This is a genomic window from Calothrix sp. NIES-2100, from assembly GCF_963875285.1.
GTDB lineage: Bacteria > Cyanobacteriota > Cyanobacteriia > Cyanobacteriales > Nostocaceae > Aulosira.
This window is the reverse complement of sequence record NZ_CAWNLA010000001.1, coordinates 1,775,937-2,006,622: the sequence shown is the minus strand read 5'-3', so window position 1 is coordinate 2,006,622 and position 230,686 is coordinate 1,775,937. Positions and strand designations below refer to the sequence as shown.

Here is a 230,686-nt window from a genome sequence, read left to right as displayed (position 1 = left end):
TGGGGAAGTAAATTTACTATAGCCGCCCGCGATCGCATTTTTGCAGATGTCATGGACGTACCTGGGTTAACACAGCCAGTTTATCTCCCAACTCTCTTTGTACAACCCGAAAAAGGTGTAAATCGTCAAGATTGGCAACTAAAACCCTACAAAACTCATCTAAAAAACTTAAGCATCTGCCAAGTTCCCGGTAATCATTGGCCTTTCTTAACACAACCGGAAGCATTTAACCAGACTGTGGAAGCTTTCTTAAAAAGGCTGAAGGATGAAGTATGTTCGCGCAGCGTCCCGTAGGGAAGGATGAAGGATGAAGTATGAAGTATGAATAAAACTTTGTATCTTATTGACTTTTATTTCTAGACTTTCTAGTAAGACTAGCAATTTTTTTGTTTTTTCATATTTTATCCTTTATCCTACATCTTTAATCTTACCCATTAGCCGATCATGAGCCTTTGTATTAATCCCGTTTGTTCTCAACCCAATCAATCCGGACAGGGTGAACATCGCTTTTGCCAAAGTTGTGGTTCTCAGTTGCAACTGCTGGGACGCTATCGGGTGATGCGACTGTTATGTGACAAATCTGGCTTTAGTCAGGTTTATGAAGCATCCGAACAGGATACACCCAAAATCCTCAAGGTACTGAAGGAGGATATTTCTCATGAACCGAAGGTGGTAGAACTATTTCAGCAAGAGGTGACTGTGCTGAAACAGTTGAATCATCCGGGGATACCGAAAGTCGATGGCTACTTCCAATATCAAACCAGAAATGGTTTATTATTGCACTGTTTGGTAATGGAGAAAATCGACGGCATCAATTTAGACCAATGGCTAAAGCAACAGGAAAATTTCCCGATTTCCCAAACACAAGCGATCGCCTGGTTGAAACAGTTGCTAGAAATTTTAGTTGTATTACATGGTCAGCAATACCTGCATCGTGATATTAAACCATGTAATATTATGCTTCGCACTATACCAGATCCCCTTGGTAAGCAAGATGGGGGAGATTTGGTGTTAATTGATTTTGGCACAGCTAAAGAATTGGCTAAATCTTTCACTGGGGTGAACGCAATTTTATCATCTGGCTATAGCGCCCCAGAACAAATGCATGGCGAAGCTGTACCGCAGTCAGATTTTTTTGCTTTGGGACGTACCTTTGTATTTTTACTCACAGGATACCATCCCTTAGATATGTACGATATCCAACATAATGTTTTGCACTGGCGGAATCGTGCCAATCATGTCTCTACTTTATTATTAAATTTAATTGATTGGCTGATGTCCCCGGAAATCGCCAATCGTCCGGCTAATGCTCAAGAAATTTTACAGTCTTTAGCAGAAATAGAACAAATATTAACTACAAGTACAACTACAACTACAACGGTAAATTTACCGTCACATCACCAAACTGCACAGTTACCTGCGCCAGCTAGTGCAACTGTGTTATCCCCAGAAAAGTTGCCCGAAAAATTGCCCCTACTGGCATTAATAGCAGCATTACTAGCATCATTAGGATTACTGGGTTTAATCGCTTTATTTTTAGGAGGTATAAAATTTAATTCATTGCCTAATTATGGACAAGCACCAGAAAGGAAAGGCAAAGTAGATTACTTTCCTTATGAAGCAGGTAAGGATAGTCAAGGGAGAATTGCTGAATTTAACATTGCTGTTTTATCAATAGAATATAAATGGCTTTTAGGAAGTAATTTTCAAATTAAATATAACGATAAAATTATCAGTCTGGAAGCTTTAAAGTTAAATTTAGAACAAGAAGGTATCCAGACGATAATGGAAAATCCCAGTGAAATTGTCTCTGTAGGTACAGCTTCTTGTGAAGGTGATGTAGTAGTTGAACAACGCCGCGCTTTAGAACGTTCTCAGCAAATACAACTTTTAGTCAAAAAATTATTTAGTAATTCATCTAGTGTTAAGGGTTATCGTTTATTAAATTTGGGACAATTTCAACGCAGTGATTGTCAGGCAACTCAAGATTTAACTGCATATCAAAGAAGTATTATTATTATTGGTGTGAAGAAGCAATCAGAAGGTGTGATTCTGGATGAAGCGCTGAGGAATCGGTTAGAGAAGAAACCTTTTGCTGATTTTAAGTTAGAGGATTATTCTTTGGGTTCGCCACAGAAGTTTAAGACAATACCGAGTAATTTGTAGGAAATTTGTGTTGGGAGTAAGCAGCAGGGAGGGGAGATTCATAGGTGTCAACTTAAGTCAAAACGCTTATTCCACAGGCATTTTACCCCACCCCTCAATCCCCTCCCCGTAAACGGGGAGGGGAGGTTTTGCGTCAGCAAAGCCGGGGTGGGGTGACGCGGATCATGATGTTAAGTGAGAGAATTTTTAATTTTTAATTGTTTAAGCTCCCATGCCAGAATAATGCTTTAAACCCATGCGCCAAAGCCAGCGATTCAGACAAAAAAAGATGAATATCCAAGCTATAAGGGATAAAAATCCTCGCCCTAAATCTACAGGTTGCCCAATCAAAATATTGGCGGGAAAATCAACTAAATAAGGAAAAGGTGTCCACAGAAGTACGGCTCTGACACTTTCAGGAAATACTTCTAAGGGCGCAATCATCCCAGATAAAAATAAATAAAATAATAACCAAAGACTGTCTAAAGCAGTAGCTCTTTCTGTCCAAAAGGCGAACATTGCAAAGGTGTATTGAATAATAAACCTCAAAGTAAATGCTAGGATTACTGATAAGATAAATAATAACAAGTTACCCCAGCTTGGTAACCAAAATGCTTGGGGATAAAGGAGAAAAAATAATATTATTAATAAAAATGTAAACTGGAGGCGTGCAAATCTATCAGCAACATGGAAAGCAACATGATGCCATCCAGGGTCTAGAGGTTGTATTAACTTGGGCGAAAGTTTACCTTCAACTACTTCTTTTTGAAAGTCCCAAATTACCCAAACAGCAGTAAATTGTCTAATAATAAAAACTGCGAGAAAGTAACGGGCAAAATCTACAGGTGTGAAATTTAAGCGTCCACTCTGTGCAGCCTGTATCCAAATACCCATGAAAATAATAGGTAAAGAACCAGACAATACCCATAAAATCATTTCTGCTCGGTACTCAAGCAGATAGGCATAGTACACTGAAAGCAAAGTTAGAGCTTTTCTGATTATTTGTTTCATGGTTTGTCATTTGTCATTTGTCATTGGTCATTTGTCATTTGTCATTTGTCATTTGTCATTTGTCATTTGTCTTCCTTGTCTCCCTGATTCCAAATATGACATTTTCCAGCTTAACTGAAGTTTGGGTGCAAAATATCGCCAAAATTTTCAGTGTTGTTGTTACTACTAAGCCAAAATTAAAATAATCTGCTTATTTAACAGATATATGTCAAACTCGCTTAGGGCATCAACAGCAGGACTGGTAATTGTAGACAAAGCGCGATCGCGTCTGGGGTGGACGAAAACCAGTACAGCGCGTTGGTGGCAAGATGCGCATACTTCTAGGGCTACTTTACGGCGATTTTGGCAGGGCGATCGCATTCAACGAGAAATTTTTATTGCTATCTGTGACGCTGTGGGTATCGCTAACTGGGAAGCGATCGCCGATGCTTCACATGTAGAATCAGAAATGATTGCAGATATCTCTACGCCTTTCCTAGACTGGAATGAAGCGCCTGATGTGGAAAGTTTTTATGGGCGCGATCGCGAGTTAACTCAATTAGAACAATGGATTTTTGGCGGTTGTAAGTTGGTGATGATTGTTGGTATTGCTGGGATTGGGAAATCTGCTTTGACGCTGGCTTTAATTGATCGGATTCAATCACACTTTAATTGCTTGATTTGGAAATCGCTGCATTCTGCACCATCTCTCGATTCTCTCATAGATAGCTTGCTGACTAACTTTGAGTCAAGCACCGATCTCATTCACCATCTACAAAAACAGCGCTGTCTACTGATACTTGATGGGCTAGATGCAGATGTGAGCGCTTATAATCAATTTATCCAAAAAATTAGCCGCGATCGCCATCAAAGTTGTATTATCATCACCAGCCGCGAATCACCACAGATAGAAGTTGACAGCAAAACAGTCCGCTGTTTAAACCTGAAGGGTTTAGCGAAAGCAGAAGCTGTAGAATTATGGCGATCGCGTGGATTTACAGGAAAAGAAATCGGACTATCAGCTTTAATTCAACTTTATCGCGGTAATCCCTTGGCTCTGAAACTGGTAACCCCGTTGATTCAGTTGGTGTTTGGGGGAAATGTGGCGGCATTTTTGACTCAAAATACTCTGGTGATTGGCGATCGCTTACGAGATATTTTAAAACAACAGTTTGCGCAACTGAGCGATTTAGAGCAAGATATTCTCTATTGGTTAGCAATTTGGCGAGAACCTGTTGCTTTTGCGCGATTGCAGACTCATCTGTTAATCTCCATCGATCCGGCTATGGTGTTGGAAGCAATTATGGCTTTAGAAAGGCGATCGCTTTTGGAAAAATGGATTGGTACAGGGGAAATCTCCTTTAGTTTGCAGCCTTTGGTGATGAAAGTAGTTAACGATGAGTTAGTGGAACACGCTGCGCAAGAAATTCAACAGGTAGTGCAGAGTCAAGATTTACGCCATTTTAAAATCCTGCGGACTCATTGGTTACTGCGACCTGGTACTGATGATATTGCAGGCGATCGCATTTTGCATCAACTCCGGGAAAATCTCTGGCGGGTGTATGGTGTCACTCTCCCCCAAACCCTGGAGCAAATTCTCTTGCTGTTAAAGGATCAATCGACCTTAGCAATTGGTTACATTGCTTGTAATTTAGCAGCAATCCTGAAGCAGTTGAGCATACTTTCATGAAAAAATTCTCAACAGTCAACAGTCAATAGTCTGTAGGGGCGGGTTCTGTGACATACGTGTCAACTTAACGTGAAACCCTTATCAAGACGTGATGCGTGAATTAAATCACCTACCATCAAGATCCACGTTACCCCACCCCGGCTTTGCTCAAGCAAAACCTCCCCTCCCCTTGCCAAGGGGAGGGGATTGAGGGGTGGGGTAAAGTGCCTGTGGAATAAGCCTTTTAACTTAAGTTGACACCAATGGTTATGTGATATCTTTACACAGAAAACAGATATGTCGGTTAAACCCGCCCCTACAACACTCAACAGTCAACAGTCAAAACTCTTTTCAACCTAGGTGATTGCTGCCCTTTGACTTATTGCAGAGCATTAATTAGGTAGTCAAAGTAAGCGCCAACTTCACCGACATCTTCAGCAGACAACATCGAGGTAGCGATGTTCTTCATGGCACGGACACTTTCGGCAACGGACTCAATGGGAGTGCCGAGGGATCTGTACATTTGGTGAACACCAACGACTCCAATCTCTTGAATTGGCATAGTATCTCCAGCTGCAACACAGTAAGTGATCAACCGCAGGTAGTAATCCATATCCCGCAGGCAGGTGGCAGTCATATTTTCGCCGTAGGCATTACCACCTGGAGAAACCAGGTTGGGACGCTTTTGGAACAGTTGCTTTCCAGCTTCCTTAATAATGCGATCGCGGCTTTGAGTTAAACTTTGTACCAGGCGTAGACGGCGCTCACTGCTCTTGACAAATATCTTGATTTGCTCTAGTTCTCCAGGCGTGAAATAGCGAACCTCAGCATCTGCATTGACAATTATCTTCGTAATAATACTCATGAGTTAACTCCTGAAAGATTTAAATTAGGTCTATCGGCAACGGTTAATTTTTTTGCACTTTGAACCTGGGAGAGTAAACTGTGCAGTTTTTCACCCTCGATTACTTCTGTCTCTAAAAGTTGAGTGGCGATCGCTTCTAGCAAGTCTCGGTTGAGCTTGAGTGTATCCAAAGCTTGCTGATGAGCCGTTTCCACAATTTCCTTCACCTCACGATCAATTGCCCTTGCTGTTTCCTCACTCATCATCCGGCGGGGATTGGGCATCCCATCGCCTAGGAACATTGGTTGTTGTCCCTGTTGGTATGCTTGCGGCCCTAAAATTTTACTCATTCCGTAGGTAGTTACCATCCGCTCTGCCAGATCCGTCGCCCGCTGCAAATCATTGGCTGCACCAGTAGTAATACTGTTAAACACAATCTCTTCAGCTGAGCGTCCACCGAGCAATGTAGCAATTTGACCCCGAAGTTCGGCTTCGTCCATGAGGAACCGATCTTCTGTTGGCAATTGCAGCGTGTAACCCAGTGCTGCCATACCCCGTGGTACAATAGAAATCTTCTCAATTCGACCACTGTCGGTCATCAGAGAACCGACCAAGGCATGACCAACTTCGTGGTAAGCGACAATCTTCTTTTCCTTGTCGTTGAGGACACGGCTTTTCTTTTCCAGACCTGCCACTACCCGCTCGATCGCTTCAGCAAAGTCTGACTGTGCCACCATTTGACGTTGATTGCGGGCTGCTAACAGTGCGGCTTCATTCACTAGGTTTGCCAAGTCTGCCCCAGCAAAACCAGGAGTACGAGTGGCGATCGCTTTCAAATTTACATCCTCACCCAGCTTTACTTTCCGCGCATGGATTTTGAGAATTGCTTCTCGCCCCGATAACTCTGGGCGATCGACCAACACCTGACGGTCAAATCGACCAGGACGCAACAAAGCCGGGTCTAATACTTCCGGGCGATTTGTGGCTGCCAGCACAATCACTGTGGCATTTTCCACTGAAAACCCGTCCATTTCTGCTAGCAACTGGTTAAGTGTCTGTTCCCGCTCATCATTGCCGCCGTAGAACCCACCACTGCTGCGAGACTTGCCGATCGCATCCAGTTCATCAATGAACACGATGCAGGGAGCCTGTTTCTTTGCCTGCTCAAACAGATCGCGGACTCGGGAAGAACCCACACCAACAAAAAGTTCTACAAACTCAGAGCCAGAGATACTGAAGAACGGCACGCCTGCTTCCCCAGCCACTGCTTTAGCCAGCAGTGTTTTACCAGTCCCCGGTGGCCCTACCAGCAACACTCCTTTGGGAATCCGCGCCCCAATCTGGGTGTAACGCCCTGGAGTCTTGAGGAAATCCACAACTTCAACCAACTCAGTCTTAGCTTCCTCTACCCCAGCTACATCGGCAAAGGTTATTTTGGCAGATTCTCCCTCGACATAAACTTTGGCTTTGCTCTTACCAATCGAGAGAACACCTTGGGGGCCACCACCACCCCGTCTGATAAAAAACTGCCAGATTGCTACAAATATTAATGGTGGAATCACCCAGCCCAGAAGACTGGTAAACCAGGCATTCTTGGGCGGAGGAGCAGCGGCAAATTCAACACTCTTTTCTTCTAACAACTTGGGCAATCCCAAATCAAAGATGGGTGTAGTAGAGAACACTTGCCCAGCCTGGTTATCAACCGTTTTCAATTGAAACTGAATCTGGTTTTGACCAACTTGCACCCGCTCAACTTCCCCCGCCTGCACCTGATGGATGAACAGGCTATAGGGAACACCAGGAATCTGAGGGCCGAAGACAAAAGGTAAGATAAAATTTGCGATCAGGAAAAAAGCTGCCAGCGCCAGAAGAATGTTACCGATCAGGCGGGAAGGAGTGGGAGTTGGTTGTTCTTTTATTGGCATCGCTATTACTTATCATTTAAAAAGCTTTATTTAACTGTTGCCGATGTGATAACCTCGGAGAATTTTTGCTCGTTTCTACCGCGATTGGCATCAGCAACAGCTTGAGAGCATTACCGAAATACTAGGTATTACTGGCAGAGAACCCTTCGGTTGGATAGTCGATTGCTTTCCAGGCGGCTAGACCATCCAACAGTTCAGCAACATTTTTATACCCCGCCGCACGCAGATTCAATGCGGCTTCGGCAGTTTGCTCATTCGTCTCACCGTAAACATAAATGTCGCGGATTAGTTCAAAATTAGCGATCGCACGGGTAACTAGTTCGTTGATGGGAATCGAAACGGCTCCCATAATGTGGGTGGCGTTGAAGGCTTTGCGATCTCTGACATCAACAATTGTCAAGGCTGGTTCGCCCCAATCAAGACGCTCTTTGAGACTGGTAACGCTGGACTTATCCGCGATCGGTTTAGGAATGCGAATGAATTTAGAAATGATGTTCATATTTCACCTTTGGTATATTACCAACAGCAGTTAATTTGAGGCAGTGTAAAATAGGTCAGTATCACAACAGGACAACTGCTGACCTACAAAATATTCCAGAAGTGAAGCAAACCTTGACCAGAAAACACTTCAATCAAAACGGCAGATATGAAGCCAATCATTGCTAAACGACCGTTCCAGAGTTCAGTCTGAGGTGTAAATCCCCAAAGCCAAGTGTTGCGCTTATTGCTCATTGAGGAAGTGATATTTGCGTTAGCTGACATGGTTAATGCTCCCAGTTTTTTGACTGTAATAAATTACTAATTTGTGCAAAATAAGGATTGCTTCGATGGTTTTACACAGAGACGAAATCTTGATCTAATTTCCACTCTTGTTTGAGAATTTCCTTATACATTGTTTCCCGAATCATCATGTGCTTATGCTGTAATATCAAGAATTCTTGAGCCTGTTCACGGGACATTTGCTTTACTTGATCGGTAAAGCTTCTGAGGCTAAATTGTTGCTCTAAAGTTAGTTCGATATCCTGATCCATAGTTGCCTTCTGTAACTCAATTAGGGGAAAAACTGTGAGTTCGATGTTTCACTAGCTAAGTCTTAGACTTCAATATTTCATTTTTCATTTGAATTTTTTGTTATACGTGTTATCGGCCCATCATGTCTGTTGGGGTCTTTCTTTTCCTTTTTAGTACCATCAGATTGCTTTTTGGGCTTTTTCGATTCTCTGTTGCCTTTTTTCTCTTTTGACATAATGATTTTCCTATCGAGGTTACGTTAATCTGCTTTTTGATTTCTAAGTCCTTAACGTTAGCAGCATGGTCGGATTTCTTACTAAGCCAAACATACCAATCACGCCTGATCAGATTTGCTAGAGCCGCTTTTTAAAACGTCTTTGCTCGTTTTTCTGGATACTGATAACAATTTGAAAAAAGAAGGCGACAAATGGTTAGTAGCACTACAATGTTGTGCCCTTATGAATAATTTATGTGTCGCAAAAATTATTTGAATTGGTATGAGTAAAGCTAAACCGAGGCTCATCCATCATCTACTTTCAAAGATTCGATGGCGTAGTTGTTCAGCCTACCGAATTCTTCAATCACTAAACCGCTTTTTATCAGTTTTGCTTTTTGGTTTTGTGATGTTTCATAAATTAAATTTAACACTTTTGTTACAAAATTGCAATGTTTATTGCCAAATAAAATAAATAATGATATTAAATTTTCGGTTAAGTGCCCCTATAAAATACAGCCAAAAATCTTCACTCCCCCGGCTTTGCTTGCCGCAACAAATAACTTTCTCAGCCGAACCGGATTGCATATCTGTTGAGTTATGGATAGCAAAATTACTCATTCTCATAGTTGCGTCAAAATCTTCCCCCCTAGGATATATGCCAAAGGGAATAGGTAAATAAAATTAGGAAATATTTACTTGAAAAAATCGCCGTGAAGCAGCTATCCTCTAGACGATGCAAAGGCTATCATTGGCTAAGTGAGGCTCCAACAAGTGTGGTAAAACTCTTGTTTCATGGATAGAGGTATGGGCGTTAAGTTAGCCCCATCCTAGATCGTGCCAATTATGAAGTTAACAGTATTCCCCAAGCCAAAATGGGGAGAAAAAAATATATATAAAATAAATTCCTAAAGGATAGGATAATGACCACTGAACAGTTAATTAGAGAAAGCGACAACCTAGACCTAAAACAGCTATTGAAAACGTTAAATGCTGTAAAAAAAGGCGATTTTTCTGCTCGGATGCCCATTGAGCAAACAGGGATAGCGGGGAAAATTGCGGATACACTTAATGATATTATTGAGCAGAATGAGCGCATGGCAGCGGAGCTACAGCGCATCGGTAATGTTGTCGGTAAAGATGGTCATGTTTCCGAACGTGCTTCTTTAGGAAATGTTCGCGGTTCTTGGTTAAGTTGCGTTACTTCTGTCAACACCTTAATTACAGATTTAGTCCAACCAACCGCAGAAACTACAAGAGTAATTAGGGCGGTAGCTAATGGCGATTTATCCCAAACCATTGCCCCAGAAATTGAAGGTAGACCCCTGAAGGGAGAATTTCTGCAAACTGCCAATATTGTCAACACAATGGTAGATAGGCTTGGTTCCTTTGCATCGGAAGTTACCAGAGTAGCGCGGGAAGTGGGAACCGAAGGTAAATTAGGCGTACAAGCAGAAGTTCGGGGTGTGGCGGGGACTTGGAAGGATTTGACTGATAATGTCAATTTGATGGCGGGTAATCTGACTGGACAAGTGCGGAACATTGCAGAAGTTGCAACTGCGATCGCCAACGGTGACTTATCGAAGAAAATTACAGTTAATGTCAAAGGCGAAATTCTCGAGTTGAAAAACACCGTCAACACGATGGTGGATCAATTAAATTCCTTTGCGTCTGAGGTTACCAGAGTGGCGCGGGAAGTGGGAACGGAAGGTAAATTGGGCGTACAAGCTGAAGTTAGAGGTGTGGCGGGTACATGGAAAGATTTGACCGATAACGTCAACTTGATGGCTGGGAATTTGACAGCCCAAGTCCGGAATATTGCGGAAGTAACAACGGCTGTAGCCAATGGCGATTTATCCAAGAAAATTACTGTAAACGTTAAAGGCGAGATTTTAGAGTTGAAAAACACCGTCAACATCATGGTTGATCAACTCAACTCCTTTGCATCAGAAGTAACCAGGGTAGCGCGGGAAGTAGGCGCGGAAGGAAAATTAGGCGGTCAAGCAGAAGTGCGCGGTGTGGCGGGGACTTGGAAAGACTTAACCGACAGCGTGAATTTCATGGCGGGGAGTTTGACGGCGCAGGTGCGGAATATTGCCGAAGTGACGACGGCGGTGGCGAATGGCGATTTATCCAAGAAAATCACTGTCGATGTGAAGGGCGAAATTTTGGAGTTGAAAAATACCATCAACACGATGGTGGATCAATTAAACTCCTTTGCGTCGGAAGTAACCAGAGTGGCGCGAGAGGTGGGAACGGAAGGGAAACTCGGCGTACAAGCAGAAGTGCGGGGTGTGGCGGGTACGTGGAAAGACCTCACGGATAACGTCAACTTAATGGCTGGGAATTTGACGGCACAGGTGCGGAATATTGCGGAAGTGACAACGGCTGTGGCGAATGGCGACTTATCCAAGAAAATCACCGTAGATGTGAAAGGCGAAATTTTGGAGTTGAAAAACACCGTCAACATCATGGTGGATCAACTTAATTCCTTTGCATCAGAAGTTACCAGGGTGGCGCGGGAAGTAGGCGCGGAAGGAAAATTAGGCGGTCAAGCGGAAGTTCGCGGTGTGGCGGGTACGTGGAAGGATTTAACCGACAGCGTGAATTTCATGGCGGGTAGTTTGACGGCGCAGGTGCGGAATATTGCAGAAGTGACAACGGCGGTGGCGACGGGTGACTTATCCAAGAAAATCACCGTGGATGTGAAGGGCGAAATTTTGGAGTTGAAAAACACCATCAATACAATGGTGGATCAATTAAACTCCTTCGCGTCTGAGGTAACCAGGGTAGCGCGAGAGGTGGGAAGTGAAGGGAAACTGGGCGTACAAGCTGATGTGCGTGGTGTGGCGGGGACATGGAAAGACCTCACCGACAGCGTGAATTTCATGGCGGGAAGTTTAACAGCCCAGGTGCGGAATATTGCAGAAGTGACAACGGCGGTGGCGACGGGTGATTTATCTAAGAAAATTACTGTGGATGTGAAAGGCGAAATTTTGGAGTTGAAAAACACCATCAATACAATGGTGGATCAACTGAGTTCCTTTGCATCGGAAGTCACCAGGGTAGCGCGAGAGGTGGGAACTGAAGGAAAACTCGGCGTACAAGCCGAAGTGCGCGGTGTGGCGGGAACCTGGAAAGACTTAACAGGTGCGGTGAATATGATGGCGGGGAACCTCACCGACCAAGTAAGGAATATAGCAGAAGTTGCGACTGCGATCGCAAATGGTGACTTATCCAAAAAAATCACTGTCCAAGTTAAAGGCGAAATTTTGGAATTGAAAAACACCATCAATATAATGGTGGATCAATTAAATTCCTTCGCTTCTGAGGTAACTAGGGTAGCGCGAGAGGTGGGAAGCGAAGGTAAATTGGGTGTACAAGCCGATGTACGCGGTGTGGCGGGAACCTGGAAAGACTTAACCGACAGCGTGAATTTCATGGCGGGAAGTTTAACCGCCCAAGTGCGGAACATCGCCGCAGTTACCACCGCCGTGGCGAATGGCGACTTATCCAAGAAAATTTCTGTGGATGTCAAAGGGGAAATTTTGGAGTTGAAAAACACCGTCAACACGATGGTGGATCAATTAAACTCCTTCGCATCGGAGGTAACCAGGGTAGCGCGAGAGGTGGGAACCGAAGGAAAATTGGGCGTACAAGCTGAGGTGAAAGGAGTCGCGGGAACTTGGAAAGACCTCACCGACAGCGTAAACTTCATGGCGGGTAGTTTAACAGCCCAAGTGCGGAATATCGCGGAAGTAACTACAGCTGTCGCGAATGGTGATTTATCCAAGAAAATCACCGTCGATGTGAAGGGCGAAATTTTGGAGTTGAAAAACACCATCAATACAATGGTGGATCAATTAAATTCCTTTGCCTCGGAAGTAACGCGGGTAGCAAGGGAGGTGGGAACGGAAGGTAAATTAGGCGTACAAGCTTATGTCCGGGGTGTGGCGGGAACGTGGAAAGACCTCACCGACAATGTAAACTCAATGGCGGGTAACTTAACAGCCCAAGTGCGGAACATTGCGGAAGTTACCAAGGCGGTGGCGAATGGCGACTTATCGAAGAAAATCACCGTAGATGTGCGCGGGGAAATTTTGGAGTTGAAAGACACCATCAATACAATGGTCGATCAACTCAGTTCCTTTGCTTCCGAAGTAACGCGAGTGGCGCGGGAAGTGGGAACGGAAGGAAAATTAGGCGGACAAGCCCAAGTTCAAGGTGTGGCGGGAACTTGGAAGGATTTAACTGATAATGTCAACTCGATGGCGGGTAACTTAACAGCCCAAGTGCGGGGTATCGCCAGAGTTGTAACGGCGGTGGCGAATGGGGACTTGAAACGCAAATTAATGCTGGATGCGAAGGGAGAAATTGAAACCCTCGCCGAAACAATCAACGAAATGATTGATACCCTAGCAACTTTTGCCAATCAGGTAACTACAGTAGCGCGGGAAGTGGGAATTGAAGGAAAATTAGGCGGACAAGCCAGAGTACCTGGGGCGGCGGGTACTTGGAAAGATTTGACAGATAACGTCAACGAACTGGCTGCAACATTAACTACACAGCTAAGAGCGATCGCAGAAGTTGCAACTGCGGTAACTAAGGGCGATTTAACTCGGTCGATTGCGGTGGAAGCTTTAGGGGAAGTGGCTATCCTCAAAGACAACATCAACCAAATGATCGCTAACCTGCGGGAGACTACCCAGAAAAATACTGAACAGGATTGGTTAAAAACAAACCTCGCTAAGTTTACGCGCATGTTGCAAGGTCAGCGTGATTTAGAAACTGTATCTAAACTCATCCTCTCAGAATTAGCGCCGTTAGTAGGTGCGCAACATGGCGTATTCTACATGATGGAAGCCGCAGATCATCAGGCTTTCCTCAAATTATTGAGTAGCTATGCTTACCGGGAACGGAGACATTTAGCTAACCGCTTCTACCTGGGTGAAGGTTTGGTAGGACAATGCGCTTTGGAAAAAGAAAGAATTCTGTTAACAGATATACCAAGTGATTATGTGAAAATTAGCTCAGGTTTAGGAGAAGCTTCACCCCTGAATGCCGTTGTCTTACCTGTGTTATTTGAAGGACAAGTGACAGCAGTCATTGAATTAGCTTCCTTCCGCCGCTTTAGCGAGATACATTTAACCTTCTTTGATCAGCTTACCGAAAGTATTGCGATCGTCTTAAATACGATCGCAGCTTCCATGCGCACCGAAGAATTACTCAAACAATCCCAATCGTTAGCCGAAGAACTGCAAACCCAGCAAAACGAACTCCGGGAAACCAACAAGCGGCTAGAACAGCAAGCTCAATCACTCAAAGCTTCCGAAGATTTACTCAAAGGACAGCAAGAAGAACTCCAACAAACCAACGCTGAATTAGAAGAAAAAGCCGAATTGTTGGCGTTGCAAAAAAAAGAAGTTGAGCGAAAGAATTTAGAGATTGAACAAGCTAGGCGTTCTTTGGAAGAGAAAGCCGAACAACTAGCCCTCTCATCTAAATATAAATCCGAATTTCTGGCGAATATGTCCCACGAATTGCGGACACCGCTAAACAGCTTGTTAATTTTGGCGCGACTGTTAGCAGATAACACCGAAGGTAACCTAACAGGTAAGCAAATTGAATATAGTCAAACAATTTACTCTGCTGGTACTGACTTATTGACTTTAATTAATGACATTTTGGATTTGGCGAAAATTGAATCTGGAACCATGTCAATTGACATGCACCAGATGTTATTTTCTGAGTTAGGCGATCAACTAGAACGTACCTTTGGGCAAATCGCTCAAAACAAAGGACTGAGCTTTAAAATTGAACTTGCTCCCAACTTACCCAAAACCCTTTACACCGATAGCAAACGCTTACAGCAAGTCTTAAAGAATTTACTTTCCAACGCCTTTAAATTTACTGAACGTGGCGAAGTCTGCTTGCGGGTTGAGGTAGCGAAACAGGGTTGGAGTGTTACCCAAGAAACCTTGAATCGCGCCCACAGTGTTATTGCTTTCTCTGTCAGGGATACAGGTATAGGAATTGCGCCAGATAAACAGAAAGTAATTTTTGAAGCCTTCCAACAAGCCGATGGGAGTACTAGTAGAAAATACGGTGGTACAGGATTAGGCTTGTCAATTAGCCGCGAAATCGCCCGCTTATTTGGTGGGGAAATTAAACTTGTCAGTGAACTCAATCAAGGTAGTACCTTTACTTTCTACCTCCCGCAAACTAGTCCAGAGTTACGGGGATTAAGTTCTGAGACTTTAACACCAAGAACAAATTCCAGCCCCCAGTTCCTCACCCCTAGTCACAATTCCGCCGCTTTGAATGACGATCGCGCTATCCTGGCAGAAGACGATCGCATCTTATTAATAGTGGAAGATGACATTAATTTTGCCCGTATCCTCTTAGATATGGCACGAGAGCAAGGATTTAAGGTAATTACCGCCCAAAATGGCAATATTGGACTCTCCCTAGCCCAGCAATATCATCCTTCAGCAATTTTATTAGATATCCGCTTACCAGAAATGGACGGTTGGACAGTGCTAGACAGGCTAAAACATAACCCTAACACCCGTCACATACCCGTACATATCATCACCGTCGAAGAAGGAAGACAACGGGGTTTACAACTCGGTGCGATCGCATATTTACAAAAGCCCTTAACCAGCGAGGTGATTTCCGAAGCCTTAACTAAAATTAAAGGCTTTATTGAACGACGGGTAAAAAACCTGCTAGTAGTAGAAGACGACGACACCCAACGCCACAGCATTGTCGAATTGATTGGAAATAACGACGTAACTACCACGGCTGTGGATACAGGTGCAACCGCCTTAGAAGCCATTCGCAATCAGCATTTTGATTGTCTGGTGCTGGATTTAGGCTTACCAGATATGACTGGTTTTGAATTAATCGAGCAGATCAAACTGCTACCCAATGGGAAAACTTTACCGATAATCGTTTATACAGGTCAAGAACTGAGTAGAACCCAAGAAACAGAACTGCGACGGTTAGCGGATACAATCATTGTCAAAGATGTGCGATCGCCAGAACGCCTGTTAGATGAAACTGCATTATTTTTACACCGAGTCCAAGCAAATTTACCAGCACCAAAACGCGAAATACTCGAACAGCTACACTCTAGAGACTATTTACTCACAAACAAGAAAGTCTTAATTGTCGATGACGATGTCCGTAACATCTTCGCCTTAACAAGTATGCTAGAGCGTTATCAAATGCAGGTAGTATATGCAGAGAATGGTAGAGAAGGAATTGCCCTGTTAGAAAATACACCAGACATTGATATTGTGTTGATGGACGTAATGATGCCAGAAATGGACGGTTATGAAACAACCAGGCTAATCCGCCAAAACAATAAATTGCGCACCCTACCGATTATTGCCCTCACCGCCAAAGCCATGCAAGGCGATCGCGAAAAATGTATCGCCGCCGGCGCATCTGATTACATCACTAAGCCTGTAGATACAGAACAGTTGCTTTCTTTATTGCGCGTTTGGTTATATAGGTAAGTGTTGCCCCATACCCAATGCCATTAGAAGAAATCGAAATTCACCTTTTGCTAGAGGGCATATACCGTTACTATGGTTTAGATTTTCGGAATTATGCCCTAGCTTCTCTTAAACGTCGCATTTGGAAGACCATTCATGCGGAAAATTTAACCACCATATCTGGCTTACAAGAAAAAGTCCTGCACGATCAAGAATGTATGGAAAGATTTTTACTGAATCTTTCCGTCCATGTAACTTCGATGTTTCGTGATGCTAGTTTTTATTTGGCTTTTAGAAAGACAGTTATCCCCCTATTAAAAACTTACCCTTTTATTCGGATTTGGCACGCAGGTTGTTCTACTGGCGAAGAAGTCTACTCTATGGCAATTTTGCTGCAAGAAGAAGGACTTTACCATCGTTCTCGCCTTTATGCCACAGACATGAATGAAATGGTATTACGCAAAGCTAAAGATGGCATTTTTCCTTTAGAATTAATGCAGAAGTATACCCATAATTACTTGCAAGCAGGAGGTACAACTTATTTTTCCGAATATTACACAGCCGCCTACGACAGCGCTATCTTTCGCTCATCCCTAAAAGAAAATATTGTTTTTTCACCGCATAACTTGGTAACAGACAGTTCTTTTAATGAATTTAATGTTATCTTGTGTCGCAACGTCTTAATCTACTTTGATAAAACCCTGCAACAGAGGGTACATCATTTACTTTACGAAAGCCTAATTAGGTTTGGCATTTTAGGTTTAGGACGACAAGAAACGCTGAAGTTCACACCTTATGAAAAACAGTATGAACCCTTAGATGCCCGCGAGAAGCTTTACAGGAGGATTAGTTAGGATAAAAAATATGCGGTATCAATTGAACAAATCTGTCTACTATTCGTCCACAATCTCTAAAGTCAATATTCCTCTAGGTTTATTGACAACCAAAAGCATAATATCCAGCCATTATGAACCCATAATGGTATCGGGAATTTCATCACCAACGTGAACAGGTATAGTAATTTCGGTTTCGTCGATGATGATTTTGCCTTCATGGATGTCAAACCGTGCATTACCTCGTGCTGTTGTCATTTCAACCTGTGCGCTAAGCAATGGCCACCTCAAAGCATCTAAGTCTTGAGTATTGATAGCTAACCACCCATCTGTAAACCCAGTATCTAACAAGGCTGCAAGCGAAAATTTCTCGCCATCAACGGCAACAAGCTGAATTTCAAAGAATAGCTCACCGTTATCACCAAATGAGCCTATAGCCATAACCTACCACAGGTTCCCGTATCATTGAGTCGAAAGATAGTAAGTTTGACTTCGTTAGTTTTACCGTAAGCATCACGAATTTTTTGTGTTATCCCGTTTAATGTTGGGTCAAGGAGGTACTTTTCTGTGTCGGGGTCGATTGCAATATGCCAATTGTCATAGGTTGCGATCAGTTGCGGACGTAACCGCTCAAAAATCACACGGCATTTTGCAGCAATAGCATCGCGTTGTTCTTGGCGGCGACTTTTATCTGCTGCTGCTATGGGAGATGGCGGTAAGATGCGGGTGCGTCGTGGCTGGGAAACCTGAGTCATATTCAAAAATTTCATCTCAAGATGTAGGCGCTGCTGTGATTCAATTATCTATCTTTACCTATCACCTAAACCACACAACGAAGATCTGAAAATATCTTTTAAGAGTCAACAGTCAACAGTCAACAGTTAACAGTCAACAGTCAAGGAAGTCTTTGACAGCAAGCGTTGAACTTTCTACAATTAGGCTTTGGAAACGAAAAGCAAGTCTTTGAGCATAAATAAGTAGTATATCTTTATTCCTTTTCCTCAAAGCTGTAACCTGAGATAGTTGAAAAACTCCTCCAGAAAGTCGAAAGTCTATAAAAAAGCATAGAAACTAATTTTTTAGTCTAGCTAGGAGTCTATACCCATAATGCCGTCTGAACTACCAGTCAATATTCTCCTGGTTGATGACCATGCAGAAAACTTGTTGGCGTTAGAAGCCATATTACACAGCCTAGGTCAGAATCTGGTAAGGGCGACATCGGGGGCCCAAGCTTTGAGATGTTTGCTTAATCAAGACTTTGCTGTAATTTTGCTCGATGTGCAAATGCCGGAGATGGATGGATTTGATACAGCAACTCTCATCCGCCAACGGGAGCGATCGCGGCATACACCGATCATTTTTTTGACGGCATTTAGTACCAACGAATCAATGGTATTTAAGGGCTATTCTCTAGGCGCAGTAGACTATCTCTTTAAGCCAATTGAGCCGGAAATCTTGAAATCAAAGGTGTCGGCGTTTGTTGATTTGTTTCAAAAAACGGCAGAGGTAGAACGACAAGCAGCCCAACTAGCAGCCTTGAATGCCAATTTGCGCAAGAGTGAAGAACAGTTTCGTTCTTTATGTGCTAACTCACCAATAGGCATTTTTTTAACAGACATTCAAGGTAATTGTACTTATACCAATCCCCGCTACCAAACTATATTAGGGATCTCTGGTGAAGAGTGTTTGGGCAAAGGTTGGTTGCGATCGCTAGCATCCCAAGATAGAGAAAACATATTTGCCGAGTGGTCAACCTGCGCTCAAGACGGCAAAGAATGCTATGACGAGTTTAGTATTATCACACCAGAGGGGGATGTCAGGTGGTTAACTTTGCGTTCTTCACCGATGCTTTCCGCTAAAAGCGAAGTTATCGGTTATGTAGGGACAGTAGAAGATATTAGCGATCGCAAACGAGCTGAAGAAGAACGCGCCAAATTGATCCGCGAACAAGCAGCACTCAAAGAAGCGGAAGCCGCCAACCGCATGAAAGATGAGTTTTTAGCCACCTTATCTCATGAACTGCGCACACCTCTAAACTCGATTCTTGGTTGGTCTAAACTCCTGCGCAATCGTAAACTAGACGAGAAAGCTACAGCCCGTGCTTTGGAAACCATTGAACGCAATGCACTGTTGCAGGAACAGCTAATTGAAGATATTTTAGATGTCTCACGGATTATTCGTGGCAAACTATTTTTAAATATTTGCCCAGTCAATTTAGTAACGGTGATTGACGCAGCAGTAGATACTGTACGTTTACAAGCCGAAGCCAAAAATCTTCTATTTGAGTTTGTGATTGCACCCAATGAAGCGGGTAACATTGACGAAGCTAGGAAAAAAGCCAAAAATAACAGAGAAAATAACGGCTATGTCTCTGTATCTAACCATTTAGCCTCACCATTTATGGTTTCTGGCGATCCTGATCGCTTACAACAAGTTGTGTGGAATTTACTCACCAATGCGATTAAATTCACGCCCCAAAACGGGCGAGTAGAAATCAGATTATCAGCGATTAGGGGTAAAGAAATCCAAGACAGCTATGCGCAAATTCAGGTGAATGATACAGGGATAGGCATAAACTCCGACTTTTTGCAATATGTATTTGATCGCTTTCGTCAGGCCGATGGCAGTACCACGAGAAGTCACACCGGATTAGGATTAGGATTAGCGATCGCTCGTCACTTAGTAGAATTACACGGCGGAACTATCCACGCTGACAGCCCTGGTGAAGGAAAAGGTGCAACCTTTACTGTAAAATTACCCTTTTTAGAAGCTAAACCCCACGAAAGCCCAGAAACCTCAGAGGAAGCTGCTGCTGCATCCATACCCAAATTACCCCTGAAAAATTTACGGCTATTAGTAGTGGATGACGATACTGATACTCGTCATTTTCTTACCGTCGCCCTCCAGCAAGCTGGCGCTGAAGTCACAGCCGTTAATTCAGTCAAAGAAGCACTTTCAGCAATTCAACAATACCCATTAGATATTTTAATTAGCGATATTGGAATGCCAGAAGAAGACGGCTATACACTCATCCGCAAAGTTAGAGGGCTTCCAGCAGAAAAAGGCGGCAGAATTCCCGCGATCGCCTTAACAGCCTATGCTAGAGAAGAAGACGCAAAAGACGCGCTAGAAGCTGGTTTTCACATGTATGCTTCTAAACCAGTTGAACCAATTAAATTGATTGATGCGATCGTCAAATTAGCCGAACTCAATTACCCAAATTAAAATAATTCGTGATTATACCAATTTGAAAAAAATGCAACAGATTGTAGGGGCACGGCACTGCCCATACGTGTCAACTTAACATGAAACCCTTGCCAAAGCTTGATTTTGAATTAAATCGCTTAACATCAAGATCCGCGTTACCCCACCCCAGTTTTGTCTAAAGCCAAAACGTCCCCTCAGAGTTTACGGGGAGGGGATTAAGGGGTGGGGTGAAAGACTTGTGGGATAAGCGTTTTAACTTAAGTTGATACCAATGGGCACTGCCGTGCCCTCTAGAATATCTAAATTTTGCTAATATCTGATTTGCGAAAAAATTCTTTCCTATTGCCCTGGAGAAGCTTTTAGACTAGGAATTTTGTTGCCTTCCTGACAACCAATTAGTTAAATCAGTCATCGAGGTAAAATCAAGCAAATCCTCGGCTAATGCTTCCAACTCATCAATAGTTAAAGAGCGCACCTGCTCAACTAATGCCTCATCAACAGTACCTAGACGACGATTGAGTTGTCGTGTCACTAATGATAATGCTTCTTCCAGCTTGGCAATACGTTCAAAGGAAGTTACATATTTCATCCGTCGTCTAGCCTCCAGTTGTTGTATTTCTAGTTTAAACTCTGCTGCCAAATTGGGTGGCAAAGTCAACATCCAATCCACAAACGCAATTAAATTAATAACGTCCTGCTCCTCAAACCCTTTTTCATACAACCTTTGTACCAATGCCAGTTTTTGCTCTTTACGGTTGTTACGGTTATTACGGGTATTCAGTGCCGCCAAGTGTGCCATTACTACCGTTGCGAATGGGTTACTGTCATTATCTAGTTCTGATAACCGTTGTTGATAATCGATCAACTTAATAATGGGAAATTGAAAATTCAACGTACACCCAAACAGACTATAACCAAATTGTTCAGGTCGCCAATTTGCTCTATCATCTCCCAGAATTGCCAAAGAAGCCACCGATTTTTTATATCTATCATAGATACGATAATTATAGGTATACATCCTTGCCGCAAAATCTGCTTCTTCTTGAGACTGCACTTCTACATGAATTAATACCCACTTTTCTTGACCATTCTTGAGATAAACTTTTACCAATTTATCAGCAAAACGTCTGCCAATCTCTGCATCTGCTACTACTTCTTGTAGTTCTTTATCTAAAAATTCTGGCTGTTGTCTCCAATCAATTTCGTTATATGCATCGAGAAAAAAGAACTGCATAAATTCAGAAAAATATGTTTGTAAAATATCTTTCCAAGGCGAATCATATTCGGTTGCTGGATTCTGATATAGGTTGTCATTATTATCAGTCATTGGCGTGAATTATCTATTATTTCTAGGGAATATATCCTGTTGTGAGCGATCGCTTTACTTTGACATTGAGCCGATATATCACCAAAAACCTGCAATAAGCTGGGAAAAAGCTTAATTTGCTACATTATGCCAGAAATTATACCTATCTCTGTCTCATCACAGGTTAAATTGAGCAATAAAATCGGATTATAGAAGTACAAATATTTACACGCTCTACTATTAAACAAATTCTCATATTGCCAGAATTTGTTAACGAGACGGGCTAAGGAATTCTGAAAAGGCAATTCTCGATCAAGATTGTGGGATATTGTTAAATAGGTTAGAGATTAAGCGAATAAATAATTAAGAATGAAGCTGGCAGCACGAGTAAGTCAGGTAACACCCTCTTTAACCTTAGCGATCGCAGCTAAAGCTAAGGCAATGAAGGCAGAGGGTGTGGACGTTTGTAGTTTTAGCGCTGGAGAACCAGATTTTGATACCCCAGCCCATATCAAAGCAGCAGCAGCAAAAGCTTTGGATGAAGGCAAAACCAAATATGGCCCAGCCGCCGGAGAACCGAAGTTAAGGGAAGCGATCGCCCAGAAGCTGAAAACTGATAATGGTCTAGATTATAAAGCCGAAAATGTCATCGTCACCAACGGCGGGAAACATTCTCTCTACAACTTGATCGTCGCCCTCATCGATCCAGGAGATGAAGTCATTATCCCGGCTCCCTACTGGCTCAGTTATCCCGAAATGGTAACTTTAGTCAGCGGAGTGCCAGTAATTGTACCCACAGATGCTTCCACGGGCTATAAAATTACTCCCGAACAACTGCGCAAAGCAATTACCCCAAAAACCAAGCTATTTATCCTCAACTCACCATCTAACCCAACGGGAATGGTGTACACCCCAGAGGAAATTAAAGCACTGGCAAAGGTAGTAGTTGATGCAGATATCTTTGTTGTCTCTGACGAAATTTACGAGAAAATTCTCTATGATGGAGCAGAGCATATCAGCATCGGTTCTCTGGGTAAGGAAATTTTCGCCCGGACTTTAATTAGCAACGGCTTTGCTAAAGCTTATTCCATGACAGGCTGGCGACTTGGCTATTTAGCAGGGCCAGTAGAAATCATCAAAGCCACAAGTACCATCCAAGGGCATAGTACATCTAACGTGTGTACCTTTGCCCAATATGGCGCGATCGCTGCTTTAGAAAGTGAGCAAGACTGCGTTGAAGAAATGCGCCAAGCCTTTGCTAAACGGCGACAGGTAATGCTAGACAGACTCAACGCCATACCCGGATTGAGTTGTCCCAAACCAGATGGTGCTTTTTATCTGTTCCCCGACATCAGCAAAACAGGTTTAAAATCCTTGGAATTCTGTGATGCGCTGATTGAAGAACATCAAGTAGCAGTAATTCCCGGAATCGCCTTTGGTGCTGATAAAAACATCCGCCTTTCCTACGCCACAGATATGGCAACAATTGAAAAGGGAATGGATAGATTGGAGAAATTTGTGCGATCGCGCATTTAGTCAAATGTCAACACTCAACACTCAACAGTCAACCCTCAACAGTTAACCGTCAACAATCCTCTCACATCAACCCCATTTCGTGCAAACCCTGACGCAGCCTTTGCGCTTCTTCGGGGTTTTGCTCTTGATGTAAGGCGATCGCATTTTTAAAGGCAATTAAACTCGCTTGCTGATTGCCAACTTTTAGCTGCACTACTCCCAAATTTTGATAAGCTTCTGCATAGGAGGGGTTTAACTTGATGGCTTTTTGATAACAGGCGATCGCATCTGTAAATAAACCCAAAGCCTTCAATGTCATCCCTAAATTGTAATGTCCCGCAGCAAAATTCGGGTCAATTTTCAAAGCTGCTTCATAAGCTTTTTTGGCAGTTTTCAAGTCTCCGGCTGCTTTGAGTAGGTTACCGATATTGTTATATGCTCCCAATTTTAAAATCGGGTAAATTGGTAATTTAATAGCAGCTTGATAATGAAGGCTAGCTTGTTTATGATTTTGTAACCGACTATAAGCTATACCTAAATGATAATGAAGTTCATATAAAATTTCGTAGTTTTCTTCACTAGTTCTCACTCCTCTTTTTAGGAGTTCTATACCTTCATTAATTTTGCCAGTTGTGACATACAAGGCTCCCAATTTACTACAAACATAAGGATCGTAAGGATGGGCAGCCAGAAACTGTTCCATTGCTGCTTGAGCTTTCGCGTATTTATTACCTTGAGCGATCGCATCTTTTTGATATCCTTTATGGAGAATCGCCACCCCTTGTAAATAGCCAATTTGCCATTGGGGTTCTTTCGCTAAAATCGCGGCTACGCTGTCATCCACCAAAGCATGGTAAGGACGAGAAAAGCTAATTCCTCGGTGATGGCGAAACAGCCTGGAAACCAAAGAATAAGGAGATTGTTCTGCACCTACTTCTTGGCGCACCAGGTTGATTAAGAGATATTCTTCACTTTGAATTGCGGCGTGAATCTGTGGTACGATTTCCGGTGTTAGCGTCTCATCTGCATCTAACACTAAAATCCAGTCACCTGTGACATATTTGAGAGCTTCATTGCGAGCAGTACTAAAGTTATTGTTCCATTTAAAGTGATGTACTTTTGCACCGTAGGCTGTAGCGATTTCTGGAGTGCGATCGCTAGAACCTGTATCTAAAACAACAATTTCATCTACGACATTGTTCACACTGCTGAGACATTTAGGTAGTGTAGCTTCTTCATTTTTCACAATCATACACAGGCTGAGTTTCATATTGTCGTGATGTATAATAATGCGATTTTTTATTGAACAATTCTCAGTAAATGTAGGCAATGCCCAGCAAAACCCTGAGCTAGTGGGCATTGCCTACTACATATCTTTCAAAAATTAAGTATGAATTTTATAGTAGTTCAAAAATTAAATCAATTGTATTTAATAAATAATGTGCCAAATATTTATTGCCTATTGCCTACAGTTTTATTTTGATTACTATTTAATTTCCCATTTAGCATTTTTAGATCATTTGTGTCTGAAGCCATTAAGCTTGCTGCTTCTTGCAAGAGATTCTGCTGTTCTTTGTGAATTGCTTCGAGTCTATGAGAAATTTCTGCTAATCTTTGCTGTTTATCTTGATACTCTATCTGAGAATTTATCGGTAGCGCAGTTGTATCTATTGTTTGAGCGCCTGTCATTTTTTGAACAGTAAAAGTCGCAAATTTACTCAAAGAGAGAAAGCTCACTTTTATCAAAGCCTGAAGTAATTTGATGGGAACTCGCAGAATTGTCCAACTAGTTACTTCAATTAAGCGCCCGATCGCTTTGATTAAGCTCCAGAGAAGCGCTAAGATAAATACCAGTATTATACAACTGATAATGGGGTGATTAGCTGCCCAACCGAGTATTTGGACTAGCTGGAAAAATATCGGGTGTTGTGCTATCCAATCATTCATCGAAGAAGCGATCGCTGTTTGTACTGCTTGCGATGTTGTACTCTTAATTTGTTCAGCTGTTTGCAAACTTTGTGCTACAGAACCTTTAGCCTGTTCCCAAGTTGTCGTAACTGTATTAATAGCTCTTTCTGTAGCTTGGTTTGTAGTTTCTTTGACAGACTGGCTTGCTTGCTGTGCTGAGTTGCTGACAAAATCTTTCGTTTGTTGAAAGCGTTGCCACATTTCTGCTGATAAATTGATGCCTATTTGAGAAGCCATAGAACATTTTACCGAAGCTAAAATCGAAACCGCAACCCATCTTTGGGGTGTTTCATGAAAATTCGCACTTTAGCTCAACTATAGCTGTGTGAAATGTGGGCAGCAACAATCTTAATTTCTCTACAAAAATCGCAATAAAAAACTCCACCCGGCGAGTGGAGTTTTTGCCGATGATAAGGTTTAGGGACTGTTTTCAAAACTTAAATTAGACTTAAATGTAGGTTGGGGAGCCACTCACGTGGGCGGATTTACCGACTTGAGTGAAGTGGCGTTTGAGGAACGAAACCCAACATTTTCGTGGCTTTGTTGGGTTCACTTCGCTTAACTCAACCTACTTTTTGAGTTTGAAAACACGTCCTAGGACTACCCCTTTCAAGGTGAGCATACGTACTATCTAAGCTTTTACCGCATTTCAGGCATCGGCTGGAATTGAAGAAAAAATTTTTGGATATAAATTAAGCGATCGCCTGCGCTAAAATCCCAAAAAAGAGTGAAAAACATTATTTATTCAATAGTACAAACGTTCACCTTGAAAGGGCTAGTCCTATGACTTACGCATTGACAAATTAGACAAAAAATGCAGTAAAAAAATAAGGGAAAACTAAATGCGTAAGTCCTAAAATTAGAAGTGAGCGCTCGCACTCTAGCTGTAGTTGTCGCTTTGCAGAAACGCTGAATTAAAGCGAGTTCTACGGCAGATATAACTGACGAGCAAGGATGGATTCTCCAGTCTCTTATGTTCTGTTTTTGTAAACAATTTATGATTTTGGACGACAACCTTTTAGTTGTTTAATAGACCCCGATATTGAATAAGTGCATAGTTCGTTTTGTTCTTCACATTCTATTATTGATGAACCTTTTCCTGCATTTGCTATAGTTCTGCACTTTTGAATAGGACTATTGGTTGGAGTCGGAGAAGATATTGTTGTTAGGGATTTTATTAAAATTTGATTAAAAAATCCACCTATAATAAATAAGATAAAGAAGATAGTACAGAAAAATTTAAATCGAGGATTAATTAGAGGTGGAGTGAGCGGCTTAACAATGTCTCGACCTGAAGTATTTGGTTTTTGATTCTCCCTATTATTTACTGATTCATAAAACTTTTTGAGTTTTTCATTACCGGAATTGCCTTCATAAGCAGCTTGTAATAGATTATTAAATTGTCCTTGGGAAATTGCCCATTCAGTCAATAGTTGATGAACTTGCGATGAGTAAGTACTTGTATCGTTTATGATCGTATTCAGATTTACACCGAATTTAGGCTCAAACATCATCTTTAAGGAGTTCAAAGATGGATAAGCACTAATGATAGCATCTCTAAACTTCCCTATTAATTCTCTCTGTTCATTTTCAGATAAATCTTTCATTGGCTATTATTTAGTTATTAATTAGGACTTACGCAAAAATGACGTAAAAGCCTTGATTTACCGTAGGGGCAATTCATGAATTGCCCCTACATTCCGTACTTGCTGGGTAAATTTTATTAAGTTTTATTTTAACATTCAATATGATTAAATAAAGGGATAGTTAAGTTATATAAAATCAATAATATTGAGCCATAGATAGGTTGATAAAAACTAAAAGTGTTAAAAGGTTCTCTGTAACGGTTCAGGTCTAATATTTAGGAAGTAGGGACGGGCGAGATTTGTAATTAAGAGAGTCAGCCAATAGAGCTTGGGCAAAAAAACAATCACAGAGATGCTTTGACGGCGTAGATGAGCCAAACATTTTTGCTCTTGCACAGCTTGATAGCCATTGTAAACACTAAAATCCTCGCTACTGAGTACCCCTGTATACTCAGTCCCTAAAATTGTTTCCAATAAAGAATAGTCACAATAAATCTTCTAAGTTACCTAACTTTATTCTTTGAGTAAAAGTAAAATCTGTTTGGAAATTTGTGTTGACAAAATTCCACCCTTTATGTAAAATCATATTTATATTTTAGGAATTGAATCGTTAGTTTACAACTATTTTTATAAGGCTATATATTGTGCATAAGAATGTTTAACTTAACAATAAAGAAAACTCTTGTTTTGGTATTAATTACAAGTTTAGCAACATTGCTCAATAGTTGTAGTATTGAGCCAGGACATAATGATAATTCTAAGAGTAAACAATATAATGGTAATGGTAATCAAGTTATAGATGTAGAGGGTAATGGTAACACTACCTCGGTTAACAGACCCAATGACAGTTCTAATACTAATAGTGAAAGCTGTAAGAAGTCGAAAGGAGCTAGAGTAAACAAAAATTTATCAAGCGAAAAATGTTTATAATATAAACAAAATAGATAAATTGCACCTATTATTTATAATTTATTTGAATAGTCAGGATATGGTAAAAAAATATCTTTCAATATACGCCGAAAGTAAAGTATGAAGTTAATATGCGGAAAGTGTCCAATGGAATTTTCTTACCTATCAATGGTTATTGGAATATTTTCATTTTAATCGCTAACTTTAGCTTAATAAACTCTTTGAAAGATTTTTTAACTTTGATCTAAGAATTATTTTTGATGTTCTTTCCGGTCTTTTGTCAGTAGTGTATTAACATTATCGCCATCGCCAAATATTTCTAAACGTATGATATCAGGGTTTTCTTTTGGTCGCCATGCGACTTTATATTGATAACCTTGATTATGCCAAAAATATAAATGACGCATCTTATTGGAATTATCAATACTATGTTGTATCTTTATTAATTGGAAACTATGATTATGTTTAGTATTTTTAGGATGTTTTATAATCAGCTTTTGTGTGTTCTCATCAAATGAGACAAAAAAACCATCTTTGCTGATAAAAATGCCCGAAGGATATTTTGTAGGTTGATTTTGATAAGTTACAGGTTGCTTACAAGTTGATAGTGGAAGGCAAATTTGTATATTACAGCTTGAGATAAATAGACTTACAGTAGCTAATAATCTAATAAATAAGATTTTTTCCTTTCTAAGTCCCATTTCTTTGATTTTAAATACTAGCTGTATAAAGATATTCTTTTAAAAAAGGAGCTTTGCATAAATGCAGGATGAATTGTCTCACGCAGATGTGTAGAGGCGCTGAGAGAATAATAAGGTTTCAGGCTGCATATCTAAATTACTCTCGATCGGGGGTAAAAGTAGCCAAAGGGCATTTTGCCGCCATGTTGAGCCTGGAAATATTACTCAGACAAGGTTTCAGAAAAAAAACTAACTTTTAGCCGTACCATTTGAACCCCTGTAATTTTTAGAGCCTGAAAACCTTGTAGCTACGCTCTCAAAAGTTGCGCCAAATAACTTAGACTTTTACTGGTGCAGTCAAAACAAGCTTTTTTGAACCTTTGCTGTGTTTTCCTTGCCCTGTATAGCTTTGAGGCTTGTTTTTACCCCCAAAATGTTTAAGTCCTGTTAAAACAGATTTGATCTGAAAACATGGGGATTTAGGGACGTTTGAGGCTCATTGCGGAGGGTTAGGCGTTTTGGGTTGATTATTGTTCTGCTCAAAATAAATCGGCGGAGAGTTATATACAGGATTTATCTCGCAGTTTTGGACACAGTATTGCACATTACAGCCACTAATACAGATGCTTCCAAGAACTAAAAATTTTACTCTCAAAATTTTGCGAAGGTGGATGTTCATTGGATTTCTCTTTTTAAATCGTTGAATAAAATAAGTAGGTAGGCATGAATAAACCTAACTATGTAACATAATGTAAATCCCTCAAAACCCTTGCGATTGCTTTACTCCGCTTCTCTCCGTTCGCAATGACGTAGTTATGAATTTTCGCGCTTACCTACTGAACATTACGGCTAGCAATAATACTGATCCGGATAGTTTTGTATAATTTGGTTTGTCCGTCCATTTTCAAGATATTAATTATAATAATATATCGTAACAGTATTTATACAACCTAAATTCAGCACCCTAAACTGTCACATAGGGAGGGAAACGTAGATAAAAAGCATAGTATAGAAACATACTGCATTTTTTGTCTAATTGGTCAATGCGTAAGTTCTAAGGGTAACCCTTTCAAGGTGATGAAATTTGGAACGAAGATTGGTTGTTTCAACCTTTAAAAAGCCCAAAATCTTAGGGTATAGCTCAGGGTGTTAGCACTGAAACAACGCCTTTCCGTTAGTCACCTTGAAAGGGCTAGTTCTAAGGGTAAAGCGCAATGCTAAACCCCTACCTATAACTAGTCAGTATCTTTCGATGGGTATTAAACCAGATTCAAAAAACAACTGACCACTGACCACTGACACTATGCAATTACAGTAATATCGCTACTGGTAAGTGCTACATTGTTCGTTAACTGGGCTATTTGGATTTGTGCTGTGCTACCAGTTCCATCTACATCAAAGAACAGGTTACCTGTATTTTTGTTGTAAATAAAGCGATCGCTCGATGTTGTAGCTTTTGTACCTAATCTGAATAAGCTGGTGTCTAGTATACCTAGGGCTTGGCTCAAACCAAATTCTGATTTGGAGATGAGGATCGTATCAACTTTGGGCTTAAAGTCGGTGATTTTATCATATTCACCAATACTATTACCAGTTAAGTAGAAGCGATCGCTTCCACTACCACCAGTCAAGGTATCCTTTCCTTTACCGCCTACTAGCAAATCATTGCCATTACCACCGAGTAAGGTATCATTGCCGTCATCGCCGTAGAGATTGTCGTTATCATCTGTGCCTTGAAGCTCATCATTGCCGCTACCACCATATAAGGTATCGTTACCAAGTCCCCCAACTAAGGTATCATTGTCTTCATCTCCGTAGAGAGTGTCGTTATCATTTCCTCCCTGAAGATTATCCTTGCCCTGACCACCATAAAGGGTATCATTGCCGTTACCACCTGTTAGGGAATCGTTACCAGCTAGACCCCGGATAATATCGTCTCTGTTAGTGCCTTTGAGGTTATCCTTACCTGAAGTGCCAGTAATTGTATTACTAGCCAGATTAACACTCAGGTTTACTGTTGCTGATGCAGTACCACCTTTACCATCGCTAGCAGTGTAGACAAAGCTATCAGCACCAGAGGAACCGCTAATGGGAGTATAGGTGAGAGTATTATCGGCATTCTTAACTACTGTGCCTTTAGTCGCATTAGTGAAACTACTGATAGATAATGTGTCATTATCTGGGTCGCTATCATTTGCCAAAACATTAATTGTGATGGACTGAATATCAGTAGTAGTGGCGCTGTCGTTATTAGCAATGGGTGCTTCATTAATGTTAGTCACACTCAAAGTAAAGCCAGTAGAAGCATCGGGAGTGTTACCGACTGTGGAATCATCAACTGCAACTGTGATGTTGTAGCTGGATTTAGTTTCATAATCTAGGTTGGTTCCAGCTTTGAGGTACAGTACAGAATTGTCGATTTCAAAGGAACCCGCATCTGTACCAGTTAGACTCAGGTTATTTGTACCCAGAGTATCATCGGCGATCGCAATATCTGCTACCTTCACCCGAATACTAGTATTACTATTTTCGGCTAGGCTAGTAGTTTGATTTTTGAATGTAACAGATGTGGGGGCTTCATTGACATCATTGACAGTCAAGGTAAAACTGGCAGTAGCATCGGGAGTGTTACCGACTGTGGAATCATCAACTGCAACTGTGACGTTGTAGCTAGATTTGCTTTCGTAATCCAGGTTAGTTCCCGCTTTGAGGTACAGCACAGAATTGTCGATTTCAAAGGAACCCGCATCTGTACCAGTTAGACTCAGGTTATTTGTACCCAGATTATCATCGGCGATCGCAATCTCTGCTATCTTGACTCGAATACTAGTATCACTATTTTCATTGATACTGTTGAGCGGATTATTGAGGTTGACCGCCGTTGGGGCTTGATTACCTAACAGATTAAACCTAGCAACGCTGGGGTCGTGGTCGCTATCTTGGTCGGAAAACTCGGAGTTGATATGTACTACATCATACCCATCGAGTTTACTTAACAAGTTGCTACTTACTAGGATATGGTCGAGAGTTTGAGCATTACCTTCAAAGTTGTAGGTATAACGTTCATTTGCAGGTAGAGTTTCAATTAAAGCGCTCAATCCTGCACTTTTGAGTGTATTCAGGGGATTGGAAAACTCAAAATCATTCAAGTCACCTGCTACAACCACATTAGCATTGGGGTTAATAGCCAGAATACTCTCGACAAAGTTTTTCACTATTGTGGCTTGCTGCTGGCGCTGCACTTCACTGCTGAGTGTTGGTGGTTGATTCGGCCCATATAAAGGTTGGTCGCCACCTTTAGAGTTAAAGTGATTGCCAAGGACATACACAGTCTGACCGTTGAAAGTAAATTCACCAACTAATGGCTTACGACTGCTGTTGAAGGCGGAGTTTGTCGGGTCAACTAAACCAGGACTAGCTGAAAGCGTGGGAGTTCCCCCGACATTGCTGACTGTAGTATTAGAGGTGGAAGTACCGCCCGAACGGTCTACAAAGTTGACACGATTGGGGTTAAACAAGAAACCAACGCGGATATTACCACCAGGTTCACCGCCATTAGTGTCGTCTACTGGGTTAATTTGCCGATATTGATATGTGGGACCACCAGCTGCTGTAATTGCATTAATTAATGTTTGGTAAGTAACGCTGGCATCAACTACACTATCATTCGTTGCCCCGTTGTTGTCTTGAATTTCTTCCAGAGAAATGATATCTGGAGATTTCAAGTTATTCACAATTCTGTCAGCCAAATTATTAAACTTAGTCGCACCATCGCCTGGATCAAGATTTTCGACGTTGAAGGTAGCAACCGTTAGTTGATTATTGGTGGGAGTAAGGTTTGTTACTTCTTTAGTTAGGGTACTGAGAGTAACTACAGTAGGAGCAGTAGTTGGCAGGATTTCGTAGTTGTTGAAGTTGTAGTCTACTACACCCACAATTGTTCCCAACTTAGCACCCACGCTAACCTTGGGTGTTCCCCCAGTGAACAGGTTGTCATCAATTTGAATCCGTTCGGGGTTGAAATCAGTTTGGTTAATTAAGCTACCGCCCCGTGCAGTTTTGCTAGTAGCATTATTTCCGTTATCTGCTAACACCCAAACTTCGCCAAAGCTGTTGGTGGGGCTGGTAGCAACTGGGTTGTTGATTTGCACCCGCATCCCTTCTAGGCTTTCATAGAAGTCAATACCATCGCTAGCCGGATCGAATGTGCCATTATTTTCTACATTAGTGGCATCATTTTCAATCACTGTTGTGGGAATAGTGCGACCACCGTTACCCAGAATTGTAGCCGTAGGCAGAGCATTACCTGACGATAGCTTATTAATTGTGGGATTAATAATTTCCGTGGTTGTCAGGTTGTTAGCATTGTTACCAGGACGGAACTCAGAAACCTTACCGCTAACCTGGATGTAATCGCCTACTGCAACTGTAGGAGAGGAATTAGTAAAGACAAAGATTCCTTCCGAAGTGCGATCGTCGGTATCAGGGTTGGGGTCTTGTAAGTAAAATCCGTTGCTAGCTATGGCAGTGACAATACCTGGTACGTTAATTACATTTTGCCCTTCCAAGGCAGAGCGATGAGCTGTACCTTGGATGTCATGGATACGGGCGCTGGGTGCAATATCATCATTGACAATTGTCAATACAGCATTGGGCTGTTTGCTACCAATTACTGTGCCAGCACTAGGATTAGCTAAACTGAGGTTGACGGTTTCATTTGCTTCCGGGGTGAAATCTCCAGCAATCGGAATCTGTATATCTTTGTAGGTCTCACCTGGATTGAACGTCAGTGCGATCGCACTGTTGTTATAATCGACAGCAGATTTGTAGGTATCGGGGTTGAAGAACGACAGCAGTTGACCGCCTTCGACCACTTCGCCACTAATGCCGTAATGTGCTTGTACATCTAGCAGGAACCAGCCCGGGCCGAGAATATCCTGAGCGTCAATTATGCCAGATGACTCCTCATCCTGAGTGAGGAAATTAGCTCCGCCTGAAAGAAAACGAGCGGGATCGTGTTGAGCAACTTGGGTGAGTGTATCAGTAGCAATGTCGTACTGCCAAATTTTGCCGATGTGGGCATTATTTCCGACATCTTCTTGGAGCAGAATATGTCCATAGCGATCAATCGCCATGTTGTCGAACATTTTCTGTCCTTCAGTTCCATCGAGAACTGCTTCAATCGTACCGCCAGACTCAGGATTAGTTGGGTCATCAAAGCGGAGTCGCCAGAGACGGCTAGGATTGTTGAAGCCGTTGGTGGTGTTGAAGTAAAAATCTCTGGGGTTTGAGGGGTCCCAAGCTCCATCTTCCGGGCGCAAGAAACCTGTAATCCCCGCAGCAACACTAGCGGTTTGCAGACTAGCCCCGGTTGTATTTTGGACGTTGCCTAAATCTCCCAGCGTAAACCGAGTTCCAGAAGCTAACTTGGTTGAGTCGGTCTCATTTGCCAGCCCAGTAACTTTAACACCGAACAGTTTGCCATTGTTTAGTCCGGCCTTATCTATTTCCGTGCCAGTATTAGTTTTATTTCCAATGTAGAAGTAAACTTGACCCCCAGTAGCATCATCTAAACCAGCAACTACGGTTTTGTTACTAGCTGTGGGACTAGCTACAGCATTTTCCCAACTAAACTTACCCAAGGAAGGTAACTGGTAAGTTGTGCCAGCGTTTGCTCCGGTGGCGATGTGGGCAAAAGCACGCCCCTCATTGCCATTTTCTTCGCCGTTGAGGTAAATGCGATCGCTTGTACCTAATCCTGTAGCACTGTTATAGAACGCAGAAACAGCAGCCAGATCAGCAGAACAGAAGCGGCTAAAGACGTTAGTGCTTGGGGTGAAGCTAGAACCGTTCCAAAGATTTACAGTCTGAATCAGATCGCTACCACTGACAACCGATAAATCAGACTTATTGATAATCCATTTAGAGACAAAAGCACCAGCAGAACCGTGAGCGCGTGTAACACCAGAAGTACCGCCAATTTCATGGTTCATCAGTACAGTGAAAGTGCCATCGCCGTTATCAAAAGCACCAAGACCATCGGGAGTACCCACCATACGGTAAGGTGTTGTACCATCAGGCTTGAGGTTTACCGAATCGCCCGCCGTGAAAATTGAGGTGAAGGTAGCGCCAGAGACAACTGGCAGCAAATAGGGAGTTTGAGAACTATTCGGCCCCTTGCTCGAAGCCGCAGGAGTTGCACCACCGCCAATTGCTGTACCATTACTCAGTTGCAATTGCACAGTATCAGTGCTGGATAAATCTCCGCGACGAGTCACCCGCACCGTGGCACTATTAGAGAAGCCAGGTGTATTGCCTTCAGTGACGCTGTAGTTGGCGGCGCTAAAGTCAAACACAGGCGTAATATCCAACGCTCCAGCTTGGGTTTTGAAAGAGTAAATGTAGCTAGGAATCAGGGTTGCACCGGAACTTGGTGGAGCCGAGTCAATCGCCTGTTGTGTGCCATCTGTGTACACATCAAACTGAGTGCCAGTACCGTTCTGTGTGACGCTGAAGTCGTTATCTGTGGCTACCAGTAGAGAGAAAGAACCATCTGCTAGTTGAGGGCCAATCGCCAATCCTTCTATTTTCTCTGGTACTGTTTGACCAGCACCTTGAATCGCTCCAGCAATATCCAAGAATAGGGACTTGCTTACAGGGGTTACATTCGCCGGAAGCGTGTTGGTTCCCGCCAAAGAAATACCACTAACATCTGTAGCTCCAGTTAAGTCAATTTGATAAACCCGCTTTGACCCAATGGGAAGATTACTTGCTGGATCTACACCCACACCCCGGTTATCTCGCTCTAATACCAGCAGTTGGGTGTTGTTAAGGGACACGATGGAACTAATACCAATGTTGCGACCTTGAGCCGTTGAGCCAAAATCGTTGGTAGTTCCAGGAATGCGAGCGTTGATATCGCTGAGGCTCTCCAACTGATAAATATACTGAGCATCACTCTGACCAGTGGCAACATCATATCTGACGATGCGCACATTGCGGCTAGAGCGTCCATTTGGTGTGCCTTCTTCTTGCAGGGGATCTTGGAATACTGCAAATAGCTTTGTACCATCAGGGCTGATTGCTAATCCTTCATAACCCCGGTTATCCTGGCGACCTGTGGTAGCGGTGACATCCCCTGCATAGTAGGGACTACCATTTAATTTAGGAATGACATTACTGGGTGGTGTGAAGGCGCGGACAAACTTTCCAGTTGGATCAAATTCGTAGATGGAAGGCCCGTACTCATCGGAAACAAAGAAGTTGCCATTAGCACCAACGACAAACCCCTCTGGGTCGTGGCTTTGAGCTAGAAGGCTACCATTACTACCATCTGGCAGTAGTTTAGAGTTCAGTCCATTAAACGGTGTATCGGTTGTATAAGTTACACCATTTAAGGTTGTACCTGCTGGGATGTAGAAGGGAATGGTTTGTGCCACCTGGAAGCCAGATGCAGCACCAGTATTCGGGTCAACATTCAAGGCAATCTTTTCTACCCTTGTTGGGTAAGGGATTGTACCGCCACCAGGGCCTCGATCTACTAGTCCATAGTAAGAACCGGTTCGGTAGTCGTAGAAGAAATCAGAACCAAAACCACCTAAACGATTGACGTTTGCTCCCCCAGTACCGCCATTGGTAGGATACAAGTCAGTGGCATTTCCAGCTACTGTGATGCTGTTGACCAAGTTAGCTGTGACATCGTTATCGACGATGGAAATGCTTTGGCTGGTGTTATTGCCGAGTGTAATTCCAGAGGAAGGATTATTCAGGGTCAGGGTGGCAATTTCCGTTCCTTCAACTAAGGTATCGTCTGCAACTGTAAAGTTTACAGAGCCACTGGTTGCCCCATTCGCAATTGTAATAGTGCTAGAACTCAGGTTGTAGTCTTCTGCTGTAATTCCTGTTCCAGCTATACCCAAGTTCACCGTTTGGTCGCCAGTAACAGCGTTGGTAGCCGTGGCGGTAATTGTAATGACTGTGGTTCCGGCTTCCGAACCAGAGGTACTGCTAACGGAAAGGTTGACGCTGGGAATTGGGGCAGGATCATTATCTGCGATCGCAATATTCTGAGCAATTGTGTTGCCTAAAGCAATGCCTGATGAGGGGTTGCTAATTGTCAGTGCTGCGGTTTCAGCACCTTCAAATAGGTTATCATCTACAACTTTAAAGGTGACAGAACCGCTGGTTGCTCCATTGGCAATTGTAATGACGCTATTGCTGAGGGTATAGTCTCCTGTTGTAATTCCCGTTCCAGCAACATTCAAGTTCACTGTTTGATCGCCAGTAACAGCACTGGAAGCTGTAGCGGTTACAGTAATTTCTGTTGTGCCTGCTTCAGTTCCTGAGTTAGTGCTAACTGAGAGGTTAACGCTTGGGTTAACAGTTGAAGTAATCGTAAAAGATGATTGCCAATCAGACAAATTAGTTGCTGTTGTACTAGGTGTAGTTGTCCAATTTGCTGGGTTTGAGATAGCAGATAGTAATTGTGCTTTAGTTCCAGAATTTATCGAACCATTATAGTAACCATTACTGTTGGGTACGGCTACCGAGGAAGTTCCTGTTACCAAGGTTCCTCCATTCGTCAAAGTTGGCTCAGATGATGTACTGGCACTAGTCGCGTTACTACTCCATGCACCAGAACTAAGTGCATAAATTAGTGCTGGATTTGCCAATGTTCCTGTAAAAATTATCAGCGAATCACCAGTGGTATTCAGCGCAAAATTACTAGGAATATTGGAGTTAAACCCAGGTGAGTTATTACTACTTGAGTTGACCCAAGTCAGAACTGTACCAGCAGAGATTGTTGTGGGAGCGGTGTAGGTAAGAATTCCTTCACCAGTTCTAAAGCCACTACTAGAGAGCCAACCGTTATCTGTAATGTTAAAAGTTGTGCCTGCTTCAATATCTGCAAGCACCAAAAAACGCAGGCTATCTGGATTAGTAGTGTTAAAACCAATGATCGCAATATCACCAGGATTCAAGTTTGTAGGTGCCATAATTTAGTAAGCAAATCGATGTGTGAAAATACTTTGCTCAGAATGAGATTCGTGCAAGTATCAATTAGGTTGCACAAAATGCCGACCTATTTTTAAACAGGTCGTACCGCGTTTAGTATTCTTGTGTTCAGCGCAGAAATTTAGCGTTCAGCAGTTTTGCTCGTGTAAATAATCACCAAGAATTTACTGAATTAAGATTAAGAAAAGGCTATGAATTGGTAAATTCACTAAAGCTTTACAAATAGCTGATTTAATTAAAAATACTAGTAATAATTATTTAAAAAATAAAAATTAAAAAGGAAGCAGCCCGCCTCCGCTTCTGAGTTTAGCCGGAAACATTCTGCCTCCAAATTAAAAGCTTATTAGCAATTAATTAAACAAATCCAAATCCGTAACTGCACCGAGACTGCTAGAAGCTACCAATTTGGCATATTTAGCTAGTACGCCTTTAGTATACCGGGGTGCGGGAGGTTGCCAATTAGCACGCCGACGGGCTAATTCTTCATCGGAGATGTTCAACTGTAATTGACGTGCAGGGGCATCAATTGTGATGCTATCACCTTCTTCCACAAGCGCGATCGCACCCCCAACAGCTGCCTCCGGTGCAACGTGACCGACTACCATACCGTAAGTACCACCGGAGAACCGCCCATCGGTAATTAATCCCACAGAATCGCCTAAACCAGCGCCAATAATGGCTGAGGTGGGGGCTAACATTTCCCGCATCCCGGGGCCTCCTTTGGGACCTTCATAGCGGATGACGAGGATATCACCAGCTTTGATTTTACCTGCCAAAATTGCATCTAAACAGGATTCTTCCGATTCAAATACTCGTGCTGGGCCAGTAATGATTGGCTTTTTCACACCTGTAATTTTAGCTACAGCCCCTTCTGTTGCCAGATTGCCTTTCAGAACCGCTAAGTGACCTTGGGCATACATGGGGTTATTCCAAGGACGAATCACATCTTGATTTGCAGACGGTTCATCTGGTACATCTGCCAATACCTCTGCAATGGTTTGACCACTGATAGTAATGCAATCAGGATGTAACAAATCATGCGCCAACAGCATTTTCATCACTTGGGGAATACCGCCAGCTTTGTGTAAGTCAGTAGCCACATACTTACCACTGGGCTTCAAATCACACAATACTGGAACCTTGGCACGAATAACTTCAAAGTCATCTAAAGTTAGTTCTACACCAGCAGCGCGCGCGATCGCCAAAAAATGTAATACTGCATTTGTGGAACCACCTACTGCCATAATGACAGCGATCGCATTTTCGATCGATTTGCGGGTGATAATCTGGCGGGGTAACAGTTGTTTGCGAATCGCCTCTACTAAGACGAATGCAGATTTTTCTGTACTGTCAGCTTTTTCCGCATCTTCCGCCGCCATTGTCGAAGAATAAGGTAAACTCATCCCCATTGCTTCAAAAGCCGAAGACATGGTATTAGCTGTAAACATCCCACCGCAAGAACCAGCACCAGGACAAGCATTGCGTTCGACTTGTGTTAGTTCATTCTCGTCAATTTTACCAGCGCTGTATTGACCGACAGCTTCAAAAGAACTGACAACAGTTAAATCACGCCCGTTGTAGTGTCCCGGTTTAATCGTGCCACCATAAACAAAAATAGCAGGGATATTCATCCGCGCGATCGCCAGCATCGCCCCTGGCATATTTTTATCACAACCGCCAATCGCCAACACACCATCCATACTCTGTCCTGTACAGGCGGTTTCAATCGAATCTGCAATTACTTCTCGCGACACCAGGGAATATTTCATCCCTTCCGTTCCCATCGAAATCCCATCACTAATAGTAATTGTGCCAAACACCTGCGGCATTGCACCCGCAGTTTTTACAGCAACTTCCGCCCTTTGCGCCAGTTTATTTATCCCCATATTACAGGGGGTGATTGTACTGTAACCATTGGCAATCCCAACAATTGCCTTATTAAAATCCTCATCCTGAAAACCTACTGCACGCAGCATAGCGCGATTAGGCGATCGCTGCACCCCTTGTGTGACAACTTTACTTTTGAAATTCTCTGACATTGTTTTTTCACCTGCGGCATCGAGGAAATCTCTGTAGAGTATCATAGGTATACTTTATTTAAGATGTCCAATATATATTTATTTAAAATTGAGACTTATAAAATATCAAAAATATGGAACTACGACATCTGCGCTACTTTATTGCTGTAGCTGAGGAACTACATTTCAGTAAAGCCGCCGAAAGACTGCATATAGCGCAACCACCGCTGAGTCAACAAATTCAGCAGCTAGAAGCAGAACTAGGAGTAGAACTTTTTCATCGCAAAACTAAGCGACAAGTACAGCTAACAGAAGCTGGTAAAGTCTTTTTAAATGAGGCTTATCAACTACTGCTGCAACTAGAAACAGCAGTGACACTGACTCAAAGGATTGGAAGAGGTGAAACAGGTCAACTGAAAATAGGATTTACTAGTTTGGTAATTTACGACTTATTACCCTTGATTTTGCGACAATTTCGCGAGCAATTTCTAGAAGTAGAACTAGTCCTACTGGAGTTAACGACAAGTCAACAAGAGCAAGCACTGAGAGATTCCCTAATTCATGTGGGTTTTGGTCATCCGCCTTTGGAAGATGACACATTATCTTATCAGTGTATTCACCAAGAAACCTTAGTTGTGGCTTTGTCTTCAACTCATTCATTGGCGCAAAAAGAATACATCTGTGTGCGATCGCTCCTAAGTGAACCTTTGATCGTGTTTCCCCGTTATCTAGCACCAGGACTTTACGATCGCATCATGAGCCTTTTTCAACAGGAAAATTTTAAACCTCACATTACTCAAGAAGCGATTCAAATGCAAACAATTATTGGACTAGTATCAGCTGGAATGGGTGTGGCGATTACACCCTCTTCTCTTCAGAATCTTCAAAGATCTGGTGTAGTTTATCGTCCTCTACTAGCAGAAATACCTGTAATAGAAACTGCTGTAATTTGGCAGCAAAGCCGTTTAACGCCTATTGTAGAGAATTTTTTACAATTAACTCAAAAGTTTATCTAATCCTTAATAAAATACTCATAATTGGCACAATTCAAATATCTGGAGAATTTATTAGAGTAAATAATATGTCATACAGTGACTTTACTTTAGACAGAGTCAGAAAAACCTTTGACTTAACTATTGCCGACAAAATTAATATTTTCGCCTCAATACCAGAAATAACTTGTCCGCCATTACTCGCACAAACATTACAAGAAAATCTCCCTTTAGCTCTTGCCAGCAATACTGAAAAATCACGCTCAGAAATGATTATTGCACCTATTTTAATTGCTGTTAGAAAATATTTAAATAATCAAATAAGTTTATTCTCAGGAATTGATTTTACTGTTGATTCAGCACAAGGGTTAAATGGAAATTGCGATTTTATTATTAGCCTATCTCCAGAACTACTAATTCTTAATGCGCCAGTAATAACAATTGTCGAAGCCAAAAAAGAAAATCTCAATGCTGGGTTAGGTCAATGTGTAGCAGAGATGCTAGCCGCGAAATTATTTAATGAACGCGAAGGAAACAACATCCAGACAATTTATGGAACTGTTACCAGTGGAACTAACTGGAAGTTTCTCAAGTTGCTGGGAAAGGTAGTTGAGATTGATTTGAATGAATATTATATTAATGATATAGGTAAAATTTTAGGAATCTTATCTACTATTCTGACGGAAGAGTTATTGTAATATGCTGATCAAGTCACCTCATGCCGAACAAAGAACAGTGCTATATAACGTTAGCTGGGAAACCTTTGAAGCCTTATTGCGAGATACAGGTGAAGACAGAGGTTCTAGATTTGCTTATGACTGCGGCACTTTAGAAATTATGACACCACTGTTTGAACATGAAAACCCCAAAATTCAATTTGATCGCTTGATTTTGGTTTTAGTAGAAGAATTGGGAAGAGAAATTAAAAGTGCTGGTTCTACAACATTGAAACGTCGTTTAGCAAATCGAGGTATAGAACCAGACAATTGCTACTATATACAAACTGAATTGAGAGTCAGGGGAAGGGAAACACTAAATTTAGAAACCGATCCACCACCTGACTTAGCAATTGAAATTGATATTACCAGTAGTTCAGTCAACAAATTTGGCATTTATTCAGCACTGGGTATACCTGAACTCTGGAGATATGACGGGCAAGATTTAAAATTTTATCAATTGTTAAATAGACAATATGTTGAGCATGAATTTAGCATTGCTTTTCCCCTAGTATCTGTCAGCGATATCAGCAGATTTATCCAGCAAAGTAAAACTATGGGCGAAATTGCTTTGTTAAAATCTTTTCGCGCTTGGGTTAGAGAAAAGATAGAATAGTTAGAAGCAATTTTTCTTGCAAACATCACACTCAAAAATAAAAAAGCTATTTAGTTGTTATACTTAAGTAACTCTATAAGAAAAATTTAATATATGTGAAGCAATATAAATTTGAAGTAGGGTGTGTTATGCCGTAGGCTAACGCACCTTTAATTGTTGATAGTGCGTAAATTCTACTATAAATTATCTAAACATTATTATTTATAAATTAAATAGCAACTTTCTCCATTAATTTTAACAGTGCGTCTGTTGTTTTCAAAATCTTCGATTCTGACATCAGCATAATGTAGCATCCGATGATGATTTGGGCATAAAATGACAATATTATCCACTGCCTGTGAACCTTCTTTAGATAAAGGAAGTAAATGATGTGCCTCCGAGTATAAACTGCCATCATGCTTTTTGAAAGTGAAGCCACAATTTTCAAATTGACAGCAATTATTGTATTTATTTTTTGTTTGCACTACAATATCTTGAAACCTTTTGATTCTTTGGATGACAATTTCCTGCTTCTCATTCTTTAATTCAGGAAAATCTTCTAAAAAATCATCTTTTATTTTGGGAGATTGTACGGTATTAATTGCAGCTACAATATTTGGCTTGAACTTCTTCAATTCACAAATTGTCTGCTGACAGCGAAATTCTTGTATTTCTTGATTGAAATATTTCAACTCTAGAGGCTCACCTACAAGATTATCACAACTCCATTTCCCTATAACAGCACGCTCTTTTGTTGTGTCATCAGTTCGTTGAGTGACTTCCTTTTTTGCAAAACACCACCATAATTTTTGCATAAAAAAAGTTATCCATAAAGTGTCTTCACCACATTGGTAGAACTTCTGGATTTGATTTTTATCACTTGTAATAACTCTTTTATTCCCATTTCGGAAAATTTTTAACTGTTCTTCAACTTCAGTCCATTTAGCTGCAAGACAAAGTTGATGATCTACTTCTACATAGCTTAGGCGGATAGTATTATCATTGTAAATACAATTATGACGCCATTTATTATGTGTACCTAGATTAATATATAAAACTTGGTTTACATCTTGACCGTTAATATGCATGATTTTCATCTTTTATTATTTATTAATATCCAATAAATTGAAATAATGTAATTATTTACATGACTTTTTCTATAATTATTAATAACTAGTATTATTTCTTTCACAAGAAGTTAATTTAATCTGTGATAACACAGAAAATTAATTCTGCCAAGATGGTCTGTGAGGATTATGAAATAACTTTTTATTATTAAAAATAGAATAATAGAACAGCCTCAAAGATATGACTAAGAGAATCTATTAGCTACCCATAGAGCTAAGTTATTGGTAGATAGGTAAAATTTATTTAGATAAATTGAGTAAAATAAAATTTTTTCACAAAACTTATTAATGCGTAAAAGTTTAATAATACCCATTGGCAAAAAAATACGATAGATAAATATGTAGGGGCGCGGTTTCTTATCCTTGAGCAATATTCATGACTGTAATTATTTAAACAACTTCAACCAATCAAAAAAGGGCTTCAATAGAATAAAGCCCTAAAACCCTTAATATATAGATAATAATAAAAACGGAGAGGGGGGGATTCGAACCCCCGTTGGGTTTCCCCAAAACGCATTTCGAGTGCGTCACCATCAACCACTCGGACACCTCTCCAGCTATTGATTGACAGATTAGAGCATCTTTACTCTATCTACAACCTGTGAATTATGGGAAATGCAAAGGCATATCCTCAGCAATTATAACATCATAATCAACAAAGCGATCGCTCTTAGCAAGGTGCATTTTGCTAATTTCTTCTCAATTGCGCAAGTATTCTTTTAAATTCTTAATACTTGGTAATTTATTTGTAGCATTTATTCACTTCGCTCTTGCCAACTATGTAGTTAGTATGCGTAATATTGAGCAGAGAAAAAAATTGGTGATATTTACTCAAGTCAATTTTTACGCGCTGAGATACCATAGCAGCTTATGAGTTAACGCAAAACAATGATTTATCTTTTGCTTGCTCTTGCGTCAAGTTTAGCTTGGTGGCTAATTTCACTGATTATTCCCATACCAATAGCTTTACTAGTTATACCAATGTTACTTTTTTTACTTACATTAACCAGCAGTGCCGTAGATCCAGAAGAGCAAAATAGTATTCAAGGGAATCCAAAGGTGCAATCGAAAGTTGATGAGCGCGATCGCACTTCGGCATATAAGTAAAAAAACGTAGCTATGCTGGTACTAATACTTTAGAAGTATACCTCTAGCCAGATAGATTATCAATGAAAATCGCCGAAACTGCAACTAATCACTAACTGTAAAATTTGCTTTGCGCCCCTACAAGTAACATCATACAAGTAGGGTTTTTTCTTATTTACAGAAATGTGTAATGCGATCGCCTCAAGCCAACATCAATGGCTTTACAAAACCGAAGATTTACTTTCTGTGGCTTGGATAAAGGCTTCAAAATCCGTATTCGGAGTCCATTGGATCGCGCCATCCCGTCCTGTAAAGAACAGTTTTGTCTGACTTTGGCTAAGTTCAGACAAAACTTTTGGTTCCAGATCAGCAGAAGATGCGATCGCAATTTGTGGTTGTAATGCTAAAACCAAATCTTTCAAAGACTCAGGCACACACCATAGCACTTGTGGGCGTGTCAAACCGGACGCTTTGACTAGCTGTTGTATCTCCTTAGATTTCAGATTACCTACTAGTAACCAATTTTGCCCTTGAACTTGCAATTGTAAAATTGGCAATTGGTCATTGATTAACTGCGCCACCACCGGGCCAGCAGTGATTGCTTGACCAACATTCAAAGGTTGAAAAATCCCTTGACGCTTTTGGATTTCCTGTTGAATTACCTGAGTTTCAATCACATCTTCTGGCTTGGGTGGATAAGTAAAAAAGCTTTTGATGGGTAATCGTTGCAATACTTCCAACCAACCACTACTTTCATGATCTTGGAAATCAGTAGCGATCGCCCAATCAATTTGATTGACACCTTGCTGTTGTAAAAACGGTAAAATTGTAAAGCGTCCTGTACCTTCATCTCCACTATTAATCACAGTGACAGTTCCTCGGTCTTGAATTACCACAACCGGTTCTCCACCTGCTGCAAGTACAGTGATCCTAAATAAACTGTTAGCAGAATGCCAAACTGGGATAAGTACCAAACCTAAGGCAATAAAACTCGCAAACCACCAGCGTTGCCGCCACCAACGCACCCATACAACTAATAAAATAATCGTATAAAGAGCTAGCATCTGCCAAGGCGAAATACTGCCAACAGCTAACGAGTTTCCAGGTAACTTGCTAAAAAATTCTACTAACTTGATTAGCCAATCACTGGGGTAGTGCAAAAATCCAGCCAAAAAACTGCCGCCTGCTGGCCAAGCTAATGCAGCTAGGGCACTGATAATTCCACCTATACTCAGAACAGAAATTAAGGGAGTGCTAACAATATTTAGTAATAAACTGTAAGATGGCACCACCCCAAACACAAACAGTTGCAAAGGTAAAGTCCAAATCGTCGCCGCTAAGGGAACAGCAATCAAAGAAGCGATCGCCGGTGGTAACCACCCCAAGCGTTGCACGATTGGTGGTACAGTCACAATTAATCCCAGCGTCGCTAAAAAACTCAGTTGAAAACCTAAATCCCATATCCATAAAGGATTAAATAACAATAATAAAGTCGCCGCCAGTACCAGTGAGCCTAATTGTTTGACCTTCCTTTTTAAAGCCAGTCCCACCAATGCAGCAAAACCCATAATTACCGCTCTTAACACCGCAGGCTGAAAACCAGTTAAACTCAGGAAAATAATTAACCCCAAAAAACCGAGAATAAATTGGGTTCCTTTGTTTGCACGCCTTGTCAGTTGTAATATCACTCCCAAAATCAGCGAAGTCTGAAATCCCGAAGCCGCTAAAGCATGAGCCAATCCTGCCTGGACAAATAGATCGCGGATATCGTAAGGTAAATCAACAGCTTTGCTGCCTAAAACCATCGCACTCACAAGTGGCCCTTCAGGGATACCTAAACCACGAACTTGCGATCGCACAATTCGCTCCCTAACTTGCCACCACCCCCATTTACGCTGCTCCTCATCTAAAATATTTATCTGTCTCCCTGTCAAACCCGCAAATGTCCCCTCTTGTTTCAAAAACTTCTGAAAATCAAAAGCACCAGGGTTTGATGCTGCTTTTGGCTTATACAAAACCCCCGTTACCGCAATTTGTTGACCAGGGTATAAACCAGTAGCCCGCAGTATCGGGACTGTTACATATAATTTACCCGTTACTCCCTTACTTACTCCTGCTGGCCCATCATCCTTTTTGACTTCATCTAGCTGAGTCGCTTCTAACCAAAATTGTCCTCGCTGACTGCGAGTCAAACGGGGTGTACTTGCGACTGCACCACGAACAATTACCAGTTGTTCTTGATTACTATTATTTCCAGGTGGAACAAACTTACTAATGTCTTTTGCTGCTGGTTCTGGTACTCGCCATTGAAAATAGAAAGTAGCAAGCAAGCCCACCAAACCAGCAGCTAGCCATATTCTAGGATGGGGAGTATTCAGCCCAGCACTGGATGTGAGCTTGGTTTTCATCCCAGCATTTTCTGATTTTGGAGTAACTTTCAGTGAGTTGGGGTAACGTCTTCTTAACAGAACTGCACCCAATATTCCTAAAATCAAAATCCACACACCACCCCAAGGCACAGCTGTAAATAGCAGCCCTAGAATATATCCAACACAGATAATTACACCGCCAGCCTGAATCATAAGACTTTTTATACAAATATTTTCTGACTATAAAATGAAACCCGCATCTGCGGGCTTTGTTTGTAGAAGCAGTGACTTCAAGTCTCAGGAGTCACTGGCTTTATTTTTAGAACTTTTTGCCATAACTGTATCAAAAAGATGTGGCCAATTTAAACCCCAGTAAAGCATGGAGAAACAAAATAGAAATGGCTGTACTACCTAAATAAGCATGAATAGTACGTAATATCGCTTTATTACCAGCAAATCCACTCAAAGAAATCGCACCATTAACAACTAACAGTAACAGCACAATAGAACCTGTCAAAAAATGGGGACTTTCTAAAATTGGTTGACGCTGCATCACCAAAGACAGCACCCCACCTGTATAACCTGCCGCCAGAAAGAAAAATAACCAAGGTGCTAGTTTACGATGGTCACTGCGACTTTTAATAGCAGCATCTTTATCCTCAACAAGTCTTCCCCGCCAACCAGCCAGTGCTACAAAACTACCCATCACAAATACAACAATCGCCATCATCAACGGATGTCCCCAATGGGTAATTGCTTCCGGGAGTCCAAGAGAACGGAACCAAGCAGCGATTGGTTCTAACAACTCACGCCAATTCACCATTTCTCACACACCATCACTATTTGCTCTATAAAATAATACCGAACCTCCCTCAAAAAAAGGAGGTTAGAGAAATCTCATCAAGTTATACCAATTTAAAAAATGCGACAGATGCATTTGTAGGGCCGGGGAAACCCCGGCCTTTACAACCATCCATGACGCACAATCATTGATTGAATTGGTATTATATTTATCCTAATCTGTCAGTCTCTATTGTTAGGATTGACGCGGACTCTATGGATTCTTAGCGTTCTTCTCTTCTCTTCGAGAGGCTTCGCCAACGAGACGCTAACGCGAAGGCATCTTGGCAGTTCAATAAATTCAGCATAAAAGCAATGTTTGCATCAGCTCTAACCCTTTAACCAACAGCATTTTTCAGCAACGGAAAACCCAACTTCTCCCTTTGCTCAACATATAAAGTAGCCACCTTCCTTGCCAAATGACGAATTCTGGCAATGTAGCGAGTCCGCTCAGTGACTGAAATTACGCCCCTTGCATCCAGCAAATTAAAAGTATGCGAACACTTAATTACATAGTCTAAGCCAGGTAAAACCAATCCTCGCTCTGTCAATTGCGTAGCTTCCTGCTCATACAAATTAAACAGTGTCAACAACATTTCTGGATTCGACGCTTCAAAGTTATAAGTACACTGTTCAATTTCTGCTTGGAGAAACACATCACCATAAGTAATATTGTCTGTCCACTGGATCTTCGTGATGGCTTCCACCTGCTGGAGGTACATTGCCAATCGCTCCAATCCATAGGTAATCTCAATCGATACAGGACGGCAGTCAATTCCCCCACACTGTTGGAAGTAGGTAAATTGAGTAATTTCCATTCCATCTAACCACACTTCCCAACCAGTACCCCAGGCTCCGACAGTCGCATCTTCCCAGTTATCTTCCACAAACCGAATATCGTGGTCTTCCGGGCGAATACCTAACGCCCTCAAAGAATCTAGATAAATCTCTTGGATATTATCTGGTGAAGGTTTAATCAGAACTTGGTACTGATAATAGTATTGAAAGCGATTGGGATTTTCCCCATAGCGTCCATCTGTAGGACGACGGCAAGGTTCCACATAAGCAACCGCCCAAGGTTCCGGCCCCAATGCTCTTAAAAAAGTATGGGGGTTCTTAGTACCTGCTCCTTTTTCAATGTCATAGGGTTGAGCAATCAAGCAACCGCGATCGCCCCAAAATTCATGCAATGAAGCTATTACCGACTGAAAATTCACGCTCTACCTTTCCTTCGTCAGCACAGTGCATCAACCATTGTGACCTAAACCCAGCACTGTGAGGAGTTTTGGGACGCCAAAACAAAGCCGAAAATTTTTTTTGCCAAACTAGTTGACAAACGAAGATGGGCTCGATATATTGGATAAGTGCCTGAGAGCGAAGCGAAAAAGCGACGCCGACAGGGACACCGAACCTTGAAAATATTATAGTTTGAAAGCCAGTATACAACAAGTTTCTTGCGTCAGTAAAGAAAATCACCGGACTGAGGTGTAAAAACAGTCAAAAGAGCTAAAACAAACTTCAACAAAATGGAGAGTTTGATCCTGGCTCAGGATGAACGCTGGCGGTATGCTTAACACATGCAAGTCGAACGGTCTCTTCGGAGATAGTGGCGGACGGGTGAGTAACGCGTGAGAATCTAGCTTCAGGTCGGGGACAACCACTGGAAACGGTGGCTAATACCGGATGTGCCGAAAGGTAAAAGGCTTGCTGCCTGAAGATGAGCTCGCGTCTGATTAGCTAGTAGGTGTGGTAAGAGCGCACCTAGGCGACGATCAGTAGCTGGTCTGAGAGGATGATCAGCCACACTGGGACTGAGACACGGCCCAGACTCCTACGGGAGGCAGCAGTGGGGAATTTTCCGCAATGGGCGAAAGCCTGACGGAGCAATACCGCGTGAGGGAGGAAGGCTCTTGGGTTGTAAACCTCTTTTCTCAAGGAAGAAAAAAATGACGGTACTTGAGGAATCAGCATCGGCTAACTCCGTGCCAGCAGCCGCGGTAATACGGAGGATGCAAGCGTTATCCGGAATGATTGGGCGTAAAGCGTCCGCAGGTGGCTATGTAAGTCTGCTGTTAAAGAGCAAGGCTCAACCTTGTAAAAGCAGTGGAAACTACATGGCTAGAGTGCGTTCGGGGCAGAGGGAATTCCTGGTGTAGCGGTGAAATGCGTAGAGATCAGGAAGAACACCGGTGGCGAAAGCGCTCTGCTAGGCCGCAACTGACACTGAGGGACGAAAGCTAGGGGAGCGAATGGGATTAGATACCCCAGTAGTCCTAGCCGTAAACGATGGATACTAGGCGTGGCTTGTATCGACCCGAGCCGTGCCGGAGCTAACGCGTTAAGTATCCCGCCTGGGGAGTACGCCGGCAACGGTGAAACTCAAAGGAATTGACGGGGGCCCGCACAAGCGGTGGAGTATGTGGTTTAATTCGATGCAACGCGAAGAACCTTACCAAGACTTGACATGTCGCGAATCCTCTTGAAAGGGAGGAGTGCCTTCGGGAGCGCGAACACAGGTGGTGCATGGCTGTCGTCAGCTCGTGTCGTGAGATGTTGGGTTAAGTCCCGCAACGAGCGCAACCCTCGTTTTTAGTTGCCAGCATTAAGTTGGGCACTCTAGAGAGACTGCCGGTGACAAACCGGAGGAAGGTGGGGATGACGTCAAGTCAGCATGCCCCTTACGTCTTGGGCTACACACGTACTACAATGCTACGGACAAAGGGCAGCAAGCTAGCGATAGCAAGCAAATCTCACAAACCGTAGCTCAGTTCAGATCGGAGCTTGCAACTCAGCTCCGTGAAGTCGGAATCGCTAGTAATTGCAGGTCAGCATACTGCAGTGAATTCGTTCCCGGGCCTTGTACACACCGCCCGTCACACCATGGAAGCTGGCAACGCCCGAAGTCATTACTCCAACCATTCGTGGGGGAGGATGCCTAAGGCAGTGCTGGTGACTGGGGTGAAGTCGTAACAAGGTAGCCGTACCGGAAGGTGTGGCTGGATCACCTCCTTTTAGGGAGACCTACCCAACTCAAATATTGAAAGCAAACAGCAAATAGATAATGAGATGGTCTACTCTAGGTCGGTCGCAGGAATTGTTGAGGCTTTCAAACTATGATGAGGTTCAATTATGGGCTATTAGCTCAGGTGGTTAGAGCGCACCCCTGATAAGGGTGAGGTCCCTGGTTCGAGTCCAGGATGGCCCACCTGAAGCAAGTCAAAAGTTAAAAGTCAAAAGTCAAAAGTAAGAAATAAATTATTTTTGAATTTTGAATTTTGAATTTTGAATTGTGTTAGGGGGTTTAGCTCAGTTGGTAGAGCGCCTGCTTTGCAAGCAGGATGTCAGCGGTTCGAGTCCGCTAACCTCCACATCAAGTACTTCCTTGTGAAAATCGCCAAAGTTATATCGATGGCAGTCAAAAGCTGAAAACGGTATAATGGTTGTGATGACAAAGACAGTATGATACAATCAAAGATTGTGGTTAAATTCAGCAATTGACAAATCTCAAAGTCAAACTGCTGGGTGAAAACCAGCCAGAACCTTGAAAACTGCATAGTAACGCGAAAAAAGCAGGCAGACACAGACATTTAATGAATGAAATGTGTTTGCAGTGGTGAAGACCAAATGAATTGTGGTCAAGCTAATAAGGGCTGATGGTGGATACCTAGGCACACAGAGGCGAAGAAGGACGTGGTTACCGACGAAATGCTCCGGGGAGTTGGAAGCAGACATTGATCCGGAGATGTCCGAATGGGGCAACCCTAAATACTACCTGCTGAATATATAGGCAGGAAAGAGCCAACCCAGCGAATTGAAACATCTTAGTAGCTGGAGGAAGAGAAATCAAAAGAGATTCCCTGTGTAGTGGTGAGCGAAAGGGGAAAAGCCTAAACCAAAGGGTTTACCTTTTGGGGTTGTGGGAAAGCAATAACGAATCTAGCGGTTAGACGAAGCAGCTAAATACTGCACCAAAGAAGGTGAAAGTCCTGTAGTCGAAAACTTAAGGATAGTAGCTTCATCCCGAGTAGCATGGGGCACGAGGAATCCCATGTGAATCAGCGAGGACCATCTCGTAAGGCTAAATACTACTGTGTGACCGATAGTGAACAAGTACCGCGAGGGAAAGGTGAAAAGAACCCCGGAAGGGGAGTGAAATAGAACATGAAACCGTCAGCCTACAAGCAGTGGGAGTCCGATTAAACGGATGACCGCGTGCCTGTTGAAGAATGAGCCGGCGACTTATAGGCACTGGTAGGTTAAAGCGAGAATGCTGGAGCCAAAGGGAAACCGAGTCTGAAGAGGGCGAAAAATCAGTGTTTATAGACCCGAACCCTGGTGATCTAACCATGTCCAGGATGAAGCTTGGGTAACACCAAGTGGAGGTCCGAACCGACCGATGTTGAAAAATCGGCGGATGAGGTGTGGTTAGGGGTGAAATGCCAATCGAACCAGGAGCTAGCTGGTTCTCCCCGAAATGTGTTTAGGCGCAGCGGTAATGATTACATCTGGGGGGTAAAGCACTGTTTCGGTGCGGGCTGGGAGACCGGTACCAAATCGAGACAAACTCAGAATACCCAGAGCACACATTGCCAGTGAGACAGTGGGGGATAAGCTTCATTGTCAAGAGGGAAACAGCCCAGACCACCAGCTAAGGTCCCCAAATCATCGCTAAGTGATAAAGGAGGTGAGAGTGCACAGACAACTAGGAGGTTTGCCTAGAAGCAGCCACCCTTGAAAGAGTGCGTAATAGCTCACTAGTCAAGCGCTCTCGCGCCGAAAATGAACGGGGCTAAGCGATGTACCGAAGCTGTGGGATTTGTCTAACGATAAATCGGTAGGGGAGCGTTCCGTCGTAGGTAGAAGCAGTAGCGGCAAGCAGCTGTGGACGAAACGGAAGTGAGAATGTCGGCTTGAGTAGCGCAAATGTATGTGAGAATCATACACCCCGAAACCCTAAGGGTTCCAGAGCCAGGTTCGTCCACTCTGGGTTAGTCGGGACCTAAGGCGAGGCTGAAAAGCGTAGTCGATGGACACCGGGTTACTAATCCCGGACTAAGATATGGGAGCATAGCCAGGGACGCATGAAAGATAACTACACCCTGATTGGTTTGGGAGGGGTTTACGAACTCCGCGTAGTCAATGATAGTGCCAAGAAAAGCTGGAGATGTGATGAACATATGTTACCCGTACCCGAAACCGACACAGGTAGGGAGGTTGAGAATACCAAGGGGCGCGAGATAACTCTCTCTAAGGAACTCGGCAAAATGGCCCCGTAACTTCGGAAGAAGGGGTGCCCACTGATGAAGTGGGTCGCAGTGAAGAGATCCAGGCGACTGTTTACCAAAAACACAGGTCTCCGCGAACTCGTAAGAGGAGGTATGGGGGCTGACGCCTGCCCAGTGCCGGAAGGTTAAGGAAGTTGGTCAGTGGCAACATGAAGCTGACGACCGAAGCCCCGGTGAACGGCGGCCGTAACTATAACGGTCCTAAGGTAGCGAAATTCCTTGTCGGGTAAGTTCCGACCCGCACGAAAGGCGTAACGATCTGGATGGTGTCTCAGAGAGAGACTCGGCGAAATAGGAATGTCTGTGAAGATACGGACTGCCTGCACCTGGACAGAAAGACCCTATGAAGCTTTACTGTAGCCTGGAATTGTGTTCGGGCTTCGCTTGCGCAGGATAGGTGGGAGGCGTTGAACTTCTCCTTGTGGGGAGAAGGGAGCCAACGGTGAGATACCACTCTGGCGAAGCTAGAATTCTAACCTACTACCGTTACCCGGTAGAGGAACAGTTTCAGGTGGGCAGTTTGACTGGGGCGGTCGCCTCCTAAAAGGTAACGGAGGCGCGCAAAGGTTCCCTCAGCACGCTTGGAAACCGTGCGGCGAGTGTAAAGGCATAAAGGGAGCTTGACTGCGACACCTACAAGTGGAGCAGGTACGAAAGTAGGCCTTAGTGATCCGACGGCGCAGAGTGGAATGGCCGTCGCTCAACGGATAAAAGTTACTCTAGGGATAACAGGCTGATCTCCCCCAAGAGTCCACATCGACGGGGAGGTTTGGCACCTCGATGTCGGCTCATCGCAACCTGGGGCGGAAGTACGTCCCAAGGGTTGGGCTGTTCGCCCATTAAAGCGGTACGTGAGCTGGGTTCAGAACGTCGTGAGACAGTTCGGTCCATATCCGGTGCAGGCGTAAGAGCATTGAGAGGAGTCCTCCTTAGTACGAGAGGACCGGGAGGAACGCACCGCTGGTGTACCAGTTATTGTACCCGCAGTAAACGCTGGGTAGCCAAGTGCGGAGCGGATAACCGCTGAAAGCATCTAAGTGGGAAGCCCACCTCAAGATGAGTGCTCTCACTACGAATGTAGGTAAGGTCACCTGTAGATTACAGGTTGATAGGCTCTATGTGGAAGTGCAGCAATGTATGAAGCAAAGGAGTACTAACAGACCGAGGGCTTGACCTCAACAATCTTTGGCAATCGCGTTACTTGCAGTCTTCAGGGTTTTGTGAATTTTAGATTTTAAATTTTAGATTTTGGATTGATATATCCAATCTAAAATCTCAAATCCAAAATCCAAAATCGACAGGTTTTCCTGGTGTCTATTGCGCGGTGGAACCACACTGACCCCATCCCGAACTCAGAGGTGAAACGCTGCTGCGGCGACGATAGTTTGAGGGTAGCCTCCTGCCACAATAGCTCGATGCCAGGTTTAATATTTTCATAAACACAAGAATCCTGTTTCATTGATGAGGTGAAACAGGATTTTTGTTGATATCTATGATATCTAGTCCTACTCTTTGTATAAGATGAGTTTGAGCTTTTATACCCAGGCGATCGCAATGAATCGCAATCAAAGGATGTGAACTAAGCTATAAGATAATAGCGGCGAATGTCCGGTGCAGTCGCCACTAAACCTTCTAATTTCACCGCTGCTTCTTGGAGATGGGGTGAGTCTAGATGAATATTCAAAGCTTCATTAGATGTCCATTCTTCGACAAAAGTAAAATCAGTCGGATCGTGCTGATTTTGCAAAAGTTCATAGGTGATAGCACCTGTTTCCTGTCGGGTTGGCTCAATTAATTCCAACAGAACTGCTTTGAGTGCTTCTACTTTGTCAGGTAAAGCAATAACACGGGCAACAACGCGAATAGTTTGGTTAGTCATTTGTCATTTGTCATTTGTCATTTGTCCCCCTTCCAAATCCCTATATTACGGGCAGCAACCATATAGCGGAATATATATTGTACTATCTCAATATAATTACGGGCTGCTGTGGTGCAAGATGCCCAAACTGTGACACCATGATCGCGGATGAGGAGGGCTGGTATTTGTGGCGGAGTAGTTGTCAAGCGCTGTTGAATTTCAGCTGCTATGCGGGAAACTTGTAAATGATTAGCAAAGATGGGAATTACACAACTAGGTTTCTCTTCATAAACCCCTAAGCCTTTGAGCATTTCTAAAGGTGGTAAGGGGAGATGATCTTCTGGTACAAACTGTGAAACTAAATTGGACTCAATTGTGTGTATGTGGTAACAGGCTTGTGCTTCTGGGAAGAGGGTATAAAGTATCTGGTGAATAGCAGTTTCAGCGGAAGGTTTTAAGTCAGTTGATGATTCTTGTACTTTGCCATTTGGATCAATGCGCACACAATCACTAAGTAATAATTCTCCTTTAGAGCAACCACTAGCTGTAATCCAAAAGCTACCATCTTCTCGACGGATGGAAAGATTTCCTGCTGTTCCCACCATCCAACCCTTTTGGTAAAAGCTGCGGGCGGTGTTGATGAGTTCAAAGCGAAGGCGATAATCGGTGAGAATTGGGTTTGTCATAGAATATGATTCATTTCCACAAATTCGCTAGATAGTCGCGGATTTGCGAGAAGTTATCCCAGCGAATGTAGGGTTTTTTCTGCTCATCTAAATACTCGGCTAAACGATCGCGCGCAAAGATAACAGAAGCTTGAAGTGCCATATTTAAATCAGTCAGGGAGTCACCGATCGCAATTTTCTGATACGCCGGATATTGGGACATTACTTCTACTTTCGCAATTAATTCTGTACCTCCCTCATATTGGGAGAGGACTTTTAAGTGAGAACCATTAGTCTCTACATCTACAGCATGGATCGCATGAACCCGTTCCACTAACCTATCGAGAACAGTTTCCACCATTCCTTGCAACCCGCCAGAAACCACCACTAATGGTACTCCCTGAAACTCTAGAAAATCTAGCAGTTCTACAAATCCTGGGCGGATTGGTTGGGTTTGAGTAAATTCCAAAATTTCGGTGTAGCGTGAAGAAGGAATTGATTCAAGAATTTGTCTGACTCCCTGTCGCAGTGTCAGCCTTCGTGCATACATTTCGGGAAGTAATTTTGCTGATAGTTCTGGTGCAAACTTTTTTAGCACCGCTACAAAGGTTTCTTCAACTGTGATCGTACCGTCAAAGTCGCAAAAGACAATTCGCCTCAAGTCTCATCCTCCCAGTCTAGATTGTTTCAACTGTTTTAGCCTACAGCTTGCGGAATGCGAATTTCCCTAGCTGTATACTGAGGAACCCAGCCTTCCGTACTAATAAAATAGCGCACTGCTTTAACTCGCTTGGCTGGAGTGAGATGAAACCAATGTTCAGTGTTGGCTGGAACGTTGATGTACTCTTGTGGTTGCACTGTGAGTTCTACTTGGCTACCATCGGGACGTACAAAGCCAAAAACTGCTTCTCCATCGATGATGTAGCGAACTTCATCATCAGCATGGGTGTGGATCTGTGCAAACTTTGCTAGCAACTCATCTAGGTTGGGAATTCCTGGATGGAGTACGATCAGATCCCGTGACTGATAGCCTGCTGTTTGTTGCAATTGCTCAAAATAGCCATCTAAAGCTTGCAATACTTGTTCTTTTTCATCTTCGTTGAGGCTTTCTTGTGCTAATAACGGGTACAATTGGCGATCGCTTCCCACATTCCACTGATTGAGTTGAATATTCAAAGATGCCAATTCTCGCGTAATCTCTGGTAAATCCTGGTATAGAGTGCCATTTTCTAGTTTTAGAATTGCCATACATGCTCCTCAAACGCGATCGCGCCTAATTCTCATCAAAATCCCCCATCTCTAGTCTCAGCGTTGCTATTTTTCAGCTAGCTCCCCATGTAATTGTTTTTTAGCACGTTTCTATTGTTTCCAGAGTACGTGAATTTGTTTGTCAGCGGCTTCTGGACAAATTTTATCACCTGTTTGCAGATCGCAAATATAACTTACTCGCTCTTGAAATTCTTGGAGATTAGCATGAAAAACTACATACTCTGGCTGAAACTGTCCATAATAAGAATTAGGGGGATATAAAAAATCGCATAATTCGGATAGAAACTCAAATTCCTGTTTCATAGTATTCGCCTTTACACGACAAAAATAGAAATTATTTTAGTTAGCTAATACAACTATTTCCTAAAATCATTAATGATTTGTCATTTTTTCAAGAAAAGTAGTAGATAGTCAAACATACTCATCTACTACAGGCAGAGGTTAGGAGAATTTTTCCTGATTTATCAAAAAAATCTTAATATCATAGTTTTTTTCAGTTTAAATCTAGTTTAGCCTTGAATAGCTGACTAAATTCATGATAGCTACGTTCAATTTTTGAGAAAGGTAGTAGATGGATATAATTACCCATCTGCTACACACAAACGGAGGTATAAACTTCATTACTAATTGTTATCTAATCAAGTCAATATATAGTCTTTCTGTGGACAAAGTTTGCGATCGCCAGAATATGAGTCATTCAGTTAGACTTCCTACTTCTACAATTGATTCAGTTTGTTGTGTGTCTTTCCATTTCCTCAGATGTATTCACTTTTTGGCTCAAACGTTCATAGGGACGGCGCAAACTCATACTTTCTACTTGCCAGATATAGCCATTAATCACCACATCTTCAGGAATCAAGGGAGAATTACGCAACAATTCTACTTGCTTGACACAGATTGCATCTACATCGGTAAAGGTTTTAATCCACTTAGAAAAAAAGCCTTTTGGTAGCTGCAACTCTGGTAGGGACGGATCAATATTTACTCGATCCACATCAATTCCTTTTTGGTGTAATACTTCGCTCAAAAAGTCGCCTGAGGCAGTCATCATCCCACACTCAGTATGATTAAGAACGATAATTTCTTTGGTGCCAAAAAACTGGGTAGTTAACATTGCTGAACGAATTGCATCATCTGTCACCAAACCTCCTGCATTCCGGAAAATATGAGCATCCCCTTCATTAATTCCTAAGGCTTTTTCCACAGGTAACCGTTCATCCATGCAAGCTAATACCCACAAACGTTTATTATTGGGTATACCTAACTGCCGTCGCAATGCCCATGCTTTTTTTTCTGATAATTTTTGGTCAATTTGTTGGTGCAACATTGCTGATAATCTCCCAGGTTTTTCTAGGATATAGACGCAGTTCTTCCCTGTTAACTTTTGCTTTGTTCAATGAATGCTATTACCGTCTGTGCAACACTGTTCCTCTGCCATAGCTTTGCCAAAATAGCATCCATCGTTGTGGGAAGGAATGAACGATAATAACTGCATAAGTCTTATAGTTAAATAAACTACGGCAAGACGATAAATATAGTGTATTTTAGTTTAGATTACAGATATCGCATATTCTTATGAGTCTAGCAAGGGGGTTTTCTGATACAAACAGAAAATTTCTGTCGGGAAGAGGACGAGCCTCATGGCGATTTTGTGTATACTAATTTACTTATTGATAACCTTTTGTTAAATTAGCTTTAACTTGTTATACTTCTACATTTGTATCGAAACTGTAAGTAGCCTCCAGCCTACTGAGAATAGGGGCAAAATTCAGTTCTATCGCTAGGAGCAATATGGCAATGGGGCCGATGTTAATTAATGCTAATGATTGGCTACAAATAGCATTCAGACTGACTCTGGCCTTGATAGTAGGCTGCACGATTGGATTGAATCGTCAGCAAGGAGGTAGACCAGCAGGGATGAGAACATTCATGTTGGTGAGTATGGGAGCGTCTTTATTTGTGATGATACCTTTGCAAGCTGAGGGTGATAGTCCTTATGCGGCGACGAATGCGTTGAGTCGCACAATTCAGGGTGTAGCTACTGGTGTAGGATTTCTGGGTGCGGGATTGATTCTCCAAGAGTCGCCGAGGAAATCTGCTGTTCCGAAAGTACGTGGCTTAACTACAGCCGCCTGTGTTTGGACTGCGGCGGGATTGGGAGCTGCGATCGGTTGTGGTTTGTGGCAAATGGGATTATTAGGAGGAGTACTAACGCTGATCACCCTGAGTGGGGTGAAACGGCTGAATCGCTCATTTTTCAGCCACAAAGGTCACAATAAAAAAGCAAATACTGAGGAATTAATTAACTCTACGGATGATGATGATGATGATTAATATCAAATCGTCATTAACAAATAACGGAACGAGCTAGATCTACTCATACTGAGGTAGTATATCTACTTGTTGGACAGGAAAGTTACTTATGCTATATCACATAGATTTTCATGTAGAGTACCCTGACGATCTATCTCAGACAGAACTTTTTGCTATTTGGTCAGAAGAAGCTGAAGCTGCTGCCAAAGCAAAAGCAGCAGGGATAGTTGTAGACTTATGGAAATGTGTTGGTGTCAGACGGGTAATTGCTATTGTTGATGTTCCAACTCCTGATTTGCTGGATCAAATTATGTTGGATTTACCCATTATGCAGAAAAATGGCCAGCGTATTCAAGTGGAGGTAACTCCCCTCAGAAGATATGAAGACTTTGCAGCTGATCTGAAAGCGCGTTTGGATCGGAAATAGGGACTTCCAACTAAAAAAATATCCTATCGCTAGGGGTAGCAGAGTGAGAGAAAGAGCAGGGGAGCAGAGGGAGAGAAAGAATTTGCTCAATATCTTCGCCCTTGCTAATTGAATAATTTAATTTCTGGAAACATTCATTAGATCAATTTACAAAACGGTACATTTCCAGAGCGAGAAATTTTTTTAATAATTAATTGTATATCTTTATACTATTTTAACTAGTGCGTATAATGAATTTTTGTCATCGCTAGAGAAACCCTAGGTTGAAAAATGCATCTGCTGCCTATTTTTTGAAAATTACTATTAGCTGCACAACCTGCACATAAAATTTATCCTCACAAGTTCTTCAAAATTTTTTATTAAATTTAAATCAAATCAAATTTGAGGATTAAATAGAAATATTACATTCTATTTCCTAGGGATGATTTTTATTACAAAAACACTTGATCAATATCACAAGGAACTGAAATAAAGCGAATTTATTCTTGTCTGCGGACTTTGTTAACAAAGAACGCATTGAATAGTGCGATCGCCCAAATCTGTGCAAAATTGAATATCTTGCTGATTTTCAGCTTGTTTGTCCTAATTCAATCAGCGGTTGATTGGAACACAGCTAACAAAAGCTGTATATCTTTACCATGTTTGCCATCGGGGAGGGAGAAGCGAAGACTACTGAAATTTATCACTATATTCTTGGAGGAGCTATGACTGAAATAGCACTGATTTTGCTCATTGATGAATCTTGGGAAGAGCGAGAAACCTATCGTCGCTATTTGCTGCGAGATCAGCAACATTCCTATAAAATTTTAGAAGCCCAGACTGGTAAACAAGCTCTGTTAATATGTCAGCAGCAATTACCGGACGTAATTGTCATAGATTATCTCCTTCCAGATATGGATGGACTGGAGTTTATCAGTGACTTGAAGATTGAATTAGATTTAACAAACTTACCTGTGATCGTGCTGACAGATCACGGAAATGAACAGATAGCATTACAGGCGATGAAAAGCGGTGCTGCTGAGTATCTGATTAAAAAAAATACAACAGCAGTCGGGTTTCGCCTTGCTATTCAAAAAGTGTTAGAAAAAACGCGCCTGATTAAACAGCTAGAGAAAAGCGAGAAACTTTACCGTAATTTACTTGAGAGCCAAACCGATCTGATTGTCCGCATCGATATGAATGGTAGGTTGACTTTCGCCAATGCAGTTGCGGCTGAAACATTCGGCTTTAAACCGGATGAGTTTCTCGGACACCCACTATTTCAGTTTGTCCATCCGGATGATTTAGCTGATGTGATGGCAAATATGCAAGCTTTAACTTTGCCACCTTATCGCTTGACTACAAAAGAGCAACGTGCATTCACAGTCAACGGTATCCGCTGGTTTCAATGGGAAGTGGCGGCGATCCGCAATCAGGAAAATCAAGTTATTGAACTACAAGCTGTTGGCAGAGATGTCACTGAACGCAAACAAGCAGAACAGAAAATTCACCAACAAGCTGCTTTAATTGATATTTCACCAGATGCAATTTTTGTCCGCAATTTGAATTACCAAATCTTGTTTTGGAGTCAAGGTGCTGAACGTTTGTACGGCTGGACAGCAGCAGAGATTCTTGGTAAAGAATGTCATGAATTTTTGTATGAGCAAATATCACCGCAAATAGAAGAAGCTTTCAGAACTGTTCTTGAGCAAGGAGAATGGTGCGGGGATCTCCAGAAAATCACGAAATCCAGGCAAGAATTAATCGTTTCTAGTCGCTGGACTCTCATGTATTCGGAAGCGGGACAACCAGAATCAATTCTCACTGTTGATACTGATATTACTGAGAGAAAACGACTGGAGCAACAATTTTATCGCACACAACGCCTAGAAAGTCTTGGGATTTTAGCAAGCGGCATTGCCCACGACTTAAATAATATCCTGTCGCCCGTTTTAACGGTTTCGCAACTGCTACTATATAAACTTCCCAATTTGGATGATAAAAATCGCCAATTACTGAATATTTTGGCAGATAACTCGAAACGCGGCGGGGAATTGGTGAAGCAAATTACATCGTTTGCACGCGGATCGGAAGGTAAGCAAGTTCTATTACAAATTAAACACCTGCTTCAGGAAATTGAGCAGATTATCTGTAGTACATTTCCCAAATCCATTGAAGTCTGTATTGATATATCAACGCCAAATCTTTTCACAGTCTTGGCAGATCCCAATCAAATACATCAGGTGTTGATGAATCTGTGTGTCAATGCTTATGATGCCATGCCTAATGGTGGTATCCTCAGCATTTCTGCCGCCAATTTTTTTGTTGATGAAAACTATGCCAGGATGAATTTGGAGGCAAAAGTAGGCCCCTATGTTGCGATCGCTGTTTCTGATACAGGCTGCGGTATACCAGAAAATCTTTTAGAGCGCATTTTTGAACCTTTTTTCACTACTAAAGAACTAAGTAAAGGTACGGGATTAGGACTTTCCACTGTGATGGGGATTGTTAAAAATCACGGTGGTTTTATGCAAGTAAATAGTGAGGTGGAAAAAGGTAGTAAATTTTGTGTTTACCTACCAGCTATTAAGCAATGTTCAACACAGGAAGCTGATGATTGCAATTTACCTAGAGGTAACGGCGAATTAGTAATGATTGTAGATGACGAAGCATCTATTCAAGAGGTTACCAAAACATTACTCGCAGAATACAATTACAAAACTATCACCGCTATTAATGGGGTAGAAGCAATATCTCTCTACACTAAGCACAAAAATGAAATCAGCCTAGTGTTGATGGATGTACAGATGCCGTCGATAGATGGTTTAATGGCGACTCGCATAATACAACATATAAATCCATCTGTCAAAATTATTGCTATCAGCGGATTCACATCCAATCGCAAACTTTTAGAAGTTCATGGTATTGGTGTGCAAGCTTTTTTAGTCAAGCCCTATACTCTTAACCAATTACTACAGACAATTCCAACTGTCTTAAGAAAGCCTGGATAAATCTAACTTCACTACAATCAAATTAAGCAAGCGATCGCTCTATCCCAAATCCAGCCTCAAGGATGAAGAGTAAAGTATAAAATTCTCATTAACTCTTAATACCTTACTCTTCATCCTTCAGTCAATACTCAGTAAACTATTACACGCTTATCCAAATATTTCCTTCTTCCACACGGGTGGGAAAAACAGCTATATCCTTTTCTTTAGAGAACATACCCATCACTTTGCTCACACCAGGGGGAAAGGTAATCCAAGCCGTACATTTACCAGTAGACATCTCAAAGGCGCTACGGTGAAATGGACAGACAATCGTCCCCTCATCTGTAATTTTGCCCTTTTCCAAGGATACTTTCATGTGCGGGCAAGAATTCTCTAATGCGTAAATTTGGTTGTTTTGGTTAACTAGTAAAATAGAACGGTTTTCTACTTTTACCACTTTGCGCTGATTGGGTGGTAGTTCATTTTCAGCAATAACCTTGATCCAGTTCATAAATACCTCACTTAACATCATTTACAGGGTGGCTGGGTAATTCGTAATACTTCGACTTCTCTGCGAGACGCTACGCGAACGCTCAGTACGAGTGACGCTCCTTGTCCCAAGGGGAGACGCTGACGCGTAGCTTGCTTCTCCGAAGGAGTACGTCGCTAACGTAATTCGTAATTGAAATACAAGCCCAAGCTGCTATGCTTCACTTGGGCAAAACCCAAGACTGCACTAGCTCCTGAATTTATTCAAAAAACAAACATTCTTTATTATGTCAGAGCAAGCGACTTCAGTCGTCAAGTATCAATTACGAATTATCGTTGCGGCTTGTTGAGATGTAGTACAATCTGTTGACTTGTACCAAGAAGTGTGAATGTTGACAGTAGATGTATTCGCGGTAAGTACTACCTCCCCTTTAGGATTGATTGCCCATCCTGTAGCTTCTACGATGTTTGCAGTATTAGATTTTAGGGAATCTAAGTTAGCGGTGGGTTGAGAAGATGGGTGTCGAACTCGATCAAGAGCAATCCAATCTGCAATCACAGCATCACCACTGAGGGTTGCTGTGGGATCTGAAGGTATACCCCCACGTCCAGTAACCGTAAAGCTGCTTTTATTGTTAGCTGCGATCGCTCGACAAGTTTGGTTTACTTTGAGTTCTACTGGTTGGGTGGGTAAGTTCACTAAGCCGTTATTCGGGTCAACATCTGGTGTATTTATATTGACTACACCGCTTAAAGTCGGGTTTGTCTGAGAAATTGCTGTAATATCGTTAGTCGGTAGCAGTTGGGGGTTGAGTTTAGTTGGATCGTTGCTGTTGAGCAATCTTACCAAGTCTTCGCGGCTGCGTTGTTCGATGCCAAAAATACCAAAGGCGTTGATTTGAACTCTACCACCAGAGCCTGTGAAAGCATTAGCGGTGATATCGCTATTTTCTTCAGGGACGGTAACAATAAAGCCATTAGGGGTATTGATAGTAATATTGCCACCATTACCACCACCACCAGCAGTGCCTGCGGTAGTAGAGATTTGACTGCGATCGCGTAACAGCAGTAAATTTTCTATTTGTAATGTCAAATCACCACCATTACCTGATACAGTTTCCGCAACTACTTTACTTTGTCTATCCAAACGAATTTCACGGGCATTAACTGCCAGTGTACCTGCATTTCCTGACTTTAAAGCTTCTACAGTCAGTCGCGCCCCATCCCGTGCAATTAACTTTTCTGTAGTCACGAACAAGGAACCCGCATCTCCACTACCGCGACTGCGAGCAAATAAGCCGCTGGGATCTTTATCGCGGGGTGATGTTCCGCTTAAATCTATAAATTCAGAAGCCCGTATAGTCAGGTTATTTCCTTTACCCTGGCTAAACCTACCTGTACCTGCGGTGACCGATGCTCCATCCTGAGCAATGAACTGCTTGGTATCAATTATCAAAGGCCCCGCATTTCCTAAATCTAGAGTTTGAGAAAACAAGCCGCTGGGAAAATCTTGAAAAGAAGCGCCCCTGATTATAATCGAGTCCGAGGCTGTTACTTTCAACATTCCCCCATTACCTCTACCCCGCCAAGCGGTAGTGCTGATATTTCCCCCACCTTCAATAATTATTTTTCTGGTTTCTACAGTCAACGCCCCAACTGTACCGTCTCCAAAGGTTCTAGTGTTCAACGCACTGGGGAAACCCTCAACAACAGGCGTACCTTGGGGAATAGTTCCGCTCACTTGCACAAAGTCAGTGGCTTTTACCGTTAAACTTCCCCCAGCACCTGTTCCTGTGGAACTAACACCAGCTGTGATTTGGGAACCGTCTTGCAGAATTAACTGTTGTGCTTGGACAACAACATCTCTACCATTTTCACTACCTTGGGTATCCGATTGGACTATAGAACCATCGGTGAGTTTAATTTGTCTACCTTGTAGTTGAATAGAACCACCGCCCTCTCCATCAGCTAAAATGACAGCTAGATTTTTCAGTGATATATCTGCTGGTGTGACGTTATCTGGAAAGCTTAAAGGTTGGTTTTGGCTATCAAGGTTAATGTTGATTGTCCCTAATCCTGATATTCCACCGATAGCTATTTGTCCGCTTGTGGCTTTCAGAGTTCTACGATTGGCGTCTAACTTACCGTTGCCGATCGCGTTAATATTACCACCAACTAAGGCTAAAGTCTTACCTGTGGGTACTTCTAGCGCTCCGTAATGATTGATTTCTCCCCCTGGTTTGTCAAATTGCAAGCCCACAGGTGTACTGATTGTTAATAAAGGTGCTGTTTGGGGAGTAGTAGCGCTAAAAACTGTGTCATCAGCAAATTTAATCCCGCTGGCTGTACTAGCTACAAATGATCCACCAATATTAAGTCTGGCATTGGCTCCAAAAAATATGCCGTTGGGGTTAATTAAAAATAAGTTGGCATTAGAACCCAGTGTACCAAGGTTGCCAAGAATCAGAGAACGGTTATTACCACTAACCCGCACCAGAATATTTTGAATATTATTGTTAGGACTGAGGAAAACTGCTGAACGTCCTTCACTAACGTTAAATTCTAGTAAACTGTGGAACAAATTGCGATCGCGAATTGCCCCGCCTGCGATCGCTTCAGTAGCATCAAGGTAATTTGGGATAACTTGAGATTTTTCATTGCCGAGGTTATTATCGGGAATAATGGCACTCTGGGCAAATACACAATTAGCGATCGACAAGCTTAGGCCGAAGGTCAATCCCCCAACATTTGTTAAGCGCAGTTGCCAAGCATAATTTTTGCTAATTTGACCCATCTCCAGAATTTGCCTCTGATCAAAAATTCACCCATAAAAAAAACGCTATTAATAGCGTCTGGTAAGGCATTAGCAATCTATTTTACCTGGTAGCTGACCCCTAATTTGGGGACTTACAAAAAATAAATTACCCATATTCCCTAGAGCGAGCATCTTGCTCGCTGATGTTCATTCATCGAGCGAGACACTCCCACTACAAATTTATTGGCTATTTAAAAAATTGGATGTCCCTTGAGTCAGATAAATTTTTATTCGGGCTGTGGAGGTTCTTCAGTCTCACTCGGAGGGGATGGTTCAGTGTCACTTGGCGATGGTTCAGTCTCCTTGGGTGGAGTTGGTGGTTCTAGATCGGGTAATAAAGGTTTGGGATTAGGCGGAGTGTAGGTACTCTTGACTGCTGTACTTGGTAGCTCTAATGTTTGAACCATAGTAAATTTACCTCGGAAAAAAAGATGAAATTATCAGGTTTGAGACACTGTTAATGTAAATCTCAGTGTCTTTGCTTAGATATCGCCTTCTTATCTAGCTTTTATGCAGTTAGCTATTTTTTTTACAAAACTTTAACCTCTTCCACAAAATTCCCTATCCGACGGGAGTGGTGGGGATAGTAAAGGAGGAAAAATTAAGGGTTCGATACTTCATCCGTGAGAAGTTAAGACAAAGTAAATTTTATCACTCAGTGAAAAAACTTAAAACTAGTTGAATAAAATCAAGACTTAGGTGTGCTTAAATATCTGCGAAAGCCAGTCTCCAAGCTGGATTGTCACCCTTCCCTGCGCCCTCTTGACAAAAGTGTAATTACCTTAAGCTTTCACGGATTTATCGACTCAGACATTTTCTGCGAAAACTGTTTGCCATATTTAATGAATGGCTTTTCTATCCAGTAGTACATTGCAAAAGATGTAATGATAACAGTTATGACTCCCACAGAACTAAGCATGGTTAACACTGTACTCTGGTTAACATTAGGAATAAATTTCAACAACGACCACATTAAGAGCCAAAAAATTAGTATATGACCCAAGTAGGTAGAGTAAGAAACTTTGCCCAATTGTTGTAAAGGAGTGCTATTCAATATATTTGATACTAAATTGAGGGGTAGAAACTTAATACTAATGGAGTTTGCAATAGCAGAAGCTAATGGTATCAACCAAATAGTCAGTGGAATAGCTTTGACAGCGATAGGCTTATAAGGAATAAAAATAGTTAAGAAGGAGATAATAATTAAACCTGTTGAGACAGCAGAGAAGTATTTAGAAATGGCTTTGGAGTTGGCTTCACAATATTTGTAGGCATAATAAGAGCAAATACCGATGACAAAAAATTCAAATTTTATTGGTAAAAATGCTCCATATCCAAATTTGAGAACACGAGAAATAAGTTGACCGAAAATAATAGTTATCAAACATGTAGCAAAAGATGCAACTAAGGAACGCCTGCTCAACAAAATCAAGAAAGGAGCTATCAGGTAGAATTGCCATTCCAAAGAAATACTCCATGCCGGGGCTAAGAACGCAATACTACTGTTTGGTATCCAATTGTCGGGAATGATACCATGCATTATTGTTAAATGAGAGATTATGTGAACAGCAAAATAATTATATCCATTCTGTGCTTCCTGGAGCATTTTCGCAGCAAATTTAATATTATGCCATTGACCATTCGTAAAAACAAAAACTTTTAGTGGCATCAAAATTATTGCAGCTACAAATACAACTAGGAATAACGGAAAAATCCTAAAAAATCTTTCTGTTATAAACTGCATATAACTTTTTTTAGGTAAACTATCTAATAAGAGAAAAATTACGAATCCGCTCAATATTATAAAAACATCAACGGCGTAGCCAGCTTTGAATAACCAGGCAGCGAAGATAGGTAAATTAATGATTTGAATACCACTGTAGGGTAACAGGTGTGACCAGACCACCCACCATGCGAGAATAGCTCTTAAACCTTCAAATTCAGTAATACGTCGCATACTAGCTCTTTTCCTTTTTCTTGTTAGTATCAGACGCAGAAAAATACTTGCATTTCTGCATTATTATAACATTTACGAATTCAATTCATAAGCTGGATAATCAAATCACATTAATCAATTTAATTTGAGAAAGATCAATCATAATATTCTTAAATAATAAATATTTTTTTAGATGGTGCTAGCGGCTTCAAATCATAAGTTAAATGAGTAATTATCATCATCTTCGATATTGCTTAGTGTGAGTTAAGCGAGTAAATGGCACTATACTTCTATTGATTCAGTTGGTGATTCAAGAATGCTTAGTTAATTATTTTTTTAGTATTTAATTTTAGACCTTAAGGGTTGAGGCAGTAATTTCTATAATCTTTGTTTAAAGGTGGTTTATTATGTTGTGTAAAAAACAACAAATAGCAAAAACTGTCCTTTGAATTTTATCACCACTTAACAGCTTGAAGCATAAATTTTTAAGTAAAAAATTTAGCCGGAGATACCAAAAGTTATTGATTCATACACAAGATTTTGCCTTACATCTGCCAACGGGTAGTGGTAAGACAGTAGTGGCGTTTGCGATTGGAGATTGGTATGAGTAAAAAGTTACTCAGTAGTACACACCCAGTCTGTGACCGAAGATTTATCTAGTGTGAAACAAGCATATTCCCTCAAACCCTGATTTTTACGTTGCAGGTAGCACCCATTTGACGGTTAAGCTGTTATACCTTTAAATTATACAATCACTTATGCGGTTCGTGGACTGCTGAGTGTTAACAGTCACCAGTCAACAGTCAACAGGCAAAAATGTGCGGTGTTAGATGCGCGACAGCCGCTCAGCAATGAGCTACATATTAATCATAGAGTTTGTGGATTAATGTCGCCAAAATTACTCTAACGTAACTATATATATATGCAAAGACGACCTATTCCTCTGCCTGTCTTCTTTTCTATTGGCTGTTCCCTGTGTTTATGAGTAAGTTCATGTATTAAATTTAACTACGCGATTTGATGAATTGTTGGTTGAGATTTTCCCAATGTATCAGTAGGATCTCTTTACAGTCAGCCTGAATTGGGGTATTTCTTGATTGTTGTTAGATTTGGGAGTCTGAAGGTGGCTGGCAATATAGATGCAAATTTTTATCATCACCGATCCTTTGGCTGATCGGCAGGGGCGTGAACACAGCGAAATAACTTGACCCAGTTTTCCACAGGATGACGCTAGCTCAACAACAGATTAAACTGTGGATAATGTCCGGAAATTGTTGCCATCTGCAACAATTAAATCACAGTTCTAAAATATAACCATTATATACATAAAGCTAATTATGTCATCGCATCAACCTAGTTTTGATGAGACTGCCGATTTAATTATTGGGGTTCGCAATCCAGAAAATGGCTATTTACAAGAAAATACTGTTCCAGTAGGTGCGCTGGCAAAAAGACAAGGTACTATTTCTTCTTTTTTGGCTCCCCTGACTCAGGAAACTTTTAAACAGGTTGTTAAAGAAGTCGAACAGAAATTACAGATTGTCCATCAAACTTTGACAAGATTAGATTCTCATGGGTTTGATACAATCCTGGAAGAGATGTTGCATTCGATTACTTTCAAAACTGGAGAATTGCTAGGAGCAGACCGCACCACAATCTTTTTACTCGATGAAGAAAAGCAACAACTATGGTCAATTTTAGCTGAGGGAGATGGCGATCGCTCTTTAGAAATTCGCATTCCCGCAGATAAAGGAATTGCTGGAGAAGTCGCAACTTTCAAAAAAGTTATCAATATTCCCTATGATTTTTATCAAGATCCCCGGTCAGTATTTGCGCGGGAACAAGAAAAAATCACTGGTTACCGTACATATACAATGTTGGCTTTGCCATTATTGAATGAACAAGGACAATTAGTTGCAGTAGTACAATTACTGAATAAATTAAAACCTGTACATAATCCCGAAGCACCAATTGCCGAACGTATTGATACTAAAGGCTTTACAAAAGCGGATGAAACCTTATTTCAGGAATTCGCTCCTTCAATTAGATTGATTTTAGAATCATCGCGCTCCTTTTATGTAGCCACCCAAAAACAAAGAGCAGCCGCAGCACTAATGAAAGCGATTAAATCGCTTTCTCAAAGCAATCTTGACTTAGAAGATACCCTCAAAAGGGTAATGGACGAAGCCAAAGAATTAATGAATGCCGATCGCAGTACATTATGGTTGATAGACCGCGATCGCCAAGAATTGTGGACAAAAATTACTCAAGATGATGGTTGCACAAAGGAATTACGAGTTCCCGTAGGTAAAGGTTTTGCTGGGATAGTAGCTGCATCAGGTAAAAAATTGAATATTCCCTTTGATTTATATGACCATCCAGATTCTGATACTGCCAAAAAAATTGACCAACAAACTAACTTTCGTACCTGTAGCTTACTTTGTATGCCAGTTTTTAACGCCGATCAACAATTGATTGGTGTTACCCAGTTAATAAATAAACGAAAATCTGGAGATTTTCCAGCTTACGATCATTCTCATTGGCCAAAGGCTCCGGAATGCTTCCAAGCAAGTTTCGATCATAATGATGAAGAGTTCATGGAAGCTTTTAATATTCAAGCAGGAGTAGCGCTGCAAAATGCTCAGTTATTTGCCACAGTTAAACAACAAGAACAAATGCAGCGAGATATTTTGCGCAGTCTTTCTAACGGAGTAATTTCAACTGATAAATCTGGGTTGATTATTGCTGCAAATGAAAGTGCTAAACGTTTGTTAGATCTAAAAGAACAAGACCGATTAGAAGGTCTCTCCATTCAAGAGGCGATCAGAATTAAAGAAGGTAACTTTAGTCAATGGTGTCATAAAGCTTTAAATGCAGCCGACCGCAAACATAGACAGCAGTATTACCCCGATCGCACTCTCATAACTACTGGCACAGAAGGGCATAGTATAAATTTATCGATTAATACAATTGCTGATGCTAGCGATCACAAACAAATCCGGGGCGCGCTAGTTGTGATGGAAGATATTAGCGATGAAAAGCGCCTCAAAAGTACGATGTATCGCTACATGACCCAGGAATTAGCAGAAGAATTACTGAAATTAGATGATGCTAAATTAGGAGGCGATCGCAAAGAAGTTTCCATTCTATTTTCTGATATCCGTGGCTATACAACTTTAACGGAAAATCTCGAAGCCGAAGAAGTTGTAAGTATGCTCAACGAATATTTTGAATCAATGGTAGAAGCCGTTTTTAAACATAAAGGCACCCTGGATAAATATATTGGCGATGCGATCATGGCTGTGTTTGGTTCTCCTTTACCATTGGCAGAACACGCTTGGATGGCAGTACAAACAGCTTTAGAAATGCGCCATCGCTTACAAGAATTTAATCACCGTCGCTATCTAGCAAATAAACCGAGAATTAACATCGGTATTGGCATTAATTCTGATACTGTAATTAGCGGTAATATTGGCTCTAGTAAAAGAATGGAATTTACTGCCATAGGTGATGGTGTGAATCTCGGCTCCCGACTAGAAAGTGTCAGCAAACAATACGGTTGTGACATCATTATTAGCGATAATACTTATAAACCATGCCGCGACAATATTTGGGCGAGAGAATTAGATTATATTCGCGTCAAAGGCAGAAATGAGCCAGTAGCTATCTACGAACTATTAAGTTTGCGTTCCGATCCTATTTCTAGCAAAAAATTAGAAGTAATTGAACGCTATCACAAAGGGCGTGAGTATTACCTTAATCGACAATTCGACCAGGCACAAGCCGAGTTTACCCAAGTTTTAGCGATTGACGGTAATGATAAAGCTGCTATGTTGCACCAGCGTCGTTGTCAGCACTGGATACAATCACCCCCATCAGATGCAGATTGGGATGAAGGTGTTTGGACTTTTAAGGAAAAGTAAGAGTCCAGAGTCAATAGTCAAAAGTCCACAGTCAAGAGTCCACAATTTCTTGACCAATGACCATTGACAACTACCACCCAAACGGTGAAAAAATAGAGTGGCCGTGATTATAGAACTGTAGTCGGCCATAGCCGAGAAATTGCCCGTGAGATTTTTCACCAGCAGGAAAAGCTGTGACTCCAAACAAATAAACACCTGAAACTGTGGGATTTTGTTGAGGTTGGAGAGCTATTGTAATGGTTTTTCCCGGAGATATTGGTGGATCAAATGTTAGTGATATTGTCTGACTTTTACGTTCGCTATTTGCATCTTTGAATCCTAGCTTCTGTCCTTCATGGGAACTCGTTCCTTCAAAGGCAAAACTGTCTTTGAGATTGAAGCGAATATAATCTACTCCTTCGTGCTGGTTAATTGTGACTTTTTGCAGTGCTTCTCCGGCATTTTCTGGGAGGCTGAGGGTAAAGTAATAGGTTGCACCCCAGACATAAACTTCGTTATAAGTAGTAGCTGCCCCAACTAAGCGCGGTGGTGAGGCAAAATATACTGTGCCATCTTGCAACTGAATTGCTGGACTCGGTTTTAGAGTATATCCTGCAAATCCAACTAAGGTTGCGATCGCCATACCCAATATCGCTGCAACACGCATGGCTCTAAGTAGATCGGTAACTCCTACAGCCTAACCTATGGCACATGAGATCAAGTTAATACATTAACGAAGTGTAACGCACCCTTATAACTAAGTAGGTGCAATTAAACTGAACTATGTATAATTTTATAGGGGAAAGGGGAAAGGTTAAAGGTTTTTCCCTTTGCCATTTTCCCCTCTTAATATAGTTATTATCGGTCACTTATGTTGATTTTTGATTTATTTAATTGCAAATAAGGCTTGCACATCAGTTAAAGGTAAGTGCCAAAGTAATTCTGGTTGCCATTTATCTGGGTCTAATTGGGAATGATATCCTTTTTGGTATGCTTGCCACAGTCTATCCCAACTTAGATGCTGGCGATAATTTTGATTTTTGTGGATGATGCGCAACAATCCTAAACCCAGCATGAAATTAATCAGTGTAAATTTACTTCCTAATAAAAAAGCTTGTACTTCTGCTTCCCCAATCAAATCTGTACCATAACCTGTGACAAGGTGAATACCATCGTGGAGTTGTTTGCGGCGAGGCCCTGTGGTAAAGGGTTTGAGGTTGTTTTGCTCTAATAAGTCAGCCCAAGCTTTACCAAAAGTTCCTTGAGGAAGCGATCGCAATTTCTCAATGTAAACAATCTGGGGAACAGCTAATCCATGTGCTTCTGCTTGGCGATCGAGTATATCTAAAAGTTGTTGCAGGCGAGGAACAGGATTAGATGAAGCGCTGCTGGGTTGCATCATATTTTTATATTTCTAAATGGTTAGCTGCGATCAGATCCCCGACTTCTTTAAGAAGTCGGGGATCTGACAACACATCAATTAGGAATTATTTTAAGGTTGTGTACCTTGGTTAGGATTGCGTTGTTGTCTTTGTTGCCAACGTGCGCGTGCATTCTGGCGAAGTTGTTGAAGTTTTTGCTGTTGTTCGGGAGTTAGTATTGCTTGAATTTGTTGTTGGGATGACTGCATGATTTGCTTAACTTCCGCAGACTGCATTGCTTGCTTAAGTTGGGTTTTTTGCTCTTCGGTTAGATTCAGTGCAGCAAAACCTCCTTTCTTACCGCGCTGACCTCGCTGTTCACCTGCTTGACGCTGACCTCTTTGTGCCTTTAATTCGTTTAACTTATCTTTTTGTTCTTGGGTTAAGTTGACTTTTGAAAGAATAATTTGTTCAATTTTGTTGCGGCTATCGCGCTGAATTGCTTGGATTTGGCTTTTTTGTGTATCTGTTAGCCCCAATTCTGCCCAAGGCCCTTTACGTGGAGTTTGTCCATTTGTGGCTTGTGCAACGTTGAAGTGTGAACCTACCCCGCGTTGGGCTTGAGCAGCAAAAGGAATAGCAGTTAAAGTTAAAGCGATCGCACCAGCTAATAGTGATAATTTTTTGGCTTTCATGGATGACCTCGTGTGTGTGTTCCTTTTCGGATGTCACCATCATAAGAACTTATCGCTAGCAACCACATGAGCAGAAAGTCATGGATGTATCCATGACTTTAGTCATTATTTATTTGTGAACAATAATACTAGTCAATCAATGTAATTTAAACTAGGGTTATAAAATTACTGACCAAGTAGATGATTTTTATATTTCTCTTTAAATAGACTGAAATTGACTAAGTAGATATGCGTAAATAAATCTCATGGGTTTACTCAATCTTAAGCATCATTACCTTAATATTAATAGTTTACATTCATCATCAAAACCAATTTAATCAAATTACATTAACTTGATTTCATCCAAATTAAAATACAATGAAACTCCCAATTCAATTTCACAATCATCCTTTTCGATTTCTCCTATATTTAGAGTGGATCTTACTAGCGATCGCCACCATAACTGCTGTCATGCCAAATCCATCACCGCGATTTGCTAAGTTTCCTGAACCAACACCTGAAAGTTTAATTATTTCAACTAGTAGTTTGATTATTTTTGGTTTAATGGGTTTGAGATTGCCGACTGGTAATCAAATAACTAAAATAATTTACACTGTTACCGAAATAATTTTAATTTTAATCACTGGTTTTATCGGTGGTAGAATTTCTCGACTTTTCCCTTTTATCTACATAATTTTAGTAACTCGTAGTTGCTTAATATTTAATTTACCAGGGCGGTTGGTAGTCACAGTGATTTCATTTGTGTTATTTTTGCTTACACTACAGCGGCGGTTGCACAACTTTCCCCTATCGCCGCAAGCACAAGAACGCTTTCAATTTTTCACTCTCAGCCTATCCCTATTATTTGGTTTAAGCTTAATTTTTGTCTTACTCTTGATGAATACAGTATTATCTGAACGTCAAAGCCGTGAAGAACTAGCTATTGCTAACGAGAAGCTGCGTCAATATGCTCTCAGGATTGAAAATCAAGCAACTCTCGAAGAACGTAATCGCATTGCTCGGGAAATACATGATTCTTTAGGACATTCACTGACTGCGTTAAATTTACAATTAGAAACTGCTTTAAAACTTTCCCAATCTAACCCCAATAAAGCACAAAGTTTCTTAGTAAGAGCTAAGGAATTAGGTTCTAAAGCTTTACAAGATGTCCGACATTCTGTGTCTGCTATGCGTTCTCATCCTTTGCAAGAGCAATCTTTAGAAAAAGCGATTCAGGGATTATTAGAAGATTTCCATCATGCAAATGGCTTTTCACCAATTTGTATAATTAATTTAGAAAATTCTCTACCTAATGAACTTAAAACTACCATCTATCGCATTCTTCAAGAGTCCTTGACAAATATTTCCAAATATGCAAAAGCAACCGAAGTGAGGATAGAAATAGAGGAAACTCCGAGAAATTTACGTTTAAGTATTCAGGATAATGGGATAGGCTTTGATTTTCAGCAAAATACGACTGGTTTTGGATTGCAGAGTATGCGCGATCGCACTTTAGCCGTTGGCGGTGTATTTAATATTATCAGCACCCCTGGACATAGTTGTAAAATTATAGTTGATATGCCGCTTTCTTAGGTTGAATAGATGATTAAAGTGTTGCTGGTAGATGACCAAAATTTAATTCGTCAAGGATTGAGAGCATTATTAGAACTAGAAGCAGATTTGGAAATAGTCGGAGAAGCGGAAAATGGGGAAATGGCAATTAAATTGATTGAGCAATTACAGCCAAATGTAGTCCTAATGGATATTAGAATGCCGATTATGGATGGAGTTGCAGCTACCCGAGAAATTCAAAAGCGGTTTAGCGATATCAAGGTTTTAGTATTAACAACTTTTGATGATGATGAATATGTGAAAGCAGCGCTACAAAATGGCGCGATGGGTTATTTATTGAAAGATACCCCCTCGGAAGAATTAGCTGTAGCAATTCGTGCTGTTGACAAAGGTTATACTCAACTAGGGCCAGGAATAGTGAAAAAATTGTTGACTCAGTTTCCGAGTTTAGAAGCAAACCAATCGCCAGCAATACCGCCGAGTTTAGCAGAACTTACTCCTAGAGAAAAAGAGGTTTTACGGTTAATTGCTCAAGGTGCTAGTAACCGAGAAATTGCCAAACAACTTTACATTTCTGAGGGGACGGTGAAGAATCATGTTACTAATATGTTAAATCGCCTAAATTTGCGCGATCGCACCCAAGCAGCAATTTTTGCTAATACATATTTATCCTATTTAAATGTGGATGATTAATTATGAATTATGAATTCAAATAGTCAGCAATAAAACATAACTTATTCAAGAGTTTTTCTGCAAGAGGTAAATATGGATGAAACCGTAACTTTATATCGCCCTACTGGCCCAAAAGAATTAGAACTAGTTAAACAAAGCGGTTACACTAAATGGCCGCCGAGATTACCCGAACAGCCGATTTTTTACCCAGTTACAAACGAGCAATATGCTCAGGAAATTGCTACTAAATGGAATGTCAGGGACAGCGGGTTAGGTTATGTTACACGCTTTGAAGTCAAAAAAGTATTCATGGATAAATACGAAATTCATCAAGTCGGTGCATCATATCATACAGAATGGTGGATTCCAGCCGAGGAGTTAGAAGAGTTGAACAATAACATTGTGGGTGACATCAAAGTTATTGGAGAATTTCATAACTCGTAATTCCTAATTAAGATAAACTGCGTAGCTTGGATTGGCGAATGTAGACGCAAGGGACGGTTATTTAAATAATGACAAACATTCGCTTCTTAAAATACCTTTAGTTACTTTGATATCTCTAAATGACTTAGCAATCACCTCTTCACAAGAGATATCGATTTGTGATTGTTTGACAGAAATCAAATCTTGAATTGAAGCACCATAGACAATTTCTGATATCCCAGTCCAAACACAAGCGGTGGCGCACATTGGACAAGGTTCGCCAGTTGTATAGATAGTATAACCTTCTAAAGAAGGATTTTTAATTTTAGCTGTTAAACTACGAATAACATTGATTTCTGCATGAGCAGATGGATCGTTATCTCGTCTTACAGTATTATGACCTACGGCAACTACTTCGTTATCTTTCACAATCACTGCACCATAAGGTGCATCACCTTTTTTGGCCTCTGCTAGTGCTAGATTCATAAAATCTTCAGGTTGCATATGAACTTAGGGGGTAAAAAAGATACTAGTTAAGAATATCGCATTTTAAATGTTCTGCTGCACAATTCTGAAAAATAGCTAACCGTTAAATATGTTACTTAGTAGAGAAAAAGCCGAATTTTACTTAACAGATATAGATACACCAGTAGGGCAAGTAATTAATTTAACTATTGCCGGACTGGTGCTTTTGTCTTCAGGCATTTTTGTGGCAGAAACTTATAATATTCCGGATTCTATCCGGTGTCAGTTAAATATTGTAGACACTGCTATTTTTGTAATTTTCGCAGTTGAATATGTATTGCGTCTGTGGAGTGCGGAAAATAAAATTAAGTATTTTTTTAGTTTATATTCGATTATTGATTTAATAGCTATTTTACCATTTTTTCTGGGAGCGGTGGATCTGAGCTTTATTCGTTTACTGAGATGGTTCCGGATTTTAAGATTAATCAGATTTATTGATAAAAGATTTTTCTTTGGCAGTATTAGCACTGAAGATGGTGTCATATTCGCCAGAATATTATTTACTTTATTTGCCATTATATTTGTTTACTCTGGTTTAATTTATCAAGTTGAACATCCTGTAAATCCTAAGGATTTTGCTACGTTTTTAGATGCCTTGTATTTCTCGATTGTGACAATGACAACTGTCGGCTTTGGTGATGTGACACCAGCTTCAGAATTAGGCCGTTGGCTCACAGTTTTGATGATTTTGACAGGTATTGCCCTAATTCCTTGGCAAGTAGGTGATTTAATTAAGCGATTAGTAAAAACTGCTAACCAGGTAGAAACAATTTGTACGAATTGTGGTTTGGCTTTCCACGATGCAGATGCTCGGTTTTGTAAAAGCTGTGGGGCTAAATTACCTAGATAGTTTGTCAGTTGTCATTTGTCATTTGTCATTTGTCAGTAGGGGCGGGTTTATTTGGATCTTTGTTAATGAATGAGGATATCTGTGAACCCGCCCGTACAGTTGTTAGTTGTCAACAGTCAACAGTCAACAGTCCCCTATAGGCAGCAGATTTACATAATTGTGTTACGTGTAGTATAATTGTAATGTAAATGTTTTCCGTAAACGTTGTGACTCACAGTGTAGAGACATATAAGCGTGAATAAATATAGCGCTCTTGTTGCCAGCCTGGTAATTGATTGATGGGAATTCTAAATTATGAATTCCCAAAACAGTAAGTGGTGTGCCAATCAGGAGTAAAGTTTATGGATGCCTTGCTACATAATCCAATTGCAGATATGTACGGGCCGCATTTTCTACTGTTGTATAGCAGCGTCATTATCTTGATAATGATAGTCTGTGGATGGCTCGTAAAAGATCCCACAAAAAATCAATCTTTGCCTTTAATTCCGAGCGAACCAGATCCCTACGAAATTGCTTACTTGCGTTCGGGAGCATTAGAAGTTGTCAAGGTAGCGATTTTAAATTTAATTCAGAGAAGTTATTTAGGAGTTGCTGAACAATTAATTAGCAAAACAGCAAATCCTACAAATTTATCTGATCTACAGCCTATAGAACGTGAGGTTCTTGCTAGTTTTTCCTCTACTCCAGCAATCAAATCTATAGAGTCAATAGCCGCAAAAGTGCAATCATCCTGCCAGATTTACGAAGAGCAGCTACATAATGAGCAATTGCTATACAATCAAACATGGCAAGCAGCGAATATTAAAGTTGGCTTGATTGCAGCGACAATTATTTTTATCCTAGGCGGTTATAAGCTCTTAATTGCTTTAGGAAAGGGACGGCATAATGTAAGTTTTCTGATTTTTATAGGTGTCGTATCAATTATCTTTATTCTCTGGTTTGTGAGTAGGCGATCGCGCTTAAGTAGTCGAGGACAAGCTTATCTCCAGCAACTGCAACAAACCTTTGCTGAGTCGAAAACCAAGGTAAAATTTAGCATCCCTTCTGCATTTGACTATAACTTGGTCGTAGCATTATTTGGTGTTGAGGCTCTAGCTGGTACTTTCTACGACTCATACTACAAAATATTCTTTCCCCCACAACCAACTAGAACAAGTAGCAGACAAAGCAACTCTGACGGTGGTTCCTGTAGTAGTAGTAGCGGTTGTAGTAGCGGTAGTTCCTGTAGTAGCGGTAGTTCCTGTGGTGGTGGTAGTTCCTGCGGTGGTGGTTGCGGTGGCTGTGGTGGCGGTTGTGGAGGTTAGCAAGATTTAAAGTCTAAAAATATGTCATTCAATTTGGGAAAAAGCCATAGCGACTATTAATATCAGTCCTTAGGTGGATGCCAACCGCTAATAACCCAACGTCCCCGAGCAACAATGATAACTGGATTATTCATTCGTAAACGTGCAACTGTGGCTCTACCAACAGCAGTTAAACCTTCAACTCTTGTGCCGTCAAGGCTCCATGCAAAATGTTCAGACCATTTTTGTGTGCGAGGATTAAAAAGAGCCGTAGTTTCTCCTAATAATGGATCGATAGCTTCGGTTACATCCCCTTTAAATTCGTTACATGTACGGCAAGCTAAACAAAGATTATCATAACTTGTTTCTCCATTTTTAGAAACAGGTAGAATATGGTCATACGTCATTGGTATACCACTGTTAGCTTCAGTTGTTAAGCAATAACAACACCGTGCAAAATCTGCGAAAACAATTCGATTTTTTAAACTTTCAGGAAGATACGTAGACACTATTTATTACCGATTTTGTATATTATGCCCCCGCCAGCGAAGTAACACCGTTGCCTGGGCTTTGCATAACATAAAAAGATCCATCTCGTGCCGGAGTGTCATTAACTCTAAACGTTCTTCCTCACTCAGAGTACCGTTAGAATTACCCTCAAGCAACATGTTGTATCGCTCCATGTCGTTCGTTGTTTTGTTTGCACAGGCTATTTGCCACAAGCTGTCATCATCTAATTTATCCAATGCCGCAACTTCTGCTTGAAACTCTGATGGTATGTCATCCCATGCAGGGGGACTACCTATTTGTAAGACGCGAAGTATTACATCTTCTAGGGAACGATGGGTTGCACGGGCTGTATTTAACAAACGCTGATAAATAATCTCTGGTATTTGAAGGGTAACAGTTTCTGCTGGCATAGTTAATATATGAAGGCAACTAATAAATACAATGATAAGTCTTCCACCGGACATGATATTATCTCATCTCCCGACTTTAGGTGTGGGGTTAGGTTTTCGCCAACCATTTAAAAGCGATTTATTTCTCAACCGTCAGCAAGTAGACTTTCTGGAAATTGTTGCGGAACATTATTTAGATGCACCTTGGTATAAACAGCAGGAATTAGAATTGCTGGCGGCGCATTTCCCGATAATTCCCCATGCTATTAATTTGTCATTAGGCAGTGCGGAAGGTTTGGATGAAGATTATTTACGTAAACTAGCAGCACTAGTTAAGCAGCTTAACCCGCCTTGGTGGAGTGAACATATCTGTTTTACCAAAGCAGGTGGTGTTGATATCGGACATTTATCACCACTACCTTATACCCAAGAAGCTGTGGAAGTTGTTTGTCGCAATATAGCCGAGGTGCGTCGCTTTCTTGATGTGCCATTAATTTTGGAAAATATCACTTACATGGTGACGCTTCCCGGTGCTGAAATGACAGAAGCCCAGTTTTTAGCGGAAGTAGTAGAACGTGCTGATTGTGGGTTGCTGTTGGATGTGACGAACCTGCATACTAACGCTGTTAACCACGGCTATGATGTGCATGAGTTTCTCAGCCAATTACCTACAGAACGGATAGTACAGTTGCATTTCGTCGGTGGACATTGGCATGATGGTGTATTGATTGACAGCCATTCCCAGTCAACCCCAGTGGAAGTTTGGGAACTTATGGATGAAGTGGTAGCCAAGATTCCAGTTAAAGGGATTGTTCTCGAACGGGATGAAAACTTGCCATTGTTTGCAGAATTAGTCGGAGAACTGGAACAAGCAAGAGAAATCGGTAGGAGTCATCATCGATGGGGTTAGCACAAACACAGCAAGTTTTAGCCCAACTTTATACCAATTCTGAATTGAGACAGCGTTTCTTTGCTAACCCGCAAACCGTTGGCGCAGAGTTGGGTTTTAGTGATGAGGAGACACAGCAGTTAGCACAAATTTCTGCCCAGCAGGTAAATATTTTTGCCAATTCTCTTAAGTGGAAGCGGTTAGGAGAAGTGCGCGAACTACTACCACGTACTGCAAGGGTGCTAGGTAAAAATTTCAATGATTTATTTTGGCGATATGCCCAAACCCATTTACCACAGGGTATCAAAAAACATCGGTCAGATGCGATCGCCTTTGCTAACTTCATCCAAGCCCAGGAGATAGAACCAGCTTGGTTAAGTGATTTAGTCCGCTACGAAAAAATCTGGCTATTAGCTTATGATTCTCCTCGCTGCTTGCGGGTGTGCTGGTTTCGTTATCCCGTTGACAAACTAGGAAGTGCTGAAAAAATTTCTCGTCAATTAACTTTAGCAATTTGGTGGCGGTTCACAGAGCGATCGCCCCTACATCATAGTTTGCGCTGGTGGTAGGGGCTAGGGGAGACAAGGGAGATGAGGAAGATGAGGGAGTGTGGGGAGTTTTCTTCCCCATCTCTTCCCCGTGCCCAGTGTCCCGCCACAAGCCCAATGCCCAAAATTAAGTATCAACTGTGAACATCTTGCTGACAAAGAGCGACAATTATCTTGCCTTTGTAGATGACTCATGAATAAATAACATGAAATTCAGCGAAATTGTCAGCCAACTTGGTGACATTGTTACAGACCACAGCCTCAACGCTAATCAAAACCACGACCCAGATATTACAGCATTAGCAGCCATTGATGAAGCTACCGCAGGTAATCTCAGCTATGTAGAAGGGCCTAAATTTGGTTCTTGGGTGGGTAAAACCAATGCGAGTGCGTTGATTTTACCTCAGGACAAAACATTACAGACGCAAGCACAAGAACGGAATATTGTCTGGATAGCCACAAAAGAACCGCGTTTGTTGTTTGCGAAAGCGATCGCCCTTTATTATCAACCATACCGTCCCAGTCCGGAAATTCATCCTACTGCTGTGATTCACCCCACGGCAGAAATTGGTAGCGATGTTTACATTGGCCCCCATGTGGTGATTCAGCCCAGGGTGAAAGTTGGTAATGGTGCAATTATTCATCCGAATGTGGTGATTTATCCAGATGTGACCATTGGCGATCGCACTACCTTACACGCTAACTGTACCATCCACGAACGCAGCCAAATTGGTGCAGACTGTGTGATTCATAGTGGTGTTGTCATTGGTGCAGAAGGTTTTGGCTATGTGCCTACCCGTACTGGTTGGGTAAAAATGGAACAATCCGGTTACACTGTTTTAGAAGACCGGGTAGAAGTTGGCTCCAACAGCGCCATTGACCGCCCTGCTGTGGGAGAAACACGCATAGGTCGAGATACAATTATTGACAACTTAGTCCAAATAGGTCACGGTTGCAAAATTGGCTTTGGTTGTGCGATCGCTGGTCAATCTGGGATGGCTGGAGGCGTAAAAATTGGCAACCGCGTCATCCTGGCTGGACAAACCGGAATTGTCAATCAAGTAAAAATTGGTGACGGTGCGATCGCATCGGCGCAAGCAGGAATTCACAACGATGTTGCACCCGGAGAAATTGTCTCTGGTACTCCCGCCATTCCCCACAAACTATATCTCAAGGTATGTGCGATTTATAACCGGCTACCAGAAATATATAAATTGGTGAAACAATTCCAACGCCAAGAACAAAAGTGAGGAATTAACTCTTTTGGGGGAAGCACTACTACCACTAGTAGGGTTTCCCCCAATAACTAAATTTTCGTTTTCATCCAATATATAAACATAGGCGATAACAAAGCGCCAGAAACAAATCACAGGTTACTTTTTTAAATTACCAATTACCTCAAGCCCAACTTTAGTTAATAGCATTGATTTTCAGGAGGTTAATCAACTTATGGCATTAGTACGTTGGCAACCCTTCTCAGAAATGGAAAATCTCCGCCGTCAAATGGATAGAATGTTTGATGAATTAGGGGGAGTTAACTCGCAAATCACACAAGCTTGGACACCAGCGATTGAATTGCAGGATACCAACGAAAGCATCATTTTACGAGCCGAAATTCCTGGTATTGAAGGCAAAGACTTAGATGTGAATGTCACACGAGAAGCAGTTTCAATTGCTGGTGAAACTCGCCAAGAAAGCAAGAAAGAAGAAGGCCGTTACTTCCGTTCCGAATTCCGCTATGGCAAGTTCCAACGGATTATTAATCTACCTGTGCCCATCCAAAACGATCGCGTACAAGCCGAGTTTAAGAATGGCATTTTGACATTAACACTGCCGAAGGTAGAAGAAGTCAAAAAGAAGGTAGTCAAAATTAATTTGGGAGATAGCCAAGGTGCGATCGTCGGAGACGTTGGCGCAGCCATCGCACCTTCTGAGTCGCCAGCAACGGGTGATGTCTGGTCTGATCGTAATTCGTAATTCGTAATTCGTAATTCGTAATTCGTAATTAAGAATTAATGGTGCTGAAAACCCCGGCTTCTTGTAGAAGTCGGGGTTCTTGCAGTCAATCAAAATTAATCACATAGACCATTAGGATTATTAATTAAAAGACTTCCAAACCTTTTGGAAGTGTCTCAAGCAAGCCTCTACACGCTAGGGTAATTTAGACCAGAACAACAAGAGTGTTTTTCCCTATAGATTTTGAATGTGTCAGTTTTGTTATGGGTATTTGTTCGGTTGTTAGCCACTTGTCGAAGCAGCGATAGTTGAGTAGCTGTATTGTTACCAAGCTCTTTAAGTAGGTTAAAAGCTATGACCCAATCAAACATCCAACCCCAAGAATATGAGTTATATCACACCTTTGTACCTTATAAAACAGCAAAACAAGGTGGTACTACAACCATAACCTTGAGATCAGGTAAAAGCTTGAATATTAATATCCCTACTAATACTAGTGAAGGTGATGAATTATCTTTTACAAGACCCAGCTTAGAGAAAAAGCATAATTTATTCTCAAAAATTAGAGAGCAAATCAATCGGCAGGTATTATCTCAATCATCAGATTATCAAAAAGATATTAAAATTGTTTTGCATACATTATTCGATAAACAAAAGAATATAGAAAGTATTTTATTTAATTTAATAGACAAGACAGATATTAAATCTGATAGTAAAATAAGATGTAAAAAAGTATATGAAAAAATTAAAGATGGAATATATTTAGATGATTTTGCTGCTTTAGGATTATTAGACTTTATTGTTTCTTCGTCTCAATTGGATTCGCTATTACGCCAACAATACAACATTGCTAGTCATAATTCCCGATTGCGTAAACTGGATAAGTGCATTGAAGATACTCTAGCTTTATCAGACCTAAAAGAAAATCAACAGCAACTTATTAAAGGAACTTATCAGTACATTAAAGCAGGAGATTATAATACTAATTTTTCTGTAATTAAGCAACTTGATTCTATTATTGATCATTCATTTTTACCTGAAGAAATAAAATAATTTTATTTTCATTTTAGTTTATCATCTCAAGCAAAAGCTACAGATTTATTTATCATCAATTTGATTGATAGTACTTCTGCAAATAAAGATGCTTTCAACAAATTAAACCTACTTAATGTATATCAACAAATAAGAGATGGAAAACCAGTTGATGATACAGAAACATTACAAATTTTAGAATCTTTAATTTTGGCTTCGCCTATTCCAGAAGAGTGTAAAATTATTTATAAATTAATGCGCGAGCCAATAAATAGTTCAAGCCAAAATCTTAATGAAAATAAATCTGGCACTGATGTAGTCAAAATAGCAAAAGAGTCAGTTCAGAAAGCATCCCGTATTGTTCCAACAGCTACTAAAATTGCATCTGTAACTGGGATGAAAGCAGGAACAGGAGTAGCTATAAGTACTTTATCTGGAGGCGCAGCAACTAATGCCACCTTAGCTTTGTTAGGAGGAGGTTCTGTTGCTGCTGGTGGATTAGGAATGTTGGGAGGATTGACAGTAGCAACAGGTGGAGCTGCTTTGATTGGTGCTGCTGCACTACTTTCTATTGCTAATTTTACTCAAATGAAACCGGAGGAACAACAGAAATTAGGAATTGCAGCAGGAGTAGGAGTTGCAACCAGCACTGCTGCCGTTGGTACTGCTTGGGCTGCTGTCACTACCTTTGGTGTAGCTAGCACAGGTACGGCAATTAGCACTTTATCAGGAGCAGCAGCGTATAGTGCGGCTATTGCAGCACTTGGTGGGGTTGGTGCCATGACTGGAGGGGCTGCACTTGTAGCATTAGGTGCGGGTTTTTTAGCTTGGAATCTATTTCAAGGTGATAAAAATGCAGATAAAAATGATCCTACTAAAAAGATATTGAAACAGCTGGAAGCTAAACTATATCAGTGAAGTAAACAATTAACTTAAAATGAGCTTCCAACGAACAGCATTCGTTGGAAGCTCACTTTAATTACTTTCTTGGAAATCCCTAAAATCCTAATTTTTCTAATACTGGTTTTGTCGAAACAATGTGACGATCTAATCCCAATTTTTCTGGGCTAACTCCTAACGCCAAAGCAATTAATTGGGGTAAATGTAACACTGGTAAACCCAGTTTCTTTTCAATTACCTTTTCTACTTCTGGCTGACGAGAATCTAAATTAAGATGACACAAAGGACAAGGGGTAACTAAACAATCAGCACCAGCAGCCAAAGCATCTTGAATATGTGTCCCCGCCATTTTAAAAGATTCGGTAGTAGCGTAACTAGCTAGGGGCCAACCGCAACATTGAGTCCGACCTCGATAATAAATTGGCTCTGCACCTACTGCCCGAAAAACATTTTCCATCGCTTCCGGACGGTAGGGGTCGTCATAGGGCATGGATTTTTGAGCGCGGAGAAGATAACAACCATAAAACGCCGCACATTTTAATCCAGATAACTTGCGGGTAACTCGTTTGGTAATTTCTTCTAAACCGTAATCTGTTACCAAAGCATAGAGAAGATGTTTAACTTCTGTACTCCCGCGATAAGGTAAACAACCTTCTTTAGCCAGCAGATTATTCACTTGCTGAATATATTCTGGTTTTTTAGTCTGACATTCTTTGAGACGTTCATCGACATGACCTATCACACCTTGACAAGTGCTGCAATGGGTGAGTAGAGGTAAATTTAACTCTTCTGCTAAAGCAATATTCCGGGCATTTACTGTATCTTCTAAAAGTTGGGAATCTTCTTTAAAAGTGCCAGAACCGCAGCAAGCGGCTTTTTTCAGTTCAATGAGTTGAATGCCTAGTGCTTGGGTTAAAGCTTGAGTTGATTGGTAAAGTTCCCGACAAGCACCCTGAGCAACACAACCAGGAAAGTAAGCGTATTTTAGCGTTTGAGATACCATAGAAGTATATTTGCCACAGAGCAATAGCTCTCAACAATAAATTTTTTGTTGTTACCTTGCCAGTGTAGCTTGCAAGGCTATGTATCCGGATTTGGACATTGTAAAAAAAATCAGTAAGAATTGCAAAACAGACACATGTTGACAGCGTATGCGCACCCGATCGCCCAATTGTCAGAAAATTCTTCGGCAGTATACGGGCGATCGCGCTTTCCGATAAGATGTATATGCTCAAAACAATGTCGCCCATAAAGAGCAGATCATAGCAACTGGTTAAGGATTTTTATCTATGACCCAAGAAACGGACGTTTTTGAAAAAGTTAAGAAAGTCGTCGCTGAACAACTGACTGTTGAGGCTGATGAAATCAAGCCACAATCGTCGTTTATTGACGATTTAGGCGCTGATTCCCTAGATATTGTGGAACTGGTAATGGCTTTTGAAGAAGAATTTGAGATTGAAATTCCTGATGATGCCGCTGAAAAGATTTTAACGGTTGAAGATGCCGTCAAGTATATCAAAGACAAAGCTGCTGCCTGAAAAGCGATTGGGGATCGGGTATTGGGTATTGGGGATCAGGAAAAACTCCATACCCTAGTCCGGGTTCCTCTTGCTTTTCCCTAGTCCCTAGTCACCTTTTTGCTGCTTTCTCGCCACCTTTAACTTAGTCATGACAGATTATAAACGTAAACGCGTTGTGGTAACTGGTGTTGGCGCGATTACACCAATTGGCAACACACCAGTTGAATATTGGGAAGGATTGTTGAGTGGTCGTAATGGCATTGACTACATCAGAGCTTTTGATGCATCTCGCCATGATTGCCGCATTGCTGGTGAAGTAAAAAACTTCGATCCACATGATTACTTGGAGCGCAAAGAAGCCAAGCGCATGGATCGGTTTTCCCAATTTGGGGTTTCGGCGGCAAAACAAGCGTTATCTGACGCAGGTTTAGAGATTAATGAACTGAATGCAGAACAAGTGGGTGTGATTATTGGTTCTGGCATTGGTGGACTGAAGGTTTTAGAAGACCAGCAAACAGTGTACCTGAACCGTGGCCCCGATCGCTGTAGTCCGTTCATGATCCCGATGATGATCGCGAATATGGCGGCGGGATTAACAGCCATTCATACCGGAGCTAAAGGCCCCAATTCCTGCTCTGTAACCGCTTGTGCAGCTGGTTCCAATGCCATCGGAGATGCTTTTCGCCAAATTCAATGGGGGTATGCTAAAGCCATGATTTGCGGCGGATGTGAAGCGGCGATTACACCTTTAGGTGTAGCTGGATTTGCCGCCGCACGGGCACTTTCGACTCGCAATGACCCGGCTAATTCCTGCCGTCCATTTGACCGCGATCGCGATGGATTTGTCATGGGTGAAGGTGCGGGAATTTTGCTGCTAGAGGAACTAGAACACGCATTGAGTCGAGGCGCTCGCATTTATGCAGAAATGGTCGGTTATGGGATGACCTGTGATGCTTATCATATGACCTCCCCAGTCCCTGGTGGGTTGGGAGCAGCCAGAGCCATAGAACTAGCGCTCAAAGATGGGGGACTAACCCCAGAAATGGTGAACTATATCAATGCTCATGGCACCAGCACCCCAGCTAATGACTGCACTGAAACCTCCGCGATGAAAAAAGCCTTGGGCGACCATGCTTATAAAATAGCTATCAGCTCTACCAAATCGATGACAGGTCATCTTTTGGGCGGTTCTGGAGGTATTGAAGCCGTAGCCACAGTACTGGCGGTTGCTAACGATCAAGTTCCACCAACAATCAATCTAGAAAATCCCGATCCAGAGTGTGACCTAGATTATATTGCTCACACTAGCCGCGCTCAAAAAGTCAACGTGGCATTATCTAATTCCTTTGGGTTTGGTGGTCACAATGTCACGCTAGCCTTTAAGAAGTACATCTAAAAAATTCCCCATTTGTCAGCTGATTGCTCTGCTGAAAGTTAGTAGCAAAAGTATCCTAGATGTCATTTGCTACTTAACCAAGGGTTCAAAACAACCCAATTATTAGCTGGATTTATCACCACCAAATCAACATATCCCGCTTGTCCATCAACAATTGGCAGTGGGATGATGAGGATAGGGGGAATGTGAAAACAATCAGGCAATCAAGGGGAAAAATCCACAACCTTGTTTGTCTCCCCGGTAAGTGTGTGTGAGCTACCAAGAGTGCTAACCCGTCGTTAAAAACAATCTGATTATGGCTGTTGCAACCCAATCCCTCGAAACACTTTCTATTAACTCGATTCGCTTTTTGGCTATTGATGCCGTAGAAAAAGCAAAATCGGGACACCCAGGGCTGCCGATGGGCGCTGCTCCGATGGCTTTTGTACTATGGGATCGCTTTTTACGGTTTAACCCCAAAAATCCTAAGTGGTTTAACCGCGATCGCTTTATCCTGTCTGCTGGGCACGGTTCAATGTTGCAGTATGCCCTGCTATACCTTTATGGTTACGACAGCGTCAGCATTGAGGACATCAAGCAATTCCGTCAGTGGGAATCCAAAACCCCCGGACACCCGGAAAACTTCATGACCGCTGGTGTCGAAGTTACCACAGGCCCACTAGGTCAAGGAATTGCCAATGGCGTGGGTTTGGCAATAGCAGAAGCCCACCTCGCAGCTAAATATAACAAACCCGATGCCAAAATTGTTGACCATTACACCTACGTGATTTTGGGTGATGGCTGCAACATGGAAGGTATTTCTGGTGAAGCGGCTTCCTTCGCTGGGCACTTGGGATTAGGCAAACTTATCGCTCTGTACGACGATAACCACATCTCCATCGACGGTTCCACAGATGTAGCCTTCACTGAAGATGTTTCTAAGCGTTTTGAAGCTTACGGTTGGCACGTTCTGCATGTCAAAGATGGTAACACTGACCTAGAAGCGATAGCCATTGCCATCGAAGAGGCAAAATCTGTCACAGACAAGCCTTCGATGATTAAAGTCACCACCACCATCGGTTACGGTTCCCCCAACAAAGCAAACACCGCTGGTGTTCATGGTGCTGCTTTGGGTGCAGACGAAATCGCCTTGACTCGGAAAAATTTGGGTTGGGAATACGAACCTTTTGTAGTTCCCCAAGATGTCCTCAACCACACTCACAAAGCTGTTGAACGTGGCGCAGGTTACGAAGGCGACTGGAACAAAACCTTTGCTGACTACAAAGCTAAGTATCCCCAAGAAGCAGCTGAATTTGAGCGTTACATAAGCGGCAAACTGCCTGATGGTTGGGATAAGGTACTACCCACCTACACCCCCGAAGACAAAGGACTCCCCACCCGCAAACACTCAGAAACTTGCTTGAACAAACTGGCAGCAGTTTTACCAGAATTGATTGGTGGTTCCGCTGACTTAACCCACTCCAACCTCACTGAAATCAAGGGCAAAGGCGACTTCCAAAAAGGAAATTACCAAAACCCCAACATCCACTTTGGTGTGCGGGAACATGGCATGGGCGCAATCTGTAACGGTATCGCGCTGCATACTTCGGGATTAATTCCCTACGGTGCAACCTTCTTAATCTTCACAGATTATATGCGGGCTGCCATCCGCCTATCAGCTTTGTCCCAAGCTGGGGTAATTTGGGTAATGACCCACGACTCAATTGGACAAGGTGAAGACGGCCCCACCCACCAACCAATAGAAACACTGGCTTCCCTGCGTGCTATTCCTAACCTCACAGTAATTCGCCCCGCAGATGGAACAGAATCTTCTGGTGCATACAAAGTAGCGATTGAAAGAGCAAAGGCAAATGCTCCTACTCTGTTAGCGTTCACCCGTCAAAATGTCCCCAACTTAGCAGGTACATCAATTGAAGGTGTAACCAAGGGTGGATACACAGTAGTGGATAGCCAAGGTACACCAGATATTATCCTCATTGGTACCGGTTCAGAATTGAGCCTCGCTGTTACCGCAGCTGAAAAACTCACAGCCGAAGGTAAGAAAGTTCGTGTTGTCTCCTTACCTGCTTGGGATTTATTTGAAGCACAAGATGCAGCTTACAAAGAATCTGTTCTACCAAAAGCTGTCACCAAGCGCTTGGCTGTAGAAGCTGCTTCTAGTTTTGGCTGGCACAAGTATGTCGGCACCGAAGGCGATGTTGTCAGCATTGATCGCTTTGGTGCTTCTGCTCCCGGCGGCGTTTGTTTAGAGAAGTTTGGCTTTAGTGTTGATAATGTATTAGCTAAAGCGAAAGCATTGTTGGGTTAATTAGTAACAGAATATTCTCTTGATTTTGTGGGGTGGGCCGGAAAGCCCGCCCTTTTTTTTATAGATTCAAGCTGATCATACTAATTTGAAACAAGAATGCGACGTATGGGTAGGGTCTCGCTTAGCGCAACGCACCAACGCACTTAATAATTAGTTTATGAGAGTATTATTTAAAGGTGAAAGACGCAATTCGGAAGACAGTAGTCCTGTCAGCATTTGGACATTTATCGACACAGGTTTAGAAATCACACAAGACATAAATGGGATGAATATGTCATTCACTCCTTATAGTAAGATTGCAGGTTTTAGTATATTCACTAATAGTTATATCTTGTCTAGAGACATCCATACTTACTATACTATCCGCATTGGCTTTGTAAACGAAGGTTTTGCTGATATATATTTTAGTGATTCTGAGTATGCTAAATCTGTCATTACAAAAATAAAAGAAATTCTTCAGACAAAGCTGAGTTAAACTTCTTCTAGCTCCTCTACTTCTGCGAAGTAGAGGAGCTGTCGCAGCTCATCAAAATTAATGGGACAGACCACTAGAGTTTTTGCCCTGTAAGGAAAAGCAAGTTCTTAATTTTGGATAAAGTCGAGCTTAGATGATATTTGAATTCTCGAAAAAACCTGCGAAATTCATACAGATTTAACAAGGAAAGGTACGCCAATACAAGAGGCAGATATTTTGATTGCAGCAACAGCTTTAGGAATTAACTCTTATAGTAATGTTTATAGCCTTTAAATTTAGTCTTATCCCCATTAGCCACAATGCCTAAGAGATTGACTGGAGAGATTTTAAGACTTTCCTGAGCTTGCATCAACCCTGTTTTGTCTGTTTTGTCTATCCTTACAACTAACACTACCCCATCAGTGTAGGGTGCTAGCATTCTGGCATCAACTAATCCAACTATGGGGGGAACATCATAAATCACTAAGTCAAAGGTTCTTTGGAAATATCCCATCAGTTGCTTCATCTTTTCTGATGAAAGTAACCTTGCTGGGTCTGGTGGTACTGGCCCTGAAGTCACCACAGATAAGTTGTTCATCTCTGGCATTTGCCTGATTACCTGCCCTGCTGGTATATTTGTCGAAATTAAACTACTCAATCCCCATAAGTTATTTAAATCAGTTAATAGGTGAACTTGAGGCCGCCGTAAATCCGCATCCACAAGTAGTACTCGTTTACCCATAGCAGCTGCTATTTGGGCTAATTGGAATGAAACAGTAGACTTACCATCTCCTGGTAATGCTGAACTAATAATTAAGGATTTAATTGGTTGATCGGAATTGAGTAGTTGAATATTTGAATACAGTACCTGTAAAGATTCCCAAAATCTACCTTGACCGTAGTAGCGATCGCTTCCTGGGCTACGATGTAAACTCTTAGAAAATTTAGAAATTTTTCTAAAAAATCTAAATGGTGTTTTTTCTGAAGGAGAGCTGCGTTCTATCTTGTAATATAAGTGATTTTGAATTTTCTTGTCAAAAGGTAAAACTCCTAACAAAGGTAGTTTCATCTTTTCTTTTAAACTATCAACATTATGATAAGTATTGTCTACTTTTTCCATGAGTAAGCTAATACCCATACCTAAAAGTAAACTAGCTACCAAACCGAGAGTCAAACTGCGGGGAATATTAGGTGATATCGGTGCTTCAGGTTGAAGTGCTTCTTGAATCAATTCCCAGGGAAGTTCTGTTTGAGCAACCTGAATTTGTAGGGTTTCGCGAGTAGTTAAAAACCGATTTAAGCTATCAGTTGCAATTTGGAGTTCTCGTTGGAGTTCAGCATATTTTCTGGCTAAAACTGGTAATAGTTTAACTTCCTGCTCGAGTTGGCGTTCTGCTTTACTCAGTTCTTGACTCTGTACTTCTAAAATTTGAATTTGAGTTGTGATCTCAGCAAATTTTACTCCCATGCTACGCCGTGCTTCTTCTTGGAGCAAAGTTAATAGATTTTTTTTCTTCTCCTGCAAACTTCTGAGTGGTGGGCTGTCTTGTTGGAAGCGTACTGATTCTCCAGAAATATCAGCTTCTAATTGACGTAATTTCCCAAATATTTCCTGATATCCAGGTGCATTATTTAGCGCTGCTGTTTCTCCTTGTGCTAGTTTCAAATTTGCAAAAATAGCTTGATATTCTGCCAATTTTTGATCAATTTCCAGTCTTTGATTACTCAATGTAGTGACTCGTTCTGCAACTTGCGCAGCCTGAGCATCTGGACTAATAAAGTCGTATTTTTGGCGAAAAAGCTGTAGCTCTTTTTGCAGATTATCTACTCGGTGTTTGATAGTAGGTAACTGTTGATCAACAAATTGCACTCCTTGCCTTAACTTAGTTTGCCGCTTTTCTAAACTGTAGTTTAAGTAAGATTTAGCAATTATATCTAGTACTATTTTAATCTGGTTACTATCGCTACTTCGATAGCTGACTTCTATCAGCTTAGTTGTGCCTAAACGACGAATAACTAAAAATTTAAGTAGAGAATCATAGTTAATATCTGGATAGTAAAATTGGATCTGCTTGACGATATCTGCCATCAATTCAGGACTTCTGAGAACCTGAATTTGACTTTCGTAATCTAGATTTCCTGACTTGTCTGAGTTGCCTGTATCTATGGTAAGTTGCAGCAATGACTTTTCGTCAGTGAGCGGTTCTACTAAGAGTCGAAAATTGCTTTCATAGACTGGCTTCTGATTCAATGTTGAGTAAGTAACACCACTCATCACCACAGTGCCTATTCCTACAATAATCAACGCTCTTCGCTGTAAAATGCCTAGTAATTGCCGGAAATTCCAATCATTACTTTCTTGTTCAAACCCTAATGGAATTTGAGGTGGAAATACTGGATGGGCAGAATTTCCATTCCGTTCGTAACTTGAGGTTTTAGTAAAATGGTTCTCCATTATTAATTCGGATTGTGTAATTAGTTAGGTAAGGCTTTTCATGAGAGCTTTCAGCCAGGTAAAGCACGCTGTTGTAATTCTAATTAAGTGGTGCAATTGGAAATGTCAATACTCAAATAGATAAATTTAATATTTTTATTACGACAGAAATTTATTTGCTTTTCTCCATAGATTTCCCAAAGATTGAGATTTTTTTACATAGCTGTTTTAGAATCTCATCAATTGCAGTATTTATACTCTGACTAATGTCAACTGAAGCATGAAATTACCTTACCCATCAAGGGATGGGGCATGAATAGAGTATTGTGCATTTTACTTAGCCTAAGAATGTGTGCTGTCGCAATGTTAACGCTATTATACTTGCGCAAGTATATTCTGGCTTGTCTTGAGTAAGCCTGAGTATTGTTAATAATTTTTAGTATAAAATTTACTTAAGTGAGAATTATGAACCTTGATTACACGCAAAGTCAGTTTTCATGGAGATAAGAGGGCAGGGGAGCAGCGCCTCTCTTCTCCCAAGGGGAGACGCGCAAGGGACGAGACGCTCCGCGAACGGCTTTGCTCAAAGACCGGGGCAGAGGAAGCAGAGGAGACTAATGACAAATGACTAATGACCATTACCCAATTGCTAAGTTGATTTTCATTGGGTTGCTAGATAGCCTACAGCATTTTTGCTAATTATGATATTACGTATATATTAAGTTTTGCATAGACATAATTTGGCAGACATGCTCTAGAATAGAAGCTTTTGAGGCGAGATCATGGGAAACCGCCACGGTGACCCAGTACTAGATTATAGTGGCTAAGAATCAGAAAGTTCTGATTAGCTATAATTCAGAGCTAATGAAGTGGTTAATTTTTGGATGGGATTGACAGTTTAGCGATTCTAACGGCGAATATACATCAACATTACCCATAGAAAAAATACCTATTCTGAGAATACAAGCTGTAAATTCTCTTGACTTAGGCTATAACAGATTAATTTCATTAAATCCCCATAGCTTGACACATGTTAGTTGCAGCTATTTTGTCATCTGCAATATGTCTGGTTTAGACATGAGATACCTGAGGCAATCAGAAACCCAGGCAAAAACTATTTATTTTTTATTAATTTATTGACTATTGGAATAAATATGGTATTGTATGTTGCTCAGTTAATTAAGTAGCACCAGAGTCGCTCACCGAAGCTTTGGCACTAGCTAAAAGCTAATTTGAGGGTATTATAGGACTTATCTCTGTAATTAGTTTAAAATTATACTTAAATATTTTTTTGTACTTAAAGCATCATTTGCGACGATGCTAAAAAGTATTCAAAATATTTGCTATGGAGGAGATTCACAATTCATTACCTCATAACCGCGAACTTTTGAAGCTCTTGCTAATACAAAGTTTTAGATTTTTATTTTTCAAAGTAATAATTGTAAAATAAAATTCACTCAAAGTAAAATAGCCTTATTTTTTTACAAGTAGGGGATGTACAGTATAAAATTTTATCTCAATTAATAAAAAGCAACAACATTTTTACAAAAGTTTTGGCGCTTTCACTAATTTAGATAAACATCGATTATAAAGGAATTTAACAGCAACACTTAACCCAAAAAAGCAGATTTATGCTTCAATTGCTGTCAAGGTGACTTGAAGTTATTAAAACATTTTGAAAGGACTATGTAGCCAATGACATTCAGTGAATGGCTGAAAAAATCGTTGCTAACCAAATCCACACACAAAGATTCTCAAAATCAGAAATTTGTTGAAACTGATAGAGACTTGTTGTCAAGTGAGAAAGTTAACTTCGAGGATGGAAGACAACATAATGGCAAAAATTTTTCCACATTTGTATTTCCTTCTATAGTTCCGCAGGAGTCTCTAGGAGTAAAGGAAGCTTGGTATGGTCAATCGCTGAACTTATCTGTGATCACTGAGTTTTTTCCCCCAGACTACGCTGCTACGGGACAGTTAATTGAAGAACTAGTAAGCCAGTTAAGCAAACAGGGAGTCAACATTGAGGTGTTTACAGGTCAACCTGGGTATGCGTTTGGGACTGCTAGTGCGCCCGCAGTAGAACAAGTGGGTCCTGTCAGAATTCAACGATCGCGCTCTGCTCAGTTGTGGTCGCGGCGGGTTCGTGGTAAAGCTATCAATGGTATCCTATTTACCTTGCGCGCTGTGCTGCATCTCATCAGATGTGTCCGTCGCCGAAATCTATTGTTGCTGACTTCAGCTCCGCCATTTTTACCAATTGTGGGATATATCGCCCACCTGTGTTTTGGGCTTTCTTATGTGTGTTTAATTTATGATATTTATCCAGACATTGCGATCGCTCTCGGAGTAATCCCTCAAAATCACTGGCTGGCAAAATTCTGGCAAGCACTCAACAGAAAAATTTGGCAAAAATCCAAAGGAATAGTCGTGCTAAGTCCGGCGATGAAACAGCGGGTAGTAGCAACTTGTCCAGAAGTAGCGGATAAAGTGAGTGTGATTCACAGTTGGGGAGATCCTGACTTGATTGTGCCGATTGTAAAAAAAGATAACTGGTTTGCTAAGAAATATAACTTAGTTAACAAATTTACAGTTCTTTACTCCGGTAACATGGGGCGGTGTCATGATTTGGACACCATTTTAGCAGCAGCCAAACAACTCCAAAACGAGCCAATTCAGTTTGTTTGTATTGGTGGTGGGCCAAAACATGACAGTTTTATCCAAGAAGTCCATAACTTAGGACTCAGCAATTTCCTGTTTTTACCGTATCAAGAAAAACAGGTACTGCCCTATTCTTTGACAGCTTGCGATCTCTCTCTCGTCAGCGTAGAAGCTGGGATGGAAAGTTTAGTTGCGCCCAGCAAGCTTTACCCAGCTTTAGCAACAGGCCGTCCAGTAGCCGTGATTTGTTCAGAGTATTCTTACTTAAGACAACTGATTACAGAAGCCCAATGTGGCGCTAGTTTCGAGAATGGTGACAGTTATGGACTAGCGGAATTTATTCGCCGACTCAATAATGACCGAAAACTAGCAGAACACATGGGTGTTGCCTCGCGTAAGTATTTGCAGTCGCATTTTACGCCGGAAATCATTGCTAAACAATACTTAAAAGTCCTGCAAAAGGCTGTTTCATAAAGTGTTTGGGTGTTATTACCAATAATAATTACCAAACTCGTATTAATTTAACTTCATTGCTAGCTTGACAATTGAAATTGGCGGCTATATAAACAAAGTGCGTCTACCTTTTTGGAAGGCTAACTCCGAAAGTAATGTTTTGCAAGCAGGTAAATGCAGACTCTCTCTCAGCAGAATTACTTATACCTGCTGCCAAAGAAAATGCTCGTGAAGCATGTTCCCTAGAACTTGCGCTGATTCACAAATTTTTCTTCTTAAACCGAATAACTCACTGTTGATATAGGAGTGGGCTTTGATGGTCTTTTTGATCTCAGTCCCTTCAACGCAACCTTCTTGTGGATTTGTTTAATGTCTACTGATGCGGAGGGCCGAAGTGCAGAGAAGGTGTGACCGAAATCGAAAACGTTCTAAACGACGAGCTATATATTGTCTGGTGCATAGCTGCTACATGAATAGTATGAGTCAAAAATACGGGTTGTTTGCTGAACAAGCAGGACAGCTACAACAACGGGGAATCAGGCGCCGAGAGGCCTTGATGTTAGTAGCAGCCAAGACAGCGGTTCCCTTGGAAGGTGAATGGTTAGAAGCCTTTTGGTGTGATGAATGCCAACAAACCAAGTGGTATCACGTTTGTAAGCGCGACTCTACTTATGAGTTGTCACTAGCACCGCCAGAACTTTGGCAACAAGCAACGGGGGTAAATAATCCACACCAGAATCCTTCTGTAGGAGAGTTTACAACTCGGCACTCCCGGATGATGAGTCACAGAAGCATTCTCGATTTTCGGTTTGTCAACTAGGAACAACAAAACGAGTCAGCTAGACAATTTGTCGTTTTGAGCGAAGCAAAAGCTTCAAGCTCCATTCGTTTCGGTCAAAATGACACCTTAGAACGCAACTTGTTATCAGGCAATCATCTACTGGCAGTAGCTATCGCTGCTAATCCTATCGTGTTCTATGATTAACGTCTTTATAAGTTTGATGAACGTCAAACTTAGTTTGCTATACGCATTAGTTGCAATAAACAAGACATTCATAACTTTAATTAAAGTCAAACTTAGTTAGCTATAACGCTTGCTGAACTATCAGAGCTAATGCTCAAGGGCGTAGCTTGTAAGTATGGTATGAGTAGCAATGAATATGAGATGGCTGGAGGTTCCAAGAAACAAAAACGCAAGTGCAGTACTCCCAAAGCAACTACTCCGACGGATCAAGAAACCACAGATAAGGCATAATACCGCAGATCAGGAACTGGTTAGCTAACTTAGCCTCTGTTGCCAACTCCTGATGGCGATCATCTTCAGCAAAGATTATCGGGACACAACAATTTGTGTCCCTTATTTTGTAGAAAACCTGACAAATGACAAATGATCAATGACAAATGACCAATGACAGTTGTGGCAGAATCAACTACTTCTAGCTGGCTTATTTAACACACATGAAAAAAGCCCTTATTTGTGGAATCTCAGGTCAAGATGGAGCTTACCTGGCGCAATTGCTTCTCAATCAAGGCTATTCAGTCTGTGGTACTTCCCGTGATGCTCAGATTTCCTCCTTCTCAAATTTGGTTTACTTAGGGATTCGAGAGCTAATAAAATTAGAGTCAATGGCTTTAACTGACTTTCGCAGTGTGTTGCAGGTACTCACAAAAATCCAGCCAGATGAAATCTACAACTTAGCAGGGCAAAGTTCAGTTGGTTTATCCTTTGGACAACCAGTAGAAACTTTAGAAAGTATAGCTACTGGTACTCTCAATTTACTAGAAGCCGTTCGCTTTTTATGTGCGCCCATCAAACTCTACAATGCTGGTTCTAGTGAAAGTTTTGGCGATACTGGCTCTACAGAAGCCGATGAAACTACACCATTTCGTCCCCGCAGTCCCTATGCTGTAGCGAAAGCCACCGCATTTTGGGAAGTTGCTAACTACCGCGAAGCTTACGGTTTATTTGCTTGTTCAGGAATTTTATTTAATCATGAATCTCCCCTCAGGCCAGAAAGATTTGTGACTCAAAAGATTGTTGCTGCTGCTTGTCGAATTGCTCAAGGTAGTGCTGAACATCTTTATTTAGGAAATATGCAAATTCAGCGTGACTGGGGTTGGGCGCCAGAATATGTTGAAGCAATGTATTTAATGCTGCAACAAGAACAGCCCGATGATTATGTAATTGCGACAGGAGAGAGTAGTTCACTAGAAGATTTTGTTGACGCAGCCTTTACATCAGTAAATTTAGATTGGCGTGAGCATCTGGTGATAGATAATAGCTTGCTACGTCCTACAGATTTAGAGGTAGGTAGAGGTAATCCAGCTAAAGCTAAGAAGGAGCTGGGATGGCAGGCAAAATACAAAATGAATGATGTAGTGCAGATGATGGTGAAAGCAAGGTTAGCTAATTCAGTAAAATGAAAGATTCAATTTCTCAGCCAGATTTAGTAATTGAAGCTGGTCGCACAGAAAGGCAATATTGGAAAGACTTGTGGCGCTATCGAGAGCTGTTTTACTTTCTAGCATGGCGAGATATATTAGTGCGGTACAAGCAAACGACAATTGGTATTGCTTGGGCACTAATTCGTCCGTTTCTCACAATGCTAGTGTTTACAGTTGTGTTTGGGAAATTGGCAAAGTTACCCTCTCTGGGTGCGCCTTATCCAATCCTCATATTTTCTGGAATGTTGCCTTGGCAGTTCTTTGCTAATTCTCTCTCAGAGTGCAGCAATAGTTTGATTAGCAATGCCAACTTAATCTCGAAAGTTTATTTTCCTCGCTTAGTAGTGCCTATAAGTGCAGTAGTAGTGAGTTTTGTAGACTTTTTGATTTCGGGGATAATTTTGTTAGGGTTAATGGCTTGGTATAATTTTGTGCCCAGTTGGCGAATTTTAACACTACCTTTATTTGTTTGTATAGCCTTTGCTGCCTCAATGGGCACAGGATTATGGTTAGCTTCTTTAAATGTTAAATATCGAGACTTTCGTTACATTGTGCCGTTTATTGTGCAATTTGGTCTTTATATTTCACCAGTAGGATTTAGCAGCAGCATTGTGCCAGAGCAATGGCGATTTATCTATTCTTTGAATCCAATGGTAGGGGTAATTGATGGTTTCCGTTGGGCGATTTTGGGCGGTGATGCAAAGTTATATTTACCAGGTTTTCTCCTGTCTTTAGGATTGGTAATTTTACTTTTTGTGAGTGGTATTTGTTATTTTCGCAAAATGGAACGCACTTTTGCAGACGTGATTTAATCTGAAGTTTAGTAACAGCATTTCAATGTAGATGTTTGGCTAATTTGTAAGTTTCAATATTTAATTGTTGGGTAGAGTAGATATTTGATGTCTGATACTGTTATTCGTGTTGAAAACCTCGGGAAAAAATATATTATTAGTCACCAGCAACAGGAACGCTACACAGCACTGCGGGATGTCGTTACTAATAAAGCTAAATCTCTGGGTAATTTAATTAATCCTAAAACTAAAGTTGAAAATTATGCTTTTGAAGAATTTTGGGCTTTAAAGGATGTATCATTTGAAATCAAACAAGGTGACAAAGTTGGTATTATTGGGCGTAATGGTGCAGGTAAATCAACTCTTTTAAAAATTTTAAGTCGAATTGCTGAACCCACAACAGGAAGCATCAGAATTAAGGGCAGAGTTGCCAGTTTATTAGAAGTGGGAACGGGGTTTCATCCAGAATTAACAGGGAGAGAAAATATATTTCTCAACGGTGCGATTTTGGGAATGAGTAAAGCTGAAATTCAGAAAAAGTTTGATGAAATTGTTGAATTTGCAGAGGTAGAAAAGTTTTTAGATACCCCAGTAAAAAGATATTCATCGGGGATGTATGTAAGGTTAGCATTTGCAGTCGCAGCACATTTAGAACCGGAGATTTTAATTGTTGATGAAGTTTTAGCGGTGGGGGATGCGGCGTTTCAGAAAAAGTGTTTGGGGAAGATGGAGGATGTAGGAAAAGAAGGACGGACGGTGTTGTTTGTGAGTCACAATATGCCAGCTGTATCTAACTTGTGTTCACAGGGCATTGTTTTAGTGGAAGGCAAAAACCAACTATATTCTTCTATAGATAAGGCGGTTATGTTTTACACAAACAACACTCTTAATAAGTTAACATTAATACCTCTTGAGAGCAGAACTGATAGAAAGGGAAATGGAAAAGCTAGATTTATAAGTTTCTCTCTTTGCAATGATCAACAACAGATTATTAACAGGGGAGTGTCTGGGCAAAAGCTCATCTTTAAAATCCAAATAGATTCAAAGAGTGAAGTTAGAAACGAAATGATGATTGCTCTTGGTATAAAAGATAGACAAGGGCAGTATTTATTTCATTGTTCTACAATTGCTATTGCATGGGAACCAAGCATAGTAATTGGAACTAACGTTATTTATTGTAGCATCCCAAAACTGCCATTGACTCCAGGTATCTACTGGGTAGATGTATATTGTGAAATACGTAGGGAAGTGGCTGACTGGATTGTAGATGCATTTTCTTTCGAGGTCGATGAAGGAGATTTTTTTGGTACTGGAAAAATTTCTCCACCCAGCAAAAAATCTTCTATTTATATCAACCATAATTGGAGTTTAGAACAATAACATTAAGATAAATATACTTCTTAGGAAGTAGGCTATTACATAGATACAGCTATATAAATTAAGACAGGTTCTAAAAAGAAAAATTTAACTCTTGGATATGTCTAACACCCTTATTTTGTCTTTAGCCATTGGTGGTTACCAACATTTATTTCGTTCATGCCTTGATTCTCAGTATGCTTATTCGCTGAAGAATTCTTACGATTATGCCGTAGTTACAACATCTCCGTGGTTACTTACTGCACATGATGCAGCATGGCTCAAGGTTCCCTTATTGATTGCAGCCAGCCAATTGAAATATGAATTTATTATGTTCATTGATGCAGATTGCGAAGTTCGCTTATTTGCTCAATCTATACAGAGTATCTTTCAAGAGGGAAAATCTTTATATCTTGCACCAGGCATCTCTGGAAGAATAAATTCAGGCGTGATTATTGCTAAAAATCGAGATGAACAAGTGCGATACACTTTTCAAAAAATTCTTGATAATGCTGATTCATATATATTACCTGAAAACGAAGCTCCTTATGAAAATGGACACTTTATACAATATATTAAAGATTGTGATTTTGTCGGAACTATAGAACATCAAAAATGGAACAATAATTCAAAATTAAACCCCAATAGTTTTATCCAACATTACAGTGGCAAAGCTCTACGAGAACATTACAATAATTCTTATGTAAATAATTATCAAAAACTCAAATTTAAAGTTGATAAGTATATTGGCAAATTCAGCAAACATGTGCCTCAATACTTTTTAAATGAAACCAGCAAAAAGAAGCGTATTGAGATTTTAATAGATGCCTATAGTATGCCTTTAGAATCTGTAATAATTCAATCTATAAGGTAATTTATATGAAAGTTTGTGCTTACTCCACATGCAATGAATCTTATATACAGAACTCTGTTGTAAGTTTACTTTCCATCCGCAAATGGAATTGCGATATCGATCTATTTATAATCTCTCGAAAACTCTCTGAGAAAGCTAAAGCGTTTGCATCTAGATATAACATTTCAGTTATTGAGTTAAATCTTGATTATCAATTTCCGAAAAGTTTTTCTTATCCTGTGGAGTGTTACTATCTATTTGCTGGACCTGAATGCTTTCTAGAACGTGGTTATGAATATAGTATTTATATTGACGGTGACATTTATTGTAACGCATCAGTTTCAATTGATTGGAATAAACTTAACTATTTTGCAGGTGTCAGCATTGGCAAAATTGAAGATTTACTTAAAAATGATCTAGAAACAATTTTTCGGATTTGGAAATACAAATCGATTCCAGAATACAGGGTACAAACCGGTGTTATTTACTTTAAAAATGAAACTATGGTTGCCACAGATTTTCTAGAAAAGATAACCAATCTTTACTCTGAAAGTATTGTTAATTCAATTCCTCGATCTGGTGATGATAGTCTTTTTTCTCTTTTTCAACTTATATATCCAGAAATAAAACCATTATTAATACATGAAGATTTTAATTATATTTTATCGCCACCTAAAGTTTATCGTAACAGCCCAGATTATTTAACATTTGCAGAAGAAAAAATTAACAACTGTGTTTTCTTTCATTTTACTAATAAAGTTAGTAAACCTTGGATAAAATGTTCATATTTTTCCTGTTATACAGAAAAATACTTTCATAAAAAATGGCAAAATTGCTTAATTGATGTTTTATCTACAGATGATATCTCTACTTACTTTCCTCAGTTTAATAAATTTCTCGATTTAGAAAAAGTCAAGTTCTACTGGTGGGGAAGTACCAATGTAGGGGATCTTGTCACACCATATTATCTCCAGCGTGTTTGTAAAGTTGAGAATGTCGATGCTATGCGTGCTGAAGAGTCATCGCTTTCAAAAAAGCCTAGCTTACTTGATAGTAATTTTTCTTTCTTTAAGAAAAAATTAGCAAAATTTTTGCGGTTATCAAATATCAAGCCAAAGATGATTATTTCAACCGGCAGCATCATGAGACTTTGTTCTTATAGTGTTACAGTCTATGGTAGCGGAATTAGAAGTGCGAATCAAAAGCTGAATCCAGGTATTATAGAATTTGTTAGAGGTCCATTAACTAGAAAAGCACTTTTAAAAATAAAATGTGAATGTCCTCCGATTTATGGAGATCCAGGACTTATTATTAGTAAATATTATCAACCCAAATCAAATACTAAAAAATATTCATTAGGCATTATTCCACATTTTACTGAATATCAGGAAGTGGCGCATCTATATCAAAACGATCAAAATGTTAGAGTAATTAATATGGCCAGTGGTGATATCGAGAAAGTTATAGATGAAATTGTTCTTTGTTCGGCAATTATTTCAAGTTCGCTTCATGGGATAGTCTTTTCTAACAGTTATTCCATACCTGTCAGGTGGATAAAGTTTTCTAATAGAGTTTTTGGTGATGATACAAAATTTAAAGACTATTTCTTATCAATAGGACGTCCCTTAGAAGATTATATTAATGCTATCGAATTTAAATATGTAAGTGTAGATAAACTACTGCAATTAATTACGCCATATCATATTAATATTGACATTAATAGGCTCGAAGATGCTTTATTTTTTGATAAATTTGGGTTTAAAAAATCAACATTTTGGTTAGCAGATGAAAAACTCTAATAAATATTATTCATATTTCACTTATTTATATAGCTAGAGGTTATAAAAATCCGTGAGAAAAATTAGTTATGTACTGCGTCCAGTGGCACATTTCTTCAAATATGAACTGCGTAATTCACTTTTTTGGGCTAATTCTATACAAAGAAACTGGGGCGATGACTTGAATCCTTGGCTTTATTATAAGCTTACAGGAAAGAAAGCAGTTTATTGTCCCCATAAGTCATGTCACCGTCTTTTAATGGCAGGGAGCATTTTAAGTCAAGCTGGGAAATACGATACCTGCTGGGGAACAGGATTAATATCTGACAACCTGAGTACTCCACTAAAGTTATTTAAGGCTTTAGCTGTGAGAGGTCCTTTGAGCGCTCAGAAGTTACAAGAAAATGGCATTGCGGCTCCAGCAATATATGGAGATCCAGGTCTAATAGCTTCTAGGCTTATTACCCTACCCAAGAACAAAAAATATAAGTGTTCAGTAATACCACATTATGTTGACAGAGTTAATGGTGAAAAATTTGCTAGAGAAATGGGTTTTAATCTGATAAATGTGGATTTACCGATTGAAAAATTTATAGAAGAAGTAGCTAGTTCTGAGGAAGTATGGTCATCTTCATTACATGGTATTATTTGTGCAGAATCTATGCAAATACCAACGACTTGGATAAAATTTTCCAATCACATAATTGGTGGACTTTTTAAATACCATGATTATCTTTTAGGAACAAACCGTGATTTGTCTAATCCATTAGATTTTTCTCAACCTTTCAAAAATAAAATAATTGCGCAACCTCTTGAATCTTTTAATGTTAATTTTGTGATAAAAAATTTGTTGTCGGTTTTTCCTGGAAAATTAAAAGTTAAAAGCTAACAAGTGTGTTATTTTAATTAATTGTTATGACTCATTTGAGTTAATAAATCATAGTTGCTCATTTTAATACCTCTGCTGAAGGGTGAGCCTCGTCTACGTTCTTTGAACGCCACTTGCTTCAAACCGGGAAACCCGTCCAACGCAGTGTCTCCACAACTTGTGCATTTTAAGGTTTTTGCCGCTAACTGAACATTATTAATTTATATCCATTGGAGTTAATCAAAAAAAATTTAAATTGATGAAAATCTGGCATATTACACAAACAATTTATGGAGGATCTGGTCAATATGCGATCCGTTTGAGCAATTCTTTAAATACTTTAGGGCATCAAAGTATTGTGTTAGTTAAGCATGGTGATTCTCTAGCAGGAAGTTTACAGTTATCAAACAACACGAATTTTTTACAGTCAATTGTTAACCGTGCAACGCGATCGGTTTTAAATCGTGTAGCAACAGAACCTTATCACACTGGTTTTCGTTTAGATCGGTGGGCAATAGATGAATTAGATCCACCAGATATAATTCACTTACACGGTCTCACAGGATGGATTGGCTTTAAAGGTCTCCGTAATCTCATCCAACCTCACACTCCTGTTTTTTGGACAGCCCATGATCTATGGATGCTATCTGGCGGATGTGTCGTATATAAGGAATGCGATCTCTATCAAATGGGATGTCCCTCCTGCTCTAGTTTAAAGCAACCCTTCTCTAGATGGAGTCGATTAGAGTGGTTACACAAGTTTAAATTTATTCAAGACTACAACGTCATTCCTATTGCTAATAGTAATTGGATGGCTCATTGCATTCGCCAATCTCCATTATTCTCTGAAACTACCGATATTGCAATTATTCCACCAATCATCTCACCTGAGTTTTTTGAAAAAAGCTATACAACTCCTTTGCGAGAAGAATTTGGTATACCATCTAATCGTATAGTAATAGGCTTAGGCGCGCGAACTGTAACAGATGCATATAAGGGCATTGCAGAATTCATACAATACTTTTCGCAGTCTTCATATCTTTGCGATCACTCTACCCTACTCATATTCGGGGATGGCGAATTAGAAACACCCTCAAACCTTCATTGTCGCTTTTTAGGACGTTTATCGAATACTGAACAGGTAAAACGTTTTTTTCAAGCATGTAATGTCTTTGTATCTTCCTCGCGTATGGAAACCTTTGGAATGACTCTTCTTGAAGCCCAAGCATCAGCAACACCAGTTGTCACCTTTCGTGTTGGTGGTACATCCGAAGCAGTATGTCACCTTAAACATGGATGGTTAGCTGAAGTTGGAGATTTTGATTCTTTAATTTTCGGCTTGCACTGGATTCTAGAAAATCTTGAAAAAGCAAATACCTTAGGTAAAAATGCCTCATTTTGGGCTAAAGAAAATTTTTCATCTTCATTAGTAGGAAAAAAACAAATAAATGTTTATTCTCGTTCATTTACTAATTTCTAAATATAACTAACTGCAAAACTTACTTTTCAAAATCATAATTAAAACTTTTGCTAATTATATAAATATGAAAAATACAATTTTTAACATACATTCTATTGTTAAAATTCTCTTAAAAATTAACAACAAAATTGAACAATACATTGAAAAATACTTTTTCAAATCATCATATTATTGGAGACAAAGATATAAATTTGGAGGAAATTCAGGTTCGGGATCATACAATAAACTTGCTATGTTTAAAGCTAATATAATTAACTCTTTTGTTGAAGATAATTCTATTAAAACAGTCATAGAATTTGGATGTGGCGATGGCAATCAATTACGTTATGCCAAATATGACCATTATATTGGCTTTGATATTAGTCCTCATGCAATTGAAATATGCCGTAAGGTTTTTTCTGCCGATCCGTGTAAATCTTTTTTAGAACTAAAAGTCCATGAAGACATACAAAAATTTAAATATAAAGCTGAATTGACCCTTTCCTTAGATGTTATTTTTCATCTAGTTGAAGATGTTGTTTTTGATAAATATATGTCTCTTCTATTTGAATCGTCAAAAAAGTTTGTATGTATTTATTCTTCTAATAGTAATAATAACGAACCAGATCAAGCCCCTCACGTAAGACACAGAGTTTTTTCCTTATGGGTTGAAAAAAACCAACCTAATTGGCAACTCATTAAAATGATCCCAAACATATATCCATATAATGGTGATGACGGAACGACTTCATTCTCAGATTTCTATTTTTACAAGAATACTGTCAATGAAAATTAAGTATGGAAAAAAACTTATTTTACTATCTTTGCACTTCTTCCGAGGGCTACATTCTTTCTAAATCTCTAAAAAATAGAGGAACATTTAGAAGAGGTTTATCACTAATCTTAACTAAGTTTATGCGAAAAAGGCTCAAAGAAGCCAAAAAAGGTTGCTTAAGCTTACCAATTTATGGAAGCAGTAAATTACCTCCCATATCATTAACTTCTTACCCTCTGAGATACGATAGCTTGCCTTTAGTGCTACTTAATCTTTTAGACCAAAGTAAGCTGCCAGAAAAAATTTATGTTTGGCTTTCTTATAAAGATTACAAACTTTTAGATCCTGAAATAATTGAACTCTTTCAAGCGAGTATTGTCGAATTTCACCAAACCCAAAATTATGGTTGTCATAAAAAATGGCTACCTCTAGCTACTGTAAGCAATCAACCATTTGTAATCTGTGATGATGATATTTTTTATCCAAAACATTGGTATGAATCTTTAATCAATTCAGATGACGGTCAATCATGTACTGCACATCGTTGCCATCTTATGAGAATTTCCCCCGATGTGAAAATTTTACCCTATGCATCTTGGGATAAAGATATCCAGAGTTTTGGCCAATCTTCTTATGGTTTGTTTCCAGTTGGCTGTGGAGGAGTTTTAATTTTTCCAGAACGAATATCTTCTCGCTTTCGAGATTGGCATTTAATATCTAACGCTTGTCCAAAAGCAGATGATGTCTGGCTAAAATTAGCTCATCTAGAAAGTGGAGTTTATTGTAAAAAATCTTTATATTCTTTTCCTTGTATTGAATATGCAAACAGTCAAGCGGTTTCGCTAATGCACACTAATGTCGATTTAGGTTATAACGACATACAAATAAAACATTGTCTTTCAGAATTACAACTAGATTTAAGAAAATATTTTAAATAATTAGTATGGATTTGACAGGAAGTAATCTCGAAAAAAACCCTACAATAGATAATTATGAATATTTAGATTCCATTCATATACTTCGTGGGATAGCAGCTTTTTTAGTTGTTTGTGAACATATTATCGGTCGTCCACCTTATGCAATATTCAATCAATATTTTAGTTGGCTTAACAATCTTGGTATTTATGGTGTCATAGCCTTTTTCGTGATTTCTGGTTTTATCTTACCTTACTCACTCAGTGAAAACTATAAGTTAAAGGGTTATAGAAAATTTCTCTTCAGAAGATTAGTCCGTATTGAACCAGTATACTTTGCTTCTATCATCTTTAGCTGTTTATTGTTCGCCACTTTAACAAGATTAGCACCCAATGGTAACCCCTCATTTGTAACATTCAAAACACTGCTTTATCATTTTCTCTATTTAATACCTTTTACTCACGAGCAGTGGATTCTTGGTGCCTATTGGACTCTTGCTGTTGAATTTCAATTTTACATTATTATAGGTCTGTTTTATCCTTGGTTTCGTTACCTTGGCTCGAAAAAGTCTATATATGTGAGCCTAATCCCTATAGTATTGTCTTTATTTGTTTTTATTTATCCATTTTGTCAGCCATTACAAGTTATTAAATATATACCTTACTTTGCATTAGGTATTTTTTGCGCAATGCAATACCGTCAACATTTATCAAACTTAACTATCATTACTGTCTTAACTATACTAAGCAATATTGTAGTATTATCTGGTACAAACCTGTATCAGTGGTTAGTTGGAATTGCTACTTTTTTTACGGTTTTAGTATGGCATCCTAATTCTTTATCAAAGAATATAATAGGAAGAATATTTTTATTTTTTGGCACTATATCTTATTCTTGGTATGCAACTCATCAAGCCCTCGCGAGTGCAGGTGAATCTTTTGCAAGATTTATCCTGAAGCTCGATTTTTTACCTTTGCAAATTTTATTGGTTAATTTGGTGCCAATTTTAACTTTCTTATCAAGTATTATTGTTGCCTATGGGTTTTACGTTTTTCTTGAATATCCTGCCCAAAAATTAGCTCGTAAAATCAAATATAAATCAATTTAAAGAAATTAATTAGTGTTTAATTTTATTTAATGAAATTATCGATTATTATTCCAACCTTTAATCGTGCGAGGTTATTGGCTGAAGCAGTTGAGTCAATTTTGATTCAATTTCCACCTGTATATGAAATCGTCATAGCCGATGATGCCTCAAATGATGAGACTCAATTTCTCTGCGCTAAGTGGCAACAGATTGAATCACCTACTCGTCTTATCGTAGCTAGGAATGAAAAAAATCTTGGCGCGCAAGTTTCTAGAAATCGTGGGATTGTTAGATCAACTGGAGATTACATCTTTTTTATGGACTCCGATGATGTACTCGCGGAAAATGCTATTTTTCCTTTGTTGAGTAAACTTGAAGAAGATATAAACCTAGACTATGTTTATGGACAAGTTGTTATAGTAGACTCCAAGCTTCAACCTATTAATAATCTCAACCCAATTGGGTCAAATTTTTCTGGAATTCCTAAAGATATTGCTGGTTACCATTGGCATACAATGGGAGCTATTTATCGTCGTAGTTATCTGCAAAAAGTTGGTTTCTGGAATGAGGAGCTAACGGGTTCTCAAGACTGGGAGTTTCAAGCTCGTGTCAAAATAGCAGGAGGAAAAGGTCAATTTATAAAACATCTAGTTGGGCTATGGCGCGAGCATTCAGCAGAACGAGTAGGCACAAAAACATTTCGATATGATTATATACAAAGCGTTATTCATTCCTGTATTGCAATTAGAGATAAGGCACATGAGATGAATCTTCTTGATTCAGCACTGGAGCTTAGGTTAGTTGGAAAAATTCTAATACATTCAATGGAATTTTCTGAAAAAGGTTATTACTCAGAACGTAATAGAGGTTTTGAGTATGCTTTACAAACACTAGATAAAAATATATTTTTGAAATGGATGATTTATGTGTGGAGCATACTTCCATATTGCTGCGATCGTTTTGCCTTCAGAATTCTTCAGTCTTTAAGATCGCTATGATTTAGATTTTTTTCTAAATTCGTTAAAATAAATCTGAAATAGCAATCAAAGCTATTTTAGCTGAAAAAAGCCAATAGTGATTTAGTACAGATTTATTCAATTAAATTTATCGTAAAATTAGCATCACAGCTATGAATAAAATTTCCAAAACTTGGATTTGCTGTCAAATTGGTGCTAGAGAAAACTACGCTATTCCTAGAACTTTACATGAAAATGGACAGTTAGCACACCTAATCACTGATACTTGGGTTGAGCCTCAATCTCCATTTGGAACCTTAAGTTTTCCATCTATCACAGCACTAAAAGAACGCTTCCATCCTGGATTATCTCAAGCATCAGTCTATGCATTTAATTTATCTATAATTATTTTTGAAATTGCCCAAAAAGCACAAAATAAATCAGGATGGAATAAAATAATTGCTCGTAATTATTGGTTTCAAAAGCAAGCAATTAATTTACTGAAAAAGTCAGATACACAGTTTAAATATCCTCCAGTTCTATTCTCTTATAGTTACGCGGCAAGAGAATTATTTCGCTTTGCTAAACAACAGGGATGGTTTACTATTTTAGGACAAATAGATCCAGGACCTTTAGAGGAAGAAATTCTTATTCAAGAATATAAAAAATATCCACAATATAAATCAGACTGTGAACTTGTTCCTGCTTCTTACTGGCAAAGATGGCAAGAAGAATGTGCATTGGCTGATTGTATTATTGTCAATTCCCATTGGTCACGTCAGCTAATAGAAAAGGTAGGTATTAATTCTGATAAAATCCATGTAATTCCTTTAGCCTATACTCCGCCGAAAGTCGTAAAACACTCTAGCCGCACCTATCCAGAATCATTTTCTCAAGAGCGCCCGTTAAGGGTCTTGTTTTTAGGACAAGTAATTTTACGAAAAGGGATTGCAGCCATCTTGGAAGCAGTAGAACATCTGCAAGGATATCCCATTGAATTCTGGATTGTGGGTTCTCAGCAGATTAACATTCCACCTCACCTTAAAACTCATCCTCAAATTCGTTGGGTAGGTCATGTTAATCGTAGTGAAATAGATCAATATTATCAACAAGCTGATGTGTTTTTATTCCCAACGCTATCTGATGGATTTGGGCTAACTCAGTTAGAAGCGCAAGCTTGGAAACTCCCGATAATTGCTTCTGCTTACTGTGGTGATGTGGTATTGGATGATATCAACGGTTGGCTCTTAGATAACGTGAGTTGTGAAGCAATTGCCAATGCCTTACAACGCTGTCTTGAGTTTCCACAAAAGCTGACAGCCTTAGCGCAAAAATCTCAACTTAATCAACAATTTACACTCGACTCTCTTGCTGAACACCTGCTGAGATTCTAACTATGCCCATAACTCTTGAAATCCCTTTTATTTATTACATTGACGCAGTCCTATTACTCTTCTTATTTGTGGAGGCACTCAGTAAAATATATCAGAGTTGGGCTATCCCTGCCTTGGTGACCTACTTAACTACTGGGATGTGGTACTTCACTGAAGTCTTCTATACTCCTGAACGTTTGACCATTTTTGAGAACTTCATTATAGAGCAAGGCTATTATCAAATCTGCCTTTTTCTGATCGTCTTCCGTTTGCTACTACCCAACTTTAGCCATAGCTTACAAAAATATCAATCTAAGGTAACTGAATTCAACTGGTTCACCCTAAATCCCAATCGGCTAATGCAAATATTGCTTTTTATTTGGCTGCTTTTGCTAATTTATGGTATCAGCCGATTAAACTGGGATTTTTTCCAAGCCTTATTTCCGCATGGTGGGCGCTGGTCACCCAAACTGTGGAGTAGGGGTGCAGTGGGAGTTGAAACTGACTTTATAGTATCAGCTGCTGGATACATTTACGCCCTGATCTGTGCAATGTTTGGCGTGCTATTTTTCTTTCAACGTCAACCTCAAGCGAAAGTCATCAATTTAATAGCGATCGCCATTAGTTGGCCGTCTTTCTATCTTTCTGGCACAAGAAACGCCTTTCTTGCTGTAGTCATGCCAGCATATCTGACATATTTGTTGACTTCCCGCCAACAATGGTGGCTAAAAGCAGTAATCTCAGCAGGACTATTTTTTGTTATTAATTATTTGATGTTAATCGTAATTAGCTTTCGCAATACAGGCATTGATGCTTACTTCCAAGGTACTACTACTCTCAATCCCAGCACTAAGCATCTGGGCTTGAATATGGCTGAGGAATTATTTTATATCAATCATTTTTACGAACAAGGGCAGTTAACTTTACAGTATGGTATGGACTACTTAGCTGAATTCCTAAACATTATACCTCGATTTTTATGGACAGATAAACCCCTCTTAGGGCATGAATACAATCTTCTGCGTAATCCCAGTAGCGGTATTCAGGCAACAATTTCAGCCGGATTTATTGGACGTGGTGTCATAAATTTTGGTTTTTGGTTTGGACCGATTGCACCTGCTATTTTAATGGCGTTATGGGCTGCTTTTTTAGGATACCTGTGGAGTCAGCGAGCATCAATATTACGACTGGCTCTTTTCTTAATAGGTTTGGGTGTTACACCTAACTTAGGACGAGATATTACCCTGCTCGTTCTTTGGCCTATGATTTTTGGCTATATTATTGTCCGCTGTCTCGAACACTTTGAGCATCGCCGAGTACAGAGAATTGCTGCTTATTATTACTACTATAATGATGAATCACGCTCATAAACATCTGAAAATAGCAATTTTGTTTACTAATTACGGTCCTTATCATCTTGCTCGGGTTCAAGCGGCCCATCATGCTTGTTCCTCTCGAGAGTGGACTCTTTTTGGTATTGAATTAGCTCGTTTAGAAAAAGAATATCCCTGGATAACACAACCTGATGAATTTCCTTGCCAAATTATATCAGTGATTGATGATCGTGCTTTGGAATGTGCAAAATTCAGTCTATTGTTCTCCAAGTTAATATCCATTTTCAATGAGACTAGTCCAGATGTTTTAGCAATTGCTGGTTATGCTCGTCCTTCCATGCTATCTGCATGGTTATGGTGTTTCTGGCATCGTAAACCAGCTATTCTTTTATCGGAAACGACAGAACATGATGAGCCTCGTTCTTGGTGGAAAGAAAAAATAAAAAGTTGGCTAGTTAAAAGATACCATGCCGCTTTAGTAGGAGGACAATCACAAAAACATTATTTGCTCAAGTTAGGAATGCCTGCTGAAGCTATTTTTCTAGGTTATGACGTAGTTGGTAATCATGTGTTTCATCCTGATCGTATCAAATCCTTACCATCCCCGTTAGATAAGCCTTTCTTTTTAGCTATTAATAGATTTGTTTCTAAAAAAAACTTACCATTTCTGATTTCAGCTTATGCCGCTTATCGTCAAGCAGCAGGTGCTAAAGTTTGGGATTTAGTTCTTTGTGGTGATGGGGAATTACGTTTACAACTAGAAGAACAAATTGTTACTGAGAAACTCAAAGATTACATTCATCTGCCTGGATTTCTTCAACAGGATCAACTTTTACCTTATTTTGCCCATGCTAGCTGTTTTATTCATGCCAGCGTTCAAGAACAATGGGGATTAGTAGTAAATGAAGCAATGGCAGCAGGTTTACCTATATTAGTATCCAATCGCTGTGGCTGTTATGAAGATTTAATCATTGAGGGAGTCAACGGTTATGGTTTTGATCCTGGAGATTCTCAACAGCTAACTGATTTGATGGTGAAAATGAGCTCAGGGCAAATTGGCTTGCAGAAAATGGGTCAGGCGGCTTTAGAGCATATTCAAAAGTATTCTCCTGACTACTTCGCTCAACAATTAACTCAAGCAGTTAAATATTCTTTATCACACCATTAAATATAAACAAATATGAAAGTTTTGATGGTTATCCCTGCCTTGGGAAATATCTATGGTGGTCCTACAAAAATTGTTCTTGAATTAGCAGAATCGGTCGCTAAATTAGGTAAGAGTGTTGATATCATCGCTACTAATGCCAATGGTTCGACAAACCTAGATGTGCCTCTAAATCAATGGATAAAAAAAGATTCTTATCGTGTACAGTATTTTCCCTATGTAAATTTATTAGATTACAAGTTTACTTGGTCAATGACTAATTGGTTATTTAAAAATGTATCTAATTATGATATAGTACATACTAATGCTATATTTTCCTATCCAGTTTTAGCTGCTCATTGGGCTTGTAAATTTCGCAAAGTTCCATATATTGCAACTCCTCACGGCATGATGGAGCCTTGGGCATTAGCTTATAAAGCTTGGAAGAAAAAACTTTACTTTACTTTTTTGGAAAAGCCATTACTACAAAAAGCCAATGCTCTGCAAATGACAGCTTCTACCGAAGCTAGACATATAAACCTTCTTGACTTAAAAATTCCCTTAGTTTTTGTACCTAATGGCATTAATAGCACAGATTTTGACTCTCTTCCCAACCCAGATATTTTTTATCAAGAGTTTCCTGAAACTCGTAATAAAAATTTAATTATATTTTTAGGTCGTATTGATCCCAAAAAAGGATTGGATTTATTAGCACCTGCTTTTGCTAAAGTAAATCAAAAATTTCCGGAGACTCACCTGATTATTGCAGGGCAAGATAATATAGGATTTTTACCCACTGCTGAAAGATACTTTGTTGACGCACAATGTAGAAATGCTGTCACCTTTACTGGAATGCTAACAGGTACTATAAAATATGCGGCTTTAGCAGCGGCTAACATCTACGTTTCTCCTTCCTATTCTGAGGGTTTTAGTATGTCAGTGCTGGAGGGTATGGCAGCTGGTTTACCCTGTGTTATCACTACTGGTTGTAATTTTCCGGAAGCTGGTGAAGCTAAAGTTGCTAGTGTTATTGATATTAATGCTGATGAAATAGCTAATGTGTTAATTCAACTTTTACAAGAACCCATACAAGCAGAAAAAATGGGAGATCGCGCTCGTCAATTTATCTTGGAAAATTATACATGGGAGCGTGTAGGTTCAAAATTGATTTCATCTTATCAAACAATCCTCAACAATTAGCCTGTTCCTGCTTGCTATCACCATCAAATATAAACAATAATTGATTACACCTATGATTGCTAATAAATATGAATATTTATATACTGATGCTGAACTTGGACATCATCATACTTATCTCACTAAACCTCTGTTGGATCTGATATCTCAATCGGCTTCCGTTCTGGAAAAGCAACGTCCCCTCCGTGTTTTAGATATTGGCTGTGGTAATGGCAGTTTGAGCAACTTCATTGCAAAGAATGGTTATGAAGTTGTTGGCATTGAAGAATCTGAGTCTGGTGTAAAATTTGCGAGCCATACTTTTCCCGAGTGTCGATTTATTCAAGGAAGCATTTACAATCTTCCTTATTCAGAACTAGGAGAGAAATTTGATATTGTAATTGCCTCTGAGGTAATTGAGCATTTATTTTATCCTAGAGAAATACTTAGAACTGCCAAAAAATGCCTAAAGCCAAATGGTAGTTTAATTCTAACAACACCTTATCATGGCTATTTTAAGAATCTGGTGCTTGCTGTTTCCGGCAAGATGGATAAACACTTCACTACTCTCTGGGATGGGGGTCATATCAAGTTCTTTTCTGTAGCATCTATGACTGCTCTACTAGAAACAGAAGAATATACAAATATCAAATTTAACTTTGCTGGTAGACTTCCTTATCTCTGGAAAACTATGTTGTGTTCTAGCACGCCTCTTTTGTCCAAATAATCTCCGTGAATAAAGCCCTAATGCTAGAAGCAATTACCCCGCTCATTTTGACATACAATGAAGCCCTCAATATTGAGAGAAATATCAAACAACTCACCTGGGCAAAAAAAATAGTGATCATTGATAGTTATAGTAATGATAAAACTTTAAAGTTTCTCCAAAAATATCCTCAAATTCAGCTATTTCAACGGCAATTTGATACTCATACTTTACAATGGAACTACGGTTTAGAAAAAGTTGAATCTGAATGGGTTCTTGCCCTTGATGCAGATTACATTGTTACGGATGAACTGATTGCAGAGATTCAAAACCTGTCTCTATATTCTCCTGTTAATGGTTACTTTGTACAGTTTAAATACTGCGTATTTGGTAAAGCCCTGCACGGTACTTTACTACCTCCTCGCCAGGTATTATTCCGAAAATCTCAAGCTATTTATATTGATGATGGTCATACTCAACTGCTAGAAGTTAAGGGTCAATCAAGTAAATTATCAGCCTACATGTACCATGACGATCGCAAACCCTTGAGTCGTTGGCTATGGGCACAGGATCGCTATATGGTGATTGAAGCTAAGAAATTGCTAGAAACTCCCACACATGAACTCAGTTTAGGCGATCGCATCCGTAAACAAAAAATCCTTGCGCCCATCATTATCTTGTTCTATTGCCTAATTATTAAAGGAGGTATTCTCGACGGCTGGCATGGTTTTTACTATGCATTCCAGCGCGTATTAGCAGAAGTGCTGCTGGCAATTCATCTGATTGAAGCAGAAAAATTAAAACATCATTCTGATGAACCAACTGAAAAATCAGTGATATATCAGTGACATTGTGCCATTGCTCAGTATCAATCCCTTGCTAATAGCATTCGTCTGTCCTCAACTATTTGTTCAGGCGATCGCTAACTCAAAATATTTGCAAATGGGAGTCTGGATAATAGATGAAATTGACCCTGCTAGTGATCGCCTAAATCAGACCAAGTGGTACTTTTATGAACAGATTTTAAGGATTCCCGTCTACGTAATTTTTCATCCTCAAATCGGGGTATTAGAAGTCTATTTATTAGAGCAGAGTAAGTATCAACAACAATCCCCAGATGAAACTGGAAGCTTTTGGATAGAAGCCTTGGGCTTATTTTTGGGCGTTTGGATGAAGAGAGAAGCAGAATTGGAAGGCTATTGGCTACGCTGGTGGAATAAATCAGGAAATTTATTGCCTTGGGGAAGTGAGTTAGTAGAACAAGAACGCCAACGTGCCCAACAGGCAGAACAAAAAGCTGCTAAATTAGCACAAAGACTGCGAGAAATGGGAATTAATCCCGAATAAATTTAGCAAAAATTTTTTAAATCTCATCCATAGACGCAAGGAAAGAAATAAAGAAATTAGCTTGTGGTTTAAATATATGCAACCTGGTGTAAAAGTGCTGAAAACACATGAAACAGTTGCATAGACAACTCAAAAAATATGGCAAATTGAGCCTAGTCAGTATTATATTAGTGTCGCTCAGTGTTATCCCCATCCGAATAGCGATCGCATCCTACCAAGCCCCCTACCCTCAAGCTATTCTTACCCTTGGTGGCGATTCAGATCGAGAAAAATTCACTGCCCAATTTGCCCGAATACATCCCACTCTAGACATCTGGGTTTCTAGTGGTATGCGCCCTAAACAAGCTCGTTGCATTTTCCAGAACGCAGATATCCCCAACAGCCGTCTTCATCTGGACTACCGTGCTGTTGACACTGTTACTAACTTTACTTCTCTGGTTTTTGAGTTTAAAAAACGTCATATTCAGCATATTTATTTAATTACCTCCGAATTTCACATGCCTAGGGCAAAATCTATAGCCATTCTAGTTCTGGGTAGCCAAGGCATTACCTTTACCTCTGTCTCCATCCCCTCAAAGGAGCCTAAAGAATCTATTACCCACATTCTGAGAGATATTGGTCGTTCTTTGCTCTGGATTTTCTCAAGACGTACTGGAGCTAGCCTTAATCCTAATATTAAATAACCGATTTTATGCATTTAGATAAATATACCTTAGATAGTTATACTCCCGGCGCAGCCTACTGGAAGCAACTTTTGTGGCATTTTGTTGGTTCGCCTATAGTTGAGAGTAATTTGCTACCGGTTTCATCTCTCAAGGTTTGGGTACTTCGCAGTTTTGGCGCTACCATTGGTCAACAAGTCCGCGTTAAACCAGGTGTGCGGGTAAAGTTTCCTTGGCGTTTGACTGTTGGTGATTTTGTTTGGATTGGGGAAAATACTTGGATTGATAACCTTGCGCCTGTGATCCTTGAAAGTCATGTGTGTCTATCGCAAGGAGTCTATCTCTGCACCGGTAACCATGACTGGTATCATCCAGATTTTAAACTGATTCCTGCACCAATTCACATCCATGAGAGTAGTTGGATTGCAGCTAAGTCGGTAATTGGCCCTGGAGTTACAGTTGGGCGCGGCGCAGTATTGGCTTTAGGTGGGGTGACTGGGCGTTCATTAAAACCAATGATAATTTATGCAGGTAACCCTGCTCAACCTATTAAGAGCAGAGTCCGGGAAAAAGTAGAAGATGTACTTCAGATATCCGCAGCAGATGAATTTATTCATGTCCGCCGCATTCTTGAACAAGATTTAACTGGGGAACCAGAATAAGGAGGATAAGAAAGCACCTATGGGGTGATATGTGAGCTAAATTTTGTTACTAGTGCGGTGAGTTAGCAGTGACCTTAAAGTACAGGTTCTGCTTGATGTGCGGTGTTCTTATAAAAAAACACATATAATGGCTAAAAACTAGATTTAGCAATGATTTTGAGCGAATATTCCATTTAAATACTGAGTATATTGTTAGATGTGCTTTCCCCGCAACCACACTTGAAAAAACTTTGATGTGCAGTGAGTGCGATTGTATTTAAATCCCAATCTTAAGATAGCTAATCAAATTTGATTAATTTTGAATGGCAAACCAAAAAATTACTTATATCCATGCCCTAGACGGACTTAGAGGGATTGCTTCATTAATGGTAATGTTTTTCCATTTCCACTGGCAACCTTTCAGTTCTTTTCTAAGTAAAGTTGCTGTATTTGGTCAAACAGGTGTAGATCTATTTTTCGTACTCTCTGGTTTTTTGATTACTAGAATTTTAATATTTACAAAAACCGAAAAAAAATATTTTACTAATTTTTATATCAGACGCGCATTGAGAATTTTTCCTTTATATTATGGATTTTTGATATTAGCTTACTTTATTTTACCCTTGTTTAAAATAGGTCATACACCACCGTTAAGTCATCAAATATGGTATTACTTATATATGCAAAATATTCCAAGTACATTTACGACTTTGCCAAGTAGCGGACCTCTTCATTTTTGGTCGCTAGCTGTTGAAGAACACTTTTATCTTTTTTGGCCATTGTTGGTATATTTCTTACCAAGAATGCATTTAATATGGGCATCTCTGGGAATTATTTTGTTATCAGTAGTCATTCGTATCATCCTAGTTAATTTTGATATAGGCGTGTTTTACTTTACTCTATGCAGATTTGATGCCCTTGCTATTGGTTCATTACTTGCCTATCTAGAATATAGGAATAAGCTTTTTGTATACAGAAAATATTTCTTAAATATTGGAATTTTTTCTTTTATTTTAATGTTGATTAGCTGGCTATTTATCGGTGGTCAACATATGGATTTAGTACAAATTATGAAATTTACAGTTATAGCTGTTTTTTATTTTTGTGTTGTCGGCTATCTATCAATCCAAAAGCCTCAAAATTTTATTTCTCAAATTATAGAAAATCGTTTTTTAGTATTTACGGGAAAAATAAGTTATGGTCTGTACGTTTTTCATCCTCTAGTTTATACCTGCATAGGTCATCAGAATTACAACTTTTATGTTGCACTTGTTCTTTCTGTTTCTTTAACATACTTAACTGCATATGTGAGCTATGAAGTGTATGAAAAATATTTCTTATCATTAAAACGATACTTTGGATACGGTTAAAAACTTTGTGTACTTGAAGCTGCTTTAGCTATTCTTCGAAGATTCTCTGGCATTATTTCAATCGTCAACTGATCGTTTGAGTTCTTGCAGCTTATGCTGCAATTCAGCAAAGAGGCAGAGGGAGGGGCCAAAAGATCCGCGCTTAAACGGAAATATAGCGGTTCTCAATTGCATAGAATACAGATCATTCGTAGGGGCACAGCAGTGCTCATTGGTGTCAACTTAAGCAAAAAGGAACCATAAGATGTAATCTAAGAACATCGGAATTGATGTTCTTAGTGATACATCATGAGTAGAAAACGTCTAGCGCGAACAGGAAACCCCCTCTTGTTTATTGCATCCAAACGAGAACCGCTATAGTGCCTCAAAATCCTTGCTAAATCTAGGCTTTAGTAATTGTATGTGATTTTTTATATGCGCAACCGTGCATCGGGCAGAACCTGTACTTTAACGTTTAAACATTCTTAAATAAACTTAATTATTGCAGTAAGTAATTAATAAAACTCAATAATCATTCTATTTTTTCTCGCAAGTTGCAATTGGTTTGTAAAGGATAATTGATAAGTGTTGTCAAAGTCATGCCTAGAGGTTGAAACTAGAAATACAACACAGCAATTATTCTTATGCTTACTATTTCTAACGTTCAATTCAAGCAGTCTTTTTGGCAACCTGCTGTTCTATTAACTTTAGGCTTTTGGCTCAGCGCTAGTGTAATTTTAGATTGGGTAATTATGCCTAGTCTATACCTTTCTGGCATGATGACCCAAGCTAGTTTTTCGACAGTTGGCTATGTGATTTTTTGGAATTTTAATCGTGTGGAATTATTGTCTGCTGCTGTAGTCTTAACTGGCGTACTAGCTTTAAGCAAAACCCAAGTTAGCTGGCGGCGCAACGGAATTGTTTTGTCTGTGCTGCTGCTAGTTATAGCTTTGCTGGATACTTATTTTTTAACGCCGCAGATGAGTGCGATCGGATTGCATCTCAATGCATTTGATGCAGAGACTACTATTCCGGCGACGATGAATTTGCTGCACGGTGGTTATTGGGTATTGGAAGCGCTCAAGCTGATAGCTGGTGGTGCGCTTTTAAATTGTTGTTGGAAACAGGAAGCTTAAGATTAAAATCTTAGGTAAAATTACACAAAGTAGGGGGCACAACAATGTTGTGCCCCCTATTAATATATGGTAATAACGATGCCGCTTTATTCAGGTGTTGATTCGGAATCGTTGAAAAATAGCAAGCGTGCGGCGAGTATGGCAAATCCTACAGCCGCGATCGCTTTTAACAACCTTGTGGGTAAAACCTCTGCAACTGCTCCCCCTGCTAATGCTCCCAATAAGCTGGTTAACAATAGAGCAGCCGCAGTACCAAAAAATACAGCCCGCCGTGATTGACTGCGACCAGAAAGGGCGATCGCCGCTAACTGGCTCTTGTCACCTAATTCTGATAAAAAAACTGTAATAAAGCTTAGTCCTAAAAGATGCCAATCCATATTATTTACGTGGGATGAAGGGGATGAAGGGGATCAGGGGGACAAGGAGGACAAGGAAGACAAGGAAGACAAATGACCAATGACCAATGACAAATGACTATTGACCAACGAATACATCCCAAAACAGCATGACGGAAATTAGCAACAACATCACACCTGCTGATTTCTCTACGGTTTTGGGGCTGAGTCGGTTGGCTATCCAACTTCCTAACAATACACCTAATAAGCTTGTAGTGATTAATGCAGCCGCAGAACCTAGAAAAACTACCCAAGGTGCATGAGATTCTGCACTCATTAATAAGGTAGATAGCTGAGTTTTATCGCCAATTTCTGCTAGAAAAATGGTGACGAAGGTTGTAATAAAAGTAACTGCTACTGTTTCTGGCTTTTTTGGAGTACCGGCTACTACAGCCTCAAGCGGCTCAATGATTGCAGTCGTTAAATTAATATCAGTACTGTCTTTTAGTTCTGGCTGGTTTTCCGTCTGAGATATGCTAGAAAGGCTCAAGGGTGTAGAGTCAAGTTTCACAGGCAGTAATCTTGTTACTAGGTTGTTTTCATATTCTTCTCATTTTCTCAGATTTTTGTAATAAATTGCAACTAGTGTTAGGCATTTTGGGAATTAGTTAAGATGTGCGATCGCTCTTTTGTGTGGAGATACTAGAGAAAGTCCTCAAGATTCCTCGCCCCAAGTGCGCAACTGCAAATACACAAACACTAGGGTGACTGCTAGTAATACCGTTGCGGCTGCGGCTGCATAACCAAAATCAAATTGACCAAAAGCTTCTTGGTAAATGTAATAAACCAGCAAGTTGGTCGAATTTAGTGGCCCACCACCTGTAATCACATAAACTTGCTCAAAACTCCGCAAGGTAAAAATAGCAGTGGTAACAATCGCAAAAATTAAAGTCGGTCGCAATCCGGGGAGGGTAATATGCCAAAATTGTTGCCAGCCGTTTGCACCATCGAGTTCGGCTGCTTCGTAACGACTGGGGGGTATTGCTTGCAATCCTGCTAAAAACACGACCATATTAAAGCCGAGTTGTTTCCAAATACTCATTAAAATGATTACTGGCATAGCCCAAAATGTGTCACCTAACCAAGGGATAGAGGGAAGGCCAAATATATTTAAAAATCCGTTCACGGGGCCAGTGGTTTGAAATAGCCAGCGAAATCCTAAACCAGCGGCGACTAGGGAAATAATTGAAGGCAAAAAGTAGGCACTGCGGATGATGCCGCGCCCAGCTAAAGAACGGTTTAATAATACTGCTAACCCTAAGGGAATCACTAAACTGGGAATGATTGTGGCGCCAGTAAAGTAAGCGGTGTTAGTTAAAACTTGCCAAAAATCGGCATTTAACAGCAAGCGCCAGTAATTTTTTAAGCCTACCAGATAAGTGCCAGAGGAGGTAAAACTACCAGCGGTGAAACTGAGGTAAAACAAATAGGCGATCGGCCAAATGATAAATAGACCTAGTAAAATCAGTGCTGGTGTGAGAAAAATCCAGGCGGCGACTGTATCATTATCTAGCAGTTGCATTTGCGAGGAACGGGATTTGGTCATAGCTATTTTCGCTTTTGAATGCGATAGGGTGTGATTCTAGAAAGAGGTGCTGCTAAGATCCGGTAAATCTATTGGCTCAACGAAATGCTGAAAATCTTACCCTACTTTGGCAAATTTGCGATCGCCAGCACAATGCTGACTCAAAGCTTACTTATAGCATTATCAATGAATCTCGACACAGCTGTGCTGGCTCAACCCACACCAGCGCCAATCCCAACTACACCGCCAATAAATCAGCCAACAAATGCGATCGCGCAGCAACTAATAGGACAATGGCAAAGTAAAGACCCTTCATCAGAGTTGGTACTCACCTTTGTGTTCTCACCAGATGGTAAATTATATATTCTTTCCCCTAATTCGCAAAAGCCGATGGCTGTGGAATTTAGGTACAGCATTGACCCAACACCAAAACCAATGCATCTTGATGTCATCATCTCTAAAGATCAAAAAAAGGCACTGACAATTTTTGAATTGACTGCTGATGGTCAGTTGCGGCTGCAATTAGATAACACTGACCCCGGTCAACCTAGACCTACGGCTTTCTCTGGAACAGCAACTTTGTTCACCAAGGTGTCTGATAATCCGAAAGTACCGGAGAATGTCAAAATTATTGACCTTGACTTATGAGTGATAATTCCATTACAGATAGTGCTACTACTAGTTTAATTTCTCCCAATATTTCTAGTAATCAATTTACATCTACCACTCCTTTAAAATTAGGTATTCTCGCTTCTGGTAATGGTAGCAATTTTGAAGCTATTGCCCAAGCTATTGAAATAGGACAGCTAAACGCCCAAATTCAGGTTTTAATTTACAACAATCCTGATGCTAAGGCTGCTATCCGGGCGGCGAATCGGGGTGTAGAAGCGGTATTGTTGAATCACCGCGATTACAAAAACCGGGAAAAGTTCGATGGGCAACTTGTACAAAGTTTACAGCAGTACGATGTGGAATGGGTAATTTTAGCTGGCTGGATGCGACTGTTAACACCAGTATTAATTGATGCCTTTCCTGAGCGAATTATTAATATCCATCCCAGCTTGTTACCGAGTTTTAAAGGTATCCATGCAGTTGAACAAGCTTTAGCAGCTGGGGTAAAAATTACTGGTTGTACGGTGCATCTAGTTTGTTTAGAAGTAGACAGTGGCCCCATCATTATGCAAGCAGCAGTACCAATCCTCGCAGATGACACCGCAGACACTCTCCATGCGCGGATTCAACTTGAGGAACATCGAATTTTACCACAGGCGATCGCCCTAGCCGCACAAAGGCGATAATTAGATCCCCGATTTCGTAAAAGGATGCTGCTGGCGAATTGTGAGTCTGACCCCTCAATACTGATATATACTCTTCTCTCGCTTACCCAACAGACCGCCCGCAGGCTGGAAGCCTGGGGCTTTGTTGGATTAGCCGCACCCTTCTAGGGTGACGGCGGTCTGTTGGGTAAGCGAGGGGTCTTACCAGCAGCATCCGTAAAAGTTGTCGGAGATCTGGAAGGATTATAAGCCATTACCAATGAGAATAAACGGTGCCCAATAATAGGGATGGCTGAGGTTATTGCTAGCTGTTCTAGGTTGGCTATTCGGGACTGTTGGCTCTACTACTATCCCTCGCTGTTGATCCACAGCCTGATTATTCCCAGTAATTAAGGCTATTTGTGCAGCTTGCAACGCTTCAGCTTTCGTCGTATTCGGCTTTTTCAATGCAGTATAGAAAGCATTCATTAAAGTTTGCGTGCCACCGTCATCAACAGACCATAAACTAGCAATAGCTGCTCTTGCTCCAGTTCTTTGAATTTGGTAACCAAAGCCCAAAATCTCTTTCCCATCGCCTAACTTATCACCCAAGCCAGTCTCGCAAGCACTCAGCACAACTAAGTCTACATGAGGTAAATTCCAGTTTTGCACATCTCGCAGAGTCGCATATTTACCATTACCAAACAGAATAAAAGAATCTTCTGCTTGACCAGCAACAAAAGCTGCATGAGTGGCGAGATGCACAACATTGTAATCATTCATTGAGTAAACAATATCTGGGTTGAATTGCTCATCCACTACTTTTTTAGTATCCCGAATTGTCGCTGCTATTCCTTCCACTTCACGACCTGCAAATTCTAGTCCTTGAAATTGGAAATCTTTGTTGCCAACTTTGATATCAACATTACGTTGGGAATTAGCAAATGCAGCAGCTAAAACTTGGATTTGCGGCTGTGGTTTTGTGGTGAAATTTGTCAAGCTCAGAGCAGTAATATTATTGATGCGGAAGCGTTGCACTAACCATTGTTTACCATCATATAAAGCCGCTAACGGAATATAACGCAGTTTGCCATCGGGAGCGTAAATAATGGTTTTGGTTTTGGCTTGGGCTAAGTCTTTTTCGATAGGTTTAATCAGCCAGTCATAGAGTTGACCAGCAGAAACTTTAGGATTACTAGTCCGAGTTTGCAAGTCGCTGCGATATTTCTTAATGGTACTATTCAGTTGTTCTTCAGTTACGGCAACTGTGCGGTGAATAGGAGGCCCGTAGGGAGTTGCTAACACCAATTCCAGACGGTCTTTAAGAACTAAAGGATAGAGAATTACTGCATCTTGCTTGAGTCGCTGAAGATTATCTTGGATAGTTTTTACTTGCGTCTCTAAATTAATATTGTCTCCCCCAGTGCTTTGTTGTAACTCTGCTACTAGTTTTTCCACTTCTGGGTCTTTGAGAAATTCACCAAACTTTTGGCGAATATCTGTTTGAAATTTTCGCAATTCTACAATTCGCTGTTGTTGGCTACTCGTTCTTTTACTTGCTGGTTGAATCTTTTCTAGTTCATCTAGTTCTTTACCCAAAGCTACTGCTTTATCAAGGATGGCGTTTGTATTAGGGTCAGTAGGTCGTTCCAGTGACCTCGTTCTCTGGCTAATCTTCAGAAAATCTTTCACCTCTTGCAGTTTCAGCAAATCTAATACCTGCTGTGCTTCGGCTATCTTACCTTGAGCAAGTAACAAATCACCCAACTCGCGATAAGTATCTGCTTTGGTTTCTCCTTTGGGACCAGCTTGTAGGAAGGATGTTTGCAACTGTGGCGGTAAACCTTGAATTTTTTGCCGCACTTCCTCTAACCCACGAACAGCTTTTTGATAATATTCAATAGCCTTCTGTGGCTTATTTAAACTGCGATAGGCGCGAGCTAAACCTGTATAAGCACCACTACCACTTCCTGGAATATTGGGAGTGGGATTTGTTTTTAATGCTTCTTCATATAAGGATATCGCCTGTTGAATTTGTCCCGATTTGCGGTAAAAATAACCTAAGTTTTCTAAGGCATTATACTCTAGCGATCGGTCTTTTAGCTTCCTCGCAATAGTCAATGCTTCTTGGCCTGTAGCAATAGCTTTTGGATAGTCTTTTAAGCTTTCATAAATACCGCTCAAACTCATTAGCGCCGTAGCTTTCAATACAGGACTTTTACTTTCCTCAAATGCTGTTGCTGCTTGTTGCACCAATTCAAGTGCTTTTTGAGAATTTCCTTGGTTATCATAAATGCTAGCTAATAATAGCAGTGTACCACCTTCAAATAAATGATTTTGAGTTTTGCGAGCAATAGTGAGAGTTTGCTGGTAAAAAGAAATTGCCTGTGGATAGTCTCCCAAATTCCCGTAAATAATACCTAGTGAAGGTAGGGCTAGTAGTTCGACGAATGGATCTTTGATTTCTTGGGCAATAGCTAAACCTTGTTTGGCAAAATCAATTGCTTTGGGATACTCCTTGAGACTGATATAAGTAAGACTTAAGTAACTCAAAGCAGTTGATTCTAAAAAACGGTTTTTACTTTCCCGCGCAATAGTCAAGCCTTGTTGTAACAACTCAATGGCTTTTTGATGATCATTTTGCCCACGAGAGGAAGCAGCACCTAAAATAATTAATGCTAGCCCTTCTGTATTATGGTTTTTAATGTGCTGACCATTTTTTGAGGGATTTTCGCCTCTGGCAATTGCTAGGGCTTGTTGACTAAAGTCAATGGCTTTGAGATGATCTCCCTGTGCCATATAAATAGCAGCAATATTTACCAAAACATCACTTTCAAATTCAGTTCCTTTGGTGATGGATAATGCTTGTTGAAGTAGCTCAAATGCCTTGGGTAAGTTGCCCCTGTAGCTGTAAGTACTGCCTAAAAGCATTAAAATCTTACCCTCGTCATCACGATTTTTAGTTTCCCTTACTATTACTAAGGCTTGCTGATAGTATTCAATACTTTGGGGTAAATTTTCCAGTTCTGAATAAGCCAATCCCACTTGCGTTAGGGTACGTTGTTCTAAATCCCGGTCTTTGCTTTCCCTCGCAACTTTGATAGCTTGTTGATAGTAGGTAATTGCTTTAGGTTCGTTTTTCATATCACTAAAAGCATTACCTAAATTTATCAGCACCTTTGTTTCTTTTTCCCAGTCTTTAATTTCTTCAGCAATAGCTAGTGCTTGCTGATAGTATTCAATAGCTTTTTGGTATTTCTGTAAATTATAATTAGCAAGACCAAGACCTCTGACAGCCGTGAGTTGATATGAACGATTTTTGATTTCTTGAGCAATAACTAATGCTTGCTGGAAATATTCAATTGCCTTGGGGTAATCTTTAAGTGAATCGTGGTAAATGCTACCTATATCATTCAACAAATCAGATTCTTGCTCGCGCTTCTTTAAATCCCGCACAACCGCGAGACTTTGTTGATAATATTCAATTGCTTTTGCATATTCCTGTAGTGAATTATATGCCTTACCAAAACCGTAAGCTAAAATTTTAAATTCGCTTTCCCGGTCTTTAATTTCTCTAGAAATTATCAAAGCTTGTTGAGAGGTGCTAATTATTTTTTGATAATCTTTTAGAGAACTATAAGTATCAACTAGAGATTTTAGAATATCTAACTCACAATCACGCTTGTTAGTTTTTCGCTCAATCACTAAAGCTTGATTATAATAGTCAATTGCTTTGGTGTATTCTTGCAACTCTCCATAAGCTGCACCAAAAGCATAAATATCTCGTGATTCACAATTGAGTTTTTTAATTTCTAAGTTAATTTTAGTACTCTGCTGGAAGTAATCTAGAGCTTTTGGCTGATCTTTTAAAGACTGGTAGGCTTTGCCGATGTTATATAAAAGATTTAATTCCCGATTCTTATCTTTAATTTCTCGTGTAGGTGCTAATGCTTCCTGGTAATAATTAATGGCTTGTTGGTAATTTTTGAGTTTATAGTTGTAAACAGTACCAAGATTTTGCAGGCTGACAGATTGATATTCACTGTTTTTTATTTCTTTAGCGATCGCTAGAGTTTGCTGATAGTAATCAATGGCTTTTTGGTAATCATTTAGAGAATCAGAGTAAATATTACCTATAGATATTAAAGTCGATAATACTCTTTGGCGATCGCCGATTTCTTTCGCAATTGCTAGGTTTTGTTGATAGTACTCAATTGCTTTCTGGTAATCTTTCAGCGAGTTATAGCTATCCGCCAAACTAGTTAGCGCAGCAATAGCTAACTTCCGGTTATTAATCTGCCGTGCTACTACCAAGCTTTGTTGATAGTAATCACTTGCCTTTTGATAATTCTCTTGGGCATAGTAAAGATGACCAAAACGCCGTAAACTATCTGCCTCAAGTTCACGATTTTTAATTTCTCTGGCAATTACCAGTGCTTGCTGTTGGTAATCTAGGGATTTGGTATAGTCTTTTAAGGATTTATACGCTACACCCAGTATAGTTAAAGACTTTCCTTCTAATGTACGATCTTTTATTTCCCGTGCAACTGCTAAACTTTGCTGAGAATATTCAATCCCTTTCTCATTCTTATCTGAGAAAACATAGGCATTACCTAAACCTTGCAACGCCTTACCTTCTCCCTGACGGTCTTTAATTTCCTTATAAATAGCTAGTGCTTGTTGGAAAGACTCCAAAGCTGCTTCATTTTGATTTTCATCAAGCTGCTTAGTTCCTGTTTCCACAAGTTTATCTGCTTCCGCCTTCCGGTTTTGCGGTGGGGTGACTTTACCCGTATTAGGTGTTTGTGCTACAGCGCTGTATATTTTTGGTTGTCCATACACAGCCGCAACTATCAAAATTATCACAGTTGCGGTGATTGTAGAGAAGCGATATATGCTATTTTTGCCAGCTTGTAGAGGTAGATTCATAGGGAAGGCTTCCAGAAATTTTTTGAGAGCATTTGTTATCTTCTCTACATATATATTTCTCAGCCTTCCTAAACTTAAGCAAGCAGTAGACAGAAATGTGATATTTGTTAATAATTATTGGTTGCTATAGCGGTTCTCAATCAAAAAATCAGAAGTGGTAGGCGATGTCTGGCGACAACAAGCGTCGCTCTCTACAGATTTTAGGTGAGCATGGATTCGGCGATCGCACATCAATTGAATTTTTCTTGCCAACTTATCTGTCAACCGTCAACCGTCAACCGTCAACCGTCAACCGTCAACCGTCAAAGACTTTAACGGAATAATTTATTTTTTGCAGTTCCCTTCTGTAATTTTTTCTCTATACTTTTCGCAACTTCCACATATAACTAGAAATCAAGTTCGTCATCATATGAGCAATAATCGGTACTAATAAGTTACCGGTAAAAAGGGCGCTGTATCCTAATATTAAGCCGACGATGGTTGCCCACAGTACATAAGGCCATTGCTGAGAACCACTCAGATGCAATACGCCAAAGCAAAGACTTGATACAATTACAGCAACATGATCTGCGCCTAAGGCGGGTATCATCACACCGCGAAATAATAATTCTTCACTTAACCCCGGTAGCAATCCCAGCCAAATGATATCTGGTAAAACTAAAGGCTTGAGTACCAAATCCAGGTAATAATCTGCACTTTTACGGTAGGCTGGGACAAAGCGATAAGTTAAGCCACTCAAAGTGGTGATGATTAATCCCAACCCCACCCCCAAGAGTAAATCTCTTTCGTTCCAGCGCCAAGGAAATATAGATACTTCACCAAAGCGTAACCATAGTTTGGCGACTATCCACAAAATGATAGCAGTCGCTCCCATCGCTCCCAGTACTTGGATGCGTGTTAGGTAGGGAATTTCTGGTTCTTGTTTTTGTTGTTCAACCACGGGTGTTTAGGGGGATGAGGGGCAGGGGGACAAGGGGACGCGGGGACGCGGAGAAATAATTAATGATTATTCACAAATGACAAATGACTAATGACAAATGACTAATAAATAAGTTGCTGTAATGAAGTTATTTGCGGACTCAGAGCAGAGGGATTAACGCCTGCTTTGTGTGCTGCTAAAACGCCGACTGCTTCTAAATATGAGTTTACCTGTATGGATTTTATCCCTAGAGGTTGGGGAGGAACTTGGATTTGAGTTTGATTTTCCGCAACTGTGATAATTTGGCATCGGCTTTGATTTAAGCTGAGAATTGCACTACTACCACAAGCGGTTGCTGGTACGATCGCCGCATCAATTTGATCTGCCCAAATATCTTCTCTTCGAGATTGGACTGTTCCTTTATCTATGATAAATTGTGGTGCGCGACTTAAACCCACAAGAACGCACGGTAAAAAAGTATAGCCTATTTCTTCGGCGGCGGAACGGGGAGATAAATTTGCATCTGGTGGTGCGGCAGCTAATGCGGGAGAATGGGCGCAGGGAATTTGAAAGCTACGCACGATTAAATGGCTGATAACGGCTTCTGCACCTGCTAAGGGATCTACGCCTTTACCTTGGCGATAGTTTTCGACTGCTTCCTCTTCCATATCATCAGGGAAACGGGCTACTACTGCGATCGCTTCTGCTCCCGCTTGTTTAATTAGTACCTCTGCTGCTCTTAATAAACTATCTGGGTTACCAATTGTCCCCCAACTAATACCAGATGGCGATGTTCGTAATTCTATATTTAATGGCGTATCTGTAATTACATAATCTGTCAGGGTTAAGCCTAGTGTCGCTCTGGCTGCATCTGCTGCTTGCAAGTGTCGCAGCTTTAATTCTGGCTCTATCCCCTGGTCTAAAAGCAAACCTATTTTGTTTCTATGTACAGGACGCAATCCCCAGCATCCAGCAGCAAATTTGTCAAGTCCGTAACCTTCAACATAGAAAGTATTGGGTAAGTTCCAGTACAAACTTGCACCGTTGAGGACATTCGGATGGGTGATGAGGCGATCGCACACCTGTGATATAACTCTGGCTACTGGTAAAGCATCCCCAGCATAACCGCCGATCGCAGCTCCAACGCCAGTTGGTACAATTAAAATAGCAGTATATGGACGTTGCATAACAATTCCTGAGTGCTGAGTAGTCAGATTAGTCATCAGTAACTTAACTTTTGCTTCATTTTCCACTACTCAGAACTAGTTACTAATTATTCAGCTGTTGTTGTGGTGACAACAGCTTCCACAGTCGCCTTTTGCTGTTCTGTATCCACAGAGGTAATTGCCCAACGTAAAGGTTCACCCTGTTTTTGCAATTCGGCGGCAATTACTTGCTCTAACTCTGTTGCAGTTTCTTGGAGGTCAATTTCTGCGGTAATAAAATGGGTAGTCATTCTGCTTTAGCCTCGTGATTAGCGCTTTCTAGAAAGGATGAAGTATTATAGCAATCCTATCCCAGTTGTGAAAATATTTTTTAACTAACCGCCAAGTACGCCAAGTACGCCAAGGGTAAGAGAAATAATCGAGAGTTGGAAAGTTTCACACATGATTTAGGACTGCTATAAGATAGAAATTTCCGTCAATTTTTCATTCTTTAGCCTTCATCCTTGATCCTTTAATTAGTCTCTGCCAAATTGCAACTGATAAAGTGTATCTTCTTTTTCTGTTTCAAGTTTTAAATCAGAAAGAGGTTTGGCGACACAAAGCAACACATAGCCTTGTTTTTGTAATTCTGGACTAACGCCCATACCATCAGCTTGATCCACAGTTCCCTCGCTAAGTTTACCAGCGCAAGTTGTGCAAACACCTGCACCGCAAGAAGTCGGCAAGTCCAAACCAGAAGATTGAGCAACTGATAAAATAGTTGCGTTTTCGGGCACTTGCAAAGTATAAATTTTGTCTTGGTGGTGAATCTCAACGCTGTAAGTTTTGGGCATATACAAAAAGAGTGTAACTTAACTAACAAAGGAAATATTTTATCTGATGAATAGACACATAACCAAGTGGAGAAAAGTCAATTCAGGAATTATTTTCAAATAGATTTATTGGCAAAAGTCGCTATACAGTGATAATTATAAGTCCTGGCCAGACCAAAAAACTTCAAGTAGGGAGACTGATTACCTGTTGATACTGTGGATGAAGACTTGTAAGCTTGAATTCTCCTGAAATATAGGCAGTGATTATAAACACTAAAACCATCTGTGGCTAATATTTGGAGCGTAAAATGTTGGAATCATATCGTCAACACGTTGTAGAAAGAGCAGAATTAGGAATTCCCCCTTTACCGTTAGATGCAAAGCAAACTTCAGATTTGTGCGAATTACTGAAGAATCCGCCCAAAGGGGAAGAAGATACATTATTGCATTTATTGCGCGATCGCGTACCCCCTGGAGTAGATGCGGCGGCTTATGTCAAAGCTGGGTTTTTGACTGCTATTGCCAAAGGTGAAACTAAAAGCCCTTTAATTTCGCGTATCCAAGCGGTAGAATTACTAGGGACAATGGTAGGCGGCTACAATGTCCAATCTTTAATTGAATTGCTGCAAACTCCCACCGTCTCGGTTTCCGACTCTTCCGAAACCCCCTTGGTGATGGGGGGACAAGGAAAGGAACCCATCGCCGCCTATGCCGCCAACGCCCTCAGCAAAATTCTGTTGGTGTATGATGCTTTCCATGATGTTTTGGAGTTATCTAAAACTAATCCCTTTGCCAAGCGCGTAATTGATTCTTGGGCGGAAGCTGAGTGGTTTACGATTCGTCCCCAACTCCCAGAAACAATTACCGTTACAGTTTTCAAAGTCCCTGGTGAAACGAATACCGACGACTTATCCCCCGCCCAAAGTGCTACCACTCGCCCGGATATTCCCTTACACGCCTTAGTGATGCTAGAGTCACGGCAACCAGGAAGCTTAAAAACCATTGCCGAATTAAAGAAAAAAGGGCATCCTGTCGCCTACGTAGGTGATGTAGTTGGTACAGGTTCCTCCCGTAAATCTGCGATCAACTCTGTATTGTGGCACATGGGAAATGATATTCCCTTTGTTCCCAACAAGCGCGCTGGGGGATATATTTTAGGAAGTGCGATCGCGCCTATTTTCTTTAATACAGCTGAAGATGCCGGTGCTTTGCCGATTCAGTGTGATGTCACCCAGTTAGAAACCGGTGACGTGATTACCATCCATCCCTACAAAGGCGAAATCACCAATGAAGCCGGCGAAGTTATTACCACCTTCACCCTCAAACCCGATACCATTCTCGATGAAGTTCGTGCAGGTGGACGCATTCCGCTGTTAATTGGGCGTACCCTCACCGACAAAACCCGCCAAGCACTCGGTTTAGCACCCAGCACTCTGTTTATCCGTCCCCAAGCACCAGAAGATACAGGTAAAGGCTACACCCTCGCCCAGAAAATGGTAGGGAAAGCTTGCGGATTACCCGGTGTGCGCCCCGGTACATCTTGCGAACCCATCATGACTACCGTTGGTTCCCAAGATACCACAGGCCCCATGACCCGCGACGAGTTAAAAGAACTAGCTTGTCTTGGTTTCAGTGCTGATTTAGTGATGCAGAGTTTCTGTCACACCGCAGCTTATCCCAAACCAGTGGATATCAAAACCCATCACGACTTACCAGACTTTTTCGCCCAACGCGGCGGCGTTGCCCTACGTCCTGGTGATGGTATCATCCACTCATGGTTAAACCGGATGCTACTACCCGACACCGTCGGAACTGGCGGCGACTCTCACACCCGCTTTCCCCTAGGTATTTCCTTCCCCGCAGGTTCCGGGTTAGTCGCCTTTGCTGCGGCTTTGGGTGTCATGCCTTTGGATATGCCAGAGTCAGTTTTGGTAAGATTCAAAGGAGAATTACAGCCAGGAATTACCCTCAGAGATATTGTTAACGCCATACCCTACGTCGCCATTCAAAAAGGATTGCTAACAGTAGAGAAAGAGAACAAGAAAAATATCTTCTCTGGACGGATTTTAGAACTCGAAGGCTTACCCGATTTAAAAGTTGAACAAGCCTTTGAATTAACAGATGCATCAGCAGAACGTTCCTGTGCAGGTTGCACAATTAAACTGAGTCCAGAAACAATTGCTGAATATCTGCGTTCTAACATCTCGCTGTTAAAGAATATGATAGCCAGAGGTTATCATGATGAGCGTACGATCATGCGTCGTGTCGCCAAAATGGAAGAATGGTTAGCCCATCCCGTATTACTGGAAGCTGATGCAGATGCAGAGTATGCCGAAATAATTGAAATTGATTTGAACGAAATCAAAGAACCAATTGTTGCCGCTCCCAATGACCCCGATAATGTGAAATTATTATCGGAAGTTGCTAACGATCCAGTGCAAGAAGTATTTGTTGGGTCTTGTATGACAAATATCGGTCATTATCGGGCAACAGCGAAAGTATTGGAAGGCGCAGGTGAAGTAAAAACACGCCTGTGGATAGCACCCCCAACCCGCATGGACGAATACCAACTTAAAGAAGAAGGTGTGTATAGCATTTTTGGTGCTGCGGGTGCGAGGACAGAAATGCCAGGATGCAGTTTATGCATGGGTAATCAAGCGCGAGTTGCTGATGGCACAACTGTATTTTCCACTTCTACCCGCAACTTTAATAATCGCATGGGTAAAGGTGCAAGAGTGTATTTAGGTTCCGCCGAATTAGCCGCAGTTTGTGCATTGTTAGGACGCATTCCCACAGTGCAAGAATACTTGGATATTGTGGCGAAGAAGATTAATCCTTTCGCTGAGAATTTGTATCGATATTTGAACTTCGATCAAATCGCCGGTTTTGAGGATGAAGGGCGAGTGATTAGTAAGGAGCAGCAGGCTTTGTTGGTATAGTTTTATCAGGTGGGTGTAATGCCCACCTATCTGTTATTGCAGGGTAACAATGCCAGCAAAAGATATCTACCATGATGCGGTAAAAAATGCCTTAATTAAAGATGGCTGGACGATTACGGCTGATCCTTATACCATTAAATATGAAAAAATTCAGTTATTTGCTGATTTACTTGCTGATAGAACTTTAGAAGTTGAACGTAATGGACAACAAATTATTGTAGAAATCAAAAGTTTTATTAGTCGTTCACCGATACGTGAATTTGAAACAGCTTTAGGTCAATATATTATTTATCGTACTTTATTAAAAGCTGTTTTGCCCGAAACTAAAATTTATTTAGGGATTAGTAGGGCTATTTATCAATCATTTTTTCAGCAAAAAGCAATTTTATTAGTAATTGAAGAGACTAATTTACTTCTAATAATTGTTGATTTGAAAACAGAGGAGATTGTTAAATGGATAAACTAGCAAATTATCGGAATTTAATCAAAAAAATTCTCACAGAATATGAACAATTAGCATCACAAACTCCTAATCCTTCTGGAGTTGATAGTGTCTTAGCTTTGGATGAACAAAGAGATCAATATATTTGGTTTCAAGTTGGTTGGCATGACGAGAAAAAAATTACTGCAATTACTGTTTATGTTCGCATTAAAAATGAGAAGATTTACATTGAAGAAGATTGGACAGAAGAAGGAATCGCTACTGAGTTATTAAGGGAAGGTGTACCGAAAGAAGATATTGTTTTAGCTTTTCACTCTCCAGAAACTCGTAAATTGACTGAGTTTGCGATCGCCTAATCAACCAAAAAAAATATAATTTATCAAAGTCAAAAACCTTAAGCTGTGTAGGTTGGGTGTGACTACGTTCAACCCAACCTTGTATCTTAAGAGAAGTAGTAGACCGTCCCAACCTTAGTTATTAATTTACAAGTAGGGAATATTGTCAATTGGCAATGCTTGAAAAGCTGTGTTAAATTCAATACAGCATATTTTCAATATTTCATATTTAACAATAATCATGTCGTTAGAACTTATATTAGCAATTGTCTCAACGATAACAGGTGTGATTTCAGCTTTTATCGCATATAAAGAGTATAAGAGAAAACATCATAAAAATGAAAAAACATTTTTCTCTCGTCAACCACCTCAAATAAATAATCAATCCATCTCACCTATTCATAATTATTCATTATATCAAGGAATATCGAATGATTCTGTAGTTAATAATCAAAGACAATTAAATGATTTAGAAATTACCAAAGCTGAAATTGTTAAGTTGACAGGTATAAATATAGATCAAACATTTAAAGATTTTCGTTACTACATGAGGAAAAATAGTTATGGAAATACAACGTATAATAGAATATACTCTATGTTTCACCCGTTGTTTTCTGTAATAGCTGGTATTTTTTTCCTTTATTACGTTTATTTATATACAGTAAATATCAGCAAGATTAATTTTTCTCATATTAATTTAAAGGAGGAATTCGGTACTGCACTAGCGTTTTATGTTCAGTGGAGTTCACTTTTAGGAGTTGGTATTTCACGAATAAGGGAATGGAAAGAGTTTAATAAATTCATTCAAAGACAATTAAGTCAAAAAGAATCTATTGTATTAGGCATCATTGCTGAACTTGTATGTGTTATTGCATTTATAATATATTTTGTTAAACGAAATCTCACTATTACAGATGCTGTAAAGCTGGTTGTATTCTTTAATCCTTTTGTAATGTTTGTTATTCCATTCTTTTTAACGATGTTAATAATGTATATACCCGATATACTACTGGACTATATATATATGCCAATAATATTTAATAAAAGAAAAAGAAAATATAAACTAATCAAATTGATACTTCAGGAAATAAAACAATACAATAAATTAATTGAAGATATAAAAGTGATAGATAAGTTGAGAGCGGTTGGGAATGAAGTTAATTTAAATAACAGAGAACAAGTTATTGAAGCTCTATCTATTACTCGTTCAGACTTAATTCGTGCTTTAAAAACTGAAAGAATATTAAGAGAACATCCGAATTTTAAAGCTGAAAACTTTCAAGTAAATTTGAACGCACTAAACGCCTTAAAAGTAAGCCAAAAAGCAACAGAATATGCAAATATTCTAGATGAGACATTACAAATAGCAGTTAGCGTACAACAAGAGATGAATAAATTACAATTTCTTCCTTAGAGGTATGGAGTTGTGAAGTGTGTGCGTTTTAGTATTATGAGTGACTAACATTAAATCATGATACATAAGAATCGCACTCTTCATTCCCAAATGCGATCGCTCCGATTTTCAGCAATAATCCATTCAATTACAATTCTTGCTTTTCAAAATCTTCCCAGAACAGCCTGACAAACTCCTCAGCCGCAGCAGGCTCAATTTCTTGAAGCGCCTTGCGAATTTTTACCACCGTATCCCCTGGTGGATCTGCAATTTCATTTACCCAGCCAAAAACACTAGAACGATTGACTCCCATCACTACAGCCAATCGATTTTGAGTAATGCCATAAATTTCTAGTACCCGTTTGAGGGCTTTTCCTGCTTTTCCCATACCTCCGATTTTGTCAGAGGCTTATAAGCAAGTAAATGTTTGTAACTACGAACAAGATGCTAAACTAATTATGTTCGGATATACGAACATAAACTTTTAGGTCAACTGTAATGAACAAAAGCACTCTACCTTCTATGCAACCAGATTCAGACAGAGAATCTGTTAGTGTTCTTGTCATCGGTTCGCGCCAAACAGTCACAAATACCGTTCACACTCTTTATAGACTGGGTTTTGCGGAGATTAGTGAATGGAGTCCGCTTTTAGCGGCTTCTGAACCAGGTAAAGTGATGAAAATTTTAACTCGCAGCGTTTCAACAAGCGGATTATTGTATTGCTAATTAAGCAGCGATCGCACTCTTCAATTCCCAAGTGCGATCGCTTTCAACTATATACTGATTTTGCGATCGCCTAGAATAGTAAATAACAAAAAGTACTTTGAAAACTAATGAACTTTTACACTGTAGTACTTAGGCAAAGCGCTGGCTATTGGATTGCTTTGTGTTTAGAAAATGGAATTGTAGGACAGGGAAAGACTCAAGATGATGCCATTAGCAAGTTAAAAGAAGCAATTGAGTCTTTTGAAGTAATTTATGAAACTGAAACTAATATCTATAAATCTCCAATTTCTATAGAAGAACTACATGAATTTTTACTATTAGAGGACAAACAACAAAATTCAGAGATATATGAATTAAGGAAAGTATATGCCTAAAAATATACCTTCCCTAAAACCAAAAGAGCTAATTAAGCTTTTAGAAAAAGGAGGCTGCACATTTTATCGAGAAGGAAAAGGCGATCATTGCTTATATACTCGTGAAGTTGATGGACAACGTAGAGTAGTTCCTATAGATATGGGTGCAGGAGAAATGTCTCCTGCTTATGTGTTGCGGATTTTTCGGCAGTTTGGTTTTAGTGATGAGGAAATTGAGTACTTGTTAAAGTAGACAAGATAATTATCTGATGAGCGCTCGCCCCTTCAATTCCCAAATGCGATCGCTTTCAACTATATTATTCAATTTCCCAATCTTCTATTTTTAATCCTTCAACTCTGACAAATTCTTTAGTATTATGAGTCACTAAAATTAAATCATGAGACAGTGCAATAGAAGCAATTAATAAATCATTATAACCAATATGTGTACCAGCATTAGCTAATTGAGCGCGAATCTTACCTGCATTTAAAGCTGAAATATCATCTAAATGTAAAGAAATAAATACTTCTAAAAATCGCTTTACTTTTGCCCAAACTTGATCTGGATTATCACTCCTCATCGCTCCATAAAACAACTCTAGTTTCACAACTGAACAAACCGCAATAGCTTCTAAATCAATATTTTCAACAAGTTTCTGGCGAATCATCGAGTCTTCATTCAAATATTTAATACATACATTTGTATCTAGTAAATATTTCATAACAATTTAAACTCTTCTAAATCATCAAACACACCTTCGGAATCTATAACTAAAGGAGTATCTTTCAAAGAGCCTGAAGTTTCTTCAAAAAAGTTAGCAGGCCAACCTTTTCCTTTAGGTTGATTTTCTGGCTGAGAATCAGTAATAGGTTGTAGTATAACAGTAATAGTTAAATCGGCATTAGTAACATCTACCGGAATATCTAAATGTAATATTCCATCTTGTCCAACATGAGAGTTTAAAGTTATTTTTTGCATAGGATTTAATTAGATTAAATAGACGGGTTTCTACTACCAGATAGCTGATTATATTTTATATATAAATAATGCTAGTTAGGAAAAAGTATGAGGAAAATCAATGCTTCTTGCTCAAGACAGGTAGCTTTAACACACCTTCTACTTATGTTGCGATCGCCCCTTCAATTTCCCAAGTGCGATCGCAATTCCTCTAAATCACTACTTCCTCACGCTGACAATCAAAAACCACCATAAAGCTAGCGTCAGGTATGAGTTGACGTAACCGTTGCAAATGACCTTCTGCATCAGATCGAGTGCGAAATCTAGCGATAGTTACCCGTTGCATATCTGGAAGTAAACGAGTAATAGCCCAAGGATTCAAACGTTCTTTGTATGCGTTCGCTTTAATCTCTAACGAGAAATCGTTGTATTCGTTGTTTTGTGGCATGATTAATTTATCCATAAGCAGTTTAGTGAAGGGCGTTAGCAAGTCTCTTGCCGGGGATGCACTAACGCCTCTTCAATGATGATTAAAGTGCAAACTAATATATTTTGTCAATACTTAACGTTAAATATTAACGGTTTAAAATCAGATCAAAGGTCTAGTCAGCTATGGATTTAAGAGCCTTGAGAGATCGTGCAGGGCTTACAGTCTTAGATGTAGCGAAAGAACTAGACTGCGCGGAATCTTCCATTCGTAACTGGGAAAAAGGGAGAACAACGCCGAAAATGGAAGTATGGCAAGTATTTCGCCTGCGAGATTTGTATCAATGTACAGAAGAAGAGTTAGTGCAAGCAGTTAAAGAATCAATGCTGGCTGAAGACACATAGCTTTAACTAACTCCCTGCTTTTGGTTGAAGCAGGTTTAGTAAAGAGCAATTCAGGCGATGCTTGCGGCTGGCTACGCCAACGCACTCCTCAATTCTCCAGGTGCGATCGCTTTCAAATATATACAGCCTAAAATTAAGGTGACAAATGCTTTTACTGCATCTTAGACATTTATAGTTTTATTATAAGTAGAGTAATAGCTAATTAAAGCTAGAAGTTACCAAAATGCTTGAATTTCATAAAAATTATGTACTTGATGAGAATCAGCAACCTATAGCAGTCCAAATTCCCATTGCTGAGTTTGAAAAGATTGAAGAAATTCTTGAAGATTACGGTTTAGCAAAACTGATGGAGGAAGTAGAGGATGAAGAACGCCTCTCTAAAAATGATGCCAAAAAATATTATAAATCACTAATGGGTGAAAATGTGGAAGGTTGAATACACTAAGCGATTCTTGAAAGAACTTGCTGCTTTGCCAGTAGAGATTCAAAGCCGCGTAGAACCCGTTGTGTTTCAAGAACTTGAATCAGAAAATCCTTTTGAATTAGGATATCTTGAAAAGCTCAAAGGCTATACTGATAAATATAAGATTCGAGTCGGGGATTATCGGATTGGCATTACTGTGGATCAAGAAACAAAAACATTAATCTGCCAACGGGTTGCTCACCGCAAAGACATCTACAGAATTTTTCCTTGAATCAGACATTGTAATGTAAAGTTGTAGGCCACACCCTTCATTCATTGCCAAGTGCGATCGCTTTCAACTATATACATTAGTTAATAAAAAATCTGTGCTACTCAGAAGAAAGGCAACTGAGTAGCACAGATTAATTAATTTAGTGAGTTATCAATTACCGAGCAATTAAACATGCAGGTAATTGGTTAAACTGCACCACTATTTTTATGAAATAGAATCCCTATAGTCTTGAAAATTAACTTAAGATCATACAGTAAACTCCAATTTTTTTGATACTGCAAATCCAAGCGAATTACATCTTCAAAGCTACGTACTTTTGACCTGCCATTTACTTGCCATTCGCCCGTCATTCCTGGTTTAACATCTAAACGTTGCCACTCAGGTACTTCATAACGTTCTACTTCATCAGGTGTCGGTGGTCGAGTCCCAACTAAACTCATATCTCCTTTGAGAACGTTCCAAAATTGTGGCAATTCATCGAGACTAGTTCGCCGTAAAAAGCGCCCTACCTTTGTCACTCTGGGATCGCTCTCATTCTTGAAAAAAGCACCTTGCACTTGGTTTTGCACTTGAGATTTTTTGGCTTCTGCATCCACACACATGGAGCGAAATTTCCAAATCTCAAAACGTTTCCCCATCCAACCACAACGGGTTTGACTAAAGAAAATGGGGCCGGGATCATCAATTGTAATAGCAACCGCAATGGGAATCAGCAAAACGCCTGTAATTACTAAACCAAAGAGCGCTCCCACAATATCGATCAACCGTTTCATCCAAGATGCTACAGAAGGATGAGTAGTAGGTAGCTGCTCAACCTTACGACCAGAAGATACTTGAGCAGCTAAGGGATCATGTTGTTCTTTTTGCGCTACAATACCTGATGATTCAATTGGAAAAACTTGATCCAATCCTGTGAGGTTGAGGACTGCCATTACCGAAGGAGTTACATTACGGAGTATAAATAGTACTTGTTTTTCCTTGGCGGTTTTGAAATTACTGACCAGGGCGCCTAAACCACTACTATCCATAAAAGTAGTTTGGTGAAAGTCAATAGTGATTTGTTTGAGTTGTGCATTTTCAAAGATTAACTCTTGGCAAGTGTGCTTAAAGTCTACAGCCTCAAGCACACTCAAGCGGGCAGGTATATGCACTACTGCTATTTCATTTAAATAAGTAACCAGAAAATCGACCTCTTTAGGTTGGCTAGTCATGAAGCTCTGCACTGTAGTTGCCGTGTAAATGTAAGCTGCCAAACATTAATTGTGTCCTAATGTAATTACCTATCCTCATCTAGAATTAGTAGGAATCAGGACTAATTGCTAGTGAATTAGGAGAGATTCTAGATGAATAGCGTTGATTCACAATAAAACAAGAGGCTCAAAAAACTTACTTGCTGTTGTGAAGACGCGGCGCGATCGCATTGCTATTATCCCATGACTTCTAAAACTACGGTTAATCCTACTGCACGCCTGATAGAGGTCTTTTCTGCTATTCAAGGGGAAGGACTCAATGTCGGGACAAGACAAATTTTTATTCGCTTTGCTTTATGTGACTTACGCTGTCACTTTTGCGATAGCGCCCATACTTGGAATGCACCCGCAACTTGTAAGATAGAGCGAACCCCAGGCTTACGTGACTTTGAAGTACATTCCAATCCTGTACCCCTACCCATTTTATTAGAATGGGTTGAACGGCAAAATCTACCTTGTCTACACGATAGCATTAGCTTAACTGGGGGCGAACCCTTGCTTCATACCCCTTTTTTGGCCTTATTTCTACCGCAAGTGCGATCGCTCACCAATCTACCCATCTATCTGGAGACTGGAGGTCATCGCCCAGAACAATTGGCGATGATTCTGCCCTACTTAGATTCCATAGGCATGGATTTCAAGTTACCTAGTGTTAGCGGTGAAAGCTATTGGCAAGAACACGCTCAATGCCTTAAATTAGGTTATGACTCACATTTAGATGTTTTTGTCAAGATAATTATTTCACAAAACACAGAGCCAACTGAATTAGAGCGTTCAGCTTTATTAGTGGCAGATGTGAGTCCTGATATCCCAGTTTTTTTACAACCTGTCACACCTTTAGCTGACTTTGAACAATTGGCAGAAAAACCTATACTTGCCCCTTCTCCAGAACAGGTTTTGAAGTGGCAAGCCTTAATGAAAAAGTTTGTGCAGCACGTCCGTGTTGTACCGCAAACTCATAAAATGTTAAATCAGTTGTAAGAGGGCATGGGGCATGGGGCATGGGGCATTGGGCATTGCTCAATTATCCTCCTTGTCTCCCTTGTCTCCCTTGTCTCCCTTGTCCCCCCTGCTCACTGAGCGGAGTCGAAGTGCTGCTCCCCTGCTCCCTAGTCCCGAATGGTAACCAAGGAGCGGATGGAACAGCTGATTAAAATCCACCTTCATCGACAGGCCTAGATTTAGATTTTGCCTTATTAGCACTGCGTTTGAGGGCAGAGAGCCTAGCTTCATATCTAGACCGCTGGCGCTTGCTAGCAGTGGTGTCAATCAAAGTTTTTAAGGCGCTACCCAAACTTTTATAAGCATTGGGTAAGCTGTAACCAAAGCGAGTTGCAAGTGCGATCGCTTTATCATCAGCATCAACTAATTCTTTTAGTTGTTTTTCCCCGTTATTTTTTTGGTATAACCGCCAGCCGGAAACGCCGCAAAGTGCCAATGCTAAAACCAGTAACAATCCATCCTGTACCCACAACTCACCTACAGCACCACCTAAACCGATAGCCAATGCTGCCATTTCCCAACCATCTTTGGGAATTGTGTCATTTTGAATGCGGGCGACTTCGTGCCAAAACAGCAGATTACGCTGATCCATTGCGAGGCTATCCCATTTCACCAAGTCAATTTGAATTTCTACTTGGTCTTTGCCAATTTCTTCGCTACGGATCAGGGGTGGATTGACCTCAGTTGTGCCTTCAACAGTGACCCAGCTCTGCAATTCTGGCGGTAGTAAGCCTTTCAATCGCCGAAGTTCACTCATTTCCGCTTTGGCAGAGGAGGTTGCATAGGATGTCATAAAATCCAGCCCTAGAAAATTCAGTATATAGTGAGGGTATCACTTTGGAGTATAGCTATTTAAGTGATAATCCGCCTCACTCGTTGGGAAAACTTCCCCGCCTTTTTCTGGCTTCCATTGCTTTTTCTAGGATTTCTAGTAATCCCGGAGCTTCTTCTTGAATACTCAGTAACAGTCTTTCGCCAAGTTCTATATTCCCAGGATCGTGACCTGTTTCCATCACTTCTTTCAGGCGAGGCATTGCAATACTATCAACAATTTGAATTAACCCGCTTAAACAACGGTTAAATTGTTTCTCTGTGAGGATTGAGTCTTCTAGGGGAAACTCGATAATGGCACGGATTTCACCATCAGATGGATCGTACTCCCATTGCAGCATTTTGGTTTCCCAAGAAATCGCCAGCATTGTCTGTAGGATAGCTCCCTTATAAGGATGCTCTTGCACTCCAGCCAGAACTTGAGGCGCAAATACCCGAAAAAATTTCCCCTCCTCATCCAATTGCACAACTATCAGGAAGTCATCTAGGTGATCAGCTTCCACACCTGTGATAATCCGGTCTTCTTCATCATCAAAACGGTAGTCCCAACCAAGGTTGTCCAAGTATTTAGCAATCTGTTTCAGATTAGCTCCCATAATAGCCTCATAAGGAATGGTGGAGCAGCTGTTACCACACCTAGTTTAACCTGCTAGTGGCAGATGCCTAAGTTAGTACAGTTACTTCCGCTTTTTTAGAAGTATGCAATCCAGCTTTTGTTGATTAACAAAACCATACTACGCCCAATCCTCACCTTCTTAAACTGAGGAACCCGTTGTCAGGGTATCTTAAAAAACTATTTTTCTCAGCTTTTGAATTTTTTTAGCCCTACACAATCACCTAAAAATTATTCTATACAAAGCCCAAAAAATACTACTTTATAATATAAAACTTTTAGTTATTATCTTCTATAAGAATGCTCTTGTATATTGCCATAATTAACAAATAATTTCGCAAATAAAAGAGAATTTATCTGTATCAATGAAGCAGGTTTAAAAATCACTAAACCCGATAAATCTTATTTTTAGACACACAAATTCTAAACAGTTTTTCCGATAAAAATTCTTCTTCCCTAGCCCTTAGTCCCTAGACCCTACTGCTGGTTCCCCTAGTCCTGGTTCCCCTAGTCCCCATTTTTCAGCTAGCGTCCCAAAAAGTTTTATATTACAAACATCTACTTGCTTTCACAGAGAGATTGTAGTTGAAAACACATTTTTGCTTGGTAAATGGTCATCATAAATTATGCGTAAATCAGCTTTAATTTTAGCGATCGCACCCCTGATCTTTGCCATCAGTGCTTGTGGTGGCGACTCAGGAAATGCAAATAACAGTACAACTAACACAACTAGTACCCAAACAGCACCAGCAATTAAAAATCGCTGGGATACGGTAAAAAACCGTGGTCAGCTAATTTGCGGCGTCAGTGGTGAAGTTCCAGGATTCAGCTTTGTCGGAACTGATGGTAAATACAGCGGAATTGATGTAGATGTCTGTCGCGCCGTCGCAGCGGCTTTATTTGACAACCCAGATGCAGTAGAGTATCGCAATCTCAGCGCCAAAGAACGGTTTACAGCTTTACAAACCGGGGAAGTAGATATTCTCAGCCGCAACACCACATGGACACTCAGTCGCACCACCTCCGTTGGTTTGGAATTTGCACCTGTTGTTTTTTATGATGGTCAAGCGCTCATGGTTCGCAAAACTAGCGGGATTAAATCCTTAGCAGACCTCAAAGACAAGGCCATCTGCGTTCAAACTGGGACGACTACCGAGCAGAACTTAGCAGACCAAATGCGCAAACGGGGTATTACTTACAAACCTGTTGTTTTTGAGGATGTCAACGTTACCTTTGCAACCTATGCAGAGGGGCGTTGCGACGGAATTACAGCTGACCGTTCTGCGTTAGTGGCGCGGCGATCGCTTCTACCCAAACCAGAAGATAACCTAATTCTCGATGAAGTCATTTCTTCCGAACCACTAGCACCAGCAGTCGCCAAAGGTGACACTAAATGGGCGGATACTGTGAAGTGGGTAGTTTATTCCCTAGTCAAAGCCGAAGAATTAGGGATTAATTCTCAAAATCTGGGACAATTTGCCACTAGTAATGACCCAGATATCAAGCGATTTTTAGGAACAGAAGGGAACCTTGGTGAGAGCCTTGGCTTAACCAACGACTTTACAGCCAGAATTATCAAGCATGTTGGCAACTATAGCGAAGTTTATGATCGCAATCTCGGCCCAAAAACAAAACTCAATCTAGCCCGTGGTCAAAATCAACTTTGGTCAAAAAACGGATTACTCTATTCTCCACCTTTCCGGTGATGTGGGGGGATGGGGGAGACAAGGAGAGAAGTCTGAGCGCCGGCTTCCGGCGATCAGAACTTCGGGGAGACAAGGAGGACAAAATTTATGGTGAAGTGAGGATGTAGTTTGAGCCTTTTTACCTGGAAGTTGAGCCTTTGAGCCTGGAAGTTGCACCTTTAAGCCTGGAAGTTGCACCTTTAAGCCTGGAAGTTGCACCTTTAAGCTTGGAAGTTGAGCCTTTGAGCCTGGAAGTTGCACCTTTAAGCCTGGAAGTTGAGCCTTTGAGCTTGGAAGTTGAGCCTTTGAGCCTGGAAGTTGCACCTTTAAGCTTGGAAGTTGAGCCTTTGAGCCTGGAAGTTGCACCTTTAAGCTTGGAAGCAGCACCTTTAAAACTAAAATTGCGAGCTTAACCCTTGACTGTTGACTCATAACCCATGACAACTGACCATTGACCATTAACCATTGACTCTTGACCAATGACAAATGACTCTTGACAAATGACAAACCTAAAATTATTGTGGCGCGATCGCCGTTTTTGGCGCATCGCCGGACAATTTATCGCTGTATTTTTAGCAGCAGTTGTAGTCACAATACTCTGGAGTAACCTGAACCGCAATTTACAGCAACTAGGTATTCAGTTTGGCTTTGATTTTCTCAAACAGCAAGCATCTTTTGATATTGGTGAAACTCTGATTACCTACAAACCAACTGATACCTATAGTCGCGCCTTGTGGGTAGGACTGATTAACTCATTGCGAGTTGCAATTGCTGGAGTTTTTCTGACGACAATTGTGGGAGTAAGTGCAGGAATTGCGCGACTCTCGGATAACTGGCTAGTACGGAATATTAGCTTAGTTTACGTAGAAATTTTCCGGAATACACCTTTACTGCTGCAATTACTGTTTTGGTATTTTGCGGTTTTCCTTGGTTTTCCCAAGGCGGAAAATAAAATTTCTCTCTGGGGATGGATTTACCTGAGTCAAAATGGTGCAGAATTGCCTTGGTTTACTTTGTCTCCAGAGTTTTCAGTTTTACTACTGGGTTTAACTTTTTATACAGGTGCATTTATTGCCGAAATTGTCCGTGCGGGAATTCAATCAGTACCAAAAGGACAATGGGAAGCTGCGCGATCGCTAGGTTTAAAACCAGCGTTGGTGATGCGATTGGTGGTTTTTCCCCAAGCCTTGCGGGTAATTATCCCACCTTTGACCAGCCAATATCTCAATTTGACCAAAAATTCCAGTTTAGCGATCGCCATTGGTTACCCGGATATTTATTTTGTCGCCTCTACCACCTTTAACCAAACCGGGCGGGCGGTAGAAGCTATCTTACTCATTATGCTTACCTATCTCACCCTCAGTTTGACAATCTCTCTAGTCATGAATTTTTTCAACCGCATGGTGCGGATTCAGGAGAGATGAGGAGGATGAGGAGGACAAGGGAGACAAGGAGAGAAGTCTGAGCGCCGGCGTCCGGCGATCAGAACTTCTCCCAAGGGGAGACGCTGCGCGAACGGAGGGACAAGGGGGACAACTGAAAACTGACAACTGACAACTGACAACTGACAACTGACAAATGACAAATGACAAATCCTCAATTACTGTGGCTGCGGAAAAATCTTTTCAGCACTTGGTACAACAGCTTGCTGACTGTTGTCTGTCTAGCATTTCTAATTTGGTTAGTCAGGGGAATTCTTATTTGGACAACTACCCAAGCACAATGGGCGGTCATTCAAGTTAATTTACGTTTATTCTTAGTAGGAAGATTTCCCCCATCCTTATATTGGCGAGTTTGGATTGTGCTGGCGATCGCTGCAACTTTAACTGCTGTAACTTGGGGTGTATTTTCTAATCAACAACCTTTAACAAAGCGGAGAATTACACTTTCTACTTTAATGGTTGCTGTTTTTTTAGGGGTTGTGCCTTTGGATTTTACATCCCGCCTCTGGTTGCTGTTAATTGCTGTTTTATTATCTGTCGGATTGGGGATTGGGAGAAAATTCCCGAAAGTAATAGCTCCTTGGCTTTCCCTAGTATGGTTATTATCTTTTAGTGTAATTCTCTGGTTAATTGGTGGTGGATTGGGCTTACAATCTGTATCGACAAATTTGTGGAACGGTTTGCTACTCACCTTATTAATGGCAGCAGTTAGTATTGTACTTTCTTTCCCCATTGGAGTTTTACTAGCTTTAGGACGCACTAGCAATTTACCTGTCTTGCGTTGGTTTTCTATCCTGTACATTGAAATTATCAGAGGATTACCGTTGATTGGGATTTTGTTTTTTGCACAGATTATGGTGCCATTATTTCTCCCAGTCGATTTACGTTTAGATCGGGTAGTGCGAGCAATTACAGGACTGGTTTTATTTAGTGCTGCTTACATGGCAGAAAATGTGCGCGGCGGACTTCAGGCTATCTCCCGGGGACAAATTGAAGCTGCAAAAGCACTAGGATTTAATTCTCTATTTGTCGTTATATTGATTGTACTACCACAAGCTTTACGTGCGGTTATTCCGGCAATTGTAGGTCAATTTATTGGCTTATTTAAAGATACTTCGCTTTTATCTTTGGTGGGATTGGTAGAGCTTACCGGAATGTCCCGTTCAATTGTGGCGCAGCCGCAATTTCTCGGACGTTATAGAGAGGTTTATTTATTTATTGGATTGATTTACTGGATATTTTGTTACTCCATGTCCCTGGCTTCTCGACGCTTAGAAAAGCAGCTTAGTCAATAGTCATTAGTCATTAGTTATTAAAGGAAAATTTTATGTCAGAATTAACTCCGATAATTGTTGCGGAAAATGTTCATAAATGGTATGGAAAATTTCACGTTCTTCAAGGTGTAAGCTTGACAGTAAGCCGTGGTGAAGTAGTCGTATTGATGGGTCCATCAGGTTCAGGAAAATCTACCTTTATCCGCACATTTAATGCCTTAGAAGAATATCAACAAGGCAAAATTGTGATAGATGGTATTACTCTGAGCAATGATTTGCGAAATATTGATGCAATTCGCAAAGAAGTGGGAATGGTATTTCAACAATTTAATTTATTTCCCCATTTAACAGTACTGCAAAATATTACTTTGGCACCAGTTTGGGTACGTCGGTGGACGAAGGCTAAAGCACAAGAATCGGCGATGCAATTGCTAGAAAGAGTCGGAATTTTAGAACAAGCACATAAATATCCGGGACAATTATCTGGGGGACAGCAGCAACGGGTAGCGATCGCCCGTGCTTTAGCTATGCAACCTAAAATCATGCTGTTTGATGAACCAACCTCAGCTTTAGATCCGGAAATGGTTAGAGAAGTTTTGGATGTGATGCGCAGTCTTGCCCGTGACGGCATGACTATGGTAGTAGTGACTCATGAGGTGGGATTTGCTCGTGAAGTTGCTGATAGAGTAATCCTCATGGATAGTGGTTCCCTCATCGAATCAGCGACACCAGACTCGTTTTTCAACAAACCCCAACAAGAGCGAACTCGTAAGTTTTTATCCCAAATTCTCTAACTTTCGCCATTTAATATTAAAACTTTGCTATCTTTTCATCTTCATCAAGATAAAATACAAAAATTCTACGTAAGTAATATCACTCCTCTTAATGACCATAATGGATTCAATTAGTTACAGTTTAGTTGACTGTTACCTAAGTATGGTATGTCAAAGTTTACTTAATCTTCAACGAAAAATCAATGACAGAGGAAGAGACTAAAGGGACAATGAATTAGGGTGTGTCAGAAGTTCAAAAAATCTTGGGAATAAATATTGTTTTTCAATAAAAAACCAGATAATTCTGACTAATTTTTTATGCGGATTTTGATTTACTCCTACAACTACTATCCAGAACCGATTGGTATTGCCCCGCTGATGACGGAATTAGCAGAGGGACTGGTAAAGCGGGGACATCAAGTGCGTGTAGTTACTGCTATGCCCAACTACCCTGAACGTCAAATCTACTCTAGCTATCGGGGTAAGTTGTATCTTACAGAATACAAAAATGGAGTTGAAATTCAAAGGAGTTATGTTTGGATTCGTCCAGAACCAAACCTGCTTGATCGGATATTGTTAGATGCTAGTTTTTTAGTAACCAGTTTTTTGCCTGCATTGCTGGGCTGGCGACCAGATGTGATTATTTCCACGTCACCATCACTACCTGTTTGCTTACCGGCTTCTCTTTTAGGGTTGTTACATAACTGCCCTGTGATTTTAAATCTTCAAGATATTTTACCAGAAGCAGCTATTGATTTAGGTTTACTGAAAAATAAATTACTCATCAAGCTGTTTACGCACTTAGAGAAGTTTGCTTATCACAGCGCTACTAAAATTAGCGTTATTGCTGATGGATTTGTAGATAATTTGCTCAAGAAGGGTGTACCATCTGACAAAATTGTCCAAATTCCTAACTGGGTTGATGTGAGTTTTATTCGTCCTTTGTCTCAAGAAAATAATCAATTTCGCGCCACACACAATCTTCAGGACAAATTTGTAGTTTTATATTCTGGAAACATTGCTCTTACCCAAGGCTTAGAAACAGTGATTAAAGCTGCTGCTATGTTAAGGGATATCCCTGATATTGTTTTTGCGATCGCTGGCGAGGCTAAAGGATTACAGAGACTGCAACAGGACTGTCTCAATTATGGTGCGGATAACGTTTTGTTACTGCCATTTCAACCGCGAGAACATTTGCCACAGATGTTAGCAGCTGCGGATGTTGGTTTAGTTGTGCAAAAGAAAAATGTTGTATCTTTCAACATGCCTTCAAAAATACAACTCCTACTTGCCAGTGGGCGGGCATTAATTGCCTCTGTACCAGAAAATGGTACAGCAGCCAGAGCCATCAGACAAAGTGGTGGTGGTTTTGTTGTTCCTCCAGAAGATCCCCAGGCTTTAGCAAATGCGATTCTGCACTTGTACGAAAATCCGGAGAAAGTTAAGACTTTAGGTTATAAAAGTCGCCAGTATGCTGTGGAACATTATGCCTTTGAGCAAGCTTTAAATAACTATGAGTTATTATGTGAATCTCTGGTGGTAGATGATCCAGTAATTCACTCTCCGAAAATATCGAACCAAGAAGTTTAATCTTGCACCGAGAAGCTTCTGTCTGGTCATTAGCAGGTAGCGGTAGTCACAGACCAACCGCTTTTTTGTGCTTTTAAATACCCAGCCGCAGTCAAAAAATGCCATGTCTGGTAATCGGCAATCCTAATTTTACCAATGTAGGGGTTTAGTACATTACTAAACCCCTACGTTCGCTTATATACCCATACACCTCAAGTATAAAGTATAAAATTCAACTCACCAATGACCAATGACCAATGACCAATGACTCTTGACCAATGACCATACAGCCCTTTTTTTTGTTAGTATGCAAAAAAACAGTTTAAACAGCAAGATTAGTTGTTAAAAATTGTAAGAAAATGTAACGAAAGGCATAAAGCACCTGAGGTTTAATGTCTGATTATTTCCAAGGAGATTTCCCAATACAATCTTTATCTTTGAAAAAGAGTGCGATCGCTAGCGCACCAAACCAAACTGACGATGATAGTAGAAAATTAGCGATAACTGTGGCCGAAGCCGCCTCAGACCGCAAAGCTGGGGAAATTTTGCTGCTAAGAGTAGCAGATGTCTCTTACCTGGCAGATTATTTTGTGGTAATGACAGGCTATTCTCGAGTACAAGTAAGGGCGATCGCCGAAGCCATTGAAGACAAAGTAGGAACTGAACTGCAACGCCATCCCCTGCGGACAGCGGGTAAAGCAGAAGGGAGTTGGGTGTTGCAAGACTACGGCGACGTGATTATTCACATCATGATGCCCAGGGAGCGGGAGTTTTATAATTTAGAAGCATTCTGGTCTCATGCTGAACGTCTAGAACTTCCAACAGCCGATGACGGTGGGGGTAAGCCAACATGATCAAATCCTCGGTTTCTAATTGCCCAGTTCCGACTGAACAACAACCACTCAATGAGTACGAACAATTAAGAACATCTTGGCTATTTCGTGATTGTGCCTTAAATTGGCGCGAACATATCACGAAAATGCTCATGCTTTGGAGTTTATCCTGGGTGATAGCAGGGCCTGTAGCCGCAGCCAGTTTTCCACCACATAAGCAGATTGTCCAATTTATTCTTTCTGGTGCAGCAGGCGCGAGTATCGGAGTAATCCTGCTACTAGTACGATTGTACTTAGGCTGGTATTATGTGAGCGATCGCCTGTTTAGCCCCACAGTATTTTATGAAGAGTCTGGTTGGTATGACGGTCAAACTTGGACAAAACCAGAGGAAGTACTAAACCGCGATCGCTTAATTGCCACATACGAAATCAAACCTATTCTCGGCCGCCTGCAACTAACCTTTGCTGGCTTGGCAGGAATGTTTCTTGCTGGTAGTATAGTTTGGCATTTGTTATAAATAGTCACTGGTCATTGGTCATTGGTCATTGGTCACGAGTCATGGGACAAACGACAAATGACTCTTGGACAAATGACAACTGACATGTAACAAACAAATCATAAAAAATAACAAAATAGAGATAAATTTTAACCCATGACAATGGGAAAACGAACTCAAGCCGCAGCCTTGGAAGTCAGGTTGCTCCGGGAAGGAATTATTGAATCGAGGCATATAGTCCAAGCTGTTGTCTGCGACGAACGGGGACGGGTTTTATCCGTTGCTGGGAATGCGGAAACTGCGGCATTTGTCCGTTCAGCACTCAAACCATTTCAAGCCCTTGCAGTCACATCCACAGGTACACTAGAACGTTACGACCTCAGCGATCGGGATTTGGCAATCATCACTAGTTCCCACAAAGGTAGCATAGAGCAAGTAAGACAAGTATTTAATATCTTGTGGCGGGCCGATCTTGACCCCAGCACACTCCAATGTCCGATTCCAGAAGGTAAGAAAAGTCCCCTAGAATACAATTGCTCTGGTAAACATGCGGGAATGTTAGCCGTATGTCAGCAACGCCACTGGCCTTTGACTAACTACTTAGAACGCAAACACCCAGTCCAACAGTTAATTCTGAGCAAAGTAGCAGAATTGCTGCGAATGCCATCAGAAGAATTTATTAGTGTTCATGATGACTGTGGCGCACCAACTTACCTGATGCAACTTGGGCAGATGGGTTCGCTGTATGCCTTGCTAGCCTCTGGTAAGACTTTGGATATGGAGCGGATTGTCCGGGCTATGACTCATCACCCGACAATGGTAGCCGGAGATGGAGAATTTGATACGGAACTGATGCGCTTAACTCCTGGGGAATTAGTCAGTAAAGCTGGTGCAGAAGGAGTGCAGTGCATAGGCAGGCTTGGGGAAGGCATGGGATTGGCGATTAAAGTTGTAGATGGGGCAAAGCGAGCAAAATATGCTGTGGCGATTCACTTGCTTCAGCAGATGGGCTGGATTACTCCCAGCGTCGCCGAAAGCCTAGCTGAGAAGTTTATGATTTTAGGAAAATACAAGCGTTTAGAAGTAATTGGAGAATTATCGCTTTTGTAGTTGCCAAACTTTTGACTTTGGGTTATATTAAAGAAGTCGAGAGAGCGACGCGGGATAGAGCAGCCTGGTAGCTCGTCGGGCTCATAACCCGAAGGTCAGTGGTTCAAATCCACTTCCCGCCACCAAATCAAAATAAAAATAAATCCCCACAAACATTCAAGGTTGTGGGGATTTGTTTTATTCTGGAGTAGAAGCCATCAATTAATTTGGGATTTTGGATTGCCGATTTTGGATTAACCCCGACCAAAGTTTGACAAACTCATTGAGCACAAGAGTACCTGGCTCAAGTATTTTAAATTTTTGATTTTGGATCTGTTCGACCTAGTAGAAGGAGACACTGCGGTAGCAGGGTTTCCCGCCATAAAGCAAGTGGTGTCGGGGCATCAACTGGAATAATTTTTAATCTAAAATCTAAAATCTAAAATCTACAATTGGCATAGTCAAAAAAGCGCGGAGAGTCATGGTTGTGAAATTGCAACGACCAATTTTAGTGGGAGGATTGGGACTGTCCTTTTCTCTGTGGATGTTAGATAGTTGGCACGATTCTATAGTGCAAGTCAGTGAGTTTGGTTTATTGAGTGCTTTAGCAATTGGTGGGGGATTGTGGTTATTCCAGAAAAATCGCCCGCAAGCTAGTAGTGTAGAGCAGCTAGATATTAAGCTTGTAGAACGAGCAGATGTAGAAAGTGCGATCGCTAAAGTTGAAGCCGTAATTAACCAACTGGTACAAGAATCCGAAAATCATCCAGCCATAGGGAACCTACGAGAACAAGTTAACCAATTACTCTTAGATTTAGATCGGCAAGAACTTAAACTAGCTGTTACTGGTGGTAAATCGGTGGGTAAAACCACCTTGATGGAAATTTTAAAATCTAGCTGGCAAGCAGATATCAAGCAGAAAGTCAGCTTCTACGAAACAGCACCTTTATTTATAAAAGCTGGTGACAACTCAGACACAGATGTTTTAGCAGAAGTAGAAACATCGGATTTTGTCCTGTTCCTCACCAACGGGGATTTAACAGATTCAGAATTTCAGACTTTACAGCAGCTAAAAGCCGCAAATCTGCCTGTGATGCTGGTTTTCAACAAACAAGACCAGTATTTACCAGACGAACGTGCTAGTATCTTGCTGTCATTGAAACAACGGACACAGGGGAATTTAGTTGCAACAGCAGCCTCTCCCATTCCCATCAAAGTCCGGAAACATGAAGCTGACGGTTCTGTACAAGAGTGGTTAGAACAACCAGCAGCAGATATCCAGCAGTTGACACAGCAACTGGGTGAAGTTTTAGCCCAGCAAGCACAAAAATTAGTCTGGGTAACAACCTGGAGAAAAGCTAAGTTGCTGAAAGCTGAGGCGAAAAATTGGCTAAATGGAGTCAGACGCGATCGCGCTACCCCAGCTATAGAACAATATCAATGGATAGCTGCGGCTGCTGCTTTTGCAAACCCAGTCCCCGCACTTGATGTTTTAGCAACTGCGGCGATTAATGCCCAAATGGTAATGGATTTAGGTAATATCTATCAGCAGAAATTCTCCTTGGAACAGGCGCAAACCGTAGCTGGAACAATGGGAAGTTTAATGCTGAAACTGGGTTTAGTTGAACTTTCGACAAAAGCTGTGAGTACTGTTCTCAAAAGTAACGCCGTCACCTTTGTAGCTGGTGGCGTGGTACAGGGAGTAAGTGCAGCTTATCTCACCAGAGTAGCTGGGTTAAGTCTAGTAGAGTATTTCCAACAACAGGAAATCGCTTTAGATTCTGGTAATAACTTGAATTTGGAGAAGTTGCGGCAAACTTTACAAAATGTCTTCCAGCAAAATCAGCAGATAACTTTTCTGCAAAGTTTTGTTAAGCAAGGTGTAAAGCGCTTGTTACCAGAAGTTGCTGTTGAGAAGGCTGTCGGATAATTTCACGCATTCGGCGGAGTCCTTCCCGCAAAGTAGGCGCAAAGACGCGAAGTTTTTTTCGTGTCTTTGCGTGCAACTAATTTTAATATCACTAAATATTGTTCAACCAAACACGATCTGACTGATTACTTAAAAAGCATCTAAATCATTCTCAGAGTAAGCAGCACCAACAAATGCAGGAGTAGTCGCAACTTGCTTCTCAATGAGTTCTAGCAAGGCATTATTACACCTTTCTGCAATTTCTGGATATTTATTGGCGTACCATTCTAGTGATGTGACAGCACAAGGATCGCTAATATCAAAGCCGAGTTTCATCAATTCTTCGGTTTCTTTCACAGCAAGATTAAAAATTGCGTCAAGATCAACGAAAGGTTCAGGCATATTTTCAACCCTTAAGTTTCAATCCCTAATAGGGATTTTAATTATTTGGAACAAGAATAGGTTTGAAATAATTTCATTCCCATTCTTGTTTCAATCCCTAATAGGGATTTTAATTATTTGTAACCTGTTGATAGCAATACCACAGCGACGGCTTCGCTGTTTCAATCCCTAATAGGGATTTTAATTATTTGTAACCAGCCGCCCAACTGCAAAACATTGGACTTTGGTGGAATTTCAATCCCTGTGAGGGATTTTAATTAACTCGAACCGCCCACAGTTGAAAGTATTGATATATTTGGTTTTCAAGGTACAGTTGCGCCAACTTGAATAAAATATAGCATTTTCAGGCTGTTCAGGCTGAATGTGTTTGGGCAAGGCAATAGATTATGGCTTAAATCAATTTATATCAAAGCTTACAGAGTTTGTGTCAACCTTGACCTCTAGCATTTACACTTATTTTTAATGCCACATTATATCTAAATTATTGCTGGGCTAACTGTTGAATATAGGCAATAATTTCTTCTTTGCTGATGATTGACTCTGGCGGTACAAGCCAGCTTGGGTAAAGATACACCTTATGATTTAACTGATTTGTTTTGCGCTTGTCTATAACCTTTCCCCAACGCTCAGGGAAAATAAACCATCTAGTACTCAGCCTATTTGGAGGAGTCGGAGGAATAGCACCCCATGCAAGCCGAGTTGCTGAACAATACCAAATAATGGCAGATGGGGGGTTAAACCATTGCTTGCTTTCAACTTCGCCACACATCCAGCCTCGATAACCCACAGGTAGAACACGAGGATCTTCAACCCGACTGGGTACACTTTTGACTGATATCCAAAATAACTTACGCTGATTATCGGTACTGTACACAGGAATGTCTTCATCTGTACCAAATTCGGTAATTATAGACTCGCCAACATTAATACCTCGATTGCGTAAACCTATACGAACTATTTCAACTGCATGTTTTCCTTCAGATAATAATTTTTCCCAATCAGATAAGGACATAATCAAAGTAAAATTATTCTGATAAATAAAGATACCATTAATTAGTAACCCATAGTTATTGCCTGTGATTTAATTGTTGATTATAGCTTTATTTAGCTATACAGTATTCAGATGATGGTTTGCTAAATATTTTATACAAATGCTTTAGGGTTATGTCATATGTGTAGGTTTTTTTATTAAAAAAATATATAATTCATTAAATTAGATAAAAATTTATTGCTGAAATATATATTTTAAAAATGAGTCTTCGCTCTTGTATATTCTCCTTCTTCGCTGGTTCTGGTTTCCTCGATTTAGGTTTTGAAACTAGCGGTTTTAATATTGTTTATGTCAATGAAATATTTGCCCCATTCATCTCAGCATACCGCTATTCACGGGAAATTCTCAACCTACCATTGCCTGAATACGGATATCATCAGGGCGAAGCAGCAGACGTAACTAAACTTCTAGAAGGATTACCAGCAAAACGTCTGGGGGAATTAGTCCAAGACTGTCGTAAATATCATAATATTGTTGGCTTTATTGGCGGGCCTCCTTGTCCAGATTTTTCAATTGGAGGGAAAAATAAAGGGCATTTGGGAGACAATGGTAAACTTTCTGCGTCTTATATCGAATTAATTTGTCGTAATCAACCTGATTTCTTTTTATTTGAGAATGTTAAAGGTTTGTGGCGTACAAAAAAACATCGTTTATTTTTTGAATCTTTAAAGCGACAATTACAAATTGCAGGCTATATATTAACAGAACGCTTAATTAATGCCATTGAATACGGTGTTCCCCAGGATAGAGAAAGAATTATTCTGATTGGCTTACGAAATAGCTTAATTAAGGAAATGGGTAGTGATAAATTACTAACTGCCAATATATTACATTGGGAAAATTACATTTTATATCCTCAAGAAAAAGTCTTTGCTTACCCTTGGCGTAAATGCGAACGATTTCAAGAAGATTCTGTAATTCCTTGTCCTGAAGATATTCCTTTAGAACTCACAGTGGAATACTGGTTTAGAAAAAATAATGTGTTGCAACATCCCAATGCTAGACATTATTTTCAACCTAGAGCCGGTATCACAAAATTCGCTTCAGTTGATGAGGGAGATGATTCTAAAAAGTCCTTCAAACGCCTGCACAGATGGCGCTACTCACCAACTGCTTGTTATGGCAATAATGAAGTACATTTACATCCCTACAAAGTTAGAAGAATTTCTGTCGCCGAAGCTTTAGCGATTCAATCTTTACCTGCAAATTTCGCACTTCCAGAGGATATGTCACTCACCAATATGTTTAAAACTATTGGTAATGGTGTGCCATATTTGGCATCAAAGGCATTAGCTGAAACTATTCTCAACTTCTTAGCAGCTAGTGGTTCATCGTCAAAGTTTTGATGAGTTCGGAGTCAGCACGCTTTGTGCTTTAGAAAACAGGACTAAAGTCCTGATTACGATTTATAGCTCTCTGTTCCTGATTCCCCTAGCCCCTAGCCCTGCTTCCCCTAGTCCCTAGCTAAAACACTATAACTACGTAGGTGATTTCAGGCTAGCTGTAAAGCCCTTATCTAAAACCTATTCAGCAGCCTGGTTTTCAGGATAAACTCGTAATAAATGTGGTTTAATATATATATAAGAAATGTTTTAATTTTTTATAAAGATTAATAATCAATAATTGGCAAAAGGCACGATGGCAGCAGACTATCCAGACATTGATATTGCGCCATTTATCGATCACGCCCTGTTATCCCCAACGGCTACTCCAGAGCAGGTTGAGCAATGGTGTGAAGAAGCAGACAGATTTCATTTTGCGGCGGTTTGCTTGCACCCTACCTATGTGAGGCAAGCCACACAACTCCTTCACGGTAAAAACCCAAAAGTCTGTGCAGTAATTGGCTTTCCTACCGGGGCGACGACTTCAGCAGTTAAGCTGTACGAGGCTCAAGAAGCAGTGGAAAATGGAGCCACTGAACTTGATGTAGTCATCAACTTGGGCTGGTTAAAAGCTGGTAAAACGGAAGAAGTCCACCGGGAAATTGCCGAAATTTGTGAAGCAACTGGGCAAACTGTCAAGGTAATTTTAGAAACTAACCTGTTGACAGATCCGCAAAAGAAACTGGCAGCAGAATTATCTATGGAAGCAGGGGCCGCATTCTTAAAAACCAGTACCGGTTGGAATGGGGGTGTGACGGTGGCAGATGTGCGACTTTTGAAGGAGATAGTAAAAGAAAGGGTAGGAATTAAGGCCTCAGGCGGTATTCGTAACATTCATCAAGCCCTAGAATTAATCTTGGCGGGTGCTACTAGATTAGGCACGTCTCGCGGTATTGATTTAATCCGCCAGCGCAATAACCCGGAAAAGGTGGAATAGTCATTTGTGTTTTGTACTCAGCTCATCACTTATGACTAATGTACGGGCGGTTTAAACGAAATATTGCGTCTGCCCTTAGATATGCCCCTACGGACTCTTGGCTAATGAGTAAAACTTATCAAGTAACGGGAATTAATCTTAAAGCCCAGGCACTGGGAGAATCGGATAAAATAGTCACAATTTTGACAAAAGAGTTCGGTTTAATCCGAGCAGTTGCCCCAGGGGCACGTAAGCACAATTCTAGCCTGGGTGGTAGGAGTGGAATGTTTGTAGTCAATGAGCTACTGATTTCTAAAGGGCGATCGCTCGATAAAATTACACAAGCACAAACAGTAAAAACCTATCCAGGTTTGACTAAAGATTTAGGTAAATTAGCTGCCAGCCAATATCTAGCAGAAATCGTCCTATGTCAAGCTTTGAGCGAACAACCCCAAGAAGAACTTTATGAGTTGCTCAACGAACATCTCAATCGCTTGGAAGCTAGGTCTAATACTGAAGCTGGTATTGTAGCACATCTGGCTCATGGAGTGTTTCACCTTTTAGCTTTGGCAGGGCTGACACCTCAGGTGCAAGTTTGTTGTCTGACGCAACGTCCCCTGATACCAAATTTTACAGACCCCCACTGGCAGGTAGGATTTAGTATCGCTGCTGGTGGAACAGTTTGCTTGGAGACTTGGGAAGACTTGCGAAAACAAAAACAGCGGGAGAGACAAATCAATTCTTCAAAACCGCGATCGCCCGATTCCCCCACAAACCCAACCTCCCCCTTTGCTAGCTACCAAACAGTTGTGCATGAACAAGAAATACCTGTAATTTCTGGGCGGTTAAATGCTAGAGAACTTGATATGCTCCAGCATCTGTCACAACCAGAGATAATGCATATTAATGCCGCCAAAGATGACTATTGGTTATCAGTAGAGCAAGTCCTGCGCCAGTATGCTCAGTATCACTTGGGTCGTCAAATTCGCTCCGCCACTTTAATCGATTCTTATTTTGCTGCCAACCATGATGCAACCGTCTGATTTGGATCACAAAATCCTACCTTTGTCACCGAGCTACGCCAAAAAACAGAATAGAGCATCAGATTCTACCGCACCCAGCCACTTGAGTGCTGTTCCTAAGTCTCGGCCGAGTCAAATCAATAACCAGGAAATTTCCCCTAAGGAGATTTCGCCAAACAATAACAATTGGACATCAGAAAAATCAAAACCTGATGTCATCGAGGGAGAAGATCAATCAACAAAGACTGAGGCTAATGGCCAAGCAGCTATTACCTCCGCAAAAGAGCCGCCTGGTGTCAATGGGACTGATTCAGGTAAAGATGAAGAATCAAATGATATTCCCCAAAAGGGATTTTTACCAGTATTAAAAAACCCTAATTTCCTCGCATTGTGGGGTGGTCAAGTTTTCTGCCAACTAGCAGATAAAGTTTATCTGGTGTTGATGATTGCCTTGATCAATACTCAGTTTCAAGCGAGCCATCAAAGCATTAGTGGTTGGGTATCAGCTTTAATGATGGCGTTTACCATTCCCGCCGTGCTATTTGGTTCTGTGGCTGGTGTGTTTGTGGATCGCTGGTCAAAAAAGACAGTGCTAGTAGCCACCAATATTTGGCGGGGGATTTTGGTGTTAGTCATTCCCTTACTTTTATGGTTTACCCATGATTGGCAACCAGTGGGAGTGTTACCTGTAGGTTTTTTGATCATCTTAGGCGTGACTTTTTTAGTCTCCACCCTCACACAGTTTTTTGCCCCAGCAGAACAAACAGCAATTCCTTTGGTGGTGGAAGAACAGCATTTACTCTCAGCTAACTCCCTGTACACCACAACAATGATGGCCTCAGTGATTGTTGGCTTTGCTGTCGGGGAACCACTGTTAGCGATCGCGGATCAACTTTGGCGAAATCTGGGTGGTAATGGCGGATTAGGTAAGGAAATTTTAGTAGGTGGGAGTTATGCGATCGCGGGGCTAATTTTGAGTTTCCTCGTCACCAAAGAAAAACCTCACGACGCAGCCACAGAATTTCCCCATGTTTTCTCTGACTTGCGCGATGGATTGCGTTATCTCAAAGATAATCATCGTGTTCGTAGCGCTTTAGTGCAACTGATCATCCTGTTTTCCATCTTTGCCGCCTTAACTGTTTTAGCTGTGCGCATGGCAGAAATAATTCCCAACATGAAAGCCTCTCAATTTGGCTTTTTACTAGCAGCTGGTGGTGTAGGGATTGCAGGTGGAGCAACAATTCTCGGTCAGTTTGGTCAACGCTTCTCCTATACTGCCCTAAGTCTTTGTGGTTGTCTGGGTATGGCAGCGGCGCTGATTGGGTTATCCATCTTTACAACACAGCTATGGATAGTGCTTTTGTTAGTAGCACTGTTGGGTGTTTTTGGGGCACTAGTCGGCATTCCCATGCAAACCACAATCCAAACAGAAACCCCACCAGAAATGCGGGGTAAAGTCTTTGGTCTGCAAAATAATGTCATTAATATCGCCCTTTCTTTACCGTTAGCATTAGCTGGTGTAGCAGAAACCTTTATTGGATTACAAGCTGTCTTTTTGGCATTAGCTGTAATCGTCTTTTTTGGAGGTATCTTTACCTGGTATAACGCTCATCGGTAGTTGTTAATTATCACTTTGAGATAATTAATCGTTTACTGAAAGCTGAAGTTTTCGTGATAGACTGAACTCAGCCATAAATTACCATAGGCATAACTAGGGAGCATTGTGAATCCTAGCTAAAGGGGTTTTTATTAACTCATATCTATTAACAAATTCTCAAGCTAGATAACTAAAGCTATAAATAAACTAGTGCTGCTTGTTGGAAGTTCAAACATCAAAGTTGAGGATGTAGTCCTTGATTAAGTTTGAATGTGATCTTTATTCCAGTTATTTTTTACTAGTTAAAGAAAGCTGAAAATTTGCCTAATTTCTGAGGATAAAAAGATGGTGTTTGATGATTACTAAAAAGCCAGTGATGACAACAAGATAAAAGCGAAAGCATAAAGGAAAGATAACTAAATACTAAACCCGCTCTTGTTATAACTAAATAAAGAATGCGTATAGCTTGGATTGGAAAAAAATCACCATTTTGCGGCAATGTCACCTATAGTCGAGAAATTACAAATGCCTTGCTAGACCGAGGGCATGAAGTTAGCTTTCTCCACTTTGCCCAAGAAGAACCTGAACCTGATAATTGGCCAAAATTTCAAGAAGTTCCCTTACCCTTCCTTTACAAGTCTCAGGTTTACACAATTCCCACCTTTAAAGCAACCAAAGTATTAAGTGATTCGTTGCGGGAAATTAAACCAGATATCGTCCACGCTTCTTTGACTTTATCTCCCCTGGACTTTATTCTTCCAGAAATTTGTGAGCAACTGAATTTGCCCCTAATTGCGACATTCCACACACCATTTGCAGGTAAAGGGGCAAAACTCATCTCTGGAACACAACTTTTGGCATATCAGCTATACGCACCCTTTTTAGATAACTACGATCGCGTGATTGTATTTTCCCAAATTCAGCGAGAGTTATTGGCGCGGATGGGTGTACGGGAAGAAAATGTGGCTGTGATTCCCAACGGAGTTGATACAACTAAATATGCTCCCGGAACTTCTCAAATCAAAGCAGAATTTCAAGCCAAACGCTTATTTGTCTATCAAGGTCGGATAGCGCCGGAAAAGAATGTCGAATCTCTGCTACGTGCTTGGAAGCAGTCCGACATGGAGCCTGATAGCAAGTTGCTGATTGTGGGCGATGGGCCTTTGAAGCCTTCTTTACAGCCGTTTTATGGTGCAGAGGAAGGGATTACTTGGTTAGGATTTATTGCTGATGAAAACCGACGCATCGAAATATTACGGGGAGCAGATGTATTTCTTTTACCTTCGTTGGTAGAGGGCCTATCTTTATCTCTCTTAGAAGCAATGGCCTGTGGGCTGGCTTGTTTAGCCACCGATGTGGGTGCAGATGGAGAAGTATTGGAAAAAGGAGCAGGGGTAGTTTTAAATACCAAGACAGTGCGATCGCAATTAAAAACCCTCTTGCCACTATTCCAAGATCATCCTGAGTTAACAACCGTGTTGGGGCAGAAAGCGAGAAAGCGTGTATTAGAACGCTATACCCTCACTGATAATATTACTCAGTTGGAACAATTGTATCGCGAAGTTTTACTACAGCGACCTTTACCGTTAAGTCATAGATTGTAAGTAAGGGTTCTGCTTTAAATTTTGATTAGCTGTACCGAATCTGAAACCAGAGAACGGTGCAGCTAATTGCTGCTTTGGTCTTATAGGCTACAGAATCTCTCAACAGCAAATATTTAGCCGATACTTGAGAAATTATAAGTATAATTATTTACACTCTTTGAAAAGATTGAATGTAGTTATTGTTACTATGTTTCTTAATAAAAGCCTCTATCTAAGGATTGATAAAATATTATATCTATTGGTATATATTTTATTTATATAAATATTAAAAAGTTCTATGATCGATACGCAAATTAATGAACTTAAGTTACGTATAAATGTCTTACACCAAAGATTAGATAATTTAGAATTAGTTACTAACATTATTATAAAAAACCAACTTGCTATATATAAAATCTTAGATAAAACTGGAGAGAGTCAAATATTAAATGAAGATTTAGCAGAAATATTAAAGATATTGAAAGATAGAAATGGTGGAAGTGGATTATAACTTTGCTATTCGTTATTATTAAATAATAGTCCAATTTATATGTTTTCAATCACTAATTTTTGATTCTCTTATTTAATATTTAAACCCTACTTTGCAATCAAAGCGTAAGTGATTACAAGGATGACAAAGAATCCTCACATCGGTTCATCTGTTGATGCACTTTTTGAAGACGAGGGGACACTTGAAGAAATTAACCTGATTGCTACAAAACGTGTTATTGCATGGCAAATTAGCGAAGCTATGAACAAAAGAAATTTGAACAAGACGGAAATGGCGCAAAAAAAAATGGAAGCAGATAATCTTTCGATCGGTGATTAGACCCAAATGACACATCTGTAACCAATGACCTTTACTTTTAATTCAGATAAATATAGAGATTTATTAGCGCAGTATCAGTCAAAACTGATTAGAAATGCAGAAGAGAATGAAAAAGCTTTAGCTATTGTAGAAGAATTAATGCACCGCCCTAACCGCAGCCCTGAAGAAGATGAACTTTATGAGTTGCTGATTATTTTAATTGAGAAGTTTGTACAAAAATACTATTCGCCTGGGAAAGTATCTCAGCCTGATTCTATATTAAGTTTTTTGATGGATCAAAGGGATATCAAAGAATCAGATTTGGTTGGTATTATTGGTTCTCTAGCTGTGGTTTCGGAAGTGATTAATGGACAGCTAGAAATCAGTAAAGCTCAAGCTAAGGCTTTGGGTGAGTTCTTTCGGGTTGACTCTGGTTTGTTTATTTGATGTATAACGGCAAAAGTGCGATCGCATTAGAGAGATTGCACCAATGCCTACATAGATAGAATTTTAAGCTAAAATAAGTTTTTCGATACATTGCAACGATTATCCTTAACTAAATTAATATTTTTTTGGAGTATTTGTGGAAATATTCACTCTAGATACATCTTGTCTCCTAAATCTGCTTAATATCCATGAACTGGTAGACCAAGAACTTGTTCTGCTTTTGCGATTTGGCTTTATTGATTCTGTAAAGTTAGTAGTAACAGAGCAACTGTCAGCAGAGGTTATAGGAAATGCAGACAAGCAAAGACCAGAAATAGCTCAGCGTATAGGCATTCTTCCTGTTCATAGTGTTTCTCCACAACGATGCGCTGAACGTGATTCGCTAGCTCAAGACTTGTTTCAAAAATTTTGGTCAAACGCAAAGCTTGGTTCTCGTAATGCAGAACATGGCTATCGCGATTGTTTGCATCTAGCTTCTCATAAATTATGCGGTGGGAATGTCTTTGTCACCCGTGATGAAACACTGCTTAAAAAAGTGACAATTTATGGTGCTAGTTTTGGAATCATAGCATTATCTCCCACAGAAGCTGTTGCACGAATCCAAAATGACTTACCACTTTTAACGGAAATAGAGGTTTTATCGCCAGTTATTAGACTTTCTCAACCCGACGATAAAGATGCCCTCAAAAATTTATTAGAGCCGCTAAAAGATTCTTACTTAGACTTTGATAAGTGGTTGAGTAAAACATTAAATGATGCAAATGCTCGTATTAATATAGCATCAATCGAAAATAATCCTATCAGTGCAATAGTTATTTGGAAGAAAAAAGATAAAGTAACAGCTAAGCTTTCTTTGTTTTACATAGCCCCTGAGAGCAGAAGAACAGGTTTAGGTCAGCATTTACTGTTTTATTGTATAAGAGAGTGGATTAGCAATCGGTTTGAAAAAATTATTGTAACCACATCAGAGCAAAATGCAGAACTTTTAACATTTTTTACACGGTATGGTTTTCGCATAGAGGGAATTTCTCAACGTAGATATCAGCGTGCTGATGGAAACAGTTCAGCAGAACTTGTTCTTGCTAAACATTGCTTCTATCGCCGTATCACCGAAGAAGATATTGATTCTTTCACAAGTGAGTTAGTTAATACAGTTTTCTCTATTTCTAAAAACGAGCATATTAAAAATAATAATAATTGGTTTATTCCTCCAAAAAGTTCACAAATTAAAACTAAACTACCTAATAGCTTAAATGAAAGACTGATATTATGCGATCATAATAATGAGGAAATTAATAATTTTTCTATTACCGATTTAGAAGAGTTATTTTATCCAGTTAGGTTTGCTTTTAATAATCGGCAAGCTTACATTGTTCCCATTCAGCCGAGATGGGCTAGAAAAATGATCCAAGTAAATAAAAGTCAAACAGAATTAACATCATTAGTTAATTCTAGACTTTTTCTACGTACAGATAATGTTTATTACTGTCATCCTTGGTACGCTGATAAAGATGTTGTTGGTGCACCAATATTGTTTTATATTTCAAGTCCAGATAGCATGATTGGGGGAATGGGTTATATTCTAGAACGCCGTATTGCTCTGCCGGAAGATCTTTTTTTAACATTTGGAGGTATTGGCGTATATCAGATACCTGACATTCAGAATCATATCAAACAACAAGGCTTTAATGCAGGGTGTGCAATGGCATTAAAATTTGGTTGGTGGGTACCATTTACAAACCCAATTCCTCGTTCTAGACTCAGCGAATTTGGTATTAATGGTGTGCCTCAACATATGCAAAGTATTAGTTATCACCAATATGAAAAGATTATGAGAGCAGGTGGACTAGAATGGTGAATTATTCACGTCATTTTAAGAAAAAACTAGTTACAATACTCACGAGTAACTGGTAAAGGTTTTTAACATATGAATAAGTTTAATTGCTTACTTAGCCTTCCTTCCTGCATTAACTCATTTCTACAATTGGTTAGGGCATTAATCCATTCAGTATTAATATACCAATCTTCACGCCAATTGATTGTAGCTTGTGGGGGTGTAAAACCAGAACATAGCTTATATATTTCTGTAAGAGGCAATTCGGGAAAAGTAAAATATCTATAAATCAAAGTACCATATGCAAATTCACAATTACCAAAATAGCTATCATAAAACTCTTTTTCTACCCCCATAACAGAATGATACCTTTCCCACATTGTATTAACAGGTAAAGATATAGTTTTATCTGCTACAAATCCTCCCCTTATAACAGAATCAGGAGCCGTTTCGTATAAAAGAATAAGATCACCTAGCTCCATACCAATTGGACGCTTTCGCAATTCAATAGTTTTTATACCAGTAGTAATACGAGCAGCATAGATTCGCTTGATGCTTAGAGCTTTGATATATTTAGCCTGCATAAATACCTCTTAACTTGAGCAGTAAATATTATAGTAATGTCTACCACATAACATACAGGATTGCTCGCTAGCTATAACAAGATTTTATTTAAATGTCATTTTGCAGATCTTTACAAATATCTGTTGTTTTTATTAAGTCTCAAAAACCAAGATTACAAAAGAAATTCGCTTGGTGATGTTTAGCTAAAAGCTTTATAAATTAAGGTTTAAAAAAGTTTGTAAAATTTGACATTTTATGCTATTTCTTTGTGAGGCTGCGCCAAATTTTGTTGACTTCTTATTTATTTCTTTGTGTCCTTTGCGCCCTTTGAGGTTCGTTCCTCATATAGTTTGAATCTTTATGCAGAATTGGTATGACTTTTTTAGTACCTGCTAAAACTCCAGCGACAATCAAGACCACCCCAAACTGGTCGGTTGTTCATAAACCCGTTTCAAGGTATTCACATCTCTAGGAGAAATCGGTGGCGGTTGGCGAACTTGAGAAAAGTATAGAGCATCAGTTTGTAGTGGGCTATGTCCCCAAATTCCCAAGGCGTGGCCGAGTTCGTGACGAGCTGCGGCTATGACATAATTACCAGTCTGGCTGGGACTCAACAATATGGTGAAGCGGTGCAATAAAACTTTGTTGTTGGTATATAACTCGTAGGTAGTTAGGGCGGAACGCGCACGGGGAATTTTATCGGTGGGGGAAATTTGCAAAGGTGGCGCTTTTCGCAAAATTTTAATATCTGCAACCTCTGGTTTTTCTACTATCAATAAAGGTAAATAAACATTCCACTCTTGCACAGCCTGTAAGACGCTGTTAACCCAGGCTTGTGCTTGCTGGCTGTTAATTGCTGTTGGTGTTTCTACGTAAACTCGAATGGGAAACTGTGACCAAACCAGATAACCTACTTGGGTGGGCGTAATTTGCGCAAAGTAATCGCCACTGTTGGTGTTATCTTGCCACTGGGCTAGTTTTGGCGGTAGAGGATGGGGTTTGGCAGAGGAGGGTGTGGTTCGACTTCGCTCACCAACCGGGGATGAGGGAGGTGGGGAGGTGGGGAGGGAAATTATTAATTCTTTACTATATGATGTTACTTTTGTCAAGTAAGCATTTGATGGGAGATTAGTAAAAATAACTAGCAGTCCTGTGCCAATAGCTAAGGTGAGAACTGCTAGTAACTGTCGTGTAAATAAATTTTTTAGGGGGTTGGGTGTTGGGTATTGGATTTTTTGCCCCATATCCCTATTCCCTTTGCTTACTTAGGTAGCCAACCAGCACTCAAAACTACTGTTAAACCGAGAAAAATTACTGTTAATGCCCAAGTAATTCGGTTTAAGGTGTTTTCTGCACTTTTGGCGCTGCTAAACAGTTGAGCTTGTCCACCAATGGCTCCAATACCATCTCCTTTAGGACTATGCAGCAGCACTAAGACGATTAAACCAACGGCGGAAAGTGCCCAAATGCCTTGAACAATATTAGAAACTGTCATGGTAGGAATCTAAATAGATAGTCAATTTCAAAACAGAAGTGCCAGGGTTAAGGTAACAGTTAACTGTTATCTATTTTACAAACCTACTTGCGCGGGAGTACGACTGCGTTGCACATCATATCCGGCTGCTACAACTAGCGATCGCCCTGTCATTTCTGATGGCTGAGGTAGTTGTAAAATCTCTAGAATTGTCGGCGCAATGTCAGCTAGCTTGCCATCGGTTCGCAGTTCGACATTTGTACCATGTCCAGGGATTTTGACTTTCTCGCCTTCCAACAAAATTAAGGGGACTGGGTTGGTGGTGTGGGCTGTCCAAGGATTACCCGCATCATCAAGCATGTGTTCAGCATTACCGTGGTCAGCAGTAATAATTGTTGTCCCACCGACTTTAGTAATGCTAGCAAGTAGGCGACCCAAACAGCGATCAACTTTTTCAATTGCTTCTATCGTAGCTTCTATCTGACCCGTATGCCCTACCATGTCTGGGTTGGCATAGTTGATCACAACTAACGAGTAGATACATTTTTCAATGGCCGCGATCGCCACCTCTGTGACTGCATCTGCTGACATCGCTGGGGCTTTGTCGTAAGTTGCTACCATTGGACTACTTACTAGTTCCCGGTCTTCGCCCGCAAAAGGGTCTTCGAGACCGCCATTAAAGAAGTAAGTAACGTGGGCGTATTTTTCCGTTTCCGCCGTGCGAAACTGCTTGAGGTCGTGATTAGCAATTACCTCTCCCAAAATATTGGTGAGATTCTGCGGCTCAAAGGCTACAGCTACTTTTAATTCTGGATCGTACTGAGTAAAAGTAGCAAAGGCCAGCGGTTGAATTAGCTGTCTTTCAAAGCCTGTAAATTGTGGGCTGACAAAAGCTTGAGTTAGTTGTCTAGCGCGATCGGGGCGGAAGTTGAAAAATATGACTCCATCCCCTGGTTCTATTGCACCGGGAGCAATGCGTGTGGGGTTGATGAATTCGTCTGTGACCCCGGCGGCGTAAGATGCTTGTAAGATTTCTACAGCCGAACGAGTGTCAGTCACTTCATCTTGGGTCATTACGTCATAGGCACGTTTAACCCGATCCCAGCGATGATCGCGATCCATCGCGTAGTAGCGACCGCTGAGGGTGACAATGCGCCCAACACCTACACGGTCTATGTATTCTTGCAGCGAACCAATTGCTTTGACACCTTCTGAGGGTGCAGTGTCACGACCATCGGTAATGGCGTGGATACAAACTTGGGAAATTCGCTCTTGCTTAGCTAAGTCCAGTAGTCCGAATAGATGGGTGAGATGGGAATGTACACCACCCTCTGAACACAGACCTACTACGTGAAGCTTGCCATTGCGATCGCGCACTTCCTGGCAAATTTTGACAAGTGCTGGGTTGAGCTTGATAGAACCGTCTTCGACCGCATCGGAGATGCGTACTAATTCTTGCGGTACTACTCGCCCAGCGCCAATGTTCAAATGACCAACTTCCGAGTTGCCCATTTGTCCATCTGGCAACCCTACGGCTTTTCCTGAGGTGCGGATGAGGGTGTGCGGGTAAGCTGCCCATAAACTGTCCATTACTGGAGTCTGAGCGTTAACAATAGCGTTTCCTCGCTTCTGGTCGCAGTAGCCCCATCCGTCTAAAATGACTAGCACCACAGGAGCAACAGGTGCTTTGGTCATAGTAAAATTGCCCTTTACTTTTTGTAATACCCGAATGATACCATTGCTATTCACCACTGCAAGTGAATTTCTGCTTATTAACTTCTTTTATGAATCATGTCAGTTTTTTTTAGATTTTTTTTAAATTTACTAACTTTTGCGTATTTTCTGTGATAATTGTGTGGGACTAATTATCAATAAAAAAGCTTTTAATCAACCTCTGTGGTCAGTAATTCCGCTTCAGGCTTACTGATGATTTTTCATCTTCACTCTCTGAAATCAATACTTTTATTTGATTGATAGCTAACAACTTATTGCGAAATAATCTGAGTTATCAGCGCTTCAAGATTATGGATTTATTAACCTAAAATTCAGACTTACTGAAGCAAAAATTGCTGTTTAGAACCCCGACTTCTTGAAGAAATCGGGGTTCTAAATCCAAGCTACACCATCATTATTTGCGTTTGGCTGACGCTTTAGAGGCTTTAGCAGCTTTTTTAGCAGCCTTTTCAGCTGCGATCGCCGCTAACTTGGCTTGTTCTTTTTCTTCAGCAATTTTATCAAGGTAGTAATGATAATCGCCTAAATAAACGCGGAATTCACCATCGCGAATTTCTACGATTTTATTGGCTACCTGGGAGATAAAATAACGGTCATGGGAAACAACAATCGCTGTACCATCGTAGTTTTGCAGTGCTTCTTCCAACATTTCTTTAGCTGGAATATCTAGATGGTTTGTCGGCTCATCTAAAATCAGTAAGTTGGCTGGACGTAAGAGCATTTTAGCTAAAGCTAGACGCGCTTTTTCTCCGCCACTTAATGCGCCAACTTGTTTAAATACGGTGTCTCCAGTAAATAAGAACCGTCCTAACAGCGTGCGAACTTCTTCATTTTTCCAGTCAGGAACTTCATCGTGAATAGTTTCCATGACTGTCTTTTTCAAATCCAAAGCTTCCGCCTGATTTTGCTCGAAGTAACCAGGAATAACGTTGTGTTCGCCTAATTTCACGCTTCCTTCTGTGGGTGGTTCCATCCCCATAATTACCCGCAATAGGGTAGATTTACCTGCACCGTTGGGGCCTAAGAAAGCAATGCGATCGCCTCTTTCAATGAAGAGATTTGCTGCCAAAAATAAGATTTTATCATCATAGATATGAGTTAAATCTTTAATATTGACAACTTCTCGTCCGCTACGGGGTGCAGGCGGGAAGCGGAAATGCAGGGTTCTGACTCCAGATGTAGGTGCTTCAATCCGCTCAATTTTTTCTAGTTGTTTTTCGCGGCTTTTTGCTTGGGTACTACGGGTAGCACTAGCGCGAAATCTATCAACAAAGGTTTGCTGTTTCTCTAGTTCTTTTTGCTGGCGTTCGTAAGCAGAAAGCTGTGCTGATTCATTTTCGGCTTTTTGTAGCAGGTATGCGGAATAATTACCAAGGTATGTAGTAGAAACACCACGTTCAGTTTCCACAATTTGGGTACAGAGGCGGTCAAGAAACTCCCGGTCATGGGAGACTATCACCATTGGAGTCGTCAGACTTCTGAGGTAATTTTCTAACCACTCAATTGTTTCTAAGTCTAAATGGTTAGTCGGTTCGTCCAGTAGCAATAAGTCAGGTTTTTGCAACAGGATTTTACCCAAACTCATGCGCATTTGCCAACCACCAGAGAAGGCGCTAACGAGGCGATCGCCATCTTCTGGTTCAAACCCCATCTCTGGTAAAATTTTGCCGATGCGTGCTTCTAAGCCGTAGCCATCCAGTCCTTCAAATTGCCGTTGTAAGCGATCCAATTTGTTGATTAATTTATCTAGTTCCTCCGGAGTCGCAGTTTCCATGTCTCTTGTCACCTGTGCTAGAGACAACTGCACTTGATTCGCTTGTTGGAAGACAGTCCAAAATTCTTCTCTGACAGTGCGGCTGGGGTCTACTTCAAACTCTTGGTTGAGGTAAGCTATATGTAAGCTCGCAGGACGAATAATTTCGCCTGCTGTGGGTTCAATTTCTCCAGAAATGATTTTCAGTTGGGTAGATTTACCTGCACCATTGACACCGACTAAGCCGATGCGATCGCCTGGTTTGACTTCCCAGTTGATGTCTTTGAGAACTTCACCTGTAGGATAAATTTTACTGATATGTTCTAGTCGCAGCATCAAGTTTCTCTTAGGTAGGGGATGGGTAGTTGGGGGATGAAGTGCTAACGCCGTGTCAATCTTAACAAAATTTAATTAATATTTCTTCAGGGAAAATTTCTGAATGATAAAAAAAGAGTCTGAGATTTTCACGCGCAAAGCTAATTAAGTTATATATACCTAATGAAAGCCACCCATTTCGACATTGGCTAACCTTAGCACTGAAATTTTACTGTTATTCTCTGGAGCTATCTGAATTAGAAGACTGCTGTTGTACTGCGTGCCTAACTTCCTCTACACTCAATTCCAAAGCGGCGGCTATTTGCTCTACAGTCAACCCGGCGGACAACATTGGTAGTACTGCTTTTAACTTACCACTGCGCTCACCTTGTTCTCTACCTTCCTGAAAAGCTTCCTGATAAAATCTTGTTTGCTTTAACTCGCTTAAGCCAAACATTGCCTCGATTTCCTCCCGACTCATGTTAGGAAATTTGTAAACCAAAATAGTCTCTATTAATTGTAATAATTGCTGCTGCAATTGTGAGTTTATCTCTTGTTTAGTTCTCTCTATCAACTCCCTTGCTTGAATGATTGCTGTATCTGATTCTTCAACTACTAATTTAAGGGTTGCTATCCCAATTGGTAGCGTTGCAGTCTCACCTAATTCATTGAGATAAATCCGTCTAACTCTGTGACTGAAAAAGAATTCACGATAGTGTTTGATATCTCCTGTATCGACAATCCGGTTTGGGTATAAAACTACAGCGTTCCAATCGTTCTGTGGTTTATTATGACGCAGGTATAAACATATTTCTGCGAACAATCGTGAGTAAATTTCGTCATCTTGTTGAAATTGCACTTCCACGAAGTAAATTGGTCTATCATTTGTTTGTATGGGCAGAAATACCCCATCAATTCTGAATGAGGTTTGTTTGATTTCAACCGATGAAAATCGATAATCGTTTGCCTCTTCACCAGGATTGCCAATGAGTTCAAAGAAGATGCTGGGTAATTCTTGAAATAGGCGATAAAATAAACTATCAGTTTTCACGAAATTCTACTTTGTTACATAGCTAATTTTTGGTGGCTTTATTCTTCACCACCATCTCTCACTTCTAGAACTTGCTCTTTTGATATTCCTAAAATTCGTGCAAGTGGCGCTAACAAACTATCATCTATTGGTTCTCCAGCATAAATATCATATAATTCTGAAGGAGAAAGTTTAAACGTATCGCAGAATTTGGTAAACTCCTGACTACTCAAATCAAGAGCTTTTTGTCTTTCACTTAATAAAACGGCGATCGCTCTAGTGCCGTACTTTGGACGCTCACTGATTTTGATATATTTTTTCATTAAATTATTGACTTGAGTGGTGTCACCACCAGTTTTTTTAATTAAATCAGTGCAAGCTAATTTAAGAGCTTTAGCTAAAACTTCTTGGTCATTTAAAAATTTAATCATTTGAGCGGTATATTCTTTGTTTAAGAAACCGGCTAAATTACCTTGATGGTGAATTGGCACAAAAGTATTGCTGGATTCTACTTGCCAAGGTGAAGATTCATCGTCTAGCGGCATAGATACACCTCTAAAAAATTGCAGATATTATGATTATCTCAATTAATACACGAGGTTTCCATAATAACTCAGTAAACTCAGTTTGATCCTGAATGCTGAATTTTTCAATGGCCTGCTTGTGATTCTTGCTCGTCACCAGTGTTATCTCATACACAAAAGCTAGAAAGCATTTCAATATTCACTGCTTGTGTAGCTATAGCAACAAGATACCCGACAACTTCTGCGAAGTCGGGTATCTGAGAGATGAGTGATGATGGGCAACTGTATTTACAAGTTTAGTTGTTACCAGATGAGCGATCGCCAACCCCTCACAAATATTCAACTGGCTTTTGCTTCATCTACCGACGCTTCAGCGGCCGCTGCTAATCTATCCATCACTGCTCTACCAATGATCGCTACTTCACTCAATGGCATAGACTTGATGTACTTGACAATCTGGTTCACATCGGAAGATTCTGAAATTGGCTTAACACCTAGGTAGTTAAGCAGTTCCTCCATCGTATAGCCTGCTCTCGCTGCAATGTTAGCTAAATTCTCTGTATCTGGAATAGATTCGCCTTTTTCCCACAATTGCACCGCAGTAGCAGAAACGCCCAGAAGCTTACCAAAAGCTCGTTGACTCATCGAGCCACGAGCCATTTTCACGACTTCAATCAGTTTCTTTCTAGCTTCTAAATCCACTGCTGTACTATTTTTTTCACTAAATAAATAATTTAATTTAGGCATTTACAAGTTTGCTTGCCAATGATAAATTAAATTTAGAGTTTAAAATTACAAGTTTAAATGTCAGCCTATCTAGATTTAAAGATAGTGATACTCATTCATTTTATCGCGGAAATTCGCGACAGACCGCTTGCTGTCAAATCATGGAAAGAAGGTGCATCATGTTTTGTAAGCCAAGCAAAATAAACTCCTATCGCCACTAACGCCTTGTGGGTTAGTTCAACTAGCTTTAGCTTCATCCCCAGACGCTTCAGCCACAGCAGCCAGTCTATCAGCCGCAGCCTGAACAATTTGCGCCACTTGGCTAAGAGGCATATGCTTGATTTGTCTCAAAATTAAACTTAAATCTGAAGTTTCTGCTACAGGCTTGCCATCTAAGCAGCTGAGTAGCTCTTCTAATGTATAGCCTGCTCTAGCTGCTATTTTCGCTAAATACTCGGTGTCTGGCACGTTTACACCCTTTTCCCACAATTGAACAGCAGTAGCTGAAACTCCCAAAAGCTTGCCAAAGGCTCGCTGACTCATGGAACCACGAGCTAGTTTGATAATTTCAATAAGTTTTTCTCTGCTTTCAATGTTCACTGCTTATGTAGCTATTCAACTGTATTTACAAGTTTAATGAGCAAAGCCTACAATTTTAATTTTTAATTGACATTAAAAGTTGTCAATATTTTGCTACAATGAAAATTGTAATTGCACAATGTTAATTGTAATTGTTAGATAACGCCACCACTAAATTTTTGGTGTGACTGTTACTTGCATAAAAGGTGCATCATGTTGTACAAGGCGCGCAAAATTAACTCCTATCGCCCCAAAGGTCAAAGCCTGATTGCTGCTAATAAAATTAAACCAGAACAGTGGTATATTTCTCACGCTGAGGCAAAAGAAGCTTTAACAGCCAAAGGCTACAAGGTTAAGCAAATCAAGAAAATTCATTGTCTGAAGCATCAGGTATGTATTTCCTTTTGGGATGAAAAAGGTAACATTTGCAGCAGCTTTTTCAGCTACCGGATTTTTGCGCGTTGGCAAAAGGAAGTAGAAAAGTTAATTGATACCTGTCCAACCCTGAATGACTGGAAGAAGTTAAATCATATTATGCAGTATGAATTTGTCCATTACCATTATTTTCAGGAAATGGAAGACGCACTGTATACTGCATTAAAAAACCGCTTATCGGTGTTAAAAGTAACATCACAACAAGCGGTTTTCCACTACGCATCACTAGAACAATTAGCTTGTAGTACCAGAGGCCGCTAACTCTGCTAAACGTTCCTGCTGGTCTTGAGAGATACAAGATTGGATAACAGACTCTAAATCACCTTCCAATACAGGGTTAAGGGAATAGTTTTGACCTAGACGGTGGTCAGTAACGCGGTTGTCTTTATAATTGTAGGTGCGAATTTTTTCCGATCGCGATCCTGTACCCACTTGCGATCGCCGCATGGAAGTTACAACTTCTTGTTGTTCGCGCAACTTCATTTCGTACAGTTTCGCCCGCAAAATTTGCATCGCCCGTTCTTTGTTTTGCAACTGGCTGCGTTCTTCGGTACAGAAAATCCGAATTCCGGTGGGTTTGTGCATCAAGTCAACAGCAGTTTCCACCTTGTTGACGTTTTGTCCACCAGCGCCACCAGAACGAGCTGTGGTCATTTCAATATCCTTGGGATCAATGTGGATTTCCACATCATCCACTTCTGGCATGATGGCGACTGTAGCTGTGGAAGTATGAACCCTTCCCCCAGCTTCCGTTGCAGGTACACGCTGAACGCGATGTACTCCCGCTTCAAACTTCAGCTTGCTGTAAACACTCTCACCCTGAATTTCCAGGATCACTTCTTTAAAACCGCCCATTTCCCCTAGTGACTCGCTCACTAGTTTCACTCTCCAACCCTGTCCGTCAGCGTAGCGAGAGTACATCCGCAGCAAATCACCTGCCCAAATACTCGCTTCATCGCCGCCCGTACCAGCCCGAATTTCCAACATGATGTTTTTATCATCGTTGGGATCGCGGGGTAGCAACAAGATTTTTAAGCGGTTTTCTAAATATTCCAGCTTTTGCTCTAGTTCGTCTACTTCCAAAGCCGCCATTTCTTGCAGCTCTGGGTCACTCGCCGATTCTTTGTAAACCTGACGCGCTCCGATCAAGTCTTCTTGGGTTGCTTTCCAAGTTTCATAGGTATCAACTACCTCTTCCAAAGAAGAACGAGACTTAGCAATTTGTTGATACTCATCAGGATTGCTAGCGGTATCGGGATCGCCAAGACGGCGCGTTAATTCATTAAAGGTTTGTTCAACGGATTTTAGTTTATCCAGCAGGTATGATTCAGCCATGATGAGTGCGATCGCTCCTTAAAATAACAAATTGGCTCAAGCATTAAATGACAATCGACCCAGCTCAATTGCAGGGTCGTCGTTAACAGCAGAGCCAACCCGCTACTTTTTGTCTGTGTCGCCTGAGGTTTGAGTACTGCTCATACCGTACTTGCGCAGGAAGCGCTCTACTCGACCCTCAGTATCGATAATCTTCTGAGTGCCGGTGTAAAAGGGATGGTTTCCAGACCAAACATCTACGTGCAGTTCTGGCTTAGTAGAGCCAACGGTCATGACAACTTGACCGTTGCAGTAGACTTTCGCATCTGGATACCACTTGGGATGAATCTCAGGTTTAGCCATTGTTCCTTTTGTGGTGAATCTATATAAATTATAACTTTCAGATGATGTCAGGGAATAGGGACGCTTAGGCTAGGGGGATAATGCCGAATGCCCAATGCCCAATGCCCAATGCCTATCGTTTTGAGTACTGAGGTGCTTTGCGGGCTTTGTGTAAACCGTATTTTTTCCGCTCTTTGGCTCTGGGATCGCGAGTCAAGTAACCTTCGGTTTTTAAAGGTGAACGGTTATCTGGATCTAGTTGACACAAAGCGCGAGCCACTCCCAAGCGGATAGAATCAGCTTGTCCGGTCAAGCCACCACCTTCAGCTTTCACCAAAATGTCATATTCGTTCTCTAGTCCCAGTGTTTCTAGAGGCCCTTTGATCACACCTAGGTAGTTGGCGTTGAATTGGAAGTACAAGTTTCCATCTTTACCATTTACAGTCAGTTGACCGCTACCAGGAATCAGGCGGACTCTTGCTACTGCTGACTTACGACGGCCTGTACCCCAGTATACGGCACGACCGCTAGTAGTTTCTGCTACTGCTACCATTAATTTTCTGCTCCAGGAATTGTATTAACTTTAAGTTCTTTGGGTTGTTGCGCTGCATGGGGGTGAGTTGGGCCTGCGTACACTTTCAGCTTGGTGAACAACTGCTTACCTAAGCTATTTTTAGGTAACATCCCTTTTACAGCGTGTTCTACAATTCTTTCTGGTAGACGCTGTTGCAGCTTGGCGAAGGTTTCTGTCTTCATCCCGCCAGGACGACCGGAATGGCGACGATAGAGCTTTTGGGTACGTTTTTTACCTGTGACTGCTATTTTCTCCGCATTGATGACAATCACAAAATCCCCTGTATCTAGGTGGGGAGTATACTCGGCTTTCTTTTTGCCTCTGAGGATCATGGCGATTTCAGTAGCAAGGCGACCGAGGCGTTGGTCTGTAGCATCTACTATGTACCACTCACGCTCAAGAGTATCTTGAGAAGGAAGGTATGTTTTAGTCATTTGTCATTTGTCCTTTGTCAGTTGTCAGTTGTCAGTTGTCAGTTGTCAGTTGTCAGTTGTCATTAGACTATTGCCTATTGACTTTTGACTTTTGACCATTGACTCTTGACTAAAAACTAATTTTGGCAGATTGTCATACCAAACATCTGGGGAAAAAGGGAAATCTGGATAGCCGACTCGCAACAAGCACAAGCCTTGAGGGGGTGCGGCATATTTCACTTCTTCCCGTCGTTCAGCTTTCCACAGTTGTGTAAAGTTAGCTAGGGTAAGTTTTCCAGTGCCTACTTGTACTAGCATCCCTACTAACAGCCGTACCATGCCATACAAAAAGCCATCTGCCTGGATTTCAATATGGAGTAATGGCCCACTGCGATGACACTCTGCTGCTTGTACTTCTACCCAAGAATGCGATCGCTTTGAACCTGCACGGTGAAAAGCAGCGAGATGATGCTTTCCCAGCAGGGGTTTCAGGGCAGCTTTAATTAAGGATTCATCTAGGGGTGCATAATAATAATGCCAACTGAAGGGTCTCACAAACAAGTTCGGTTGATCTTCAGTGTATATCGTGTAGCGATACCGTCGATAGGCTGCACTAAAGCGAGCGTGCCAACGGTTACCTACACCTGCTGAAGCCCTGATTAATATATCATTGGGCAAATAGCTGTTAAGGATGGCTGCCCACTTGTGAGGTGGAATCAAACCTGTAGCTTCAAAATGGGCTACTTGGGCTGCGGCGTGAACCCCCGCATCGGTTCTGCCTGCACCATGTAGTGTCACATGATACCCAAGAATTTTGGCGATCGCTGTTTCTATTTCTTCTTGAACTGTGCGCTGTTGCTTTTGCCGTTGCCAGCCATGAAAATGAGTGCCCAGGTATTGAATTACCAGGGCTACTCTATGAGTTCCTGTTGGCTGGTGGCTTTCTAACATACAGATTGTGTTCTTTGTCAGTTGTCAGTTGTGAGGCAGTGCGTTGGGCGGGTTAAGAGACTTGAAGCAACTGCCGAACCCGTCAGGGTCAGTTGTCAGTTGTCAGTTGTTTTTTGCAAATGACTAATGACCAATGACTAATGACTAATGACTAATGACTTAAACTAGTTCAATAATGGCCATTTCAGCATTATCGCCCCGACGAGGCACTGTATGCAGGATGCGGGTATAACCGCCTTGACGATTGGCATACCGCGTGGGAGCTTGCTCAAACAAAGCATGAACTAGTGTTTTATCGTAGATATAGCCTAAAGCTTGCCGACGTGCTGCTAAGGAGCCGTCTTTGGCTAAGGTAATCATTTTATCTACTTCAGAGCGTAGTACTTTAGCTCGGATTAAAGTAGTAGTAATCCGTCCATGACGAACTAGCTCAGTGGTTAGCGCCCGTAACAAAGCACGACGCTGGTCTGCTGGTTTACCTAGTTTTTTGACTCGACAACGGTGACGCATAATAATGCACTATCAATTACTAACGGTTTTGATTTAGCTGTGTTTAGAGCTTCTTTCTTGGGGCAGGGTAATGCCTAAGCGTCGCTGTAAAGCTTCAACTACTTCTTCCGCTGACTTCTGACCAAAGTTTTTAATTTCTAACAGGTCTTCTTGGGTATAATCCAACAAGTCGGCTACAGAGTTAACTTGTGCTCGCTTGAGACAGTTATATGCCCTGACAGAAAGCTGCAACTCTTCGATCGGAATTTGCGCGGTAGGATCGTCTGGAATATCTGATCCTGTATCTGTGGGTTCTAGTGAAATATCTTTCAGTGGGTTGAATAGATCTACCAGAATGCCCGCAGCTGATGATAGTGCTTCTTGGGGAGAGATACTACCATTAGTCCAAACTTCCAATAGCAATCGGTCTTTGGCGATTGAGCCGTCCCCACGGGCATCTTCGACACTATAGTTGACTTTTCGCACTGGCATAAACACCGAGTCGATTTGCAAAAAGTCCAAAGATGTGGCTTCTTCGCGTCCTCGTTCTACGGTGCGATAACCTTTACCTCTTTCGATCCGAAATTCCATTTCCAGTTTGCCGCCTTCAGCTAAGGTGGCGACATACTGGGTCGGATCGATGATTTCTACTTCACTTGGCAAATCAAAATGCGCCGCAGTAACTGTGACTGGACCGTTAACGAGTAACCGCCCAATTTGGGGTTGAGAAGAATAGCTTTTGAGAATGACTTCTTTCATTCTCATTAAAATTTCCAGCACATCTTCCCGCACGCCCGGAACTGTGGCGAACTCGTGTGAAACACCTGCAATCCTTACTGCTGTAACTGCTGTCCCCTCTAGATTGGACAGTAAAACTCGCCTTAGAGCATTGCCAACTGTCGTTCCTTGACCGCGTTCTAGAGGTTCCAAGACAAATTTACTGTAATGGCTTCGACTTTCCTCAGTTGTAGACTCTACACATTCAATTTGAAACTGCGCCACGGAGTTGCCTCCCTCTGTTTAAGGTGCTGCTAGTAGGCAAATCGCTTGCCTCCCGAATTTAGTTCTTGCCCTGAAGCTTACTCTAGGTATCTCAATCCGCCAACTGCAAATGTTGCTATTTGATTTCCTACTTCAGCTTGTGGGCGATAGTATTTAATTTTGGGTTTTCCGAAAGTTCTCAAACTTCTTTTTAGAAGGATTTGATCGTCTTTTGGTTACCCAAGCCGTCTGAAGTTCCAAAGCCACAATCTTGCCACAGCAGGTTGCTTTTCTTCGGTTCAAGCAGGCATTACAGGTGACTTTTCCTTGCTCGAACTTCTTGCTTTCATCGCCCCACCACTTCTAAACTCGGCGGCGCTTAGGTGGACGGCAACCATTATGAGGAATGGGAGTAATATCCCGAATCAGTGTAATTTCCAATCCTGCGCCTTGAAGTGCCCGGATGGCAGTTTCTCTACCTGCACCAGGGCCACTTACCATGACCTCAATTTGACGCATTCCTTGGTCGATGGCTCGACGTGCCGCACTTTCAGCAGCGGTTTGTGCAGCAAAGGGAGTTCCCTTTTTTGCTCCTTTAAAACCGCTAGAACCAGCACTTGCCCAAGAAATCACATCTCCGTTTTGATCGGTAATGGTGACAATGCTATTGTTGAAAGTAGACTGGATGTAAGCCATACCGTTTGGTACGTTGCGTTTCTGCTTCTTGCTTCCGGATTTTTTGGTTGGTTGTCGCGCCATAGTTGTGTCGTGAATTTAAGGTAAATCTTGCTCGGATGAGCAAGTATGAACATATTATTTTTATTTGCCCGGAGCTTTCTTCTTCCCAGCCACAGTCTGCCTTCTACCCCGACGAGTTCTGGCATTTGTGCGAGTTCTTTGTCCTCTGACTGGTAAGCCCATGCGATGACGACGGCCTCTGTAAGTACCAATGTCAATTAGGCGCTTGATGTTCATCGCTTCCCAGCGGCGCAAGTCACCTTCGACTTGATAGTTGCTTTCGATTTCGCCTCTTAAGGCGGCAACATCAGCATCACTGAGTTCTTTAACGCGGGTGTCTGGGTTAACACCTGTAGTCGCTAAAATTTCTTGCGACCGAGATAAACCAATTCCGTAGATGTATGTTAGACCAATCTCGACACGCTTATCGCGTGGCAGGTCTACTCCGGCAATACGTGCCACAATGAATTTCTCCCTCTTGTTCTGGCAATTGCTATCAAAAAAATGCGCTTAACCGCATTTTGGATTTTGTCTGGTGTGGTTGTGTCCCACTTGTCGCTAGCCTTGACGTTGCTTATGCTTGGGGTTAACACAAATCACCATGACGCGACCACGACGTTTGATCACGTTACACTTTTCACAAATCTTTTTGACTGAGGCTCGGACTTTCATGCCTTTCTAATTAACTCCAAATAGTGAATTATAGCATTTTTTAGGAAATTAGTCAGTTAAATGACTAGGGAACACCCAAAAAGGTCATTATATGGTAATATTCTCTACATAAACTTACTTCTTCCGCAGTCGATAGGTGATTCTGCCCTTTGTCAAGTCGTAGGGAGTTAACTCCACTTTGACGCGATCGCCAGGTAAAATCTTGATGTAATTGCGGCGGATTTTTCCCGAAATGTGTGCCAGGACATTAAAGCCATTATCCAAGTCAACGCGAAACATCGCGTTGGGCAATGACTCGGTAACCGTGCCTTCCATTTCAATCAAATCTTGTTTAGACAACTTGTTTTTTCCTCAACTCAACAATCTCCTGTTCTTTTGCTGTACCTTCACCTGCAAGAGAACATACTTTACGAAATATATCAACAGTTTCTTAATATATCTTAGCTAAAGTTGCTATCTGCCCTACATAGAGAGGTAGCACTTAATTTTATCTGGTGGCTCAATTTGGGATATGGGAGAAATTTAAAAGTTGGGATTTCTCCCGTCTACCCCTTATATACCTTGCTTAAGACGCTATTACCTTTTGCAGTTCGGTGGTGACTTCTTCTGGGGACTGATTACCATTGACCGTGAGCAGTTTTTGGCGATCGCCGTAATAATTAATCAAGGGTGCAGTTTCCGAGCGGTAAACTTCTAGACGACGACGAATAACTTCTTCGCTGTCATCCTTTCTACCCCTGGCGAGTAACCTTGCAACTACAACATTATCTGGAACTTCTAGGTTAACTACCTTTTCTCCACCTTGATGTGTTGTTTCCAGCAATTGAGCCAAAAAAGCTGCTTGTGTTACTTTACGGGGAAAGCCATCTAGAATCCAACCAGATTTTGTATCGGGTTGCTCTAGCCGCTCCTGTACCAAGTCCTGTACTAGCTGGTCGGGAACTAACTCGCCGCTATCAACATAGCTTTGAGCTTTTACCCCCAAAGGCGTTTGGTCTTTCATCGCTTGCCGTAAGATATCACCAGTAGAAATATGGGGAATCTGCAAGTGTTGGGCCAATTTTTGAGATTGTGTTCCTTTACCAGCTCCAGGTGGTCCCAAGAAGATTAATCGCGTCACTATTGTTTCACCATTCCTTCGTAGCGCTGAGATATAACGTAAGTTTGGACTTGCTTCGCTGTGTCAATCGCTACACCCACCAGAATTAACAGAGATGTAGCACCCAGTCCCTTAAAGGTTGGTACTCCTAAAGCACTTTCCACAGCTGTGGGGATAATTGCAACAAAGCCCAAAAATATTGCACCCAAGAAAGTCAGTCTATTGATTACTCGCTCAATGTACTCGCTAGTCGCCTTACCAGGACGAATTCCCGGAATACTCGAACCCATCTTCTTCAAGTTCTGCGCTACATCTACTGGGTTAACAATCAACGAAGAATAGAAATAGCTGAAGAAAACAATAGAAATTAAGTAAACCAAGGCATAAGCCCAAGGCTGAGAACCACCGGGACTCAGATAAGTGTTAACGATATTTGCCAAGTCCGGATTTTTGGTGAAATTCGCAATGAGTAGTGGCAAACTCAGGATGGCTGCGGCAAAAATGATCGGCATTACGCCACCAGAATTGAGTCGTAGGGGTAGGTAGCTACGTTGTTCAGCTAAAACTCGCCGCCCTACTTGACGACGTGCGGAAATAATGGGGATGCGCCGAATTCCTTCCTGCACAAACACAATACCAACAATTGTCGCCAAGAAAACTACTACCAGCACAATCACGCGACCGACGATTTCCCGACCGCCGACTTGTACCAAGTCGATGGTATCACCCAAAGATTTTGGTAGGGATGCCACAATATTGACAAAAATCAACAATGATGCTCCATTACCAATACCCCTTTCGGTAATCAGTTCGGATGCCCACATCACGAACATTGAACCAGCAGTAAGTGCGATCGCAGTTTCAGCTACAAATAACGGACCTGGTTGTAAGGCAAATTGCTGGAGGAAGAGAGCCGAAAAAGCCGTACTTTGAATAATTGCCCAACCGACAGTGACATAGCGTGTAATTTGCGAAATTTTTCGCCGCCCTGCTTCACCTTCGTCTTTCTGTAACTTTTCTAAAGATGGTATAGCCGCAGTGAGTAATTGGATAATAATGGACGCATTAATGAATGGCAAAATACCCAAGGCAAAGACTCCCAAAGTCGAAAGTCCCCGCCCGGAAAATATATCCAATAAGCCAAAGATGGAATTATTGCCCGATATCGCCTCATGAAACCTAGCTCTATCAATACCAGGTACAGGCAGAAAGATACCCAGGCGAACCAAAATTAAAATACCGACAGTGACAAGCAGCCTACCTCTCAGTCCAGCTGCTTGAGCCATCTGCATAAAAGTTTCTTGAGCCGTTGGGGCTTTGTCTCGACTGATCATAGAGTGCTACCTTTATCGTGAACCAGGCGCTGGAAGCGAGTTGGCTAGCATGTTAAGTGCGCTATTCTGGCTCACTCTGGGACTTCACAACTTCCTCCAGCTGCCTCAATTTTGCTACGAGCTTGACCCGTGAAAGCCGCAGCTTTAACTGTCAGCGGAACGTTCAATTCCCCGTTACCCAAAATTTTCAATGGCCCTTTGACAGTAGTCAGAATACCTGCTGCTTTTAAGGATTCCAAAGTTACTTCTGTATTGGCAGGGAGAGAAGCGAGCTTCTCTACATTAATCGTAGTGTAAATTTTCCGATTAACTACCGGAAACCCTTTCAACTTAGGTAAGCGGCGGTACAATGGCTGTTGACCACCTTCAAAACCTGGGCGGGTGCCACTACCAGAGCGAGATTTTTGACCCCGCATACCTAGACCAGCACTGGCACCTTGTCCGGCAGAAATACCTCTACCTACACGCTTACGGCGTTTTTTTGAGCCTTTTTGAGGCTTAGCATCGTTGAGTCTCATGATGTAAATAGTAATTTTTTACACAAAGGAGGAGGCAAAATTTGCTCTACTAAACGGTGTAGAGATTTTCAATAGGAACACCCCGGTCTTCAGCGACTTCAGTCAAGGTACGCAGTGTAGATAAGGCGTTGACTGCGGCTCTAGCATTGTTGAGTGGATTGTTGGAGCCTAGTTGCTTGGCTAGAACGTTTCGCACTCCGGCTAATTCCAGTACCGTCCGCACAGCACCACCGGCAATTACGCCTGTACCGGGTGCGGCTGGGCGCATAATTACCTTAGCTCCACCACCAACACCATCAATGGGATGGGGGATGGAATTAGATTTGGTAATGGGGATGTCAATGAGATGTTTTTTACCGTCGGCTACGCCTTTTTTCACCGCACCAATTACATCTGAGGCTTTACCTACTCCAACACCAACTTGACCGCGTTCGTTACCGACGACGACGATCGCCCGGAAGCTGAGTTTTTTACCACCTTTGACGACCTTGCTCACCCGGCGGATCTGAATTACCCGCTCTTGCCAGTTGGTTTCTTCTTTCTTTGCGCGGTTCGCTTTACGACGACCAGTTGCCATAATTAAATGCTCTCTGTTAGTCAATTGTCAGTTGTCAGTTGTCAGTTGTCAGTTGTCAGTTGTTTTTGAACAAAAGACTAATGACTGATGACAAATGACTTTAGAAATCTAAACCAGCCTCACGAGCTGCATCAGCTAGTGCCTGGATACGACCGTGGTATAGGTTACCACCGCGATCGAAGACGACTTGGGTGATGCCTTTTTCTAGCGATCGCGCTGCTATCAATTTACCTACTTGCACTGATGCGTCGCGGTTAGCACCTGACGCTAAACTCGACTTCAACTCTGGTTCTAGAGTTGAGGCTGAAACCAAAGTATGATGTTGAGTATCATCAATTACTTGAGCATAAATATGCTCATTCGAGCGAAATACGGCTAAACGCGGGCGTTCTTGAGAGCCTTGAACTTTACCACGGATACGTCGATGGCGACGTGTTTTTGATTCTCTACGAGTAAGTTTCATTTTTACTTCTTACCACCCTTACCAGTCTTACCAGCTTTCCGTCTGACCACTTCACCTGCGTAGCGAATACCCTTGCCTTTATACGGTTCTGGTTTACGAACGGCACGAATTTTCGCTGCTGTGTTACCTACTATTTCTTTGTCATAGCCACTGACTATGACGTTAGTTGTACCTTCGACAGCAAACTGAATTCCATCGGGAGGTTCAATTTGTACCTGATGGCTGTAACCCATATTTAAAACGAGGTTACGACCTTGGACTTGTGCCCGGTAACCAACACCTTGGATTTCTAAACGGCGCTGAAAACCTTGGGACACGCCCTCGACCATGTTGGCCACTAAAGTACGGCTCAAACCGTGCATTTGCCTGGAGGTGCGGGTTTCATCCCTACGAGTTACTAGTAATGTTTCGCCTTCTTGGGAGACTGACACATGATTAGGTAACACACGAGAAAGTTCTCCTTTAGGCCCTTTGACGACAACTTTGCTGCCATCAATCGCCACTTGCACTTTGGCGGGAATAGTAATTGGACGTTTACCAATACGAGACATGACTTTTTGTCCTTTGTTATTTGTCCTTTGTCCTTTGTCCTTTGTCTTTTACTAATGACAAATGACTAATGACTAATGACTACCAGACATAGCACAGTACTTCCCCACCCAAGTTCTGACGCCGCGCTTCGCGGTCGGTCATAATCCCACTGGATGTAGAAATAATGGCAATGCCGATACCACCGAGTACTCTGGGTAAATCTTTGCGATTAGAGTAAACCCGCAAACCAGGTTTACTTACGCGCTTGAGGGCGGTAATTAGTGGCTGGCGATTTTTACCCTTATATTTCAGGGCAATCACCAGGTTACGTTTTACGCCTTCTCCTGATTCTTCAAATTCAGAAATAAAGCCTTCTTCTCGTAGTACTTTTGCAATACTACGGGTGAGTTTTGTTGCAGGCACTAGTGTAGTTTGATGCCTCGCCAAGTTGGCATTGCGGATGCGCGTCAGCATATCTGCAATTGTGTCGTTAGCCGCCATCGTTCCCTCTTTAGATGAACTTATTGATCGCGAAAAGGCATACCCATTTCTTTCAGTAGGGCGCGGCCTTCTTCGTCGTTTTTCGCTGTGGTAATGATGGAAATATCTAGACCACGGATTTGATCGATGCTGTCATACTCGATTTCTGGAAAAATTAGCTGTTCTCGGACACCTAGAGTGTAGTTACCGCGACCATCAAAGCTTTTAGGACTAACGCCGCGAAAATCTCTGATTCTGGGTAGGGACAAGCTAATAAGTCTGTCGAGGAAGGCATACATCCTCTCGCCTCTTAAGGTCACCATGATCCCAACAGGCATACCTTGACGAATTTTGAAGCCGGCGATCGCCTTTTTCGCTCTTGTTACTACTGGTTTTTGACCAGTAATCGTGGCAATTTCGTTGAGAGACGCGTCTAGTGCTTTAGCATTTTGAGCCGCCTCTCCCAAACCTCGGTTAACAGTAACTTTGACCAACTTCGGCACTTGATGAACGTTGGTGTATTGAAACTGACTGGTCAGTTTGGGGACGATTGTCTCTAGATATAAGGTTTTGAGTCTTGTTGTCGCCATAATTTTTTGTCCTGTTTCTCCCTGGGCTTGGTCAGGGAACCTTGAATTTTAGATTTTAGATTTGGGATTTTAGATTGAATTTAAAATCTCATCTAAAATCGTCCCTTGCTCGCTGACTATTTATCCAGGATTTCGCCGGTTTTCTTGAGCTTGCGCACTTTTTTACCTTCAGCGGTGAAGGTGTAGCATACGCGACTGGCGACGTTTTGCTTGGTGGAGTAAAGCATAACGTTGGAGCTATGAATCGGGAATTCCTGGGTGACTATTCTTCCTGATTCCCCTTCTTGCTGGGGCTTTACGTGCTTAGTTTTAATATTGACGCCTTTGACAATAACTTTACTAAGTTGTGGCAGTGCTTGAATCACTTCACCCACTTTTCCTTTGTCCTTACCAGCAATCACTTGCACAGTGTCGCCAGTTTTGACATGCATTTTATGAAATACCTTGGGTTGTGGCTGTTTTGCCATTACAGCACCTCCGGAGCCAAAGAAACAATTTTGGTGAAGTTTTTATCACGCAGTTCCCGGGCAACTGGGCCAAATACCCGTGTGCCTCTGGGGTTACCATCTTTGTTGATGATCACTGCGGCGTTATCGTCAAACCGAATGCTCATACCGCTATCTCGATTTATACTTTTACGAGTGCGGACAATTACTGCCTCTACCACATCTGACTTTTTTACAGCCATGTTGGGTTGGGCATCTTTGACAACGGCAATAATTTTATCACCCACGCCACCGTAACGGCGGTTGCCTGCGCCTAATACGCGGATGCACATTAGCTTCCGGGCACCACTATTATCTGCGACATTCAGGTAAGTCTGGGGTTGAATCACAATTTGTCTCCCTTGTTAAGTTGTTAGTTTGATAACAACTATTACGTTGTAGCTTTGGCGTTGAGAATTTCTGTGACTTGCCAGCGCTTGGTTTTACTCAGGGGTCTAGTTTCCTGAATGCGAACGCGATCGCCCACTTTGCACTGATTGTCTTCATCATGAGCTTTATAGCGCCGGGTTTGAACTACAATTTTGCCGTACTTGGGGTGAGGAGCGCGGTTTTCTACGGCTACTACTACCGTTTTTTGCATTTTATCGCTCACTACCAAGCCAACTCGTTCTTTGACTGCCATAATCTCCTACTTTTGTTCTTGAGACTGTTGACTTGCTGCCCGTTTCCGTTCTCCTTCGACTGTTAGCAATTGTGCTAGGCGATGTCGGGCGTGTTTAAACTGGTGGGGCTTGTCCAATTGTCTGGTCGCTTTTTGCAAGCGCAATTGAAATAGTTGTCTTTTAACAGCAACAATTTCCTGGGACAGTTTCTCGTCAGTTAATTCTCTAGCTTCTGAAACCTTGGGAAGAGGCATAACCTACTCCTGCTCCTGTATTTGGGGGCGCACAATAAATTTGGTTTTAATTGGCAGCTTATATGCAGCTAGGCGCATGGCTTCACGGGCGATTTCTTCAGAAACACCAGCGATTTCAAACAAAATCCGCCCTGGCTTGACTACAGCTACCCAAAACTCTGGGTTACCTTTACCGGAACCCATCCGGGTTTCAGCCGGACGCATGGTTACAGGTTTATCAGGGAAAATCCGAATCCAGATTTGTCCACCCCGGCGAATGTAACGGGTCATGGCTCGACGAGAAGCCTCGATTTGTCGGGAGGTAATCCAAGCAGGTTCTTGAGCTTGGAGTGCAAAATCGCCAAAGTTCAGGGTGCTACCACGGTGGGCTAGACCCTCCATCCGTCCGCGTTGTTGTTTGCGGAATTTAGTTCTTCTTGGACTTAACATGGTTTGTTAGTTGTCATTTGTCATTTGTCATTTGTCATTTGTCATTTGTCATTACCAAGGACTAAGGACTAATGACTAATGACGATTTACCCTTCATTTGAGCGGTCTTCAAATTGTTGGCGACGGCGTTGTTGTTGACGGCGAGAGGGAGCGCGATCGCGATCGCGTTCACGGGTTGTGGGTGCAGGAGCAGTTTCTTCTTGTCCAGGGATGATTTCTCCCTTAAATACCCACACTTTAATGCCGAGAATCCCATAAACCGTTTTGGCTGTACAGTAAGAGTAATCAATGTCAGCCCTTAAGGTATGTAAGGGTACTCTACCTTCACGAGTCCATTCTGTACGGGCGATTTCTGCACCGTTTAGCCGACCGCTAACTTGGACTTTAATGCCTTGAACACCAGCACGTTGGGCACGTTGAATAGCTTGACGTACCACCCGACGGAAAGATACGCGGCGTTCCAATTGTTGAGCGATATATTCGGCAATCAAGTAGGCATCAGCATCAACTCGTTGTACTTCTACTACGTTGATGCGAATTTGGCGATTGCTACCCAACAGTTCTTGGAGTCCGGTACGTAAGGATTCGATCCCTTGACCACCACGACCTACGACTACGCCAGGTCTAGCTGTGCGTACTTCTAAGTCGATTTGGTCTGCTTTGCGCTCAATCCGCACTTCTGAGATCCCAGCGTTGTTTTGCGCTAGTCTACCCAGCTTTTGTTCTATATATTGACGGAGTTTGTGGTCTTCTTGGAGCAGTTCTGGATATTTGTCAGGAACGGCAAACCACCGAGATTGATGTTCTTGTGTAATACCCAGTCGAAAACCAACTGGATGAATTTTTTGTCCCACAAATGCTTCCTCTAAAATTTCTTACTTTACGCAATTTTTTCGTGTCTAGTAATTATTCAGCAGCAGCGCCAGCGGCTACTGCTACGGTGATATGACACGTCGGTTTGCGAATTTGGTAAGCTCGACCCTGCGCTCTGGGTTGGAATCTTTTGAGTACTGGGCCTTGATCGGCGTATGCCTGAGTAATCACTAGCTGGGCACGGTCTAAACCAGCATTATGCTCCGCATTGGCGGCGGCGCTTCTGAGAACCTTTAAAACTGGATCGCAGGCGCGATAAGGCATAAATTCCAGAATAATCAACGCTTCTCGGTACGACCTGCCCCGAATTTGATCGAGTACACGACGTACTTTAAAGGGAGAAATGCGGATAAAACGAGCGATCGCTTTGACTTCAGTAGTATCAGTAGCCATATTTTTTCCTTTTTTGTCATTTGTCATTTATCATTTGTCATTTGTCTTTAGCTAATGACTAATGACTGATGACTAATGACTACCTACCTGATTTTTTGTCACTTTTTCCATGACCCCTGTATGTACGTGTAGGGGCAAATTCTCCCAACTTGTGTCCCACCATTTGCTCACTGACAAAAACGGGAACGTGTTGGCGTCCGTTGTGAACGGCTATGGTGTGACCTACCATCAGGGGTAAAATTGTCGATGCTCTCGACCAAGTTTTAATCACTTGTTTTTCGTTTTTGGCGTTCAGCTTTTCAATTTTGCTGAGCAAGTGATCGGCTACGAAAGGACCTTTTTTTAGAGAACGACCCATAGTGCTATTTTGGATTTTGGATGCAAGGATTTTGGATTGAGAATTTCGGATTTTGGATGACTAGGTATCTTCATAAAGCTTTAAAATTTCTGGATGCTAATAAGTAAACCCAATCGAAAATCCAAAATCTCTCTTGAAAAGTTTGCTCAAGTCGGGAAACCCGCCCACGCAACTTTTCGCAAAATCTAAAATTCTATGATTCACGACCACCGCGACCGCGTTTAGAAGATTTACGGCGACGGCGAACAATGAATTTACTGCTAGCTTTCTTGGGTTTGCGTGTTTTTGCACCTAAAGTAGGTTTACCCCAAGGAGTAACAGGCCCAGATCTCCCAATTGGCGCTCTACCTTCACCACCACCGTGGGGATGATCCACTGGGTTCATGACGCTACCTCTAACTTTGGGACGGCGTCCTTTCCAGCGATTGCGGCCAGCTTTACCTGCACTTAAGTTTCTCGCGTCGGTGTTACCTACTTGTCCAATGGTGGCGTAACATTCACGGCGAATTAAGCGAACTTCACCGGAAGGTAGCTTGAGGGTAACGTAATTGCCTTCTTTCGCCACAACTTGCGCTGTAGCACCAGCAGCACGCACAATTTGACCACCTTTGCCAGGTTTCATTTCCACATTATGAACACCCGTACCCAAGGGAATATTCGCTAGGGGTAAAGCATTCCCATTTTCGATCGGAGATTCGGGACCAGCAATAATTTTTGTCCCAACTTTTAAGCCATTGGGATGGAGAATGTACCGTTTTTCACCATCTTCATACATCACCAGGGCAATCCGCGCATTGCGGTTGGGATCGTATTCAATTGCTGTAACTGTACCCGCAATGTTCCGCTTATCTCTCTTAAAGTCGATAATCCGGTAAAGCTGTTTATGTCCGCCACCCCGACGACGGCTAGTAATCCGGCCTAGATTGTTCCGTCCTTTGGCACGATGTACGTACTTAGTCAGGGATTTTTCTGGCTCAGTTTTAGTGATTTCCGCAAAGTCAGAGATTGTAACTTGGCGAGTACTAGGGGTATAAGGGCGATAAGAACGAGTACCCATCTTTGTTTTACACCTCTGGGAATAGAAGTTGTCTAACCTTTTCTACATCCCCAGGTGCGATCGTCACAATCGCTTTTTTATATTGGGGCTTGTAACCAATAAATTTGCCCACGCGCCGTTTTTTCCGAGGTGGGTTGGAAGTATTGACTTTGACGACCTTTACCTGAAATAAGTCTTCGATCGCGGCTCTAATTTCTGGTTTGGTGGCCTTGGGAGTTACTTCAAAAGTATATTTGTTTAACTCCATGAGGATGGTCGCCTTTTCGGTCACAATTGGGCGACGGATTAAGTCAGCTAGGTTACGGGGGTCGAAGTTAGGCACTGTAGACCTCCTGAATTTTTGCTATGGCTGATGCTGTCACTACAATTTTGTCAGCGTGCAGCAAATCGAAAACATTTAACTGATTTGCAGCAATTACTTTTAAATTTTCTACATTGCGGGCTGACAAATGAACGTTCTGTGCAATCTCAGACAAAATTAACAGTGTCTTCTCTTCTGGTGCAGCTCCCCAACGCGCTAGTGCTGCTACTAAGTCTTTCGTTTTGGGGCGGGATAGCTGTTCGCTAAATTCTTCTACTACAATCAAATCGTCAACACGACCCACAAAAGCTGTGCGCAATGCTAAGCGCCGCTCTTTGCGGTTCATCTTTAATTCATAATCTCTGGGTTTTGGGCCAAAGATTACACCACCACCACGCCACAGGGGTGAACGAATTGACCCTGCACGCGCGCGACCTGTACCTTTTTGCCGCCAAGGTTTGCGTCCACCACCTCTAACTTCAGAGCGGGTTTTTGTGCTAGCAGTTCCTTGGCGAGCATTGGTCTGCTGTCTAACCAAAGCTCTATGTACAACATGAGCCGCTGTTTCTTCTTTGGCAACCCGCAACTCAAACGAAGTCTGTCCGACTTGTTCTCCTTGCCAATTTTTAACTATAGTCTCAACCATCTTTGTCATTTGTCCTTTGTCATTTGTCCTTTGTCATTTGTCTTTTGTCACTTGTCCTTAGCCAATGACTAATGACTAATGACTAACAACTAATGACTCTTGACTACCTACCAACTTTCTTGGCAGGTACGATACTCACCAGCGCACCTGGTTTACCGGGAATAGCTCCCTTGATTAGCAGTAAATTGCGCTCTGCATCGACTCGTATTACAGTCAATTTGCGGATTGTGATGCGTTTACCGCCTAAACGTCCTGCCATCCGTTTTCCGGGATAAACACGACCTGGGGTGGTACCAGCACCAATGGAACCGGGTGCTCTATGGTTTTTGGAACCATGTGACATGGGCCCGCGACCAAAGTTGTTACGCTTTTGGTTACCCGCAAAACCACGACCGATACTTGTACCGATTACATCTACAATTTGACCTGCACTAAAAATATCTGCTTTAATTTCTTGACCTAAAGCATAGTCACTGGAAGTATCTGTGTGATACTCGTTCAAATGACGTAACGCTGGGGCAGATGATTTTGCTAGGTGACCTAATAGCGGCTTGTTCAAAGCCTTAGGTTTAACTGAGCCAAAACCAACTTGAATGGCAGCGTAACCGTCAGTTTGTTTTGTTTTAACTTGGGTAACGGTGCATGGACCCGCTTGGATAACGGTGACAGGAATGGCTACTCCTGCATCGTCAAATATTTGGGTCATGCCCAGCTTGGTGCCGAGAATACCTACAGACACAGTAACTGGTTCTCCTTATCTACTTGCTAACCTTGGCATCGGACTCTCAAAGACAGGCTTTTTGTACACCGATAAATTTAGAGCCGTTTTGAAGACTCCAAGTTTTCCGGGACACAAAAAACTATGTCCTTACTGTTTGGTGAATCCGTTTACTTTCACTCACCAGTTCACCAGAACAGCCATAAGCACCTTCTTTTTGGGAAGGGTTAACTTCTGGAATCAAGGCAAGGCTTGAGGGCTTTGCACTTTGTGCAGCAATGCTTTCATCCAAGCAATTGCTTAGGCACTTTCTGGAGGCAGCGCCTTGAAGGGATTTCCCTACGGTCAGCGACAGCCGTGCTGTAGTGGGACTTAAGCAGCATCTTGCCACTCAGTATCCTTTAGCTAAGACTAATGTAATGCGATCAAACCAACATTACCGCTTAGTTTCTACTCCGACTAAAACACCTTAAACTATTGTTCAAGGTTTTGCCTACTTTTTCAGGACTACAGGAGTGAATGTAGTCTGGAACTTAAGGTTGGCTTGAATATTCCAGCCATAAGTTCTATATTTGACCCGAAAGCTTTTTCAGTGTACCAGTCTCTGATCGCTCTACGCTAGCTTTCTCCAAATTTGGAATCAAGTCATTAACTCTTGATGCTCACACTAGCTAAGAATGCCAATAAGAGGGCAACTTAATTTGCGTAATTGGTCACAATCTAACAATATAAATGATTTATTTAGATTTGTCTATAAATTTATTTAGTCAATAGTCATTTGTCATTGGTCATTTGTCAAGAAGGCAATAGGCATTTGTCCCCCTTGTCCCCCTCATCCTCCTCATTCCCTTTCCCTGTCGAGATGTATCAAAGTTAAGGTAAAGCGATGTGAATGGATTGACAGGAGGTAAACCTAATCTAGATCATAAATTAATTGTTGAACCGAATTTAGGGTTCGCAGTAAATAATAGAGATATCTAAGAGAGATAGAACGAATATCTATGGCACTACTTACCACTGGCAACGCTTTTATTCGCGAACTAGAAAAAGTCGGATCTCTTGGTGTTTATGTACCTCCCGAAGGGGGTTATGAAGGTCGGTATCGTCGCCGACTGCGTGCAACTGGCTACGAAACTCTCCACATTACTGCTAAGGGGCTAGGGGATTTGGCTGCCTATCTCACAGGAGTTCATGGAGTCAGACCACCTCATTTGGGTAAAAAAAGTACTGGTAGTGGTGCGGCAGTAGGTGCTGTATACTATTTGCCACCTCTGATCACTTCTCACCTAGAACAGTTACCGCCAAAGTCCAAAGGACTAGTATTGTGGATTATCGAGGGGCATATTCTTTCCAATCAGGAAATTGACTTCTTAACCGCTTTACCCCGTTTAGAACCAAAAGTAAAAGTAGTAATCGAGAGGGGTGGCGATCGCGCTTTCCGTTGGACTCCTCTAGAAAAAACACTTTTAGCTGGTTAGTCATTGGTCAATAGTCATTGGTCATTGGTCATTGGTCAAGGTTAATGACTCTGGACTTTGGACTTCTTAACAACTGACAACTGACAATTGACAACTGACTATTGACTATTGACTCAATTCCATCAGCATTTCTATAGTGCTGATGCGAAAACCACAAGATGCAAATAACTTTCGCGCGGCTTCGTTAATGGCTGCGGTGTCTAACCTGATTTGCTTAACCCCAATTTGCTCAAAGCGTTCAACAGCTTGCATCACCATTTGTTTTGCTACTCCTTTTTGGCGATATTCTGGATCAACCCAAATATCATGAATAAAGGCATATTCTTGTAACCGATAAATTGGTATTTCGCGTTCAACTGTCGCTACTAAAAACGCTACCAAATTCTCTTCATCTTCAGTTACTAGAAAGACACTGGTATCACTATTTGCTAAACGCCCCAACCAGTTTTGATAACGCTGTTCTGGATTGGGCAGAAATCCATATTTGGCAGAGTCCCAAGCATCATGCAAAGCACAAATCTTTGCAACCATTGGTAGAACTTTGGGTACATCGGCTGGTGTTGCACTGCGGATTTGCATAAGCTCAAGGGTTGGTAAGCAAGATGATGTTTGAATTGTAGCGAATGGATACGCAATATTAATTTGTATAAAGGTCTAACCCTGTTCTTTGCCTTCAGAAATTGAGTTTGTAACAAAAACTGTAACAAGGGCATTATTTGCACATTTATCCGTCTAGATTGATGAAAAATCTGCGAGTAATCCCGGAGTAGACGGGTAATGTTGTTGAATGATGTCCGAGATTATCAAATTCTGTTTCTGTCCTTGTTCCTAGTTTTGGGAATTGGGACAAGGGACTGGACGTTGCGACCGGAGTTGATTGGGGTAGCGATCGCAACTTGTCTATTAACCCAATGGATTTTGTCATCGGTGTTTAGCCAAGAACAAAAGCTGAATATTCGTAGTGCGCTGATTACCTCATTGGGACTCAGCTTACTGTTGCGGGCGGATCATTGGACGACAATGGCTTTGGCCGCAGCCAGTGCGATCGCTAGCAAATTTCTCTTTCAAGTCGGGAATAAACATTTCTTCAATCCGGCGAATTTTGGCATTATTACTGCCTTATTACTCACCTCTGATGCTTGGGTTTCTCCCGGACAGTGGGGAGAAGACTGGTGGTATGGGCTGTTATTTGTCGGGACTGGTGGGATGATTGTGCAGCGCGTTGGTCGCTGGGACACTACCGCCGCCTTTTTGGGTTCCTACTCACTGCTAGAGGCGATTCGTAATCTTTGGCTGGGGTGGACTTGGGATGTTTACTTGCATCGTTTGATGAGTGGATCTTTGTTGTTATTTGCCCTATTTATGGTCACCGATCCGCGATCAATTCCCAACGCCAGAATCGGGCGGATAGTTTGGGCAGTCTGCATTGCCATATTCACTTTTATACTGCGGAATTATTTCTTTATTTCCAGCGCAGTTTTCTGGGCACTGTTTATCCTAGCGCCATTGACTATTCTATTTGATGCTTTTTTGTCAGCCCCAGAATATTCCTGGCTTAGTAAAGATGGGAACACTACTGTTACTGATAATTCTCCAGTCCCTAGCCCCTAACCCCTTTAACACAATCGAGAAATCAAATGAAACCTTTAAGATTCTTCATCTCCATAGTGATGGCATTAATAGCTGTGCTGTGCTTTGCCCCAACAGCATGGGCATTTTGTGGATTTTATGTCTCTAAAGCTGATACCAAACTGTATAACAAAGCTTCTCAGGTGGTGATTGCAAGGGATGGCGATCGCACTGTGCTGACAATGGCTAATGATTTTCAGGGCGAAGTCAAAGATTTTGCGATCGTTGTACCTGTACCAACTGTATTGCAAAAAGAGCAAGTTCATGTTGCCCAACCCAAGATTATTGAACGTCTTGATGCTTTTAGCGCCCCGCGATTGGTAGAATATTTCGACTCAGATCCCTGCGCTCAACTTTACGAAGGTAATTTACCAGCCCCCGCAGCTAGAGCTACAGCTAGAGATGAGTTTAAGGGAGAGAGGGGTGGTAATAGTTTGGGTGTCACTGTTGAGGCGCGTTTCAATGTTGGTGAATACGACATTGTGATTCTCAGTGCTAAAGAATCTGGCGGATTGGAAACCTGGCTGCGTCAAAATGGTTACAAAATCCCTAAAGGAGCCAAAGATTTACTGAAGCCTTATATCCGTTCGGCTATGAAATTCTTTGTTGCTAAAGTCAACCTAGAGAAATTTGAGGAATCTAGCTACCAGTTACTCCGCCCGCTACAAATTGCCTACAAATCACCAAAGTTCATGCTGCCCATTCGCTTAGGTATGGTCAACGCTGCCAGTGAGCAAGATGTAATTGTCTATATCCTATCGCCAAAAGGACAGGCAGAAACTACCAACTACCGGACGGTAAAAATTCCTTCTGATGCCTATATTCCGCTGTTTGTCAAAGAGGAATTTGGCGAATTCTATAAATCCATGTTCCAAACTGCCTACAATAAAGAAGACCGGAAAGTTGCTTTCTTAGAATATGCCTGGGATATGAGCAGTTGCGATCCTTGTTCTGCCGAACCTTTATCACCAGAAGAACTGAAGCAAGCAGGTGTATTTTGGCTAGATGGCGATTCTGGTAGTGGAGTTCCAGCACCTCGCCGTAGTGTCCGTCCTCCTGTATCTAACAGCAGTGTTTTCATCAGTCGGTTGCATATTCGTTATACCCGCAACAAGTTTCCCGAAGATCCGATGTTCCAAGAAACTTCCAATCGCGAATCTTTTCAGGGACGTTACATTTTACAACATCCGTTTTTGGGTGAAGTCAAGTGTCCAGCAGGGCGAGAATATAAACAGTCCTTGCCTAAGCGCTTTGAACAAGAGGCGCAAACTTTAGCCAAGCTAACCAACTGGAATATTCAAGACATCCGCCGCAAATTGAAGTTAACTGTTGGCGATATCACAACTTCTTGGTGGGAACGTTTCTTTTCTTGGATGGGTTTATAGCTATATAACACTAAAATAATCTGCCTAAAAGTTGTCTAATCCTCCGCTTCAAGCAGACGTTTGGTAGTCGATTCTACTAATATCTAGCACCATTCTCAACAACCTACAAAAATATGAGGGAACTCCAAAAAATAAATTATTCCGTTAAACGTTGACTGTTGACTGTTAACTGTGAACCGTCAACAGTCAACAGTGAACAATAGCAATGGAATATTTTTTACTTGAAAGTCCCTTAACTGATTTGGCTCCAGTTAGGGATGAGGATAATTTTGCTACCTCATCCCCCTCATCTCCCCCTGCTCCCTCATGTCCCCTATAAAACGGGAGAATTAATATCACGACAAAGGGTAATTTTTTCCGACAGTGTTATACGCAATACTATGATATTCTTGCTTTTTAAACCCAGATTGGTATGGTTGAATTGGATGAACAGCTACGCGTCTTAGTTGCACAAGCTTGTGAATACCCACGCGGAAGTCAAGAACGTCAGAAGTTACTGACACAAATCATTCGCTTGACTACAAATAGACTCTGGAAGGAAAGTACTTCCTATTATCAAGACGCACTCCAACAAACTTGGTTATATTTTTGTCGCAACATTTGTGAAGCTAGCACAGGTCAAGCTTACGATCCCAGTTATGGCAGCGTTGTAACTTGGTTGAATGCATACCTAAAACACCGACTTCAAGACTTTTATCTCTACCAGCAACGAGAACAAGTTATTAAAGTGCCTTTAAAAGTACTGCAGTCTGGTTCGGGTGACAATAGTGAGACTATTGACCCTGTAGAAAACCTAGCTGCTACCCCAGAAGCTCCGCCGATTTTGGAAAACGTGAGGACGTGGGTAGAAGTTGATACTAATGGAGAACTACGTAGTACTTGTGTTAAAGGCCGTCCAGATGTAAATTGTCAGATATTAATTTTGAAACGTCTTCCTCCGGAAGCTAGTTGGAAGGAATTATCTGCGCAATTCGGTTTACCAATTCCAACTTTAAGTAGTTTTTATCAACGTCAGTGTGTACCGCGCTTGCGTAAATTTGCGGAATTTGAAGGGTATTTAGAAGTTTAGCCAAGGGTGGCGATCGCATGATAACAATTAAACATTATTGCCAATATCTGAGCCGATAATTAACAATTTCTAATTACGTTATGGGTGGCACTTTATACACTACCCATAATAAGAAGATTTGTAGATATCAGGCAAAATAGAGCCGTAGATGAATTATAAATTACGAATTAGATAGGCAGTGCCCTAACTAAAACATTGCTGTTGGATGAATATATTTACCTCTAACGACTTCTATATTTTGAGTTGAGTTTTGTTAGCGTAGTGATATAGGGTTTATCGTTCTCAGCAATTAGCTAGGCAAAAAAAGGTTTATTTAATATGGCTAATTTAAAACTGCGTCGCCCTGAAAATGTTAACGGCGATTTATATGTAGATACTACCTGTATAGATTGTGATACTTGTCGCTGGATGGTTCCGGAAGTATTTCATCGTGTTCATGAACAGTCAGCAGTTTATCACCAACCTATAAATGCCACAGAAAGATTAGCAGCACTGCAAGCACTTTTAGCTTGTCCGACTAATTCTATTGGCACAGTTGCAAAGCCAGAAGATATCAGAATTGCTCAAGAAACTTTGCCGATATTAGTGACAGAAAATGTTTACCACTGCGGCTATCACTCGGAAAAATCTTACGCTGCTGCTAGCTATTTTATTCAACATCCAGAAGGTAATATTTTAGTAGATTCTCCTAGGTTTACACCGCCTTTAGTCAAGCGTTTAGAGGAGATGGGCGGAATTGCTTATATGTACCTGACTCACAGAGATGATGTCGCAGATCATCAAAAGTTTGCTGAACATTTTCAGTGTCAACGCATTCTTCATGCTGATGATATTACTGGGGATACTCGCAATGTGGAAATAAAACTTACTGGTTTTGAACCATTTGCATTGACTGGGGATGTATTAATTATCCCAGTTCCAGGTCATTCCAAAGGACACACTGTTCTACTTTATAAAAACAAGTTTCTTTTTACTGGTGACCATCTCGCTTGGTCAGAAAACTTACACCAATTGGTTGCGTTCCGCGATTTCTGCTGGTATTCCTGGTCAGAACAGATTAAATCAATGACTAAATTAGCTAATTTCTCATTTGAGTGGGTATTACCAGGACATGGGCGGCGATTTCATGCTCATCTTGATCTAATGCATCAGCAGATGCATAAGTGTATCGAGTGGATGAAAGGTGTTTAGGGTTCACAGTTAACAGTCAACCGTAAACAATAGCAATGAAATATTTTTTACTTAAAAGTCTCTAAGTACTGACTAAAATCTTTTCATCCCTGCCCAAAAATGGAAAAAGGAGAGCCACTTGGGCAGCTCTCCAGATCATCAGGGTGCATCTATATATCAGATTATAACACATTTGGTGTGAGGGGCAAGACCCCCAATCAAAAAAATATCAAAAAATAATTAAGTCGTTAATCAAGTTTCCACACAATCGAAAAAGAGAGCTACTTGGGCAGCTCTCCAGATCATCAGGGTGCATCTAATTAGCAGATCATAGCATTTTATGCATGAGGGTCAATACCCATCATTGAGCCTGATTTTTGCAAAGTTATGATGAAGTGTTATGGAAGCTTTACAAAAAAAAAGAGAGAGCTACTTGGGCAGCTCTCCAGATCATCAGGGTGCATCTATATAGCATATTATAACACGTATGAGATGAAGGGCAAGACCCCCTAACAAAAATTTTTGGCTAATTTTTTGACTATTTTTTTGGCTAATTTCTTCACTTTGGTTAAGCAAAGTAAAACAAGAGCCACTGAGAGCGCTCTCTAGAGCATCATGGTGGATTCAATCAACAGAGTATAGCACTTTGAGATTGAGGGGTATAACCCATCATCATAATTTCTCTTTGGAAAAATTTTGCCCAGCAAGTAGCACTCGAAGGGGTGAGATCCCCAACTTCTTCAAGAAGTCGGGGATCTAGGAAGCGATGGAGATGAATCGGGATTAAGAATTGAGTTTCTTTTCTACCAATTCATTAGTCAGCTTCGGATCGGCGCGTTTTTCCGTTTTTTTCAGCACTTGTCCGACAAAGAAGCCTTTGAGATTAATGTTACCGTTGCGATATTTTTCTAGTTCTTTGGGATTGGCGGCGATCGCTTCATCTACAATTGGTTCTAACACAGCCGGATCGGTGATCAGTTCTTGACCGGCAAAAGCTTTTTCCGGAGACACACCACCAAGTAAGTCTGGTAACTTTTGTTTGGCTTGGGCGTTACTGATTTTGCCTTTTTCAATCCGCAGGATGACATCAGCTAAATTTTGGGGAGTCAAACCAATTTCGCTGATGCTGAGTTTTTGCTTATTGAGATAGGCTGCAATATCTTGAGTAATCCAGTTAGCGGCTGCTTTCGGACTTGCACCGGCGGCGATCGCTGTTTCAAAATAGTCAGCAACAGGCTGATCTTCTGTTAAAACTCGCGTATCGTAGGCAGAAAGCCCCAATTCAGTTTCATAACGATGGCGTTTTTGCGCAGGTAATTCTGGAAGTTCACTGCGCCAAGTTTCTAATTGTTCACTTGAAACTTCAATTGGTGCTAAATCTGGTTCGGGGAAATAGCGGTAATCGCTAGAACCTTCTTTTGTCCGCATACTAATTGTCCGTTGCGAACCTTCTTCCCACAGACGAGTTTCTTGGATAATGCGATCGCCTGCTTGTGTGGCGGCAATTTGTCGTTCAATCTCATATTCAATCGCCTTTTGGATGGCGCTGAATGAGTTCATATTTTTAATTTCTACTTTTGTGCCAAACTCTTTTTGTCCCACTGGACGAATTGAGATGTTGACATCGCAACGTAAAGATCCTTCTTGCATGTTGCCGTCACTAACGCCAAGATAGCGTACAATCCGCCGCAATTCTTGAGCATATTCAGCAGCTTCTTGCCCTGAACGCAGATCTGGTTCGGAAACAATTTCTACTAATGGCACACCTGCCCGATTGTAATCTACCAGAGAATAAGTAGAGCCAGAAAGACGCTCACTACCTGCGTGTACCAATTTCCCTGCATCTTCTTCCATGTGCAAACGGGTAATTCCAATGCGTTTGCGAGACGGATTCCCATCAGCATCTACTAATTCAATTTCTAACCAACCATGTTCGGCGATTGGCAGGTCATATTGAGAAATTTGGTAATTTTTTGGTAAATCGGGATAAAAATACTGTTTACGGTCAAATTTGCTATATTTAGCGATTTGACAATTTAGTGCCAAACCTGCTTTTACGGCATATTCGAGTACTTTTTGGTTGAGAACTGGTAAGACTCCAGGTAAACCCATACATACTGGGTCGATGTTAGTATTGGGGTCACCACCGAATGCCGTAGAACTGGTAGAAAAAATCTTGGTATTTGTACTCAGCTGACAATGGGTTTCTAGACCAATAATCGCTTCGTACTCAGTTTTTACAGTTGTAGCAGAAGTCATAAAATCAAAAATCGGGCTTAATCCTTCTTTAGGGTACTATTGTAGCTGCCTTATAAGTTGGGTTGAATTCTTAAATAGTGTTGATTGCTGAGTCTGATAGATAGGGATTGCCGATTAGATGCTTAGGCGATCGCGATCGTGATCTGCATCAAAATCAATCAACGGGCCTTTTGGTACAATCCTTGTAGGGTTAACCTTGGGATGACTGCGGTAATAATGCCGTTTGATGTGGTCTAAATTACAAGTTTCTTTGACTCCCGGCAGTTGGTAGAGTTCTTTGAGATAATTCCACAGATTAGGATACTCAACAATTCGGCGGATGTTGCATTTGAAATGCACATAATAAACTGCATCAAAGCGAAACAAGGTAGTAAACATACACCAATCCGCTTCAGTAATTTTATTACCGCAGAGATAGCGTTGTTTGTCTAACACTTGTTCCCAATAATCAAGAGCATTAAATAATTCTGTTACTGCCTCATCATAAGCCGATTGAGTAGTAGCGAATCCCGCCCGATAAACACCATTATTAATTGGTTTGTAAATCGCGTCAATTGTTTCATCAACTACTTTCTGCAATTCTTGAGGATAGAAGTTGACATCTGCTTTCGCAAAATCATTGAATTCTGTATCCAACATCCGCATGATTTCGCGAGATTCATTATTAACAATTGTCTGTTGTTGAATATCCCACAAAACTGGGACTGTCACCCGCCCACTGTAGTTAGGTTCAGCCTTGAGGTAAAGTTGCCAAAGATATTGACTCCCGTTGGGCGTATCAGGAACTGCGCCTGGTTCATCGCTAAATTCCCAACTATTTTGGTCAATTTCTGCCCCAACTACTGATAACCCAATAACATCTGTTAAACCTTTTAACTGACGCATAATTGCAGTCCGACAAGCCCAAGGACAAGCCCAGGAAATATACAGATGATAACGCCCTTTTTCAGCTTTAAATCCACTAGAGCCATCGGCTGTAATTTTATGGCGGAAAGTGGTGGAGGGACGAATAAATCTGCCTTGGGTATCTTCTTGATCCCGTTCAGATACCCACTTTCCATTTTTGAGGATTCCCAAACCCATAATTACCTCCTTGGTCAGTTGTCAGTTGTCATTGGTCATTGGTCAATGGTCATTTGTCATTTGTAAAAGTTAATTACTCTGGACTTTGGACTATTGACTTTTGACTATTGACTCTGGACTATTAACTATTCAGCATTGAGAATTTTGGGTACTTTGAAAAATTCTCCTTCCTGTTCAGGCGCACCTTGGAGGATGGCTTCGCGGTCAGGATAGGGCTGTAATTCATCCTCGCGCGTAACATTGCTGACATCTATAGCCCTTGTTGTTGGCAGTACATCACTCACATCTAGTTCATTTAACTGCTCGATGTAATCAAGAATACTTCCCAGTTGGGTTGTGAATTGCTCTTCCTCTTCTGGTGTTAATTCTAACCTAGCGAGAAGGGCTACTTTATGGACTAGTTCACGATCTATCATTGTTTATTAGTAGTCAATTGTCATTGGTCATTGGTCAAGAGTCATTAGTCATTGGTCATTAGTCATTGGTCATTAGTCATTGGTCAAGAGTCATTAGTTAATGGTCATTGGTCATCAGACAAATGACAAAGTACAAATGACAAATGACAAATGACTATTGACTAAAAGAATACGTCAATTTGCATTCTGCCAGTGGTTTTCAACCAGTTTTGGGCTTCAATATAGTTATTGGGAGCCATGCGAATTGCTCTCACCCAATAATCGGCTGCTTGGTCAAACATGGCTTCACCACCTTCATGATCCCCAGTTTCTTTGAGCTTTTCGCCTTGGTAATGATAAATCACGGCGATGTTGTTTAAGGCTTGGGGTAAACGGGGGTTTAACTCAATTGCCTGATGGTACAGTTCTAAAGCCTTCTCATGGTCGCCGTTGCTGGCATAGATTAGTCCCATATTGTAGAGGATATAGCCGCGATCGTTAGGATCTTCCTCTAATGTGAGGGCTTCTTCGTAGTATTCTAAGGCTTCAGCGTATTCGCCTTCTGCCTGAGCCGACATGCCATCTCGGTAATAAACAAAAGCTTCTTTAGCTTTTTTGTTGGTTGGCAGTATCTTGAGAATGATATCCGCCATCACTGTAAAGGATTTGTCAACAAAGTTATCGTTTTTCTGGGTTCTTGGCATATTTGCTTCTGTGGGGTTGCAGCTATTGGCTCAAAAGATGTCGTTGTTGAGACGCGATTGTATTGTTTCTACATCGTGTGGGCGGCGGAACCTCCTTATTTTCCCTCTTTAGTCAACCGATTGAAAGGGGAGAGCCACAAATTGTATCCACTTGCTAATTGTGCGATCGCTATACTTAATACTTAATTTTACTGATTTATCAGGGATTGTTCTCATCGATTGGCAGAATGCACTCTGGAGTATTATGCTGAGGTTTGTTTACCAAAGTGCTAACTGGATAGCTAGTCATGGCTCCGGCTGGATAAGGACGCAATAGCGGCTGTAAGACTTCCGGCTTTTGCTGTTGGGGGTCTAACCACAAATTGTAATCGTTAGCAGCCAAAATCACTGGCATCCGATCATGAATTGGTTGCAGTACTTCGTTGGCTGTTGTTGTCAAAATTGTACAAGAGGTTATTTCTTCTCCCGAAGGAGATTGCCATTTCTCCCACAAACCAGCAAAAGCAAATGGCTGACCATTTTGAACCCGAAAATAAAAAGGTTGTTTTTTGTGCTGTTGTTTTTCCCATTCATAAAAGCCATCAGCTAACACTAAACAGCGTCGGTGTTTAAAAGCTGAACGGAAAGAGGGTTTTTCGGCTACAGTTTCAGCTCTAGCATTGATCAGTTTTGCCCCTATTCCTGGGTCTTTCGCCCATGAGGGGATTAACCCCCAACGTAACTGCTGAAATTGACACTTGTCACTTTCTGGTTTATGTACTACTGTCGCCACCATTTGCGTAGGTGCAATGTTATATTGCGCTGCTAATTCGGGAACTGCTTCTAGATCAAAAGCTTGAGCTAAGGCTGCTGCTGTCTGGTTTAAAGTGAATCTTCCACACATATTTTTATTTTTCCCCATAGATTAAAATCAAACATCTAAAATTATGATAAATAATTAATATTTTTTTATTTCTTCAGATAATTCTATTCTCCAGTCAGATACTAAATATAAATCAGAAAATATCCGGTTTTGGGAAAATCATTTGGTAAGATATTGTATTTTGAACCCTACCTTCTCAACATATTCCCTATTATACTTTTGGCATGGAAATATTACGGCTGTACGATTTTTTACCTTCAGGTAATGGCTACAAGATACGTCTTCTATTGACACAAATTGGGATGCCATTTGAGAGAATAGAAGTTGATATAACCAAAGGCGAGACTCGAACACCCGAATTTTTGAGTAAAAATCCTCACGGTAAAATTCCCCTTTTGGAGATTGAACCTGGGAAATACTTAGCAGAATCAAATGCAATATTGGTGTATTTAAGTGAAGGCACAGAATTTCTACCTTATGACAGATTTCTGCGTGCCCAAGTGCTGCAATGGCTATTTTTTGAACAATCTAGCCATGAACCTTTCATCGCCACATCGAGATTTTTAATCTCTATTTTAGGTAAGCCCGAAGAGTATCAAGAAGCTATAAAACAAAGACGTGAACCTGGTTACGCTGCATTAAGAGTGATGGAAAAGCATTTAAGCTCTCACAGGTTTTTTGTCGGAGAGCGCTATACTATTGCTGATATTGCTTTGTTTGCTTACACTCATGTAGCTGATGAAGGTGGATTTGATTTGGCAGAATTTTCGGCTATTCAAGCTTGGATAGCACGGGTCAAATCTCAATCAGGATATATAAGTATTAAACAAGATTGACAGTATGATGATGATCAAAAGTTATTAGTTAACAGTTATCAGCTTTACCCTGATAGCTGTTAACTAATTGCTATCTACGGATTTAATCTTAAACCTCAGTATCAATTTCTACCAATTTTTGTCGGGAAGTCGCACCTAATTTAATCTGAATATGAGATAATGGTACATTAAATTTTTCTGCTAGTAGTTTAATTAACTCTTCATTAGCTTTACCATCTACTGGCGGTGATTTTAAATGTACATTCAGACTACCGTCGGTTTGCTCTTCAATCTTTTGCTGTTTGGAATTAGGTTTAACTTTAACTTTAACTTTTTTTTGCATTGTTGATTCCTGAATTTTGATGAGATGAACCTAGACAACCCCCGATCATTTATGTGGTGAGGGATGAATAAATTCGTAGTCATCCCCAATGTAAGCTTACAAAAATAGGATGGGCAATGCCCACCCTACTGCTACATATGTGTTCACAAATCAATTAGGAATCCTAGATATTTAAGGATATCTTTTACTACCAGCGCCGACTACACCGATTTTATGACGATAGGAGAGTTCCGCACCGAACCAGCCAGAAATGCTAGTTAAAGTTCCCACTATCAGTGATAGTATCAGTCCCCAAGGTAAAATACTTGACTCAACATTATTTAGACGGATCAGGAAGTTGACGAGTGTTAAGACGAGGAGAGAAACGTTAAGAATCAAATGCGCCCAACCGGCTTGACGCTTGCGGACTCGTTCAATTTTCGTAAAGTCGCTGAGTCCAATGATTGCAGCAATAACACCTCCAGCCAATCCCAGTCCGATTAACCAAAGCGAAGCCCTAGCCCAGAAGAAATCCTTTGTTAACCAATAGCCAAAGTCGCTTCCTAAAGCTGCGGCTAAAAAGGCTATGGGAAAGATCACACTCAAGGGGTGTAGGGGATGTCCAGCGATCGCAACTGTACTGGGTACACCGCTATCATGATATTCTTTATCGTCACTTTCAATAATTGGTGGAATATTGGGAAATGGTGTCGAGGTTGTTTCTGTAGTTTCCATTATTTTAGTACCTTAATTTTCAGTGTTAGGGATTTGCTCAACATAAGCTTGAGCTTTGAGGATTAATTTGCCTGGTTCTACCTTTAAACTGTTAACTTGTAGGGTCATTCCCTCCAAGTCAAAGTTGCTCAAATTCAAAAGTTCACTGGTTTGATCTACTAAAGCTTTTGTGAGTTCCGGCGAGATTTCCTCACCTTGTCCATATTCAACATTTTCCAGAGAAACACTTTTTCCGTTTGCACTCACGCGGGGTACTGCTTCAAAAGCAACTTGGTGAGTTTCACCAGTTTCTACTAAGAGAATTTTGGCATTAACTGCTACTTTTCCCTCACCTTGTAGGCGAAAATCTACATTTTGAGGGTTAATTGTTGAGGTTTGTCCATTGACCTGTATTTTCTGATTTTGCAGTTGAGAACGAACATAATCAGAGTTAAAGGCGCGGTTAATATCTGCTTGGGTTAAAACGACTCGCGCACTGCCGACCGTAGGCTTTGTCAGTTCAATTTTGCCAAATGCAACACTCAGAGGATTGATAGCGACGCTTTGGAATTGCATATCCATTTCCTCGACGCGGAGGTCTTTTTGCATCACCATACCTTCTCCCTCAATGGAGACGGCATCTACCTGTCCCTGAACCAATTTGAGCGGATCGGTTTTAATATTGACATCTAGATTTTCTACTTCATCTAATTGGCTAGATAAACCAACTTCTGCGGCTTTATTAAGCGCTTGCTCTCCTAGTCCAGGACTTTGGTCCATTATGAATTAATCTCCTATTTGACCTTGGCAATTTTAGATTTTTGATTTAGGATTTTGGATTTGTTTTTCAGTTTAAGCAATACCGCTTGTTAGTAGCACAAATCTCAAATCTCCAAGCTGCAACCCAAGAGGGGATTCAGTCAATCTCAAATCGCTGGCGCTAAAATCCAAAATTGTTTGACTATCTTTGAGTCAATCTAAAAAATCTGCAATAAAAATTTATCTATCTAACGAGTGAGTAAAGATTAACTCCTTCTCCATCTAAAAGTAGAAGTATTAATTTGGTTGAGTAATTTTTTGCTTATCTACCTGAAGTCACCAAGGTAATCACTCAAAAGAAAGAGGGAAGGATTCTCAGCAATATGCAAACTTGATATTAGTGACAAATAATCATGCTTTTCCGAGGAGAACTGAAAAATGGTAGTTAGTTTAGATGATACTAAACGGAATGCGATCGCCGTTAAATTGGCATCTCTAAAAGTCCTGCAACAGTTGGTGCTAGAAAATGAAAAACAACTTTTGCAGCAAGGTCTGGATTCCGAAATTTCTGACCGCATCCGGGATTTCATCAAAGATGACGAAAAAAACCTGGGCATTTTAGAAACTGTTATCGGTCAGTATGGTATCCAAGCTGAACCCAAACAAACAGTTCGCGAATTTGTTGACAAGGCTCGGAAGATGTTCCAAGGTTCCGAACTTAGCTTGTATGAGAAAGTATCTCAGCATGAATTGCTGAAGCATCAAGTAGTCATGAGTGGCTTGATTGTGCACAAGGCTGCGCAAAAAGTTGGTGCTGACGTGATGTTAGCGATCGGACCTTTGAACGCCATTAACTTTGAAAACCGCGCTCACCAAGAGCAACTCAAAGGTATTCTCGAAATTTTGGGTGTTCGTGAACTCACTGGACAAGAAGCCGATCAAGGTATTTGGGCGCGGGTTCAAGATGCTTTAGCCGCAGTCAGTGGTGTAGTAGGTAGCGCAGTTACCCAAAACAGTGACAAAAAGGATATGAATATCCAGGATGTCATCCGTGCGGATCACAGCAAGGTAAATACTCTGTTCACCGAACTGCTACAAAGCAACGATCCCCAAAAAATCCAAGAGTACTTCGGCCAAATTTACAAGGATTTAACAGCTCACGCTGAAGCTGAAGAGGAAGTTGTTTACCCAAGAGTACGCGCTTTCTACGGTGCGGCTGACACCCAAGAACTTTACGACGAACAAGCTCAAGCAAAACGAGAGTTAGAAGAAATTAAGGCTCTTAGCCCCTCTTCACCTCAATTCAAAGAAAAAGTCAAACAGTTGATGGATGCAATTGGCGACCATATCCGTCAAGAAGAAAGCACAATGTTTGCAGCTATTCGCAACAACTTAAGCAGCGAGCAAACTGAACAATTAGCTACTGAATTCAAAGCTGCTAAGAAGAAAATTCAAGAAAAACTAGGCGTTGTCAGCGAAGCTAAGTCCTAGGATATTTTCCGCTTTCTCTGGAGGTTAGTAAAGGTTAGTTAGAGTTGTACACTCCCAGCACTTAGGTGTTGGGAGTTTTTATATAGAATTAAGTAGTTAAACACAATTAATTACACAATGTCATTGCGAATGGAGCGTTAGCGACGTTCGCGTTAGCGTCTCCCCTTGGGAGAAGGAGCGTCAGCGGAATGAAGCAATCGCAAGGGACGGGATTGCTTCGCTTCTCTTCTCTGCGAGACGCTACGCGAACGAGACGCTAACGCGAACGCTCGCAATGACTGTAATTAATTTTGCGTGGTTACTTACTACTTGATTTTTGAACAAATACGTAGAGGAGGCACTTCCATCGAAAACTAAAAGGCGCTCCACAGCAAAAAAAACCCCGGCGATCAACCGAGGTGATGGGGAAGAGGTAAATGACGATGCGATATCCTGATACCGAAATCAAAAAATCTTAGCTAACACTCAAGCCAAGCAAAACGAGGGTGGTGACAAGTAATGTCGCGAATCCAGCTTGTAAAAGATATTTGCGTTGTTCCCAAATTGCAGGGTATTCGGCGTAGTACATCTGGGGTTCAGTTGCGTAGTTGTTGAGAACGCCGTCTTCATTAACAGTTGTATACATAATTTTTTTTCTCTTGACTTTGTTAACTTATGTAAATAAGTTTAACAATTTTGTTACAAATAGTCAACACAACTTGACAAATAATTATGGATAGTATCCATAAACAAGGCTTATCAATCACAGGGACGGGGGGACGCAGGGACGCGGGGAAAATTCCTTGTCTCCCTTGTCTCCCCTATCTTTACTAACTTGAGTGTGGAGTTTACTTTACTTCGTCTGGTGCAAACTTAGTTACTTTGCCTTTCTTGACCGCCACAACCACATCGTAGGTAGTACAGTAGGCGATCGTGACATCATTGGTTTTGTTGTAAAGATTAACCACCATACCTGCACCACCGGGCTGTACAGCAATTGGCTCTAGATCGCCAAAGAAGTAACGACGTAAAGCGTCACCACTGCCAAATTCACCTTTATGCTTGGCGAGAAATTCAATTTTTTGTTGAGGAGTTAAGCCTGTAGCATCTTTGGCTTCGGCGGCTGAAGCTTGAGCAAGTATTGGATTGATTGCTTTAATGGGAGCATCCCAAATTGTAAAACAACCAACTAAAGCAACACTTGTGAGCATGGCGGCGAGTTTCATTTGTTACTCCTAATCTGGGAAATCTTGGGAACAACCACACTATGGCTGTTGAGACTGAAGCTCATCTGAAACTCAACCATGATTTTGATGAATTTATCCCTTGAGAAAATTAATTTGCTTCTCAGCATTTCCTCATAGAGGAATGGCATTTTAAACTAACAGGTAATTTCAGTATTTTTTTAGCCAAGCCTCATTGTGAATGGATGAGGACAACTTAGTAAGCAGTGGTGTATTGTGACTAGAGTAAAAAGACGACACAGCCTCACGCCTCAAATTCCCGGGCACATATATCTCTGGCTAGCAATCCTCATCTTTGGAGCATCTAGTGCAGTCACCCGCAAGCTAACAGAAATTGGTGCTAATCACTTAATCGGCGATCGCAATCCCATTTCCTTATGTAATGTCTTATTTGTCGGTAATCTTTGCGCCTTGATCGTCATGATCCCAATCTACTGGCGACAGTGGAAGCCAGGGAATTTACGCCAGCTATCAAAAACCGATTGGATCAGTCTCACCGCCGTAGCCATTTTATCGGGAGCGCTGGCTCCTGGTTTATTTTTCCAAGCACTAGCGATCGCACCAGTCAACAACATAGTTCTGATTGGACGCTTAGAACCCCCGTTAACATTAGCTTTCTCGGTGTGGTTATTGCGAGAACGGGTAACTAAGTGGGAAATTGGCGGTGCGATCGCCGCATTTATTGGTGTTAGCCTCACAATTCTCCTTCAGCCTCCTAGCGAAGTCATAATGAACATGGGGAGTCTAAAATTAGGTTTAGGAGAAATCTTGACAGCAATAGGAGCTTTGGTTGCATCCGTTTCCACAATTATTGGTAAAAAATATTTATCGCAGATTCCTTTAGGAATTTACAATATATTTCGTACTGCCCTAGGAACCGTGATTTTTTTCTGCATTGCTTTAAAAATCTATGGTAGAGAGCATTTTATGGATGTATCCTCACCTTTTCTTTGGCAATGGATGTTAGTTTATGGTGCTGTGATTGTAGTGCTAGGCCAGTCATTTTGGATTAAAGGCTTAAGAACTGCTACAGTATCTACTGCTTCCTTAATTGGCTCATTTACACCCATAGTAAGTATCATTGGTGCTTTTTTGGTACTAAATGAAGTCCCTACTATGCCTCAATATATTGGTGGTAGCTTAATTTTAGTAGGCATATTCCTCAGCCAGCTTGGCATTGGGCGTCAAACTCAAAGCGCGATCGCATCTGGTAAATCGAGTTCTACCCAGATGCAACAGCAAATAGAAGCCGATATGGGATTTAAAGGAATTTGACACTCAACACTCAACAGTCCACAGTCTAAAATTTCTTAACCAATGCCCACTTGCCCTGAGCGTTCGCGCAGCGTCTCGCAGAGAAGCCGTTCGCGTAGCGTCTCGCAGAGAAGGGATGCCCAATGAGAAACCTATGATACACAGATGGAGTCTTATGTATTAGAAACTGGGTACAGTAGTACCAGCAGATTTGAATATTATGAAACGTAAATTCTGGATAAGTTATCTGTTTGCTGTTTTAGTATGCTTACCTTTTGTTGTTGTCAGCACAACCAAACTTTTAGCAGCATATCCAATTTTCCAAGTGGCACAGGCGGATTCTGCTTATGACCAATATATGCGTCAAGGTTACACAGCAACTAGGCAGAGAAACTACCGCAAAGCTTTGAATTTTTTTCAGCAAGCAGCGCAAGTACGCCCTGGAGATATTTATGCCAAGGCGGCAATTAGAAATGTTACAACTTATATTCAAGGTCGCAAGAGTTTGATTGTCTTTGTTGCCGGGAAACCTGGTAGAGTCAGAGCAGCAGCATCACGGGGAGCTTGCTTCCAGAATGCACAGGTTTTCATCCCCCTAATTCCCACAAGCAAAGAAGCTCAACATACCACAAAAGACCATCCAACATTCTTGTTCTACATTCCTCAAACTTCTAAAACATTAGCAGGACTAGAATTTGCATTGCGGGAAGATGAGAATAGCGATCCGTTATATAAAGAAACTTTCCCACCAGTTGAGCAAGCTGGAATTGTTAGTGTAACCTTACCTGCTAACCAACCAGCTTTAACAGCAGGTAAAGAGTATACTTGGACTTTTGCAATGATTTGCGATCCGAATAACCGCGATCAAGATATCTATCAAGAAGGGAAAATACAACTCTTGCAGGACGAAAACATTGCTGCTCAGATAGAGGAGACACCAAAGCCTTTAGATCGTGCAGTTCTTTATGCAACCGCTGGCTTTTGGGAAAACGCAATCAGCATTTTAGCTGATTTACGCCGTCAAAATCCTAGCAATCCGGAAATCCAACAATATTGGGCAGATTTATTGAAATCAGTGAACCTTGAGGAGGTTACAGATAAGCCTCTATTACCTTGTTGTACTGCTCCCAAACCAACGAATTAAAAGGGATTTGTCAATAGTGATTTGTCATTTGTCATTTGTCATTTGTCAGTAGGGGCGGGTTTATTTAGATCATCGTTGATCAGTTTTGATATCTGTGAACCCGCCCCTACATTTGTCATTTGTCCCCCTTGTCTCCCTTGTCTCCCTTGTCCCCCTTGTCCCCTTGTCCCCTTGTCCCCTTCTCCCCCCTACCCCCCGCCCAATCTTGGGATGGGGTTTTTTGTTGCATAAATAAAATCATCAGCCTCGCCAATTCCTGAGGAGATGAGTAGAATATTGGATGATTTTCATCCAAAAATATACTTAATTTTTATCTGGCATCGCGTATAAACGACACCTGAATATTCTCCACAGGCAATACTCTCATGCTTCCATTTTTTCGCCAACAGTTAGGGAAATTGGGGTTGGTAATTCTACTCGCTACTAGTAGTGTAATCACCACATCGACGAATTCTGCACAAGCTCAAATTGTCCCAGATTCTACATTAGGTGCAGAAACTACAAAACTGACACCAAATGTTAATGTTAAAGACTTACCTGCAACGGTGATTGAAGGTGGAGCTACTAGAGGGATAAACTTATTCCACAGTTTCTTACAATTTAATGTCGGCGAGGGGCAGCGAGTCTACTTTGCTAATCCCGCAGGTATTGAAAATATCTTAACTCGCGTCACCGGTAACGACCCCTCGAAGATTTTCGGGACTTTGGGTGTGGATGGTCGGGCTAATCTATTTTTCCTCAATCCTAATGGTATTATTTTTGGGGCGAATGCACGTTTAGATGTAGCGGGTTCGTTTTTGGCGACGACAGCTAATAGCTTTGTGTTTGACAATGGCTTGAAGTTTAGTGCTACCAATCCCGGAACCGCACCATTACTGACAGTCAGTTTGCGCCCGGGGTTACAGTTTGCTGCTAATCAATCTCGAAGTATTAGCAATAGCGGGAATTTAAGTGTTGGACAAGATTTGACGCTAGTGGGTGGTAATCTCGATTTACAGGGTAGCTTACAAGCAGGGAGAAATTTAACGCTGCAAGCTCAAGATACGGTCAAATTGCGAGATACAGCTACTAATCCTTTGCTAATTGACGCAGGTGAGCAGTTAATTCTACAAGGTAATCAAAATATAGATATTTTTGCCCTGAATCACCCTGATAGCGGCTTGTTATCTGGTGCAGATATGGTTTTACGCAGTAACAATACCGTAGCGGGAGATGCTCAATATTGGGCAGGTGGTAATTTTCGCATTGAGAAATTAGACGGAAATTTAGGGAATCTATTTAGCCCTAATGACCCCATTATCAGGGCGAGTGGGGATGTCCGTTTTAGTAACTATGAAGGAGCTTCTTTGCATATCTTAGCAGGGGGTGCTGTGAATATTGAAAATATTACAATCACAGGTGCAGATATAATTAACCCTGGCAATGCGATCGCAGAAAATGTACCGCTATCCATTAGTTTGTCCAATGGTACGAATTCTGTTGCTATCAACGGTCGAGGGGAACCTACATTAGATATTCGCGCCGGAACGACTGCTTTTGGAACTCCAGGATTAACACCAAATCCTATTCCGGGTATGACTGAGCCAGTGAATCCAAATGCACCGAGGACAAATGCAGATATCAAAATAGGTAGCATTTTCAACTTAAATAAGTCTCCTACAGATGAACCGATAAAAGGCAACATTATTTTAACTAATCAGTACGCACCTAATGGACTTCCTGGTAACATCAAAACAGGAGCAATCTTTACCTTTGGTAATGTCACTATTGATTCGCGAGGTGACATTGAAACTAATGGAGCAATTGATATTTCTTTAGGTCTTGATAGTAATAATAATATTCAATTAATTGCCAATAACAATATCTTCATTGGCGGTGATTTACTCTCCGATTTAGGTGGGATTGGTAGTGGTAATGGAGGTAATATTACTCTCATAAGTAAAAATGGGGGAATTAATACAAGGTTGGGAGAAATAATCTCTACAACGCCCAATGGTTTAGCTGGAGATGTATTTATTGCGGCTCCTGGTGATATATATGTTGGTCAGATCAAAGCCTCTAGTCATTTTGATGAGGTAGATGAAAATTATCCTGGTAAATTATTTAGCAGCATCAATATAAAATCTACAGGTGGTTCTGTATACTTAAATAATTCTCAAATTGATACTACAAACACTGGTGTAGGCTATGCTGGAGATGTAAATATTAGTGCTATTCAAGAAGTGAGAGTTGAGAATGAAAGTAAGATTTCTAGTCTAGGAAATGCTGGGCGAATCTTTATTGGCAAATCAGAAGATGCAAATTTTTCTCCCAGTATAGTGAATATTGTTGATTCTTCCCTGATTACTGATAACCCTGGTTTAAATGGTAGTGCTGGTGATATCAACATTGCAGGTGTTAATGGTATATCAATTACCAATAGCAAAATATTTAGTAATGTGACTGCTGCTCAGAGTATAGCCAACGCTGGAGGTATTTATCTTAAATCTATAGGCTCACTTTCTCTTACCGATAGCGCAATTGTTAGTGATGTAGCAGGTGGGACAGGTAATGCAGGTAATCTGAGTTTTAATGCTGGTTCAATATCTTTGGAAAGAACTGAGTTAAAAACCAATAATAACGGCTTGGGAGCAGCGGGAAATATATCTATTAATGCCAATAAAAAAGATATTTCTATTAATGATAGCCAAGCTATGAGTGAAAGTAAGCGCTTGGCTGTTAATGATAATTATGCCAATACTGCGCAATTATTTGGTTCTATTCAAATTACTGCCAACCAAGGCTCGGTAATCTTAAATCGCTCCAGAGTGAGTACAACTAATAGTGGTGGTGGTTTTGCAGGAAATATAATTATTAATGCCTTAAATGATATTTCCTTAATCGAAAATTCTGCTGGTGATGGCAGCCTGACTAACGGAATTTTTAGTAATGGCAATTCCGGAAATATCTTTATTGGTTACGATTCTGATAATACATCGCTCATCCCTAAAAAGGTAACGCTTGCTCAAACTTTTTTGACTACTAGCAACCAAGTGCAACTTAAGGATATAGAAACTATCCTGGAGCAAAACGCGGGAAATATCATTGTTAAATCTCTTGGGGACTTATCTCTAATTAGCAGTAATCTAGAAAGTGCTACTTATAGTTCAGGTTCTGGAGGATATATTAGTGTTGAGGCTAATTCAGTATCTCTGAGCAACAGCAGTTCTCTATTAGCTGATACTCTCGGAACTGGAAAAGCAGGAAGCGTCACTGTTAACACAAATGGTGGTGTAGTTTCACTTTCTCATAGTAGTATCAACACTGGTAGCGATGAAATTAAATTAGATCCCAACAAACCAATTTCAGAAGGTAAGGGTGGTGGCGGTGATATTAATATCACTACTGGTTCTTTATTATTAACAAATTTCTCTCGGTTAAATGCTAGCACCTTTGGGTCAGGAGCTAGCGGGAAGATTAAGATTACAGCAGATACAACCGTATCTTTTACAGACTATTCTCTTTTAAATGCTAGCACTTATGTGGAGGGAGATGCTGGCGATATTAATATCAAAGCCCAGTCTGTTGATTTCAGTAATGAATCGCTGATTCAAGCTCAAACTTTCGGCAGTGGAAAGGCAGGTAATATTGATATAATTACTCCGTCATTTTCTTTGAGTAGCTCATCAAGAATCGATGCTCAAACTTTTGCTAGTGGTGATGCAGGTAATATTAATATTGCAACACAGTTACTTTCATTAACAGAAGGTTCGAGACTCAATGCTGATACTCTAGGTAGTGGCAAAGGTGGGAATATTACTATTAGTCCGCTTAACAATGAAAACCAAGCTGCTGCTATTGTTAGCATATTTGGAACAGCACCGTTAAATGGTTTTTCTAGTGGCTTATTTGTCAATACTGAAAGTGCAGAACCAAATGCTGGTTCTGGTGGCAATATCATGATTAATACTGGTAATTTAAACATTAAAGACGGTGCTGTTTTGAGCGCTTCCTCTAACAGTAGCGGTATTGGTGGAGATATCGAAATTAATGTCAAGAATCTGGAAATTACAGGGGGTGGACAAATTCTCACCAATACCTTTAAAAGCGGAGAAGCCGGGAGTATCAAAATTACTGCAACTGATAATATTACGATCGCAGGTCAGGACTTGCAATACGAACAACGACTTGCACAATTCAAAGCACAAGTGGGTTCACCAGAAAGCGATCGCGAAGCCAGACGCCTCCTCGGTTCAATGGATCAATATAGTGGACTGTTCGCCAATACGGAAGTCAACTCTACTGGCAATGGCGGTACAATCAACATTGACCCAGTCCAAGTCACCATTAAAGATGAAGCGAAAATCTCTGTAGATAGTCAGGGTACGGGTGTAGCTGGTGATATTAGCATTACAGGCGATCGCCTGAGTTTGGATAATCATGCAAAGATTACAGCAGATACCAACAGTGGCGCAGGTGGTAGGATTACACTCAACCTGAAAGATTTACTGCTATTTCGCCGCCAAAGTGTGATTTCCACTACCGCAGGAAAAGAAGGTGCGGGTGGTGATGGCGGTGCGATCGCCATTAATCTCAATCCAAATCAAGGCTTTATCGTCTCTGCTGCCTTAGAAAACAATGATATCGCGGCTAATGCCTTCTCTGGTAGCGGTGGAATCATCGAAATTAGCGCCAAGGGAGTGATTGGACTAGCAACCCTGACTAGAGAAGAACTCGAAGCGAAATTAGGTACAACCAACCCCCAAAAACTTGACCCCCAATTCTTGGATACCAATGATATTACCGCCATTTCCCAAACTGACCCACAATTAAACGGTATAGTCAGCATCAGTTCGCCGGATATTGACCCCAGTAAAGGTATTGTATCTTTACCCACAAATGCTAGTGACCCTTCCCAACAAATTGCCCAAAGTTGTGGCGCTGTCGATGAGAAAATAGCTAGTGCATTTACTGATACTGGACGTGGTGGTTTACCTCCCAAACCTGATGAATTTGTCAGTAGTAATCCAGTTTGGCAAGATGTTCGTCTCAGGGCTAGTAATACATCGCAGCCCGGTGACACTCCAACAACCGCAGCCCCCAGCAAACAAAAAGCAGTATTAATTATGCCGGCGACAGGTTGGGTATTTAACAACAAAGGCGAAGTCACCCTGATTTCTCAGACTCCTCATGCTTCCTGGGTAAATTCCTCTAGTTGTGCTGTTAAAAATTAACAATAATTCGTAAGTTCGTAGTCAGGACTTTAGTCCGGAATTTTTCAGCACTGTCAATGCGTACTGCGAACCTATCAAAACATATAAATTAATTCGCCATAGGTAATACTTACATGTTGCCATTTTTTCGCCAACAATTAGGGAAATTGGGATTGATAATTGTATTAATTACTAATACGAATTCTGCACAAGCGCAAATTGTCCCAGATTCTACATTAGGTGCAGAAACTACAAAATTGACACCAAATGTTAATGTTAACGACTTACCTGCAATTCTGATTGAAGGCGGAGCTACTAGAGGGGTAAACTTATTCCACAGTTTCTTACAATTTAATGTCGCTGAGGGACAGCGAGTCTACTTTGCTAATCCCACAGGAATTGAAAATATCTTAACTCGCGTTACAGGTAACGATGCTTCCAAAATTTATGGTACTTTGGGTGTAGATGGCATAGCAAATGTATTTTTACTCAATCCCAATGGTATTATTTTTGGAGCGAATGGGCGTTTAGATGTAGCGGGTTCATTTTTGGCGACGACAGCTAATAGCTTTGTGTTTGAAAATGGCTTGAAGTTTAGTGCTACCAATCCCGAAACCGCACCACTATTGACAGTAAATTTGCGTCCGGGGTTACAGTTTGCGGCTGATCAATCGGGAATTATTAGCAATCATGGAAATTTAAGTGTTGGGCAAGATTTGACGCTAGTAGGTGGTAATCTCGATTTACAGGGGAAGTTACAAGCTAGCAGAAATTTAACCCTACAAGCTCAAGATACGATTAGTCAGAATGGCGATATAATCTCTGAAACTGGTGGAGATATAACTATTGCAGCTACAAAAGTAACGATAGAAAACTCGCTAGTAAATAATAGTAATTTTGGGGATGGGAATGATGTAAGCAATATCATAGTTAAATCTCTGGGAGATTTATTGATAACTAACAGTAATTTGGAAACTGTAACTTATAGTTCCGGGAAGGGAGGAGACATTAATATTGCCGCCAACTCAGTATCCTTGGTAAATAAAAGTTCGCTATTTGCTAATACTCTAGGAACTGGAAAAGCCGGAAGCATAACTGTTAACGCAAATAATGGTGCAGTCTCCCTTGCGGACAGTAGTATCAATACTGGTAGCAATAAAATTTTAGTAGATCTCGAAACTTTATCTAATCAAGAAGGTGGGGGTGGTGGTGATATCAATATCACTGCTGCTGCTTTATTTTTAACAAATAACTCTATCTTAAATGCTAGTACTTTGGGGTCAGGAGATAGTGGTAGTGTTTCTATTAGGGCTGAAAAAACAGTATCTTTTACAGACAATTCTATTTTAAATGCTAGAACTTATCTGCGGGGAAATGCAGGTAATATTAATATAATTACTCAATCATTTTCTTTGGGTAAAACATCAAGAATAGATGCCCAAACTTTTGGCAGTGGGAATGCAGGTAATGTCAATATAAAAACACAGTATCTTTCCCTAACTGAGGGATCGAGAATCAATGCGGAAACTTTTGCTAGTGGCAATGGTGGCAATATTACTATTAATCCTCTCCCCGATCAAGACCAAGCTGCGGCTGCTGTTAATATATCCGGATCAGCACCTTTGATTATATTTTACAGTGGATTATCTGTGAATACTGAAAGTCAAAAACCAAATGCTGGTTCTGGGGGAAATATCACTATTAATACGGGAAGTTTAAATATTAGTGATGGAGGTGTTTTGAACGCTTCTTCTAAAAGTAGTGGTAGCGGTGGTAATATCAATATTAATGTGAATAATCTTCAGCTGGCAGGTGGCGGGCAAATTATCACTAATGCCTATAGAAGTGGGTCAGCAGGTAGTATCAAAGTTAGTGCAACTGATAATATTATACTTGCTGGAAAAAATTATGCATATGAACAACAACTTAATCAACTAAAGCAACGAATTGAGGTTATAAAAGCTATTTACAATCTTTTTCTAGTTGAAAATGACAAAAAAAATGGTCTAATATTCAACCCGATTAATAGCTTGATTAATAACTTGAATGCATTGCTTGCAGATCCTAGTTCGGCTCAATTACTTAATGAACTGAAAAACCGACTAGATCAATTTACAAATAGCTATGATTTTCTGCTAGTGGCAAAGAATCCAGAAATTAGCAGTCTACTCGAACCTATTAAAAACTTGATTAATAACTTTAATGGAATCGATCAGATTATAGTTCTTCTGTCAGACCCTACTTACATTCAAAAACTCAATGAACTGAAACACCAACTCGATTTACTTCAAAATACTTACAATTTCGTTTTACCGGAAAATGATAGCGAAGTCAAACGCATCCTCGGCCCAATTAATCAATATAGTGGACTGTTCGCCAATACGGAAGTCAACTCTACTGGCAATGGCGGTACAATCAACATTGACCCAATCCAAGTCACCATTAAAGATGAAGCGAAAATCTCTGTAGATAGTCAGGGTACGGGTGTAGCTGGTGATATTAGCATTACAAGCGATCGCCTGAGTTTGGATAATCATGCAAAGATTACAGCAGATACCAACAGTGGCGCAGGTGGTAGGATTACACTCAACTTGCAAGATTTACTGCTATTTCGCCGCCAAAGTGTGATTTCCACTACCGCAGGAAAAGAAGGTGCGGGTGGTGATGGCGGTGCGATCGCCATTAATCTCAATCCAAATCAAGGCTTTATCGTCTCTGCTGCCTTAGAAAACAATGATATCGCGGCTAATGCCTTCTCTGGTAGCGGTGGAATCATCGAAATTAGCGCCAAGGGAGTGATTGGACTAGCAACCCTGACTAGAGAAGAACTCGAAGCGAAATTAGGTACAACCAACCCCCAAAAACTTGACCCCCAATTCTTGGATACCAATGATATTACCGCCATTTCCCAAACTGACCCACAATTAAACGGTATAGTCAGCATCAGTTCGCCGGATATTGACCCCAGTAAAGGTATTGTATCTTTACCCACAAATGCTAGTGACCCATCCCAACAAATTGCCCAAAGTTGTGGCGCTGTCGATGAGAAAATAGCTAGTGCATTTACTGATACTGGACGTGGTGGTTTACCTCCCAAACCTGATGAATTTGTCAGTAGTAATCCAGTCTGGCAAGATGTTCGCCTCACGGCTACTAATACACAACAAGCAGTTTCTAGTCATCCGACAAACCCAACCCCCAGCAAACAAAAAGCAGTATTAATTATGCCGGCGACAGGTTGGGTATTTAACAACAAAGGCGAAGTCACCCTGATTTCTCAGACTCCGCAATCTTCTGCTACTTGGTTTAATTCCTCTAGTTGTGCTGCTAAGAGTCAATAGTACATAAAGTTTCGTAGTCAGCACACTCTACGAATTCTTCTCCCGGGTGAGACGCTGCGCGTTGGCAAAAGCCGACGCACCAGAAAACGTTTTTGGTATCTTGGCGGTTTTATAAATTAAGGTTTTTGATCATTTTTGGGTAAGTCCTGTGACTAAAAAGTGATAAAAAAATCACAATTTTTACCATTTGCCCTAGATGAGTAAAATTAAGTTTTGTACAGAAAAATACTTATTTGTTATGTTTAAAATGTATAAATAATGGCAGATAATATACCAGGACAATACTTATATGGTTCCATCTAATCGCCAAAAGTTATGGCAATTATTAGCGATCGCTAGTTTGATGACTGCATTGACGAATTCTGCACAAGCTCAAATTCTCCCAGATTCTACATTAGGTGCAGAAACCACAAAACTGACACCAAATGCTAACGTTCAGGGATTACCGACAACCTTAATTGAAGGCGGAGCTACTAGAGGTGTAAACTTATTCCATAGTTTCTTACAATTTAATGTCGGCGAGGGACAGCGAGTCTACTTTGCTAATCCCGCAGGCATTGAAAATATCTTAACTCGCGTCACCGGGAACGACCCCTCGAAAATTTTCGGGACTTTGGGTGTGGATGGCACAGCAAATCTATTTTTCCTCAATCCTAATGGTATTATTTTTGGGGCGAATGCACGTTTAGATGTTGCGGGTTCGTTTTTGGCGACGACAGCTAATAGCTTTGTGTTTGACAATGGCTTGAAGTTTAGTGCTACCAATCCCGAAGCTGCGCCACTACTAATAGTCAGCTTGCATCCGGGGTTGCAGTTTGCTGCAAATCAATCTCGAAGTATTAGCAATAGCGGGAATTTAATTGTTGGGCAAGATTTGACTCTGGTAGGTGGTAATCTGGATTTACAGGGTAAGTTACAAGCAGGTAGAAATTTAACGCTGCAAGCTACTGATACAGTCAAACTGCGCGATACGGCTGTTAATCCTTTAATTGTTAAAGCAGGTGAGAAGTTAATTCTACAAGGTAATCATAATATAGATATATTTGCTTTGAATCACCCTCAAAGTGGCTTGTTCTCTGGTGCAGATATGGTGTTGCGTAGTAACAACACTGTAGCCGGAGATGCTCAATATTGGGCGGGTGGTAATTTTCGCATTGAAAAACTAGACGGAAATTTAGGCAATCTCTTCAGCCCTAATGACCCCATTATCAGGGCAAGTGGGGATGTTAATTTTAACAGTTACGAAGGCGCTTCTTTGCACATTTTTGCAGGAGGAAGTGTAGAAATTACAGGTGATGTGACAATTACAAGCACTGATACACAGGATAATTCGATTCAAGAAACAGTTAACAATCTATTTGATACTAATATAGTTAACACAGTTAATATTGATGGTAGTAATCAAGCCACATTAGATATTCGCGCTGGAACCCAAGCAATTGGCATTCCTCTGGGATTAACAGGTCAAGCAACTCCCACTGAACTTGCTTTAGGTAATACACCAACAAGTGCAAATATTACCGTTGATGGTAATGTCAGCATTCAACCAGTAAACGGACTTGTTTTTTTAACTAATCAGTATCAAGCCAATAGTTTACCAGGTCAAATAACATTAAATGGACAAATTACCGGAGCCAGCAACTCTACAATTATCAATTCTCGTGGCGATATTACTGTTAACAAATATATTAACTCCGGGTCTTATAAAGGTTTCACAGGTAATGCAGGTGATATTACACTAATAGCGGACAATTCCTTATTAGTGAAAGATGGTGAATTATCCAGTGCTAGCTTTGGCGATGGCGATGCAGGAAGTGTAAATATTTATGCGGGTAAATCTGTAACTTTCCATAATAGTTCTGTTTTCAGCACTGTAGAAAATGGAAGTAGAGGCAATGGTAAAGATATTAATATCACTACCGGTAATTTATCAGTTATAGCTGAAGGAGATGGCTATTCTTCTCTGCAAACTCTCATCCGTCAAGGTGGAAATGGTGATGCTGGTAGTGTGAATATTAATGCTGCGGAGAATGTTCTATTTATTAGCAACAGCAACAGTCAATTTGCTACTGGTGTCTTTAGTATTGTAGAAAATGGAGCGCCAGGGAATGCAGGTAATATCAACATTAATACAGGAACACTCACAATAGATCGTGCCAACTTACAAAGCAAGAATCAAAATACAGGGTTGGCAGGAGAAATTTCTATTTATGCTCGTGAACAGGTTTTAATTCAAAACAAAAGCTTTATTATTAGCACAAGTAATAACAATGCAAATGAAGGCTTCGGTTTGATTCAGATTGGTGGCTTTAAAGACTCATCTGATAAGTTGTTTCTGCCGCAAAAAGTTATTATTGACAATTCTATCTTAAGTACCACAAACACAGGTACTCAACAAGCTGGAGATATTGTGATTAATGCCCACGATTTAGTTGAAATAAAAAACCAGAGTCAAATTTCTAGTCAAGGTAATTTTGGACGTATATTGTTTGGTAAATCAGAAGAATATAGTCCAACTTACTCACCCAAAGAAATCAGAATTAGTGATAATTCTCATTTAAGCACCAACAATTCTGGTATTGTTGATGGTAATAATCAACCAATTGATGCTGGTGGTATCTTTATTGATACTGGTATTCTTACTGTTAGCAATAGCTTTTTAGAAAGTAGGACAACAAGACTTGGGAATGCAGGAGATATTGAGATTACAGCAGCATCTTTATTTTTAACCAATGGTGCTTACATAGATAATAGTACTTCGGGAGACGGCAATGCTGGCAATATCAACATTAATGTTATCGGTAAAGTGAGCCTTGATGGTGTTTATGTTTTCCAGGATTTTCTACAACCAAGTGCAATTTATAGCAATGTAGAATCTGGAGGTAATGGTAATGCAGGAAATATTAATATTACAGCAGCATCCTTATCTCTGACCAATGGTGCCACTATAGATAATAGTACTTTCGGAACCGGCAATGCTGGCAATATCAAAATTAATGTTACTGAGCAAGTCAGCCTGGATGGTTTTAAGATTATCGATGATAAAATCACACCAAGTGCAATTTATAGCAATGTAGAATCTGGAGGTGAGGGTAATGCAGGAAATATTGAGATTAAAGCTGCATCTTTATTTTTGACCAATGGTGCTGAAATAAATAATAGTACTTTGGCAGTCGGCAATGCTGGCAATATCAACATTAATGTTACTGAGCAAGTCCGCCTTGATGGCTTTCATGCTTTAAAGGATAATTTTAATGTTTTAACTGATTATATACAGCCAAGTGCAATCCATAGCAATGTAGAATCTGGAGGTGAAGGTAATGCTGGAAATATTGACATCAAAGCAGCATCTTTATTTTTGACCAATGGTGGGCAGATAGATAATAGTACTTTGGGAACCGGCAATGCTGGCAATATCAGCATTGATGTTACCGATATAGTTTCGCTTGATAGTTTGGGAACTCTTGGTCGCCAGATGTTACCAAGTACAATTGCCAGCACCGTAGGTGCTACTAACTATAATGAAAAGCCTCAAGGCAATGGTGGTAATATTTATATTACTGCTGGTTCACTGTCTCTAAAAAATGGTTCTCATATAAATAACAGCATTGAAAATAGCAAACCCATTGGCAATATCAAAGCTGGAGACGTAATTCTTAATGTTCAGGGGCCAATTACACTTGACGGTTTCATAGATTTAAATGGCGAGATATTCTTATCAAGTGCTATTTACAGTCGTGTAGAAAGTCAAGGACATGGCGATAGCGGTAATATTTTGATTGAAAATGCTAACTCTCTATCCTTATCCAATGGTGCTTCACTAGATGTGAGTATTCGCGGAAAAGGAAATGCGGGAACTATTTCGGTGAATGTTAATGACTTAATTTCTGTTGACAACTTCAGCACTATTAGCACTTCTGTGAACCAAGGGATAGGAAAAGGTGGAGAAATTACGATTAATGCTAATAAATTTATCGCCCTAAATGGTGGGCAAGTGTTAACTAATACTACTAATGGGGATGCAGGAAAAATAAAATTTAATATCACAGATAGTCTCAAGCTATCTGGAAGCTATCCTGTGCTTCAGGTTCCTGAAAAATTGCAGGATGTTCTCAGCCTAATTGCTGTTGGTGAGAATAACAACAAAATTTATCCTAGTGGCTTGTTTGCTAATACCGAAATTGGTTCTATAGGCAAGGGTGGCAGTATCGATATTGACCCTAACCTAGTCATGGTTACAGACGGTGCGAGAATTAGTGTAGACAGTAACGGGAATGGTGATGCTGGTAATATTTTACTGCAAAGCGATCGCCTGATTCTCCAAAATGCAGCTGCAATTACCGCTGACACCAGCACCGGCAAAGGTGGCGGTATTGAACTCAATGTACAAGATTTACTACTATTACGTAATCAAAGTCATATTTCCACTTCCGCAGGTCAACAAGGTGCAGGTGGAGATGGCGGTCAAATTACGATTAATGCTCAAAATGGTTTCCTAGTTTCTCCTGTATTGGAAAATAGCGACATTACCGCTAATGCATTTGGGGGTCGTGGGGGAAGAATCGAAATTAATGCTAAAGGAGTCATTGGCTTAGCAACCCTGACTAGACAAGAAATTGAGCAGAAATTAGGCACAATCGACCCGGAAACACTCAAACCCCAATTTCTAGAAACCAATGATATTACAGCCATTTCCCAAACTGACCCCCAGTTAAATGGCATAGTCAGTATCAGTTCCCCAGATATTGACCCCAGCAAAGGTATTATTTCTCTACCCACGAATACCACTGACCCTAGCAAACAAATTGCCCAAAACTGCGATGCTGTCAATGAAAAAGAGAATAGTGCATTTACTGATACCGGACGTGGTGGATTACCGCATAATCCTGATGAATTTGTCCGTAGTGAGCCAGTGTGGGAAGATATTCGTCTTCGGGCAAATACCCCACAACAGAGCAATTCAGCACCTACTACCAACCTCACCTCCAGCAAACAAAAGACTGTATTAATTATGCCTGCTACAGGTTGGGTATTCAACAACAAAGGCGAAGTCACCCTGATTTCTCAGACACCGCAATCTTCTGCTACTTGGTTTAACTCCTCTAGCTGTGCTGCTAGGTAGAAACCAAGGCGATCGCTACGTTTTGGTAAACATTTATGAATTGGTAACTTGCTATTTGTAGCGGTTTTAACTTTCATCGAATACAACTTTGGTAGAGTCACCAACTTATACCCTGGTAGTTGGGACAGTTGAAATACCGATAAAACACGAAAAACCTTAATCTTATTAATCGAGAATCACTATATATATATGTATGCATCACAAAAAACACAAATTAAAAATTGGATAAAGGGATTAATATTTACATTTTTGCTATTTAACTTTCTCACTCCTAAGTCTTTAGCACAAACACCAGCCAACCCACCTGTACAAGATATAGACCGACAAATTGAACAACCAACTACACCAACTCCCACATTACCAAAACTGCCGAATTTAGAAGAGTTATTTCCGTCATCACCTGTTACTAATCCCACATCTCCAACTGGCGAAACAATTCCTAAAGATTTACCAGGAACAATTCAGGTGACTGGTTTTGAGGTAGTGGGTAGCACTGTTTTTACTAAACAAGAATTAGATGCAACGCTGAAAGATTTTATTAATAAACCTCTGACTTTTTCTCAACTATTAGAAGCAGCAGATAAAGTTACTGAACTGTATACTAAAGGTTGTCAAGCAGAAAATAAAAATACAGATTTACCTTGTTATGTTAATTCCGGGGCTTACATTCCTTCAGACCAAACTTTCAAAATCGAAGGTGGTGTAGTCAAAATTCAAGTTTTGGAAGGTAGTTTAGAAAGTATTGAAATTCGGGGTACAAGCAGGCTGAATCCTGACTATGTGAGAAGTCGCCTAGCTTTAGCTACAGATAAACCTTTAAATTTAAAGAAATTACTGCAAGCTTTGCAATTATTACAATTAGATCCATTAATTAAAAATATCTCTGCGGAACTAGGAAATGGTGTGAATCCGGGTGTTAGTGTCTTATCTGTGCAAGTTGCTGAAGCAAAAACATTTACCGCCCAAATTAGCTTAGATAATAATCGTACACCAGGTATAGGTAGCTTTGAGCGACAAATCCAACTTAATCAGGCGAATTTGTTAGGTTTGGGAGATGGATTAAGCGTTGGTTATGCCAACACCGATGGTAGTAATAGTGTAGATGTCAGTTATAAATTACCAATAAATCCCCGCAATGGGACTTTGCAGTTTAACTATAGCTATGCATCCAGCAATGTGATTGAAGAACCGTTCAATATTTTAGATATTCAAGGGACTTCCCAAGAGTATGGAATTAGCTTTCGCCAACCCCTGGTACAAACTCCGACAACAGAATTTGCAGTGGGAGTTAGTGCTAGTCATAGAGATAGTGATGTCGGCTTTTTGCAAGCGCAGGTGGGAGAACGGCTTCCCTTTCCTTCTCCTGGTGCGAGTGCAGATGGTAAAACGAAAGTAACTGTGTTGCGGTTGTTTCAAGACTGGACTAGACGTAGTAGCCAACAAGTATTGGCGGCGCGATCGCAATTTAGTTTAGGTATAGATGCCTTTGATGCCACAATTAATCAAGATGCGCCAGATGGTCAATTTTTCGCATGGCGGGGACAAGCGCAGTGGGTGCGACTGCTAGCACCAGAAACTTTATTTTTAGTCCGTGCAGATGTGCAATTAGCTGATAGACCCCTCTTAGCCTCCGAACAGATTGGCTTAGGAGGACAGTCCACAGTTCGGGGTTATCGTCAAGACCAAATATTAGCAGATAATGGCTTTTTAGCAACTGCGGAATTGCGCTATCCAATATTACGTGTCCCCGAAGTTAATGGGTTGCTACAAATTACCCCATTTATCGATTTTGGGACAGCTTGGAATATTTCTCAACCAGGGAGAACTACACTTAATCCCGATACGATCGCCTCCACTGGAATCGGGTTTTTATGGCAACAAAATAATTTAACAGCACGTTTTGACTGGGGTATTCCTCTCGGTATTGATATTCCTAATAAAAACACCTGGCAAGAAAACGGACTCTATTTTTCTCTCATTTATACACAGCCATTTTAGTCAATGGTCATTGGTCATTTGTCATTGGTCATTTGTCATTGGTCTTCCTTGTCCCCCTTGTCCCCCTTACCTCTTACCCCTACTTATCTATGTCTATACTCTTATTTCTAACTACCTTATTTCTCAATTCATCTGCCAATATAATTAATCCCATTTCTCCCCTTGTCGCAGTTATTAATCCACAAATCTCAGAGAATCAAGCTGGAAACGGCAAGGTTTTATTAGATAAAGGTTTAGTATCATATCAACAAGAACAATATGCGCCGGCGCTGAATATTTTTCAGCAGGCTGATGCGGCATTTCAAACTACAGGCGATAAACTCAACCAAGCGCTGGTATTAAATTATCTCTCGTTAACTTATCAACAATTAGGACAGTTAGCTGATGCTCAACAAGCTACTGACAAAAGTTTACAGCTATTAAAAAATCAAAATGATAGCAAAGATTATTTATCAATTCTTGCGCAAGCACTGAATACTCAAGGTCAGTTACAACTGGCACGGGGAGAAACCGAAAAAGCTTTAAGTAGTTGGCAAGAGGCAACAATTACTTATAGTAAAATTGGCGATGAAATCGGAAAAATTGGCAGTAAAATTAACCAAGCTCAAGCACTACAAACATTAGGACTTTACCGTCGGGCTACTAACACTTTAGCCGAAATTAAGCTGAGTTTAGATAAACAACCAGACTCTTCCTTGAAAGCAACTGGATTGCTGAGTCTTGGTAATACTTTACTTGTATTGGGAGATGTGAAGAAAGCTCAAGAAGTATTAACAGCAAGTTGTCAGATTCAAGCCCAAAAAATGCAAGCTGAGGAACTTTGTAATTTCCAAAATAAATCAAGTTTAGATAATACTACCCCAGTCAAACAAAACCCTGAACAAGAAAGGCTGGCAGAAATTTTATTAAGTTTGGGGAATACGGCGCAAGCACAGCAAAATATTGCAGCAGCAGTACAGTTTTATGAACGATCTGCCAGTATTTCTCAGAAGCGATCGCATTTACAAGCACACTTGAATCTACTCCGGCTGTTATTAACAACTCTGCCAGAAAAATTTTCCCCAACTCAAGGTTTGTCCCAGGATATTCTCTCGAAAATCGCCAGTTTGTCAGCTAAGGTGGAGAATTTACCAGCAAGTCGTAGTAATATTTATGCCCGGATTAACTTTGCGCAAATGATGCTGAAACTAGCAAAAACCGGAGTGTTATCTCAAGGAGAAATTGCTGATAAAACTTGCAAATCTGCGGATTCTCTGTGTAATGCTGCCAAAATTGTGGCTACAGGATTACAGCAGGCTAAAACTTTAGAGGATGTGCGATCGCAAGCCTATGCTTTAGGTACATTGGGAAGTTTATACGAACAAACTCAGCAATGGCCTCAAGCGCAAACTTTGACTCAGCAAGCGCTAAAATTAGCTGAAGGAATTCAAGCACGGGATATCGCTTATCGTTGGCAATGGCAGTTAGGACGTATTCTCAGCGCTGCTGGTAATTCGCAAGCAGATGAAGAAAGTGCGATCGCCGCTTACGATCAAGCAGTCAAAAACCTCAAATCTATCCGCCGCGATTTAGTTACCGTCAATCGTGATGCCCAATTTTCTTTTCGCGATGAAGTAGAACCAGTCTACCGCGAATATGTGAGTTTGCTTTTACCGAAAACTGGCGAACCTAGTGCCAAAAATTTAGATAAAGCCAGAAAAGTGATTGAATCATTGCAGTTGGCGGAACTAGATAACTTTTTCCGTACCGCCTGTTTAGACGCTAAACCCGTAGAAATTGATGAAATCGATCAACAGAAACAAACCGCTGTCATTTATCCTGTAGTTTTGAGCGATCGCTTATCAATTATCCTCTCATTACCACACCAGCAAAAAAATAAATCTCTGAAATTACATACAGTGATTGTGCCGAAACAGGAATTCCAAAAAACCATTAAGGAACTACATAAAAAAATATTTCAGAGAAGTTCTCGCGATTTTGTACAAACTTCAAAGCAAGTCTATGAATGGTTGATTCGCCCGATTGAATCCGATTTACAAAATAGTGGGGTGAAAAATATCGTCTTTGTCTTGGATGGTACATTGCAAAGTATCCCAATTTCTGCACTTTATGACCAAGAAAAAAAACAATATTTGATTGAGAAACAATATAACATTGCCATTACACCAGGTTTAGAATTATTACCCCCTCAATCTGTTAGCAACAACCGATTACAAGCATTGATTGGCGGATTAAGTGAAGCCAGGGATAATTTTCCCGCAATCCCTGGTGTGAAATATGAACTGGCGCAAATCAAAGATGTATTAGCGACTAGGGGAAATTTTATTGATGAAAATTTTACTGAGGAGAAAATAGAAGCAGCTGTTAAGTCATTTCCTGGGGGAATATTACACCTAGCAACTCACGGTAAATTTAGTTCTAAAGCAGAAGATACCTTCATTTTGACTTGGAATCAACGCCTAAGTGTCAATGATTTTAGTTCTGTACTCAAAACTCGCCAAACAAA

Annotated in this window: 212 protein-coding genes, 4 tRNA genes, 3 rRNA genes and 1 pseudogene (2 of these 220 only partly in view); 111 read left to right on the top strand and 109 right to left on the bottom strand. The window is 40.9% G+C overall.

Annotation, left to right across the window (positions count from 1 at the left end):
- Both AACU32_RS08545 and AACU32_RS08540 read left to right on the top strand, forming a co-directional pair.
- A protein-coding gene (locus AACU32_RS08545; RefSeq protein WP_096607917.1) for an alpha/beta fold hydrolase crosses the window boundary here: on the top strand, positions 1–294 show its 3' portion. The gene continues 570 nt to the left of window position 1, outside the view; only the last 294 of its 864 coding nucleotides appear in the window; its start codon lies off the left edge, out of view; its stop codon occupies positions 292–294.
- Positions 295–444: 150 nt separating this feature from the next.
- Positions 445–2,166, top strand: a complete 1,722-nt coding sequence (locus AACU32_RS08540) for a serine/threonine protein kinase (protein ID WP_096599185.1) — start codon at positions 445–447, stop codon at positions 2,164–2,166.
- A 201-nt stretch (positions 2,167–2,367) separates the two neighbouring features.
- Here the strand turns inward: AACU32_RS08540 and AACU32_RS08535 are convergent, their stop codons facing one another.
- Entirely contained in the window at positions 2,368–3,156 is a 789-nt protein-coding gene (locus tag AACU32_RS08535; RefSeq protein ID WP_096599184.1) for an ABC transporter permease, read from the bottom strand.
- A gap of 205 nt (positions 3,157–3,361) precedes the next feature.
- Here AACU32_RS08535 and AACU32_RS08530 point away from each other — a divergent pair, with 205 nt between their 5' ends.
- The gene (locus tag AACU32_RS08530) at positions 3,362–4,825 is read left to right on the top strand and encodes an ATP-binding protein (RefSeq protein WP_096599183.1); all 1,464 of its coding nucleotides are present in this window, start codon (positions 3,362–3,364) and stop codon (positions 4,823–4,825) included.
- Positions 4,826–5,183: 358 nt separating this feature from the next.
- Here the strand turns inward: AACU32_RS08530 and AACU32_RS08525 are convergent, their stop codons facing one another.
- The 6 genes from AACU32_RS08525 to AACU32_RS08500 form a co-directional block, all read right to left on the bottom strand.
- Complete coding sequence (locus tag AACU32_RS08525) at positions 5,184–5,669, bottom strand: allophycocyanin (RefSeq protein ID WP_096599182.1); 486 nt, start codon at positions 5,667–5,669, stop codon at positions 5,184–5,186.
- Complete coding sequence (gene ftsH4, locus AACU32_RS08520; protein WP_096599181.1) at positions 5,666–7,573, bottom strand: ATP-dependent zinc metalloprotease FtsH; 1,908 nt, start codon at positions 7,571–7,573, stop codon at positions 5,666–5,668. The genes AACU32_RS08525 and ftsH4 overlap by 4 nt, the downstream gene beginning before the upstream one ends.
- A gap of 121 nt (positions 7,574–7,694) precedes the next feature.
- Entirely contained in the window at positions 7,695–8,072 is a 378-nt protein-coding gene (locus AACU32_RS08515; RefSeq protein ID WP_096599180.1) for a rhodanese-like domain-containing protein, read from the bottom strand.
- Between the two features lie 83 nt (positions 8,073–8,155).
- A complete protein-coding gene (locus tag AACU32_RS08510) occupies positions 8,156–8,335 on the bottom strand; it encodes a high light inducible protein (protein ID WP_096599179.1) in 180 nt (59 codons plus the stop codon).
- A 71-nt stretch (positions 8,336–8,406) separates the two neighbouring features.
- Complete coding sequence (locus AACU32_RS08505; RefSeq protein ID WP_096599178.1) at positions 8,407–8,604, bottom strand: NblA/ycf18 family protein; 198 nt, start codon at positions 8,602–8,604, stop codon at positions 8,407–8,409.
- Between the two features lie 77 nt (positions 8,605–8,681).
- Positions 8,682–8,819 (bottom strand): hypothetical protein, encoded by a 138-nt coding sequence (locus tag AACU32_RS08500; protein ID WP_339377659.1) that lies wholly within the window; start codon positions 8,817–8,819, stop codon positions 8,682–8,684.
- A gap of 902 nt (positions 8,820–9,721) precedes the next feature.
- Here AACU32_RS08500 and AACU32_RS08495 point away from each other — a divergent pair.
- On the top strand, positions 9,722–16,321 hold the full coding sequence (locus tag AACU32_RS08495; protein WP_096599177.1) for a HAMP domain-containing protein: 6,600 nt from the start codon (positions 9,722–9,724) through the stop codon (positions 16,319–16,321).
- A gap of 17 nt (positions 16,322–16,338) precedes the next feature.
- Complete coding sequence (locus AACU32_RS08490) at positions 16,339–17,154, top strand: CheR family methyltransferase (protein WP_096599176.1); 816 nt, start codon at positions 16,339–16,341, stop codon at positions 17,152–17,154.
- A gap of 111 nt (positions 17,155–17,265) precedes the next feature.
- Here AACU32_RS08490 and AACU32_RS08485 read toward each other — a convergent pair whose 3' ends face one another.
- Together AACU32_RS08485 and AACU32_RS08480 are read right to left on the bottom strand one after the other, a co-directional pair.
- Positions 17,266–17,574: an aspartyl protease gene (locus tag AACU32_RS08485; RefSeq protein WP_096599175.1), complete on the bottom strand. Its 309-nt coding sequence runs from the start codon at positions 17,572–17,574 to the stop codon at positions 17,266–17,268.
- A complete protein-coding gene (locus AACU32_RS08480) occupies positions 17,565–17,888 on the bottom strand; it encodes a hypothetical protein (protein WP_096599174.1) in 324 nt (107 codons plus the stop codon). Before AACU32_RS08480 ends, AACU32_RS08485 begins: the two co-directional genes overlap by 10 nt.
- Positions 17,889–18,240: 352 nt before the next feature.
- On the opposite strand from AACU32_RS08480, the gene AACU32_RS08475 reads away from it, so the two are divergent.
- Positions 18,241–20,358 (top strand): hybrid sensor histidine kinase/response regulator, encoded by a 2,118-nt coding sequence (locus AACU32_RS08475; RefSeq protein WP_096599173.1) that lies wholly within the window; start codon positions 18,241–18,243, stop codon positions 20,356–20,358.
- Positions 20,359–20,704: 346 nt separating this feature from the next.
- On the opposite strand, the gene AACU32_RS08470 is transcribed toward AACU32_RS08475, so the two are convergent.
- Positions 20,705–21,667, bottom strand: a complete 963-nt coding sequence (locus tag AACU32_RS08470; RefSeq protein WP_096599172.1) for a DUF4351 domain-containing protein — start codon at positions 21,665–21,667, stop codon at positions 20,705–20,707.
- A 348-nt stretch (positions 21,668–22,015) separates the two neighbouring features.
- Between AACU32_RS08470 and AACU32_RS08465 the strand changes: the two genes are divergently transcribed.
- Complete coding sequence (locus tag AACU32_RS08465) at positions 22,016–23,182, top strand: pyridoxal phosphate-dependent aminotransferase (protein WP_096599171.1); 1,167 nt, start codon at positions 22,016–22,018, stop codon at positions 23,180–23,182.
- A gap of 61 nt (positions 23,183–23,243) precedes the next feature.
- On the opposite strand, the gene AACU32_RS08460 is transcribed toward AACU32_RS08465, so the two are convergent.
- The 4 genes and pseudogenes from AACU32_RS08460 to AACU32_RS08445 all read right to left on the bottom strand — a co-directional run.
- Entirely contained in the window at positions 23,244–24,431 is a 1,188-nt protein-coding gene (locus AACU32_RS08460) for a glycosyltransferase (protein WP_339377658.1), read from the bottom strand.
- 182 nt (positions 24,432–24,613) lie between these two features.
- Positions 24,614–25,366, bottom strand: coding sequence for a hypothetical protein (locus AACU32_RS08455; RefSeq protein ID WP_096599169.1), 753 nt, complete (start codon positions 25,364–25,366; stop codon positions 24,614–24,616).
- Positions 25,367–26,124: 758 nt separating this feature from the next.
- Positions 26,125–26,736, bottom strand: coding sequence for an effector-associated domain EAD1-containing protein (locus AACU32_RS08450; RefSeq protein ID WP_096599168.1), 612 nt, complete (start codon positions 26,734–26,736; stop codon positions 26,125–26,127).
- Positions 26,737–27,036: 300 nt separating this feature from the next.
- Positions 27,037–27,189: pseudogene (locus tag AACU32_RS08445) on the bottom strand (IS66 family transposase); the annotation flags it as partial.
- A 180-nt stretch (positions 27,190–27,369) separates the two neighbouring features.
- Between AACU32_RS08445 and AACU32_RS08440 the strand changes: the two are divergent.
- Positions 27,370–27,645: a hypothetical protein gene (locus AACU32_RS08440; RefSeq protein WP_096599166.1), complete on the top strand. Its 276-nt coding sequence runs from the start codon at positions 27,370–27,372 to the stop codon at positions 27,643–27,645.
- Between the two features lie 230 nt (positions 27,646–27,875).
- On the opposite strand, the gene AACU32_RS08435 is transcribed toward AACU32_RS08440, so the two are convergent.
- The 3 genes from AACU32_RS08435 to ilvD form a co-directional block, all read right to left on the bottom strand.
- A complete protein-coding gene (locus AACU32_RS08435) occupies positions 27,876–28,325 on the bottom strand; it encodes a hypothetical protein (RefSeq protein WP_096599165.1) in 450 nt (149 codons plus the stop codon).
- 1,280 nt (positions 28,326–29,605) lie between these two features.
- Positions 29,606–37,300: an esterase-like activity of phytase family protein gene (locus AACU32_RS08430; RefSeq protein WP_339377657.1), complete on the bottom strand. Its 7,695-nt coding sequence runs from the start codon at positions 37,298–37,300 to the stop codon at positions 29,606–29,608.
- A gap of 369 nt (positions 37,301–37,669) precedes the next feature.
- The gene (ilvD, locus tag AACU32_RS08425) at positions 37,670–39,358 is read right to left on the bottom strand and encodes a dihydroxy-acid dehydratase (RefSeq protein WP_096607916.1); all 1,689 of its coding nucleotides are present in this window, start codon (positions 39,356–39,358) and stop codon (positions 37,670–37,672) included.
- Positions 39,359–39,471: 113 nt separating this feature from the next.
- Here ilvD and AACU32_RS08420 point away from each other — a divergent pair, with 113 nt between their 5' ends.
- From AACU32_RS08420 to AACU32_RS08410, 3 genes are all read left to right on the top strand, one after another.
- Positions 39,472–40,353 (top strand): LysR family transcriptional regulator, encoded by an 882-nt coding sequence (locus tag AACU32_RS08420; protein ID WP_096599163.1) that lies wholly within the window; start codon positions 39,472–39,474, stop codon positions 40,351–40,353.
- Positions 40,354–40,418: 65 nt separating this feature from the next.
- A complete protein-coding gene (locus AACU32_RS08415) occupies positions 40,419–41,027 on the top strand; it encodes a hypothetical protein (protein ID WP_096599162.1) in 609 nt (202 codons plus the stop codon).
- A 1-nt stretch (position 41,028) separates the two neighbouring features.
- A complete protein-coding gene (locus AACU32_RS08410; RefSeq protein WP_096599161.1) occupies positions 41,029–41,661 on the top strand; it encodes a Uma2 family endonuclease in 633 nt (210 codons plus the stop codon).
- 197 nt (positions 41,662–41,858) lie between these two features.
- Here AACU32_RS08410 and AACU32_RS08405 read toward each other — a convergent pair whose 3' ends face one another.
- The gene (locus AACU32_RS08405; RefSeq protein WP_096599160.1) at positions 41,859–42,737 is read right to left on the bottom strand and encodes an HNH endonuclease; all 879 of its coding nucleotides are present in this window, start codon (positions 42,735–42,737) and stop codon (positions 41,859–41,861) included.
- 500 nt (positions 42,738–43,237) lie between these two features.
- A tRNA-Ser gene (locus AACU32_RS08400) sits at positions 43,238–43,322 on the bottom strand.
- A 333-nt stretch (positions 43,323–43,655) separates the two neighbouring features.
- Here AACU32_RS08400 and AACU32_RS08395 point away from each other — a divergent pair.
- The gene (locus tag AACU32_RS08395; RefSeq protein ID WP_096599159.1) at positions 43,656–43,874 is read left to right on the top strand and encodes a hypothetical protein; all 219 of its coding nucleotides are present in this window, start codon (positions 43,656–43,658) and stop codon (positions 43,872–43,874) included.
- Positions 43,875–44,074: 200 nt separating this feature from the next.
- Here AACU32_RS08395 and AACU32_RS08390 read toward each other — a convergent pair whose 3' ends face one another.
- The 3 genes from AACU32_RS08390 to glyQ all read right to left on the bottom strand — a co-directional run bounded on the left by AACU32_RS08390 (position 44,075) and on the right by glyQ (position 48,279).
- Entirely contained in the window at positions 44,075–46,435 is a 2,361-nt protein-coding gene (locus tag AACU32_RS08390) for a ComEC/Rec2 family competence protein (protein ID WP_096599158.1), read from the bottom strand.
- A gap of 130 nt (positions 46,436–46,565) precedes the next feature.
- Entirely contained in the window at positions 46,566–47,045 is a 480-nt protein-coding gene (locus AACU32_RS08385; RefSeq protein WP_096599157.1) for a DUF4079 domain-containing protein, read from the bottom strand.
- 355 nt (positions 47,046–47,400) lie between these two features.
- Positions 47,401–48,279, bottom strand: a complete 879-nt coding sequence (gene glyQ / locus AACU32_RS08380; protein ID WP_096599156.1) for a glycine--tRNA ligase subunit alpha — start codon at positions 48,277–48,279, stop codon at positions 47,401–47,403.
- Between the two features lie 306 nt (positions 48,280–48,585).
- On the opposite strand from glyQ, the gene AACU32_RS08375 reads away from it, so the two are divergent.
- The 5 genes from AACU32_RS08375 (at position 48,586) to rrf (ending at position 53,771) form a co-directional block, all read left to right on the top strand.
- Positions 48,586–50,074: ribosomal RNA gene (locus tag AACU32_RS08375) — 16S ribosomal RNA — on the top strand.
- A 119-nt stretch (positions 50,075–50,193) separates the two neighbouring features.
- Positions 50,194–50,267: transfer RNA gene (locus AACU32_RS08370), tRNA-Ile, on the top strand.
- 90 nt (positions 50,268–50,357) lie between these two features.
- Positions 50,358–50,430, top strand: a tRNA-Ala gene (locus AACU32_RS08365).
- A gap of 265 nt (positions 50,431–50,695) precedes the next feature.
- Positions 50,696–53,524, top strand: a 23S ribosomal RNA gene (locus AACU32_RS08360).
- A 129-nt stretch (positions 53,525–53,653) separates the two neighbouring features.
- Positions 53,654–53,771, top strand: a 5S ribosomal RNA gene (gene rrf / locus AACU32_RS08355).
- Together the 16S, 23S and 5S rRNA genes with 2 tRNA genes alongside form the textbook arrangement of a ribosomal RNA operon.
- A 155-nt stretch (positions 53,772–53,926) precedes the next feature.
- Here rrf and AACU32_RS08350 read toward each other — a convergent pair.
- From AACU32_RS08350 to AACU32_RS08325, 6 genes are all read right to left on the bottom strand, one after another.
- On the bottom strand, positions 53,927–54,226 hold the full coding sequence (locus AACU32_RS08350; protein WP_096599155.1) for a putative quinol monooxygenase: 300 nt from the start codon (positions 54,224–54,226) through the stop codon (positions 53,927–53,929).
- Between the two features lie 17 nt (positions 54,227–54,243).
- Positions 54,244–54,891, bottom strand: a complete 648-nt coding sequence (gene mtnB, locus AACU32_RS08345; protein WP_096599154.1) for a methylthioribulose 1-phosphate dehydratase — start codon at positions 54,889–54,891, stop codon at positions 54,244–54,246.
- A gap of 10 nt (positions 54,892–54,901) precedes the next feature.
- Positions 54,902–55,531 carry an HAD-IB family phosphatase gene (locus tag AACU32_RS08340; protein ID WP_096599153.1) on the bottom strand — a complete coding sequence of 210 codons (630 nt, stop codon included), beginning with the start codon at positions 55,529–55,531 and terminating at the stop codon, positions 54,902–54,904.
- Positions 55,532–55,566: 35 nt separating this feature from the next.
- Positions 55,567–56,118, bottom strand: a complete 552-nt coding sequence (locus AACU32_RS08335; RefSeq protein ID WP_096599152.1) for a 1,2-dihydroxy-3-keto-5-methylthiopentene dioxygenase — start codon at positions 56,116–56,118, stop codon at positions 55,567–55,569.
- A gap of 111 nt (positions 56,119–56,229) precedes the next feature.
- Positions 56,230–56,442 carry a DUF7219 family protein gene (locus tag AACU32_RS08330; RefSeq protein WP_096599151.1) on the bottom strand — a complete coding sequence of 71 codons (213 nt, stop codon included), beginning with the start codon at positions 56,440–56,442 and terminating at the stop codon, positions 56,230–56,232.
- A gap of 424 nt (positions 56,443–56,866) precedes the next feature.
- Positions 56,867–57,466, bottom strand: coding sequence for a beta-class carbonic anhydrase (locus AACU32_RS08325; protein WP_096599150.1), 600 nt, complete (start codon positions 57,464–57,466; stop codon positions 56,867–56,869).
- Between the two features lie 470 nt (positions 57,467–57,936).
- On the opposite strand from AACU32_RS08325, the gene AACU32_RS08320 reads away from it, so the two are divergent.
- The 3 genes from AACU32_RS08320 (at position 57,937) to AACU32_RS08310 (ending at position 61,869) form a co-directional block, all read left to right on the top strand.
- The gene (locus AACU32_RS08320; RefSeq protein WP_339377655.1) at positions 57,937–58,473 is read left to right on the top strand and encodes an MgtC/SapB family protein; all 537 of its coding nucleotides are present in this window, start codon (positions 57,937–57,939) and stop codon (positions 58,471–58,473) included.
- A gap of 88 nt (positions 58,474–58,561) precedes the next feature.
- A complete protein-coding gene (locus AACU32_RS08315) occupies positions 58,562–58,879 on the top strand; it encodes a muconolactone Delta-isomerase family protein (RefSeq protein ID WP_096599149.1) in 318 nt (105 codons plus the stop codon).
- 704 nt (positions 58,880–59,583) lie between these two features.
- Positions 59,584–61,869, top strand: coding sequence for a response regulator (locus tag AACU32_RS08310; RefSeq protein ID WP_096607914.1), 2,286 nt, complete (start codon positions 59,584–59,586; stop codon positions 61,867–61,869).
- 139 nt (positions 61,870–62,008) lie between these two features.
- On the opposite strand, the gene AACU32_RS08305 is transcribed toward AACU32_RS08310, so the two are convergent.
- From AACU32_RS08305 to AACU32_RS08290, 4 genes are all read right to left on the bottom strand, one after another.
- Positions 62,009–62,359 carry a Rieske (2Fe-2S) protein gene (locus tag AACU32_RS08305; protein ID WP_096599148.1) on the bottom strand — a complete coding sequence of 117 codons (351 nt, stop codon included), beginning with the start codon at positions 62,357–62,359 and terminating at the stop codon, positions 62,009–62,011.
- A gap of 297 nt (positions 62,360–62,656) precedes the next feature.
- Entirely contained in the window at positions 62,657–65,131 is a 2,475-nt protein-coding gene (locus AACU32_RS08300; RefSeq protein WP_096599147.1) for a two-partner secretion domain-containing protein, read from the bottom strand.
- Between the two features lie 248 nt (positions 65,132–65,379).
- Positions 65,380–65,559, bottom strand: a complete 180-nt coding sequence (locus AACU32_RS08295) for a hypothetical protein (protein WP_096599146.1) — start codon at positions 65,557–65,559, stop codon at positions 65,380–65,382.
- Positions 65,560–65,942: 383 nt separating this feature from the next.
- Positions 65,943–67,109 carry an acyltransferase family protein gene (locus tag AACU32_RS08290; RefSeq protein WP_096599145.1) on the bottom strand — a complete coding sequence of 389 codons (1,167 nt, stop codon included), beginning with the start codon at positions 67,107–67,109 and terminating at the stop codon, positions 65,943–65,945.
- Between the two features lie 449 nt (positions 67,110–67,558).
- Between AACU32_RS08290 and AACU32_RS08285 the strand changes: the two genes are divergently transcribed.
- Positions 67,559–67,699 (top strand): hypothetical protein, encoded by a 141-nt coding sequence (locus AACU32_RS08285; RefSeq protein WP_339377654.1) that lies wholly within the window; start codon positions 67,559–67,561, stop codon positions 67,697–67,699.
- Between the two features lie 726 nt (positions 67,700–68,425).
- On the top strand, positions 68,426–71,011 hold the full coding sequence (locus AACU32_RS08280; RefSeq protein ID WP_096599144.1) for an adenylate/guanylate cyclase domain-containing protein: 2,586 nt from the start codon (positions 68,426–68,428) through the stop codon (positions 71,009–71,011).
- A gap of 70 nt (positions 71,012–71,081) precedes the next feature.
- Here the strand turns inward: AACU32_RS08280 and AACU32_RS08275 are convergent, their stop codons facing one another.
- The 3 genes from AACU32_RS08275 to AACU32_RS08265 all read right to left on the bottom strand — a co-directional run bounded on the left by AACU32_RS08275 (position 71,082) and on the right by AACU32_RS08265 (position 73,046).
- Positions 71,082–71,657: a DUF2808 domain-containing protein gene (locus AACU32_RS08275; RefSeq protein WP_096599143.1), complete on the bottom strand. Its 576-nt coding sequence runs from the start codon at positions 71,655–71,657 to the stop codon at positions 71,082–71,084.
- A gap of 219 nt (positions 71,658–71,876) precedes the next feature.
- Positions 71,877–72,392, bottom strand: a complete 516-nt coding sequence (locus AACU32_RS08270; RefSeq protein WP_339377653.1) for a Coq4 family protein — start codon at positions 72,390–72,392, stop codon at positions 71,877–71,879.
- A 90-nt stretch (positions 72,393–72,482) separates the two neighbouring features.
- Positions 72,483–73,046 carry a P pilus assembly/Cpx signaling pathway, periplasmic inhibitor/zinc-resistance associated protein gene (locus AACU32_RS08265; RefSeq protein ID WP_096599142.1) on the bottom strand — a complete coding sequence of 188 codons (564 nt, stop codon included), beginning with the start codon at positions 73,044–73,046 and terminating at the stop codon, positions 72,483–72,485.
- 357 nt (positions 73,047–73,403) lie between these two features.
- On the opposite strand from AACU32_RS08265, the gene AACU32_RS08260 reads away from it, so the two are divergent.
- From AACU32_RS08260 to AACU32_RS08250, 3 genes are all read left to right on the top strand, one after another.
- Complete coding sequence (locus AACU32_RS08260; protein WP_096599141.1) at positions 73,404–74,618, top strand: sensor histidine kinase; 1,215 nt, start codon at positions 73,404–73,406, stop codon at positions 74,616–74,618.
- A 9-nt stretch (positions 74,619–74,627) separates the two neighbouring features.
- Positions 74,628–75,290 carry a response regulator gene (locus AACU32_RS08255; protein WP_096599140.1) on the top strand — a complete coding sequence of 221 codons (663 nt, stop codon included), beginning with the start codon at positions 74,628–74,630 and terminating at the stop codon, positions 75,288–75,290.
- Between the two features lie 72 nt (positions 75,291–75,362).
- Complete coding sequence (locus AACU32_RS08250; RefSeq protein ID WP_096599139.1) at positions 75,363–75,713, top strand: hypothetical protein; 351 nt, start codon at positions 75,363–75,365, stop codon at positions 75,711–75,713.
- Positions 75,714–75,770: 57 nt separating this feature from the next.
- Here the strand turns inward: AACU32_RS08250 and AACU32_RS08245 are convergent, their stop codons facing one another.
- Positions 75,771–76,196: a nucleoside deaminase gene (locus tag AACU32_RS08245; RefSeq protein ID WP_096599138.1), complete on the bottom strand. Its 426-nt coding sequence runs from the start codon at positions 76,194–76,196 to the stop codon at positions 75,771–75,773.
- A 91-nt stretch (positions 76,197–76,287) separates the two neighbouring features.
- On the opposite strand from AACU32_RS08245, the gene AACU32_RS08240 reads away from it, so the two are divergent.
- On the top strand, positions 76,288–77,067 hold the full coding sequence (locus AACU32_RS08240) for an ion transporter (RefSeq protein ID WP_096599137.1): 780 nt from the start codon (positions 76,288–76,290) through the stop codon (positions 77,065–77,067).
- Positions 77,068–77,408: 341 nt separating this feature from the next.
- Positions 77,409–78,371 carry a TIGR04222 domain-containing membrane protein gene (locus tag AACU32_RS08235; protein WP_096599136.1) on the top strand — a complete coding sequence of 321 codons (963 nt, stop codon included), beginning with the start codon at positions 77,409–77,411 and terminating at the stop codon, positions 78,369–78,371.
- Positions 78,372–78,433: 62 nt separating this feature from the next.
- On the opposite strand, the gene AACU32_RS08230 is transcribed toward AACU32_RS08235, so the two are convergent.
- Positions 78,434–78,859 carry an HNH endonuclease gene (locus AACU32_RS08230; RefSeq protein WP_096599135.1) on the bottom strand — a complete coding sequence of 142 codons (426 nt, stop codon included), beginning with the start codon at positions 78,857–78,859 and terminating at the stop codon, positions 78,434–78,436.
- Positions 78,860–78,865: 6 nt separating this feature from the next.
- Entirely contained in the window at positions 78,866–79,270 is a 405-nt protein-coding gene (locus tag AACU32_RS08225) for a hypothetical protein (protein WP_096607912.1), read from the bottom strand.
- A 31-nt stretch (positions 79,271–79,301) separates the two neighbouring features.
- Here AACU32_RS08225 and AACU32_RS08220 point away from each other — a divergent pair, with 31 nt between their 5' ends.
- The 6 genes from AACU32_RS08220 to AACU32_RS08195 all read left to right on the top strand — a co-directional run bounded on the left by AACU32_RS08220 (position 79,302) and on the right by AACU32_RS08195 (position 84,592).
- The gene (locus tag AACU32_RS08220) at positions 79,302–80,159 is read left to right on the top strand and encodes a DUF692 domain-containing protein (RefSeq protein ID WP_339377652.1); all 858 of its coding nucleotides are present in this window, start codon (positions 79,302–79,304) and stop codon (positions 80,157–80,159) included.
- Entirely contained in the window at positions 80,150–80,707 is a 558-nt protein-coding gene (locus tag AACU32_RS08215) for a hypothetical protein (protein WP_096599133.1), read from the top strand. The genes AACU32_RS08220 and AACU32_RS08215 overlap by 10 nt, the downstream gene beginning before the upstream one ends.
- Positions 80,708–80,892: 185 nt before the next feature.
- Positions 80,893–81,936 carry a UDP-3-O-(3-hydroxymyristoyl)glucosamine N-acyltransferase gene (gene lpxD / locus AACU32_RS08210; RefSeq protein ID WP_096599132.1) on the top strand — a complete coding sequence of 348 codons (1,044 nt, stop codon included), beginning with the start codon at positions 80,893–80,895 and terminating at the stop codon, positions 81,934–81,936.
- Positions 81,937–82,135: 199 nt separating this feature from the next.
- Positions 82,136–82,663, top strand: a complete 528-nt coding sequence (locus AACU32_RS08205; RefSeq protein ID WP_096599131.1) for an Hsp20/alpha crystallin family protein — start codon at positions 82,136–82,138, stop codon at positions 82,661–82,663.
- 333 nt (positions 82,664–82,996) lie between these two features.
- Complete coding sequence (locus AACU32_RS08200; RefSeq protein WP_096599130.1) at positions 82,997–83,695, top strand: hypothetical protein; 699 nt, start codon at positions 82,997–82,999, stop codon at positions 83,693–83,695.
- Between the two features lie 60 nt (positions 83,696–83,755).
- A complete protein-coding gene (locus AACU32_RS08195) occupies positions 83,756–84,592 on the top strand; it encodes a hypothetical protein (RefSeq protein ID WP_096599129.1) in 837 nt (278 codons plus the stop codon).
- A 79-nt stretch (positions 84,593–84,671) separates the two neighbouring features.
- Here the strand turns inward: AACU32_RS08195 and AACU32_RS08190 are convergent, their stop codons facing one another.
- Positions 84,672–85,577 (bottom strand): CoB--CoM heterodisulfide reductase iron-sulfur subunit B family protein, encoded by a 906-nt coding sequence (locus AACU32_RS08190; protein ID WP_096599128.1) that lies wholly within the window; start codon positions 85,575–85,577, stop codon positions 84,672–84,674.
- Between the two features lie 286 nt (positions 85,578–85,863).
- Here AACU32_RS08190 and AACU32_RS08185 point away from each other — a divergent pair, with 286 nt between their 5' ends.
- From AACU32_RS08185 to AACU32_RS08170, 4 genes are all read left to right on the top strand, one after another.
- Entirely contained in the window at positions 85,864–86,112 is a 249-nt protein-coding gene (locus AACU32_RS08185; protein ID WP_096599127.1) for an acyl carrier protein, read from the top strand.
- Positions 86,113–86,242: 130 nt separating this feature from the next.
- A complete protein-coding gene (gene fabF / locus AACU32_RS08180) occupies positions 86,243–87,490 on the top strand; it encodes a beta-ketoacyl-ACP synthase II (RefSeq protein WP_096599126.1) in 1,248 nt (415 codons plus the stop codon).
- A gap of 295 nt (positions 87,491–87,785) precedes the next feature.
- Positions 87,786–89,798, top strand: coding sequence for a transketolase (gene tkt, locus AACU32_RS08175; protein WP_096599125.1), 2,013 nt, complete (start codon positions 87,786–87,788; stop codon positions 89,796–89,798).
- A 157-nt stretch (positions 89,799–89,955) separates the two neighbouring features.
- Complete coding sequence (locus AACU32_RS08170; protein ID WP_096599124.1) at positions 89,956–90,273, top strand: hypothetical protein; 318 nt, start codon at positions 89,956–89,958, stop codon at positions 90,271–90,273.
- 241 nt (positions 90,274–90,514) lie between these two features.
- Here the strand turns inward: AACU32_RS08170 and AACU32_RS08160 are convergent, their stop codons facing one another.
- Positions 90,515–92,707 (bottom strand): GumC family protein, encoded by a 2,193-nt coding sequence (locus AACU32_RS08160; RefSeq protein WP_096599123.1) that lies wholly within the window; start codon positions 92,705–92,707, stop codon positions 90,515–90,517.
- Positions 92,708–94,381: 1,674 nt separating this feature from the next.
- Here AACU32_RS08160 and AACU32_RS08155 point away from each other — a divergent pair.
- The 24 genes from AACU32_RS08155 (at position 94,382) to AACU32_RS08040 (ending at position 119,951) form a co-directional block, all read left to right on the top strand.
- A complete protein-coding gene (locus AACU32_RS08155; RefSeq protein WP_096599122.1) occupies positions 94,382–95,821 on the top strand; it encodes a glycosyltransferase family 4 protein in 1,440 nt (479 codons plus the stop codon).
- A 373-nt stretch (positions 95,822–96,194) separates the two neighbouring features.
- Positions 96,195–96,620: a hypothetical protein gene (locus AACU32_RS08150; RefSeq protein ID WP_096607911.1), complete on the top strand. Its 426-nt coding sequence runs from the start codon at positions 96,195–96,197 to the stop codon at positions 96,618–96,620.
- A 638-nt stretch (positions 96,621–97,258) separates the two neighbouring features.
- Complete coding sequence (locus tag AACU32_RS08145; protein ID WP_096599121.1) at positions 97,259–98,224, top strand: GDP-mannose 4,6-dehydratase; 966 nt, start codon at positions 97,259–97,261, stop codon at positions 98,222–98,224.
- On the top strand, positions 98,221–99,057 hold the full coding sequence (locus tag AACU32_RS08140; protein ID WP_096599120.1) for an ABC transporter permease: 837 nt from the start codon (positions 98,221–98,223) through the stop codon (positions 99,055–99,057). Before AACU32_RS08145 ends, AACU32_RS08140 begins: the two co-directional genes overlap by 4 nt.
- A gap of 87 nt (positions 99,058–99,144) precedes the next feature.
- The gene (locus AACU32_RS08135; RefSeq protein ID WP_096599119.1) at positions 99,145–100,416 is read left to right on the top strand and encodes an ABC transporter ATP-binding protein; all 1,272 of its coding nucleotides are present in this window, start codon (positions 99,145–99,147) and stop codon (positions 100,414–100,416) included.
- A gap of 97 nt (positions 100,417–100,513) precedes the next feature.
- Complete coding sequence (locus AACU32_RS08130) at positions 100,514–101,266, top strand: hypothetical protein (protein ID WP_096599118.1); 753 nt, start codon at positions 100,514–100,516, stop codon at positions 101,264–101,266.
- Positions 101,267–101,271: 5 nt separating this feature from the next.
- The gene (locus AACU32_RS08125) at positions 101,272–103,044 is read left to right on the top strand and encodes a polysaccharide pyruvyl transferase family protein (RefSeq protein WP_096599117.1); all 1,773 of its coding nucleotides are present in this window, start codon (positions 101,272–101,274) and stop codon (positions 103,042–103,044) included.
- Positions 103,045–103,096: 52 nt separating this feature from the next.
- Entirely contained in the window at positions 103,097–103,912 is an 816-nt protein-coding gene (locus tag AACU32_RS08120; RefSeq protein WP_339377651.1) for a polysaccharide pyruvyl transferase family protein, read from the top strand.
- Positions 103,913–104,150: 238 nt separating this feature from the next.
- Complete coding sequence (locus AACU32_RS08115; RefSeq protein ID WP_096599115.1) at positions 104,151–105,371, top strand: glycosyltransferase; 1,221 nt, start codon at positions 104,151–104,153, stop codon at positions 105,369–105,371.
- Positions 105,372–105,435: 64 nt separating this feature from the next.
- Positions 105,436–106,146 carry a class I SAM-dependent methyltransferase gene (locus AACU32_RS08110; protein ID WP_096599114.1) on the top strand — a complete coding sequence of 237 codons (711 nt, stop codon included), beginning with the start codon at positions 105,436–105,438 and terminating at the stop codon, positions 106,144–106,146.
- Between the two features lie 2 nt (positions 106,147–106,148).
- Positions 106,149–107,063 (top strand): hypothetical protein, encoded by a 915-nt coding sequence (locus AACU32_RS08105; protein WP_096599113.1) that lies wholly within the window; start codon positions 106,149–106,151, stop codon positions 107,061–107,063.
- A gap of 5 nt (positions 107,064–107,068) precedes the next feature.
- Positions 107,069–108,148: an acyltransferase family protein gene (locus AACU32_RS08100; protein ID WP_096599112.1), complete on the top strand. Its 1,080-nt coding sequence runs from the start codon at positions 107,069–107,071 to the stop codon at positions 108,146–108,148.
- 29 nt (positions 108,149–108,177) lie between these two features.
- Positions 108,178–109,125 carry a glycosyltransferase family 2 protein gene (locus AACU32_RS08095; RefSeq protein WP_096599111.1) on the top strand — a complete coding sequence of 316 codons (948 nt, stop codon included), beginning with the start codon at positions 108,178–108,180 and terminating at the stop codon, positions 109,123–109,125.
- Positions 109,126–109,256: 131 nt separating this feature from the next.
- Complete coding sequence (locus AACU32_RS08090) at positions 109,257–110,477, top strand: glycosyltransferase family 4 protein (RefSeq protein WP_096599110.1); 1,221 nt, start codon at positions 109,257–109,259, stop codon at positions 110,475–110,477.
- A gap of 2 nt (positions 110,478–110,479) precedes the next feature.
- Complete coding sequence (locus tag AACU32_RS08085) at positions 110,480–111,826, top strand: hypothetical protein (protein ID WP_339377650.1); 1,347 nt, start codon at positions 110,480–110,482, stop codon at positions 111,824–111,826.
- Positions 111,783–112,958 carry a glycosyltransferase family 4 protein gene (locus AACU32_RS08080; RefSeq protein ID WP_339377649.1) on the top strand — a complete coding sequence of 392 codons (1,176 nt, stop codon included), beginning with the start codon at positions 111,783–111,785 and terminating at the stop codon, positions 112,956–112,958. The genes AACU32_RS08085 and AACU32_RS08080 overlap by 44 nt, the downstream gene beginning before the upstream one ends.
- A 12-nt stretch (positions 112,959–112,970) precedes the next feature.
- A complete protein-coding gene (locus AACU32_RS08075) occupies positions 112,971–114,134 on the top strand; it encodes a glycosyltransferase (RefSeq protein ID WP_096599109.1) in 1,164 nt (387 codons plus the stop codon).
- 52 nt (positions 114,135–114,186) lie between these two features.
- Complete coding sequence (locus AACU32_RS08070) at positions 114,187–114,837, top strand: methyltransferase domain-containing protein (RefSeq protein ID WP_096599108.1); 651 nt, start codon at positions 114,187–114,189, stop codon at positions 114,835–114,837.
- Positions 114,838–114,857: 20 nt separating this feature from the next.
- Positions 114,858–115,664: a glycosyltransferase family 2 protein gene (locus tag AACU32_RS08065; protein ID WP_096599107.1), complete on the top strand. Its 807-nt coding sequence runs from the start codon at positions 114,858–114,860 to the stop codon at positions 115,662–115,664.
- A 4-nt stretch (positions 115,665–115,668) separates the two neighbouring features.
- Positions 115,669–116,163 carry a hypothetical protein gene (locus AACU32_RS08060; RefSeq protein ID WP_339377648.1) on the top strand — a complete coding sequence of 165 codons (495 nt, stop codon included), beginning with the start codon at positions 115,669–115,671 and terminating at the stop codon, positions 116,161–116,163.
- A gap of 107 nt (positions 116,164–116,270) precedes the next feature.
- The gene (locus tag AACU32_RS08055) at positions 116,271–116,846 is read left to right on the top strand and encodes a YdcF family protein (RefSeq protein WP_096599106.1); all 576 of its coding nucleotides are present in this window, start codon (positions 116,271–116,273) and stop codon (positions 116,844–116,846) included.
- Between the two features lie 8 nt (positions 116,847–116,854).
- Positions 116,855–117,487, top strand: coding sequence for a WcaF family extracellular polysaccharide biosynthesis acetyltransferase (locus AACU32_RS08050; RefSeq protein WP_096599105.1), 633 nt, complete (start codon positions 116,855–116,857; stop codon positions 117,485–117,487).
- Between the two features lie 302 nt (positions 117,488–117,789).
- A complete protein-coding gene (locus tag AACU32_RS08045; RefSeq protein ID WP_096599104.1) occupies positions 117,790–118,836 on the top strand; it encodes an acyltransferase family protein in 1,047 nt (348 codons plus the stop codon).
- 623 nt (positions 118,837–119,459) lie between these two features.
- Positions 119,460–119,951, top strand: coding sequence for a hypothetical protein (locus tag AACU32_RS08040; RefSeq protein ID WP_096599103.1), 492 nt, complete (start codon positions 119,460–119,462; stop codon positions 119,949–119,951).
- An 86-nt stretch (positions 119,952–120,037) separates the two neighbouring features.
- Here the strand turns inward: AACU32_RS08040 and AACU32_RS08035 are convergent, their stop codons facing one another.
- From AACU32_RS08035 to AACU32_RS08025, 3 genes are all read right to left on the bottom strand, one after another.
- Positions 120,038–120,328 carry a TMEM165/GDT1 family protein gene (locus AACU32_RS08035; protein ID WP_096599102.1) on the bottom strand — a complete coding sequence of 97 codons (291 nt, stop codon included), beginning with the start codon at positions 120,326–120,328 and terminating at the stop codon, positions 120,038–120,040.
- 97 nt (positions 120,329–120,425) lie between these two features.
- A complete protein-coding gene (locus tag AACU32_RS08030; protein ID WP_096599101.1) occupies positions 120,426–120,857 on the bottom strand; it encodes a TMEM165/GDT1 family protein in 432 nt (143 codons plus the stop codon).
- Positions 120,858–121,001: 144 nt separating this feature from the next.
- Positions 121,002–121,892: a carbohydrate ABC transporter permease gene (locus AACU32_RS08025; RefSeq protein WP_096599100.1), complete on the bottom strand. Its 891-nt coding sequence runs from the start codon at positions 121,890–121,892 to the stop codon at positions 121,002–121,004.
- Between the two features lie 84 nt (positions 121,893–121,976).
- On the opposite strand from AACU32_RS08025, the gene AACU32_RS08020 reads away from it, so the two are divergent.
- Together AACU32_RS08020 and purN are read left to right on the top strand one after the other, a co-directional pair.
- Entirely contained in the window at positions 121,977–122,519 is a 543-nt protein-coding gene (locus AACU32_RS08020) for a hypothetical protein (protein ID WP_096599099.1), read from the top strand.
- A complete protein-coding gene (gene purN, locus AACU32_RS08015; protein WP_096599098.1) occupies positions 122,516–123,169 on the top strand; it encodes a phosphoribosylglycinamide formyltransferase in 654 nt (217 codons plus the stop codon). The genes AACU32_RS08020 and purN overlap by 4 nt, the downstream gene beginning before the upstream one ends.
- A 222-nt stretch (positions 123,170–123,391) precedes the next feature.
- On the opposite strand, the gene AACU32_RS08010 is transcribed toward purN, so the two are convergent.
- Positions 123,392–128,056, bottom strand: coding sequence for a tetratricopeptide repeat protein (locus AACU32_RS08010; RefSeq protein ID WP_096599097.1), 4,665 nt, complete (start codon positions 128,054–128,056; stop codon positions 123,392–123,394).
- 164 nt (positions 128,057–128,220) lie between these two features.
- On the opposite strand from AACU32_RS08010, the gene AACU32_RS08005 reads away from it, so the two are divergent.
- A complete protein-coding gene (locus tag AACU32_RS08005) occupies positions 128,221–128,379 on the top strand; it encodes a hypothetical protein (protein WP_339377647.1) in 159 nt (52 codons plus the stop codon).
- A 35-nt stretch (positions 128,380–128,414) separates the two neighbouring features.
- Here AACU32_RS08005 and AACU32_RS08000 read toward each other — a convergent pair whose 3' ends face one another.
- The 4 genes from AACU32_RS08000 to AACU32_RS07985 all read right to left on the bottom strand — a co-directional run bounded on the left by AACU32_RS08000 (position 128,415) and on the right by AACU32_RS07985 (position 130,974).
- A complete protein-coding gene (locus AACU32_RS08000) occupies positions 128,415–128,996 on the bottom strand; it encodes a CPBP family intramembrane glutamic endopeptidase (RefSeq protein WP_096599096.1) in 582 nt (193 codons plus the stop codon).
- A 101-nt stretch (positions 128,997–129,097) separates the two neighbouring features.
- Positions 129,098–130,162 (bottom strand): DUF3326 domain-containing protein, encoded by a 1,065-nt coding sequence (locus AACU32_RS07995; protein ID WP_096607908.1) that lies wholly within the window; start codon positions 130,160–130,162, stop codon positions 129,098–129,100.
- 86 nt (positions 130,163–130,248) lie between these two features.
- Positions 130,249–130,431, bottom strand: coding sequence for a hypothetical protein (locus AACU32_RS07990; protein ID WP_096599095.1), 183 nt, complete (start codon positions 130,429–130,431; stop codon positions 130,249–130,251).
- A gap of 225 nt (positions 130,432–130,656) precedes the next feature.
- Positions 130,657–130,974 carry a 2Fe-2S iron-sulfur cluster-binding protein gene (locus AACU32_RS07985; RefSeq protein WP_096599094.1) on the bottom strand — a complete coding sequence of 106 codons (318 nt, stop codon included), beginning with the start codon at positions 130,972–130,974 and terminating at the stop codon, positions 130,657–130,659.
- A 287-nt stretch (positions 130,975–131,261) separates the two neighbouring features.
- Here AACU32_RS07985 and acnB point away from each other — a divergent pair, with 287 nt between their 5' ends.
- The 4 genes from acnB (at position 131,262) to AACU32_RS07965 (ending at position 136,083) form a co-directional block, all read left to right on the top strand.
- Positions 131,262–133,892, top strand: coding sequence for a bifunctional aconitate hydratase 2/2-methylisocitrate dehydratase (acnB, locus tag AACU32_RS07980; protein WP_096599093.1), 2,631 nt, complete (start codon positions 131,262–131,264; stop codon positions 133,890–133,892).
- 49 nt (positions 133,893–133,941) lie between these two features.
- Entirely contained in the window at positions 133,942–134,358 is a 417-nt protein-coding gene (locus tag AACU32_RS07975; RefSeq protein WP_096599092.1) for a XisH family protein, read from the top strand.
- The gene (locus AACU32_RS07970; protein ID WP_096599091.1) at positions 134,346–134,690 is read left to right on the top strand and encodes a XisI protein; all 345 of its coding nucleotides are present in this window, start codon (positions 134,346–134,348) and stop codon (positions 134,688–134,690) included. The genes AACU32_RS07975 and AACU32_RS07970 overlap by 13 nt, the downstream gene beginning before the upstream one ends.
- A gap of 220 nt (positions 134,691–134,910) precedes the next feature.
- Positions 134,911–136,083 (top strand): hypothetical protein, encoded by a 1,173-nt coding sequence (locus AACU32_RS07965; RefSeq protein ID WP_096599090.1) that lies wholly within the window; start codon positions 134,911–134,913, stop codon positions 136,081–136,083.
- A 127-nt stretch (positions 136,084–136,210) separates the two neighbouring features.
- Here AACU32_RS07965 and AACU32_RS07960 read toward each other — a convergent pair whose 3' ends face one another.
- Entirely contained in the window at positions 136,211–136,450 is a 240-nt protein-coding gene (locus AACU32_RS07960) for a helix-turn-helix domain-containing protein (RefSeq protein ID WP_096599089.1), read from the bottom strand.
- A gap of 110 nt (positions 136,451–136,560) precedes the next feature.
- On the opposite strand from AACU32_RS07960, the gene AACU32_RS07955 reads away from it, so the two are divergent.
- The 3 genes from AACU32_RS07955 (at position 136,561) to AACU32_RS07945 (ending at position 137,394) form a co-directional block, all read left to right on the top strand.
- Positions 136,561–136,788: a peptide ABC transporter substrate-binding protein gene (locus AACU32_RS07955; RefSeq protein ID WP_096599088.1), complete on the top strand. Its 228-nt coding sequence runs from the start codon at positions 136,561–136,563 to the stop codon at positions 136,786–136,788.
- A 107-nt stretch (positions 136,789–136,895) separates the two neighbouring features.
- Positions 136,896–137,162: a type II toxin-antitoxin system HicB family antitoxin gene (locus AACU32_RS07950; protein WP_096599087.1), complete on the top strand. Its 267-nt coding sequence runs from the start codon at positions 136,896–136,898 to the stop codon at positions 137,160–137,162.
- Positions 137,155–137,394, top strand: coding sequence for a type II toxin-antitoxin system HicA family toxin (locus AACU32_RS07945; protein ID WP_096599086.1), 240 nt, complete (start codon positions 137,155–137,157; stop codon positions 137,392–137,394). The genes AACU32_RS07950 and AACU32_RS07945 overlap by 8 nt, the downstream gene beginning before the upstream one ends.
- Positions 137,395–137,458: 64 nt before the next feature.
- Here AACU32_RS07945 and AACU32_RS07940 read toward each other — a convergent pair whose 3' ends face one another.
- Together AACU32_RS07940 and AACU32_RS07935 are read right to left on the bottom strand one after the other, a co-directional pair.
- On the bottom strand, positions 137,459–137,863 hold the full coding sequence (locus AACU32_RS07940; RefSeq protein WP_096599085.1) for a type II toxin-antitoxin system VapC family toxin: 405 nt from the start codon (positions 137,861–137,863) through the stop codon (positions 137,459–137,461).
- Complete coding sequence (locus AACU32_RS07935; RefSeq protein WP_096599084.1) at positions 137,860–138,120, bottom strand: hypothetical protein; 261 nt, start codon at positions 138,118–138,120, stop codon at positions 137,860–137,862. Before AACU32_RS07935 ends, AACU32_RS07940 begins: the two co-directional genes overlap by 4 nt.
- A gap of 68 nt (positions 138,121–138,188) precedes the next feature.
- On the opposite strand from AACU32_RS07935, the gene AACU32_RS07930 reads away from it, so the two are divergent.
- Positions 138,189–138,314, top strand: a complete 126-nt coding sequence (locus tag AACU32_RS07930; RefSeq protein WP_339377645.1) for a hypothetical protein — start codon at positions 138,189–138,191, stop codon at positions 138,312–138,314.
- Here AACU32_RS07930 and AACU32_RS07925 read toward each other — a convergent pair.
- Positions 138,311–138,547: a hypothetical protein gene (locus AACU32_RS07925; protein ID WP_096607907.1), complete on the bottom strand. Its 237-nt coding sequence runs from the start codon at positions 138,545–138,547 to the stop codon at positions 138,311–138,313. The two genes, AACU32_RS07930 and AACU32_RS07925, sit on opposite strands and share 4 nt — an antisense overlap.
- A 164-nt stretch (positions 138,548–138,711) precedes the next feature.
- On the opposite strand from AACU32_RS07925, the gene AACU32_RS07920 reads away from it, so the two are divergent.
- The 3 genes from AACU32_RS07920 to AACU32_RS07910 all read left to right on the top strand — a co-directional run bounded on the left by AACU32_RS07920 (position 138,712) and on the right by AACU32_RS07910 (position 139,625).
- The gene (locus AACU32_RS07920; RefSeq protein ID WP_096599083.1) at positions 138,712–138,930 is read left to right on the top strand and encodes a helix-turn-helix domain-containing protein; all 219 of its coding nucleotides are present in this window, start codon (positions 138,712–138,714) and stop codon (positions 138,928–138,930) included.
- Positions 138,931–139,153: 223 nt separating this feature from the next.
- Positions 139,154–139,366: a hypothetical protein gene (locus AACU32_RS07915; RefSeq protein WP_096599082.1), complete on the top strand. Its 213-nt coding sequence runs from the start codon at positions 139,154–139,156 to the stop codon at positions 139,364–139,366.
- Positions 139,353–139,625 (top strand): type II toxin-antitoxin system RelE family toxin, encoded by a 273-nt coding sequence (locus AACU32_RS07910; protein ID WP_096599081.1) that lies wholly within the window; start codon positions 139,353–139,355, stop codon positions 139,623–139,625. The genes AACU32_RS07915 and AACU32_RS07910 overlap by 14 nt, the downstream gene beginning before the upstream one ends.
- 185 nt (positions 139,626–139,810) lie before the next feature.
- Here AACU32_RS07910 and AACU32_RS07905 read toward each other — a convergent pair whose 3' ends face one another.
- On the bottom strand, positions 139,811–140,836 hold the full coding sequence (locus AACU32_RS07905) for an anti-sigma factor antagonist (protein WP_339377644.1): 1,026 nt from the start codon (positions 140,834–140,836) through the stop codon (positions 139,811–139,813).
- A gap of 222 nt (positions 140,837–141,058) precedes the next feature.
- Between AACU32_RS07905 and AACU32_RS07900 the strand changes: the two genes are divergently transcribed.
- On the top strand, positions 141,059–141,856 hold the full coding sequence (locus tag AACU32_RS07900) for a 7-carboxy-7-deazaguanine synthase QueE (RefSeq protein ID WP_096599080.1): 798 nt from the start codon (positions 141,059–141,061) through the stop codon (positions 141,854–141,856).
- 169 nt (positions 141,857–142,025) lie between these two features.
- Here the strand turns inward: AACU32_RS07900 and AACU32_RS07895 are convergent, their stop codons facing one another.
- Both AACU32_RS07895 and AACU32_RS07890 read right to left on the bottom strand, forming a co-directional pair.
- Positions 142,026–142,670, bottom strand: a complete 645-nt coding sequence (locus tag AACU32_RS07895; protein ID WP_096599079.1) for a DUF3318 domain-containing protein — start codon at positions 142,668–142,670, stop codon at positions 142,026–142,028.
- Between the two features lie 76 nt (positions 142,671–142,746).
- The gene (locus AACU32_RS07890; protein WP_096599078.1) at positions 142,747–143,304 is read right to left on the bottom strand and encodes a hypothetical protein; all 558 of its coding nucleotides are present in this window, start codon (positions 143,302–143,304) and stop codon (positions 142,747–142,749) included.
- A 643-nt stretch (positions 143,305–143,947) separates the two neighbouring features.
- Here AACU32_RS07890 and AACU32_RS07885 point away from each other — a divergent pair.
- The 11 genes from AACU32_RS07885 (at position 143,948) to AACU32_RS07835 (ending at position 154,413) form a co-directional block, all read left to right on the top strand.
- Positions 143,948–145,027 carry an amino acid ABC transporter substrate-binding protein gene (locus tag AACU32_RS07885; RefSeq protein WP_096599077.1) on the top strand — a complete coding sequence of 360 codons (1,080 nt, stop codon included), beginning with the start codon at positions 143,948–143,950 and terminating at the stop codon, positions 145,025–145,027.
- Between the two features lie 137 nt (positions 145,028–145,164).
- Positions 145,165–145,419, top strand: coding sequence for a hypothetical protein (locus tag AACU32_RS07880; RefSeq protein ID WP_339377641.1), 255 nt, complete (start codon positions 145,165–145,167; stop codon positions 145,417–145,419).
- Positions 145,420–145,506: 87 nt separating this feature from the next.
- A complete protein-coding gene (locus AACU32_RS07875) occupies positions 145,507–146,430 on the top strand; it encodes an amino acid ABC transporter permease (protein ID WP_096599075.1) in 924 nt (307 codons plus the stop codon).
- Positions 146,431–146,591: 161 nt separating this feature from the next.
- Complete coding sequence (locus AACU32_RS07870; RefSeq protein WP_096599074.1) at positions 146,592–147,743, top strand: amino acid ABC transporter permease; 1,152 nt, start codon at positions 146,592–146,594, stop codon at positions 147,741–147,743.
- Between the two features lie 32 nt (positions 147,744–147,775).
- Positions 147,776–148,516, top strand: coding sequence for an amino acid ABC transporter ATP-binding protein (locus AACU32_RS07865; RefSeq protein ID WP_096599073.1), 741 nt, complete (start codon positions 147,776–147,778; stop codon positions 148,514–148,516).
- Between the two features lie 297 nt (positions 148,517–148,813).
- A complete protein-coding gene (locus AACU32_RS07860) occupies positions 148,814–150,085 on the top strand; it encodes a glycosyltransferase family 4 protein (protein ID WP_096599072.1) in 1,272 nt (423 codons plus the stop codon).
- Positions 150,086–150,456: 371 nt separating this feature from the next.
- Positions 150,457–150,918, top strand: coding sequence for a ribosome silencing factor (rsfS, locus tag AACU32_RS07855; RefSeq protein WP_096599071.1), 462 nt, complete (start codon positions 150,457–150,459; stop codon positions 150,916–150,918).
- Positions 150,915–151,415, top strand: a complete 501-nt coding sequence (locus AACU32_RS07850) for a CGLD27 family protein (RefSeq protein ID WP_096599070.1) — start codon at positions 150,915–150,917, stop codon at positions 151,413–151,415. Before rsfS ends, AACU32_RS07850 begins: the two co-directional genes overlap by 4 nt.
- A gap of 135 nt (positions 151,416–151,550) precedes the next feature.
- Positions 151,551–152,504, top strand: coding sequence for an asparaginase (locus tag AACU32_RS07845; RefSeq protein WP_096599069.1), 954 nt, complete (start codon positions 151,551–151,553; stop codon positions 152,502–152,504).
- A gap of 48 nt (positions 152,505–152,552) precedes the next feature.
- Positions 152,553–152,629 (top strand) — tRNA-Met (locus AACU32_RS07840).
- 335 nt (positions 152,630–152,964) lie between these two features.
- Positions 152,965–154,413, top strand: a complete 1,449-nt coding sequence (locus AACU32_RS07835; protein ID WP_096599068.1) for a YcjF family protein — start codon at positions 152,965–152,967, stop codon at positions 154,411–154,413.
- A gap of 129 nt (positions 154,414–154,542) precedes the next feature.
- On the opposite strand, the gene AACU32_RS07830 is transcribed toward AACU32_RS07835, so the two are convergent.
- Together AACU32_RS07830 and AACU32_RS07825 are read right to left on the bottom strand one after the other, a co-directional pair.
- Entirely contained in the window at positions 154,543–154,794 is a 252-nt protein-coding gene (locus tag AACU32_RS07830; protein WP_339377640.1) for a hypothetical protein, read from the bottom strand.
- 481 nt (positions 154,795–155,275) lie between these two features.
- A complete protein-coding gene (locus AACU32_RS07825) occupies positions 155,276–155,806 on the bottom strand; it encodes a hypothetical protein (protein WP_096599067.1) in 531 nt (176 codons plus the stop codon).
- A gap of 239 nt (positions 155,807–156,045) precedes the next feature.
- Between AACU32_RS07825 and AACU32_RS07820 the strand changes: the two genes are divergently transcribed.
- The 9 genes from AACU32_RS07820 to AACU32_RS07780 all read left to right on the top strand — a co-directional run bounded on the left by AACU32_RS07820 (position 156,046) and on the right by AACU32_RS07780 (position 165,458).
- A complete protein-coding gene (locus AACU32_RS07820; RefSeq protein WP_096599066.1) occupies positions 156,046–157,191 on the top strand; it encodes a DNA cytosine methyltransferase in 1,146 nt (381 codons plus the stop codon).
- Between the two features lie 292 nt (positions 157,192–157,483).
- Positions 157,484–158,164: a deoxyribose-phosphate aldolase gene (gene deoC, locus AACU32_RS07815; protein ID WP_096599065.1), complete on the top strand. Its 681-nt coding sequence runs from the start codon at positions 157,484–157,486 to the stop codon at positions 158,162–158,164.
- Positions 158,165–158,268: 104 nt separating this feature from the next.
- Positions 158,269–159,186 carry a DNA repair protein RecO gene (gene recO, locus AACU32_RS07810; RefSeq protein ID WP_096599064.1) on the top strand — a complete coding sequence of 306 codons (918 nt, stop codon included), beginning with the start codon at positions 158,269–158,271 and terminating at the stop codon, positions 159,184–159,186.
- Positions 159,173–160,783: an MFS transporter gene (locus AACU32_RS07805; protein WP_096599063.1), complete on the top strand. Its 1,611-nt coding sequence runs from the start codon at positions 159,173–159,175 to the stop codon at positions 160,781–160,783. The genes recO and AACU32_RS07805 overlap by 14 nt, the downstream gene beginning before the upstream one ends.
- A 434-nt stretch (positions 160,784–161,217) precedes the next feature.
- Entirely contained in the window at positions 161,218–162,366 is a 1,149-nt protein-coding gene (locus AACU32_RS07800) for a glycosyltransferase family 4 protein (RefSeq protein ID WP_096599062.1), read from the top strand.
- Positions 162,367–162,643: 277 nt separating this feature from the next.
- Positions 162,644–162,856, top strand: a complete 213-nt coding sequence (locus AACU32_RS07795; protein ID WP_096599061.1) for a hypothetical protein — start codon at positions 162,644–162,646, stop codon at positions 162,854–162,856.
- Positions 162,857–162,976: 120 nt separating this feature from the next.
- Complete coding sequence (locus AACU32_RS07790; RefSeq protein ID WP_096599060.1) at positions 162,977–163,174, top strand: hypothetical protein; 198 nt, start codon at positions 162,977–162,979, stop codon at positions 163,172–163,174.
- A gap of 24 nt (positions 163,175–163,198) precedes the next feature.
- Positions 163,199–163,600, top strand: a complete 402-nt coding sequence (locus tag AACU32_RS07785) for a helix-turn-helix domain-containing protein (protein WP_096599059.1) — start codon at positions 163,199–163,201, stop codon at positions 163,598–163,600.
- A gap of 136 nt (positions 163,601–163,736) precedes the next feature.
- Positions 163,737–165,458: a GNAT family N-acetyltransferase gene (locus tag AACU32_RS07780; protein ID WP_096599058.1), complete on the top strand. Its 1,722-nt coding sequence runs from the start codon at positions 163,737–163,739 to the stop codon at positions 165,456–165,458.
- A 62-nt stretch (positions 165,459–165,520) separates the two neighbouring features.
- Here AACU32_RS07780 and AACU32_RS07775 read toward each other — a convergent pair whose 3' ends face one another.
- The 9 genes from AACU32_RS07775 to AACU32_RS07735 form a co-directional block, all read right to left on the bottom strand.
- The gene (locus AACU32_RS07775; RefSeq protein WP_096599057.1) at positions 165,521–166,018 is read right to left on the bottom strand and encodes a hypothetical protein; all 498 of its coding nucleotides are present in this window, start codon (positions 166,016–166,018) and stop codon (positions 165,521–165,523) included.
- A gap of 390 nt (positions 166,019–166,408) precedes the next feature.
- Positions 166,409–167,242, bottom strand: a complete 834-nt coding sequence (locus tag AACU32_RS07770; RefSeq protein ID WP_096599056.1) for a peptidase — start codon at positions 167,240–167,242, stop codon at positions 166,409–166,411.
- 17 nt (positions 167,243–167,259) lie between these two features.
- Positions 167,260–167,493, bottom strand: a complete 234-nt coding sequence (gene secG, locus AACU32_RS07765) for a preprotein translocase subunit SecG (RefSeq protein ID WP_096599055.1) — start codon at positions 167,491–167,493, stop codon at positions 167,260–167,262.
- Between the two features lie 75 nt (positions 167,494–167,568).
- Entirely contained in the window at positions 167,569–169,167 is a 1,599-nt protein-coding gene (gpmI, locus tag AACU32_RS07760) for a 2,3-bisphosphoglycerate-independent phosphoglycerate mutase (RefSeq protein WP_096607904.1), read from the bottom strand.
- A 433-nt stretch (positions 169,168–169,600) separates the two neighbouring features.
- The gene (locus AACU32_RS07755) at positions 169,601–171,295 is read right to left on the bottom strand and encodes an ABC-F family ATP-binding cassette domain-containing protein (RefSeq protein ID WP_096599054.1); all 1,695 of its coding nucleotides are present in this window, start codon (positions 171,293–171,295) and stop codon (positions 169,601–169,603) included.
- Positions 171,296–171,509: 214 nt separating this feature from the next.
- Complete coding sequence (locus tag AACU32_RS07750; protein WP_096599053.1) at positions 171,510–172,325, bottom strand: Rpn family recombination-promoting nuclease/putative transposase; 816 nt, start codon at positions 172,323–172,325, stop codon at positions 171,510–171,512.
- A 38-nt stretch (positions 172,326–172,363) separates the two neighbouring features.
- Positions 172,364–172,849 carry a hypothetical protein gene (locus AACU32_RS07745; protein WP_096599052.1) on the bottom strand — a complete coding sequence of 162 codons (486 nt, stop codon included), beginning with the start codon at positions 172,847–172,849 and terminating at the stop codon, positions 172,364–172,366.
- 318 nt (positions 172,850–173,167) lie between these two features.
- Positions 173,168–173,530 (bottom strand): helix-turn-helix domain-containing protein, encoded by a 363-nt coding sequence (locus AACU32_RS07740; protein ID WP_096607903.1) that lies wholly within the window; start codon positions 173,528–173,530, stop codon positions 173,168–173,170.
- Positions 173,531–173,791: 261 nt separating this feature from the next.
- Entirely contained in the window at positions 173,792–174,154 is a 363-nt protein-coding gene (locus tag AACU32_RS07735; RefSeq protein ID WP_096599051.1) for a helix-turn-helix domain-containing protein, read from the bottom strand.
- Positions 174,155–174,346: 192 nt separating this feature from the next.
- Between AACU32_RS07735 and AACU32_RS07730 the strand changes: the two genes are divergently transcribed.
- Complete coding sequence (locus tag AACU32_RS07730) at positions 174,347–174,829, top strand: hypothetical protein (RefSeq protein ID WP_096599050.1); 483 nt, start codon at positions 174,347–174,349, stop codon at positions 174,827–174,829.
- Here AACU32_RS07730 and prfA read toward each other — a convergent pair.
- From prfA to AACU32_RS07570, 32 genes are all read right to left on the bottom strand, one after another.
- Entirely contained in the window at positions 174,803–175,903 is a 1,101-nt protein-coding gene (gene prfA, locus AACU32_RS07725; protein ID WP_096599049.1) for a peptide chain release factor 1, read from the bottom strand. The genes AACU32_RS07730 and prfA overlap by 27 nt on opposite strands.
- A 102-nt stretch (positions 175,904–176,005) precedes the next feature.
- Positions 176,006–176,245: a 50S ribosomal protein L31 gene (gene rpmE, locus AACU32_RS07720; protein WP_045870350.1), complete on the bottom strand. Its 240-nt coding sequence runs from the start codon at positions 176,243–176,245 to the stop codon at positions 176,006–176,008.
- A 112-nt stretch (positions 176,246–176,357) separates the two neighbouring features.
- Positions 176,358–176,777 (bottom strand): 30S ribosomal protein S9, encoded by a 420-nt coding sequence (gene rpsI / locus AACU32_RS07715; RefSeq protein WP_096599048.1) that lies wholly within the window; start codon positions 176,775–176,777, stop codon positions 176,358–176,360.
- The gene (gene rplM / locus AACU32_RS07710; protein ID WP_096599047.1) at positions 176,777–177,232 is read right to left on the bottom strand and encodes a 50S ribosomal protein L13; all 456 of its coding nucleotides are present in this window, start codon (positions 177,230–177,232) and stop codon (positions 176,777–176,779) included. The genes rpsI and rplM overlap by 1 nt, the downstream gene beginning before the upstream one ends.
- A 45-nt stretch (positions 177,233–177,277) precedes the next feature.
- Positions 177,278–178,162 carry a tRNA pseudouridine(38-40) synthase TruA gene (gene truA / locus AACU32_RS07705; protein WP_096599046.1) on the bottom strand — a complete coding sequence of 295 codons (885 nt, stop codon included), beginning with the start codon at positions 178,160–178,162 and terminating at the stop codon, positions 177,278–177,280.
- 159 nt (positions 178,163–178,321) lie between these two features.
- Positions 178,322–178,672 carry a 50S ribosomal protein L17 gene (gene rplQ / locus AACU32_RS07700; RefSeq protein WP_096599045.1) on the bottom strand — a complete coding sequence of 117 codons (351 nt, stop codon included), beginning with the start codon at positions 178,670–178,672 and terminating at the stop codon, positions 178,322–178,324.
- Between the two features lie 33 nt (positions 178,673–178,705).
- Entirely contained in the window at positions 178,706–179,653 is a 948-nt protein-coding gene (locus AACU32_RS07695) for a DNA-directed RNA polymerase subunit alpha (protein ID WP_096599044.1), read from the bottom strand.
- Positions 179,654–179,995: 342 nt separating this feature from the next.
- A complete protein-coding gene (gene rpsK, locus AACU32_RS07690; RefSeq protein WP_010998331.1) occupies positions 179,996–180,391 on the bottom strand; it encodes a 30S ribosomal protein S11 in 396 nt (131 codons plus the stop codon).
- Between the two features lie 60 nt (positions 180,392–180,451).
- Positions 180,452–180,832: a 30S ribosomal protein S13 gene (gene rpsM / locus AACU32_RS07685; RefSeq protein ID WP_086688748.1), complete on the bottom strand. Its 381-nt coding sequence runs from the start codon at positions 180,830–180,832 to the stop codon at positions 180,452–180,454.
- 96 nt (positions 180,833–180,928) lie between these two features.
- A complete protein-coding gene (rpmJ, locus tag AACU32_RS07680) occupies positions 180,929–181,042 on the bottom strand; it encodes a 50S ribosomal protein L36 (RefSeq protein ID WP_015129703.1) in 114 nt (37 codons plus the stop codon).
- A gap of 114 nt (positions 181,043–181,156) precedes the next feature.
- Positions 181,157–181,381, bottom strand: coding sequence for a translation initiation factor IF-1 (gene infA / locus AACU32_RS07675; protein WP_006276978.1), 225 nt, complete (start codon positions 181,379–181,381; stop codon positions 181,157–181,159).
- 226 nt (positions 181,382–181,607) lie between these two features.
- Complete coding sequence (locus tag AACU32_RS07670) at positions 181,608–182,162, bottom strand: adenylate kinase (RefSeq protein ID WP_096599043.1); 555 nt, start codon at positions 182,160–182,162, stop codon at positions 181,608–181,610.
- A complete protein-coding gene (secY, locus tag AACU32_RS07665) occupies positions 182,162–183,475 on the bottom strand; it encodes a preprotein translocase subunit SecY (protein ID WP_086762882.1) in 1,314 nt (437 codons plus the stop codon). The genes AACU32_RS07670 and secY overlap by 1 nt, the downstream gene beginning before the upstream one ends.
- A 71-nt stretch (positions 183,476–183,546) precedes the next feature.
- Positions 183,547–183,993 (bottom strand): 50S ribosomal protein L15, encoded by a 447-nt coding sequence (gene rplO / locus AACU32_RS07660; RefSeq protein ID WP_096599042.1) that lies wholly within the window; start codon positions 183,991–183,993, stop codon positions 183,547–183,549.
- 49 nt (positions 183,994–184,042) lie between these two features.
- A complete protein-coding gene (gene rpsE, locus AACU32_RS07655; protein ID WP_096586819.1) occupies positions 184,043–184,570 on the bottom strand; it encodes a 30S ribosomal protein S5 in 528 nt (175 codons plus the stop codon).
- Positions 184,571–184,670: 100 nt separating this feature from the next.
- Positions 184,671–185,033 carry a 50S ribosomal protein L18 gene (rplR, locus tag AACU32_RS07650; RefSeq protein WP_096599041.1) on the bottom strand — a complete coding sequence of 121 codons (363 nt, stop codon included), beginning with the start codon at positions 185,031–185,033 and terminating at the stop codon, positions 184,671–184,673.
- A 2-nt stretch (positions 185,034–185,035) separates the two neighbouring features.
- Complete coding sequence (rplF, locus tag AACU32_RS07645; RefSeq protein ID WP_096599040.1) at positions 185,036–185,584, bottom strand: 50S ribosomal protein L6; 549 nt, start codon at positions 185,582–185,584, stop codon at positions 185,036–185,038.
- A gap of 79 nt (positions 185,585–185,663) precedes the next feature.
- Entirely contained in the window at positions 185,664–186,065 is a 402-nt protein-coding gene (gene rpsH / locus AACU32_RS07640; RefSeq protein WP_096599039.1) for a 30S ribosomal protein S8, read from the bottom strand.
- A gap of 20 nt (positions 186,066–186,085) precedes the next feature.
- Positions 186,086–186,634, bottom strand: a complete 549-nt coding sequence (gene rplE, locus AACU32_RS07635; RefSeq protein ID WP_096599038.1) for a 50S ribosomal protein L5 — start codon at positions 186,632–186,634, stop codon at positions 186,086–186,088.
- A gap of 116 nt (positions 186,635–186,750) precedes the next feature.
- Entirely contained in the window at positions 186,751–187,101 is a 351-nt protein-coding gene (gene rplX / locus AACU32_RS07630; protein WP_086762896.1) for a 50S ribosomal protein L24, read from the bottom strand.
- Positions 187,101–187,469, bottom strand: coding sequence for a 50S ribosomal protein L14 (gene rplN, locus AACU32_RS07625; protein WP_015129713.1), 369 nt, complete (start codon positions 187,467–187,469; stop codon positions 187,101–187,103). Before rplN ends, rplX begins: the two co-directional genes overlap by 1 nt.
- 41 nt (positions 187,470–187,510) lie before the next feature.
- Positions 187,511–187,762, bottom strand: coding sequence for a 30S ribosomal protein S17 (gene rpsQ / locus AACU32_RS07620; RefSeq protein ID WP_045870365.1), 252 nt, complete (start codon positions 187,760–187,762; stop codon positions 187,511–187,513).
- A gap of 6 nt (positions 187,763–187,768) precedes the next feature.
- Positions 187,769–187,996 (bottom strand): 50S ribosomal protein L29, encoded by a 228-nt coding sequence (gene rpmC, locus AACU32_RS07615; RefSeq protein ID WP_096599037.1) that lies wholly within the window; start codon positions 187,994–187,996, stop codon positions 187,769–187,771.
- 3 nt (positions 187,997–187,999) lie between these two features.
- Positions 188,000–188,425 carry a 50S ribosomal protein L16 gene (gene rplP / locus AACU32_RS07610; protein WP_096599036.1) on the bottom strand — a complete coding sequence of 142 codons (426 nt, stop codon included), beginning with the start codon at positions 188,423–188,425 and terminating at the stop codon, positions 188,000–188,002.
- Between the two features lie 86 nt (positions 188,426–188,511).
- The gene (gene rpsC / locus AACU32_RS07605; RefSeq protein WP_096599035.1) at positions 188,512–189,279 is read right to left on the bottom strand and encodes a 30S ribosomal protein S3; all 768 of its coding nucleotides are present in this window, start codon (positions 189,277–189,279) and stop codon (positions 188,512–188,514) included.
- Positions 189,280–189,331: 52 nt separating this feature from the next.
- Entirely contained in the window at positions 189,332–189,691 is a 360-nt protein-coding gene (gene rplV, locus AACU32_RS07600) for a 50S ribosomal protein L22 (protein WP_096607902.1), read from the bottom strand.
- Between the two features lie 79 nt (positions 189,692–189,770).
- Positions 189,771–190,049 carry a 30S ribosomal protein S19 gene (gene rpsS / locus AACU32_RS07595; RefSeq protein WP_017651197.1) on the bottom strand — a complete coding sequence of 93 codons (279 nt, stop codon included), beginning with the start codon at positions 190,047–190,049 and terminating at the stop codon, positions 189,771–189,773.
- A 193-nt stretch (positions 190,050–190,242) separates the two neighbouring features.
- On the bottom strand, positions 190,243–191,106 hold the full coding sequence (gene rplB, locus AACU32_RS07590) for a 50S ribosomal protein L2 (RefSeq protein ID WP_096599034.1): 864 nt from the start codon (positions 191,104–191,106) through the stop codon (positions 190,243–190,245).
- Between the two features lie 7 nt (positions 191,107–191,113).
- Entirely contained in the window at positions 191,114–191,428 is a 315-nt protein-coding gene (locus AACU32_RS07585; protein ID WP_096599033.1) for a 50S ribosomal protein L23, read from the bottom strand.
- Positions 191,421–192,053: a 50S ribosomal protein L4 gene (gene rplD, locus AACU32_RS07580; RefSeq protein ID WP_096599032.1), complete on the bottom strand. Its 633-nt coding sequence runs from the start codon at positions 192,051–192,053 to the stop codon at positions 191,421–191,423. Before rplD ends, AACU32_RS07585 begins: the two co-directional genes overlap by 8 nt.
- Positions 192,054–192,156: 103 nt before the next feature.
- Positions 192,157–192,792, bottom strand: a complete 636-nt coding sequence (rplC, locus tag AACU32_RS07575; protein ID WP_096599031.1) for a 50S ribosomal protein L3 — start codon at positions 192,790–192,792, stop codon at positions 192,157–192,159.
- A gap of 121 nt (positions 192,793–192,913) precedes the next feature.
- Positions 192,914–193,063, bottom strand: a complete 150-nt coding sequence (locus tag AACU32_RS07570; RefSeq protein ID WP_339377637.1) for a hypothetical protein — start codon at positions 193,061–193,063, stop codon at positions 192,914–192,916.
- Between the two features lie 709 nt (positions 193,064–193,772).
- Between AACU32_RS07570 and AACU32_RS07565 the strand changes: the two genes are divergently transcribed.
- Positions 193,773–194,249 carry an NAD(P)H-quinone oxidoreductase subunit N gene (locus AACU32_RS07565; protein WP_096599030.1) on the top strand — a complete coding sequence of 159 codons (477 nt, stop codon included), beginning with the start codon at positions 193,773–193,775 and terminating at the stop codon, positions 194,247–194,249.
- A 105-nt stretch (positions 194,250–194,354) separates the two neighbouring features.
- Here the strand turns inward: AACU32_RS07565 and AACU32_RS07560 are convergent, their stop codons facing one another.
- Entirely contained in the window at positions 194,355–194,828 is a 474-nt protein-coding gene (locus AACU32_RS07560; protein ID WP_096599029.1) for a GNAT family N-acetyltransferase, read from the bottom strand.
- Between the two features lie 198 nt (positions 194,829–195,026).
- On the opposite strand from AACU32_RS07560, the gene AACU32_RS07555 reads away from it, so the two are divergent.
- The 4 genes from AACU32_RS07555 to AACU32_RS07540 all read left to right on the top strand — a co-directional run bounded on the left by AACU32_RS07555 (position 195,027) and on the right by AACU32_RS07540 (position 199,523).
- The gene (locus AACU32_RS07555; protein ID WP_096599028.1) at positions 195,027–195,860 is read left to right on the top strand and encodes an RnfABCDGE type electron transport complex subunit D; all 834 of its coding nucleotides are present in this window, start codon (positions 195,027–195,029) and stop codon (positions 195,858–195,860) included.
- A gap of 26 nt (positions 195,861–195,886) precedes the next feature.
- Positions 195,887–197,263 (top strand): DUF2330 domain-containing protein, encoded by a 1,377-nt coding sequence (locus AACU32_RS07550; protein ID WP_096599027.1) that lies wholly within the window; start codon positions 195,887–195,889, stop codon positions 197,261–197,263.
- Positions 197,264–197,675: 412 nt separating this feature from the next.
- Positions 197,676–198,332: a hypothetical protein gene (locus AACU32_RS07545; protein ID WP_096599026.1), complete on the top strand. Its 657-nt coding sequence runs from the start codon at positions 197,676–197,678 to the stop codon at positions 198,330–198,332.
- 318 nt (positions 198,333–198,650) lie between these two features.
- Positions 198,651–199,523, top strand: coding sequence for an MBL fold metallo-hydrolase (locus AACU32_RS07540; protein WP_096599025.1), 873 nt, complete (start codon positions 198,651–198,653; stop codon positions 199,521–199,523).
- A 762-nt stretch (positions 199,524–200,285) separates the two neighbouring features.
- On the opposite strand, the gene gatB is transcribed toward AACU32_RS07540, so the two are convergent.
- The 5 genes from gatB to AACU32_RS07515 form a co-directional block, all read right to left on the bottom strand.
- The gene (gene gatB, locus AACU32_RS07535) at positions 200,286–201,761 is read right to left on the bottom strand and encodes an Asp-tRNA(Asn)/Glu-tRNA(Gln) amidotransferase subunit GatB (protein ID WP_096599024.1); all 1,476 of its coding nucleotides are present in this window, start codon (positions 201,759–201,761) and stop codon (positions 200,286–200,288) included.
- A 114-nt stretch (positions 201,762–201,875) separates the two neighbouring features.
- Positions 201,876–202,844, bottom strand: a complete 969-nt coding sequence (locus AACU32_RS07530; RefSeq protein ID WP_096599023.1) for a glutathione S-transferase family protein — start codon at positions 202,842–202,844, stop codon at positions 201,876–201,878.
- Between the two features lie 125 nt (positions 202,845–202,969).
- A complete protein-coding gene (gatC, locus tag AACU32_RS07525) occupies positions 202,970–203,260 on the bottom strand; it encodes an Asp-tRNA(Asn)/Glu-tRNA(Gln) amidotransferase subunit GatC (RefSeq protein WP_096599022.1) in 291 nt (96 codons plus the stop codon).
- A gap of 161 nt (positions 203,261–203,421) precedes the next feature.
- Complete coding sequence (locus AACU32_RS07520) at positions 203,422–203,943, bottom strand: photosystem I assembly protein Ycf3 (RefSeq protein WP_096599021.1); 522 nt, start codon at positions 203,941–203,943, stop codon at positions 203,422–203,424.
- A 199-nt stretch (positions 203,944–204,142) separates the two neighbouring features.
- Positions 204,143–204,826 carry an SOS response-associated peptidase family protein gene (locus tag AACU32_RS07515; RefSeq protein WP_096599020.1) on the bottom strand — a complete coding sequence of 228 codons (684 nt, stop codon included), beginning with the start codon at positions 204,824–204,826 and terminating at the stop codon, positions 204,143–204,145.
- A 203-nt stretch (positions 204,827–205,029) separates the two neighbouring features.
- Here AACU32_RS07515 and AACU32_RS07510 point away from each other — a divergent pair, with 203 nt between their 5' ends.
- Complete coding sequence (locus AACU32_RS07510; protein ID WP_096599019.1) at positions 205,030–205,641, top strand: glutathione S-transferase family protein; 612 nt, start codon at positions 205,030–205,032, stop codon at positions 205,639–205,641.
- 88 nt (positions 205,642–205,729) lie between these two features.
- Here AACU32_RS07510 and AACU32_RS07505 read toward each other — a convergent pair whose 3' ends face one another.
- The 3 genes from AACU32_RS07505 to AACU32_RS07495 form a co-directional block, all read right to left on the bottom strand.
- Positions 205,730–205,963: a DUF167 domain-containing protein gene (locus AACU32_RS07505; RefSeq protein ID WP_096599018.1), complete on the bottom strand. Its 234-nt coding sequence runs from the start codon at positions 205,961–205,963 to the stop codon at positions 205,730–205,732.
- A 171-nt stretch (positions 205,964–206,134) separates the two neighbouring features.
- Entirely contained in the window at positions 206,135–206,677 is a 543-nt protein-coding gene (locus tag AACU32_RS07500; protein WP_096599017.1) for a DUF2231 domain-containing protein, read from the bottom strand.
- Positions 206,678–206,689: 12 nt separating this feature from the next.
- On the bottom strand, positions 206,690–207,436 hold the full coding sequence (locus AACU32_RS07495; RefSeq protein WP_096599016.1) for an LmeA family phospholipid-binding protein: 747 nt from the start codon (positions 207,434–207,436) through the stop codon (positions 206,690–206,692).
- Between the two features lie 417 nt (positions 207,437–207,853).
- Between AACU32_RS07495 and AACU32_RS07490 the strand changes: the two genes are divergently transcribed.
- The gene (locus tag AACU32_RS07490; protein ID WP_096599015.1) at positions 207,854–208,906 is read left to right on the top strand and encodes a hemerythrin domain-containing protein; all 1,053 of its coding nucleotides are present in this window, start codon (positions 207,854–207,856) and stop codon (positions 208,904–208,906) included.
- 454 nt (positions 208,907–209,360) lie between these two features.
- On the opposite strand, the gene psb34 is transcribed toward AACU32_RS07490, so the two are convergent.
- Both psb34 and AACU32_RS07480 read right to left on the bottom strand, forming a co-directional pair.
- The gene (gene psb34 / locus AACU32_RS07485; protein WP_339377635.1) at positions 209,361–209,531 is read right to left on the bottom strand and encodes a photosystem II assembly protein Psb34; all 171 of its coding nucleotides are present in this window, start codon (positions 209,529–209,531) and stop codon (positions 209,361–209,363) included.
- 202 nt (positions 209,532–209,733) lie between these two features.
- On the bottom strand, positions 209,734–210,111 hold the full coding sequence (locus tag AACU32_RS07480; RefSeq protein ID WP_096599014.1) for a hypothetical protein: 378 nt from the start codon (positions 210,109–210,111) through the stop codon (positions 209,734–209,736).
- Between the two features lie 234 nt (positions 210,112–210,345).
- Between AACU32_RS07480 and AACU32_RS07475 the strand changes: the two genes are divergently transcribed.
- From AACU32_RS07475 to AACU32_RS07445, 7 genes are all read left to right on the top strand, one after another.
- Positions 210,346–211,404 carry a DMT family transporter gene (locus AACU32_RS07475; RefSeq protein WP_096599013.1) on the top strand — a complete coding sequence of 353 codons (1,059 nt, stop codon included), beginning with the start codon at positions 210,346–210,348 and terminating at the stop codon, positions 211,402–211,404.
- A gap of 199 nt (positions 211,405–211,603) precedes the next feature.
- The gene (locus tag AACU32_RS07470; protein WP_339377634.1) at positions 211,604–212,527 is read left to right on the top strand and encodes a DUF928 domain-containing protein; all 924 of its coding nucleotides are present in this window, start codon (positions 211,604–211,606) and stop codon (positions 212,525–212,527) included.
- 365 nt (positions 212,528–212,892) lie between these two features.
- Positions 212,893–217,740 carry a two-partner secretion domain-containing protein gene (locus AACU32_RS07465; protein ID WP_096599011.1) on the top strand — a complete coding sequence of 1,616 codons (4,848 nt, stop codon included), beginning with the start codon at positions 212,893–212,895 and terminating at the stop codon, positions 217,738–217,740.
- A gap of 113 nt (positions 217,741–217,853) precedes the next feature.
- On the top strand, positions 217,854–221,060 hold the full coding sequence (locus tag AACU32_RS07460) for a two-partner secretion domain-containing protein (RefSeq protein ID WP_096599010.1): 3,207 nt from the start codon (positions 217,854–217,856) through the stop codon (positions 221,058–221,060).
- Between the two features lie 289 nt (positions 221,061–221,349).
- On the top strand, positions 221,350–226,182 hold the full coding sequence (locus tag AACU32_RS07455; protein WP_096599009.1) for a two-partner secretion domain-containing protein: 4,833 nt from the start codon (positions 221,350–221,352) through the stop codon (positions 226,180–226,182).
- A 189-nt stretch (positions 226,183–226,371) separates the two neighbouring features.
- Positions 226,372–228,180: a ShlB/FhaC/HecB family hemolysin secretion/activation protein gene (locus AACU32_RS07450; protein WP_096599008.1), complete on the top strand. Its 1,809-nt coding sequence runs from the start codon at positions 226,372–226,374 to the stop codon at positions 228,178–228,180.
- Positions 228,181–228,269: 89 nt separating this feature from the next.
- On the top strand, positions 228,270–230,686 hold the 5' portion of the coding sequence (locus AACU32_RS07445; protein ID WP_096599007.1) for a CHAT domain-containing protein. Its footprint extends 313 nt past the window's final position; 2,417 of the gene's 2,730 nt are visible here — the first part of the coding sequence; its start codon is at positions 228,270–228,272; the stop codon falls past the right edge of the window.

Excerpts from the sequence above, each read along its gene's own strand:
- deoC (WP_096599065.1), top strand. The coding sequence starts at position 157,484 with ATGGCAGCAGACTATCCAGACATTGATATTGCGCCATTTATCGATCAC.
- rpmC (WP_096599037.1), bottom strand. The coding sequence starts at position 187,996 with ATGCCTCTTCCCAAGGTTTCAGAAGCTAGAGAATTAACTGACGAGAAA.
- AACU32_RS08350 (WP_096599155.1), bottom strand. The coding sequence starts at position 54,226 with ATGACTAACCAAACTATTCGCGTTGTTGCCCGTGTTATTGCTTTACCT.
- AACU32_RS07545 (WP_096599026.1), top strand. The coding sequence starts at position 197,676 with ATGGTTGAATTGGATGAACAGCTACGCGTCTTAGTTGCACAAGCTTGT.
- AACU32_RS08240 (WP_096599137.1), top strand. The coding sequence starts at position 76,288 with ATGTTACTTAGTAGAGAAAAAGCCGAATTTTACTTAACAGATATAGAT.
- AACU32_RS07845 (WP_096599069.1), top strand. The coding sequence starts at position 151,551 with ATGACAATGGGAAAACGAACTCAAGCCGCAGCCTTGGAAGTCAGGTTG.
- AACU32_RS07945 (WP_096599086.1), top strand. The coding sequence starts at position 137,155 with ATGCCTAAAAATATACCTTCCCTAAAACCAAAAGAGCTAATTAAGCTT.
- AACU32_RS08490 (WP_096599176.1), top strand. The coding sequence starts at position 16,339 with ATGCCATTAGAAGAAATCGAAATTCACCTTTTGCTAGAGGGCATATAC.
- AACU32_RS07565 (WP_096599030.1), top strand. The coding sequence starts at position 193,773 with ATGGCACTACTTACCACTGGCAACGCTTTTATTCGCGAACTAGAAAAA.
- AACU32_RS07745 (WP_096599052.1), bottom strand. The coding sequence starts at position 172,849 with ATGCCGCTAGACGATGAATCTTCACCTTGGCAAGTAGAATCCAGCAAT.
- rplV (WP_096607902.1), bottom strand. The coding sequence starts at position 189,691 with ATGGCTACTGATACTACTGAAGTCAAAGCGATCGCTCGTTTTATCCGC.
- AACU32_RS07825 (WP_096599067.1), bottom strand. The coding sequence starts at position 155,806 with ATGTCCTTATCTGATTGGGAAAAATTATTATCTGAAGGAAAACATGCA.
- AACU32_RS08110 (WP_096599114.1), top strand. The coding sequence starts at position 105,436 with ATGAAAAATACAATTTTTAACATACATTCTATTGTTAAAATTCTCTTA.
- rplP (WP_096599036.1), bottom strand. The coding sequence starts at position 188,425 with ATGTTAAGTCCAAGAAGAACTAAATTCCGCAAACAACAACGCGGACGG.
- AACU32_RS07930 (WP_339377645.1), top strand. The coding sequence starts at position 138,189 with ATGCTAGTTAGGAAAAAGTATGAGGAAAATCAATGCTTCTTGCTCAAG.
- AACU32_RS08460 (WP_339377658.1), bottom strand. The coding sequence starts at position 24,431 with ATGAAACTCAGCCTGTGTATGATTGTGAAAAATGAAGAAGCTACACTA.
- AACU32_RS08470 (WP_096599172.1), bottom strand. The coding sequence starts at position 21,667 with ATGACTGATAATAATGACAACCTATATCAGAATCCAGCAACCGAATAT.
- AACU32_RS07470 (WP_339377634.1), top strand. The coding sequence starts at position 211,604 with ATGAAACGTAAATTCTGGATAAGTTATCTGTTTGCTGTTTTAGTATGC.
- ftsH4 (WP_096599181.1), bottom strand. The coding sequence starts at position 7,573 with ATGCCAATAAAAGAACAACCAACTCCCACTCCTTCCCGCCTGATCGGT.
- AACU32_RS07875 (WP_096599075.1), top strand. The coding sequence starts at position 145,507 with ATGACAAACCTAAAATTATTGTGGCGCGATCGCCGTTTTTGGCGCATC.
- AACU32_RS08105 (WP_096599113.1), top strand. The coding sequence starts at position 106,149 with ATGGAAAAAAACTTATTTTACTATCTTTGCACTTCTTCCGAGGGCTAC.
- AACU32_RS08045 (WP_096599104.1), top strand. The coding sequence starts at position 117,790 with ATGGCAAACCAAAAAATTACTTATATCCATGCCCTAGACGGACTTAGA.
- AACU32_RS08135 (WP_096599119.1), top strand. The coding sequence starts at position 99,145 with ATGTCTGATACTGTTATTCGTGTTGAAAACCTCGGGAAAAAATATATT.
- recO (WP_096599064.1), top strand. The coding sequence starts at position 158,269 with ATGAGTAAAACTTATCAAGTAACGGGAATTAATCTTAAAGCCCAGGCA.
- AACU32_RS08330 (WP_096599151.1), bottom strand. The coding sequence starts at position 56,442 with ATGAAACAGGAATTTGAGTTTCTATCCGAATTATGCGATTTTTTATAT.
- AACU32_RS08220 (WP_339377652.1), top strand. The coding sequence starts at position 79,302 with ATGATAAGTCTTCCACCGGACATGATATTATCTCATCTCCCGACTTTA.
- AACU32_RS07905 (WP_339377644.1), bottom strand. The coding sequence starts at position 140,836 with ATGACTAGCCAACCTAAAGAGGTCGATTTTCTGGTTACTTATTTAAAT.
- AACU32_RS07950 (WP_096599087.1), top strand. The coding sequence starts at position 136,896 with ATGAACTTTTACACTGTAGTACTTAGGCAAAGCGCTGGCTATTGGATT.
- AACU32_RS08160 (WP_096599123.1), bottom strand. The coding sequence starts at position 92,707 with ATGGAGAACCATTTTACTAAAACCTCAAGTTACGAACGGAATGGAAAT.
- AACU32_RS08530 (WP_096599183.1), top strand. The coding sequence starts at position 3,362 with ATGTCAAACTCGCTTAGGGCATCAACAGCAGGACTGGTAATTGTAGAC.
- rpmE (WP_045870350.1), bottom strand. The coding sequence starts at position 176,245 with ATGGCTAAACCTGAGATTCATCCCAAGTGGTATCCAGATGCGAAAGTC.
- AACU32_RS08020 (WP_096599099.1), top strand. The coding sequence starts at position 121,977 with ATGCTGAAAATCTTACCCTACTTTGGCAAATTTGCGATCGCCAGCACA.
- AACU32_RS08275 (WP_096599143.1), bottom strand. The coding sequence starts at position 71,657 with ATGCGTGTTGCAGCGATATTGGGTATGGCGATCGCAACCTTAGTTGGA.
- AACU32_RS07500 (WP_096599017.1), bottom strand. The coding sequence starts at position 206,677 with ATGGAAACTACAGAAACAACCTCGACACCATTTCCCAATATTCCACCA.
- rplQ (WP_096599045.1), bottom strand. The coding sequence starts at position 178,672 with ATGCGTCACCGTTGTCGAGTCAAAAAACTAGGTAAACCAGCAGACCAG.
- AACU32_RS07990 (WP_096599095.1), bottom strand. The coding sequence starts at position 130,431 with ATGACTACCCATTTTATTACCGCAGAAATTGACCTCCAAGAAACTGCA.
- AACU32_RS08540 (WP_096599185.1), top strand. The coding sequence starts at position 445 with ATGAGCCTTTGTATTAATCCCGTTTGTTCTCAACCCAATCAATCCGGA.
- rplB (WP_096599034.1), bottom strand. The coding sequence starts at position 191,106 with ATGGGTACTCGTTCTTATCGCCCTTATACCCCTAGTACTCGCCAAGTT.
- AACU32_RS07870 (WP_096599074.1), top strand. The coding sequence starts at position 146,592 with ATGACAAATCCTCAATTACTGTGGCTGCGGAAAAATCTTTTCAGCACT.
- AACU32_RS07540 (WP_096599025.1), top strand. The coding sequence starts at position 198,651 with ATGGCTAATTTAAAACTGCGTCGCCCTGAAAATGTTAACGGCGATTTA.
- AACU32_RS08315 (WP_096599149.1), top strand. The coding sequence starts at position 58,562 with ATGCTATATCACATAGATTTTCATGTAGAGTACCCTGACGATCTATCT.
- rsfS (WP_096599071.1), top strand. The coding sequence starts at position 150,457 with ATGTCTGATTATTTCCAAGGAGATTTCCCAATACAATCTTTATCTTTG.
- AACU32_RS07465 (WP_096599011.1), top strand. The coding sequence starts at position 212,893 with ATGCTTCCATTTTTTCGCCAACAGTTAGGGAAATTGGGGTTGGTAATT.
- AACU32_RS08280 (WP_096599144.1), top strand. The coding sequence starts at position 68,426 with ATGTCATCGCATCAACCTAGTTTTGATGAGACTGCCGATTTAATTATT.
- AACU32_RS08095 (WP_096599111.1), top strand. The coding sequence starts at position 108,178 with ATGAAATTATCGATTATTATTCCAACCTTTAATCGTGCGAGGTTATTG.
- AACU32_RS08390 (WP_096599158.1), bottom strand. The coding sequence starts at position 46,435 with ATGATTCAGGCTGGCGGTGTAATTATCTGTGTTGGATATATTCTAGGG.
- AACU32_RS08505 (WP_096599178.1), bottom strand. The coding sequence starts at position 8,604 with ATGGATCAGGATATCGAACTAACTTTAGAGCAACAATTTAGCCTCAGA.
- AACU32_RS07965 (WP_096599090.1), top strand. The coding sequence starts at position 134,911 with ATGTCGTTAGAACTTATATTAGCAATTGTCTCAACGATAACAGGTGTG.
- rpmJ (WP_015129703.1), bottom strand. The coding sequence starts at position 181,042 with ATGAAAGTCCGAGCCTCAGTCAAAAAGATTTGTGAAAAGTGTAACGTG.
- AACU32_RS08515 (WP_096599180.1), bottom strand. The coding sequence starts at position 8,072 with ATGAACATCATTTCTAAATTCATTCGCATTCCTAAACCGATCGCGGAT.
- AACU32_RS08005 (WP_339377647.1), top strand. The coding sequence starts at position 128,221 with ATGTCTGGCGACAACAAGCGTCGCTCTCTACAGATTTTAGGTGAGCAT.
- AACU32_RS08510 (WP_096599179.1), bottom strand. The coding sequence starts at position 8,335 with ATGTCAGCTAACGCAAATATCACTTCCTCAATGAGCAATAAGCGCAAC.
- AACU32_RS08495 (WP_096599177.1), top strand. The coding sequence starts at position 9,722 with ATGACCACTGAACAGTTAATTAGAGAAAGCGACAACCTAGACCTAAAA.
- ilvD (WP_096607916.1), bottom strand. The coding sequence starts at position 39,358 with ATGTCAGAGAATTTCAAAAGTAAAGTTGTCACACAAGGGGTGCAGCGA.
- AACU32_RS07805 (WP_096599063.1), top strand. The coding sequence starts at position 159,173 with ATGCAACCGTCTGATTTGGATCACAAAATCCTACCTTTGTCACCGAGC.
- AACU32_RS07915 (WP_096599082.1), top strand. The coding sequence starts at position 139,154 with ATGCTTGAATTTCATAAAAATTATGTACTTGATGAGAATCAGCAACCT.
- AACU32_RS08430 (WP_339377657.1), bottom strand. The coding sequence starts at position 37,300 with ATGGCACCTACAAACTTGAATCCTGGTGATATTGCGATCATTGGTTTT.
- AACU32_RS08250 (WP_096599139.1), top strand. The coding sequence starts at position 75,363 with ATGGATGAAACCGTAACTTTATATCGCCCTACTGGCCCAAAAGAATTA.
- AACU32_RS07955 (WP_096599088.1), top strand. The coding sequence starts at position 136,561 with ATGAACAAAAGCACTCTACCTTCTATGCAACCAGATTCAGACAGAGAA.
- rplF (WP_096599040.1), bottom strand. The coding sequence starts at position 185,584 with ATGTCTCGTATTGGTAAACGTCCAATTACTATTCCCGCCAAAGTGCAA.
- AACU32_RS08500 (WP_339377659.1), bottom strand. The coding sequence starts at position 8,819 with ATGTCAAAAGAGAAAAAAGGCAACAGAGAATCGAAAAAGCCCAAAAAG.
- AACU32_RS08170 (WP_096599124.1), top strand. The coding sequence starts at position 89,956 with ATGAGAGTATTATTTAAAGGTGAAAGACGCAATTCGGAAGACAGTAGT.
- AACU32_RS08305 (WP_096599148.1), bottom strand. The coding sequence starts at position 62,359 with ATGAACTGGATCAAGGTTATTGCTGAAAATGAACTACCACCCAATCAG.
- AACU32_RS07895 (WP_096599079.1), bottom strand. The coding sequence starts at position 142,670 with ATGACATCCTATGCAACCTCCTCTGCCAAAGCGGAAATGAGTGAACTT.
- AACU32_RS08185 (WP_096599127.1), top strand. The coding sequence starts at position 85,864 with ATGACCCAAGAAACGGACGTTTTTGAAAAAGTTAAGAAAGTCGTCGCT.
- AACU32_RS08385 (WP_096599157.1), bottom strand. The coding sequence starts at position 47,045 with ATGGTGAATTGGCGTGAGTTGTTAGAACCAATCGCTGCTTGGTTCCGT.
- AACU32_RS08035 (WP_096599102.1), bottom strand. The coding sequence starts at position 120,328 with ATGGATTGGCATCTTTTAGGACTAAGCTTTATTACAGTTTTTTTATCA.
- AACU32_RS07455 (WP_096599009.1), top strand. The coding sequence starts at position 221,350 with ATGGTTCCATCTAATCGCCAAAAGTTATGGCAATTATTAGCGATCGCT.
- rpsI (WP_096599048.1), bottom strand. The coding sequence starts at position 176,777 with ATGGTAGCAGTAGCAGAAACTACTAGCGGTCGTGCCGTATACTGGGGT.
- AACU32_RS08115 (WP_096599115.1), top strand. The coding sequence starts at position 104,151 with ATGAAAATCTGGCATATTACACAAACAATTTATGGAGGATCTGGTCAA.
- AACU32_RS08485 (WP_096599175.1), bottom strand. The coding sequence starts at position 17,574 with ATGGCTATAGGCTCATTTGGTGATAACGGTGAGCTATTCTTTGAAATT.
- AACU32_RS07800 (WP_096599062.1), top strand. The coding sequence starts at position 161,218 with ATGCGTATAGCTTGGATTGGAAAAAAATCACCATTTTGCGGCAATGTC.
- AACU32_RS08085 (WP_339377650.1), top strand. The coding sequence starts at position 110,480 with ATGCCCATAACTCTTGAAATCCCTTTTATTTATTACATTGACGCAGTC.
- rpsQ (WP_045870365.1), bottom strand. The coding sequence starts at position 187,762 with ATGGCAGTCAAAGAACGAGTTGGCTTGGTAGTGAGCGATAAAATGCAA.
- AACU32_RS07510 (WP_096599019.1), top strand. The coding sequence starts at position 205,030 with ATGGAAATATTACGGCTGTACGATTTTTTACCTTCAGGTAATGGCTAC.
- AACU32_RS07925 (WP_096607907.1), bottom strand. The coding sequence starts at position 138,547 with ATGCCACAAAACAACGAATACAACGATTTCTCGTTAGAGATTAAAGCG.
- AACU32_RS08310 (WP_096607914.1), top strand. The coding sequence starts at position 59,584 with ATGACTGAAATAGCACTGATTTTGCTCATTGATGAATCTTGGGAAGAG.
- AACU32_RS08200 (WP_096599130.1), top strand. The coding sequence starts at position 82,997 with ATGACCCAATCAAACATCCAACCCCAAGAATATGAGTTATATCACACC.
- rplR (WP_096599041.1), bottom strand. The coding sequence starts at position 185,033 with ATGAAACTTACTCGTAGAGAATCAAAAACACGTCGCCATCGACGTATC.
- prfA (WP_096599049.1), bottom strand. The coding sequence starts at position 175,903 with ATGGCTGAATCATACCTGCTGGATAAACTAAAATCCGTTGAACAAACC.
- AACU32_RS08050 (WP_096599105.1), top strand. The coding sequence starts at position 116,855 with ATGCATTTAGATAAATATACCTTAGATAGTTATACTCCCGGCGCAGCC.
- AACU32_RS07785 (WP_096599059.1), top strand. The coding sequence starts at position 163,199 with ATGACCTTTACTTTTAATTCAGATAAATATAGAGATTTATTAGCGCAG.
- rplM (WP_096599047.1), bottom strand. The coding sequence starts at position 177,232 with ATGACTAAAACATACCTTCCTTCTCAAGATACTCTTGAGCGTGAGTGG.
- AACU32_RS07495 (WP_096599016.1), bottom strand. The coding sequence starts at position 207,436 with ATGGACCAAAGTCCTGGACTAGGAGAGCAAGCGCTTAATAAAGCCGCA.
- AACU32_RS08070 (WP_096599108.1), top strand. The coding sequence starts at position 114,187 with ATGATTGCTAATAAATATGAATATTTATATACTGATGCTGAACTTGGA.
- rpsS (WP_017651197.1), bottom strand. The coding sequence starts at position 190,049 with ATGGGTCGTTCTCTAAAAAAAGGTCCTTTCGTAGCCGATCACTTGCTC.
- AACU32_RS08410 (WP_096599161.1), top strand. The coding sequence starts at position 41,029 with ATGCTGATCAAGTCACCTCATGCCGAACAAAGAACAGTGCTATATAAC.
- AACU32_RS08525 (WP_096599182.1), bottom strand. The coding sequence starts at position 5,669 with ATGAGTATTATTACGAAGATAATTGTCAATGCAGATGCTGAGGTTCGC.
- AACU32_RS08245 (WP_096599138.1), bottom strand. The coding sequence starts at position 76,196 with ATGCAACCTGAAGATTTTATGAATCTAGCACTAGCAGAGGCCAAAAAA.
- AACU32_RS08090 (WP_096599110.1), top strand. The coding sequence starts at position 109,257 with ATGAATAAAATTTCCAAAACTTGGATTTGCTGTCAAATTGGTGCTAGA.
- AACU32_RS08065 (WP_096599107.1), top strand. The coding sequence starts at position 114,858 with ATGCTAGAAGCAATTACCCCGCTCATTTTGACATACAATGAAGCCCTC.
- AACU32_RS08055 (WP_096599106.1), top strand. The coding sequence starts at position 116,271 with ATGAAACAGTTGCATAGACAACTCAAAAAATATGGCAAATTGAGCCTA.
- AACU32_RS07975 (WP_096599092.1), top strand. The coding sequence starts at position 133,942 with ATGCCAGCAAAAGATATCTACCATGATGCGGTAAAAAATGCCTTAATT.
- rplO (WP_096599042.1), bottom strand. The coding sequence starts at position 183,993 with ATGAGACTCAACGATGCTAAGCCTCAAAAAGGCTCAAAAAAACGCCGT.
- AACU32_RS08010 (WP_096599097.1), bottom strand. The coding sequence starts at position 128,056 with ATGAATCTACCTCTACAAGCTGGCAAAAATAGCATATATCGCTTCTCT.
- AACU32_RS07920 (WP_096599083.1), top strand. The coding sequence starts at position 138,712 with ATGGATTTAAGAGCCTTGAGAGATCGTGCAGGGCTTACAGTCTTAGAT.
- AACU32_RS07550 (WP_096599027.1), top strand. The coding sequence starts at position 195,887 with ATGAAACCTTTAAGATTCTTCATCTCCATAGTGATGGCATTAATAGCT.
- AACU32_RS07770 (WP_096599056.1), bottom strand. The coding sequence starts at position 167,242 with ATGGGGCAAAAAATCCAATACCCAACACCCAACCCCCTAAAAAATTTA.
- AACU32_RS07820 (WP_096599066.1), top strand. The coding sequence starts at position 156,046 with ATGAGTCTTCGCTCTTGTATATTCTCCTTCTTCGCTGGTTCTGGTTTC.
- AACU32_RS08455 (WP_096599169.1), bottom strand. The coding sequence starts at position 25,366 with ATGGCTTCTCAAATAGGCATCAATTTATCAGCAGAAATGTGGCAACGC.
- AACU32_RS08420 (WP_096599163.1), top strand. The coding sequence starts at position 39,472 with ATGGAACTACGACATCTGCGCTACTTTATTGCTGTAGCTGAGGAACTA.
- AACU32_RS08295 (WP_096599146.1), bottom strand. The coding sequence starts at position 65,559 with ATGGTTCAAACATTAGAGCTACCAAGTACAGCAGTCAAGAGTACCTAC.
- AACU32_RS08255 (WP_096599140.1), top strand. The coding sequence starts at position 74,628 with ATGATTAAAGTGTTGCTGGTAGATGACCAAAATTTAATTCGTCAAGGA.
- AACU32_RS07910 (WP_096599081.1), top strand. The coding sequence starts at position 139,353 with ATGTGGAAGGTTGAATACACTAAGCGATTCTTGAAAGAACTTGCTGCT.
- rpsK (WP_010998331.1), bottom strand. The coding sequence starts at position 180,391 with ATGGCGCGACAACCAACCAAAAAATCCGGAAGCAAGAAGCAGAAACGC.
- psb34 (WP_339377635.1), bottom strand. The coding sequence starts at position 209,531 with ATGTATACAACTGTTAATGAAGACGGCGTTCTCAACAACTACGCAACT.
- AACU32_RS07520 (WP_096599021.1), bottom strand. The coding sequence starts at position 203,943 with ATGCCAAGAACCCAGAAAAACGATAACTTTGTTGACAAATCCTTTACA.
- gpmI (WP_096607904.1), bottom strand. The coding sequence starts at position 169,167 with ATGACCAAAGCACCTGTTGCTCCTGTGGTGCTAGTCATTTTAGACGGA.
- AACU32_RS08480 (WP_096599174.1), bottom strand. The coding sequence starts at position 17,888 with ATGACTCAGGTTTCCCAGCCACGACGCACCCGCATCTTACCGCCATCT.
- AACU32_RS08415 (WP_096599162.1), top strand. The coding sequence starts at position 40,419 with ATGTCATACAGTGACTTTACTTTAGACAGAGTCAGAAAAACCTTTGAC.
- AACU32_RS08225 (WP_096607912.1), bottom strand. The coding sequence starts at position 79,270 with ATGCCAGCAGAAACTGTTACCCTTCAAATACCAGAGATTATTTATCAG.
- AACU32_RS08025 (WP_096599100.1), bottom strand. The coding sequence starts at position 121,892 with ATGACCAAATCCCGTTCCTCGCAAATGCAACTGCTAGATAATGATACA.
- AACU32_RS07515 (WP_096599020.1), bottom strand. The coding sequence starts at position 204,826 with ATGTGTGGAAGATTCACTTTAAACCAGACAGCAGCAGCCTTAGCTCAA.
- AACU32_RS07795 (WP_096599061.1), top strand. The coding sequence starts at position 162,644 with ATGATCGATACGCAAATTAATGAACTTAAGTTACGTATAAATGTCTTA.
- AACU32_RS07530 (WP_096599023.1), bottom strand. The coding sequence starts at position 202,844 with ATGGGTTTGGGAATCCTCAAAAATGGAAAGTGGGTATCTGAACGGGAT.
- AACU32_RS08335 (WP_096599152.1), bottom strand. The coding sequence starts at position 56,118 with ATGGCAATTCTAAAACTAGAAAATGGCACTCTATACCAGGATTTACCA.
- AACU32_RS08440 (WP_096599166.1), top strand. The coding sequence starts at position 27,370 with ATGTTTAACTTAACAATAAAGAAAACTCTTGTTTTGGTATTAATTACA.
- AACU32_RS07835 (WP_096599068.1), top strand. The coding sequence starts at position 152,965 with ATGGTTGTGAAATTGCAACGACCAATTTTAGTGGGAGGATTGGGACTG.
- AACU32_RS07890 (WP_096599078.1), bottom strand. The coding sequence starts at position 143,304 with ATGGGAGCTAATCTGAAACAGATTGCTAAATACTTGGACAACCTTGGT.
- AACU32_RS08450 (WP_096599168.1), bottom strand. The coding sequence starts at position 26,736 with ATGAAAGATTTATCTGAAAATGAACAGAGAGAATTAATAGGGAAGTTT.
- AACU32_RS07860 (WP_096599072.1), top strand. The coding sequence starts at position 148,814 with ATGCGGATTTTGATTTACTCCTACAACTACTATCCAGAACCGATTGGT.
- AACU32_RS07985 (WP_096599094.1), bottom strand. The coding sequence starts at position 130,974 with ATGCCCAAAACTTACAGCGTTGAGATTCACCACCAAGACAAAATTTAT.
- AACU32_RS08435 (WP_096599165.1), bottom strand. The coding sequence starts at position 28,325 with ATGGGACTTAGAAAGGAAAAAATCTTATTTATTAGATTATTAGCTACT.
- AACU32_RS07935 (WP_096599084.1), bottom strand. The coding sequence starts at position 138,120 with ATGCAAAAAATAACTTTAAACTCTCATGTTGGACAAGATGGAATATTA.
- AACU32_RS08155 (WP_096599122.1), top strand. The coding sequence starts at position 94,382 with ATGACATTCAGTGAATGGCTGAAAAAATCGTTGCTAACCAAATCCACA.
- AACU32_RS08040 (WP_096599103.1), top strand. The coding sequence starts at position 119,460 with ATGCTTACTATTTCTAACGTTCAATTCAAGCAGTCTTTTTGGCAACCT.
- AACU32_RS08205 (WP_096599131.1), top strand. The coding sequence starts at position 82,136 with ATGGCATTAGTACGTTGGCAACCCTTCTCAGAAATGGAAAATCTCCGC.
- AACU32_RS08325 (WP_096599150.1), bottom strand. The coding sequence starts at position 57,466 with ATGTTGCACCAACAAATTGACCAAAAATTATCAGAAAAAAAAGCATGG.
- AACU32_RS08075 (WP_096599109.1), top strand. The coding sequence starts at position 112,971 with ATGAAAGTTTTGATGGTTATCCCTGCCTTGGGAAATATCTATGGTGGT.
- tkt (WP_096599125.1), top strand. The coding sequence starts at position 87,786 with ATGGCTGTTGCAACCCAATCCCTCGAAACACTTTCTATTAACTCGATT.
- AACU32_RS08300 (WP_096599147.1), bottom strand. The coding sequence starts at position 65,131 with ATGGGTCAAATTAGCAAAAATTATGCTTGGCAACTGCGCTTAACAAAT.
- AACU32_RS07900 (WP_096599080.1), top strand. The coding sequence starts at position 141,059 with ATGACTTCTAAAACTACGGTTAATCCTACTGCACGCCTGATAGAGGTC.
- fabF (WP_096599126.1), top strand. The coding sequence starts at position 86,243 with ATGACAGATTATAAACGTAAACGCGTTGTGGTAACTGGTGTTGGCGCG.
- AACU32_RS08100 (WP_096599112.1), top strand. The coding sequence starts at position 107,069 with ATGGATTTGACAGGAAGTAATCTCGAAAAAAACCCTACAATAGATAAT.
- rplX (WP_086762896.1), bottom strand. The coding sequence starts at position 187,101 with ATGGCAAAACAGCCACAACCCAAGGTATTTCATAAAATGCATGTCAAA.
- AACU32_RS08235 (WP_096599136.1), top strand. The coding sequence starts at position 77,409 with ATGGATGCCTTGCTACATAATCCAATTGCAGATATGTACGGGCCGCAT.
- AACU32_RS07755 (WP_096599054.1), bottom strand. The coding sequence starts at position 171,295 with ATGCTGCGACTAGAACATATCAGTAAAATTTATCCTACAGGTGAAGTT.
- rpsE (WP_096586819.1), bottom strand. The coding sequence starts at position 184,570 with ATGGCAACTGGTCGTCGTAAAGCGAACCGCGCAAAGAAAGAAGAAACC.
- AACU32_RS08290 (WP_096599145.1), bottom strand. The coding sequence starts at position 67,109 with ATGCGACGTATTACTGAATTTGAAGGTTTAAGAGCTATTCTCGCATGG.
- AACU32_RS07560 (WP_096599029.1), bottom strand. The coding sequence starts at position 194,828 with ATGCAAATCCGCAGTGCAACACCAGCCGATGTACCCAAAGTTCTACCA.
- AACU32_RS07490 (WP_096599015.1), top strand. The coding sequence starts at position 207,854 with ATGGTAGTTAGTTTAGATGATACTAAACGGAATGCGATCGCCGTTAAA.
- AACU32_RS08130 (WP_096599118.1), top strand. The coding sequence starts at position 100,514 with ATGTCTAACACCCTTATTTTGTCTTTAGCCATTGGTGGTTACCAACAT.
- AACU32_RS07790 (WP_096599060.1), top strand. The coding sequence starts at position 162,977 with ATGACAAAGAATCCTCACATCGGTTCATCTGTTGATGCACTTTTTGAA.
- AACU32_RS08475 (WP_096599173.1), top strand. The coding sequence starts at position 18,241 with ATGCCGTCTGAACTACCAGTCAATATTCTCCTGGTTGATGACCATGCA.
- AACU32_RS07730 (WP_096599050.1), top strand. The coding sequence starts at position 174,347 with ATGTTGTACAAGGCGCGCAAAATTAACTCCTATCGCCCCAAAGGTCAA.
- gatB (WP_096599024.1), bottom strand. The coding sequence starts at position 201,761 with ATGACTTCTGCTACAACTGTAAAAACTGAGTACGAAGCGATTATTGGT.
- AACU32_RS08215 (WP_096599133.1), top strand. The coding sequence starts at position 80,150 with ATGGGGTTAGCACAAACACAGCAAGTTTTAGCCCAACTTTATACCAAT.
- gatC (WP_096599022.1), bottom strand. The coding sequence starts at position 203,260 with ATGATAGATCGTGAACTAGTCCATAAAGTAGCCCTTCTCGCTAGGTTA.
- AACU32_RS07460 (WP_096599010.1), top strand. The coding sequence starts at position 217,854 with ATGTTGCCATTTTTTCGCCAACAATTAGGGAAATTGGGATTGATAATT.
- AACU32_RS07850 (WP_096599070.1), top strand. The coding sequence starts at position 150,915 with ATGATCAAATCCTCGGTTTCTAATTGCCCAGTTCCGACTGAACAACAA.
- rpsH (WP_096599039.1), bottom strand. The coding sequence starts at position 186,065 with ATGGCGGCTAACGACACAATTGCAGATATGCTGACGCGCATCCGCAAT.
- secG (WP_096599055.1), bottom strand. The coding sequence starts at position 167,493 with ATGACAGTTTCTAATATTGTTCAAGGCATTTGGGCACTTTCCGCCGTT.
- lpxD (WP_096599132.1), top strand. The coding sequence starts at position 80,893 with ATGAAATTCAGCGAAATTGTCAGCCAACTTGGTGACATTGTTACAGAC.
- AACU32_RS07830 (WP_339377640.1), bottom strand. The coding sequence starts at position 154,794 with ATGCCTGAACCTTTCGTTGATCTTGACGCAATTTTTAATCTTGCTGTG.
- secY (WP_086762882.1), bottom strand. The coding sequence starts at position 183,475 with ATGATCAGTCGAGACAAAGCCCCAACGGCTCAAGAAACTTTTATGCAG.
- purN (WP_096599098.1), top strand. The coding sequence starts at position 122,516 with ATGAGTGATAATTCCATTACAGATAGTGCTACTACTAGTTTAATTTCT.
- AACU32_RS08125 (WP_096599117.1), top strand. The coding sequence starts at position 101,272 with ATGAAAGTTTGTGCTTACTCCACATGCAATGAATCTTATATACAGAAC.
- AACU32_RS07480 (WP_096599014.1), bottom strand. The coding sequence starts at position 210,111 with ATGAAACTCGCCGCCATGCTCACAAGTGTTGCTTTAGTTGGTTGTTTT.
- AACU32_RS07960 (WP_096599089.1), bottom strand. The coding sequence starts at position 136,450 with ATGGGAAAAGCAGGAAAAGCCCTCAAACGGGTACTAGAAATTTATGGC.
- AACU32_RS08260 (WP_096599141.1), top strand. The coding sequence starts at position 73,404 with ATGAAACTCCCAATTCAATTTCACAATCATCCTTTTCGATTTCTCCTA.
- AACU32_RS07885 (WP_096599077.1), top strand. The coding sequence starts at position 143,948 with ATGCGTAAATCAGCTTTAATTTTAGCGATCGCACCCCTGATCTTTGCC.
- AACU32_RS08265 (WP_096599142.1), bottom strand. The coding sequence starts at position 73,046 with ATGAAAGCCAAAAAATTATCACTATTAGCTGGTGCGATCGCTTTAACT.
- AACU32_RS07865 (WP_096599073.1), top strand. The coding sequence starts at position 147,776 with ATGTCAGAATTAACTCCGATAATTGTTGCGGAAAATGTTCATAAATGG.
- AACU32_RS08145 (WP_096599121.1), top strand. The coding sequence starts at position 97,259 with ATGAAAAAAGCCCTTATTTGTGGAATCTCAGGTCAAGATGGAGCTTAC.
- acnB (WP_096599093.1), top strand. The coding sequence starts at position 131,262 with ATGTTGGAATCATATCGTCAACACGTTGTAGAAAGAGCAGAATTAGGA.
- rplE (WP_096599038.1), bottom strand. The coding sequence starts at position 186,634 with ATGGCGACAACAAGACTCAAAACCTTATATCTAGAGACAATCGTCCCC.
- mtnB (WP_096599154.1), bottom strand. The coding sequence starts at position 54,891 with ATGACAAACCCAATTCTCACCGATTATCGCCTTCGCTTTGAACTCATC.
- AACU32_RS08465 (WP_096599171.1), top strand. The coding sequence starts at position 22,016 with ATGAAGCTGGCAGCACGAGTAAGTCAGGTAACACCCTCTTTAACCTTA.
- AACU32_RS07995 (WP_096607908.1), bottom strand. The coding sequence starts at position 130,162 with ATGCAACGTCCATATACTGCTATTTTAATTGTACCAACTGGCGTTGGA.
- rplD (WP_096599032.1), bottom strand. The coding sequence starts at position 192,053 with ATGGTTGAGACTATAGTTAAAAATTGGCAAGGAGAACAAGTCGGACAG.
- truA (WP_096599046.1), bottom strand. The coding sequence starts at position 178,162 with ATGTTAGAAAGCCACCAGCCAACAGGAACTCATAGAGTAGCCCTGGTA.
- AACU32_RS07555 (WP_096599028.1), top strand. The coding sequence starts at position 195,027 with ATGTTGTTGAATGATGTCCGAGATTATCAAATTCTGTTTCTGTCCTTG.
- AACU32_RS07970 (WP_096599091.1), top strand. The coding sequence starts at position 134,346 with ATGGATAAACTAGCAAATTATCGGAATTTAATCAAAAAAATTCTCACA.
- AACU32_RS08535 (WP_096599184.1), bottom strand. The coding sequence starts at position 3,156 with ATGAAACAAATAATCAGAAAAGCTCTAACTTTGCTTTCAGTGTACTAT.
- AACU32_RS08140 (WP_096599120.1), top strand. The coding sequence starts at position 98,221 with ATGAAAGATTCAATTTCTCAGCCAGATTTAGTAATTGAAGCTGGTCGC.
- AACU32_RS08270 (WP_339377653.1), bottom strand. The coding sequence starts at position 72,392 with ATGATGCAACCCAGCAGCGCTTCATCTAATCCTGTTCCTCGCCTGCAA.
- AACU32_RS08405 (WP_096599160.1), bottom strand. The coding sequence starts at position 42,737 with ATGAAAATCATGCATATTAACGGTCAAGATGTAAACCAAGTTTTATAT.
- AACU32_RS08190 (WP_096599128.1), bottom strand. The coding sequence starts at position 85,577 with ATGGTATCTCAAACGCTAAAATACGCTTACTTTCCTGGTTGTGTTGCT.
- AACU32_RS08395 (WP_096599159.1), top strand. The coding sequence starts at position 43,656 with ATGATTTATCTTTTGCTTGCTCTTGCGTCAAGTTTAGCTTGGTGGCTA.
- AACU32_RS08320 (WP_339377655.1), top strand. The coding sequence starts at position 57,937 with ATGGGGCCGATGTTAATTAATGCTAATGATTGGCTACAAATAGCATTC.
- AACU32_RS07450 (WP_096599008.1), top strand. The coding sequence starts at position 226,372 with ATGTATGCATCACAAAAAACACAAATTAAAAATTGGATAAAGGGATTA.
- AACU32_RS07775 (WP_096599057.1), bottom strand. The coding sequence starts at position 166,018 with ATGCAGGCTAAATATATCAAAGCTCTAAGCATCAAGCGAATCTATGCT.
- AACU32_RS07940 (WP_096599085.1), bottom strand. The coding sequence starts at position 137,863 with ATGAAATATTTACTAGATACAAATGTATGTATTAAATATTTGAATGAA.
- AACU32_RS07505 (WP_096599018.1), bottom strand. The coding sequence starts at position 205,963 with ATGCAAAAAAAAGTTAAAGTTAAAGTTAAACCTAATTCCAAACAGCAA.